The following is a 230,686-nucleotide window of genomic DNA, read 5'->3' on the forward strand; positions in this document are numbered from 1 at the left end:
GAACAATGATGCGAGTTGCGCCCGTTTCCAGCAATTTGCCGAACGCGATTTTGGTCGGATGGTCGTTCATACGCGCTATTACACCGCTCGCTGCAGCGCCCGGCAATCCCGCGAGCGTTAGCGCATGGGTGGCAGCCTGGCGCGCAAGACGTCGGTCAAACCCATCATTGCCCTCGCCCCTGCGATGCGGACCGATAAGATTTCAGCCACCGCCCATCCGTCAACATGGCGGCCGGAAGAGCGGTAGCTTCTGCATACCTCCGCGGCAGTAATCCGTTTGGAAGATGAACCATGGCACCCACGCCGGCAGCGGGTATTTTAAGCTTGGCAGTGTTGTCGTAGTTTCATGCCAGTGCGTGCCGATCAACCGAAAGCTGCTGGAAATCCCGCCCGAGGTCGTCCGCCGGTTCGCCGCGGACATGGAGGCATATCACGCAGAACAGGACGACATCCAACGCGATCGGATCGCGGTCGGCACCAGGCATATGCTGCTGGGGCAGATGCCGGTGGACACCAAGCTGCGGTTGAGCGAGGTCAGGGAATTGCTTGAGTTGATGCGATGAAAACTGTCTGGATCTACACGGACACGGCCAAGAAAATCGGCGACGAGGACCACATCAAGGTCTTCGCTTCGATCGAGGCCGCCGAGAAGTGGTTTGAGGAAAACGCCCCTGAGGGCGTGGCATTTGAGTACGCTGTCCTGGAGTGAAAATGGCAAAGGCCTTGCTGCTCTCATTGCAATTGCCGCATTGGCTGATAATCGCAGGAGCCGCGCTGATAGCGGCCGGCTTGATTGGCCTTGTGATCAGCCGACGGCGCTGGGCCAATTTCCGGGGCGAAGCAACCGCAGAGCCAAGTTCTGAGCCGCGTCCCCAATTGTCACCGCTGCCGGATCTTCTTGACTCACGACCACGAAAGGATCGGCGTGAGATTTAAGGGTTGCACGGGTAAAAAAGATGGAGGTGCGGCAGGATCACTGGCTTGTAGCTAGCCACCGTCGGCGCATAGTCGACGAATGATCGAGCAGCGACCAGCTTTCATGGCTTGCAAAAATCCCGGCACCGGCTGGAGGATCGACATTCTGTGGCCCGATGGCGAAACGGAAGTCATCAAGGGCTTTATTACTGAGCACGACGCCGCGAAGTGGATTTCAGAGCACTCGAAGACGTGGCAAGAAAGCCCGGACCAACCGCGCTAGAGCGGTTCGCTCGCGTCCACTCATCGCGACTTCTAGCGGCTTCTCTCAGCGTGCGATCAGCCCGGTTAATCGAGCATGCCCTGGCGTCCGCCAGTACGCGGCGCGGCTTTGGCTCCAAAAGAGCGGATACTGCTTTAGCGTCGGAATGAAGCCTCATCCCCGTCGTATGAGGTCTCTTGCCCGGGCCTCCCTCCCTTATTGAGCAAGCCGGCGTTCGCGCGCTCGGCGGCGCATCCGTAAATCCACGGGTCGCGACCTTAACGTTAAACCGAAAAACGATGACCGAGCCTGGCGTGGCGTCCTGTAGTCTCAGAGATATTTCATTTTCTCTTCGTCAAACGCAAATTTTCAAAGTTCAGCGATTTGAATCGATGATCCTGGAATTCGGTATCGCGACCACGATCGTGGGATCTATGCTCGCCTTGTATGCAAGTCGGCATCGTTCGATCATCTTGGAAGCGTGCGCAGGCGCGCTGCTGATTGCTGGACTTACCTGCATTGGCGCGGGGCTCCCGCGTGTTTGACCGCACCGCAGACTGCGAGCGCGTCGCACTCCATCCGCCGGGTCCGATGACCGATGCCGGCATATCCGCCTTAGCGATGGAATTGATCCCGCGCATCACCCGCGCGTAGATGATGCACGTCCTGTCCTCGCAGGCGGGCAGGCTTGTTGGATGCAGTCCGTGTGCGCTCATCGTGGGGTCCCCTCACTTCGGTGGCGCGATTAATGGCCTTTGCGCTTCTTCATGAGCGCTTTCTCGAACCTCCACGAAAGGGTGGCTCGAAAAGTGCCAACTGAGCATCGCAATATCGATTTGCTCCTTACTATCCTTGAGCGAGAACTGGAGCTCTTTGAGCACGGGCGTCGCCCTGACTATGAGGTTATTCGGGCAATTATCAGCTATTTCGAAGTCTACCCGGAGGTATACCATCATCCTCAGGAAGACTTGATCCTCTCCAAGCTAACGCTTCGCGATCCGAATGCGGCTGCAACCGTCGGTGATCTCGCGCGTGAGCACGCAGACGGAGCTGATCGTTTGCGCCGCTTCGCCAAAACGATCGATGGCGTTCTCGCGGATCGCGAGATTCCTCGACAGGAGGTCGGCCGCATCATACGAGATTTCATAGTGAAGGAACGCCACCATATGATGGTGGAAGAGCGCGACTTCGTCCCGGCAGCCCTCAAGGCTCTTTTGCCCCAGGATTGGCCCGAGGTCGCTTCAGCCCTGACCGATCAAAAAGATCCGCTATTTAGCGACGCCGCTGAAGAGACCTTCGATGCCTTGAGAGCGCATATAATGCGACTAGAGCAAGAGGCTGAAGCGGAACGGCATTGATGCTCTTGCGACCGGGTAGGCACGGCTACCTTGTCTATTGGCCGTAAGAACGATCAAGAAAGTCGAGCGCGCAACCTCCGCTTCGCCTTGAGCACGTCCAGCAGATTGCTCTCAGAGCTTTCGAGCGCTGCACAGCAGGGGGGCATAAGCGAGAGCGAATCCCAGGAATGCACCCGCCCATGCGATACCCGCGATCATCAATAGCGGTATCGAATAGGTCGGATCGACAGCCGCGCATATCCGCGCCAGCGCTGCGATGATGATCGAGGCGTAAACGGCCTGAGTGGCAGTGGATGCCGAGAGCTCCTGCCCCGTATGACCGAGCGACGCCCGTGTCATCACCGCGATCGTCATCGAACCGATCGCACCGCCGGTCCATGCATGGATCCCCGCGCTGGGGGCGACGAGGTCTAGCGAAGATAGCGCCGCCAGCAAAAAGCCGGCAGGCACGAACGCGTAGGCAACATGGAGGATCAGGACGAGCCGGTCCGATATCGTTCGATGGCCGGCCCAGCGAGCAAGGCGGATGACGTGGAGCACTCCGGCAACTCCCAGGGCGCCTGCGACCGCGCGACCGGAAGGAACCACCGCCCATGCAACCAACGCGCACGCACTGACAGCGACCGTCGCCGCGTCGAATCGGCCGAAGGGAACAGGCAGCCGGCCCCGCTTCTGGCGCGAGAGCCAGTTGCGCGTAAAGCTCGGAACGATCCGCCCTCCGATCACACAGACCAGCGTAACGACGAGGGCAATACCCGCCCGTGCTGAATAGTCCGCGACACCATTGAGATGTGCCTCCAAATGGAAAGCGATGTTGGTGGCCGCAAGCAGCGACACGATGCCCACCAGTTTCAGATTGCCCCACTTTCGTCCAGCGATGATCTCGCGGGCGGCTGCGGCGGCGAGCAACAGCAGGAACGCAGCGTCGATCGCAAGCGCGAATTGCCAGCCGATGATGCCTGAGAATGTCGCTGCCAGTCTTCCGGCAAGCCAGGCGCCGAACAGAGCGACGAGTGGACCGCCCTGGATTGGGAGGCGTCCTGTCCAGTTCGGAACGGCGGTGAGCAGGAAGCCTGCTATCACCGCGCCTACATAGCCGAACAGCATCTCATGCACATGCCAGTCCCGTGGTGCGAACGCGGTTGGAAGGCTGACATCCCCCGCGAAGACCGCCATCCACAATGGAACGATTGCGCCGGCATAGATGGCGCCGAACAGAAAGAACGGCCGAAAGCCGTAGGAGAACAGTGCTGGGCCCCGGTAGCCCCTTAACTTCTGCATCGTCGCCATGGACGTCTTCCTTGTTCAGCGGATGTCAGCGAGATCTGGCACGATACCGCGCGATGCGAGTTAATCGCGTCGCCGCGAGTCTTAAGTTGATCTGCGTCAACCTGGCCAGTGACGCTCCGTGGCGGTCGTTTCGGATTTCCTTTCCTCTGGACCCGGGGCACCAACATCACGACTGTAGCCTTGAAGCCGGCGCAAAGGGCCAGACGATGTGTTCTTTTGTGCGCTTGCCTGCGCGACAAGTTGCAGCTGTCTCCGGCTCGACCCCGTGTGTACCCTGCTTTGTCGGAACTAACTCCTAGTGATAGAGCTTGCGAAGCACTTTGAGGGCCGCGCGTTGTTCGTCACCTATTGCCGCACTCATTTCCGAAGCTCCTCGGATAGCAACTTGGCGGCGTCGCGCTCAACTTCGTCGAGTATTGCTTCGGCATCGTATCATCACCACCTCGACGTGCCTGACGGGCCCCGGTATTTGAGGCGACAACTTTCAGCGATAGAACGGGAATTGGTCGGACTAGGGTTGTTGATCTATAGCGGATCGCTGGAGACGCATTGACCTGGCTCAAGGCTCGGCGGCTCTTGAATCTTTGGGATATTCCGGGGCGGACTCCTGCGCCATGTAAGCTATTGCAGCATCTTTGCAGCCAAGGCCTTCACCCTCAATCGTTTCATCGAGAGCGTCAGTTTCCAGCTCTGCTGCGCTACGTCAACGGTTCAAGCGAGTGATCATGTCAGGATCAATACTTGCTCGGAGCAGCTTACGACATGCGTCGGTTTTTGACCTTGATGATTCGACGGCTGACCTTGCTGGGGTGGCGCGATATCGCATCCGCCCCGTTCGGCTGCGCGATCGAGCTTGCCGCAATCGGCGACGAACGACATTCGCTCGGGTTCCCCTGCATCCGGCGCACTGACGGATGGCTCGATGCTACCACGATGCAGCCGGTCATAATGTCGGCGACACACTGGCGCTATTGGCGGCCTGACGTGCTGCCGATGTGCTGCTGCTGATGATGGCGCGCCTCGGCTCCATCAGTCGGCTGGTCTCTGTCCTGCTTGTCCACTCGCGGACGCCGCGATTGCGGTGGACAGACTTGGACACCGGTCCTTGCCGCTCGCCAGCGCGGCGCTGACGATCGCATCGTCGGCTTCATTGGTATACTTTCATTACTTGGACCCGCCTTGACCATTGACGGGCTCATCGTCGGCGATGGCGCGCCAAGCCGCGCCATCGAGGTCGTCATATTGTCCGCTCTTGAGTGACCAGAGAAAGCCGAGCAGACCGGCAAAGCCAAGTGCGAGAGCGAGCGGCACCAATATGACCAGAACCTCCATCAGACCGTCTCCCTCGCACGCGCCCTCAGCGCATTGAGCATAACGATCACCGACGAACCCGACATCGCCGCCGCCGCGATCAGGGGCGTGACCAGGCCGGCGATCGCGATCGGCACGGCTAGCACATTGTAAACGACGGCAAGCCAAAGATTTTGCCGCATCAGTCGCAACGCCTTGCGGGACACCTTGACCGCGACCACAACCGGCGTGAGCCGCTCACCCAGGAAGACAGCATCGGCGACTGCCTGGCTCATGTGGGTGGCGGTAACGGGCGACATCGAGGCGTGCGCCGCGGCCAAAGCTGGCGCGTCATTCAAGCCGTCGCCGACCATCAATACCTTGCAGCCCTGGCGCGCCAGTTCCTCGATCCGGTCGATCTTGTCGACCGGAGAGACCTCCGCACGCCATTCATGCGCGCCCAGCATCCTTGCCGCATGCCGGACCGCTGGCTCGCGATCCCCGGACACGATCTCGACGGCGATGCCCATGCGGGTCAACGCTGCGATCACCTCCGCCGCGTCCGGCCGCAGCCGCTGCCGAACCGCGAACGCATACCTGCTCTCGCCGTGGCTGAATGCGACGACGGAAGCCTCCGGATCGCGGCACAGAATCTCGTTGGCGAGGTCGTCGGCACCGCAAAATGATGGGCGGCCCAGCCGGATTGGACGCCCCTCATGAAAGCCGTGGACGCCTTGGCCTGGTTCTTCCTGAATGTCGGCCAGCGGCGAAGCCGCGCCCGCCTTGCGCGCGACCGCGGCCGCGACCGGATGGCGGCTCGAGAGTGCCAGCCGGCCCGCAAGCTTCACGACATCGTCCGGGATGTCCGCGAGATTGGCGACATCGAGCTCGGGCAACGTCAACGTGCCGGTCTTGTCGAAGATCACCCGGTCAATCTCGGCGATCCGTTCGATCGCATCGCCGGCGTTGAGCAATACACCCGAACCGAACAGCGCACCGGATGCAACGGTCTGCACGGCGGGAATGGCAAGCCCCAGCGCGCATGGACAGGTGATGATCAGGACTGCAATCGCGGTCACGATCGAATTATGAAAACTTGCGCCATAGGCCAGCCAGCCGAGCATCGTGAGCAACGCGGTCGCGTGTACGACCGGGGCGTAGAGCCTCGAGGCCCGCTCCGCAAGCCGCAGATAGCGCGAGCGCGCCTGCAGCGCGTGATCGAGCAGCCGGCTTATCTCGTCGAGCAACGTTCCGCCCGAGGCCGCCGACGCGCGGACACGCAACGTGCCGGAACGGATCACCGTGCCCGCGAACACCGCGCTGCCGGACGCCGCCATTGTCGGCAAGGTTTCGCCCGTGATCAGGCTCTGATCGACCTCCGAGCGGCCCTCGATCACATTGCCGTCGACCGCGCAGCGCTCGCCGGGCCGCAGCAGCACGATGTCGCCGGGCCGGATCGCGGCTGCCGGGACCGTCTTGATCTCGGTCGGACTGACGAACTTCGTCGCCGTCTCCGCTTTGAGGGCAGCCAGGTTGCCGGCAAAGGCGCGAGTGCGCCGCCGCATGTTCTGGTCGAGAAAACGACCGGCAAGCAGAAACGCGATTAGCATGATCGCGGCATCGAAATAGGCATGTTCGGCGTGGTTTACGGTCTCGATCACCGAGGTCGCCAGCGCGAGCAAAATGCCGATGCTGATCGGCACGTCCATGTTGACGCCGCGCGCCCGCAGCGCTGACAACGCCGACGAGAAGAAGGGCTGCGCGGAGTAAGCGGCCGCCGGCAGCACGATCAGCGCCGAAAGCCAGTGGAAGAAGTCGCGCTGCTCCGGCAGCATGTCGGAGACGTTGCCGGACCATACCGGGACCGACAGCATCATGACATTCATCGCCGCAAAGGCGGCGACACCCAACCGGCGCAACAGGCCTTGCGCACGCCGGGCCTCCTGGGTTTCGGCATCATTCCGCTCGAAGGGATAGGCCTTGTAGCCGAGCTCCGCGAGACGGCTTACGAACAGCGCCGGGTCGAGTGCACCCGCTTTCCATTCCAGTGCAAGGCGACTGTCCGTCAGGTTCACGCGGGCCGAGGTGACGTCCGGTATGGTTGACAAATTGCGCTCGATCTTGGCCATACAGCCCGCGCAATTGATGCCCTCGACTGCGAGATCGAGATGGATGAGCCCGGCGCCCGTGCTCTTCAGATAGTGAGAGAAATCGATATCCGCCTGCATAGGATGCACCTTCAGTTCAGCAGGATTCGATTCTTCGACAGGAACATGCGGCGGCCGTCAGCGTCGCCCTCGATGACGAGGTCCCACTGCCCGGCGGCGACGCCCTCGGCGCGGCCGCTATAGCTCCCACCCCCAGCCTCGGCGATCTCGATCGCCCGGTCTGCGCGACGATCGATCGGCCGCTCGAGCCGAGCGAGGAAACTCATTCCCGTCAGCGGCGTTCCGGCGTGGTCGCGCGCCTCCAGTGCAATTGCGGCGCTGCCGTCAGACCGCCGATCGATATGCGCCTGGACTTGCCAGTTGCGCTCGCTCTGCTGTCTGGCCGCGTCGATCTCGCGCTGATAGGCGAGGCTGGCGCTGTATGCGCTGTCGACCTCGGTTCCCGGAAGAGTCGTAATGGCAAGGCGCATCATGACCATGTTCACACTGATGACGACGGCAAAGAACGCGGTCGTCGTGACCAGGACGAAACGTCCGGTGATGGGTCGCGCGGCTTGACTTGAGACTGCCATGATGAAATTCCGCGCTTAGGGAAGGACGAAGTGGTCGGTCGCGGAGGCGACCTCCCCGAGACCGATATCAGTGACGCGGAATGTGACCGGCACCGACTTTTCCGCTTTTTCATCGAACGGCGCCGTCACCAGCACGCGCAGTTCGGTGGTGGTGTCGCGCGCAAGAACGATCATCGGCCGATCTGGCGTCACGGAGTCCGCACCGATGACGTGTAGCTTCGCTTCGGCCGGTCCATCGACATCGATCGCGATCACACGATCAAAACCGCGCTTGTTGAGAAAGCGCAGCGTGTATCCATTGCGGATCGCGCCGTCGCTGAGACGCACCGCGATCGGGTTGCGGTCGTGCAGCACGTTGATGTCGAGCAGGGTTCGCGACATCAACGCGTAAAGCATCACGGCGCAGACTACGGTAATTAGGCTGGCGTAGACGACGGTACGGGCGCGAACGGGCTTGAAAATCTCCTGCTTGCCGGCGACGCGCCGCTGAACGTTGATATCGTTATCGTATCCGATCAGACCGGTCTTGCGGCTGACCTTGGTCATAACAGCGTCACAGGCATCGATGCACAGGCCGCACTGGATGCAGCCAAGCTGCGCGCCATCGCGAATGTCGATCCCGGTCGGGCACACGGCAACACACTGGTTGCAATCGATACAATCGCCGGCCTTCTCGCCGAGCGAGCGAGTGTCGAACGCCTTCTTGACGGAGCAACGCGGCTCACCGCGATCGTATTTGTATGTGACGTTGAGTGCCCATTCGTCGGTCAGTGCGGCCTGAATCCGCGGCCACGGGCACATATAGACGCAGACCTGCTCGCGCATATAGCCGGCCAGCAAATAGGTCGACGCGGTCAGCATCGCGATCCAGACATAGGCCACCGCCGGCGCTTGAAAAGTCGCAAGATCGCGCACCAGGGTCGGCGCATCGGCGAAGTAGAGCACCCAGGCGCCACCGGTCCACCAGGCGATCATCAGCCAGATTGCGTGCTTCAATGCACGGCGACCGGCGCGCTTTGCGGTCATCGGGCCCGCATCGGCCTTGATCTGGACGCGGCGGTCGCCTTCGACCAGACGCTCGACCGCATAGAAAAGATCCGTCCAGACCGTCTGCGGGCAGAGATAGCCGCACCAAATCCGGCCACCCAGTGCGTTCATCAGAAACAAGGCGAGAGCTGCGAGCACCAAAAGGCCGGTGAAATAGTAGATTTCCTGCGGCCACAACTCGATGAAGAAGAAATAGAAGCGTCGGTTTGGAAAATCGATCAGGACCGCCTGGTCGGGCGCGCCGAGGCCCCGATGCCAGCGCACGAAGGGCAGCAGATAGTAGACGCCGAGACAGACAGCCATCAGTCGCCATTTGATCGAGCGGAATCGGCCGGAGACGCTCTGCGGGAAAACCTTCTTGCGAGGCGCGTAAAGCGGCCCGTCTTCGTCGGCTATGAGTTCATCAGACGGCACGGGCTTGTTCACGGGTTGCTCGAATGAGGCGCTCGTCGAAACTTACATCCTCGCTCCATGTCCGGGTTTGACCTCGGTCAATGATCCCGGCCCCCACGCGGCGGGCTACTTGCCGCCGCCTAATGAGTGCACATAGACCGCCAGCGCCTTGACGGTGACAGGGTCCAGCCGGCCGACCCAGGCCGGCATGACCCCGGCGCGGCCGTTGGCGATGGTCTCAACCAGGGTCTCCTCGTCGGATCCATAGAGCCAGATCTGGTCGGTCAGGTTCGGCGCACCGAGCTCCGCGTTGCCCTTGCCGTTGTCACCGTGGCAGCTGGTGCAATTCTCAGTGAACAGCTTCTTTCCGGCCGTGGCGTCGAACTTCGGCGCTGTGGAAAGGCCGGAAAGCGAGCGCACATAGTTGGCGACCGTGACGATCTCCTCTTTCTTGAGAACGCCGTCGCGGCCGAATGCCAACATCTGCCCTTCATGAGTCTTTGCGTGTCCGGACCGTGCACCGAACTGGATCGTCTGCATGATCTGGTCAAGCGAGCCGCCCCACAGCCAGTCGTCGTCGTTCAGGTTCGGATAACCCTTCGCACCGGCGCCGCCGCTGCCGTGACACGGCGCACAATTGTCGGCGAACACGGTCTTGCCGCGGGCACGCGCCAGCGCCAGCAGGGCCGGATCCTTCTCGATGTCGGCCAGCGACGCGTTGCCGAGCACCGCCATCTTCTCGCCGCGCAGCTTTTCGAGATCGGCAAGGTCGGTCGCGACACTGGCGCGGGTGGAATACTGAAACAGACCAGTGGTGTAGCCCGACACCAGCGGCCAAGCCGGATAGACGACCCAGTAACCGATCGCCCAGATGATCGTTGCATAGAATGTCAGGACCCACCACCGCGGCAGCGGCGTGTTCAGTTCCCTGATGCCGTCCCACTCATGACCGGTCGTGCTGCGGCCGGAAACGCGGTCGATCTCATTGTGCTCGCTCATGATCGGTCAGTCCTCCCGCAGCGGCATCCGGGCTGCAGCATCGAAGAGAGATTTGTTGCGGGGCCAGAGTGCGTAGACGACGATGACTATGAAAATTCCAACGAAGATCGGGGTCCAGAGTGTGCCGACCAGGCTCGACGCAAAATTCTCGGCTTGAATGATCGCTTTCATGCGCGTGCCCTCAGCGCAGATTGGCTTTTTCGTTGTAGAGCTTGAAGTCGACGAGCGTGCCGAGCATCTGCAGATAGGCGATCAATGCGTCGAGCTCGGTCGGATTGCCGCCCTTGCCGTCGAAGTTGCGGACCAAGGCCTTCGGATAGCGCTTCTGAAAAGCATCAGAGCCGGGGCTGTCGGGATCGACCTGCGTCTTGATATCGGCGACCGCGTTGGCAATCTGCTCGTCGGTATAGGGTACGCCGACCGCGCGATTGGTCCGCAGATGAGCTATGGCGTCGGATGGGTCGAGTTCCGTCTTGGCGAGCGAGGGGTACCCGGGCATTACCGACTGCGGAACGATCGAGCGCGGATTGATCAGGTGAGTGACGTGCCAATCGTCGGAATATTTGCCACCGACGCGCGCCAGATCCGGCCCGGTGCGCTTGGAGCCCCACTGGAACGGATGGTCGTACATGCTCTCGGCCGCGAGCGAATAGTGGCCATAGCGCTCGACCTCATCGCGCAGCGGGCGGATCATCTGCGAATGGCAGAGATAGCAGCCCTCGCGGACGTAGATGTTGCGGCCGGCGAGTTCGAGCGGTGTATAAGGCCGCACGCCGTCGACAGCCTCGATCGTGCTCTTCAGATAGAACAGCGGCGTGATCTCGACCAGCCCGCCGATCGCAATGACGACGAGAATGCCGACAATCAGGATGATCGAGTTCTTCTCAAAAATCTTGTGTCGATTCCAGAGGGACATTGCGTGACCTATTCGGCAGGCTGGAGAGCGCCGGCGCCCTCGGTTTCACTGGCTCGGCCGGCATTGACCGTCATCCAGAGATTGAAGGCCATGATCAGGGCGCCGACCAGGAACAGCGCGCCGCCGGCTGCGCGGATGATGTAAAAGGGGTGCATGGCCTCGACAGATTCGATGAAGGAGTATTCGAGGAAGCCGAGCGAGGTGTAGGCGCGCCACATCAGACCCTGCAGAATTCCCGACACCCACATCGCGGAGATGTAGAGCACGATGCCGATGGTCGAGATCCAGAAGTGCCAGTTGACCAGCTTCAGGCTGTAGAGCTGGCGATTCCAGAGCCACGGGACGAGACAATACAGCGCACCGAACGAGACGAAGCCGACCCAGCCTAGTGCGCCGGAATGCACATGGCCGATGGTCCAATCGGTATAGTGGCTCAACGAGTTGACCACCTTGATCGACATCATCGGACCTTCGAAGGTCGACATGCCGTAAAACGCGACCGACACCACCATCATGCGCAGCACGGGATCGGTGCGCAGCTTGTCCCAGGCGCCCGACAACGTCATCAGGCCGTTGATCATGCCGCCCCAGGACGGCATCCAGAGCATGATCGAGAACGTCATGCCGAGCGTCTGCGCCCAGTCAGGCAGTGCCGTGTAGTGCAGATGATGCGGGCCGGCCCAGATGTAGAGGAAGATCAGCGCCCAGAAATGGATGATCGAAAGCCGGTAGGAATAGACCGGACGCTCCGCCCGCTTCGGAATGAAGTAGTACATGATCGCCAGGAAGCCGGCGGTCAGGAAGAACCCGACCGCGTTGTGGCCGTACCACCACTGGAACATCGCATCCTGCACACCGCCCCAAGCGATGTAGGACTTCGAGCCGAGGAAGGAAACCGGCAGCGCGGGATTGTTGCCGAGATGCAGCACCGCGATCGTGATGATGAACGCCAGGTAGAACCAGTTGGCGACGAAGATATGCGGCTCCTTGCGCTTCACCAGCGTCATCAGGAACACGAGCAGATACGTCATCCAGACGATCGTTAGCCAGAAGTCGGCGTACCATTCCGGCTCGGCGTATTCCTTCGACTGGGTCACGCCGAGCAGGTAGCCGGTGCCGGCGATCAGGATGAAGAAGTTGTAGCCGACCACGACGAACCAGGGCGACAGGTCGCCTGCCAGGCGAGTGCGGCAGGTCTTTTGCACAACATATAACGACGTTGCGATCAGGACGTTGCCGCCGAACGCGAAGATCACGGCCGACGTATGCAGCGGCCGCAGGCGGCCGAATGTCGTCCAGGGCAGATCGAAATTGAGCGCCGGCCAGGCCAGCTGCATCGCGATGATCAGACCCACGGTGAAGCCAGCGATGCCCCAGAACATCGCCATGGCGGACGCGAACTTGATCGGGCCGAAGTTGTAATTGGGACGCCCGCCGATCTCCGCTGGAGGCAGTTGGGCCGGACGGTCAAGGTAGCGATTGCCGATCATGACCACGGAGATCAGGCTGGCGGCACAAGCAAGCGACGCGTGAAAACTGAACGCCGCATCGTGCCCCATCGCCGCGCCCAGAAAGCTAACGAAGGCAAAAACCGCAAGTGCCGATGTCAAGCCGGCTTCGCCCATCGTCATCGACTTTGAAACGGAAGATGGACCAGTCATATGGAAGCTTTCCTTGGATGCGGTGGCGTCATGGCAACCACAATCTCGCCGCCAGCCACTTGATCGGCATCAACGCCTGCGCCATGCCGCGCGCCGCCGGCGCCGCGGCTCAGCGCCGTCAGGGTCAGTTCATTCGGACAGTATTTTGCCGGACTGGCCCGCCTTTCCCGCGCGAGATCCGCGGCGCAGCGAGCCTTCTCATGGCATAGACCGCACACCCGCTGCAGATCACGCAACACATCGCAATGGGACGAAGCGAGCATCTGCGCGGACAGACCTGCATGCTCGAGGCGCTTGCTGAGCAACTCCGGCGAACCTTGCTCGCGGGCAAGCGCACGAAGGTCCGACGTCGAGAGATTGAGCTCGTGAGCGATCTCGTCGACCTCCCTGGCGGTCAACAGATCGAATTCGTGTCGACGCACAAGAAATGCGCGCAAGCGAGCGAGAAGATTCTCGAATTGCGGCGAGCTATTGCCAGCTGATCGGTCGGTCATTTCTCACCCCTTTTGGCTCTCCACCTCTAGCCGAAGGACCCGATTGTCGATTTGATCTTGATCAAGCGCGCGATATCGCGGCAATCGATCGCGACGGCCGTCTATGGGTCGCTAGCCGCCCCACGCCGACGGCAAAGCTGGCGGCGTTCGAAGCTCCATGGAATCGGCAAAGATCGTCCAGTCGCGGACGCCCTTCTGTCTGCAGAAGTCGGCCTCGGCCAGCTGTGCAGCCGCGGAAAGCGAGACCGCGTCGACCTTGAATGCTGCCTGGCAGGCGCGATGTTCGTGGCCGGTATCGTCGCAAACCGTCTTGATGAAACGAACGTCAAATGATGTCATGGCACCCTCGCATGGGCTGATTGCTTGGTTATGCTCTCATTGGTACGAGACGCCCGTATTGATCTGCCGCAACGGAATGCTCTCTGAGGCGCGGCTATCCTCTTGCGGAGGATATCGAAGGCAAGCAGAGCCTTGAACGACCTCGACAACCAGGAATACGAGCGACGCGCTTTTCGCGAGGTACGGCTCACATGGTCAGGAATTACGAACGGACCGGACGAGGTGCTATTTGTGGTGAGATGTCCAGTCTGGGGATGACGGCCGGACTGCCGGTATTGACGTTGTTTTGCCGCTGACGGTCCATCCGGAGGCAACGACCGCGAAGCCCACGAACACAAGGATCGTAATCAATGTTGCTGCGAAGCCCACGAGATCGGCGCTGACCACCGCAGTCGCGATCAACGGGGTCAGAATGATTGCGGGGCGAACGATCATCCTGCCGTCACCTTTGCTGCTTTCCCTGCAGCTGCTCGTTCGTCTTCCGCGGATTGGATATAGAAGCCGGAATAAGTATCGACGTAGCATAGATGATCGTGCACTTCCTTGACGCCGGCGACATTCTCCGCGGCGACAATTGCCGCCTGCCTCGCCCGCTCGTCCATGATGATCCCTCGGAGGTGCACCACGCCGTTGCGCACCGAGACTTGCAGCCCGAGCGGACACCAATTTGCACCGTCGAGTGCCCGCACGATGCGATCGTGGACGTGCTTGTCATCAGCCGTAGGATCCGGGATCTGGTGCGCAATGGACGCGACTGCCCGCAACAGATCGGCGCTTGTCACGAGGCCAACGAGGCGCCCCTCGCGCATCACCGGCAGCCGTTTGATGCCTCTCTTCTCCGTGAGATTGACCAGATCAGGCAGGGGCGTTTCTTCCGTCACGGTGATGGGATCACACGACATGATCTCTCCGACCTTCCGCCCGCGCTCGTGGACAAAGTCCGCGGCTGCATAACCGGAGCCGAGAAGGAACTGAAGCCAGCGGCCACGCCGGCGTTGCGTGCCGATCTCGCTTCGCCGCAAGAAGTCGCTCTCCGATAGGATTCCGACCAGTCTTCCAGACGAATCGACCACCGGCAGACCGCTGACATGATGATCCATCATCAGCTTGGCCGCCTCGATGATGGAGGTCTCGGTTCCAACAGTGATGAGATGTCTCGCCATGATCTGATGTGCGCGCATTGCCGCTCTCCTTTCAACGCTTGCAGCAAGCTCACACAAGGTCGGCCCAATCGTCTTGATCTCTCTCAATGCCCGCGTTTGACGGGAATCAAGGCGCCACGACCGATGATCGAAGATGTTGCCAATTAGTCAGGAGACCAAATCATGTTGCAAAACCTGCTCGCCTCAATCGGAGCTCTCGCGATCGTTGTCGTGGCCCTCGTCCGGATGACCTTGCAGGCAAAGCGGCCTTCGCTGAGCCAGCCGGCCGAGTCCCGCCCTGCCCGGCATCATCGCCGTCGCCCGTTCTAGGCCACCGGCGCCGCCTCGACCGTTCGCCCGGAATTTTGACGTGCATCAATGCGGCACGACGCGTCCTGCCAGACGATGCCGCTCCGTCAGGATTGTGCAAATGGCAGACAGAACGGCTTGGCGCCCCATTATCTTCTCGTGTCCGACTACTGGTGATCGCGTCCAAGGCCTGCTTCCCGATGACGCGTCCGGACCTCTGACTGACGATCTGCATTCGATCTCCTGCGCCGCTTGTGATGGCGTCCACTTCATCAACCTGCGAACCGGCGCAGTCGTCGATCCCAAGCGCGGCTAGGTTGATCGCCAGAATCGATGCGGGGCGCTGGAAGATTGAGTTGACGCACATCAACACGCAAGTGCCGCCCATATGGGAAAGCAGGGGCCTCCCCAAACGAAGGATTTTGAACATGACAGACCAAAGTGAAGTCGGTCCCGTCTCCGACGCCATCCAGAGCTACGCAAAGCGGGCGATGGCTGTCCAGTCGGAATTTTCGGAGAAGCTGATCGAGGCGAACCGGCACTGGTTCGAGCAGATCCTGGTCGAATCGAACGAGGCCTGGGAGCTCTTCCGAAGGTTCAATTCCACCGCCTCGGTCGCCGAGAAGATCACAGCGCTGCAGGACTGGGCCAAGGGCGCTACCGCGCGCGGCGCGAACGACGCGACGTACGCGATCGAGACCGCGCGTTCGCTGGGCACGATCGAGCTGAACCTGTTTGCACGAAAGACCAGCGGTGTCGACGAGGCAACTCAGAAGGCCGCCTGATATGCCGGCACGCGACGCTCCAGAGCGCCCAGGGGCCGGCGTCAGCGAGACATGGGAGGGGGTCGCGACGGCCCCCTTCGATCGAGACCTTGAGCTCGCCGTCATCGAAGGTAACACGATTCACAAGCTCGTCTTCCCCTGCCGCCGCATCCTGGGCGGCTGGATGAAGGCGGGGACCATCGACCGCATCCTGGTGCAGCCGACGCATTGGCGTGCCTGGGTCAAATAGGTCGTCCGCCCACTGTCTTGAACAGTGCAGCTAGTAGCAGCACGCCTCCGAACGTTGTAACATCAAATAGGTTGAGGGCTTTGCCGGGGAAATATGTCCGACCGCATCTGGTACCGCTATGGCACTGCCGCGGCAGCGGCCGCACTCGTATTTGCTGTGCGCGCGGGACTAGATAACTATTTCGAGGACCGGACCTTCACGATCATCTTTGTCCCGGCCGTGCTTTTTGCCGCTTTCACCGGAGGCCGCGGTCCGGCGATCCTCACCACCCTGCTCTGCCTCGTCATCAGCGCCAAATTCCTCGGCAGGAGCCTGGTCACTGAACCTGCGAATCTGATCGATATCGCCTGTTTCGCTGTCCTCGGCCCGATCCTCGGCTTTATGGGTGACCGGCTACTGAAGGAGAGCGATCAGGCGCGAAATCGCCAGGCCCATCTGCAGTCGATCCTCGACACGGTCCCTGATGCGATGATCGTCATCGACGACCACGGCATTATTCGCTCCTTCAGCGCTGCAGCCGAGCGCCTGTTTGGCTGGAAGGCGGACCAGGTCGTCGGACAGAACGTTTCGAACCTGATGCCCCAGCCGTATCGCGGCGAGCACGACCGGTATCTCGAGCGTTACCTTACGACCGGCGAGCGGCGCATCATCGGCATTGGCCGTATCGTTGTCGGGGAACGAAGTGACGGCTCGACGTTTCCGATGGAGCTCGCCGTCGGCGAGGCCAAGGTAAGCGGAGAGCGCTTCTTCACCGGCTTTATCCGCGATCTCACCGAGCGTCGAGCGCAGGAACGGCGGCTTCAGGAGCTGCAGTCCGAGCTGGTCCATGTGTCGCGATTGACCGCCATGGGTGAGATGGCATCCTCAATCGCGCATGAGATCAACCAGCCGCTGTCAGCCATCACGAACTACATGCGCGGTGCGAAGGCGCTGCTGGCATCGGAGATACCGGATGCTAGCCGCATTCGGGACGCGCTCGAGCGGGCCGCGCAGCAAGCGCTACGGGCCGGCGACATCATCAAGCGCCTGCGCGAGTTTGTCGCGAAGGGCGAGACCCAACAGTCTCTGGAGAGCCCGGCCACCTTGCTCGAAGAGGCTGTTGCACTGGCGCTGCTCGGCGCCAAGGAGCAGGGCGTCCGGGTAGCGATCCGCAGCGACCGGGACATGCCCCCGATCATCGTCGACAAAATCCAGATTCAGCAGGTAGTGCTCAACCTGGTTCGCAACGCGATCGAGGCGATGGCGTCGGGCCCGCGCCGCGAATTGACCGTCGACGTCACCAAGACTAGCGGTGTTGCGACGTTTACCATTGCCGATACCGGCCCGGGCATCAGCCCCGATATCGCCGACCGTTTATTTCAGCCCTTTATCACGACCAAGGAGCATGGCATGGGCGTCGGCCTCTCGATCTGCCGGACCATCATCGAATCCCATGGCGGACGCATCGATGTGATGCCAAACGCTGGTGGCGGCACGGTTTTTCAGTTCATCCTCCCGTTCGCGGAGGACGGGGAAGAAGAAGCATGACTACGCGGCGCACAATTCTCGTGATCGACGATGATCCCGCGATGCGGGACTCACTGGCTTTCCTTCTCGACGTCAACGGCTTTGCCGTAACGTCTTATGAGACGGCAACCGATTTTCTCGATCATCTTGCCGGCAGCACAGTCGACTGCATTGTATCTGACATCCGCATGCCCGGCATGAGCGGCCTCGAATTGGTCCGCAAGCTCAAGGCCGACGCGCTCGCATGTCCCGTCATTCTGATGACTGGCCATGGAGACGTTGCACTCGCGGTCGAGGCGATGAAGGCAGGCGCGGTTGACTTCATCGAAAAACCGTTCGAGGACGAGGCGCTGTTGCGTGCAATCGGCGAAGCCTTGCAAACACAGTCGGCGGCCCAGGCCGACTGTACGGTCAAGCGCGAGGCCGAGGCTCGCCTGGTGGATCTCTCGCCGCGCGAACGTGACGTTCTGCGGGGGCTCGTGGCGGGCAAGATCAACAAGGTGATCGCCCACGACCTGGGCATCAGCCCTCGAACAGTCGAGGTCTACCGGGCTAACCTGATGGCCAAGACCAATGTGCGCAGCATGTCGGAATTGATGCGGATCGCGATCGCTGCTGGGCTCTAGACGTCCCAAGAAAGCGATTATTCAAGGCTGCTTGTCCACGGAGATAAAGACCGCCAAGCCCACGCGGGTGAGGCAGGACATGGGCAAGCGCGTCCCGGAATTTCAAGCCATGGACCGCCGCTGTTTCTCTCCAGCGTAAGCGCCGTATCCCTCATCATGGACGCGTTTATCGCCATGCGATCCGTGCCGGCCGCAACTTCGCCGACAGCGACCTTGGTGGCATTTTCGACGTTCGCGGCCATCTGCCGCAAGGCCGATGCCCTGGCTTCCTCGGTAGCGCGCCGCCTCTCCTCGTCTTGCCTGGCCTCATCACGCACCTTCTCGGCAGCTCTGGCCTGAACTGCTCGATCGAGCGCGCCATGTCGCCCAGTTTATCGGGCCGCTCGAGCCCCGGTAGCTTCATGTCGAAATCACCCCCGCTCAGGCGGTTGCGAGCGCTCGCCATTGTTACCAGAGCTACCGATATCCGCCGCGCAAGCAGCAGTGTTATAAGCCCGACCGACAACACAAGCGCTCGACGACCCCCTCGCCTTTTCGCTTCACGATCTCGGCAAATGCGACAAAGAGCTGTTTGCCGGTCGGATCCCTGATGTCGCGCAAATCCTTGCCGTCGAGCTCCGGCTTGATCGGGTGCTTGATCATCGTGGGACCGAGGTCGTTGATCCAGTAATAGTCCCCGTTGCCAAATCTTAGCGCGCCGATTCTGGCTGCCGCATTGCGACGCGCGGCGTCGCCGTCCGCTCCGCGGCCGACGGCCGCATCATGCTCCTCCTGCGCAATGCCAAGAGCCAGTTGGGTAAGGCGTCTCAACTCGCTCTGCCGCTGCCCGCGCAAGGCATTTGCCAGATTGCTTGCCTGGATAGCGGCCAGTCCGGTCAGTCCGCAAAAGCTCAGCCCAACAATTGCGTAGATGCGTGCGCAAGAGAGATCCTGAAATTCATCGCGTTTCACCAACCGATTTGCTGCAAACGGGTTGCCCGATCTGACCTGGGCAAGGGCAAAGCAATATGGGCTCGGCTGAGAGCCGGCACAGACTATTGGGCCGCGAGATTTAACTCGCGTCCCCCCTATCGGAATCCTGCAGCAGGGCTCTTTTTCGCATGGCGACGACTGGAACGATCTATCGTTAATCCGATGCAGTGTTGCTTTCTTGCGGCAGGTGACGTCAGCAATGTGAGCCGACGTCAATCGCCGATCAGCGCTCCCGCATGCTGTCGCACGGCCGCAAGGCGAACGAGTAGTTGGTCGTGCTGCTGCAGCTTCGTCCTGGCCACTCCGGCCGGACACACAGCGACCAAGCCGCTGATCTGGAGCAGCTGCAGTTCGAGCATCAATAGCACTTGACGGACGGACCGGCGAAATTCCGCTCCGGACGCCACCTCTTCGTAGTTCGCCGGTGCGATTCCGGAAGTGCACGACGCTTCCCATCACCATGACCCAGTTTAAGTTCGAGAGGAGGAAGCCCATGGCAAGCAAAGCTCCCTTTCGAGCCCATCAATAGCAACGATAGACGCCTATTCCGCCTTGATCCGGATCAAACGAAGTGAGCTGAGGCGGTTCAAGATAGGTGTGATCGCACATTGCTTCGCTGGGTAAAGTCGACCGAACGAGAAAGGGGCATCGATGGACGAGATCACGCATTTCATTGCCCTGCCGTACGACCGGACCGATGGCGACCTTGTTCCGGGCCAGCAAGCCAAGTGCGCCAGCCCAGCCGCGGCGATCGAGCACGCCAAGCACTTATGGAAGACGTTCGGCCACGCTGGTGCTGCCGCAGTCGTCCGTACCGGCCATCCGGGTATGAAAACTACCGTGCTGCGGACATATGGGATGGTGCCAAACGATCTGGAGGAGGAACGGTCTTCTCCTGACTCCCAGTAAAATCAATCTTCGATTTGTTGCGCTAGCTCAAATCGTCGCCCGCCATAGCATGCTTGAATAGAATCATTAGGACGATCGACCTCTCCTCCCTGGGGTTGTATCGATATTCAATGCCCGGCTTTTGCCGGGCATCTTTTTGTCGAACACTGCGCCATATGCGTGGACCAGCGCAGAGCCGAGCCCGCCGCCCTGCTGGCGAGCCACGATCCTGCGGCTCGTGAGGCCGTCGATCTCTTCACATTTCGTGTCGCCGCAGTGGTCGCCGTGATGGCCCCCCTTGCCCGCCTCTATGGTCTGATGTTCCCCGGCGGCATCGGCGAGTATGCCCCGGAAATCCGGCAGCGCAGCTGCGATCGCCTCTCCTGGCTCGGCATCAGCAACGATACGGCCGCAATTGCGCAGGGCGAACAACGCATCGCAGCGAAGGGGCAGCCCGGTCGATGTACTGAGCATTCCGACCGAGGAAGAAGTCAGTATTGCGCGGCGCAGCCGCAACCTGCAACGATCTGCTTCAGTCCGTCGCCGCAACCCACATCACAAGCTCGCGCGCGAGGGCGCCGAAAGCTCGATCAAATGCGACTGCCGCCTCAGACGGTGTGAGCGAGTTAATTCCTTCCGATCCCTCAAGAAGCTTTGCGGCCTTTACCTGACCATTTCGATCCACGATCTTCGCGGAGAAGCAGATTGTCGCGCGCGGTTGAGGTCCCTGAGCAATTTCGAACCGGCGCAGGTCTATCAGGAGACGCGGCGCGCCTTCTACGCCGCTGTCGGCGCGCAGAGGCGCATGCTTGACGTCGTAATTCTCGAAGCTCTGCAGCAACCGCGTCTGCACCAGCAAAGGGAGACTATCGCTCCACTGCGCACCGTCGAATCCCTGAGTTTCCTCATCCGGCGTGAACAAAAAGCGCTGGGTCTGGAGGCGGGCGATCGCGGTCGGCTCCGCCATGACCAGCTGCTCGGGCAGATTCGCATGGCGTTGCGCTCCAAAGCTGTCCACCGCGTGAAGGTCATACGCCACCTTGCGCGACGCGGGCGCACCGCCGCCGGTCATGCGTTCCAGCCCGGTCACGATGCCATCGAGCTTCGGCGTATTGCGCGCGAGTCCTTCGGCGAACGTGCTGAGATTGTCGATCGTGCTGTGCAGCGGGGCGGCATTCTCGGACAGGACGACATCCACCCGACGTAGCGCATCGCGGGCAGCCTGTGTCATGCTCCGTCCAGCCCCCTTTTCGGCCACCAGCGGTTCGCGCGCCAGCGGTGCCTCGGGATTGTCACCGCCTTCCAGCGCGATCACCGGGACACCGGTCAGTCCCTGGAAATCGAGGCCGACGCGCGTATCGCTATGCACCGGCGTGCGCTCGGCGACTGCAATCGTGGCGTGAACCTCGCGCGGGCGGTCTGGAACCAGCTCAAGCGCGGTCACTTCGCCAACGCGGATGCCATTGAAGAGAACACCCGCCCCGACCAGCAGCCCGGGAACCGGATCGGTGAAAACGAGCTGATATGTCTGCCGTTTTCCGATCCCTCCGACATTGTTCAGCCAGTAGACGAAGCCGAACACGGCGACGATCGCCGACAACACGAATGCACCAACGACGATGTAGGGCGCGCGAATTTCCATGTGCGTCTCTCTTTGCCTAGTTGCCGAGGCCCAGCTTCTTCGCCCGGGCGCCATGAAAGTAAGCCTGGACCCAGGGATGATCGGACTTGAGCACCGATGACAGCCGCCCGATTGCTGCGATCCTGCCGTCGGCAAGCGCGGCAACGCGGTCGCAAATCGCCTGCAGGCTGTTCAGGTCGTGCGTCACCATGAACACCGTGAAACGCAACGTCCGATGCAGCGTCCGGATCAAGGTATCGAATTCACCGGCAGCGATCGGGTCGAGACCAGACGTTGGCTCATCGAGGAACAGGAGCGAGGGGTCGAGCGCCAGTGCCCGCGCGAGCGCAACCCGCTTGGTCATACCGCCCGAAAGCTCGGACGGAAACTTGTCTCCGTCTTCGCGCGTCAGGCCAACCATCTCGAGCTTGGCGTCCGCGACTTCCTCCAGCAGCCTTGGTGAGAGCCGCGCCTGCTCGCGCAACGGAAACTGAATGTTCTGGCGAGCCGTCAAGGCCGAGAACAGCGCTCCCTGCTGGAACAGGACCCCCCAGTGGCGTTCATTATCGCTGGTGCCCGCGAAATCGATCTGCCCGCTCCGCTTCGGCAGCAGGCCGACCAATGTCCGCATCAGCACCGACTTTCCGCCCCCAGACGCGCCCACGAGGCCGAGAATTTCCCCGTCGTTCACGTCAAGGCTGAGGTGATCGAGGACGATCTTCTTGCCAAAGCCGACCACCAGGTTGCTTATGTGGATGGCTGGAGTTTCGGGCATGGCTACATCCCGATCGACGCGAAGAAGACCGCAAACAGGCCGTCGAGCACGATCACCAGGAAGATCGATTTGACGACCGACGCAGTCGTCTGCTGCCCAAGCGATTCCGCACTGCCCTTCACACTCAATCCCTCCACCGCCGCGACAAGTCCGATCACGAGCGCCATGAACGGCGCCTTGATGATCCCGACCTCGAAATGCGTGACGGAGACCGCCTCGTGGAGTCGCGCGATGAAGATTGCCGGGCTCATATCGCCATAAAGCCAGGCGATGAGCCCGCCGCCATAGAGCGCCGCGAGCGAGCCGAGAAAGGCGAGGATCGGCAGCGCCACCACCAGCGCCAGGATCCGTGGCAGGATCAGGACTGCGACAGGATCGAGTCCCATGGTGCTGAGCGCGTCGATCTCCTCGCGCATCTTCATCGCGCCGATCTCGGCCGTATAGGCACTCCCCGAGCGTCCGGCCACCATGATGGCCACGATCAGCACGCCAATCTCGCGCAACACGAGGATGCCAACCATGTCGACGACATAGGATTCCGCGCCAAAGCGGCGGAAATGAAAGATGCCCTGCTGAGCAATGATGGCGCCGATCAGGAACGTGATCAGCAGCATGATCGGCACCGCTTGCCAGCCCACCCGGCCGAGCTGATAGACGGTCGACGTCAGTCGGAACGATCGCGGATACCTGAGAATACCAAACAACGCTGCGCTGAAAGCGCCGAGCATATGCAGGAATGCCGCCGAATCAGCCGCCAGCCGCCTGCTGCCGCGGCCCAGCTGATCGAGCCTTTGCAGCAACGGGTTGACTGATCTGCGTTCGGCCGGACCGGAACGGTTCAGTCCTCGCACCTCTTCCAGCAGGTCGCCATATGGACCGTCGGCACCTGTGAGGGCCGCTCTGGTCGTGCCACCGCGGGCTAGCTTTTCAAGCAGCCAGGCCCCGACTGTGTCGAGCGCAGTGACGCGCCGTACATCGATCGAGCCGATATCGGTACCCGCGGCGTGCGCACACAGCCGCTCCAGCGCCTCGACATTGGCAACGTTCCAGGCCCCACATGCGGTGAGCACACGCGGATCGTCCGCATTCGCTGTCAAGGCCGGGGCATTGAGCAAGATTCTGACTCCATGTTGCAGTTCACCTTAGGGTGCTGGAGATGACTGTGTTTGACCCAGCGCAATCGGCCCCACCGGGCCCCAAACATGCGCTTGACCCAAATCAACGGCTTGGCAAGCCGCGGCTCTATGATCCAACAGCTTGCCCGACAACCTCGGGCATTCCCAGGGAGAATTTCTGATGAACCGCCCCGCCTTCAAGCCTTTGCAAAATACTGCATTGCCACACTCGTTCAGGCAGGTTCGGCTCGAGCGCGCACGCGAGCACGATCAACCCGACGGCGCGTCGACGATTGGCTATATCATCGTTGCCCCGCTCGACTCCGCATCGCGGATCGACGTCGAGACCTGGAAGGCCCATCGCGACGCCTGCCGCGTCGTTCGTCAGCGGCCCGCCGAAGATGATCAGCTCGGCCACCTCGTGCATGGTCCAGGCGACAATTGGCGATTCCACTATGACGTGGCCGGCGCGGCAGCCGACGAAGCCGGTTATCATTTCGGCAATGAACGCTTCCGGCCCGGCGAGTATGTCTCAGTTCACGAGGCGGACGGCATGCATCCCTATCGCGTGGTCGCCGTCACGCCGCTTTGATCGCGCTTGCGTCGGATCAGGATGTCGGTCCCCAAGGCACCCGCGATCCGGAGGGAAAGGTCGAGGACGACGTTGACGATCCGGTGGTCGGTCGGTTCAGTGGCGGCAGTGAACCCGAGTTCACGGCACATACTCAGCATGGTGGTGTTCTCGGCCAGCACTTCACCGGACAGCCGCTTCAGCCCTTCCGACTTCGCATAATGGATCAGGAGCTGCATCAGCGCCCATCCAAGTCCTTTGCCCTTGAGATCGGACTGCAGCAGGACAGCGTATTCGGCGTTCTCAAAGAGCGAATCCGAATGAAGCTGGACTGCTCCCACCATGGCGCCCGTACTCGGATCCAGCGCGGCAAAGGCCATTGCACGCGCGTAGTCGAGTTGGGTCAGCCGCGCAATGAACGTGTGCGAAAAGTTTCTCATCGCCTGGAAGAAGCGAAGCCTGAGATCCTCGGCGGTCACCCGACTGAAGAAGCTCTCAACCATTGGCTCATCTTCCGACCGTAACGGCCGGACCACGACGCCCGAGCCGTCCCTCAGGGCGAGCTCACCCTCCCATTGCGATGGGTAGGGCCGCACCGCAAGCCGGGTCTGACCGGCAAACAGCCGCGGTGGCTTGCGGATCGCCACGCGCGCGTCGAGCGCCAGCACGCCGGTCTCGTCCGCGAGCAGCGGATTGATGTCGAGCTCGGCGACTTCCGGAATGTCCGCCGCCATCTGCGCCAGCTTGACGACGGTCAGCGGCACGGCCTCAGCCGGCACGGCCGCGACATCGCGATAGGCAGCAAGTAGTCGCGAGACCCGGGTACGCCCGACCAGATCGCGCGCCAGGTTCATGTCGAGGGGCGGCAGCGCCAGCGCCTTGTCGTTGATCACCTCGACCGCGGTGCCGCCGCGACCAAACACGATCACCGGGCCGAAGGTCGGATCGTCGGCAATGCCGAGGATCAGTTCGCGCGCCGCTCGCCGCTCGATCATCGGCTGGATCGTCACGCCCTGCAGGATGGCATCCGGCCGCGCGCGCCGCGCGCGCGGCAATACTGCCCTCGTTGCCTCGGCGACGCTTTCGCCGGTCCGCAAGCCGAGGATTACCCCGCCGACATCGGACTTGTGGCTGATATCGCGGGAGAACACCTTGACCGCCACCGCAAGCCCCCGAGCCAGAAACGGCGCAGCCTTGTCTGCGGCATCATCGGCATCACGGGCAACAACCGTCGGAACGATTGGAATATCGTAAGCCTTGAACAAGGCGACGATCTCGACTGGGTCGAGCCATCCTCGTCCCTCGGACAGAGCCTCCGCGATCACTCGCCGCGCCGCGGCCGTCTCCGGCGCAAACATTGAGGCGATACTGGGCGGAGTTGCGGCCAGCGCGATGGAGGCCTCGCGATACCTCACCAGATGCATGAAAGCGCGCACCGCGTCATCTTCGGTCGGAAAATGCGGGACGCGGGCAGTCTCAAAAATCGTGGCAGTTCGCTCATCGGTACCCGTCCACGCCGCGAGCACCAGCGGGGCGACCTCGCTCTTCCTGACCCGGCGGTCACGAACACATTGCGTCACCGCCTCGGCGATCCCCTCGATCCGCGCAACCGCCGTCTCCACATTCATGACCAGGACCGCATCGCTGTTCGCGTCATCAAGCAACGCGTCGAGGGCGGACACATAGCGGGTGGCGTCGGCATCACCCGAAATATCGACAGGATTGGCACGCGACCATCCGCGCGGCAGCACCTGATCAAGCCGCTTGACCGTCTTCTCAGTCAGGCTCGCAGGGGCGCCGCCGAGTTCGGCCAGGCGGTCGACCGCGAGAATCCCAAGCCCGCCGCCGTTGGTCAGAAACGCCAGCCGATTGCCGCGCGGGACGAAGCCGCGACCGAGCAGCTCGGCGCAATCGAACAACTCACGCAAGTCGTACACCCGCAGCATCCCGGCACGGCGGAATGCGGCATCATAGACGGCATCCGAACCGGCCAGCGCGCCGGTATGGGTCGCCGCGGCTTTGGCACCTTGCGCCAGCCGCCCCGACTTGACGACGATCACCGGCTTCAGCCGTGCTGCGGCGCGGGCAGCCGACATGAACTTGCGGGCATCCTTCACGGCCTCGAGGTAGAGCAGTATCGCGTTGGTGTGATCATCCTGCGCGAAATAGTCCAGCAGATCAGCGACGTCGACGTCGACGTCGAGCTGGTCGCCGATCGACACGATCCCGGAGAAACCGAGCTGCCGCTCGGCCGCCCACGCGATCATTGCCGCCGCAACCGCGCCAGACTGCGAGATCAAGGCCACGCGTCCGTCGGATGGAGGATGGGCCGCGAAACTCGCGTTGAGCTTCGCGCGCGGCACCATCACACCGATACAATTGGGCCCGACGAGGCGTATGCCGTGCATGCGCGCCGTTCGTGCGACCGTCTCGGCAAGCGAGCCCGCGCCATGCCCAAGGCCCGCCGACAGGATCACCGCACCAGCGACGCCAACTGCGGCAGCGTCTGAGATGATCCCGGGGATTGCGGTCGCCGGCGCCGTGATCACGAGAAGATCCGGAACGAATGGGAGCGACTTGAGATCGCGGGACGTCGCCTCGCCGTCAATCGCCGCGTAGTTTGGATTGACCACCGCGATCGGGCCGGAAAAGCCGCTCGCCTTGAGGTTCATGAGCACCGCCAACCCGAGCGACGACGGACGCGAACTGCCGCCGACAAGCACGACCGATCGAGGCGAAAGAACCCGATCTAGGCCAAACGTAGACATCGGGCGGTCTCGCAAGGAACAAGCGGTGGCGCCTGCCGCTTCGTGCAGCGCGCCAAGGCTCGCATGACATCCTCGCGAGCAATGATACCGAGCAGGTGGTGATATTTGTCAACCACGGGCAGACTTTTCAGGCGATGCGCGACCATTAGCTGCAGAACGCGTTGCAGATTTGTGTCCGGCTCGACCGCGATCACATCGGACGACATGATCTCGTCGACCGTCGTTCCCATGCGATCGTCATAATGCGGTAGTATGTGATCTGTCGTACAGGCAAATGCCTTCAGGGCGTCAAGCTTCGTGACGAACCCAACCACGACATCGTCGCGGAGCACGGGATAGGCGTCATAGTCGTCTTTGGCGAACAGCCGGTACAGATCGCCCACGCTCATTTCGGGGGCAACGCTTCGCACCGAAGTCGTCATGTTGTTCGCGACGGTTTCCTGGAGAAACTCGTACATGGCTAATCCCCTTTGAATGGTTATTTCGGGGACGCGTCGCTGCTTGACGAGCGACGCGCCCCACAAGACGGCTACGCGGCCGTCTTGATGTCGATCTGCTTGCTCTGCTTGGGAGCCGGCTTCTTGACGGTGACCTTGAGCAGGCCCTTGGCGATTTCGGCGCTGACGTCTTCGTCCTTGACGCCCTCGGGCAATGCAACGGACCGCGAGAACGCGCCGAAGCTGCGCTCGACCAGGTGATAGTCCTTGTCCTGCTCTTCGCGCTCGCTCTTCTTCTCGCCGCGGATCGTGAGCGTGTTGTCGGCAAGGTTGAGCTGAACGTCCTTGGTCTCGAGACCGGGCAGTTCGGCGCAGATCTCGATGGTCTTGTCGGTCTCGCTGACGTCCATGCGCGGCATCATCGCCGCAGGCGTTGCGAAGGGCGGAAAATTGCGGCCGAATCCATCGAACAGCCGGTCGATTTCCTGCTGCAGAAACGTGAATGGATTGGCTTCCCGCCGCGCCACGGCGCGCTGGGTTCCAACGGGAATCATGTCCTTGATCATCGGAGGCTCCTGTTTGGGTCTTGGCTTTTAAGTCTCGGCTCGCGAAGCAAAGCTAATCCGGAACAGCCAACGGGCGTTGACCGGGATCAAAACAAGGCCAATGTCACGTGATCAAAGCAAGGTCACAGACCCCTGAGCGAGTTCCGTCATGCATGCCATGATCCTGCCTGCGCTTGGCGCGCGCCTGCAATATGTGGAACGGCCGGACCCGATACCTGGCCCAGGTGAGGTCCGGGTCAAGATCAGCGCCTGCGGCGTCTGCCGCACCGACCTCCATGTCGTCGATGGAGAGCTGCCAAACATCGCCTATCCAATCGTACCCGGCCACGAGGTGGTTGGCCGTATCGACGCGATCGGCGACGGCGTAGGCCATGCGCATCTCGGCACACGCGTCGGCGTCCCCTGGCTCGGCTCGACCTGCGGGCATTGTCCCTACTGCCGGGAGGGCAAGGAAAACCTCTGCGACGATCCCCTGTTCACCGGCTATACGCGGGACGGCGGCTTTGCGACCCACCTGGTGGCGGATGCGCGTTACTGCTTTCCGCTCGGCGAGGGCGGCGACGACGCCGAGCTTGCACCCCTGCTGTGCGCTGGCTTGATCGGCTGGCGCTCCCTGATGATGGCCGGCGACGGTCGCAAACTCGGCATTTACGGTTTTGGCGCGGCGGGACATATCGTCGCGCAGGTCGCACGCTGGCAAACGCGGGATGTCTACGCGTTCACCCGAGCGGGTGACACCGAGGCCCAGCATCTGGCATTGTCGCTCGGCGCATGCTGGACCGGAGCCTCCGAGGACCCGCCGCCGGAGCAACTCGACGCCGCAATCATCTATGCGCCCATAGGCCCACTGATCCCGCTTGCCTTGCGCGCCCTGCGCAAGGGCGGACGCGTGGTCTGCGCCGGCATCCACATGTCGGATATTCCGAGCTTTCCTTACGACATCCTCTGGGGTGAACGGCAGATCGTCTCCGTCGCCAACCTGACGCGACAGGATGGCGTCGACTTTCTCAAGACGGCGGCGAGGGCCGGAATCCGGACACACGTCAGCGTCTTCCCCCTGGATCAGGCGAACGAAGCGCTCGCGCGCCTGCGCGACGGCAAGCTCGTCGGCGCGGCTGTTCTGGAACCACGATGACGCCGACATCATCAACCGACAAGGCCACAGGCGACACCGGCCAGGCGCCTGTATTGTCGTTCATGGCTGGATCTGGCGAACTGAACGAGCCGGTCCAACGGATCGACCCCCATTGTTCGATCGTCTTTCTTGGGCCTTCGCGCGTCCTGAAGATCAAACGAGCGGTCAAGCTGCCATATCTCGACTTCTCGACGTTGGAGAAGCGGCGGCGTGCTTGCGAGGACGAGATTGCCATCAACAAGCGCCACGCCCCCTCGATCTATCGCGGGGTGGTGCCGATCACACGCGAGCGCGATGGCTTCGTGATCGGAGGGACTGGACAGGTTGTCGAATGGGCCGTCGAAATGGCTCGCTTTGACGAAAGTAAGACGCTCGATCAACTGGCCGCGCAAAATGCTTTCGGGCCAGAGCTTGGTGAGAGCCTGGCGGCCGTTCTGCTGGATTCACATAAGGCCGCCGCCAGCAGCGATGGATCGAATTGGCTCGCATCGCTTCCGATCATAATCGACCGTAACACGGAGCAGTTCCGCGGCTCGGCGGACTTTCCCCGCGACAGCATCGACAAGCTGCATGGGCTGAGCCACCGCGAGCTGGAGCGGCATCGCGAGCTCCTGCACTCACGCGCAGCAGCGGGACAAGTTCGACGCTGCCACGGCGACGCCCACCTCGGCAATATCGTTATGATCCATGGCAGGCCCGTCTTGTTCGACGCAATCGAATTTGACCCTGAGATAGCGACAACGGACGTCCTCTATGATCTTGCATTCCCCCTTATGGATCTCTTGGCGTTCGGGCAGCGCGCTGCCGCCAACAGACTATTCAACAGCTATATGAAGGCGGCATGGGCCGCCCAATCGACGGCGCTTGCCGTGTTACCGCTGTTTCTGTCAATTCGTGCCGCGATCCGGGCCAACGTACTCCTCACCAAGCGGCAGCAACACCGGCACGATCCAGCGATTGCGAGGGCTGCGGGGCGGTACTTCGACGCGGCAGTCAAGCTAATTGCACCGGAACTTCCCAGCCTCCTCGCAATTGGCGGGAAGTCCGGCACCGGCAAGAGCGTGCTGGCGCAGGACATGGCACATCTGATCGCGCCAGCGCCAGGCGCCCTGGTTCTGCGATCGGACGTCATTCGCAAGCAAATCCACGACGTGAGCGAGCATACGACTTTGCCCGCAACGACGTACACCGCCGAAGCATCCGATCGCGTCTATCGGACCATGTTCGAACACGCCGTGCGTACATTAGCTCAAGGGGTTTCGGTCATACTCGATGCGGCATTTCTCAAGCCGGCGGAGCGACATGCCGCTGAAGTCGTCGCCCGCAACGTGAAGGTTGAGTTCCGCGGCATCTTCCTGACCGCCGATCGCGCCGCGCGACTGCATCGCGTAGCATCACGACGACACGACGCGTCGGACGCGACGCCAGACGTGGTCTTGGTTCAAGACAACATTGAAACCGGAACGATCGATTGGGATGTTGTGGACGCTTCCGGCACGCCCTCGGCTACGCTTGAACGTTGTATTCTCTCGCCTGCTGGCGAATTCAACGGACAGGGAGAGCGGTAAGTCGCCTAAGGGAAACTCCTGAATTGGTCGATGCCAACGGGTCTGGCAACATCCTCGCGCCGAAAGGAGGACTTCCATGAAACAGCGATTGACCTTTCTCTTTGTCGCTAGTGCGATCCTCGCGGTTGTACTTGCTCTGTTATGCAACTGGTACTTCCCGGATCTGGTTCCGCTTGCGTCGACCGAGCCGGCGACGACAGGCTGGCGGCTTGACGCGGCCTTTGCCGTCTCCGCGCTCAGATGGACCGCGGCGTTCGTGGCGGCAGCCTCTGGCCTGTCGTTGCTGCTGATGACCTTCACCAACCGGAACGCCAAAGTCCGCTAGAACGCGAGTTGCCCGTCTGATCTTGATGCCTGCCATGCCTCGAAGGTCGGCTCTTTGGAGCCGACCTTTGACGTCATGGAACGCCGCTGCCGACGTGTTCCTTGTGAGATGAGCACACGAGCCGTTACCTTTCAGGCACAGTTCGATGTCTCCGCCGGCTAGGATCTCAGCCGCCGACCCCAGAGTGGCTTGAGCAGTTCAAGGATTACCAGCATCGCCACTCCCGGTCCGAGCGCGATCATCAGATCGCCCGGATGCAGAGGACCGAACCGAAACAGGGTAGATGCTGGAGGCCAGAGCAGCGCGGTGACGAGAGTGCCTGCGACCGAAAGCAGGATCGCGGCCAGCGCTGGATTTGGCCGCAAGAAAGCGGACAGGAATGAGGCACTGAACGATCGATTGACCAGGACAAGACCGACAATCGATCCGATGAGGGCGAAGAAGGCCAAGGCTCTCGCCTCATCTGCAGGCATGCCAATACGAAATGCGATGACGAACGGGATTGCGACAAGTGCAAAAATCAAGGCACCTTGAAGAAGGCTCCAGCCAACCAACGCCCAAGTAAACAGAGCGCTGTCGGTCCGCCTGGATGGGCGAGCCATGATGTCGCGCTCCTCGCGCTCGGCCTCGAACACGAGTGAGCAAACGGGATCGATGATCAGCTCCAGAAATGCGATGTGAACGGGGCCGAGAATCAAAGGTAATCCGAAAGCCAGGGGAAGCAGGGCGAGCCCTGCGATTGGAACGTGGACAGCGAAGATAAAAGCCATCGCCTTTCGCAGATTGTCGTAGATGCGTCGACCCAGGCGGATGGCCGAGATGATCGCGCTGAAATCGTCGTCAAGCAGCACAATGGAGGACGCCTCGCGCGCGACGTCCGTTCCGCGCCCGCCCATCGCGATGCCGATGTGGGCCGCTTTCAGGGATGGAGCGTCGTTGACGCCATCGCCGGTCATCGCAACGATCTCGCCGTTCTGCTTCAACGCCTGCACGATGCGGAGCTTCTGCTCCGGCAGTACGCGCGCAAACACGTTCACCCGCCTGACGTGCTCCGCAAGCTGCAGGTCATCCATGAGCCTGATCTGATCCCCTGTAAGCACGTCATGGACATCTAGCCCCGCCTGCTTCGCAATTGCGGTCGCGGTTGCCGGATAATCGCCTGTGATCATAGCGACGCGAATTCCCGCTGAGCGGCATTCACGCACCGCACCGGGCACGCCGGAGCGAAGCGGATCGGCGAATCCGACGAGTCCGAGGAAGCGAAATGCGAAGGCTTCTTGCGAGCAAGGAAGCTGGCTGCCCTTAAGCACGGCCGCCGCGACCCCGAGCACACGGAGCCCTTGCTCCGCCATCAAGCCGACGGCATTTCTCATCGATTCTTGGTCTGCACGACTCAACCGGCAGAGACGCGCGATCGCCTCAGGCGCTCCTTTAGCTGCAACGACGCATTCCTCCGCAATGGATGACCGCCAGACCTGGGTCATGGCCAGGAGTTCTTGCCGGAGTCCGTACGTGCGTACCAGCTGCCGGTGAGCATCCGGTCCGCTGTTTTCCTTCCAGGCGTCGCCGGCAAGGGCGTGCAATGCCCGCTCCATTGGATCCAATGGCTGAGGCGAGCTGGCAAGGACGCCGTAGCGTAGCATCTTCGAGAATTCGGGCCCTATGCAACCCGGATTCGTAGACTTGGGACGCATGCATGCACCATCGAGCAACCGCAATTCTACAACTGACATTTCATTCAGCGTCAGAGTACCGGTCTTGTCTGTGCATAAGACCGTGGCGGAGCCCAACGTCTCAATTGCGGCCGCCCGGCGCGTCAGCACGCGGACTTTCGAAATGCGCCACGCGCCCATGGCCATGAACACGGTGAGCACCACACCAAATTCTTCCGGCAGCATGGCATGCCGATTGCGACGCCGCCGAGCAATGCCTGCAGCCAGTCTCCGCGCAACATCCCGTAAAGCAGCACAGCAACAATGCTGACCGCAGCGCCACCGAAGAAGCAAAGCCGCACCAGCCTCGCTGTCTGCTGTTGAAGCCGCGGCGGCTCCGCCTGCAGCGCACCCAACGACACTCCGATCTTTCCGATCTCACTTTGCCGCCCGGTGGCCGTGACTCGGGCGGTGCCCTCGCCCCGCACGACGAGCGAGCCGGAATACACGAACGGCTGATCGTCGCCGCCCGGCCGATGCTCAGCCACGGCGTCCGTCTCTACCACCTGCTTGCGAACGGGTACAGACTCGCCTGTTAGCAGGGACTCATCGACCTGCAGATCATGACCGTCGAGGAGCACAGCGTCGGCTGGCACGCGATCACCGTCGCCAAGGATAATGAGCGATACGCCGACGTATCCCATCCCGCATCACGAGGGCTCGCGGACTGGTCAGGTCGCGCAAGGCTTCCAACACGCGTTCGGTCCGTGTCTCCTGCACGATCGTGATCACGATCGACATGGCGCCAAAGCCAAGGAGCAGCAGTGCCTCCTTGAGATCACCAAGCAGGAGGTAGATCAGTCCACCGCACAGAAGGAGCGCGAGCATCGGCTCGCGCAGCACTTCCAGCACGATGCGTACGGGAGTGCGCCGCTCAGGACTCGGAAGCTCATTGTACCCTTCGATCCGAAGCCGGGTCGTGGCTTCGGCTTCGCTCAGTCCTATGAGGTCTATGGCACTCACGTCTTCCGCCACAGGCTCCAGAAGCTTCCGCCCAGCAAAAGCGCGGTGACAAGCAGAATGGCCACGAATGTCTGGATGATGTCAAAGTTCAGGGAATCGCGCGCTACGAACAGCGCGGTGACAGATCCCACGAGGACGAAGAGGATGCGAAGGATGATGCTCACGACTCTCTCCTAGAGGTCCAACATTGTTCAAAGCTCGCCAGCCAAGGGGGGCGTAGCTCGATCCTCGATCTCGCTGGTGCGGCATTTACTCTAGGGGTCCGCGCCGCGGGAGGAGTTGCGGCAAATCAAACTGCCTGAGTGCTTGTGCCCGCGAGATCAATGCTGGAGAACATACTGACCTGGCGCATCATCGAGCGGCGGCCCCCTCTGGGGCCCATGAAGCGATGTTCTCGACGGCTCCCAGGTTCCCGAATACGCGGTAAGAAAGCGAACCCACTCCAGCCACCAGGATCCGTCGCGATTCACCGCCTTCCGCAGCCACTCGTCGGGGCCGACATAGTGTTGATCCGCCTTCTTCTCCAACAACTGATAGCTGTGCCCCTCCTCCGATAGCGGAGCAACGATGCCGGCGTTGTGCCCGCCGCTCGCCAGCACGAAGGCGATATCGGCATCCGCGAGCAAGTGAATCTTGTGAACAGACCGCCAGGGCGCGACGTGATCACGGACCGTGCCCACCACAAACATAGGCGCGCGAAGTTCGGAAAGTGCTATCGGCTGCTCGTCCGCCAGATACCGGCCCTCGGCAAGGTCGTTGTTGAGAAAAAGCTTGCGTAGATAGTCCGAATGCATCCGGTAGGGCATGCGGGTCGCGTCCGCGTTCCATGACATCAGGTCACTCGGTGCGGTGCGATCGCCCATGAGATAGTCGCGGACCAGGCGCGACCAGATCATGTCGTTCGACCGCAGCAACTGGAACGCACCGGCCATCTGCGCCGTCTCGAGCACGCCGCGCTGCCGCATCATGTCCTCCAGGAACGCAATCTGGCTTTCATTGATGAAGAGCGTCAGCTCGCCTGCATCGGTAAAATCGACCTGGGCCGCCAGCAGCGTCACCGACCGGAGGCAATCAGGCCGCTCCCTTTGCAATCGGGCCGCGGCAATCCCTAGCAGGGTGCCACCGAGGCAGTAGCCTGCCGCATGGATCGCGCGTTCAGGGGCAAGCTGATTGATCACGTCGATGGCCGCGTCGACCCCAAGCTTGCGATAGTCCTCGAGACCAAGATCGCGATCGGCTGGCCCCGGATTTCGCCATGAGATCATGAACACGGTGAAGCCGCGCTCGACCAGGAAGCGCACCAGCGAGTTCTCGGGCGAGAGATCAAGAATGTAATATTTCATGATCCAGGCTGGCACGATGAGCACTGGCTCCGGGCAGACGTCCGTGGTCGCGGGCGCGTATTGAATGAGCTCGATCAGCTCATTGCGGTAGACGACCTTCCCCTTGGTCGTGGCTACATCCTTGCCGACCACGAAAGGCGGAGGCTCGGAGGGCTTGCCGCTCAGCAGGTCGCGGCAATCTTCCAGCCAGTTATGCCAGCCCGACACGAAGTTGCCGCCACCCGAATCCATCGCCCGCCGCAGCACCTCTGGATTGCTGAACGCAAAGTTGGACGGCGCCACCACATCGAGGCATTGGCGGACAGTGAAATCCACAATTTCCGAATTTCCTTTCGAGACGCCGCGCAGGCCGCTGGTCGCCGAATGCCACCATTGCTCTCCCAGCAGGAACGCCTGTGCTATGACGTTAAAGGCCGGCAATGTCCAATCCTGGCCGGCAAAACGGTTGTCACCCGGCTGTGGCTTGACCATGAACCAGGGCTGCCAGGCAGCATGCGGCGTCGACACCATGCGCGCGAAGCGCGAGCCCTCAGCAACTGCGTTCAGCGCCAGCTGAAGCCGTTTACCGGGTGACGCCGCAAGATGGAGTTGCCAGTCGGCGAAAGCGAGCGCGAGGCTGGCCGGTGAAAGTCCGCCGGTCCATCGCGCCATGGTCGCATGAACCAGTTGGTCGATCGATTCGGCACCCGTCAATGGCTTGCTTTCGAACGTTGCTGAAGCGGGCATACTGGCCCCCGTCACATCGTCGTTAGCTGGAGATGTGGGCTGGTCGAGAACCGCTTGGACTGTCATCGCTCGTCTCCTTGCTCGAGCGGGATGGGCTCGGGCGCACCCTGTCTCTCCGTCTGGCAATTGGTCCGACGCAGCCTCTCCTACTTAGCCGAGGCGGAACCGCTTCCGGCCCAGCGCCACGATCTCGCCGTCCGTCGGATGATCGCTCGGCTCAACGTGCAGGTTGAGGTTGGGCCGTTCCGCCGTGAGATATTGCATCAGCTCAACCTTCTCGATCCCCGGACCGATGACGAGCAAATCGCTGCAACCGCTCACGGCCTCCTCTACCCGGGCGAGGAATGTCGCGTCGACCGGGACGCGGCCATCGCCGATCGTATTCGTCTTGTGATGCAGATGCTGCGACGCCAAATGCGCGTGGACGGCCGTCGTGCTGACGCCTGTCAACCCGATGCCGAAAACCTTCGCAACAAGGTGATCGATCCAAACGACAGCATGCGCATGTGACTGCAGGGTCGTCTCGCTCATGAAGTAACTCCGGTGCTTTCTTTCTCTGCTTCTCTCAATCGGCGCGCCAATGCCGCAAGCAGCTCCCTGCGACTGACAATGCCAACGACGGTTCCGGCGCCGAGCACCGGAATCTGAGCGACATTGTAGACATCCATCTGCGCGACGACGTCCTCGATCGATGCCTCGGCATCGACGGTGATCGGCGAGCCACTCATGAGCGAGCCGACCTGCAGCGTGCGCATGCGTTCGCGTTCAGGTGTATTCTCCGCAATGCCAAGCAGAGACTCCAGCCAGTTTCCTGACGGCGGGCTGATGTCAAGCTCATCGCGGTGAAGGAAATCCCCCTCCGAAACCATGCCGACGAGGTCGCCGGCGTCGTCGATCACCGGTAGGCCGCGCTGATCGGTCTCAAGCAGCAGCTCGATGGCATCGAGCACGGTGGCAGTCGGCTTGATCGTCGCGAACGAACTGCGCATCACATCGGTGGCGAGCATTGTCATCTCTCCTATTCAACACATGTGTTGGCCGCCATTGATCGACAGCGTCGATCCGGTGATGAACCCTGCTTCGTCGGCAGCAAGAAACGCGACGGCACGGGCAATCTCCTCCGGCTGCCCCAACCGCCCGACCGGGATCTGCGGCAGAATGGAATTCTGCATGACATCGGCCGGCACCGCGGCCAGTATCTCGGTGTTGATGTAGCCCGGGCAGATCGCATTGACCGTGATACCGAACCGCGCGCTTTCGAGCGCCAGTGCACGGGTGAAGCCGAGCTCGGCGGCTTTCGCCGCGGCATAATTTGTCTGGCCGATCTGGCCCTTCTGCCCATTGATCGACGAAATGTTGATGATCCGCCCGAACTTGCGGGCCCGCATGCCCTCGATGAGGGGTCGGCACATGTTGAATAGCGAATCGAGATCGGTTCGTATCACCGCGTCCCATTGCGGCTTGGTCATTCGATGCAGTGTGGCGTCGCGCACGATACCGGCGTTATTGACCAGGATGTCGATCGGGCCCAGCGCCGCCTCCACCTCGCGCACGCCGGCTGCACAGGCCTGAAAGTTCGCGACATCCCACTGGAATACGGGAATTTCGGTCTGATCCTGAAACGACCACGCGGCTCCCGCATTTCCAGCATAGCAGGCCGCAACCCGGCATCCGGCGGCAGCGAGGGCACGCGAAATCGCGGCGCCAATTCCTCTGCCTCCACCCGTAACCAATGCGACGCGCGCCATGCCGGCTCCTCCAAGCTGGGTACAACATTTGCGCGAAGTACACGCTCAATGAATTGATCTCGCTCAATCAGAATCCCCGACCGCATATGAGGCAGATCAAATTGCTCCGCCTCGACCGGTGCTTTGATAGCACTTGCTCTTCCAACCCTTTGGAGAACGGCCCATGTTCAAGAACATCCTGGTGCATATTCCGACGGAGTTGTCGCCACGTCCCGCGGTCGACGGATCGGTTTCGCTCGCGCTCGGCACCGGTGCGCATCTCGACGCAATGGCGATCGGCTACGAGACCGCTAGCGTACCGTTCGTCGTTGAAGGCGGTGCGGCGGTCGCCTCCCTGTTCGAGGCTGAACATGAGCAGGCCCTCGAACGCGCCGAGGTTGCGCTGCGCATCTTCGATATCGAGGCACGGAATGCGGGGATATCGTACGCGACCCGCGCCGTAGGTGCGCTCCCCATCGATGCGCGGGAGATGATCTGCGCGAGCGCGCGACTGCATGACCTGACCGTGGTGGTGCAGCCGCTGGGCGAATATAACAGCTACGACAATGTGATCCCGCGCGAGCTCTTGTTCCAGGCCGGGGGTCCTGTTCTGTTCATGCCCTATACGTTCCACGGCGCGTTCTCGGCGAAGCGAATCGGGATCTGCTGGGATGGCAGCCGGCTTGCCGCCCGCGCGCTGCATGACTCGATGCCCCTATTGCACGCAGCCGACGCTCTCGTGGTCATCACCATTGATGGCCCTGACCCAATCCCCTCGGAAAGCTCCACCGACCATTTGGTCCGATATCTTGCAAGGGCCGGTCTGCCGGCCAAGATCACGTCGTTGTCGGCGTCCAAGTCCGAGGTTCAGTCAATCCTACTGTCGATCGCGGCGGATGAAAGCCTTGACCTTCTTGTGATGGGCGGATACGGCCACTCCCGCCTGCAGGAAACCCTGCTCGGCGGCGTGACGCGCGACATGCTGCGCACGATGACCGTCCCAGTCCTGATGTCTCACTAAGCGCGAGCCGAACTGTGAAGCATCCAGCCGGGACATTTCAGAGCCATATCGCTCGTGGCTTCGTGGGCATCAGCGCGATCTGCGCCGCGCTGACTCCAGCCGCTGCGGACCAAGAGCAAGGCCGTCGCCTTGCGCAGCTCTACTGCGCCCGCTGCCATGCTATCGATCGGGTGAGCCCGAGCCCGCTGAGGATAGCACCTCCGTTCCGGACATTGCACGAACACTATCCAGTCGAGATGCTGCAGGAATCGCTGGCGGAGGGAATCGTCACCGGCCATCCGACCATGCCCCAGTTCAGCTTCGAGCCGGACCAGGTGGGCGACTTCATTCTGTTCTTGAAATCTCTCGAGCGGGGCCAGACGGACCGTTGAGCCAGGTCAATGCGCGGATCGCACAAAGCCTCATTGTTCAGGCTTCAACACGGAGGTCCGACATGCGCGCGCATCAGATCATGACCAAGCATATCATCGCCGTCAGTCCGCACACCAAGATCCTGGATGCGGCCAACATCATGCTGCGATGCCACCTCAGCGGTCTGCCGGTGATGGACGAAGACGGCACGCTCAGGGGTATGGTGTCCGAGGGAGATTTCCTGGAACGCGGCGAGATCGGCACAGGACACAAGCGCTCGGCATGGCTGGAGCTATTCACCGGCGTGGGTCGCGCTGCGACCGATTTCGTGCACGAACGCGGCCGCAAGGTCGAGGATGTCATGGCGACGAACCCGATCACCGTCGAGGAGCAGACACCACTCGACGAGATCGTGCATCTGATGCACAAGCATGGCGTGAAGCGGGTGCCGGTCGTGAACGGCAAGACCATGGTCGGAATCGTCACCCGGGCGGACATCCTGCAGGCCGTCGCATCGCTGGCGCGCGAAGTTCCCGATCCGACCGCCGACGACAGCCATATCCGTGAACGGATCCTGCGCGAAATCAACGCCACCGGCTGGCGGCCGGCCGGCTTCCAGGTCTGGGTACGCAACGGCGCCGTGCATCTGCACGGCCTGATCTTCGATGAACGAGCTCGTCAGGCCGCGATCGTGCTCGCCGAGAACACCTCGGGCGTCAGGGAAGTCCACGATCATCTCTGCTTCGTCGACGGCTACTCCGGCTACTACGTGGAATCGCCGGAAGACGTCAAGGCGGCTAGCTGATCAGATCGAGGAGCCGCACATGGCAATGAGTACACTGCTTGTCGTCTCAGCCGTCTGTCTCGTCTTCGCGATCTTTGCGCTCGTGCTCGCCTTGACCGATCGCAACACGACGCGCTGGCGTCAGGAACAGGACCGAGCCAGCACACGCGCTGCCTATCCCGATAAGAACGGGACCTAGCAGCGCTTTTTGCCTCGCGCGCCGAGACACTGATGTCTCGCCGTGCGGCCACCATTCATTGCCCTGCACTCCCCGGAGCTACGTACAAATACGTAAGTGGCTTCTACTTAGGGGAAATATCCAAATTTCCTGATCCACGAGATGCGATCAATCTGCCTCCATCGATCTTCCCATTCATGGAGCGTCGCCATGCAGACCCAGAACGCCATTTCTTTCGAGAACAGCCGTCACCCGACCAGCATCCTCAGCCGGCAGGCGCGCGTTGAAGGGCCCTTCGGCATGATTGGGACGCCGATGCGGTTCGCCCGCAACAGCGAAATTTACGGCGAGGACGAGGCCGCGGAATACCTCTATCAGGTCGTTTCCGGCGCCGTCCGAACCTACAAGATTCTGGAAGACGGACGTCGCCAGATCGGCGCATTCTATCTGCCCGGGGATATTTTCGGATTCGAGGCCGGCGAGACCCATATCTCCTCGGCCGAGGCCGTCTCCGAGACGCGGGTCATCGTGGTCAAGCGCGCCGCGCTCATGGTCCGTGCGACCCACGAAAAGGATCTGGCACGCCAACTCTGGGATGCGACGGCCCAGGAACTGCGTCGCTTTCAGGAGCATCTGATGCTGCTGATCTGCAGCGCTGAAGATCGTGTCGTCGGCTTCCTCCACGACATGGCGCGCCGCGCCGTCAAGAATGCGGCGATCGAGCTTCCGATGTCGCGGCAGGATATCGCCGACTATCTCGGTCTGACGATCGAAACGGTGTCACGCACCTTTACCCAGCTCGAGCAGAACGGCGTGATCTCCCTTCCGACCTCGCGTCGGGTGGAACTGCGCAACCGCGCGATGTCGAACCGGAACATGGCGGCGTAAGCGAAGGGCGCGCCAGGCTTCGATAATCGGCCGCAAGTGAGAGGCTAGGAATAGGATGCGGTCGAACCTGGCGATCACCTATGGGCAGGACAAGCTGCCGCGCTACACCAGCTACCCCACGGCTCCGCATTTTTCTGCGGCGGTCAGCGAGGTTGATTACGGGGCATGGCTCAAGTCAGTTCCAGCTCGGCGGCCAGCCTCGATCTACCTGCACGTGCCGTTTTGCCGGTCGATGTGCTGGTACTGCGGGTGCCACACTTCCATTACCAGCCGCGACGAACCGGTCGCCGTTTACGCCGCCGGCCTTCGCACCGAAGCGCATCTCGTTACGGAAGCGGTCGGTCAGCGATTGCCCGTCTCCCACATCCATTTCGGTGGCGGCACCCCGACGATCATGACGCCCGAAACCTTTGCCGACCTCGTCAGCTCGCTACGCTACTCGTTTTTCGTGAAGCCCGACGCCGAAATCGCCGTCGAGATCGATCCACGCACCCTGACCGAGCCGATGGCGGAAGCATTGGGGTACAGCGGCGTCAACCGTGCGAGCCTTGGTGTCCAGAGCTTCGATCCTGTCGTCCAGCACGCCATCAATCGGTCGCAGAGCCTTGAGCAGACCGCGGAAGCGGTCGAGCGGCTGCGCCGTGCCGGCGTCGGCCGCATCAACTTCGACCTGCTCTACGGCCTGCCCGCTCAGACTGTCGCTTCCTGCCTGAATACCGTCGACACATGCGTCGCGCTGCGGCCCGACCGGCTTTCCGTGTTCGGATACGCCCATATTCCCTCCTTCAAGAAGCACCAGCGCATGATCGACGAGGCGTCACTGCCGGATAGCCTCGAGCGCCATCGTCAGTCCGAAGCAGTCGCGCAGGCGCTGATCGATGCCGGATACATCAGCATCGGCCTCGACCATTTCGCGCTCCCCGACGACAATCTGACCATCGCAAAGCGCGAGGGCCGGCTGCGGCGTAACTTCCAGGGCTACACGGATGATTCTGCCGAGACCCTGATAGGCCTCGGCGCCAGCGCAATCGGCCGCATGCCGCGGGGCTTCGTGCAGAACGCAGTTGGGACACGCGACTATCTTGCACGCATTGCTGAGGACCGGCTTGCCACCGTCAAGGGCTACATGCTGACAGCGGAGGACCGTTTCCGAGCCGACATCATCGAGCGCATCATGTGCGACATGGCCGTCGACCTGCCGGGAATGTGCCGCCGGCACCGCTGGGATCCTGGTTCGGCCGTCGTCGACCGTTCCCGGCTCGACAGGCTGATCGCGGACGGCGCGGTGACGATGAGAGGTGACCAGCTCCTGATCAACGATGATGCGGAGTTCCTGGTCCGAAGCGTCGCCTCGGCGTTCGACGCTTACCTCGGTCGCGCCACGGCCCGGCATAGCCGAGCGGTCTAGATTGCGACCGGCGGGACCCGGTCCGCACCCTCTACAGCAGTTTCGGATGTTGGCGGCTTCGTTTGCCGATCCAGGCCATGCATGTCGCAAACAGAACGAGCGTCGCAATCCCAGCGGCGCTGGTCACAAACTGCGCCGCGATACTGTCGGACACTTCGATGAGATACAAACTCACCAACAGGGAGAGCAGCTTCGCCGCATACATTGTTGATCGCGATGGCCACATTGCCAATCGCATCGACTTGCTTTGCATCGACGAAGCAGCCGCTAGGGAAAGCGCTAAAGCCCTCGCTAACGACAATCAGATCGAACTGTGGGACGGTGATCGCCTAATTGCAGAATTCAAGCCGATGAAGTGGTCGCGCTTAAACCGCTATGCCATAGACCCAAGAAGGAGCAAGCGCTTGGGCCAGAAGTAACAGCTTTGCCAATTTCTGTTGGACCCTTCACCAGCGTGGTAAGTTGTTTTTCATCACCGGCCAAGGCTCTGTTCGTGGGCGTCGGTGTGACCGAGAGACCGAGCGCGCTCCCGCCTGCACAAGGGAGCGTGGCTATGGCCGACAGACACCAAATTTATCGCGTCTATGACGACGCCTTCGCAATCAGGAAGCAGCAAGCCTGATCGAGAAGTCAAGCAGCGCTGCTTCGCATCGCCCCGCCGGACATATTCCTAGGCCCGTAAGTCACAAGAGCCGTCTCCACGAGATAAAGAGTGCCCATCTTGGGTCGCGTCTCCAACGGCGTAGAGATCGTTGGAACCAACCGCTGTCACCCGCGTACTGGTCTCTGATCAGAGGTTTGGTCATGGACGAGCCACCATCCGAACTGTTCGCGCGGCAGAAAGGGCGATGGCCGAAAGCAGAGTGTTGTCGGATCAGAACCGCTATGCGAACGCCTACAGCGCTTTGACCGGACGCTCGATGATGGACGACGACCAGCTCGACAGGCGCCGCAGCCGCCACTACCGCCGGGTTCGAGAGGGCGCGATCGGAAAAGTTGCGAATGCCGGGACCTGCATTCCTCATGCGAGGATGGATCAGCCAATCACCTCTCTGGATCAAGCACCGCCGGCGCCTCAAGCGCCCACCCCCGCACCTTCGCCAAGCCCAAAGCCATAGTGCCAACAAAACGAGGTAGTCCGCGAGGGCGCCCCGTCGTCAGCTTGCTCCTGATACGATTGAGCTCGCGCTCCACTATGGGATCGCTCGTGGCGACGGTTCCGGCGCGCACCGCACAGCCCCGCAAGGCGCGCTGGGGTCGTCTCATGTAGATCTGCCAGCGCGGTGTTCCTGCGATGATTTCAGTATCCGCATTCTGCGCAGTGCTTGCTGACGAATTTTATATTGCGCCCCTATCGCAACGAAATCGCCATCGAGACGCTGGTTTCCATTGTCGGAATTCGCTTAAGCCCTCGCAGCGAAGATATTCGAGATTTATCCACCAGCGCTTTTCGTGAGGGTTATAGGTTGCGAAATCATGCTATGCTGCGGGTATCGCTTTGCAAATCGCGGCGATGTAGTGCCGTACCTCAGGCGGTCGATCGCTGATGTAGTGTGGGTCACAAGAATCCTGCTTGTTCATTGAACCAGCGACAGCTTGCAGAGTACTGCAGGCAAGCAAGATGAGATCCAGCAACCCTGTTTGGGCTGCCATCATAATTCTCCTCCCGCGAGCCAGCCAGCGCCTGCCTTCCTCACAGGCCCGCTAAGGTTGCTGAGGCCGCTCGACAAAAAATGCCGCCTCAGTTGGCGGCCGTTTTCATGTGGTCCGTTGTGTCTCTGATAGCGGCACGACAGCGGACATTACCAGAGGTCTGAGTTGTCGCTGAGTGCACTATCCAGAATTGGTCAAGTGTACCGACCCTTGTAAACTCTTCTGGCGTGACGTGGGGTGTCAAGCGTAACGTTGTACAAACTGTTCGGGCGGGGAGAGACGGATGATCTCTGCTTGTTGGTTTGCCGTTTGGATCGCGTGCTTCGGCTTCGGAATAGCCGTGGTGTACCGGACAGGGCTCCGTATTGAACGTTGGTCTCGCACTCTCGGCTTGGCCTTCCTCGTACTCATTGGCCCTTCAGTTCCGATCTTAGCTTGGCTCGTCGCCGGTCAGATCGCAACTGTAGAGCAGGCCAGTTGCGAAGAGTTAGACCCAGCGGCGGACCGACTGAACGGCATGTCATCATCCGAATTTCGCGTGCGCTGTATTGCAACCCAAGACAACTCGGAATGGCTTGCTCGTCGCAAAATATGAAAACTGGCAGCACGTCGCCATGGGTCCCTCAACTTTAGCTATGCCCCGTTAAGCGACCGAGGTCGCGTAGCGCTGCAATATGTCGCGAAGGGGCACACGCGGTAATGCCCTCGCGGATTGTAAAGGCTTTCGCATGGTCGCCAAGCCCGCACCCGGATCGTTCCTCGGCCAAGGCCGAATACCGGGCCGGTAAGCCGCTTTCTATTCGTTTCGTGGGTCCTTCTTGCTCAGACGGCGAAGACGAAACGTGTGCCCGTGTAGGAGCGCAGGATCTTGTTCGGCATCTCGGCCTTGGCCATTTCGTAGAATGGCTCACCAGTGCAGTGCAGAGGAATGACGTAGTCGATTTCGATAGCCTTCAGCGCTGTGATCGTCTCGCGCACATAGTCCTCCTTGTAGGGCGCGAGGTGGAACCCACCGATCACCGCATGAACCTTGCTGATACCCGAAGCTGCTTGGGCTTGTTTGATTGCGTTGATTACCCCGCGATGGCTGCAAGACGTCAACACGATCAATCCACGGCCTTTTAGATTGAATGCGGTGGCGATCTCGTGCCGGAACTGGTCCGGGATGACAGTCTTCGTCCGTTCGTCCTCCGGAAGCTTGTCGGCATAGCATCCAATGCCGTGATCCACGCCGATCTTCATGGCGCTGGGGGATAGCAGCTTCTCAAAGCTCGTTTGACCGATGTGCCCCGTGGTGAAGCCGTGATCGGCGACCAGTGCCGGCCCTTCCGCATAGGTCACCGCAACATTGGCGCCTTCCAGTGCCTTGCGATCCAAGGCTCCGAAGTCGCCGCGCACCGGCGGAGCCGTCCATTCGCGGGAGCAGAATGCGTCCTCGCCCCCGACGTAAATCGGTAGCTTGGCTTTCAGCTTGCCGTTGTTTTGTTTCAGGAAACCGGCGAGACCACCAAAGTGATCGTAGTGACCGTGGCTCAAGACAAGGGCATCCAGCGCGGCCGGATCGATGCCTACGAGATTGGCGTTGTTGACGAGCGCGTCTGGCGTGAAGCCGAAATCGACCAAGACATGTCGTGTTTCGCCGCCGTGCCGTGTCTCGACGTGCATCGACAGTCCGAACTCACTGATCAAGGTTTTGCCGGGCGGCTTGGTACCGCCGATGCCCCAGCCGAAGTGTTCAATCTCAACATTGGAAACCTTCCGGCTCGGCGCGACAGCGAATTGGTAGCTATCGACGAGAACGCGCACTGCCACACGATCGACCTCCGGAACGTTACCGGCGACCGTTTCTGCGCGTACCGGTTTTCCGCTGCCGATCAGCGTCGCCACGATGGCGCTGAACAAGGCAGCACCGCCGCCGCATACTACATCGCGTCGATGAATTGCGTTGCATTGGCAAATTTGCATGATCAAATCCTCCCTTTGCGTGGCCTTTGCTGCCGCAAGGCATCACGCCGGAAACGCACTCCAGGCGGAGGCGTTGGAGTGCCGAACACACCAGCGTCTGGCAGCCCGCACACCGAGGATTGGATGCATCCTATCCCGCGCGGGAAAGTGTGGCGAGTCGCATCGGTCCGGTTCGGGTTACAAGGCGATATCCCTGACGTCGGTTGCGTGTCTGCTTCGCTCCTGAAAGTGGTCGTTTCAGATTTATGAGAACGCGCCGATTGACCAATCGATAGCGCGGCTCGCCGCCCTAGAGACAACTCCTAGCCACTTCCCGCATGTCTGATTCCGCGGGAAGATGCGCCATGGCTCCGAAACACCAGCCACCCCCTCGCCGGCCGCCGTCCTATTCGCATTGGCCGCACCCTGTCCCGTCGCAAGCAGTGTTGCGCTCGGTGACCGGTGGCAATGCAGCAAGGCCGGACTTGTCTTCACGACTTGCCGCCAGATCCCGCCGGCTTGATCGGCTCGCCATTCGGGCCCGTCCGTCCGCCGAAAACCGATGTCGATTTTACCAGGGTCGTTAGGAGATCAGCAACCAGAGCGGCGCACGCTTTCCTGTGGGACGGGACCGTTGGGGACGAAACATGGCGGTCCGTTTCGGGAGGAGCTGGCGTGCGGCCCTGGCGCCGGCTCTTCTTCCAAACGTTTGTGTGAGCCAAGCAACAGTCGTTTGGCGCAAAGCCTGCTAGGCAACCGATACTGGGAATTTCAGGGCCCCAGCGCTGGGAATGACAGGGCGCCGCCGGGACAAACCATTTCGGGCCCGGCGGAGTACTTTTGAGATTTGGCGACTGCGCGCGTGAGAGGCGTCTCCAGGATGAATGGCAATAAAAACGCTACCAAGACTATGTTGGTCGCGCTGGCCATCGGCATTGCGGTATGGGCGACGATGGGCGCTCCCCAGCCGGGCACAAATTCGACCGTTCACCTCGCCAGCAAGCGATAAGCCCAGCGGCACGGACCATGCAGTTAGATTGACGCTGGGGATTTCAGTGTCCCAGTTCAGGAAGGAAACGCCGCCGGGCGTGTATTTTTGAGACCGGCGGCGTCTTTTCTTGGAATTATTCCGATGATCCACACGGGTTTCGTGAAAACAGCAAAGACAGTAGCTAGTGGCCTTCACCAAAACCCGATTCCGAAATCTTTAATAAATTCGGACCAGCCTCCCATCCGCGACAGGGAGGTGTATCATGCGTCACCATGACTTCGTGTCCGATGGATTCCTCGCGCTAATCGCGACCTGCCTTGTGCTGTTGTGCTCGGGCCTGCTCGTTATCGCATTTAGCTAATCTGACCTTGGCACCCTCATCGTTCCGCATGCTCCTAGGGGCCGCTTGGGGACACCCCGCACCGAGCATAAGCGCGCCGCATTTTCGTCACGCAAAAACGGCTGGCCTGCTCATCCAGCATTCACGTTCAACTTCCTACAGTGTGGGGTGCCTTAGATTCCACGAGAGGAAACCATGAAGCTTAAATTTGCACTTGTTGGACTTGCTGCGCTCGGCAGCCTTGCTGCGGCAGGAAGCGCGTCGGCGATGCCACTCGCCACGCTTTCTCCCGCTTCAAACGTCGAGAATGTCGCCGTAGTCTGCGGCCCGAACGGCTGTGTCCGCACGGCGCCCGTCTACAGGGGGTACGGCTACGGTTACGGCTATCGTGGCTACGGCGTCCGTCGTTACGGATACGTGCACAGGGGCTACGGTTATCATAGGGGTTACGGCTATCACGGCGGTTATCGCCGCTGGTGATTTCGCGCAAAAGCCCGTCGGTAGGATTGATCTGCATCACTCGCGTGTGTTGACCGCCCTGCTACCGCTGTGTTGCTGGGATTACAGGGCCAGCTGGAAGGCCGCCGCCGGGGACGCAGCATTTCAAGCCCGGCGGCGTACTTTTTGGGATCAGATCCAGGCCGTCGCCCAGTCAGGCAGATGATCCGGAAGCGGCTTATCGAACAGCGGCACCCATCACAGCAAGCCCCGCGCCTTCGATAGCGCTCTCTGCATACTCGACTTTGCCTTCCCATTCGAAATGAAAGGCCGACAAAAGCTTGCCCCTTTCGGTGCGTGCTCACCGTCTGGGCCGGCTTCTTATTAATGGAACAGCAACGTCGTTTGCATAAGATGCAGTCCACTCGCTGCAGGACGCTCGAAAATGACCGAGTACGTCATCAGGGAAGTTGGCCTTCGCCAGTGGCTCGTGTTTGCCGATCGGCGAAGCATCGCTTTTTGCGCCGACGAAGATGAGGCGGTGAAGGCCATGACCGAGCATAGCGCGCGCCGCGGTCGACAGCCTGAAACAATGGAGATTGCGTTAAGGGGAAGTCCGCCGGCGTGAACCGGTGGGCTCCTCGCGCCTTCACGCTAGGCTAAGTTGACGGCTGCTACGGCCATCGTCTGCCTTAGCTTGTAGGCCAACCTTCCTTGCCGATGCAGTCACTGTTGGGCCATTCTTCGCCTTCATCTTCGTACCGGTTCGGCTGCGGCATCGTCTATTCAGCGAGCCAGGAACGCAGCGCAACCCATACGAATACTTCCGGCGGGTCGTGATTATGCCCCGACGTCAGCTGTCATTATCGAGGATCGAACAGCTTCTGCTGCGTCGTCCTGGATTTGACCCGGCGAGCGATGCGCGGACGTTCTCGATCAGTGCGTCCGACTATGCGGGGTTGGTTCTGCTCACGCCGCTCGTGAGGATTATCTCCAACGAGGCTCCAAACGTGACGATTCATCTACTGCCTCGTGCTCGCGACGCCGCGCGCGTGCTGCAGACAAACCAAGCGGACATTGTCATCGAGCCGATCGAGCTCTTCGGACCGAACGACTATCCGACGGCGTCGCTGCTAAGCGATCGCTGGCTCTGCGCCGTCGATGCAAATCACCCCGACGTCACAGGCGATACGTTGACCGAGACGCAGTTTCTCGAACTTCCGCATCTCGTCTACGGCATCGGAGACGATCGGCAGCTGAACCTCGCCGACCAACATCTTGCCAATGCCGGCGTGCAACGGCATATAGAGGTGACCGTCGAAAGTTTTCTGTTGAACCCATTTCTCATCAAAGGGACGCGGCTCGTCAGCCTCGTGCTGGAACGGGCGGCCAGGAGATTGATTGGCACGGTCGATATCAAGCTGCTGGAGTCCCCAATATCTGTCCCGGACATCCACGAGGCGATGTACTGGCACCCACGCCATACGACCGATCCAGGACACAAGTGGCTAAGAGAGAAGCTGCTTAACGTCGCGCAGCAACTGGATTGAGGCTCATCCGCGCTCACATCCTGCATGGCGAATGACCTTGCACGATCCTTTCGCAAGCGTGCCTCCACCTCCGCGGGCTAATGCGATGCATGTGGGTTTATGGTGCGCTCGGAGGGCGCTCGCATTTGTCGCGCTTTCAATGACTTATCGGAAGCAGCGAAATGGTTTGGAACATTTCCGGCACTTGGGAGCCTTTTGGGTAAGCCGCCCAACGCCCTTAGGTCGGTTAGCCGATTAGCGGATTTCTTCTCCGCGGGTTGCAGGTTCGAATCCTGCCGGGATCGCCAAATTTTCTGCCCGCAAATCAAGACATTGGAAGCGTTGTGGCTTCGTTCTAGACGCCATTCCGTGTTGCACGGCGCTGCGAGCCGCTGACAGGAATTTCAAGCTCTTACCGGCCATTACCAACGCCTCCACGCAACATGGGCGCAACACGCGGATTCGCGCTCCGTTCAGGGGAGCACGCATATGACCGCGCTCACCATAATCGGGATTGTGATCGTGGTGGTGGTGCTGGTCGCGGTCGCCGCGATCGCGCTGATCGCCAAGGTCAACAGCTTCGGCGAGCCGGGCTAGGATGCCGCCATGTGGCACCTCTTCCAGTCGCTCGTGATCTCGCGGTGGTCGCATCGAACATCCATTGGCGATGGACGCCGAACGGTTACCTGGCGGCAGCGATCGGCGTCGGGCTTGCTTGGGTGCTCACCCAGATCGTCAACGAGCTGCCGCAGATGCTCGACGGCCTTCGCCGTCGATTGCTCCCGACGAAACCATTTTGCCAGCCGCACGAAATGGGCCTGAAACATAACGGTGCCTACCCTCATCGTTCCTCGCAAAGGAGCGACGGCCATGATGGGTTCACAGCGGGTTCGCAAAGTACGCGTGCTGATGATCGCAAATCTGTTGGGCTACGCTGCCGTTCTGTTTGCTTTGGCCGCGCCCCGTCCGGTCGCAAGTGTCGCGCTCGGTAGCGAGTGGCAATGCAGCAAGGCCGGCTTCGTCTTCACGACATGTCGCCAAATCCCGCCAGCCTGATCCGCTATGGCGTAGGCCCTGCAATCTAGGCCGTACTGGGGATTTCAGTATCCCGGATCAGTACAAGACGCCGCCGGGTGTGTATTTTTGAAACCGGCGGCGTCTTTTCTTGGGATTTGAGGCAGGTCAATTAGGAGCTTTTGCACAAGTTGTAAGTTGAGGCGCAGCACTGGGGCAGGCCCAATACCGAGGTCGAGTCATGAGTACTGTCCCTCTGGACCTTGAAAGAAAGATCGCGCAGCGGTGGGCCGCAAGATTTGCACGATCAGATCTCCCGTCACCTGCGCACGAGCCCAAACAACAGCCTTGCAACGCCAGCCTACCGTCTGGACAATCGCCACCGCTCGAACCTGAGCCTGCAGCGCATCAGCAAAGCTCGGACGAGGCGCATCCGCTTCCCCCGATCAGCACCACCGTTGCCGGCTTCGTTGGTTGATCCGGCGCGTTGAGGAAGTCGGTCACCGGCTCGGTGGCCAACCGGAGAACGATCAGCGCATCCTCGTCACGCTCGGGCAGCGCATCTGCGTAGGTCCGCTTCGCAACATCGACCTGCGCCAACTCCTGCTCGATCGATGCCAACTCCAAAACGAGCATGAAGATCGCCGCGAGCGGCTATCCATGGCCGAAAAGAAGATCGGCAAGGGGTTTGCCCCCTTCCGGGGCTTGTCGCGCCACTTAGCCAGCGAGACGGGGCAACTCGGACGACCGGGACAGCTTTGCGCAATACGCCGGTTCCGCAAACCCGTGCAACACCCTCTTAGCTCATTGCAAACAAAGCGGTTTTTCCGTCTCCTCCTTCCGCGCGGACCCACATCTGGACCTAACATGCAGTGGATCCAGCCCGTCGCGACAAAAGTTGGCTGGGCTCTAGGCTAGCGCTTTCAAGATTGTGGAAGGCTCGAAACTGATCGCTGCTGCGACATCCAGGAACTCTAAGACATCAAGGCGTCTGTCAAGTTCGGAGTCCGAGCAGATGGTGATCTCGTCCGCAGACCTAGCTCTACGGCAGTCGAAGCTCGGTCCGGATAAATGCGCTTAGAGAGCGAGGAGAGAGAGTGCGAATCCAGCCCACGATGCGCCGAACGGTAAGGACAAAGAAGTGATTTCCCAATGACCTTCACTGGGGGCGCATCTTCTATTTTTGCACCACTCGTCGCGCGGCGGCCTCGACAGGCAATGGGACACGGTGGTGGGACCTTGCGACGGGCCAGCGGCGGCTTGCCCAGGTCCGCCGGCGCGGCCGGTAGCCAGAGCCGAAATTGAACAATGCCTCGAAAGGCGAGCCTTCCAGCGGGTCGCACAAGCGGATCAGAACAGCCCTCGCAACGGAGCGGCCTCGCCAACACGCCCAATTCACCGTAAAGGAGCTCTGCTCTCCATATTTGGCAAATTTGGATTACTCTAAGGAATACCGACGGATGAAGATTGCTCGTCCGTCTCGATCGGACCAGCATATTTCAGCGGTATGGCGCAGGGATTAAAGGCAAATCATAGAGTTCGCGCAGTGTCAGATGCGAAGCGGCTTCACCCCAACATGATCGTCGACAACGAGACGGCGAACTTGCAGCGCCGTCTTAATTCTGCAGCAACTCCCTAACTCAGTTGGCACCAGAATGGCCAAGCGGACCATTTGTCTGAGCATGATAGTCAAGAACGAAGCGCCGGTCATCGAGCGCTGTCTTCGATCGGTGCTTCCCCTTATCGACCATTGGGTCATCTGCGACACCGGCTCGACCGATGGAACGCAGGACATCATCCGCAGCTTCTTCGCAACGCACGGCATACCCGGTGAGCTGCATCAGCGGCCCTGGAAGGATTTCGCGCACAATCGCAACGAAGCACTCTTGCTCGCGCGCAACAAGGCGGACTACTCGCTCGTCATAGACGCCGACGATGCGTTTGAAGTTCCGGTCGACAATGCGCTCCCGAACCTGACCGCCGATTCATACTCCGTTGATATCAAAGACAGCTCAATTCAGTATCAACGCACGCAGCTCGTACGCAACGCCCTTCCCTGGCGATATCGCGGCGTGCTGCATGAGTTCCTCGCCTGCGATGCGGCGAACTCCTCCGACCACCTGCCCATTTTCATGCGCCGCAACCACGATGGGGCGCGCCGCCGCGACCCGAACACCTACCGGAGAGATGCCGCGATCCTGGAGGCCGCACTCCAATCCGAAACCGACCTCTTCATGCGCTCTCGTTACACCTTCTACCTTGCGCAAAGCTGGCGAGACTGCGGAGAGGAGCAGAAGGCTCTTTCGCGTTATCTGGAGCGAGCCGAGCTCGGCTTCTGGACCGAGGAAGCCTTTTTCTCGCTCTATCAAGCCGCGAATTTGAAGCGAGAACTCAAGTTTCCGGCGCAAGAAATCATCGAATCCTACCAGCGCGCCGCCGATTTTCTGCCCAACCGCGCCGAGGCATTACATGGCGCAAGCAGATTCTGCCGCTTGGCCGGCCGCTTCGAGGAAGGCTATCGGTTTGCTCAGCGCGGGATCGACATCCCGCTTCCCGCTTCAGGTCTATTTGTCGAGAGCTGGATCTACCGGTACGGATTGCTCGACGAACTAGCGGTCAATGCATACTGGTCCGGCCACTATAAGGAAAGCATAGCCGCCTGCCGGCAGCTTCTGTCCTGCCCCCATCTGCCGGCGGCTGACCGCGCAAGGGTCGAAGAGAATGAACAGTTCGCGAGAGAGAGGCTGGCTGCGCGCGCCCGCAAGAAAATTGCCGTCTACACGATTGCGCTGAACGAAGCGGCGCACGTCGAGCGCTGGTGCAAATCCGCGGCCGAAGCAGACATCCTCGTCGTCGCTGATACCGGCAGTACGGACGACACCGTCGCGCTGCTCCAAGCCGCTGGCGCAATCGTGCATCGGATCACCGTGAAGCCGTGGCGATTTGACGATGCGCGAAACGCCTGCCTGGCTCTCATTCCCGAAAACGTCGATATCTGCATCGCACTGGATATGGATGAAATGCTCGCCGGCAGCTGGCGCCAAAAGCTGTTGGAGACGTGGAACGACGACACCACGCGTCTTGCGTACAATTTTGCGAGGGGCACCACTGCGCAGGGACAGCAAAAGATCCTTCGAAAGAGCAAAATTCACAGCCGAACAGGTTACCGCTGGCGGCGCGCCGTGCATGAAGATCTTCAATATACCGGCACCGACGAGACAGTGGCGGAAACGCACGAGCTTCTAATCTTAAAACAGCAGGATGAAACGAAGAGCCGATCCCAGTACCTGCCACTCATGGAACTGGCTCACAAGGAAGATCCCGCCGACGCTCAGCTGTGCTTCTGGCTCGCGCGCGAACTGATGTACCTCGGAAGACACTCGGAAGCGGCTGAGTTATTTCATCGCTATTTGTCGCTCCCCTGGCATTGGCAGGAAGAGCGCTCCGAGGCGATGCGCTTCCTTGCGAAACTCGAGAAGGACAAGGCCGAAGCTTGGCTTCAGCGGGGACTCGCAATCGCTCGACACAGACGAGAACTATGGCTCGACCTGAGCGAGCTTTACCACTCGAAGTCCGAGTGGACCAATCTGCTTTGGAGTTGCAGCCAGGCTTTGCACATTTGTCGAAAGACCGAATCCTATTTGGACGACCCCGATGCGTGGGGGTTCCGCATTGATGATCTTACAGCCTTGGCGTACCACCATCTTGGCTTGCCCGAAAAGGCGATCAAGCACGGCGAAGCAGCTTTGAACGCGAAGCCCAACGACCCTCGCCTCGTGAAAAATCTGGGCTTCTACCGAAATCAACTTGGCTCGTTGGGACGCGAATACATCAGCAAACATCGGGCAATACTGACGCCGGCGCAACCACGCAGGAACGTGGCGGCAGAACCGGCCGCCAGCTTCAGACCAAACCGCCCCCTGGGCGGGACCGAACTCATGATCGAGGCGCTTCAGCATCGCCTCGGACCCATGAGCGAAAAAATCGACCTCAGAATAAACAGCTTCGATATCGGAAGCCTGACGGGAAGGCCCCTCGTCCTTTGGATGCACCACAATGCGGACCAACAAGCGGTTCAGTGGTGCTCAAATCCCGAACTGGTTTCGCGGGTGGCGACATTTGTGTTCGTTTCGCAATGGCAGCTGGAAAGATACAAAGCCGCCTTTGATATCCAGCCGCACAAGTGCGTCGTTTTGAGGAATGCAACATTGATCGATCCGCAGCGCAGAGCGTGGAAACGCGCTTTACCATTGAAGTTCGCATATACAAGCACCCCCTTCCGGGGCCTGTCGATCTTGCTTGACGCGTGGGACGAACTGAATGCGCCTGATGTCGAGTTGCACGTTTGGTCTTCCATGAAGCTGTATGCAATGGAGGACCGTGATTACAGCGATCTGATATCACGAGCTTCCAATACGCCCGGCGTCACTTATCACGGGCTTCTGTCAAATGAGGACCTCAAGCTCGCGCTCAGAGGCATCCATTTTTTGGCGTACCCATCGATTTTCGAAGAGACGTCTTGCCTTGCGGTTATTGACGCCATGGCGGCGGGATGCCGCGTAATTGTCCCCAACCTCGGAGCGCTTCCGGAGACCACAGCAGGATTTGCGCGGCTCTATCCGTGGAGTGATAACTCATCAGTCCACGCTCATGAATTTGTCCGAGCTTTACGGGAGGAGATTGCCAACCCTTGGCAAGGCCATCCGGATTTGGCGGTTGCAGAGCAAGACTTCTGTCAAGCAACGTTCGATTGGGAGATTCGCGAAAACGAATGGAAGTACCTGATTTCAAGCCTAACTGAAGCAGATATTGAGTAATTATACTCGCTACGCGAGGACCTTTTGCTATTTTTTCATCCTGACCGAGCCCGCAACCCTTGACGCTGGCATACTGCCAATATGGGGGAACAGAGTGAGCATCTCTGCGATAGACGAATTTCGTCGGCAGCACACAATTCAAATGGAGCAAGACGAGGTCGAATACATTGTTTCCGCTATTCGAACAGCTCCGGCGAATGCACTAATGATTGAGTGGGGGTCGGGAGCTTCGACCATCAGGTGGCTGGAAGAAATGAGGGGCTCTCAAACCTTGGTTTCAATCGAGCACAACCTGGATTGGCATGCCATTGTGAAGCCGATCGCGGAGACTTCTTCGCAACTGTCTCGACGCCTGCAGTATTATCTCTGCCAGCCGAGCGCGTATTGGCAGCACGGCTATGGTGAGACTCGCGAAGAAAATCCGATCGGGCTCGACGATTACTTTGCTCCCGACGATACGATCTTTGATGCTGACATCTTTTTGATCGATGGCGTGGCGAGAGGTGTCTGTGCGTTGAACGTTCTCTACCGATCGCGAAAGCCTAATCCGACTATCTTGCTACATGACTGGTATCCACGACAACCGTGGTATTCCTGGGCCGTTCGCCAGTACCCAATTGTTGAGCGCGTTGGATCAACCCTCGTTCGGTTAGGTAAAGGTGGCACTGAAAAACGCGAGAGAGGAATCGCATCCAATGATTGAGTTATCGGCTCGCAACCTGAGCATGATGCACTTCTTCTCTCGGTCGGCCAAATACTCTCCGAACCACAGAGCTGGACATCGTGTCTGTAATATCGTGGGCACACGTCCTCAATCGGTTTTTTCAGATTGACGATTTGTTCGTTCGGTCCGAATCGCTCTCGATACCGAAGCTAGCCACATGGTTTTCGTGCGTTCGCGCTGGACTTATAATAAGGCGCGGCGCCGACTGGCCGCAAATAAGCATCCCATTCGGGCCAAGGAAGAGCAAGTCGTCCAGGATCGAAATGAGACGAGGTTCGTTATGTTTCAATGATAACTTGGCGTTGCCAGTATCGTTGGTAGGCGCTGTATGAGCATTTCGAAACACGGCTCGCGTTTAAACTTAGCAGCACGGAGGATTCGGCCGATCGCGGAGGACCGGCCAATCCTCCGTTCGGTCCCACTTGAGCTTGCCGGTGACTGGGGCAATATGGTTCCAAGCGCGGCGCGGCATGTCCTCGAACGCATGCGCGAAGCCTGTTTTGACGCGGTGCGCCTTGTATCGGACGATCAACCCGCACGCCTGCGGGTCGACGAACATCCCTCCGGCGGCCCTCCTGCGATCTGGCTGCATTCCAACGAAGCCGATCTTGCCTGGATCATTGTCGATATCGGCGAGCGCGATTGGTCGAAGCTTGCCTATCAGTTCGGCCACGAACTCGGTCACGTCGCCGCGAACTCCTGGCGAGCGAATGCTAAGCCGGGTGGGCCTTGCCAGTGGCTCGAGGAAGCGATGGTCGAGGCGTTCTCGCTGCGGGGCCTCGGCTTGCTGGCTGATAGTTGGTCACGCGATCCGCCGTTTCCGGGTGACAGTGGCTTCGGTGCGACGGTCGCCGTCTATCGGCAGAATATTGTCGAGCGCTACGGCAAGCTAGCCGTCGAACAGGGCAATACGAAGGACTTCAGCGCGTGGTTCAGGCAGCATCGCGCCACGCTGGAGGCTCCGCGGGGCCTCAGTTCCTTCGCTCAAGTGGCCTCTCTTTCGATACTCGCTGAATACGAACGCGCTCCGAGCGCCATGGAGGCACTTGGGGCTTTGAACAGATGGCCAGGGCGAAGCACCATCCCGTTGGAGAATTATCTCAATGCCTGGCAGGCGAGCTGTCGGGAATTAGGCGTTGCGACCGACCTACCGCTTCGGCTACGAACCCTTCTCGCTCTTAGCTAAGCGCCCCCGGGGCTCCGCAACACATTGCTCGGCCAAACTCTCCGGGTTCGATTGCCGTCACTACGTGATCGCCAGCGGCGGCCTGCCCACATCGGCCGGCGAGGCCGATTGCCTGCGGCGCTCTTGATGACGCAGCTGCGAATGACGCTTTAGAACCTGCACGATTCGTTCGAGCAGGGACATTGTCCCTGCCTGAAACTGCCCCGCCAACGCCTTGCGCAGGGCATTCTCCCGATCGAGCAATTCTTAAGCGGCGGCAGCGGCTGCAGGACGAGCTCCGTCGCCTTGATCCAGCAGGACGCCCTCGCCTCGGCCTGCGCGATCTGATTAGCGGAGGAGTGCAAACCGCCTCGGCCGCACTCCTCCCGTGGTCACGCGTGTCGACTAGCCGTGCGGCTTGAACACGCTCTCCACCGTCTTTTGCCCATGCGGATCGTCGAGAGACAGTCCGCCTTTGGCCTTCGACTCTAGATCGGGCGTTTGGCTGCCTGCGCCCGTAGGACCAGTAGCTGTCGCGCCAGCCGCCGAGAAGTCACTCGGCTGCAGACCGTGAGCCCCGCCAAGGGCGGCGAGAATGGGCTTTACCTTTGGCTCCTGGGCAATATCGCCCGGTGTGCCGCTGATAAAGGTCATCTGCCCACTGGCTCCGGTGGCGACATCGGCCTTGGTGATGCCCACCTTGGCTGACTTGTCGTGGCCCGGGTTGCTCGGATCGGTGCCAGGTGCTCCGGTTTCGCCCCCGTCCGGGCCATTGCCAAGGCCATTGTTGCCGTGTCGTCCACCGGTGGCGCCGGTTGCTCCAGTTGAACCTCCGGTCGCACCCGTGGCTCCGGTCGCACCGGTGGCACCGGTCGCGCCGGTGGCTCCGGTCGCGCCGGTGTCACCCGTCGCGCCGGTGGCTCCGGTCGCGCCGGTGGCTCCGGTCGCGCCGGTGGCTCCGGTCGCGCCCGTGGCTCCGGTCGCGCCGGTGGCTCCGGTCGCGCCGGTGGCTCCCGTCGCGCCGGTGGCTCCGGTCGCGCCGGTGGCTCCCGTTGCGCCGGTCGCGCCGGTGGCTCCGGTCGCACCGGTGGCTCCCGTTGCGCCGGTGGCGCCGGTCGCGCCCGTGGCTCCGGTCGCGCCCGTGACTCCCGTCGCACCCGTGGCTCCGGTCGCGCCGGTGGCTCCCGTCGCGCCGGTGGCACCGGTCGCGCCCGTGGCTCCCGTCGCACCGGTGGCTCCCGTTGCGCCGGTGGCGCCGGTCGCGCCGGTGGCTCCCGTCGCGCCGGTGGCTCCCGTTGCGCCGGTCGCGCCCGTGGCTCCGGTCGCGCCGGTGGCTCCCGTCGCACCCGTGGCACCGGTTGCACCGGTCGCACCAGTGGCTCCGGTGTCGCCCGTGGCACCCGTCGCGCCGGTGACACCCGTGGCTCCAGTCGCACCCGTGGCCCCGGTCGCACCCGTGGCTCCGGTTACACCAGTTGCCCCGGTCGCGCCGGTATCACCCGTCGCGCCCGTGGCTCCCGTCGCACCAGTGGCGCCTGTCGCACCCGTGGCTCCGGTCGCGCCGGTCGCACCAGTAGCTCCGGTGTCGCCCGTCGCACCCGTCGCACCGGTGGCTCCCGTCGCACCGGTGGCGCCGGTGGCACCCGTGGCTCCGGTTGAGCCCGTGGCTCCAGTCACGCCCGTGGCGCCTGTCGCACCCGTGGCTCCGGTCGCGCCCGTGGCTCCAGTCGCACCCGTGGCGCCGGTTGCACCCGTGGCTCCAGTTGCGCCGGTATCACCCGTCGCGCCCGTGGCTCCCGTCGCACCAGTGGCGCCTGTCGCACCCGTGGCTCCGGTCGCGCCGGTGGCTCCCGTTGCGCCGGTCGCGCCCGTGGCTCCGGTCGCGCCGGTGGCTCCCGTCGCACCCGTGGCACCGGTTGCACCGGTCGCACCAGTGGCTCCGGTGTCGCCCGTGGCACCCGTCGCACCCGTGGCGCCGGTGACACCCGTGGCTCCAGTCGCACCCGTGGCCCCGGTCGCACCCGTGGCTCCGGTCGCACCGGTGGCACCCGTGGCTCCGGTTACACCAGTTGCCCCGGTCGCGCCGGTATCACCCGTCGCGCCCGTGGCTCCCGTCGCACCAGTGGCGCCTGTCGCACCCGTGGCTCCGGTCGCGCCGGTCGCACCAGTAGCTCCGGTGTCGCCCGTCGCACCCGTCGCACCGGTGGCTCCCGTCGCACCGGTGGCGCCGGTGGCACCCGTGGCTCCGGTTGAGCCCGTGGCTCCAGTCACGCCCGTGGCGCCTGTCGCACCCGTGGCTCCGGTCGCGCCCGTGGCTCCAGTCGCACCCGTGGCGCCGGTTGCACCCGTGGCTCCAGTTGCGCCGGTATCACCCGTCGCGCCCGTGGCTCCCGTCGCACCAGTGGCGCCTGTCGCACCCGTGGCTCCGGTCGCGCCGGTCGCACCAGTAGCTCCGGTGTCGCCCGTCACACCCGTCGCACCTGTGGCTCCCGTCGCACCGGTGGCGCCGGTGGCACCCGTGGCTCCGGTTGAGCCCGTGGCTCCAGTCACGCCCGTGGCTCCAGTCGCACCCGTGGCTCCGGTCGCGCCCGTGGCTCCAGTCGCACCCGTGGCGCCAGCTGCACCCGTGGCTCCAGTTGCGCCGGTTGCACCGGTGGCACCCGTTGCGCCGGTGGCTCCGGTTGCACCGGTGTCACCTGTGGCTCCAGTCGCGCCTGTGGCTCCGGTGTCACCGGTGGCTCCGGTGGCGCCAGTCGCGCCCGTGGCCCCGGTTGCGCCGGTAGCTCCGGTCGCACCCGTGGCTCCGGTTGAGCCCGTGGCACCAGTCGCACCTGTGGCGCCGGTTGCTCCGGTCGCACCCGTCGAGCCCGTGGCGCCGGTCGAGCCTGTCGCCCCCGTCGAACCGGTTGCACCTGTCGCGCCTGTGGCTCCGGTTGCACCCGTAGCGCCGGTCGCACCAGTGGCTCCGGTCGCGCCCGTAGGACCGCTCGCGATGCTTACGGTTACGCCTTCGGTTACGTAGTACGACCTGTTTCCGCTGCTTGAGCCGGTCGAAAAGTTAGTGAAGGTCGTGCCGTTGCTATCAGTGATCTGAAGAGCGGTAAGGTTCGAGCCCGTAGCCTCCGCGACGGCGAAGTCCCAGTTGCCCGCAGGAAGTGCGACCGTGAAGGAAAAATCTTGATCCCCATCGGTATTGAGCGGATCACCAGACGCTTCTGGCGTTGTCGATCCAAGCAATATCCAGTCGGTCGTGTTGGTGCCGCTAATACTGGCATCTCTGTAGTAGATATAAACGGCTTGATTGCTGGTTCCACTAATGGTGCCGGTAACGGTGATGATGCCAAGGGCTGCCATTTTTCGGATCTCTATTGGCTGGAGTTACGCAACGTTCAATGGGCATGACACGACCGTCAAAACTTCAGCGGCCACCAGTAAGCTCAGGCGCGGCAAAACGCTCGATGCTCACGGGACACTTTTTCTGCTTCGAACGGTATCTTCTTCGTGCTTCGAAACTGCTTGTTATTCCAAATCCAGGTGCGTCAACGACCGCACCCATTCCGCTTCAAATGGCTCAAAATGTGAGCCATCCGGATAGCTTTAAGCGACGCTCAGTTGGGGGAAGTGACGCAACCAGAATCTCACTATTATTGAATTATTGAGCGGCTGTCGTGACCGTGACGTCATGCGTGACGAAACGCCCAGCGCCTCCGCTGCCCTCCTGGAAAGAGTATTTCTTCACCGAAACGAGATCCGTCAAAGACAAGTTAGACGCGGCCTCCAATGATGTTGCTTGAAGCCGCACCTCAAAACTGTAAGTCCCGGGTTGAACGCCGGTTCTGAAAGCAAACCTGCTGCTCGCATCGGGCGTCGCCACAGGCTGTAAGAACGGATCCGTCAGCGGCAGAGCAGTTGTCGTCCCGAGAATGACGAATTCACCGTCGCCGCGCCGAATTCGAATCTCAACGTTGCTGCTTGCATGAGCTCGTCCGACCACCTCTACGAAGCCGTACCCTCCCACCGCGCCTTTCGCTCCGTCAGCGTTATCGCTTCCCTCACGGAGTTCGCTGGTGGTGTCAGAATTGCTTTTCATCAAAACACTCCGGAGAACCAAGAAGCCCGGCAGTCCAATCGGTCCAACCAACACGCAGGAGTGCGCGGAGTCAATTGATCCCGGTTGTTTGCAGAGTCGATCACACGTCGAACACACGACAAGTAGAAGCAAGTTCCACGTCCGATGAGAGCTTGCTTTCGACAGCGATTTGTTTATCGCCCATCCGCTCCGCACTCATCGCTGAAATCAATTTCTGTTCTTCGCACGCCGTCACTTCCAACTATCTCAATGAAAAATTGCGAACAAACCGATGGAGCTGTCCTCGCCTGCTTGCTACAGGACGCTCATCGACGAGCGCGCCAAAGAGCGAGGTCACAAAATCTCGTTGATCCGCTCTGCCGGGACATCCCCCTTTTTGGTTACCCCGGAATCTTTGGTCGATGTGACCTGGGGTCACAGCGCTGGCTCGGCACACGGTGCGCGAATGACAACAATCCCGCCGCGAGCAGGACAATGCAAATCCAATGTTCCACCACCTGTGACGGCCGTCGTCCAACGGCGCGCTGAAACACGCGACGACCGGGTGATCGTGACATCGAGCTGCCAGCGCGGTTGCGCGAGACCCGCTGCCGACCAGCGTTTGCCAAATGCCGCACGAGTGTTACCATAATCGCACGCAGATCGAGGATGCGCGGCTTGTTGTCCGCAAGCAAAGCGTCCTCGCACTTTTGTCGCCGAGAGATAGATCTTTTGATCCAAGAGATCGAAAGTGGGGTTGCGTGAAGCCGGAGTTTGACTTCCAACTTTCGGATGAGTTTCGCGGGACAAAACCTGCGCCTGGCGGCGTACCCGACGGACAAGAAAGGCGGGATGCGACCAAGCCGCGACTAGACGCACTGATCTTTGTTGCCCAGCACCACGGCGTTGAACTCGATCGCAAGGCGTTGCGCGCTCTGCCCGGCGAGGCGCCCTCCCCCGCTGCTCTTGTCACGTGGGCGCGCGAAAGTGGACTATGGGCAAAGGCGACGCGTGTTCGATGGCGTCACCTGATCCGCATGCAGTCGGACACCCCGGTGGTGCTACTGTTAACCGACGGCGGTGCTGGCATCGTGGTCTCGCGCGATGTCAATGCTGGAACGGTGTCGGTCCAGGATCCAAACCGTCCCGGTGAAAAGCCGATTGCCGTCGATGAACTTCGCCTCGCCAATGTCTGGCGCGGAGACGTAGTGTTCGTGCGGCGCGAGCGAGGCGCGGCTGCCGACGAGGAGCCTTTCTCGTTTTCGTGGATGATGTATCGCGTTTTGGAAGAGCGCCGCAATCTGCGCGAGATCGCCGCCGCCTCAATCAGCTTGAGTGTCCTGCAAATCGTGCCGCCATTCCTGGTCCTGGTCGCAATCGATCGGGTTATTACCCATCAGGCCATATCAACGCTAGGTATGATCTCCCTCATACTGATCCTCGTCACGGTCTACGACACGCTGCTTGGGTACGCGCGTCGCGAGATCATTGAGGTCACTGCAACGCGGATCGACGCGCGGCTGGGAATGCATGTTTTCCGGCGGCTGCTCGCACTGCCGATGGACTTCTTCGAGCGCCATCCGACCGGCGAGACGGCTCGCAAAGTTAGCCAAATATTCAATATCCGCAGCTTCTTCACCGGCAAGCTCGTCAGCACGTTTCTCGACATATTCACGCTGATCGCGCTGCTGCCGTTCCTGTTCTGGATGAGCGCGACGCTCGCCTGGCTTGTCCTGGCAGCGTCTGCCGCTGTTGCTCTCGTGGTCCTCGTATTCTTGCCCGCGATACGGCGGGTATTTGCCCGGCTCGTGACAGCTGAAAACCGCAAGAACTCCGTACTGGTCGAGACCGTGTATGGCATGCGTACGGTCAAGTCCCTTGCAATTGAAAGGGTACGAAATGAAGAGTGGGACGCGCGCGTGGCCGAGGCCGGTCAAGCGCGTCTCGACGCGGGACGCATCTCGAATGTCGCGCAAACCATCGTGAATCCGATCGAGACATTCATCAATCGCGGCGTTCTCCTCGTTGGCTGCTACCTTCTTGTTACGTGGCCGCTGGGCAGCACCGGAATTACCGGCGGCGTTCTTATCGCGTTCTTGATGCTCGGCGCGAGAGTGGCGAGTCCGCTCATTAGCCTCGCCAAACTGATGCAAGATGTCGAGGAAGTTCGCCTTTCGGTGACTGAGGTGGCTGATGTACTCAACCACCCCACGGAAACGGCGGCGATGCGGAACGGTCTTCGACCGAAATTTGAAGGCGCGATCGCCTTCCAAGATCTCTCGTTTACTTATCCAGGATCCACGGTGCCGGCGCTTGACCGTGTCTCATTCGAGATTCCCGCAGGCACCATGCTCGGGCTCGTCGGTCGCAGCGGCTCGGGAAAGTCGACGATCGCGCGACTCCTTCAGGGCATCAACCGCGAATACAACGGTTACCTCAAAATCGATGGCATCGATCTACGGGAGATCAATCTCACGCACTTGCGCAGCAGCTTTGGCGTAGTCATGCAGGACAATTTCCTGTTTCGTGGCACCGTGCGGGATAACATCATTGCCAGCCGGCCTGGCTTAACTCTGGATCATGCCATGCAGGCGGCTCGCCTAGCGGGTGCCGAGGAGTTTATCGAGCGGCTGCCGCGGGGCTACGAGACCTGGATTGAGGAAACTTCGTCTAACCTATCGGGAGGACAGCGTCAGCGTCTTGCCATCGCACGCGCACTCGTTTCCGATCCGCGCCTTCTGATCCTGGACGAGGCAACGAGCGCACTCGATCCCGAGAGCGAGGCACTTGTCAACGCTAACCTTTTGCGTATCGCCAAAGGCCGGACGATGATCATCGTCTCGCATCGGCTATCCTCGCTGGTCGACTGCGATCAGATCCTTGTCCTTGAAAAGGGTAAGGTCGTCGATATCGGCCCACACGAAGAGCTACTTGAACGCTGCGCCGTTTATCGACAGCTCTGGCAGCAGCAACACCGGCATTTGGAGGGTGGGCGCCTGCGTTCGCTTCAATCCTCTGCGGCACGAGAGTAAGCGCACCTCGCAAGGCGATAGGATGAGTTTCGTTGATCGTCTGATTGCACCGGTCTCAACATCGGCCCGAACCCGACTGGGAATTGAACTTCTTGAGTCCGGGCGGGCGGTCGAAGGCTTCCATCAACTTGCCTACGCCGCCCGCGGTGGCTGTATTGAAGCGCAATATCGGGTCGGACGATGCTACCTCGAAGGCACAGGTGCGCCACAGGCGACCTCAGAGGCGGCACGCTGGCTTCAACGCGCTGCGGAAGGAGGTTCGGCAGACGCCCAGTTTTTCGTCGCCCTGCTGTATGTCCAAGGATCGATCGTTCCTGAGCAGAGCGCGGCTCTCTTTATTACAGACGATCAAAGTGGTGGGCCAGATTTCTTCGCAGCACTCAACTGGGCGCGGCGCGCCGCCGACGGCGGCTCGGCCGAAGGCCAAGCGCTTCTCGCATATATCCTAACTTCCGGTCCCGATTCCATCGCCGACGAGCCAGCAGCCGAGCGCTGGTACGCGCGCTCCGCGGAAGCCGGCTGTCCTCAAGGATGCCTCGGCCTTGGTCTCGCCCTGCTTCGCAGGGCACAGGACGAGCGGACGCAAAGAGAGGCGGTCGAACAGATTGCGAAGGCGTCATCGGCCGGCATTCCAACGGCTCTCTATCTCATCGCTGCGCTCACCGAATTCGGTATAGGCACGAAAGCTGACTTGACTCGAGCGCTCGAGCTGTATCGTCACGCCGCCAACAAAAACGTACGCCTTGCGCAAAGGCGTTTGGGCGTTGCCCTCGTCAATGGCCAAGGTATCGAGCGCGATTTGGTCGAAGGCGAAACCTGGCTGCGCCGGGCGGCACTGGCCGGCGATGCGGAAGCAGCCGCTCATGTTGGCCTGCTGTATGCACGCGGAGGCGAATTGCCGCCTAACTATATTGAAGCGGTAGCCTGGCTCGAGCGCGCCGCTGAAGGAGGTTACGCGCCAGCTGCGAGAACACTGGGTCAGCTCTACACCATCGGCACCGCCGTCGGCCGCGATTCGGACCTCGCCACTTTCTGGCTGGAGCGTGCAGTTGAACTCGGTAACGAACAGTCGAAAGTCGACTTTGCTAATCTCGTGCTTCGCGGCAGCGGTACGTCCGGCGACCAAGCGAAGACTCGTCATTGGTTCGAACGCGCTGCCGAAACGGGTGACCTCATTGCCGCTTTCAACTTCGCCGTCTGCTTTGCTGAAGGCATCGGGATCGAGCAGGACGATACAAAGGCCGCAATGTGGCTGCGTCGTGCTGCGGTGGGTGTCCCGACTGCCCAGTACTGGTATGGCCGAATATTGATTGAAGGCCGAGGCGTCCCGGAGAACACTGTCGAGGGCCGAGCCTGGCTCACGCGCGCCGCCGACGCGGGAATCGTCGACGCGCAAGTTCTGCTCGGTGAGATGCTTGTAAACGGCCAGGGCGGATCGGCCGACCATTCCGGCGCGCGCGCGCTATTCGAGAAGGCGACTGAACAGGGCCATGCTGGGGCAATGTTCGCGCTTGGTGCGCTTTATCACGGCGGTTATGATATTGTGGCGGATCGTGATCTGGCGAGGCGCTGGCTCCGCGCTGCTGCGCAGCTTGGCCATCCGAGGGCGCAGCTGATGCTTGGCCGACAACTCCTCGGCGACGCTGCCGGCCGGACGAATCTTGCTGAAGCACGACGCTGGTTCGAGGCAGCCAAGGCCCAAGGGGTAACCGAAGCAGCACTCGAATTGACGCGTCTTGCCAAAGAACCGAGCGGACAGGCCCGTGATCCAGAGGGAAGTTGGTCAGCTGCGTAGCTGAGTAAGACAGTGAGGCGATACGAAGTCGTCGGCAGGTTTGCGAGAGTGAGACGGCTCGAACGTGCGTGACCGGGGAGAAGCGATTGACTGACCTATAGGCGTTCGGCGAGCCTAGCTCTAGGCCGGGATTTAACTCGATATCAGGTTTTGAATGACGAAGTATTACCCGCTTATCGACAAGGCCGTCGCTGCTCTCGAGCCGAACACGGGCGAAGCTCGGCAAGAGCTTTATGAGCGCACTCGCTCCGCCTTCATCCGTCATTCACTCAACCGAAATCCGCCACTCACGAAACCGGAGCTGATATGTGAGCGTCTGGCCCTTGAGGAAGCGATTCACAAGGTAGAGGCTGACCGGAGCCGCGGGGATCCAGCCCAGACACATCGGGCGTTGCCGAGTGGGCCCATCGCGGACAGCGCTTACCATCCAGCTTTATCACCGACACCGGCCGCGATTGCGGTAACTCAGAACGAACAAGCGCCCTCTCCATACGGAGGTCAGACGACAATAGCACGCCGCACGCAAGCACTAACCTTTCCTCTGCCGGTGGTGTCCCACGCAACAATCGGAATGACGTCGGCTGTAGCTCAGCTCTCGGATCCGCCGCGAGTGCTCTCGGTTTCGCGCAGGCGCTTCAGTTTTTTTGGCGTGCGCCGACGGGGCACGCCATCCGCAGTGCCGTCGCAAGACCCCAAGTCTCCGGGCATCGCGCGAAAAGCTCTCGTCAAGTCCGCCGCCCAGAGCATTCGCTGGCCTCCAATTCCGCGGGCGATGGCGTTGACGGTTCCCGCCATAAATCGACTGTTTGGCGAGCGCGGCAATGTTGATGCGCCACCGGCAGAGCTCCTCGAATTTGAGTCTCCGACTGCAGCGCTTGTCGAAGCACCGCTCAAGCCTGCTGCGCGAAGCATGCTCTGGACGGCCGTGTCAGCGATCATCGCCTCGATGGCGGTCTCCGCCTTGTTCCCAATTGATATGGTGGTGACTGGCTCAGGACGTGTCGTATCACTTCAGGCGACCAACGTCGTACAGCCACTCGAGACTGCCATTGTACGCGCGATCAATGTGCGCGAGGGCCAGACGGTGCGCGCCGGCGAGCCGCTGGCGCGCCTCGACCCAACCTTCTCGGCGGCCGACGCAACTGCGCTGCAGACACAGGTGAAGAGCTTCCAGGCCGAGGTCGACCGGCTCACGGCGGAAGCTTCCGGGACACCGTACCAGCCATCGAGCGCCGACAACTCAACGGTCTTGCAGGTTGCAATGTATGGCCAGCGTCAGGCGCAGTATCGGTATCAAATTGAGAGCTACAACCAGAAAATCAGCGGGCTTCAGGCGCAGATAACTCGCGCTGAGCACGACGTCGAGGCATTCAGCCAGCGCTATCGGATCGCGAGCGTGCTTGAGTCAAAGCGACGGGAACTCGAACGGCTGCAGGTCGGCAGTCAAGTGAATCGCCTGATTGCCGAAGACCAGGCGATCGAGATGCAACGCAACTTGACTGACGCCACCGGCGCAGCCGAGCGCGCCCACCGCGACCTCGACCAGTTAGTCGCCGAGCGCGACGGCTTTGAGCAGCAGTGGAAAGCGAAGATTAGCGAAGAACTCACGCTGCGTAGGCGCAACCTTAGCGATGCCACGGAAAGTCTGCGCAAGGCAACCCTTCGGCGTGAACTCGTTGACTTGCGCGCCGACCAAGACGCGATTGTCCTCAGCGTCGCCAAAGTTTCGGTCGGCTCGGTGTTGCAATCGGGCGAGCCGCTGATCACGCTAGTCCCGAGCGATGCGCCGCTCGAGGTAGAAATGCGTATCGCCACCGCTGATGCCGGTTATGTTCATGCCGGACAGAAGGTTGCAATCAAGTTCGATACGTTCCCCTTCGTCCAATACGGCCTAGCCGAGGGGACCGTCCGCTTCGTTAGCCCCGACAGCTTCAGCGGCGGGCAGGATACGCAGCGTGGAACTGTCGTCACGCAAAGTGATAGCGCCGCGGTTTTCTACAAAGCGCGCGTGGCCATTGATCAGCTCAAGATGCATGGGGTGCCCGGAGGCTTCCAGCTAAAGCCCGGCATGACCGTCACTGCCGACATCAAGGCAGGCACGCGGACATTGCTGACCTACCTGTTTGCCCGAGTGCTGCCGATCGGCCTCGAGGGAATGCGCGAACCTTGATTTTGATTGGCTCACCGAGCAATGCCGAAGCAGATGGTGGCACCGCGCTTGTTTCCTCGAAACTGCGAAATGCAGCCATCATCGCGCCCTAACCGCCGACCTCGCGCTGTTTCAAAAGCAGGTCCCGAATCCCCTCCGAGCCGCCCGCAACTCTCCCCGTTCCGATTTGCCGCCACTGTCGCTGACTGATCGCACTCAGGACCGCTTCCGCTGTCAAATCAGCTAGCGACAACCCTCCCCCAACTTCTTGTCATGCCGCTTGCTTTGTTACCATAGTCCAGCCTAAGCGCTATGCTCGACGATAGTGGGCTACATGGGGAGTATGCGCAACGTGTGCGACCGAGCATCCCGATAGTGCCCAAGACGACACTTCCGTGTACGGAGTGTTCCCTTGCTTGAGTCACAGTTCTGCCCTTTCCCTCCCTCCGGTCTGACTTCCGGCTGGCCACTGACGAAGTGGAGCCCATCACGTTGATGAGCTAGGTACTAGTTTCCCTCTGGCATCACGCCCACCGCATTGTCCCTGCGGTGCTACCTGAGAGCTTTTTTGGGCGCTCTCGCAGATCGTGCCGGTGCGGGTGGTCATCCCGTTGACGACATGTTCTGCCTCTCGACACGCTTGGGCGAACTGACGGGGATTGCCATGGCTGCCAACGCCCGCTGCAGCATCGGAAACCGTACCCAACCGCAGGCGCTGCTGCACCACATGCGGCCTCACGCCGAACCGTGCAGCGATCTCCTCCGCGCCAAAACCGCGCTCGTCCGAAAGCTTCCTGAACGCCTCGAACTGGTCGGCGGGATGCATGTTTTCCCGGGTGACGTTCTCGTCCAGGCTGATTTCGTGCGGATCATTCGCGGTGTCGACGATGCAGCGGATCGGCTCGGTCTTCCTGATCTCCTTGCGCTTGACCCGCAGAAGCTGGGCCAGCCGCCTGCCCTCGCCATTGGTCACGAGATAGAACCCGGTAGCTGTTCCCTCTCCATCCAGCTCCGGTTCGACCACCAGATTCTGCAGGATGCCCTTGGCGGCGATGCTCGCCGCATAGGCCTCGATCGCCGCCTCGCTGTGCGGCGTCTTGCGCGCATTATTCGCTGACTTCTTGAGCTTGTTGAGCGGAATGAGAACCTCCGTCCCGCTCGCGGGAATGATTTCAACGTGCTTTTCAAGGTGCCTGGCCGACATGATCATTCTTCCTTTTGCTTCCATGGGTGCAAGGCGCACCACGCGCCTGCGCCCCTGCCCGTCGGCGAGACCGGGGGTAGCAAGTGCCAGGGCGACCCGAGCGGTGGGGATCGCCCGCCCGATAAGGACCGCTCGCAAGAGCGGGTCTGCACAAGCGTGTGTCCGTCGTTCAAGAGGTGGAGGATCTTGCGAAAAGCGCGGAAGACCGGGGAGACCGCTCGGGGCGGCGCCGGCAAAGCCGGCGCTTTACCCTGGCGCGCGCGAGAGGCAGCGCCCCTTCGATGTCCTCTTCAACCAAAAAGACGCGAAGCGGCCATCGCCGCACCAAAGGTGCGGTGGTCAGGATGATTGCAAGGTGACGCTCTCAAGCGTGAGAATGCTGGGCCAGCTCAGAGGAAGTGACATCAAGCCAGGAGTGAGCAAATCAAAAGGCAGCCGACGAGAGGGCAGTGATAGCGACGCGGGCATGCAATGACCGCGGCACCGAGGCGACTGCCGTCGCGAGACCGGTCAACTAGGCACCCGAGCGCGGGACAGTGATAGCGACGCCGACATAGCAATGCCGGCGAGTCCGCGGGCGAGTGCCTCCGGCGAACGACACATTATCATCTGTTGCTTGCGCGAGGGATCGAAGCCGGATGGCCGAGACGCCATGCGGCTCGGTTGACGAGAGCCAGCTGCGGCGACGCCGCACGCACACCAATAGTTTTGGGGGACGACCGCATCAGTGATCCCAAACCAAGGCCGTCCCAGGCGGCTCGCCGAGCCGATCCACCACCTGTCAAATCTACCAGTATCGGGGCGACGTCCGACCCAATAGAATTATGCGGCCATATCGTCGAACCGGCGGCCATTACGTCCAACCGGCGAATGAGCGCGACCCGTGAGACCTCCCGGCTGGCCTGCGGACAGTGACACAGAAAACGAAGCAAATGGTCTCGCTGCGGCTGTCTTGCGTCAATGCCGGTAGCAAGCATCCTGCAGTCAAACCCGATTGGACCGAGGAGCGCGAAGCAGCCCTATCGCAAAAGTGATCGATATCCGCACCTAGGATGACGTTGGCGTGATCTCCCTGCGCATTCTCTGCGCCCGCCCATCCCGGCCCAAACAGTCCCTCCTTGTAATTGAGTGACCGTCCGCGAGTTGATTGTATGTGCCGATGGGCACTGATGATCTCGAGCCGTCGAGCACGCCTGCGGGGATTCCCAAGAGCGGCTGCACTAAGCAGGGCCTTAGTCGTGATCAGCGTAGCCACACATCATCAATCCACGTATCCGCCAAACAGTTCAGGACAAGCACACTCCCCAGACGAACAAAAACGCTGCGAAGTCGTGCGCGCAGAACCCGATCATCTTTATCGCGACTTCGCTAACATGCTCGATGTGTCAAAGCGCCTCGAAGGCGTTGGCCCGCACGATCCGCTTCGCCTTTCGGTGGCAGCGGCCACGGCTTTTCCCGATGGATCGATGACGGCGTCGGGGCTGCGCAGAGAGAGCGCTCGCGGAAGGCTCGTCATCGAGCGCATTGCGGGCAAAGATTACACGACACTCTTCCATATAGAGAGGATGAGAGAATTATGCCGCGTCGAAGCAAGGGGGCCAGGCTCCAACTCAAGGCCGCCCGACGAGACAAAGCCGGCAGGATTACCCACAGAGCCAACTGGATCATCCGGGATGGCGGCAGGGATATCAGCACAGGCTGCGCTTCAGATGAAGTGCGGCCGCGGAACAAAAGCTGAAGGACTACATTGCATCGAAATACATCCCCAAGCGCAAGGCCCAGGACATTGAATCGATCCCGGTCGGGGATGTGCTTTCGATCTACCTCGATGCAGAACTTGCCAAACTTCGCGATCGTTTCAAGGTCATGGAAGACGACCAAGAGACAATTCCAGGCATCCGCAAATTCAAGAAGCGGATTGGGCGGCTGAACGACTGGTGGGGTGCGAAAATGCTTGCCGATGTTGACGGCGAGCAGTGCCGTCAATTCGCAAGGGAGCGCGGCAACAGAGGAGGCTCAAGGCGCGATCTCGAAGACTTGCGTGCAGCGATCAACCATCACGCTGCGGAAGGCTATCATCGAGGGATCGTCAAGATCACGTTGCCCGCAAAGGGCGAGCCGCGCGATAAATGGCTGGCGAGATCCGATGCCGCGAAGCTGATCTGGACGTGTTGGCGGTACCGCGAGATGCAGAAAATGTCACGGGGGCCGCTGAAAGGCGAGAAAGTCGCAACGGAAAAACGGCCCTTGCGGCATCTGGCGCGGTTCATTTTGATCGGCGTCTATAGCGGATCCCGAGCCGGCGCTACCGCTGCAGCCTCGCCCATTCCGGCAGTAGGCCGTTCGTTTGTCGACCTGGATCGCGGCATATACTACCGGCGCCGCCAAGGCGACGCGAAGACCAACAAGCGACAACCGCCAGTGCCGATCCCGCCGCGCCTGCTTGCGCATCTCCGGCGTTGGCATCAGATAGATTATGACGCAAAGCACTTCGTGGAGTTCAATGGAAAGCCCGTGACATCGGTAAAGACGGCTTTCAAAACTGCCGTTCGACTAGCCGGCCTCGGCGCGGGCATTTCGCCTCATACACTCCGGCATACGGCAGCAACCTGGTTAATGCAGCGTGGCGCCGATCCGTGGCAGGCCGCAGGTTACCTTGGTATGTCGCTCGACGTTCTGCTCAATACCTACGGCCATCATCACCCCGACTATCTTTCGGACGCAGTCGAGAAGATCGCCAAACGAGACAGGAAGGTCCAAGGAAGCCGTGGCAGTTTCGGTTCAGTGTTGCAACTGCGTAGACAGACGATTTAGTTCAGTACCAGTTTCGGCAGCCTCGGGGGCCACTCCAATTGTCGGCTCGACCGGAGCTGTCATTTACGGTTTGCGGCGCCCCTCGCATAAGCGACGGCGTCAAGCCATTGCGGCCAGAGGCGTGCGCACGAGATCAATATGATCTCGCAGTGCATATAAACTGCCTGCATAAACATCTGGCAATTGCAGAGGGTTTCGCGCGTCGATCAATCGGATCAAGTTCGTGTTCGGCTCGCCGAGGTCGATCTTCACTTCTTGAGCCTCCATCTCGCTCTCGATCAACGTCAATTGGAGTACCAGCCTGGATATTGCACGCGGGTGACCTCCATGCAGCAGCGCTCGGCGGCGGACCCGCCGCGCGCCGAGCGACGCCGGATTTCTTCTTACGACGGTTGAGGAACGATTCTGCTGCGCCTGAGCGCCGCTGCGATGGTCGGCGCAATAACGGCCAAAATGCACAGCGCCGTCAGCACCGCGCTGATCGGACGCGTGACGAAGATCGACAGCTCGCCGCCGCTGAGGAACAACGTCTCGCGCAGCGCCTTCTCGAAAATCGGGCCGATCACGAGCCCAAGAATCATCGGCGCGAGATCGAATCCGATCTGGCGCAACACCAAGCCCAAGATGCCAAAACCGACGAGGACGCAAAGATCCCAGTAGCTGTTGCGCACGGTGTAGACGCCGATGAAGCTGATCGCGAAGATGAAGGCGATGAGCGAGTATTGCGGCACGCGCAACAGGCGAACCCACATGCCGACCAACGGCAGGTTTAGCGCGAGCAGCGCGATGTTGCCGATATACATCGACGCGAGCAGACCCCATACCACGTCCGGATGCTGCGACAGCAGGAGCGGGCCCGGCTGGATCCCCTGGACGATCAGGGCGCCGAGCATCAGCGCCACGTTCGGCGTGAAGGGAATGCCGAGACTGAGAACCGGCACCAGCGCCGAGGTGGCGACCGCGTTGTTCGCAGCTTCCGGTCCTGCGAAGCCTTCGACCGCTCCCTTGCCGAACTCATGCTTGTGCTCGCCGGCGATGGCCTTTTCGACGCCGTAGGACGCAAAGGTCGACGTCAGCGAACCCGGGCCGGGCAACAGTCCGATCAGGAAGCCGATGCCCGATCCGCGCACGATTGCCGGCCAGGCGCGCGACCACTCGGCGCGCGTCGGGATCATGTCCCGCAGCCGCACCGTGTCGGCCCGCGGAAATCCCTCGTTCGACGCCAGCACATGGAACAGCTCGCTTAGTCCGTACAGGCCGAGTGCGACCGGAACGAGGTCGAAGCCGAGCGCCAGGCTGCCGGTGTTGAACGTGAAGCGGGTGTCCCCGCTCACGGCGTCGACGCCGATCGTCGCCAGCGCGACGCCGATCACCAGCATCAGCATGTTCTGCGTCGGATTGTTTCCGGTAATGCGCACCAGCGTCAGGCCGCCGAGCACCGCGAGAAGGCAGAATTCGGGCGACGAGAAACGCAGCGCGACATCCGCCAGCAAGGTGGTGAATAGGCTGAGGCCCACGATACTGATCGTGCCGGCGATGAACGATCCGACCGCGCAGATCATCAGCGCGGAGCCGGCGCGCCCCTTGCGCGCGAATTCGTAACCGTCGATCGTCGTGACGATGGATCCGCTTTCGCCGGGGATGCGCAGGAGGATCGCCGTTGTCGATCCGCCATACATCGCGCCGTAGTAGATGCCGGCCAGCATGATCAGGCCAGTCACGGCCGAGAAGTGGATGGTGATGGGCATCAGGATGGCCATCGCGCCGAGCACGCCGAGCCCCGGCAGCACGCCGGTGGCAGTGCCGACCAGCGCACCGAGCAACGCGGCCGCGACGTTGATGGGCTGGAGCGCGACGGCGAAGCCGCCGAGCGTGTTGCCGAGCAATTCCATGATCAGCCCCTCAGAACATCGGACACGAGCGAGCCGTAGGGCAGCGACACCTTCAGACCCCACGAAAACACCACCCAGAATGCCGCCGGTGTCGCGACGCTGAGGATCAGCGCGCTCTTCCAGGGCGAGCCGGCGAGGCGCGCCATCAGCAGAAGAAAGATCGCGGTTGTCAGGAAAATTCCGAAGAACGGCAAGGCGGCGATGAAGGTCACGCACAGCAGCAGCGTCGCCAGAACGCGCAGCGCCTCGCGCCCGCGCGGCCAGAGCCCGCTCTCCGGCGAAGCCTTCGGGATGCGCAGGGCCGAATAGGCACCGAACGCGACCCAGCAAATCCCCATCAGCAAGGGAATCGCGCCGACGCCCGTGCCCGGCGGATCGCCGAGCGGCAGCTGGCTGGCGTGATAGAGATAGAACAGTCCCGCCGCGGTAAGGATGACCGAGGCAAGCCGCGCTCCCGTCACCGGTGCCGAAGCATTCACTTCAATCGGAACTTCAGTGCCGACGACCGTCATCTGATCCATTGCGTCCTACTTTCCGCTCACGGAGGACGGGGCCGTGGCGTTGAAGACCTCCGTAAACTGACGGGTCATCTTGTCGCCATCGGTGAACTGCACCTGGATGTTCTGAGTCGCCAGCACCTTGATGAAGTCGGGATCGGAGACCGCCTGCTTCACCGCTTCGACGAGGACCTTCCGCTTGGCCTCGGGAATGCCTTTCGGCGCATAGACGACGTAGTCGCTGGTCGTGACGACGTCGTAGCCGAGCTCGTTGAAGGTCGGCACGTCCGGGTTCGAGCTCATCCGCTCGGGACCGAATACGGCCAGCGGCCGGGCCTTTCCGACCTCGACCTGCGCCTTCAATCCCGGCCAGGTCAGCGCCGCAAGCTCGGTGTTCTTGCCGAGGAAGGAGGCGACGCCATCGGCATCGCCGCTATAGGGCACGAACCTGACATTGATGTTCGCTTTCCTGGCGAACGCATCCCAGGTGTACTGATTGATGCCGCCGGCGATGCTCGCGACCTTGAGCTTGCCCGGATTGTCCCTGGCGAATTTCACCACGTCGTCGAGCGTCTTGAGCGGCGAGTCGGCCTGCACGACGACCGCATTGTAGACGATGCCGATGCCGCCCAGGATATCGTAGGTACTGGGATCACCCCAGGTCAGGCCCTTCACCGTATGCACGGCAATGGTCATCGGACTATTGGTCGCGACGCCGATCTGGTACCCGTCGGGCTGCGCCGTCACCACCGCGGTTACACCGCGAGTGCCGGCGCCGCCGGCGACGTTCTCGATCGCGACCGGCTGCTTGAGCGGCTTCTCGAGCGCGCGGCCCAACGCACGGGCGATCGCATCGGAGCCGCCGCCGGCACCATAATTAACAGTCAGAGTAACGGGCTTTGTTGGAAATGACTCGTCGGCGCCATAAGCGCAAGAACCGGCGAGAGAAAGACTGGCGAAGGCGATTACAACTAATTTGCGCATCGTGAGCGATCCCGTCGAGTAATCGAGCGACGATCCGAGGCCGGGCACATCCCGCTGTATCCCAGCTCCGAGCTTTTTTTCGCCCGGGGCGCGACGCTTCCCCAAAGATCATCCGTGACGACGCTATTTGGATGATTGCTCGTATGCAAGCACAAAACTTGTTCGCAAGCGCACAACTTGCAAGCAAGCACCGCACTGCGGTAAAACATCGCAGAAACACAGGTAACGCAGCATCGGAGCTCGCTGACGCTCGCGGCATCCGTTCGAAGGCGCAGGAACTCCATGACTACCGTTTCGAAGAAGACTTGCTCGACCGGAAAAGCACCGGAAGCCGAGGCGTCCTATGCATTGGATGACCAACCCGGCTTCCTGCTCCGCGTTGCGCTGCGAACGCATACGACCGTGTTCACGGCCAAGATGATCGACGGCCTCACGGCACCGCAATTCTCGACCCTGGCCAAACTCAAGGAGGTCGGGCCTTGCTCTCAGAACTATCTCGGCCGTCTCATTCACTATGACTCGGCGACGATCACCGGCGTGATCAACCGACTGAAAAGCCGCGGACTGATCGAGAGCATCGTCGATCCCCTCGATCGCCGCCGCGTCGCGATCGATCTGACCGAGAACGGCCGGCTTGTTGCCGATCGAGCCATTGCAGCGGTGAAGGAAGTTTCACGCGAAACATTCTTTCCGCTATCTCCTGCCGAACACGCGACGCTGACCGCTCTTCTCAAGAAGATCATTCTCAGGTAGGTCATCGATTCTGCCGACAGCAACTATAGGAGAACTGACGGTCTGATGACCGACCGAATCAGGCAGCTTTCTCTGGATGACCTGCAGACCCGTCTTTCGCGCAACCATATGGCACGCTGGATGAGCTTGAGCGTAGTCCCGGCAGCCACCGGCAAGTTCCGCTTGGCATCCCCGCAGCGAGATTAATTCATCTCCAATCCCGACCATCGTTCGCACATGGTGGCATCCTCGCCACGCTTCTCGATACGGCGGGATGATACGGGTCGCGACATTCCTCGGCCGGCCATCACAGACAGACGATATGCGTGGATTTCTTTGCGACCTCGCTTTGAGACCGGTATGAAAGGTCGAAGCCCAGTGCTGAATTTCGGACGCACCTGGCTACAGCAGATGCGTCAGTATTCGTCCTTTGGCGAACGAAAGTTCGGTTGCAAGCGGAACAAATCGCCGGACGCCGGCAGAAGATTCACACGCGCGATACCGAGGCAGCGTCTTTCGTAGCCGTTTCAGCCTCCGCATCAACCTCCGCCTTGAAGCCTCTGGCGGACAGATCCCGACCAAGGGTTTCGGGCAAGATCAGCGATGCGATGATGAAGACGGCCGCCGCAGGAAGCGCGACCGCCACCATGCCGTTGAGGAGGCTACCGCCGAGATGCGCGGCGGCCAAGGGTACGATCACCGGCGCAATACTGCCGAGCCCACGACCGCCCATATAGAAGGTCGACACCGCCGTTGCACGCAGATTGACCGGATAGAGTTCCGATATCCAGACACCGGTAACGCCGAGCGCGACATTCCCCATGCCGAAGGCGATATAGAGCCAGAACATCGGCCACTCGGTCTTCGACCCCGCGTAAAGCTGGCCTCCCCACATCGCCATTCCGACCAGAGATCCGACCCAGAACAGCGCGGGCACGATCGCGCCTGCTCGGCGACCGGCGCGGTCGTTGAACAATCCATTCGCGAGATAGCAGATTCCGCTCACGAATGAGAGCAACACGGCGGTTGTCCGGACAACATCTCCGGGCGTGTGCATGTCGCGCAACAGAAGCGTCGGGATGAAGGACACCACGCTGTAATAGCAAAGCATGTAGCTCATCAGCCAGATGAAGGCGACAATGGTCTGGCACATGAAGCCGTTTCGGAAGATGTCGGCAAGCGGCAGGGTGCGCGGCTTCGCAGCACCGCGGCTTGCTCGGCGCCCGGCATCGTATTCCTGCCAGATCTTGGATTCGGGCATGAAGAAGCGAATGAAGACGGTGAGAAGAATGGGAGCACCACCGGTGAGAAGACCGATGCGCCAGCTCCATTCGTCGCTGAAGGTGGCGATCAGCCAGATACCGACGATCGATGCGGCCGAAGATGCGATGACGGCGCAACCTTGTAGCGCGGCGGCGCCGAGGCCACGGCTGTTCTTCTTCCAGGCTTCGTTGAAAAGAACCATTCCGACGCCATATTCGCCGCCAAGACCGATTCCCGTGATCAGCCGGAGCACCGCAAGCGACCAGTAATCCCAGGCGAAGGCGGAGATCAGGGCGGCCACGGAAAACAGGAGGATGGTCAACTGCAACGACGTCTTCCTGCCGAACCGATCGCCGACGATGCCGAAGATCGCACCGCCGATCGCCGATCCGAACAAGGTCAGCGCCTGGAGCGAACCCACTTCGGTGAGCGACAGCGACATCGACCGCTGGATGGCCGGAAGCAGGAACGGAAAGATCAGCACATCGTAGAAATCGAGAATGTATCCCAGCATGGCCGAGATCATGATCGCGTAGCGCTGGCTCGCGGTGTAGTCATTCGACTGAGATATCGTTGCTGACATGGTCTTCGTTCGAAATTGAGAGGTGAAGTGCGCGGCATGGCCGGACCCGAGTTGTGGAGTCCGGCCATGGGCCTATTGTCCCTGGAGCTATCGGCCCGGTGCCCTCAGCTCGGGATAGGCGAACTCACCCTTGTCCAGGACGTGGATACCGTCGAGCCACAGGCTGCAGCCGCGCAGAGGAATATCGAGATGGCACGGCGTGTCGTTGGTGCCACCAAGTTCCGTATTGGGACCGGTCGAGAAGAGCACGTTACCGTAGAACGACAGCGCGTTCATGATGTGCTCCGACGACAGCTGCTGCGAAGCCGCGATATGATGCCAATGCGCACGCTCGTTGGAGCCCCAACCGATATGGGAGATCGCCCAACCGCGCGGATCGCCGAAGCTGTCGATATAGTTCTTGATCAGGATCGCATCGGTCCCGTCACCCCGGATATCGGTGATGTATCCCTCCTTCACCGTCAGCGTGACGGGCGATTGGATGTATCGCTTAAAGGCACAGAGGATATCGCCGGGCATGAGGACCACCGTGCCGTTCACCTCGCCGTCGGTCGCCTGCGTGAAAGCGAAGCCCGATGGGAAGTGGTCCCAGCGGCCCGGCTCGTCGGTGTATCCGTACTCCGAAATCACCGGATACTGCTTCAGGCCATAGGTCACGTCCGTGCCCCCCGGCGACGTGATCCGCATCTTGTTGGCTGACTGCAGCAGCTTGCGCGACAATTCGGTGCGGCGGCGAAGATCTTCGGTCGGGAACATCTTCTTGAGGATATGGAACGGCTCCATCACGCGCAGGATGCGCGCGCCGGCGTCCTGGATCTCGGTCTGCTCCCGGGAAAACAGCAGTCCCAGCAGATCGATCACCATATCCGCGCGCTTCAGCGTATCGATCGCCGGCTGGTTTCCGGTCAGCGCGTGGCGGCCCTGCTGGCCGGCAACCTTGCTCTGGCCGTATTTCGGAACGTTAAGATGGAAGGTCGTCGCGCCGAGCGCCTGCGCGGCCAACATGAAGGTCTGAGCATATTCGGGCTGGTCTTCGCCGCCACTGAGAACGACGACGACTTCACCTTTCTTGACCTTGCAGAGCTCGAGCTCGGCCTTGAACAGATCGAGCATTTCAACATCGACGCGTTGTCTAGACATTGTGAAAGACCTCCGGATAGAGACACATGGATTTGCAGTCCCCTAGAAGCGGGGCTGCGCGAGCAATTCCTGGACAATGGCGAGGAAGCCCTCGGTGTCGTCGATCTGCATTTGATGACCTGCGCCTTCTAGCCGCCGGATCGCGATCGATGGCAGAAGCCTGAGGATCTCGGCCTCATCCTCGGATCGAATGACGCCCCCACGCCCCGCAACGATCAGGGCGGTGGCGACGTCAAGATTTGCGAGGTCGAAATGAATGTCATCGTGATGAAAGCCCCTGTGGCTTTCGATCAACGCGCGCTCATCGCATGTATGCATCCACTCGGCCCGCATCCGAATATGCCGTTCGGGCCATTGCGGGGCATCCGATGCGCGAAGCGCCGTCTCGGCTTCGCCGCGCTGCGCGCTATGGAGCAATTTCAGGAGGGGCTCGACCGGGATCGGATAACGGCGGCGCCCAGGACCCGACACCGGCGGATCGATCATGATCAGCCGTTCGATGAACGACGAATGCCAGCGCGCTGCACGGATGCCGATGCGCGCGCCCATGGAATGACCCAGTATCGTATATGGCCCGATGCCGACCGCTTCGGCGAATGCGACGAGATCGGATGCGCAGGAATCGAGCGAATAGCTGAGATGTGGTCCGCTTTCGGAGAGACCGCGGCCGCGAACATCGAGGACATAGACGTCGCGCCCGGCACATAGGCGCTCGGCAATGAACGCCCATTGCGCCGCCGCGGTCGAAATTCCCGGGACGATGACCACCGCCGGCCCGCTGCCGCCGAATCTCAGATAATGCTGCCGGATGCCGTTGGCGCGCACATGGGCGCCATAAAGCAGACTGGTCGTCGATGCGTCTCTCACGTCGCGTTCTCCGACGGGAGCGCTCGGATCCGCTCGATCACCGCCTGTGTCGGCAGCACATCGGCATATTTGCTCGCGATATCGAACAGGTTGACCGCGTGAGACGTAGGCGACCGGTCGTAGACCGCATCGCTCGGCACCATGGATTTGAAATTAAGCGCGCACGCATCCACGACGGATGCACGCACGCATCCGCTGGTCGTACAGCCCGTTACGACGAGCGAGTCCACGCCGCCACCGATCAGATAGGTGGCGAGCGGCGTGCCGAAGAACGCACTGGCCTGGGTCTTCGGCAGCAGCAGCTCACCGGGTTCCGGAGCTGCTTCCCTGACGAAATCGTAGCCCTCAGGCGGAATCCGCATGATGCCCGGGATCTTTGCCGAGAACGCGCCGTGGTCATGGTCGATCTTTCGCGCGACGTGGGGGAAGATCACTGGCAGCTTTTCTTCCCGAAATATGCGCAACAGAGTCGATATATGCGCGACGGCTTCCCATCCCGCCTCGCCGCAGCTTGTAGGGTATTGCTTGATGGCTTCACGGATCGGCATCGGCCGGTTGCCGACCGATCGATACTGGACGTCGATCACGAGAAGTGCGGGCCGCCTGCCGAAACCGGCCGCGCCGCCCAAGCCGGCCATCGCATAGGTTTCCTGCTCTTCGAGCGGAATGACGTCGTCCCAGGGCTGTTTCGTGGTCATGCCTGCACTCCGGTGATCGCGACGTCAGTGAAGCGGAACGGTGGTCGCGTCGTACTGATAGATCCAGTCGTATCGCGCCGCCGTTGCCGAGGGCGCCCATTGCGTCTTGATGTAGTCGCCTGCCGTCGCGACCGAATTGAGCGCCGGATTATGGAAGACCGGCAGCATACCGGCCGCGGACTTCACGACCCTGCTGGTGCGGTCGAGCCGCAGGTCCTGATAGGTCCGGAAAGCCTTGGCCAGATCGTTCGGCTGGTCATCGAAGCAGCGCGCAAGAACCGAGGCATCCTCCAGCGCCATATTCACGCCCTGGCCGAGATAGGGCAGCATCGAATGACAGGCGTCGCCAAGCAGCGTGACGCGCCCCTTGGACCACGTCTCCAGTGACGGGCGAACGAACAGGCCCCATTTGTTGAGCGTGTCGACATTCCTGATCAGCTCGATGATGTCGGAATGCCAGCCCTGGAAATCGCCGAGACATTCTTTCACCGAACCCTTCTCCGACCATGACTCGAGCAGCCAGTCGGCACGATCGACCTGCCCGGAGAATGTCATCAATTGCGTATCCTGCCATTTCACCGGATAGGCGGTGACGTGCGCAGTCGGCCCGATCCAGGTGGAGACGACGTGCTCGCGCTGATGCGGCGCGAGACGCTCGACCGGCACCAGGCCGCGCCATGCGATGGCGTTCGTATATTCGCTCTCGATATTTCCAATCAGGCCGAGGCGGACCTTGGAGTGAGCGCCATCGGCCCCTATGAGCGCGTGTCCCTGGATTTCAGTGCCGTCGGCCAGCTTCGCCCGAACACCCTCGTCATCCTGGATGAACCCGACCACATGCGCATTGAGGTGGATCGCACTGGGCTTCAGGCGACGGACGCCTTCGACGAGGATCTTCAGCAGATGCGCGCGCAACAAGAGATAAGGCTGGTTCCCGGCAGCGTCGGAACTCCGGTCATAGAGCGGCCAGCTTTCACCATTGCTCCAGAGGCGAATGTCTCGGCGCTCGGCTGCGATACAGTTCTGCTCCACCTGCTCGGTCAGCGCGAGGTCTCTCAGAACCCGCACGCCATTCATCGAGATCCACAGTCCGGCGCCGACTTCACGCAGTTCGGATGACTGCTCGAGAATATCGCAATCGATGCCCCGGCGAAGCAGCGACAGCGCCATCGCAAGGCCGCCGATACCGGCGCCGGCGATCAGGACGCTCGACTTACTGACCTGTTCAATGCTCATGGTTTCTCCGAACGAAAGCGATGATTTCTCTTGATGGGTTAAGGGGCGCCTTCGGAGGCGTTCTCTGCGGCAAGGCTCTTCACAGTCTCAAAAATCTTGACGTATCCGGTGCAGCGGCAGAGATTGCCGTGCAGGTAATGACGGATCTCCTCGTCGGTCGGATGCGGCGTCGCTTTCAGCAGGGCCGTAACGGCCATGATGAAGCCCGGCGTGCAGAAACCGCATTGAAGGCCGCCGTGAAGCACGAAGGCCTTTTGAACGCGTGACAGGCCGACGGGAGGCGTAACGCCCTCGATCGTCGTCACCTCCCGCTGATCCACGTCGACAGCGAGGGTCGTGCAGCTCGAGATCGGTTCGCCGTCGAGCAGCATGGTGCAAGCACCGCAGACCTCCATGTCGCAGGAGCGCTTAGTCCCCTTCAGGCCAAGACGATCGCGAACGAGGTCGATCAGCAATGTGTGGACAGGCACTTCCAGCGCGACGACTTGGCCGTTCAGCGAGAACGAGATGGGCAGAACGTAGGTCACGGCAGGTTATCCCTTCGAGACACGGCCTCTTCGACGTTGCGCATCAGCAGGACGCCGGCAAGATGACGCTTGTAATCGGCTCCGCCGTGGCGATCCTGGTTGACGTCAAGCTCGCCCAATGCTGCATCGAGCACGACTTCGATGGCCGAGCGTACATCTGCGAGAGCGCATCCCAGGAGGACGTCCTCGACGGCCTTCAACGGCTGCGGCCGCGGACCAATCGCACCGACGCGCACACGCGCGGCCTTGATCGTGCTGTCGGCGTCCACCGACCAGGCCATCGCGACGTTTACCGAGGGACGCTCCCCATGCTTGAACCGTCGGTAGGTCACCGGCCCGGTCGGGCGCGGAAACACGATCTTCGTCAGAAGCTCGTCCGGCTCCCTCACCGTTTCGAGTTCACCGCGAATGAAATCGTCGGCGCAAACCGCGCGGGTTCCTTTGGGCCCCTGCAGCATGAGCCGCGCGTTCAATGCGGCCAGCATAGTCGGCGGATCCGCATGCGGTTCCCCGAAGCACAGATTGCCACCCACCGTGCCGACACTGCGCACCCTGACATTTGCGACATTCGCGCAAAGCGAGGACAGGGCCGGGACATGCTGACGGATGAGGGCATTCGCGGCGATGTTCTTGTGCGTGCACCGCGCGCCGACCTCGATCTCGTTCGCGTCGTTCAACGCGATAAGGTCGAGGCCGGGCAGCGCCTTGATGTCGACGAGCCGCTCCGTGTGGATGACGCGCATCTTCATGGCCAGCAGCAGCTCGGTCCCACCAGAATAGAACATGCCATCGCCCTCCTCACCGACCGCCGCAATGGCCTCGGTGATCGTGGTCGGCTTTTCGAATGCGAAGGGCGACGGCAGCATGGTTACGCCGCACCGAGCAAGCTTTTGAGCTTGGCCTCGAATTCTTCAAAATTCCGATCGACCCGGCGCCTGATGACTCCGAGGCCCATGGTCGCGAGACGCCCCTGGATGTCGACCTTTGCATCCACGGCGAGGGTGGATTCGGATCCGTCCGGTGTTACGTTGACGTCGAGAATGGCCGTCAGCCTGGTGCCCGTAAATTTGTCTCGCCCCATCGCGCGGATGCGGACATTCGATGGTTCGGTGACCGATTCGACCACAATATCGGCAGGCACTTCGACCTTGAACGGGCCGATCTTCTGCTTGACCGTCGCCTTATAGGTCGCGAGCCGCTCGATCTCCTCGACGTTCTCGCAGCCCGGAATGCAGGACGAGATGCTGGGAACGTCGATCAGCGCGTCCCACAGCTGCGCTGGCGTCGCCGGCACCACCATCGACATGTTGAATTCCATGCTTATTTCCTCTGCTGCAACGCGCGCCACACTTTTTCTGGCGTCATTGGAAGGTCGGTGATCCGAATGCCGTAGGTTGAGAACAGCGCATTCGCGATTGCCGGCGCGACCGGAAGGATCGCGCCCTCGCCCATTCCCTTCGCACCGCCGGGACCTGGTCCGTCGCCGTTTTCGACGAGGATGGTGTCGAACGCCGGAGGCACGTCGGAGATGCGCGGAATCGTGTAGTCGATCGGCGTCGCGTTGACCGGCTGGCCGTCCTCGAACTCCAGCTCTTCGTAAAGCGCATGCCCGAAGCCCATGGCAGCGGCGCCTTCGTCCTGCCCTTCGGCGGCGACGCGATTGATCGCACGTCCGATATCGGCTGCGCTCGCATATCGCGGCACTTTGATCTGACCGGTGTCTTCGTCGACAACGATTTCGACGAGGCCTGCAGAGGTCTCCCAAAACAGCGGCGACTCGGCCAGCGCACCGTTCTTCGATCGCGGCGTAATCGCGCCGCGACCGACGACCTCGCCGGAGTCGATCCCAAATGTGCGATGGAAGATCTGATGGAAGGTTAGAGTTTCAGGGCCCGTCGAGACGCCCCCCTCGACCAGCGACAGGGTTTCCTTGGGCACTTCCCAGACGTCGGCCACCATGTCGAAGATCTGATCGGCGGCATCGAGCGCCGCGCTCTCCACGGACAGACCGACAACGACGGTGGAGCGGCTCGCCCCTGTTCCCCAATCGTAGGGCGCGACCGCGGTGTCGGTGCGTAACGTGCTGACTGCGGAGAACGGCTGATTGAGCGTCTGCGCCGCGATCCGCGCCATCGTCGCGTGCGCCCCTTGGCCGACTTCGATGCTGGAGACGGACACCAGGATCGAGCCGTCGATTTTCAGACGAACGAGCGCGTTTGCGATGGGCGTATTGGCCGGATCGGTGGCGGCCACCGCAAGTCCGCGCGCGCGCCGGTTCGACCCCTGGGCCTCGAACACGGATGACTGGCTCACGCACGCGACCAGCTCGCTCATATCCATATCGAGCGGCCGCAGGTCTGGTCGCGTCCGTTCCCCGCGGCCGGCGAGATTGACCAGCCGGAATTCGGCCGGATCCATTCCGATGGCGGCGGCAACGTTGTCCATGTGGGATTCCTTGGCCCAAACCGCCTGCGGTCCGCCAATGGACCGAAAGGCCGCGCCAGGGACTGTGTTGGTGTAGACCGCCGACGCCTCGAGGCGCAGATTCGGCGTCACGTACGGTCCCATGATCCGGTTCGCCGATTTGGTCGCGACGGCCGAACCCGTATCGGAATAGGCACCGCCATCGAGCAACAGCTTGGCGCGCTTGGCGAGAATGCGCCCCTTTGAGTCCACCGCGGTACGGATCGTGATTTCAGCACCGAGCCGCCGGCACGTCAGCATCGATTCGGATATCGATTGGGCAACGCGAACCGGGCGCTGCACCTTCCATGATGCTGCCGCGACCAAAGGCTCGATTTTCACGGAAGCCTTGCCGCCGAAGCCACCGCCCACGAACGGCACGATGATGCGAACCCTGGCTATTTGCAGGCCGAAAAGGCGCGACAGGACCTTCTGAACCGCGGTCGGCGTCTGCGCGCCCGTCCAAACCGTCAACGCGTCGCCCCGGAAATCCGCGATGACCGCGTGCGGCTCCATGGCAAAGTGAGAGATCGCGGGAAAGGTGAAGTGATCTTCATGGACATAGGCGGCAGTCGCTTCGGCGGCGTCGACATCACCGACATTGTTCCGATAGGTGTGGAAGACATTGCTGCCCTGGGTCGGCCGGGCACCGCCCTTGAAGTAAAAATCCTCAAGATTTTCGTGGTGCTCATGGATTAGCGGCGCGCCTTCGGCCATCGCCTCTTGAATCGTCGTGGCGCGCGGCAGCTCGTCATATTCGACATCCACCAATTCTGCGGCGTTTTCCGCGATCTCGACCGTCTCGGCGATGACGATAGCCACCGGTTCGCCGACATAGCGCACACGCTCGACAGCGATGATCGGCCGATCCTTCAGCACCAGGCCCCAACGGCCGAACGCGGCCACATCCTCGCCGACAAGCACATCAACGACCCCGTCGACCGATTTGGCGGCAGCCGTGTCGATCGAGACGATGCGCGCATGGACGGCAGGCGATCGCACGACGAAACCATGCAGCATTCCCGGAACAACGAGGTCCGTAATGTACTCGGCACGCCCTGTGACCTTCTCGATCAGGTCGGGGCGAACGGAATCCATGCTGTCTGTGGCGTGAGACATCCCGCGGCCCCGCATCGCTTCTGTGAAACTATCGCCACCACCGTTAGGCCAATTACCACTTGTATGCAAGCGCTATGCTTGTACACGACCGATGAATTTGTAATCAACGATCGGCCGGGATCGGGGATCAGGAGGGCAATAATCTGCGGCAGGACGTCAGCAACCGGCGATTTCGAAATTTTGTGCGCAAAAGCCGCCATACCGGCACGACAAGAAGAAATCCGTCGGACGGCTGTCGATGCCGTCCGGGCCGGGACCGCCGCCAGATGCCGAACGGGGATGGATTCTGGAATTGGGGGAATGTAGACAATAAACCGGTGCCGCAAGCTCTCGGCGCCGGTCGTCATTTCGCTAAACGAGCCCACGGCGTCGTGCCGTTGAGGGAAGAAAGTCTTGCCATCAAAAACAAAGGCGCGTTCTGCGGAAAGCTCGAAGCAAGCCCAACCATATACGCTGGATGACGCACCAGGCTTCCTTTTGCGTGTCGCGCTCCAGACGCATACGTCGATCTTCACCACGAAGATGATCGAAGGGCTGACGGCTCCGCAGTTTTCGACCCTTGCGAAGTTGCGCGAGGTCGGACCTTGCTCGCAAAATCACCTTGGGCGTTTGATCTACTATGATTCCGCCACGATTACCGGTGTCATCACGCGTCTCAAAGCCCGCGGCCTGATCACGAGCTACAAAGATCCGCTGGATCCGCGACGACGGGAAATCGACCTGACCGAGAAAGGCCGGCGAATAGCCGATGCCGCGATCGAGACCGTCGGAGAGATTTCCAGTGAGACATTCTCCCCACTAAGCCAGCAAGAGTTTCGAACGCTTGCGGAAATACTGAAGAAGGTCATTCGCCGGTGAGAGACGATTGAGGCATGACGATACTGCAAGCTGTCGCATGCATCCGTCCGCGCAACGAAAAAGGGCCCGGCAATGTCAGCCGGGCCAGGGGGAGGAGCGGAAGACATCATCTTTCGTCACGCGAAGACGCCAACCCCGATTGAACGCTCTGCAAACGGGGTCCGCAATCAAAGTATCATCGATCGCAAGCCGCATTTTGTGCCGAAGTAAATCGCACCATCCACTTTCATCGGCACTATCTATCGCGTCATGATCGCGAGCATCGCTCCCGAGCCTGCCCGGCGTCCCCGGAGCATCGGCCAGCGTCCTGCGCGGCATGCCGAGTCGGCGTTGCATCGCTTCATGATGCACATTTTGTCGCAGATTGCGGTGCGGAGGATGCGAGTTTTTCGTGGCAATGATGGGAGAGCCCGCTATTCTTCGCAAACTCGACGCCAGCCTGCCTCGGCCGGTGGCGCAGTCGCCCTAGCCTCCAAGAGTGGATGGGATGCCTTCTTCATTCCCCCCCGAGACGGGCCATGGCTTGGCCCGAATGGATGTACCGGAGCTCCGGATCAATTACACTCCGGTCGATCCGGATCAGTTCGACCGCCCCATCAATTCCTTCTGCATCGAGACGGGCGAGGAAAATGACGAGCTTCCGTTGCATTCGCACCGGAAAGGACAACTGGTCGTCGCCTCGCACGGATCGGTGATGTGCCGGGCACCGGGCGGGCTGTGGATCGTTCCTCCGCAAGGCGCCGTATGGATACCCGCCGGTATCCTGCACAGCAACTGCATCTCGGACTACGGGAAGGTATTCGTCGTCTTCATCGATCCTAAGGCGAGCAATCTCCCGACGACCTGCTGCACCTTTACGATCTCGTCGCTCGTTCGCGAGCTGATACATCGGCTATCGGCTTTTCCGCCTCTGTACCCCGTTGAAGGTCCCACCAGCCGTCTCGGACGCGTCCTGCTCGATGAACTCGTGCAGATGTCCACCGAACAGATGTATCTGCCGATCTCACCAGATAGTCGGCTTCAGCACCTTGCCGCATCGCTTCTCAACGATCCCAGTGACCGTAGCACCATCGAGGAATTGGCGGCTCGTTACGCGATGAGTGAGCGAACCTTCGCGCGATTGGTGCTGAAGGAAACTGGGATGACATATGGGCGCTGGCGGCAGCGCCTGCATGTTCTGGTCGCGTTGCAGCGGCTGTCGGCAGGCGCGACCGTCCAGACGGTGTCCGTCGATCTCGGCTATGAGGCACCGAGCGCCTTCATCACGATGTTCAAGAAGATGATGGGTAAGAGTCCGCGCCGCTTCCTCGCCGAACGCGCCAGCATCACCAGTCGTGAAGATTTTGCCTGACGTGGCAAACGGATATAGCGCCCCCGAGGACATCACTCTCGGTCACAAGGTCGCGTTGCTACCTGGCGCTGAAGGGAACCAGTGGATATTGAAGCAAGGCCTCGGCTTCGGCTTTCGGCGCCACAACCCGCGGCATTCCCTTCTGCGCCTGCAGCATTGACACTGCGCAATTGATGTTCTGGCCGCTTGCGTCGAACTTGATGTTGCCGGTCGCCATGAGGATCGGCTTCATGTCTGACGCCTTGAGGGCGGCATGAATGGGCGTCGATTCCGACGCCCCCGCACGGCTCACAGCGTCGCCAACAATCTGCACGGCCTCGAACGCACAGGCGGCGTTTCCATCGAGCCATTCATTCGGATAGTCCGCGGCGAACTTCTTCAGGATGTTCTCCGTATCCGGAGCCTTCGGATTGTACCAGATTGCCGACTGGATGGCGCCGTCCGCATATTTGCCCAGCGCGTCGTAATACGCCTTGTCGACCACGCCGTTTGAATTCGCCGAATAGATCATCTTCGGATCCCATCCCTGCTTGACGCATTCCCGTGTAATCATGATCGCGTCGTTGACGCGCGTAATCGGGACAAGGGCGTCGGCGCCGGAGGCCTTCGCCTTCGCCACCTCCACCGAAAGATCCTTCGCCTTTTCGTCATACGGTATGTATTCCGTGATCTTCAACGGAACATCGACTTCCGCCCAGGCCTGCTTGATGCTTGCGGCGGTCGACTGGCCCATAGTGTTGTTCAGATGCAGGATAGCTGCGCTGGTCGGCGCATCTTTCAGCGTCGGCAGCAGCGCCTTGAAATCGATCAGGGACTGCCGAACGATCGTCAGTGACGTCGGATAATATCTGAAGACCTGTGTAAATCCTTGTGACGTCACCTGGGTCGCGCTCGCGATATGAACGACCATCGGAACGCGCGCGGCTTCCGCCGCCTGGAGCGCCGATATCGTGGCGCCGGAATCCCATGCACCGATCAGGACCGTACATCCCTGTCGGATGAGATTTTCTGCCGCAATCCGCCCGTTCTCCGGCTTGCTTTGGGTATCCGCGTGGACGACCTCGACATCGAGCCCGTATTTTTCCTTGGCGAATTTGACACCGAGGTTAATGCCGCGAACGCAAGCCTGCCCCGGAAATGCCAATATGCCGCTACTCGGCATCATGGCGCCGATCTTTACCTTCGTCGGCACCGCCGCCCTTAACGATCTCGTCAGAAGACCGGCAGCAACCCCTACTCCGGTGCCGAGCACCGCACGACGCGATACAACAGTCTGAATACGACCCTTCATATGACTATCCTTCGGACTTGCTACGTTGAAATCGATTTCACGGATCAGGGTTGCGCTCCCATCTCGGCCTTGATCAGATTCTCCTCGCTCTCATCATAGAGCGTGTCGATCAGCGGCCTATATCGCTCGAGCAACTGCTTTCGCCGTTTCTTCCGCGTCGGCGTCATGACGCCGTTCTCCGGGGAGAGTTCTTCCGGAAGGATCCTGAACGCCTTGATCTGCTCTGCCCTGGCCAGTCGACTGTTAGCCTTGGCGACCTCGGCCTCGATCAGGCGGACGACGATCTCGGACTCTGCCAGATCGGAATATCTTGTGATCGGCAACTCCCGCGATTTCGCCCAATCCATCGTTGCGGTCGCATCGACCTCGATCAACGCAGTCAGGTATTTGCGGCCTTCGCCGATGACCGCCGCTTCGGAAATGTACGGGCTGTGACGGATTTCGTTCTCGATCTGAGTCGGACTGACGGACTTTCCGTTGGAGGTATTGATGATCTCCTTCTTGCGATCGATCAGCTTGAACAGGCCGGTTGGCCCGATCTCGACGATGTCGCCAGTATAGAGCCAGCCGTCGCGCAGCGCTGACTTGGTCTCTTCGAGCTTGTTCCAGTAACCGACGAACAGGCCCGGACCGCGCACGATCATTTCGCCATCTTCGAGAACCGCCGTCTCCCACGCGGGATCATGGAGCGGCACTCCGACATTGCCGGCTTCCGGCCATTCCGCCATCTGGACCAGATTGGCGCCGACCAGCTCGGTCTGACCGTAGCACTCCTTCAAATGCAGGCCCCACAACTGCCACAGCGACATCAGCTCGGATGGCATCGCCGCCGAAGACGTGAATGCGACCTTGAGCTGATCGAAGCCGACTTCGGCGAGCAGCGGAAGGAAGATCTGCTCCTGGCAGACCTCGAACAGCTCCGAGACAAATGGATCCGGCGCGCTGCCGGCCCGCCGATTGTCGAGCGCCTTGCGGGCGATCTTCATCGCGAACTGATAGTCCTGCTTCTGCTTGGTCGTTCCCGCATGCGCCCTGCTGAGGATTTGCGCGGCAAACCGCTGATAAAAGCGAGGCGGGGCCATGAAATAGGTCGGCCGGACCTCCTTGATCGTCTGGGCGAAGTCGGCCGTGCTCTCACCGAAATACGGCATGATGTTGAGGATCAGCGGCAATGTCGTCGCCTGCGCGCGGGCTACGGTATGCGACATTGGCAGGTGGACGACCACGCGATGGGCATCGGCGCGCATGCCGGGTCCGAACGTCGTAACGCAATGTGCGCCTGCCAGGATCGACAGATGCGTCAGCATGGCGCCTTTCGGATTTCCCGTGGTCCCGGACGTGTATCCGATGCTGACGACGTCACTGGACTTCGCCATCGTACCCTGTTTACGCAGGAACCTGCCCGCATCGGCGGCGATCGTCCCGCAAAACCCGTCCAGCGCGACGACGTTATCCGGCACAGCATCGCCTGCCCAATCCGGATCCAGCACGATGATCGTCTTCAGGCCGCTCGACTGGCCAGACCCGAGAATCACGTGAAGCTGTTCCTCGCTCCCGGCGAAGGCGAACGTCGCGCCGGAGTCCTTGAGGCAGTATGCGACCTCCTCCGGCGACGACGTGAAATAGACGCCGACCATTACGCCGCCAGCGCACATGGTCGCCATGTCGGCGATCAACCATTCCTGCGATGCATCACCCATGATCGCGACCCGGTCGCCGCGCCCCAGACCAGCCCGTTGCAGCGCACTCGCCAGGTTTGCCACCCTTTGCGCGTAGTCCTTCCATGTCACTGCCATCCATTCGCCATGACGCTTCCGTTGATACGCGACGGCATCAGGCCGATCCGCCAGTCGCGCGTTGAAAAGCTGCGGAACGGTGACTTCGGCAAGCTCGGCTCCGGAGGTGATGGCATCGACATTCATGTCATCTCTCCGCGAAGCGCTTCCGCTTCTCAGCGAAGGCGGCGACGGCCTCGCGGCGCTCGGGCAGCGCGAAGGTCAGCATCTCCAGCGCGCCCGAGGTGTCGAGCACCAGATGCGCGTACTGCTTGATGATCTTGTTGACGCTGTACTTCGTCCAGATGATCGACTCCCGAGGGCCGCTCGCAAGCATCTCGGCGTACTCGATCGCCGCATCCTTGACATCCCTGCCCGAAACGACCTCGTTGATCATGCCCATGGCGGCGGCCTTCTCGGCGGAGATAAACTCTCCGGTCATCAGGTAGTGCTTCGCACGCACCGGCCCCATCAGCAGCGGCCAGATCACCGCGCCGCCATCACCCGCAACCACGCCGGCCGTCACATGCGTATCGGCAAAACGCGCGGTCGGGCTCGCCAAGATGACATCGCAGAACAGGGCAAGCGTCGCCCCGAGCCCGACCGCAACACCATTGACCGCCGCCACGACCGGCACCTCGACCTCGAGCATATTGCGCACCAGATGGCGTCCGCTCCTGGTCGGCGACGGCAACGGGCCCTTGTCCAGCGACTTCTGATCGCCACCCGAGCAGAAGCCACGGCCCGCTCCGGTCAGCACGATCGCGCGAACCTCCTTGTCGTGATCCAGGTCGACGAAAATCCGCTCGAGCTCCTCGTGCATGTCCCAGTTGATGGCGTTCAGGACCTCCGGCCGGTTCATCGTGACAACGGCAACGCCGCTGACGCGCTTCTCGACGATGAGATATTTGTAGATATGCTGTGACATCGTTCTCTCCATCCTGTGTTTCCTTGGGCTTATTTCTGGGGTCGCATAGCCCGGATTTGCGCAAGAATGTCTTCCGTCGGCCGCACGACGTTATTCCTGTCGTTGAAGTGCGGGATGACGTAGCGGCCGCACATCTCGATCGCTTCCATGATCTTCTCGTGGTTCACGGAATCGAGGTGAAGCAACACCTCGTCGATTCCCAGCGCCTGGAATTTCTCGAGCTGGCGAATAACGGTATCTGGACTGCCGCAGACGGTTGTCGCCGAGTGGTTCAGAAGATAATCCCAGTCTCTTCCGGCGCGCTCCATGGCCGGCACACTCTCGCTCATGTAGGCATAGTCATCGGCGAGCTTCGCCAGACGAGGATAGGCGTCGGTGGAAATTCTCGCGTAGTGCATCAAGGGCTCGGCGTAATCGTCCTTCGCTTTCTGGTCCGTCGAGCCGATGCCGAAGAACAGCGGAATGCCGGCACGAGGGCGCTCTAGCGGACCGTCTTCGTCGCGTTTCCACGCCTTGCGATAGGCGCTCAGCATCTGTTGCTGGACTTCCCAGCCCTGATAGATCGTGGCGCTCATCAGGGCCAGACCTTCGGATCCCGCCCAGCCATGGCTCCGCTCGCTGGTCGCAGCGATGCCTATAACCGGATGCGGCTTCTGTAGCGGCTTCGGCACCAGCATGCGCGGCGGGATCTGGTAATATTTGCCCTCGAAGGTGAAGATGTCCTCGCGCATCGATTTCTTGAGAAGTGCGATGCCTTCTTCCATCTGGGCGAGCGTCTCGCTCGGATCGACATTGAAGGCGCGCATCGCGATGGTCGTGTTCGCCCGGCCGCCATAAAACTCCATGCGGCCATGAGAGAGAATGTCGGTGACGGCGAGCCGTTCTGCGGAGCGCAGCGCGTGATTGATCCGCTGCGGCATGAGAGTAACCGCCGACCGCAATTTCACGCGCGAGGTGACAGCAGCCAGGTAGCCGAACACCACTTCGGGCGCCGAGCTCGAAATGCCGCCCAATGCCACATGCTGTTCGGAAAGCGCGACGCTGTCGAAACCGACGCTCTCGGCGAGACGCACTTCGTCGACCAACTCATGAAGACGGCGCGCGTAGCTTTGTCCGACCTGGGTTTCCTGCTCCGACCAAAACCCAAACTTGAGTGCCATTTTTCAAAATCCTTCAGGGAGTTCGAGGTTGGCACAGTGTTTCACACGGACGACGATATTTTCATTCGAAAGCTGTCCGAGCGGACATGAACTTCCGAACATTATGCTGCACGGATCAAATTGAATTCGACGCGAAAGCAACGCATCAATCTTCCCACACTTGCATTGCCGGCAGTCTGCCATCACACGCACCATCGACAATTCCATCGACGACGACGATCTATTTCGTAAATGATCGGACAAGAAGGTCAGTGATGGCATCGAGACAGTTGCATCCTATCGCGGTGCTCGATCCGTTCGGATCCCCGATGATGCCGTTCGCCGAGATCGACTTGATCCCATCGGCCCACATCAAGCGCAGCTCGCCTTCCGAGAGAGCACCGCGATATCCGACCTCAAAGCGCTTTTGTCTGACGCTCTCAGGGCGCAAGACCATCATGAGCGATGTTTCCGCGATATCCGCGTGTCCGCCCACCGCGTCCGGATTGCCACCGCCATTCTGGACGGCAAGGCGCCAGCGGTCGATCCACGCGATGGAATCGCAGAACGCGTCGATTTCGACGTCATCCGACATCGCCTCGCGCAATCGAGGGAGCATGTCCTTGAGCACGGGAAAATTTCCGATATGCCCGGAGAACAAAAGAATGCGTTTGAAGCCGTGCTTGGCGAGGCTCGTACAGTAGTCGAGGCATATCGCTTCGAGAGTTTCCGCGCGAAGTGAGATCGTCCCCGGAAATGCCAGATGATGAGCGGAGCACCCCACCGTGACGGTCGGCGCGATCAAGGTGGCTCCGAGATCGCGGGCGATGCGCTCCGCCAGCGCATTGGCATGATCCGTGTCCATGCAGAGCGGCAGATGCGGCCCATGCTGCTCTACGGCGCCGCAAGGGATCAACGCTGTCGTATATTCGTTCTTGAGCGCGGTGACGACGTCCTCGAAGCTCATGAGTTCCAGGCGGATTTGATCTGACTGGCGCGCGACGTTCATACTATCCGCCTCGCGTGTTCTTCGAGAGGAACCGGGTGCGGGCCTCCGCGGAGCTGTCGCCAGTCAGATAGGCGTCGAGGTCCCGAACGGTCATCTCCTCTAGCGCCGCGTCGTCCATCCGCGCCGTCAGGTTCAGTGAGCGCTTGATCGCGGCGAAAAGCTTCTGGTCCTTGCCACGCAGCGTCCGGCAGACATCCACCGCCCGCGCCATGACCTCGGCGGTCGGCACGATCTCGTTGATGGCCCCGATCTCCATCGCCTTGCGGGCATCGACGAGTTCGCCCCAATAGAGCAGCATCTGCGCCTGCCGCAATCCGAGCCTTTCGCTAGCCTTGCGCATGCCCTTGGTGGCGGGAAGCAGGCCGTGATTGATTTCCGGAAACGAGATCCTGCACTCTGCGTTAGCGACGACATGGTCGGCATGCAGCAAAAATTCCAGCGCGCCGCCGACGGCGTAGCCCCGCACGGCGCAGACGATCGGTCCCGGATACTGCTCCATCGCACACAGCAGGGCATGGAATATTCTGATGCGCGGCGCTGCCGTGTCGCCCGCCGCGACCTCCTTGATGTCGCCGCCGGCGCTGAAGAACCGGTCGCCCTGTCCCGTCAGCACGAGGCCAGGTGGTACGTCCTCGGCTGCCAGAGCACGAACGCTTTCCAGCAAGGCCGCGGTGAGATCGAAATTCACCGCATTTGCCGGCGGACGGTTCATAGTGAGTGTGACGAGGTCACCGTCGCGTTCGCTGACGAGAATGCCGCTTGTGTCCATGTATGAAACCCAAAATTGCTCACATGCCGAGAAATGCGCGTTGCACATCCGTGTTGTTCAGCAGTTCATCGCTCTGCCCCTGCAGCACGACACTGCCATTTTCCAGGACATAGCCGCGATTGCTTAGCGCCAGCGATTTCGCGACATTCTGCTCGACAAGCAGCACCGTGATGCCTCTTTGGTGCAGCGACTTCACCACGTCGAACATCATGTCGGTCACGGCCGGCGACAGACCGATCGATGGTTCGTCGAACATGACGATCTCGGGCTTCGACATGATCGCCCGCCCGATCGCCAGCATCTGCTGCTCGCCGCCCGAAAGCGTTCCCGCGAACTGGCGTCGACGCTCGCAGAGGCGGCCGAACAGCCCGTAGACGAATTCGAGCGCTGCGTCTTGATCGGCTATTGCCCGCTTCAGCGATCCCCCGATCAAGAGGTTCTCTTCAACCGAGAGCGCCCCGAAAATCTGACGGCCCTCGGCGACCTGGGCGATTCCGAGTTCGCAGATGTCCCATGGCGGCAACTTCGTGATATCGACGCCGTTCATCCTGACGCTGCCGCTAAATGACGGGACGATGCCCGCGATCGACCTGATCAGGGACGTCTTGCCGGCCCCATTTGCGCCGACGACGCAGATCAACTCGCCCTTCCTGATTTTAAGGGAGACGCCGTTCAGGGCGTTCGATCCATCATATGCGACGCACAGGCCGTCGACCGAAAGAAGAGTGTCATCAAGCATGGAAGCCGGTCCCCAGATAGCTTTCCAGCACCCGCGGGTCGTTCACCACATCGTGGGGCCGTCCCTCCGCGATCTTCGCGCCATGGTGCAGGACGATCACCTTCGACGCGACTTCCATCACGATCCGCATGACATGCTCGACCAGCAGGATCGTCAGTCCGCCCTCCGCCAGCTTCTGCAACACGTGGACGACGGCCGCGGCCTCGGTCGGCCGCAGCCCAGCCATGACTTCATCGAGCAACAGCAGTTTCGGTCTAGTCGATAGCGCCTTGGCCGTCTCCAGCATCTTGCGGTCCGGCAGCGTCAGCTGATCGATCCGGGCCTTCGCCTTGCCGGCCAGGCCGACGCTTTCGAGCGACTGGAGCGCGGTCAACCGCGCCTCACTCACGCTCTTCGTCCAGCTGAACGCGCCCACCATCGCATTCTCGAGGACGGACATATCCCGCATCGGTCTTACGATCTGGAATGTCCGCGCGATCCCCATCCTGCAGACGCGCTCGGGCGGCGTGCGCTCGATCGAGCGCCCCTCGAACAGAACCTTGCCGCTGGTCGGTTTGAGCGCGCCCGCCACGAGATTGAAGCAGGTCGTCTTGCCCGCGCCATTGGGGCCAATGAGCGCAGCAATGCGACCAGGTTGCAGCGTGAAGCTCACATCATTGACGGCGACCAGGCCGCCGAAGGATCGGGTGATATTCTGGACCTCGAGCAGACCCGTCATTCCTCGACCTTTCTCGGCTGCGGGAACCACGGGCGCGACGGCAACTGCACGCCGCTGAAAAGCCGAACCATCGTAGGCCAGATTCCGTCCGGCAGAAACCAGACGACCGCGATCAGGATGACGCCGTAGGCGACATTGTTCAGGCCCGGGACGCCGAGACTGTCGCCGAGCGCCCCCATCAGATGATTGAGTGGAATGGCGGCAAGCGATCCGATCAGCGGGCCGAATGCAGTGCCGAGCCCGCCGACCACCGGCCCGATCAGAACCTCGACGGACACGCCCATGCCCATCATCGAATCCGGAAATACCGACCCCTGCACAAGCGCCAGAACTCCGCCGCCGACCGCCGCCGTCGCGGCGGAAATGGAGATGACTAAAATCTTATGCCGAAAGGTGCGAACGCCGAGCGCGCGGGCCGCCTCGTCATCGTCCCTCATCGCACGCCAGACATAGCCGAGATATGAGTGGGAGATGATCTCGGTGCCGATTACCCCCAAGGCGGAGAGCGCAAGCGCGACGAAATAATAGAAGCGCGCATCGCCACGCAGCATGAGGAGATCGGTCGTGCCGTTTGGAGCCTGAAAGAACAACCCCTGCATTGCGCCGACAAATTCCCAGCCGCCGAACATGATGCGGGCGAATTCGGCCGCCGCGATGGTCAACAGGGCAAAATAGATCCCCCTGACTTCGAAGCGGAAGCTGAGCCAGGCCAGCACGGCGCCGACCGCGCCGGCAATCAGCATGCCGACCATCAGGCCGATCCATGGCGAAACCCCGTATTTGATGTACAGGACCGCCACAGAATAGGCTCCGAGCCCGACAAAGAGCGCGTGACCGATCGAGAGCTGGCCGCCGATGCCGAGCATCAGATTCCACGACTGTCCCATGAAGGTGAACAGCAGGACAATCGTCATCAACGAGATGATGTAGGAGTCGGACAGGATGCCGACCAGCGCCAGGGCAACGAAGACCGATGCCCCGGCGAGCCAGCGCTTCATGCCGTTCGCATCGTCAGATTTCTTTGGCACCGAAGAACCCTCGTGGGCGGAAGATCAGGATGATGATTAGGAGCGCATAGGGAAGCGCCGTCTTCATGGACGGGGTGAACAGGAGCGCCGCGATCGCCTCCGCCACGCCGATGGTCAGCCCGCCGAGCAGCGCGCCGCCGAAACTGCCGAGGCCGCCGACGATCACGGTCACGAAGGCCAGCAACGTGAAGTCGACGGCCAGATAGGGGTGAGCGTCGAATAGCGGCGAGATCAGCGCTCCGGCGACGCCGGCGCAGGCGGCACCGATGCCGAACGTCACCGCGTAGATCCGCGGGATATTCAAGCCCACGATGAAGCCGCCGAGGCGATTGTTGGCCGCCGCGCGCACCGACCGGCCGAATGAGGAATACTTCAGATAGGCGCCAAGCAATGCGATCAGCAGGCCGGCGGTTCCGGCGGCCTGCAGCCGGGCCAGGTCGAACGTCAGGGGACCAAGCGACACTGTGTGGAACGACAATTGCGAAGCCGTTGGCCGCGGATCCGGGCCGAATGCGATCAGGAGAAATCCGCTGAACAGCAGCGACAGACCGATAAAGACAATGAACTGGTAGTGATGCGGACGATTGACGAACCGCTTTACGATCAGTGTTTCCAGCAGATAGCCGAAGACGAACATCACGAGCGCAGCGATCGCCGCCGCCGCAATGATCGGCACGTCCCAGATGCGGACGGACCAATATCCGAGATAGACGCCGAACACGACCATCTCGCCATGGGCGAAATTGACCACGCGCATGACGCCGAAAACGATAGTGAGGCCGAGCGCGATGAGTCCGTAGACAAAGCCGAGCAGGACACCACTCGCAAGAACATTGAGCCAGAGCGACAGCATCAGCGCGCTCCGGCCGATGCGGGAACCGGTTCGTGTGCCTTTGGTACGGCGAAACACCCCTTGACGTAGAGAAGCGGTTCGCGGTCGGAATTTACCGCCTGCGCCACGACCTGACCGATGAAAATGGTGTGGCTTCCGGCATCATGCGCCGCGAGAACACGGCAATCGAAGCTGCAAACCGCCCGGATCAGGCTCGGTGCACCGGTGGTCAGGTGTTGCCAAAGGCCGTCGGTGAAGCGGACATCGCCCTTGCTGCCGTCCTGACCGGAAAATGTCTTCGCGAGCGCGAGATGCTCCTCTGCCAGGATGTTCCAGCAAAACACCCGGCTATCCCTGATCGTATCATGCGCTCCAGCCGACTTGTTGACACAGACCAGCACGCTCGATGGCTCGGTCGATACCGAACAGCCGGCCGTCAGCGTCAGACCATGCCGCCCCGGCCTTGCACCGGTCGTCACGATCGAGACGGCGCCCGGCACATTGCGCATCGCATTTCGAAATTTTTCAGCGTCAAGCGAGGACGCTTGTTGGATGGACATCGGCAATACCTGCAAAGTCATGTTTGTCATGGGCCTCGTGGTGATGATCGAGGATCTTTCGGCATTTCGTCTCCTATCAACTGCGCGCAGGCTGAAAGAACTGGATGTCGTTGCCGCGCGGATCGCGGATATGCGCTACCCGACCATGAGAACCCATGTCGCGAATGGCACCGATGGCTTTGCCACCCGCGGCTTGCGCGCTTGCGACCGTCGCTTCCAGGTCATCGACCTCGAATACAGGAACGGCGCCCCGTGATTGGTCTGAAGCAGACTCGCTTGGACCGGCGATGCAAAACGCGCTCGTGTCGCTGACGAACTGTATCCACCTCCCGGCATCCGCGAAGCGCACGCTCAGACCGAGCGCCTCGTAGAACCTGGCCAGATCTTGCGGATCGGCGGCAGTCAAATAGACCTGTTTGAGCCTCACGTGCTTCCTTCCGTCCCGTCTGTGTGACAGCGCGCCATATTTTTTGCGCGCGGGATTATTCGGCGATAGTTGTCGCTTTCGGTCGGAATTTGTGTTCGAACAGGCCGCTGCCTTGGGCATCGATCAGCATTTTATGCTGATCGCGCAGCTCGCGATCGCGCTTTCATTCTATTCGGTGAATTGCAGACGCCCGTCTTCAAGCGTCAGTGCCGCTAAGGGGCCAGCGCATCGCTGGCGTGGATAATTCGCACGCAATTGATCGCACCTCGCGATCGACCGTCGCTTCGGTGCTTCATTCCTCGGTGGGCTGGCGTATTTCTTGAACGAGCTAGAACTTCTTGTTTCATACGACCTCGATGCCGGAGAGCCGGACCCATGACGTCATGCGACGACAAGGTGAGATGACGAATGAGGTCGATGCTGCGACAACGAGATTTCCGTCTCCGTCGCGGTCGTCGCCGGTCAGGACGACGAGTTCACCAAGTGCGAAGACTCTCAGGCCTCGGTAAAGGGAGCGTCATCGCCGCACTGCTATGCTACGATCGATCGTCTGTCGCTCGCGCGGGAAGGGCCCGCCCTGGCCGGGCCGATGACACACCGGCCATTGGTGGCGCGGCTACAGGACGCCCGTCGAGTGATGCGCGAATTCGCGGAACATCTCGCTATCTCCCCGCGACTGGGCGGCGGCGTCATAGCGCAATTTTGTCGGTCGCTCCTGCCGCGACGAGTTGCACGCCTTCACTGTCACCGGACCGCTGGTGTCGATGGGGAGCACCGTCTTGTGGGATATTCGCTTCAAAGCAAGGTTGGAGCGAATGCTGCATACGCCGGGAATACGCGAGAGCTTGTTGACGATCAGATCTTCCAGATCTTCCACATCGGAGGCCATCACGCGCAGCAGATAGTCGCTATCGCCGGTCATCAGGTAGCATTCCATGACCTGGCTCAGCCGATCGATGGCACGCGTAAAATTCTCCAGGGAGACCTGCACCTGTTTCTCAAGCTTGATCGAGATAAAGGCGGTGACGCCGATACCGAGGACGGCCGGGTCCAACACGGCGATACGGCGATCGATGACACCGAGCTTTTCGAGCGTCTTGACTCGCGCGAGGCAGGGCGACGGTGAAAGATTAACGCGAGAGGCAAGCTCGACATTGGTCAGACTTGCGTTCTGCTGGAGCTCATTGAGAATTTTGATATCGATTCTGTCGAGAGCCGTCGTCGTCATGTCGCTGTCTCCCCGAGGGCAAAACGGTCGCTTATCGAGGCCCCGCCCCGCCCGTTTGTCTCGCGCGGTGACATCTCGATGACAGCGATGCTAACCGCAGTCCAGACTGTCGAATTTCGACAAAGCGACGACTTGTATCGAAAAACAGTCAATTTGCGCTTGCGCTCGCAGCTCCGAACCGGCACGTGTTCGCAGCGAGCTCGCATCACTCGCCTTGCCACTAGGACATCCGGTGTGCCGCGACGAAGTCGGCTGCCCGGAGCGCTTTTGCAATGCTTCCCGCCGGAATCTCAAGATCCGAAACGGCGCTACTGCATTCGGCAAGATTGCGCTGGTATTGAGCGGAAGGGGGCCGGACGATGCAATCAGATTGTCCGGCGTTAAGAGGTCATTGGCCGCCTTCGGCTTGCGCAAGCCATGCTCTGACGACGCCAGTCGAATGATCCAGCACTGCTGGTGTAACGCACCACGGAATCAGCCGCGAACAGCACACGTCGGACAAACACAGATTCACGACGACGACCGGAGGAAATATGCGCTTCCTCGCTAGACTGTTCGCCGCGCTGAGCGTCTCCCTGCTGGCGCATCAACTATTTGAGCCAGGCGACCGGCGCGTCGATATCGAGATTCGCCAGCTCATATCCTCGCCTGAAGTCGACGATATGCTTCTCCATCCAGGATCGTGCGTCGACAGCGTCGCGCCGGCTGAGTGCCTGCAATATCTTCTCATGGGCAAAGACGAGGCGTTCGCCGGCATTCAAGCGCGAGAAGACTTTCAGGAACGCTGGATAGAACAGCTGGCTCATCGGCTCGCGGCTGAGTTGCAATGCGCGGTTGCGTGACGCGCGCGCAATGATCTGATGAAATTCAATGTCGAGCTCGACCAGGCTTCGCTTGTCTTCAAGGGCCGCCCTGGTTTGATCGACGTTGGCCTGCAGAGCAGCCAGCAGATCACTGTCAATTCGATCGGCCGCGCAGACAGCAAGTGCCGGCTCGAGAAAGCTCATACTCTCCCAGAGTTCGAAGAAGGTGATCTCATGGAGCACAATGGCGGCCGTCACCTTGTCCGAGATGTCGGCCTCACGAGGCGCGGTGACGTAGAGAAGCTTGCCACCATCCTGGCGGCGGACGAGACCGTTTTGCTCCAGGACCCGAATCGCTTCCCGGACCGTTGATCTGTGAACGCCAAAGTCGGCCGCCAACGTCGTTTCTGCTGGCACCCTGTCACCGACAACCCATTCGCCGGACATGATTTTGGTTTGGATACTACGGACCACTGTCCGGTAAACGGGTTCACTTCGGGACGCCATTGCTCCCGTATCTTGGTCTGCAAGCATTTTCAGTCCGACAATTATATCAAGCTGCGGCGACAGGTTTTGGCATTATAGCATCTGTGGCCGGCGCTGAACTACAACCATAGGCCGGAATTGACAAAAGATCAAATTGCCTCCAATTATTGTCGGACAATAAATTGTCGGACAATAATTCGGGGAGGAAGTCTTGCGTCACCTATTGGCAGCCTGCGTCGCGATTGCACTCCATCATGCGACGCCTGCATTCTCGCAGGCGTCGAACGACGTGGTGAAGATCGGAGTTTTGAACGATCAATCCGGGCTCTATTCCGATCTCAGCGGCCCCGGATCTTCGGTAGCAGCGAAGATGGCTATCGAGGATTTCGGCGGTGCGGTCCTTGGCAAGCCCATCGAGCTTATTTCGGCAGATCACCAGAACAAGCCCGACGTCGGCAGCACCATCGCACGGCGCTGGATCGACACCGAGAAAGTCGATGCGATTGTCGACGTACCGCATTCCGCTACAGCTCTTGCCGTACTCAGCGTGACACGGGAGAAGCAGAAGGTTCTGCTGCTCTCTGGCCCCGCCTATGTCGAGTTCACCGGCAAGGACTGCTCGCCAACGACGGTCCACTGGACCTATGACGGCTATGCGATGGCTAATGGCACCGCGCGTGCGATGGTCAAGCAAGGCGGCGACAGCTGGTTCTTTCTCACTGGTGACAATGCAGGAAGCCATTCCCAGGAGCGAGAAGCGATGGCATTCGTGCAGAAGGCTGGAGGTACGGTACTCGGAAGCGTCCGTCATCCGCTGAACACATCGGATTTCTCGTCATATCTGCTGCAAGCCCAGCAGTCCAAGGCCAAGGTGATTGGGCTTGCAAACGCGGGCGGTGACACCGTCAATGCCATCAAGCAGGCGAACGAATTCGGCCTGGTGCAAGGAGGCCAAAAGCTCGCTGGCCTCCTGATGTTTATTACCGACGTCAAGGCGGTCGGGCTTGAGCAAGCAAAGAGCCTGGTCATCACCGATGCCTTCTATTGGGATGCGGACGACCGTACCCGGGCTTGGTCTCGCCGATTCATGAAGCTGCACAATGGACGGGCGCCAACCTCGATCCAGGCCGGCGTATATAGTGCGGTCCTGCACTATCTGAAGGCGGTGCAGGCGGCCGGCACCGACGAGGGAGTGGCGGTTACCGCCAAGATGAAGGAATTGCCGGTCCGCGACTTCTTTAGCGACGACTACCGGATTCGTCAGGACGGCCGCCTGGTGCGCGACATGTATCTGCTGCAGGTCAAGGCGCCGGAGGAATCCAAGGAGCCGTGGGACATCTTCAAGGTTCTGGCGCGAATTCCCGGCGACGAGGCGTACCGACCGATGGCCGATGGCCACTGCCCTCTCGTCAAGTAAGGCCGATCGCCGCGAAGCCAGAAGCCCCGGTAAGTCGAACGTGACGGCCGGAACGCGCAACCGATGCTGCAGGAGATGTATCGCTGTGAATGATCTTGATTTCAATGGGAAAACAGTTCTGGTCGTCGGTGGATCGAGCGGAATAGGCAATGCGATCGCGCAGGCGTTCCGTCGGCGCGGCGCTGCCGTTCACATCTGGGGCACGCGCGCCGCGGCGTCGGACTATCGACCCGACGACGGCTCCGATCTGACCGGACTGCATTACGCGCGGATGGACGTCGGCGACTTCGATGCGATCACCGCCTCTGCGCCGCCGCTCGATCGCCTCGACGTGCTGGTGCTTTCGCAAGGGATCGTTCTCTACAATCGGCGCGAATTCGAACCCAAAGGCTTCCAGCACGTCATCGATGTCAATCTCAACAGCCTGATGGTCTGCAGCCTCAAATTTCACGACCTGCTGAGGGCGAGCGGCGGTTCACTCATCATTCTCAGCTCGATGGCCGGCTTCCGCTCGACCAAGGGCAACCCGGCCTACAATGCCTCGAAGGCCGGCGCGATCGGATTGACGCGCACGCTGGGGGAGGCATGGGCCGAGGACGGCATCCGCGTCAATGGCATTGCGCCGGGGCTTATCGAGACCAAGCTGACCAAGGTCACGACCGATCATCCGAAGCGGCGCGAGGCGACAGAGCAGCGCGTGCCGCTGAAGCGGCTGGGACAGCCGGACGACATCGCCGGCACAGCGCTGTTCCTTGCCTCGCCGCTGGCATCCTACATTATCGGCCAGACCATCGTGGTGGACGGAGGCCTGACGCTCGCCTGAATGGTAACGTTCACCGCGTGCCGCGAACACGCGCGTATTCGCGGTCGCGCAACTCGCGACGCCGGATCTTGCCCGTGATTGTCATCGGCAGTTCAGCGACATATTCGATCGCCCGCGGATACTTGTAAGGAGCGGTGACCGACTTGACGTGGTCCTGCAATTCCCGCGTCAGCTCCGCCGCCGGCATCGCGCCATCGCGCAAAACCACGAAGGCTTTCACGATCTCGCCGCGCTCTTCGTCGGGGCAGCCCACCACCGCGCAGAACTGGACCGCCGAATGCTCGGCAAGCGCATTCTCGACCTCGATCGGACCGATACGATAACCGGCCGAATTGATGACATCGTCGGAGCGTCCGCGATACCAGAAGTAACCGTCAGCATCCTTCTCGGCGCGGTCGCTGGTAAGAAACCAGCGCCCGTCCGGACCGTCGATAAAGCAGGCTTGCGTCCTGTCCGGGTCCTTCCAGTAGCCCTGCATCAATTGCGGATTCGGCAGCTTGAGCGCGAGATCCCCTTCCTGTCCTGGCGGCAGGCGATTGCCGAGCCCGTCGACTACGTCGAGATCGGAGCCCGGTGACGGCCGCCCCATCGAGCCATACCGGACCGGCTCGCTCGGATAGTTCAGCGCCACCATCAGGGCCTCGGTCTGGCCGTAGGCCTCGTCGATCCGGATACCGGTGGCGCGCTCCCATCGCTCGGCAACCACCGGATTCATGGCCTCGCCGGCGGTCACAACGCGGCGCAGCCGCCCCAGATCGCTCCGCGACGACACCTCGTTCACGACTTTCGACAGCTCAGTGCCAGGCGCACAGTAGACTGTGACCTGATGCTTGCGCAGCAGTGCCGGACGATCCTTGGGGACGAACGAACCGTCAAAGATGAACGAGCACGCGCCGCAGCTCAGCGGACCAAAGATGATGCTGGTTCCGGCCTTGCTCCAGCCGGTGTCGGCCGTACACCAGATCACCTCGCCCGGACGCAGGTCGAGCCAGTAAAGCGCCGATATCCGCCATGCGTAAATGGCATGCGCGGCGTGCACGACGCCCTTCGGGTGGCCGGTCGAGCCCGACGTGTAATACATGATCGCGGGGTCGTCGGCATCGACGATCGCCGGCTCGGCAACATCGGATGCGCTCTCGAGCTCCCTGTCCCATGCCAGCCAACCAGAGACGGCGCCGAGAGCAATTCGCACCGGTATCGCGTTTTCCACCGCGGCAAACTTGGTGGCCTGCCCGGATCGGCAGATCACGGCCTTCACCTCGGCATTGCTCACGCGGTATTCGAGATCCCGCGCGGTGAGCATCTCGATGCACGGGATCGGCACCGCACCGATCTTCATGATTGCGATCAACGAGACGAACCATTCCGGCAGGCGCGGCAGCATGACGAGGACGCGATCGCCCTTCTCCACACCATGCGCGCGCAACACATTGGCCAGCCTGTTCGATAGCCGCGACAGGTCTGAATAATTATAGGTGCGGGTGTCGCCGGCCTCGTTCTGCCAAATCAACGCCGGGCCATCGTGCTCGCGAGCCCAGCGGTCGACGATATCGGCGCCGAAATTGAAGGTGGCCGGAACGTCCCAGCGAAAATTCGCGCGCAACGCCTCGTAGCGTTCCGCGTCCGGCTCTTTGGTGTGTGTCCATATATCTCGCATTGTTGTTTCCTCCCGCTTGGTGCGGTTCTTGTTTTTCAATGGGGTCGGCGTGTTGCGATCATCTAGTTCCCGCCGTGGGTCAGAATGCGTCGTCCGATCGCCCATCGATGCACTTCGGAGGGGCCGTCATAGATGCGGAAGGCACGGATATCGCGATAGAACCGTTCGACGATCGTGTCGCGCGTCGTTCCCAGTCCACCCAGGATCTGCAGCGAACGGTCAGCAACGCGAGCAATCGCCTCGGAGCAAATCACCTTCGCCATCGAGCTTTCGCTGGACGCCCGATCTCCCCTGTCGAGCACCCATGCCGTGTGCCAGATCGTCAGTTGCGCCAGGTGAATGTCCATCGCGTTGTCGGCCAGCATGAAGGAAACTCCCTCATGCTCGCCGATCGGCCTTCCGAACGCGGTACGGCGGCGCGCGAATTCGGTCGCGATCTCCTGCGCGCGGATTGCCGAACCGAGCCAACGCATGCAGTGCGTGAGCCGCGCCGGCGCGAGACGAACCTGCGCATACCGAAAGCCCTGCCCGACCTCGCCAAGCACAGCGCCGGCAGGAACCCGGAGTCCATCGAAGCGAACGACTGCATGGCCGCCTACAAAGCTCGAATCGATCGTGTCGAGCGTACGCTCGATCCTGATGGCTGGATCGGACATATCCGCAAGAAACATCGTGGCGGCACTTTCGGTCCCATCGCCATGCGCCTTCGCCATGATGATGGCGAATGCAGCGCCTTCGGCGCCGGTGATCAACCATTTCTCGCCATCTATGACCCAGTCATTGCCGTCACGGCGTGCCGTCGTCTGCAACAGACTCGGATCGGACCCAGCACCGGGAGCTGGCTCCGTCATGCAAAAGCAGGAGCGCACCGTACCCGTCGCGAGCGGCCTCAGATAGCGCTCGCGCTGATCGGCGCGAGCAACGACATCGAGAAGATGGATGTTGCCCTCATCGGGCGCGGCGCAATGCAGTGCAACCGGTCCCAGCATGGAGTAGCCCGCAGCGGTGAATACGGCAGCACGACCGATATGAGACAGATGCTGACCGCCATATTCCTCTGGCGCATGCGGCGCAAAGACGCCGGCCTCACGCGCGAGCGCATTCAACTCGCGGCGCAGGTCATCAGTCGGGCCGTGATCCGTCCAGCGCTTGTCCTTCTCGAACGGAACAACCCTGTCCCTGACGAACGCCTTCACGCGATACGCCAGTTCCGACACCTGCGGCGGCAGTGAGAAGTTCATGTCGAGCTCAGCCATTATTAGCCTTCAGATCCGTTTGAGACGTCGCGCGCAATCAAGAGAATATCTTCGCCGAGAGCCGCGAAATCGGCATAGCGGTCGTCCTTCACCGCCCCATTCAGCCATTGGCGGTGCAGTTGCAGAAACACGATCCCGAGCTTGAACAGCGCGAGAACGCGCATAGCAAGCAGGTCATCAAGGTCAGTTCCCGTCAGCGCTGCATAGCGCTCCGCAACCCTGGCGCGTCGCCAAAATCCTGAATTTACCGTGGGCATCTGTTGAAGACGATGCAGCGCCGGCGGATCATTCGGCTCGGCCCAATAGCTGAGCAGTGTCGCCAAGTCGAACAGCGGATCTCCCCGCGTTCCCATGTCCCAGTCGACCAGCGCCACCGGCGCCAGCGTCCGTGGCTCGAGGATGAGATTGTCGAGCTTGAAATCACAGTGAAGCAGCGTCGGCGGGCGTACCCGAAACGTCTGCCGCAACAGCCAGCGAGAGTTGTCCTGCAACAGGGCCTGCAACGCGGCGCCATCGGCCACCAGCACCCCGCGCCTTGACCATCCGGCAATCGCGCGCCCGATGAATCCTTCGGGCCGGCCGAGATCTTCCAGCCCCGCCTCGCGCGCGTCGACGCCGTGGAGCGCCGCCAGCGTCGCAACCAGCATTTCGGAAAGGGCATCGGGAGCACCCTCGCGCCCTTCCAACTGCGACAGATCGGTCCCGCGAATAACGAGGCCGGGGCGATACTCAATCAGTTGAAAGGGAACGCCGATGACGCTTCGGTCGTCGCAGTAGTGCAGGCCTCTCGGGACGAACGGGAGGGCATTGGAAAGTCGCGACAGGATACGATGCTCGCGCTCCATGTCGTGTGCGCCCGGCGGCAGCTCGCCATCCGGCGGACGACGCAAGACGGTTGGCTGCCCATCCAAAACGACGAGGTAGTTGCGATTGGCGAGGCCGCCGGCAAATCGCCGGATCGGCTGCGAGAGGTCGAGACTCATGCCGAAGCCGTTCAAATACCGCGCAAGCCGCTCCCAGCCGGACTGCGCGCTATCCGCAGCCGGCATCAGATCCGCGCTTACCAGTTTCGATCGGACGACCTCCAAGTCCAGGCTCCAAAATCTGCGTTATTGTCCGACAATACACACATCTCAGAAAGTGACGTTCAGGTCAAGGCCTCAATTTCATGTAATTCAGTTCCAAAAAAGCGCTTGCTGAATATTTTATTGTCGGACAATAATTGTCAGATACAGGGGGTCCGACGGCAATGAAGTCAAGGGCGCTATCATGACAACGTCTCCGACCGACCGCAGCAACCAAGCGGTCGTCATCCCTCCTGGTGCACTGGCCCTGCTGCGCCAGCCATCAGTGCATTACGGCGCACATGCCGAAGACGCGGTCGAGCGGCTGGCGAGGGACTGCGGTTCGACCCGCATTCTGCCGATCGTCACGTCGTCATTGCTTCGCAATCCGGTTGTCGAAGCCACGCTCAAGCGTCTCGGACCTTCGGCGCTCCCGGCCTTCTTCGACCTGAAGCCGCACACGCCATTCGACGTCGTGCTCTCGCTCATCGAAACGATCGAACACCAAAATCCCGATTTGATCATTGTGTTCGGCGGAGGGAGCGCAATCGATGCCGTTAAGATCGCTGGCCTTGCGGCGGGTGCGAGAGTTCGGGATCGGGTCGCATTGCTCGGGCTACGTTCGGTGCCCGACAACCTCGGAATCTCTCGCCCCTCGCCTGGAGTGCGCAATATCCCGATCATTGCCGTGCCGACGACGCTTTCGGCGGCCGAATTCGGAATCATCGCCGGCGCGACCGACGTCGAAACCGGCGTAAAGCACATCTTCATGTCCGATAGCCTGGCGCCGAACATGATTGTTTACGATCCGTGGCTCGGCGCGCAGACCTCTCTCGATCTCTGGCTGTCGACCGGTATACGCTCCATTGATCATGGGATTGAGACCGTCCTTTCGCGAGACGGCAATCCGTTTACCGACGCCCTCGCCATGCGCGGATTAGCGCTGTTGCGCGAGGGTCTGAGTGCAGCGCACGTCGATCCCGCCGACGTCGAGGCTCGTCATCGCTGCCAGCTCGGCACCTGGCTCGCGGGCTCCAGCATCGGCCGGGTTCGCTACGGCGCCAGTCACGGACTCGGACATCAGTTGGGAGCAATCGCTGGCGTCCCGCATGGCATGACGTCCTGCGTGCTGCTGCCCGCCGTCCTTGCCTTTAACGCACCGGTATCTGCCGCACAGCAGGCCGAGCTCTCGGTGATTTTTGGCGAACCTGGGAAATCGGCGGCGGATGCCGTCCGCCGTTTCATCGAATCGCTTGGGCTCCCGACCCGGTTATCGCAGCTCAGCGTAGATGAAAGCACCCTGCCGCGGGTCGCGGAGACAGGTCTGAACAATGCGTTTGTCAAAGCGAACTTGCGCCCAATTGAAACGGCAGCCGATATCATGACTATCCTTCGCGCTGCTTGCTGACGCCCCCTTGGGAGAAGGTTGTGGACGTCAAACATCGGCTTGGACGACGACACAGACTCTCAACGCGGCGACGCCGTCACTTTCGGCAACCGCCGCGTCGCTAACCCTCAAGGTTTGCCAAAGAACTCGGCAAGGGTGCGAGCCACAGCCTGCGGATCGTTTTCCATCGGGATGTGGCCGGCCGCCTTGATCCGGACCAGCCTGCTTGCCGGAATCTCGCGGACGAACCTCTCGGCATAGTCAATCGTCTGGAACTGGTCATCTTCGCCCCAGACCAGCAGCTTGGGCGTGTTTGACCGGCCGAGCCTGGGCAGGAGCTCGAGCGTATGGCGATGATCAGCTGCGCCCGCGAGCGCCAGCCACGACCGCGCGACCCGCGGATCGGTCCAGGGCTGCAGATATTCGGCCATCTCGGCCTCGCTTGCAGGCCGCGCAAGCGCCTTGGCAACGGCCTCCCGGCGCGCCGCCAGGACATCCTCGGTCGAGGTCGCAGCGGCCACCGCCGGATCGCGGAAGCGAGCGACCGTCGGCGCCGGCCAAGAGTCGTACATCACGGCATTCACGAGCGCCAGGCGCGAGACGTCAACAGCGCCGTTGACCAGCAGACACTGCGCGACGCCGCCTCCGATATCGTGACCTGCGACCATGACCGGTCCCGTATGACCGAGCGCGGCAAGGAAACGAGGAATCCAGGCGGCCAACCGCGGAACCGATGCCTCCGCCCCTTCGAGTGCACCTCCGGATCTTCCAAAGCCCGGGAAGTCGACCGCAACCGGACGCAGCCCGGCCGCTGCGATATCGTCGAGCACCGGCTGCCAGACGCGGCTCCAATACGTACCGTGAAGCATCAGCACCAACGGGCCGCTATTGCCAGCCGCCAGGTAGCTGATCGGAATTCCGTCGACGTCAATTGTCGCGCGCGCCGTCATCGAACCATCCTCCTGATGTACTCGTCGCCGATTCCGACTTTCTTGTAGTGTCGGCTCACTTGTTCAAGCTTGGTGAAGGAGTCTTCGTAACCGAGTGCAACACCATGAGGATCAACATAAGTGTAGCCGCTGGTGACATGAAACAACGTCACCATTTCCGCCACGTCTTCAGGCACGACGAGGGTGTGAGTCTCACCGGGAGGCTCAAAAGAGTAGTCACCGGCAGATGCAATCCAATCGTGCTCCAGATAGTGCCACTTGCCGCGGAGCGTAAAAGCATGAACCGGACCGGCGTGCCGATGGCGGGACACGACACCCGAGGCACGCACCCGGATCAGGTTGATGAAATAGCCCTGGCTGACATTGAGCAGCAGCGGCTTGAATGAGACGTCTTTCGCCTGCGGCACCCACAGGCGCTCGTCCCCACTGAGGTCGAGGGCCGAAGCAACGAGGGTGTCGGCGAGCATACCCGTGGGCTGCGGCAGCTGGTACGGAACCTTGCTGTAGTCGATCGAGCGCCGCTCCGGCGCGGGAGCCGCTTCAACAGGGGGTGTGACAGTCATGTTTTTTCCTCGCTTTGTGAAACAATGTTTGGATGCGGGCTCGAATGACGGGCATGATTTGGATTAAGATGACCAGCAGCGCGATCATGTTGCCGTCTCAGATCCGACCTCGAAGGCGCGATGCCGTTTGTCCGAACAGCACGGATTTCGCGTTCTCGGTCACTGTCGGTCGGGTGTTGATCGTTTGGGCAAGTTCGTAGGCCCTTGACGTGGCGGGCCGCTCCTGCACGGCCCGAAACCAGCGCTTCAGATGAGGAAAATCATCCAGGTTCTGCTGTTGCCGCTGGTGCGGCACGATCCAGGGGTAGGACGCCATATCGGCGATCGTGTAGTCGGCGCCGGCGATGTACTCGCGGTCTGCAAGCCTCCTGTCGAGCACGCCATAGAGGCGGTTGGTCTCGTTGACGTAGCGCGCCATGGCGTATGGGATGCGCTCCGGTGCATACCGAACGAAATGATGGTTTTGCCCGGCCATGGGTCCGAGACCTCCCATCTGCCAGAACAGCCATTGCAGCACGTCCGCACGTGCTCGCACGTCACTCGGAATGAACCGACCGGTCTTCTCGGCGAGATAGAGCAGGATAGCGCCGGACTCGAACAGAGAGATCGGCTCTCCACCTGCGGCTGGCGCATGGTCGAGCAGTGCCGGAATACGGTTGTTCGAGGCGATCTTGAGAAACTCGGGCTGGAATTGCTCACCTGTCGAGATGTTCACCGGAATGACGCGATAAGGCAGGCCACTCTCCTCGAGGAAGATCGTCACCTTGTGGCCGTTTGGCGTGGTCCAGTAATAGAGATCGAGCATGATCCGCGGCCTCCCAGATTGTGCTTTGTCCCCTCATATTGGTGGGCTGGCTTTTCGCTGTGAATTCGCTAGAACTTCGCAGTCGATGTGAATTTTTGCACAATGGCCGACTGGGAAAACTTGAAGTCTTTCGCCGCCCTTGCGCGCAACGGCACGCTCTCCGCCGCCGCACGTCTGCTCGCGGTCGAGCATGCGACCATTGCGCGCCGTATCGCGGCGCTTGAACAGGAGCTTGGGCTGCGACTGGTGGACCGCCGTGGGCGGCAACTATTGCTGACCGCGGCGGGCAAGCGCGTCGCAAGCCTCGTCGGGCCGATGGATGCACAGGCTCAAGCGATTGAGCGGACGGCCTCTGGCGAACGAGCAGAGGTCTCCGGGGAAGTCACCATCAGCGCAACGCCGGTGCTCGCGGCCACAATGCTGGCGGAGCCGATTGTCGACCTGCGCCGGTCACACCCCAGGCTTACAATCCGGGTCTTGGCCGAGACGCGCTACTCGTCACTCAATCAGCGCGAGGCTGATATCGCTGTACGTTTCAGCCGCCCGATCGAAGGCGATCTCACGGCTTCAAAGGTCGGCGCGGTAACATTCCATCTGTATGGGAGCCGGGCTTATCTGGAGACCACCAGCGCTTCGGACTGGACGTTCATCGGCTACGACGAAGTCCTGGAAGGCGCGGCCCAGCAAGCCGCCCTCCGCCGCGTTGCCGGCGATAAGCCGCTGGCGCTCCGGTCGAGTACCCTCGAGCTTCAGGTTGCGCTTGTTCGCGCCGGCGGAGGGGTAGCCGCGCTGCCCGACTTCATCGCCGCCAGAGATCCGGTCCTCGCGCGGGCCCGGCGGGAGAAGATCGCACAACGCGACGTGTGGCTCGTTTTTCATACGGACCTGAAGCGCTCGGCCCCGGTTCGAACCGTAGCGACCTGCTTGCGGGAATTCCTACGAGAGAAGCTCGCAGCTACCGCCCGCTAACACCGCAAACACAATCTTCAGTCTTGGAGCCCGACTCCAATCTTGACTAAGTGCGCGAGCTGAAATCCCGTCCCTCGCCGGCATGACTTCGTATCGCGCCGAGTTTCAATTAAGGCGGGACATCCGTCGATCTCCGATCGGTCAAAGTCGATTGCTTCGCTTACCCTCGATGAGGTCGAGAACTGCCCTGGCCGCCTCGAGCACGTTAGTGCCTGGCCCGAAGACAGCGGCAACGCCGTTGCGGAATAGCGCATCGTAATCCTGCCGCGGCACAACTCCGCCGCAAACGACAATGACGTTGCCTCCCCCAATCGCCGCCAGCTGCTCAATGACCTGTGGGATGAGCGTCTTCTGGCCAGCTGCGAGCGACGAAATGCCGAGTACATGCACACCTTCACGAACCGCCATCACCGCCGCTTCGGAAGGTGTCTGAAACAACGGACCGGCGATGATATCGAAGCCGACATCTCCAAACGCTGACGCGATGACTTTCGCGCCTCGGTCATGCCCGTCCTGACCTAGCTTGGCGATCATGATCTTCGGCCGCATGCCGATGGCCCGCGAGATTTCGCCGACCCGGGATACGAGGTTGGTAAACTCGGGATCGCCTGCATAAGCCTGACCGTAAACATCCGAGACAACTGCCGGGGTCGCCTCATGGTCGCCGAAAGCCTGCCGCATTGCGTCCGACATCTCGCCGACGGTGGCGCGCGACCTGGCTGCTTCGACAGCCATCTCGAGCAGGTTTCCCTCGCCTGTTCGGGCCACCTGGGTCATTGCCGCCAGCATTGCACGAACTCTCTCAGTAGCCCGCATCTTCTTGGTCTCGGCAAGATGCTTGATCTGGGAAGCGCGGACGGATGAATTGTCGATCTCCAGAATATCGATCGGTTCTTCATGATCGAGACGAAAGCGATTGACTCCGACGATCACTTGATCTCCGCGGTCGATGGCCGCCTGCTCTCGCGTGGCAGATTCTTCGATCAGACGCTTAGGCCAGCCGCTCGCAATTGCTCGGGCCATCCCTCCCATACTCTCGACCTTTTCCATGAGCTGCCATGCCTCGCGGGCGAGCTCATCGGTGAGGCGCTCCACATAATAAGAGCCGGCGAGCGGAACGACGACATCGGTAATTCCGGTTTCATGCTGAAGTATCAGCTGGGTATTGCGCGCAATCCGCGCCGAAAATGGGCTGGAACTCCGCCATCACGCGCGACCAGATAAGTCGGGCGGCTCGCAGCTTGGCGGCCTCCATGAAGAAATTCATCCCGATCGCGAAAAAGAACGACAGCCGCCCGGCGAAATCGTCGATATTGAGCCCTTTGGCAAGCGCCGAGCGAACGTATTCGCGCCCGTCGGCGAGTGTGAAGGCAAGCTCCTGGACTAGCGTCGCTCCGGCTTCCTGCATGTGGTAACCCGAGATCGAGATCGAATTGAACTTCGGCATGTAACGTGCCGTGTAGGCGATGATGTCCGCGATGATGCGCATAGATGGTTGCGGCGGATAGATATAGGTGTTTCGAACCATGAACTCCTTGAGAATGTCGTTCTGGATCGTTCCGGACAGCGCCTGTCGTTGAACGCTCTGCTCTTCAGCCACGACGATGAACGTCGCCAGAATCGGAATCACCGCGCCGTTCATGGTCATCGATACAGAGATCTCGCCGAGAGGGATACCATCGAAGAGGATTTTCATATCCTCGACTGAATCGATAGCGACCCCAGCCTTGCCGACGTCACCGACGACACGGGGATGATCGGAATCATAGCCGCGGTGTGTGGCCAAATCGAAAGCTACCGACAATCCTTTTTGTCCGGAGGCGAGCGCACTTCGATAGAACGAATTCGACGCTTCCGCGGTAGAAAATCCCGCATACTGCCGAATTGTCCACGGCCGGCCGCTATACATCGTCGCGCGCGGTCCGCGAACGAACGGCCACATTCCGGGCAACGAGTCCAGATGGGCAATACCTGCCAGATCCGACGCGGTATAGACGGGCTTGACCGCGATATTCTCAGGCGTCTCGCGCACGAGCGTCGCGGGATCGCCCTTTAGTTCCCTTTCTGCAATCTTCTTCCACTCATCGGGAAACACGAGCATCTCCTTTGGCACGTTGTGCTGATGCTCCAGCCGCTCTACGCAAATTCCAGGATCAGCGCGTCGACCGCGAGCGTGGCGCCGGCGGCGGCGTGGATCTTCTTGACCGTGCCGTCACGCTCGGCGCGCAGCACGTTCTGCATCTTCATGGCTTCGACCACCGCGAGCGTCTCGCCGGCCTTGATCTCCTGCCCCTCGGTCACCGCGATCGACACCACGAGACCGGGCATCGGGCACAGCAACTTCTTGCCGGTGTCGGCGGCCGAGACCACCGGCATCAACCGCGCCGAGGTCGCCTCGGTCTCGGTGAAGACATAGACCGGGACCTCAAAGCCCTGATGCGCGAGGCGGAAGCCGTTGTTGATCGACCGCACCTGGACGGCGACAAAGTTGCCGTCGATGGTGCCCTGCCAGACCGGCTCGCCCGGCACCCAGCCCGACACCAGATTGTGCGGATTGCCAGGGAGCCCGTCGGCGGCAATGAAGCGCACCGCGATGGCGTCACCCTCGCGGGCGACATCGAGCGCGATCTCGGCGTGGTCGAGCCACACCGCGCGGCGGCGCTCGCGCAGCACCACGCGGCCGCCCATCTGGCCGGAGATCTGCCGCTTGCGCTCGCCCAGCACGTGGTCGATGGCAGCGCCAACCGCGGCCAGCCGCCGCGCGATCTCGCCCTCGGGCGCGCGCGCCGAAAATCCCTTGGGGAATTCTTCCGCGATAAAGCCGGTCGACAGCCGGCCCTCGCGCCAGCGCGGATGGTTCATCAAGGCCGACAGGAACGGGATGTTGTGCCGGATGCCGTCGACATAGAACGCGTCGAGCGCGGTCGCCTGCGCCTCGATCGCCGCGGCGCGCGACGGGGCGTGGGTGACGAGCTTGGCGATCATCGGATCGTAATGGATCGAGATCTCGCCGCCTTCCTGCACGCCGGTGTCGTTGCGGATCGTGATGCCGTCGTGGCTGGCCTCGGCCGGCGGACGGTATTTCACCAGGCGCCCGATCGACGGCAGGAAGTTGCGGAACGGATCCTCGGCATAGACGCGGGATTCCACCGCCCAGCCGGTCAGCGTCACGTCCTTCTGCGCGATCGCGAGCTTCTCGCCGGCGGCGACGCGGATCATCTGCTCGACGAGGTCGATGCCGGTGATCAATTCGGTGACGGGATGCTCGACCTGCAGGCGGGTGTTCATCTCCAGGAAGTAGAAGCTCTTGTCCTGGCCGGTGACGAATTCCACGGTGCCGGCCGAATCGTAGTTCACCGCCTTCGCCAGCGCGACCGCCTGCTCGCCCATCTTGCGGCGGGTGGTCTCATCGAGCAGCGGCGACGGCGCCTCCTCGATGACCTTCTGGTTGCGGCGCTGGATCGAGCACTCGCGCTCGCCGAGGTAGATCACATTGCCATGCTTGTCGCCGAGCACCTGGATCTCGATGTGCCGGGGATCGACGATGAATTTCTCGATGAAGACGCGGTCGTCGCCGAACGACGACTTCGCCTCGGCCTTGGCGAGGTTGAAGCCTTCGGCGACTTCCGCCTTCGAATGCGCGATGCGCATGCCTTTGCCGCCGCCGCCGGCGGAGGCCTTGATCATCACGGGGTAGCCGATCTCGTCGGCGATCTGGACGGCGTGCTTGTCGTCCTCAATGACGCCGAGATGACCCGGCACGGTCGAGACCTTCGCCTTCGCCGCGGCCTTCTTGGATTCGATCTTGTCGCCCATCGCGGCGATGGCGCCGGGGTTCGGGCCGATGAAGACGATGCCGGCGACTTCCAGCGCGCGCGGGAACGCCTCGCGCTCCGACAGGAAGCCGTAGCCCGGATGCACCGCCTGCGCGCCGGTCTTGCGGCAGGCCTCGACGATCTTGTCGATCAAAAGATAACTCTCGGCGGCGGCGGGCGGGCCGATCAACACGGCCTCATCGGCCATCTCGACATGCAGCGCGTCGCGGTCGGCCTCGGAGTAGACGGCGACCGTCTCAATCCCCATACGGCGCGCAGTCTTGATGACCCGGCAGGCGATCTCGCCGCGGTTGGCGATCAGGATTCGTTTGAACATGCTTCTATCACAACGGCAAATTGTCGTGCTTCTTCGCGGGGATTTCCACCTTCTTGTCCTTCAGCATCGCCAGCGCCCGTGCGATCCGCCGCCTCGTCGAATGCGGCATGATGACGTCGTCGATGTAGCCGCGCTCGGCGGCGATGAAGGGGGACAGGAAGCGGTCTTCGTATTCCTTGGTGCGCGCGGCGATCTTGTCGGGGTCGCCGATGTCACTGCGGAAGATGATCTCGACTGCGCCCTTGGCGCCCATCACGGCGATCTGGGCGGTCGGCCAGGCGTAGTTCATGTCGGCGCCGATCTCCTTCGAGGCCATGACGTCGAAGGCGCCGCCATAGGCCTTGCGGGTGATGATGGTGACGAGCGGCACCGTGCACTGCGAATAGGCGAACAGCAGTTTCGCACCGTGCTTGATCAGGCCGCCATATTCTTGGCTCGTACCCGGCAGGAAGCCCGGCACGTCGACGAAGGTGACGATCGGGATGTTGAAGGCATCGCAGAACCGCACGAAGCGCGCGGCCTTGCGTGAGGCGTCGCTGTCGAGCACGCCGGCCAGCACCATCGGCTGGTTGGCGACGAAGCCGACGGTGCGGCCGGCGATGCGGCCGAAGCCGGTGACGATGTTTTTCGCGAAGGTCTCAGAGATCTCGAAGAAGTCGCCCTCGTCGACGACCTTCAGGATCAGCTCCTTCATGTCGTAGGGCTTGTTCGGATTGTCGGGGATCAGCGTGTCGAGCGACATGTCGACCCGGCCGATATCGTCGAAGCTCGGCCACTCCGGCACGCCGTCGGTGTTGTTCGAGGGCAGGAAGTCGATCAGGCGGCGCATCTGCAGCAGCGCGTCGACGTCGTTCTCGAACGCGCCGTCGGCGATCGAGGAGCGCGTGGCATGCACCGAGGCGCCGCCGAGCTCCTCGGCGGTCACCACCTCGTTGGTGACGGTCTTCACCACGTCGGGGCCGGTGACGAACATGTAGCTGGTGTTCTTCACCATGAAGATAAAGTCGGTCATCGCGGGCGAATAGACGTCGCCGCCGGCACAGGGGCCCATGATGACGGAGATCTGCGGGATCACGCCTGACGCGATGACGTTGCGGCGGAATACATAGGAATAACCCGCCAGCGCCGCGACGCCCTCCTGGATGCGCGCGCCGCCGGCGTCATAGAGGCCGATGATCGGCGCCCTCGCCTTCATCGCCATGTCCTGCAGTTTCGTGATCTTCAGCGCGTGGGTCTCGGAGAGCGAGCCGCCGAACACCGTAAAATCCTTGGCGAAGACAAACGTCTTGCGGCCGTTGACCGTGCCCCAGCCGGTGACGACGCCGTCGCCGGGAATCCTGGTCTTCTCCATACCGAACTCGATCGAGCGGTGCTCGACGAACATGTCGAATTCCTCGAACGAGCCCTTGTCCAGCAGGAGCTCGATCCGCTCGCGGGCGGTCAGCTTGCCGCGGGCGTGCTGCGCCTCGATGCGCTTTTCGCCGCCGCCCAGCTTGGCGCCGGCGCGCCGCTCTTCGAGTTCAGCCAATGTACTCACGATAGCGCGCGTCCTCATGATCGGGCCCGATCTACTGCGATCCGAGAGAAGCTCTCTTCACAGAACGAGCCTTGGTTGAGCGTATTCGCCGATGTGCGTCCTCGTCGGCCGACCTGGAGGTCATCCCGACCCACCCACTTGTAAGGCGACTGACCGGCCCCTGGCCGGCGGCCCAGCAACCTTTGCACCCCCGTCTAATGTATGCAAAGTTAGCAAAATGAGCTCAGCGAGAGGAGCAAAGAAGTGCGTATTATTGCTGATAACGCTTCGCTTTTTGTAAAGTTTGCGAAGTGAAGCATCACAAGATTTTTGCCGGCGACCGGCTGCGGCGGCTGCGCGAGCAACGCGGAATGACACAAGCGGAGCTCGCAGATGCTCTTAGGATTTCGGCCGGCTATCTAAGCCAGATGGAGGGGGACCAGAGGCCAATCACGCGCAAGCTGCTTTTGGGGCTCAGTCGGTTACTGGACATAGAAACGAACTACTTCGCGGCCGACGACGATTTGCGGCTCGCAAGCGAACTGCGTGAAAGCGCCAGCGACCCACTGTTTGGGTCCGCCATCTCGGCAGACGAGGCTAGTGCGGCGGTAAGGGTCGCACCCGACATCGCGCAGCGCTTTCTCCATCTTTATCGCGGCTATCTTGCGCTCGAAGAAGAGCATCGCTCCCTGCAATCGCGCGTCGCTGAAAGCGACGTGGGAGCTGCGAGCCGCTTTCCCTACGATGAGGTCCGGGATTGGGTGCAATCCCAGCGAAACTATTTTGATGCGATCGACCGCGCCGCCGAAAGACTTGCTGAAGTGAGAAACTTCCATCCCGAGAATCGCAGCGACGATTTCATCAAGTATTTGCGCGACAGGTATGGAATCCGAACAGAGCAAGCCCCGGAGGATCTCGGCAAGGGGATGATCTGGCGGCTTGATAACAACGCCAAGACGCTCTTTCTGTCGCAAGATGCTCCCTTGGAAAGCCGGCTGTTCTGGATTGCTCACGTCATTGGCCTCCTGGAGCAGCAAGGCAGCATCGAGCGCGAGGTCAAGCAGGCACGACTGAGCAATGAGGAGGCTGCATCGCTGGCACGGGTCGCGCTCGCCAACTACTTTGCCGGTGCGCTGGTGATGCCGTACGGACCATTCCTCGCTACCGCGCGCGAAGTTCGGTACGACATTGAGCGCCTTCAACGACGCTTCGGTACGAGCTTTGAACAAGTCTGCCATCGCTTGAGCACGCTTCAACGGCGAGACTCGCCAGGAATTCCGTTCTACTTCCTGAAGATCGACATCGCTGGAAACGTCCTGAAGCGCAGCAGCGCTACGCGCTTCCAGTTCGCACGATTCGGAGGCCCCTGCCCCCTGTGGAACGTGCACCAATCGTTTTCACATCCCGGGCGCATCCTGGTCCAGCTCGCTGCGACACCGGATGGGACGAAGTATCTTTGTGTGGCTCGGACCGTGAGCCTCTCGGCGGGGTCCTATCTCAACCGTCCGCGCGCGGTTGCGGTCGGACTCGGTTGCGAAACTGCCTATGCAGGCGAGACGATCTACTCCAAAGGCCTCGACTTGGACGCCCCCGACGCGACCGACCCTATCGGTCCGGGATGCAGGGCCTGCGAACGCAAGGATTGTCGTCACCGTGCGCTACCGCCGATCGGACATCCACTTGACGTGGGCACAATCGAAAGAGGAGTCGTCCCATATCAGATCGACACCAAGACCTTACGAACCAGCAGGATCAGATGACAGGCCGGGCCGTGCCAGCCTTTCACCGACGCGCCGTTGCCCCAGTTCATGATCTATCGCGTCGCACGCTCTCGCGTCACTCCACCGCACCAGTTTCGCACCAGAAACGGCGTGATTCAAAGGCAACGGATGCAATCAAGCGACACAAAAATGCAGCAAAATCAACGAGTTCGCTCGACAGCCTGCCGCTCATAACGGTCTGGTTGCAGGTTCGAGTCCTGCCGGGCCCACCAAGAAGATCAGTATCTTACTGGGTCCTGGTTGCCCGCAGCCAGAAACCGCACCAGATACGTGCTGTTTTCGTTCACACGAAAGTTCGCATCGGCGTCAGGCAAGCTCACCTGCTGATGAGTGGACGCGACAGTGCCACCCACGATCCTCGCCTTCGGCCGACGGAGAGGCACCGACAGAAGCAGTCTCTCCCTTTGGCGGTGAAGTCGGCTATCTCCGGCAAAGCGGAAGTCAGCCATGACGCCAATCTAGTCCGCTAAGGGCCAATAAGCGACATCCAAAGGGGCTCAGTTGATCACGTGCGCGCCTCGAAGATCATGTTGGACGACGCCTCGGTCGCGCGTTGGAACTGCTTAGAGCCCGCCCCTATCGCGCATGCTCGCATGTCCAGCCCTTCTTAACGGATGACTAGCAAATGCGACAGGCGACGCGAAGTGTTGCCTTAGCCGATCAGCGCCGCTTGTGGATGGAATAATCACACGCCCCGCTTCTTCGGACCGAGCCCCTCGAACTGCGTCTTCTGCTCGTCACTCAGGTTCCAACGGAAATCGTCGACCGCGTCGTTCACGCTCATGATCGCCTCTCGCATCGCTTCCAACCGCGCCTTTATGGCATTAAGGCGGGCCGGCGGAGTGAGCGCGTCCTTTGGCGGGCATGCGTTTAAGGCTTCCATGGTGCCCATCGTGGTGTCCTGCACCACTTCGAGCGCGGCGCGTTGGGTATCGGTCAGTTTCAGGCTGGCAGCGATGTCGTCGAGGGGCCATTGCTGGGCGACGAGCTGGCGGTATTGCTTTTCGGCCTGTTGCTCGTCCTGCGGTTCGCGGCTCGCCTGGCAGGCGGCGTCCTGCATCTCCTTCAGCTTCGCGGCCGCAGAGTTAGCGCGGCGGTCGCGTTCGGGCGTGTTGAGCCGCGCCTTCTGCTCATCACTTAGGAGATCGTAGAATTTTTGAAATGGCGGCTGAATGGCCGCAACTGCGCTCAGCATCGCGTTGACGCGGCTCTGCATAGCAGCGAACCGCTCCGGCGCGGTGGTCGCGGCCTGTGCTGGACAGGAGGCGCGGATGGTGTCGCCGGCCGAAATCCAGGCGCTCGCGAGCTCGTCGAAGGCTGCGCGCTGCGCCTCGTTCGCCGCGACCACCCGGCCAATCCGCTCGAGGGGAAGGCCGGTCGTCTCGGCCGTATCGCCGCCACAGAGCTCCTGCACGGAGGGCGCTTTGCGATGCCGCCTCCCGGCGGGGCGCTCGGCCGCAAACGCTGAGAGATCGCTTGCAGCATAGGGCGAGAAGATCGCGGCGTAGAGATCGCCGTAGCCATAGGCCCAGAAGCCGCTGCCATCATTGAGAAGCGCGTAGTCATAGAGATCGCTATAGGCGAACGGCCAGAAGAGCGGACCGACCCAGCCGTATGAACCGTCGGAGTGCTGCCACCAGCCTTGCGCAGCTCGGCCGCCGTGCCAGCCGGCCAGCGCCGCGACGGCAGTGAGCTGAGCGCGCTCAGTCGGGCGGATCGACTCGGCGGCGGGGCGAAGATCTTGCGGTCCTAAAGCAGCCATTCGGACGTGGCTGTGGTGCGCCGCCATCCGCGCGTGGCGGAGACCTGCGACCGACAGCATGCCGGCCATCGCGAAGCGCGCGACGCTCACGGGGCCGCCAACGCGCAGGCGGAAGCCCGCCTCGGCCGCGCTCGGCAGCGCTCCCAGAACGACCAGTGCAACGCCGGCAGCAGCCATTCCAAGGTCGGACTTTCCAAGGTCGGACTTTGACATGATCTCTCCCTTGGCTTCCCTCCTTGGCGGCCAGCATCGCGTCATGACTATGACTCGCTGCGAAACCGAAAGTTCCTCCGCCGTCTTCATTCGGGTGAACCTGCGGTCAGGTCACGACGTCAAACCAGCGAAATTACAGCGTGGAATTCGGCCGACGTTCATGCTGCTGCCCTTGGTTTAGCTAAATTCAATATGGGGCGCGCTGTCGAGACCGAAGACCATATACTCGAGGCCTTCCATCTCTCCCCTCGCGACGTTGACGCCTACCGGTGGATGCGTTCTGCGGGCGTGGCCAAGCTACAGCTCGGTTCGGACGCCGAGGCCGTCAGTTGGCTACGAAGAAGCACTGACGCGAACCGCAATCATCCTCTCGCTCATTTGGCGCTCGCCGCTGCCTTGGGCTTGACCGGCGCGCGAACCGCTGCAACAACGGGGACTTGCACTCAACTCCGGGTTCACCATCCGTCGCTTGCTCGCTACGCAACAAGGCGACAATCCGATTTACCTTGCTGGGTCGAGCGCTTCTGTATGGGTACGTGCGCCTCACCGCCGTGCCAGAGGGGTGATGGTCCGCTTCGGGTCAAAGGCGCCGTTTTAGCAATCAGTCGGGTACTTCCGGTCTACCCCAATGAACGGACATCTTCAGAGCCGGCCGCCATATCTCAAAGGTGCCACTTCCAGGATTCGCAGCACGCCTCAGAAGTAGACGTTCGCGTTACGCGGACCGGCCGCGACACCACCTGTTATCAGGCCCTGCCGCAGGACATCGCCACTGGTGGCAGACCGGAAAACCTTCACGATGCCTTGGCAAATCTCTGCCAATTGTTCGCAGCGACCGTTGGCGAAGATGATGTCAAGCTCTTCAAATATCACGTGCGGTACGACAAGCCAAAATCCGGGGAGCATCCGTGGAAGGGCACAATAGTCGAGATTCATGTGCCGGGGCACATCAGTTTCAAATGGAACCACAGCAACCTGGACAGCGGGAGAAAGTTGGGAAGGATCGCTGCTGAACAAGCAATCAAGGCATACTACGAACACGGAAAACGTCCGCCGCATGACGGGCCACATTTCATAAATGAGAATCCTGCGGAAAACGATGAGGCGGGATGGCGAGAGGTAAAGGAGGCATATCACGAATGTCGAAGGCGGGCTGCGTAACGGCAAGGTAAAACAGCCTTGAGACCGACCTGCTGAGCCAAGCTCCAATATCCGCAGTCCAGGCGGAATTACCGCAGTCGGTCGAGTAATGCCTTTGCCTGCTTCAAATCCTGCGTTTCAAGACCCTCGACGAACCAGCCATAGATGGGCACGAGCTGGTCGAGCGCTTCGCTGGTTCTGTCCTGATCGATCCACAAGTTGGCGAGGTCTACTGCTACTCGAAGTTCAAGGGCCTTGGCGCGTTGGCTTTTTGCAGTTGTCAATGCGTGATCGAGCAGTGATCGTGCATCGGTGCTGGCCTCCGGTGCATCGCGGACGAGCAATACGCGCGCTTTCAATCGATACAGCTCGGCCTCAAATATCCGTTCGCTATTGCGGGCGGTTGTAGCGAGACCCTGCTCAATCAGTTCGAGCGCAGCTTCGCTTTGATGGCTCGACAACAAAGCCGCACTCAGGAGCACATAGAGTGCTGTGATGCCAAGCTGATAGCCCGCGCCGCGATATTCGTTCATCGCCGTGCGGATTTCCTCGAGCGCAGCGGACGAAGGATCAAGGAAGGTGGCGCTTATCCCCCGGGTGGCGCGAGCCAATCCTCGCCACTGCCGGAATCCGAGTTCTTCCGACAAGGCGAGACAACGATCGGCATAGCGGTGTGCCTTTCGGAAGTCACCCCGAAGAGCGTGGAGAATGGATGCATAATAGAATCCATAGGCCTGCGAATGCGGATGACTGATGACGTCGGCACGCTGAAGGGCGGCATTTACACGTGCGAGTGCCGTATCAGCACGGCCCTGCAGCCAGAACGCCCATGACATCAAAGCCAGGTCGGCCACACCCGCATCCTGGCCGGCAGCACGCGCCGCCAATCTGTCATGCTCGCTGCTCGCTTCGAACGCTTCGAAGGCCCGTTCGATCACCTCTTGGGCACCTACGAGATTTCCCATGAAAAGGCGTATCATCCCTTGCCCACGCATCGCGTTGAGCAACGTTGGTCGATCGCCCCGCCCCTCCGCAAGATCGAGCAACACCGAGATCATTTCCTCGGCGACCGGCAACTCGCCACGAATGACGCTCGCGGTGGTCAACCAAAACATGATTTGTAGTCGCTCGGGAGGATCTCCGAGCCGCTGGCACAGCTCGCGCGCTCGCGCAAAGGTCGCCACCGCCTGGGGCGAGGCCGGCCCCTGGCTGGCAATGAGGCAGGGCCCGAGCGCGTACTGGAAATCAAGCTCCAGCCGGTCCTTAAGTGCACCGTCGGCCAAATGGGCCGAGACCTCAATGCCTTTGCGCAAGTGTGCGATCGCTTCGAGGTTGGCGGAGCGCATGGCCGCTTTTTTGCCTGCCTGGAGCCAATATTCTCCCGCCTTTTCGAACAATCCCGCCTCGGTAAGGTGGAGTGCGAGAGTCTCGGGTTGGGACTCCACAATTTCCGGGAATCGTTGCTCGAAAGCGTTGGCGACGGCGGCATGCAGCGCTGCGCGTCGGCTCTTCAGAAGTCCCGCTTCGGCAGCGTCCCGCACGAGCGCATGCTTGAAGGTGTAGACCGCCCGGGGTATCTCGCCTCGGCAGAATATCAACTCCGCCTGAACCAACTGGGCAAGCGCCTCCTCAAGCCGTTGCCTTGGCAGCTTGGCGACCACGCTCAGCAGTTCGTACGAGAACTCGCGCCCCACAACGGCGCCGATCTGAGCAACTTCCTTCACGGGGGCCAATCGGTCGAGCCTAGCCATCAGCGATGCGTTCAATGTCGTTGGAATCGCCATCGAGGGTAGCGGACCGCTGACCACGTAATGGTCGTCTCGCTCCTGCAGTAAGCCGGTTTCGAGCACCGCCTTGGTAAGTTCCTCGACGAACAGGGGCACGCCGTCGGTGCGAGCGAGGATTTGGTCCAAGACCTCCTCCGGGAGCGTCTTGCCTGCCGTGACGCGCTCGATCAATGCCGCCCCGTTGCGTCGGTTCAGCCGTGTAAGCGAGACGGTCGTCACATGTGCATGACCAGGCCAGGGCGGCGCGAACTCTGGTCTCGCGGTGATGAGCAGCAGCACTCGGAGTCGTGGCACCTTCTCCAGTGTAATCGTGAGCAGCTCCATCGAAGTCGGGTCCGACCAATGGGCATCCTCAAAGATGATGAATACTGGCTGCCGCGCAGCCAACGCTTCGAGCTGAGCCGAGAATGCCGCCAACGTCATCTCCTTGCGTTTCTGCGGACTGAGCTCGGGCAGCTGGTAACGATCACTGATCGGCAGCGACAGAAGGTTTGCTAGAGCCGGCACCACACGATCTGCGTCGGCGCCAGACCGCAACAGCAGAGCTTCAAGCTTGGCAAACTTCTCCGTCGGCGCTTCGCCTCTTTCGAACCGGGCAGCACGTTCGAGATTGTCGATGAACGGATACAACGCACTGTTGGTATGGTGCGCCGAGCAGAAATGGCGGACCGTAATGTGTGGTTCGGCTTGGAGCCGCTCCTGAAGCGCCAGCGCGATGTGCGACTTACCGATACCTGGCTCGCCAGTTAGAACCACTACGCAACCTTCGCCCGAAGAGGCATGCTGCCAGCGCCGCAACAGCAGCTCGATCTCCTCGTCTCGCCCGATCAAGGGCGTCAATCGGGTCCTGTGCTGAGCCTCAAAGCGGCTTTCCACTCCAGTCGTCCCGAGCACCTGCCAGGCAGGTATTGGCTCGGCCCATCCTTTCAGCGCGATGGAGCCAAGATCGCAGTATTCGAAATATCCTTCGGTGAGCTGGCGCGTACTCTCGGAGATCAGCACCGTACCGGGCTCGGCGGACTGCTGCAGACGAGCAGCCAGATTCGGTGTCTCACCGATCACCGCCTGCTCCTTGGCGGCGCCTTCGCCGATCAGATCGCCCACGACGACCATACCGGTAGCGATGCCAACGCGAACCTGCAGCTTGGTGCCGATATCTGCCTGAAGGTTGGCCACGGCATCGACCAGTGACAGCCCCGCGCGTGTCGCCTGCTCGGCATCGTCCTCGTGCGCCAGGGGGTAGCCGAAATAGGCAAGCACGCCATCCCCCATGTAGCGCGCGATAACGCCCTCACTCCGGGCGATAACCTCAGCGATGCAGGCGTGATAGTCGCCGATTATCGAGCGCAAGTCCTCCGGATCCAGCCGGGCCGAAAGTGCGGACGAGCCCACCAGATCGCAAAACATGACCGTGATTTGGCGCCGCTCGGCGCTGTCTCGCGGCGCTGGTTTGGCAGTCGCTTGGTCCGTTTCAGCGACATCATCCTCAAGTGCCGCAATCGCGCGCAGCATCTTGCGCCGGTGCCCAAGCAGGACGCCGAGGTCCTTGAGATCCTGCTCCGTGAGATCGCCGACGACCGAGAGGTCGATGGCGTTCTCTGCGAAACGATCGGCGTACTCTCCCAAACCGATCGATGCCAGCCACTCTGCAATACCTGTCATGGTATACCTATGGCCAATAGGGATAAGAGTAGCACATTGCAGAGACCTGCGAAGGCACATCTGCAAATGGAAGCACCGATCGCGAGACATCTCAGCCAGTTTAACACATTGGCTCCGGCGAAAGGTGGGCACTGCCAAGCGATGCCATGAGGCCCCGATCGCGCGCGCCTTCGACCGTGCAATAGCCAACTCAACATAAAGCCGCGTTTGGCGCGAAGCACAGCTATGAACAGAGATGCCTAGTTGCCCTCGTTCCAGATGTCGGTGGTCAGCTTCCAATCATCGTCGACCTTCTCCCAAACCACGACATACTTTCCAGTCACATCCTTCGGTGTCGGTCCCTTGGTCTTGAGGGCGAACGTCCCAATCTCGCGCGCCGCGGATGGGCCAAGGGGCTTAACGTCAAGGGTTGCGAGCTTCGGATCGCCAACTTGTTCCGCCATGCTTTTCCACATTGCCTCGATGGCTGATCGGCCGTGCACCATCGCAGAACCTGGCGGGAATGCGGTCGCATCCGTGCTGTAGAGTGACGCAACTCCAGAGAAGTCGCCCTTGTTGAACAATTCAATCCATTTCGCATTGATGGCCTCGATCTCGGCTTTTTGAGCCAAAGCCGGTGCGGTAAACGAGATCACGAATGCAATCATCAAGGCTATGCTACGCATGATCATCTCCAAATATGTTCGATGCGAATGCAGGGCGGACGTTGACTTGACAAGAAGCGGATGCGTTGAATGAGGCATCCCAGACCGGGTTCGGCGCGCCAGCAATTCCGGGGAATTACCGTCAGCAACATTGACTAACCAGCGCTGCGCGCCTCACCAGCGACCTGAGCGGTTTTGATCCCAATGAGATTGCGAACGATCCGATGCGTGCTGGGCTCGAGCTGGTCGAGGGATCTAGAAGAAAAGAAATGTGGGACCGCTACGCAGGAGGCAGCGCCACCATCCTGCAACCGCCTGCGCATAGCGCTGGCACGTTTGAGGCAGTCACAGCGCCTCACCAAGCGCTGATGTCGGCTTCGGGTCCAAAAACTGACGGTGTCCCAAGAGACGATTGCCGCCTATCGCTCGACAAGCAGACATGTAGCTTAGCACTAAGTCCCTTTTCGCTGTCGCTCAGAGGTATCAAGTGGGCGCATCTCGTGCGTTATGGTAGCAAATGCTTCGCGCACCAATTCTCGAGCCGGATGCTCGGCCAATGTGAAGCCCATAGCGACGACGTATCGCTTTAGGATTATGGTGCGCTCGGAGGGCGTTCGCATCTGCTGCAATTTCAGTCGCCTATCCCAACGATGAAGAGCCAAAGGTTCATATCAGCCTTGTAGGAGCGTTTCAGCTGCCATTGCCGCCCCAGGACCCTACGTCCGGAACGTAATCAGCGACCGAAACAATCAACAAGAGCAATGAAACTCGATCCTGATTGACCACCTTTATCGCTGTTTGTTCACGGGGTTTCGGTGCAGGATAGCGACCGCGCCGATTGGCGCCATGTGGCTCAAAGCGCTTGGTGTCGAAGATCCTCGAGCCGACCGTGGGCCGAGCTAATAGGATCGAAAGCTAGCTCCGCGCGTTGACTAGTTAGCCCAAATGGGAGGTCAACAATGGCTAAAGACCGAGACCGACGGGCGCCGACGGCCGCGGAACGCGAAGCAAACAAGGCATTCAAAACGGTCAGGCCGAAGGATGCTATGACGGATTACGCCAAAGCGCAAAAAGCGATCCACGATAATCGAGAGCGCCTAAAGGCCGAACGGCTAGCGCGGGAGGCTGAAGCGGCCAACCGCACAAGAGCGGGCTAAGCGCCCCATGTGGATGATCACGGAGGATCAAAGTTTGTGGAGGGTGAAATGGCCCTACACTTCCGCCGAGTCGATACTGAACTGGAGATATGGATCGCAAGCAGCGACGACTATTCATTCGTCATCAGCAATGAGAGCCGGAGTGGACCTGGATTGCATGGAGAGCCGGGCTTTGTTGCATCATATCGCCCCGACTTTCTGAATATGCCAGCGGCTCACGTATCCGGATCTCCCTTCAATTCGTTCGCTGAAGCCGAGCGGGCCTGCAATGCGTTTCTGGGGCGCCTCATCATTAAGGGATGACTACCGTTATCCGCCCTTCACCTTCGGCGGTGATGACGACGCGATCGGCCGGCTAGGAACGTGGACGCGTCTTCCGGAGTTGCCATTGGCATAAATAATCAAGGGAGAGAAGCGCGATGGGACAAGGCGTTTTGCTTTGGCTTTTGGGCGTGCCAATTCCTGTGATCATCCTGCTGTGGTTGTTCTTCGGGCACTGACTAGGGCGTAATTGCCGGGCGACGTGCACCACGCAGTCTACTGGCGCAGATAACTCGTCAGGCCCCTGTCAGGTTTGGCGCTCACACTCCCCCCGCTTGGGCTGGTTGCGCATCTAACCCCGCTCGGAAGCGTTGTTCGCCTCACCCATCGAACCGACACCGCCTATCCATGTGCCGACGACCTCAAAGTTCGGATTAAAGGCGACAAGATCCGCGCGGTATCCGGGCGCGATCCGTCCAAGCTCGGACCCAAGGCCCAGAAATGCCGCGGGCGTCCGGGAAGCCATGATAAGAGCATCGACAAGGGAGATTCCGATGAGCGCAACAGCGTTGCGCACCGCCTCGATCATGGTGAGGTGAGCGCCCGCGAGCGTGCCATCCCGGTCAGTCAGGCGATTGTCGTGCAACGTGATCTCCCTTCCCTGTAGCAGGAATTGCCGGTCGCTCGTGCCCGCCAATGGCATGGCATCGGTAACCAGTGTCAATCGATCGCGTCCCTTGCAGCGCAAGGCAACACGCAAGCAGGCGCGGTCAACGTGGATGCCGTCGCAGATGATCCCTGCAAACAACCGGTCATCTCCCAGCGCGGCACCCACCAAGCCGGGCTCTCGGGCGGTTAACTGCGACATGGCATTGAACAGATGGGTCACCCCCGAGACGCCGCGATCGACCGCCTGCCCGATTTCGGCTGCGGTGGCGTCGCTGTGGCCGGCCGCGATACGCAATCCGGCGCCGATCAATTCATCGATCATGGACGCGGGCACGCATTCCGGTGCCAAGGTCACCATGGAGCGACCGCGGTCCCCGAAGCTTTTAATGGCGGCGAGATCGCACCGATCGGGCACGCGTATCTCGGCTTCCGGATGAATGCCCTTGCGAGACCTGTTGAGGGCCGGACCTTCCAGATGAAAGCCGAGCACGCCGGGAATTTCGAGGCACGCCTGAGCTGCTACAGCCAATCGTTCGATGACCTCGCTTCGATCGGTGATGAGGGTTGGCAAACAGCCCGTGGTGCCGGCCTTGCGGTGCGCCTCGACGATGCGGCGAACGCCGGCCTCCGTTGGCTGGTCGTTGAGAAGAACGCCGCCGCCTCCGTTCACCTGAACATCGACGAATCCGGGTGCAAGTATCGCATCCCGAGGAAGGTGGATCGAGGCGCGCGCCTCCTCGGTAATGCCTTCGATCCGCCCCTGCGATATCCTGACCGACCCCGGCCCGCGCATGTCGGCACCATCAAAGATGTGCTGCGCTGCAATCGAGAAAACCACGGAAGACCCAGCTTGGCCCATAAGTGCTGATCCGAGAATGGCAATCACGGACTCGTGAGGCGAGTCCCGTGCTGTACAGGTCCTTATATGTACACAACGGGCTTGGGGGACCCGGAGCTAAATCCTTGCGTTAACTTCTAATGGAAACAAAAGGTACCACCTATCTCGGCATCGATGGGGGCGGAACCCGCTGCCGCGCCCGGGTCGAGGACGAAAACGGCAGGGTACTCGGTGAAGCGAGCTCGGGGCCTGCCACGACCCGTATTGGCTTCGACAGGGCCTGGCGGTCCATCATGGAGGCCACCGAAGCGGCGGCCGCACAGTCCGAACTGACGCGCGAGGATTTCGCGCGGATGCACGCCGGAATTGGCCTCGCCGGCATTGGTCGCCGGGGCGCGGAAGCGGCGCTCAAAGAGATCCCGCATCCCTTTGCGTCCGTTATCTTCGTCAGCGATGGCCTAGCTGCCTGTCTCGGCGCCCATAGCGGCGCGGACGGGGCCATCGTGGTGGCCGGCACGGGCTCGGTGGGTGTCGGCCTGATTGGCGGCAGCGAGATCCGCATCGCCGGTTACGGCTTCCCAGTCTCGGACGAAGGCAGCGGCGCCGACATTGGCCTGCAGGTCGTTCGACTGGCGCTGCGGGCCGCGGATCGCCGCGGCGAGCTGACACCATTGCTTGCAGAGGTGCTGGGCGCATTCGATCAAGATCCTTATCAGGCCGTGGCGTGGTCTGAAGAAGCCCGGGCCACCGACTACGCCGCGTTCGCGCCGACCGTGATGCGGCACGCCAATCAGGGCGATCCGGTCGGCCGCCGCATTGTCGAACGCGCGGCCGATGCCATTGGCGATCTGCTTGATCTGTTCCTGGCTAAAGGAATTGACCGGCTCGCGCTGGTGGGCGGGCTCGCGGATGCGATTACGCCCTGGCTAACGCCTGATCTGCGCGCCCGCCTGAGGCGTCCTGACGCCGACGCAGCGGCCGGCGCGCTGCTTGTGGCCCGAGGGCGGCTCGACCTGCGCAAGCTGGACCCGCCCAAGAGAGAAACTGACCATGAACAGGCTTCGAAGTTCCGCGTTTGATGGTGCTTGGATCACGGATATGGCCACCGAAGAAGTCGATCCCAGATTTGCCGACCTTGATGCATGGTCGCTGACGTCAGCGATGGAAGCGATGTGGGAGGGCCAGCTTGCGGCGGTCGCCGCGATCGGCCATGCCCTTCCCGCGATCACTGCGGCAGCCGAAGCGGCCAAGACGGTGTTGGGCGACCGCGGTCGCATTGTATATGTCGGCGCTGGCACGTCAGGCCGCGTGGCGGTCCAGGACGGGGCCGAGCTGACGCCGACCTTTGCTTGGCCCCGCGAGCGCGTCCGCTTCGTCGTTGCCGGCGGTGACAGCGCGTTCGTCACCAGCATCGAGGGCGCGGAGGACGATGTCGATGATGCAGTCACGCAGATCAGCGCCGCACGGCTCACGCCGCACGACGTGGTGATTGCGGTAGCCGCCAGCGGCACAACGCCGTTCACGGTCGCGGCGCTGCAGCAGGCAGGGTCTTTCGATGCAGTAACGATTGGTGTCGCCAACAATCCCGGCACCGCACTGCTGGCATCGGCAAAGTTTCCGATCCTGGTCGAGACCGGCCGAGAGCTGATCGCCGGCTCCACGCGGATGAAGGCGGGCACCGCGCAGAAGGTCGTGCTCAACCTGATCTCCTCAGGAATCATGCTGCGCCTTGGCCGGGTATATCGCGGCATGATGGTGAACATGCCGCCGACCAATGCCAAGCTGAAGCGGCGCGCCGAGGCCATGGTGGCGCAAATCGCGCGCTGTAATCCGTCGCACGCGGCACGCTCGCTCGAGCAGGCCGAGGGAGACATCAAGATCGCAGTCCTTCTGGCGCTCGGTGTCGACAGGGTTGATGCGGAGACCGTTCTGGAGAACTGTGACGGCAACCTTCGGCAAGTGTTTGTCGAACTCGCCAGGAATCGTGACTCGCATCGTGACCGACTCCCAAAGGGAGCGGCGGGACGCGGCCGAGGCGGAGTGGTTGAGCCATGACGATATCCGCGATGGCGAGCGAAATCGGGGAAAGCGCGGATGTTGTCGCTAACATTGTTCGCAGCCGACCCGCCGCGCGCGACATCGCACAGCGGATTGGGATTGACTCCGCCCCCTTGTGCGTCGTGTGTGGTCGGGGAAGCTCCGGGCATGCCGGAGTTTTCTTGAGGTATCTTGTCGAGACGCGGCTTCGCCTTCCCGTTTCAGCAAGTGCTCCCTCGGTGGTCACGGCATTTTGCACACCCTTGATGCTGCGCGATGCGCTGTTCATCGTGATCTCGCAATCCGGGCGCAGCCCGGATCTCGTCGCCGCGACCAAGTCGGCACGAGCCTCGGGCGCACGCACGATTGCCATCGTCAATGCGACGTCGTCGCCGGTGGCTGACGAAGCGGAATTCGTCGTTCCGATCGAAGCCGGTCAAGAACACTCCGTGGCGGCGACGAAGACCGTGATCGGCTCGATGGCCGCCAGTGCCGGACTGGTTGCCGAGTTGGCGCAAGATCGTGCGCTGCGGTCAGCCCTCGACCGGCTGCCCGAGCGCCTGCACCGCGCGCTGGCGCTCGACTGGTCGGAGATTGCCGATGATCTCGTCAAGGCATCAGCTGTGTTTGTGGCGGCTCGGGGCCTGGGCCTGGGCTCGGCGAGGGAGATCGCGCTCAAGCTTTCGGAAATCATGCGCCTGCCCTCCATCGGACTGAGTGCCGCCGAACTGCAGCATGGGCCACGTGCCGCGTTATCGTCGCGCACGCCAGTTGTCATGATGCGTGTCATGGATGAAACGGCGGCCACGGTGGACGCACTGGCAGAGGAATTGCGCGAGCAAAAGATCGCGCTGCATCTCTGCGGCGGACCGCTTGGCTCGCTGCCTTGGTTGGTCGAGGATGACCCCGCCACCGACCCGATCACCATGCTCGTTCCGGCCTACCGGATGATCGAGCAGGCGGCATGCGCGCGCGGATTTGACCCGGATCGTCCCCCTCGCCTGAGCAAGGTTACCGAGACGTTTTGACTGATCGCTGGCTGGCGACCAAAGCGGGAGCGACATCGTCAAAACGTAACAAACGCGAGCAGAAGCGACCGAATGCGCGGCAAGGGCGACGAAGCTGATCGCTATTCTGCCGCTTACAACGGTCTGGTTGCAGGTTCAAGTCCTGCCGGGCCCACCAAGGAGATCAATAGCTTACTTCGTTCTCGTTGCCTGCAGCGCCACCGGCGCACCAGAAACCGCACCAGATACGTGCACTTTTCGTTCGTGGGGGCTCGCGCTCCGCAATCAAGCGACGCGTAATATCGCGGGAAGATGGTCATTCCGACAATTGCCGGCTCAAACCAGCACTGGACCCGCAATCGGATTTTTCTCTGGCGGAATGCCCGAATAGCAAACCGAGAGCTTCTGAGTGTAACTCAATGATCCGCTACAACGATAGTCGCGCCACAGCGAGCTGCCATGTCCGCTAAGGTCGTTCGGGTCGGTTTGAGGGACATCCGTTCATCCAGGCCAGGTTGAGGCCAAACAAATTCATAAGAGCAGACTGCTTGAGTGCCGTTGAATCCCTTCCGGTTGGGGTCAATCGCGCCGTCTTAACAATCGGCCATTCACTTCCGCTTTCCCCCCATAACCGGACGTACTCGCCGTTGGCCGCAACTTCGCATTTGGGCCGAAAGCAGTCGTTGGCACTTTAGTCCTGGTCGAGCTCTCCGATATGACGCTGGGCATATAGCTCGAGTCCGATCCTCGCGACGAGTTCGATCTGGGTTTCCAGAAAATCGATATGCTCTTCCTCATCGTGCATGAGTTGCTCAAACAGATCCCGTGTCACGTAGTCCTTGACCCGATGGCAATGGGTCGCAGCTTCAGCGTAGAGGGAGTGTGCCGACAATTCGGCTTGCAAGTCGCTATCGAGCACGGCCTTCACGGTCTTCCCGATATGAAGGGATTCCAGCGTCTGCATATTGGGAGATCCATCGAGGAAGATGATGCGTTCGATGAGCTTGTCTGCATGTTGCATCTCTTCAATCGATTCCTTGCGCCACGCCTTGGCCAGCACCTTGTAGCCCCAATTGTCGAGCAGGCGGTAGTGCAGCCAGTACTGGTTCACCGCGGTGAGCTCGTGGCGCAGCGCTTTGTTGAGGTATTCGATAACGTCTTTATCGCCCTTCATGCTCCGCTCCTTTTCGCGGGTGCCACTGGGAATCGATTGGTTGTGTGGGCGCCTGGACTTGATGTGTGGCCGACGCGATGGAGAGTTTAGAGCGTCAGCGCTTTCGGTTCGAGCAGTTTGGGGCACCTACCGCTCGCCGTGAGCGGCACGCAAGGAAAGGGGCGCTCGGCGTTGACTTGCTCACCGTTCGACACACATGAGAGGTTAATCTCTGCGCCGCGACTTCAAAAAGCGTACGGAGTAGAACAGAGGAGTTTTGGCCATGATCGAGGGGATCAGCGCGCTCACGCTGGGCACCCATGACATGCCACGAGCTGTCCGATTCTACCGAGCCCTGGGATTTGAGGTCCTGCATGGCGGCGAATGGTCGTCGTTCACTAGCTTTCGAGCAGGTCCGAGCTACCTCAACCTCATCGACCAGCCCGCCGAACGGCGCTGGTCCTGGTGGGGTCGGGTCATCTTCTACGTCACCGATGTTGACGCACTTTACGAACGCGCGCTCGCGGTGGGTTACCAGCCGGCGACTGTGCCCCGCGATGCCGAATGGGGTGAGCGCTTCTTCCACCTAGCTGACCCCGACGGCCACGAACTCAGTTTCGCTCGACCTTTGCATCGGGCTTCCGTCCAATAGCGGTTCGAAGCGGCCTGCATTCCAACCGTCGCTGCGAAAGGGTATTGTTTCGACAGACGGCCATCGCCCTGACGTCAGCTTCGGCTCGGGCTATGGCGCGTTCTCTCGAGCAAAGATCAAAGGATGGCAACGAACGGTCGCACCGTCACTGTATTCGGCGGAACCGGATTTCTCGGCCGCCGCATCGTTCAGCATCTGCGCGATCACGAGTTTCCCGTCCGGATCGCGTCAAGGCATCCAGATCGCGGGCGCAGTCAGTTTGGACCGCATGATTCCCAACTTCTGTTCGTCCAGGCCGATATTCACGACGAACGGTCCGTCGCAAATGCGCTTGCCGGCGCTTATGCCGCTGTCAACGCCGTCAGCCTTTACGTCGAGCACGGGCGCGAGACGTTTCATTCCGTTCATGTCGAGTCCGCCCAACGGGTCGCGGCCCAGGCGCACCGGGCCGGAGTCAAAAGACTCGTTCACTTGTCAGGCATCGGCGCCGATGCCGCGTCTCAATCGCGGTACATCCGAGCGCGCGGCGAAGGTGAACTGGTGGTCAGGGCTACGTTTGCCGGCGCGCAAATCGTCCGACCCGCCGTCATGTTCGGACCGGACGATGCGTTTCTTACGACCATCCTCAATCTTCTCCGGCGACTGCCGATCTATCCGATGTTCGGCCGCGGCTCGATGAAACTGCAGCCGGCCTATGTGGAAGATGTGGCGGAGGCGACTGTCCGGATCATCCAGCGAGCCGAGACGCAACCGACGATCTCCGAGTGCGGCGGCCCTCGCGTTTATTCCTACGAAGAATTGGTCCGAATCGTCGCGCATCAGGCTGGCCTCGCGCCCATCCTGGTCCCGATCCCGCTCGCCGTTTGGCACGCGCTGGCATGGGCTTCCGAAATACTCCCGGACCCGATTCTCACGCGCAATCAGGTGGAGCTGATGCAGATCGATACCGTGTCGTCGCCTGGCCTTGTCGAACTTGGGATTTCGCCGCAGCCGGTTGAGGCAATACTCCAAAAGATGCTGTCAAAGTGCGGATGACGAGGGCTCATCGGTTAAATCCGCTTCAGAAGGCGGGTTCGCGCGCTGCTGTTACAGGACGCGATGGCGTATCCGGCGTTCGACGGCGGCAATATGGCTGTGCGCCGTCGGCAGCCGCAGGTAGTTCGGGGTCAACTGACCTTGGACGCGTACCTCTAAATCAGGATTGGTGAGCGTGGCTCTGTATCCGCTTCAGTCCGAAAGCGACTGGAGTGCGGCGTCGCTGCGAAATGACGCGATGGGTCATGAGCGTCGATTGGTTCATGCCGCACGGACGTCCGGTCTACCGCCAGCAGCAGAAGGCAAAGCAAGCATCGAGGCCGGACGCTTTGGGCCATGTGTGGACGGCTCCGGGCAAGGGTTTTCTTCACGCCTGCGGCGGTGGTCGGAGCAGCCATGTGTTCGGCCTGTTAGCGCGGTTCCTTGCACTGTATTGCGGAAACAATTCAAACAGGCCGGACATCGGCAATCCAAACTCTTCGTTCCGGCTGCGAGATGGCAGTTGCTACAGGCGAGATTGTTGCGCGCAAACCGCCTTGCGGTATCCGCGACTTCCGGGCCGATATGCGCATATGTCGCGGTGATGAGGTCGCATCCCTCCGCACCTGAACACCGAAGGCATCGTTCGGCAACGCACCGGCCTGCCGCCTCCACCGCGCACGGGCGGACCACCGTCACGAACATCCGCAACAAATCATCGCCGCACTGGCGCGGCTGGCTGAAGCCGGAAAATCGGTGCCTGGTGCCGTTCAACAACTTCGCTGAATACGCCCCGGAGCCGAACCCGGAGACCAAGAAAAAGGACGCCGTCTGGTTCGCAGTGACAACGATAGGCCACTGACGGCCTTCGCCGGCATCTGGACCGAGTTCAAGGGTGACCGCTAGACGAAGTCCTAACCGATCCCCGGGCCCACCTCGTCTATGGTTTCCTGACAACAGCGCCGAATGCAGTCGTGGCACCGATCCATCCCAAGGCGATGCCGGTCCTAACAACCGACGAGGAGCGCGATGTCTGGATGCGCGCGCCATGGGACGAGGCCAAGGCGCTGCAGCGTCCGTTGGCCGACGATGCGCTAGTGATCGTCGCACGCGGTGTGAGGCGAAGGAAGATATCTTGGTGTCACCATGAGGCCGTGGTGGCGTCTCGTCGCCGACGCCCAAAGTAAAGCACAAGCTGCCGGCCGCGGCATTTGGGCGGGATCTTTCGTCGCTCCTTGGCTCTACAGGGCCTGCATCCGCGCGGGCCGGAGGCCATCCTACTGCTCCGACGAGGCAAAGTGATCGGTGAACCCAATTCGGCGAGTCCAAGCCAATCAAACTTACGAAAATACGAAATATCTCTTGCGCCATCAGGCAAATCATTCGTTCAACAGCTACGCGAAGCGCTCTCTCTCTCTCTCTCTCTCTCTCTGGGAGCTTTGAATGCCTGACGAACGATCGGAACTTATCGCGATCTCAAAGCTGAATGGCGATTTTCGGAAAACCGCTTCGCACTTTTCCGGATCATGCTCTAGGCGCGAAACCCGAGTCTCGCCGCCAATACGGCATACTCACCGCCGACAGCACACACAATTGCCGATTTGGCGCTATCTTGAATTGAGCATCCTCACCACGCCTCTCGTGGAGTCCAGGTGCGGTCGCTACGACTGCAAATCACTTCACGCGCAAAACTTCACTCATCCAATTTCTTGCTCAGTTCAGGATCGAGCTTGTTCCGCTCGACCGTCTGATAGAACGTGATGGGTCTGCATTTTCCATCGAAATCCGCGAGGACGATGGCCGTCCACGGACTCGTGGTGTCGCCCGAATTGTCGCGGAGCTCCGGCATGACCTTGCGAGCAGCGATCACATACCAAGCGCGACCAGCCGCTGCGGCCTTCGCAGCCGCAGCGAACTCATCCAATATTCCACGCAGATTCTTGCGCATTTCTTCTTCATTGTCCCCGCGGAGGTATTTTCGAGACGACTTTCCCGCCTCTCCGTACTCATGATGAATGTTCAACTGCAGTCGGGCATCGTCCACTTCGATCTTGGTCACCCGTATCGCCGCTCCGCCTTCGCGAAGATAGTCGCGCACCCGGACGTCGCAGGCCAAAAATCTGTCCGCAGGGGGCTGAGCGGCGCTAGCTGCAGGGGGCACCGCGGCAAGTGCCCGCGTGTTCTTTTTTCGAGGAGCAGCGTCCGCAGGCATCGTGGCTATGGCGGCGCCGAGGAGCGCCGCGGCAAGTACGACGGGAAGAGAGGCGTTCATGAGTGCGCTGCCAATGCGGTATTTCCAAAACGCACTGACCGCAGCGTTGGTTCCGCAGCCCGGCCAGGTCGGAGCGGTGCTGAAGGCCGGGGAAGCGGCGGAGGCGTCTCGGGAACTTTTTCCTCGAAACAGCCTTGTTTAGTATTGTTCTACAAGAAGGGACCTCACGGGACGGTTTTTTTGACCGGCAGCAGGTCATGGACTCGATTCTCATCAAGATCTTCGCCACGGCGCTGGCCTTCAGCCAGGTCAGTACCCGGCCGGATGGGGTCAAGACGGAGTTTGATGCGGTACGTGACCGCTCCGAGGTGGCGGAGCTCTTGAGTGCCGGCTGCGCCCACATGCGCAAGGCTTTCGACATCGAGGACATCAACCTAGACGATCTGATTGCCACCGCCATGGACGACAAGGAGGCATTGAGCAGCGAGATCAAGGCACTCAAAGGACTGAAGCTGGCCGACCTCCACGTGGCCTACAGGCAGTTCTGCAAGGTCGAAAAAATGGAAGAATCTCCGGTCGATCTTGGTCAGGTCATCACTTTCTACAACAGCGCGGTCAAGGATCTGCCCGACGTCGCGCAGCTTAAGCACCTCAGGCTTCCTGGCACCAGCATAGTCCTCGACAGCAGGAGCGAGCGTCTTGCTGAGATTTACGTCCCGAACAATCGCCGCATCTGGGTCAAGCTTGCGGATATCCCGGAAGCAGTGCGCAATGCATTTGTCGCCGCCGAGGACAAGCGCTTCTTCCAACACACCGGCATTGACGAGCGCGGACTGGTCCGCGCCTTCATCGGCAACTTCACGCACCCGGGACGGCCGCAGGGCGGCTCGACCGTTACGCAGCAGGTCGCCAAGAACCTGCTGGTGGGCAACGACATCACCTACGAAAGAAAACTGCGGGAAATGATTGTAGCCTCGCGGATGGAGCGCGCCCTGACCAAGGCGGAAATCCTCGAACTCTATCTCAACTCGATTTATCTCGGTCGCGGGGCCTGGGGCATCGAGATGGCGGCGCGCAGCTATTTCGGCAAACCAGCCAAGGCGCTCTCCCCAGTCGAGGGCGCGCTGCTCGCAGGGCTCGCCAAGGGACCGAACTACTTCAATCCCGACCACCACCATGAGCGCGCGCGCGAGCGCCTTGCTTACGTGCTGGCCCGCATGCAGGACGACGCCATGATCGACGCCGCCGCGGCGCAACCAGTATTGCCGCAGCTCGTCGAGTACCGGCCGACGCGCCTGGACTTTGGCTTTCACTTCGTCGATCACATCGCGCGCGAGGCAAAGGTGGTCGCGGGCCTCGATAGTCTCACCAGTTCCTCCTACACGGTGCACTCGACCGTCAACTCGGCCTTGCAGCGCGCAGTTGAGGCAACATTGCAGGAAGGCCTCGCGCGGTACGAGCTGAACAGCGGTCGTTACAAGTTCGAGGGACCCGAGGCGAACATTTCCGATGCTGTCCGTCAGATTGCGGCAAACCTGACGGCCACGGAACCGGCCTGGCTCGTGGCGTTGAAGACGACGCGGCTACCGCTCTATGACGTTCACTGGGAAGCGGCGGTCGTCCTGGAGAATACGCGTGGCAAGCGCGGCGATGCGATCAACGTCGGTCTGACCGACGGAAGCATCCTGCCGCTGAACACCTGGAGCGCCGCGACCCGGCGCGGTCTCAAGCCGTACGACGTGGTCTATGTTCAGGTGGGCGAAGCCAAGGGCAAGCAAGTGGCGCGTGCCGATCTGCGCATTCGACCGACCGTGCAGGGAGCGGCGCTTGTACTCGGGAACGAAACGGGCCGCATTCTCGCGATGGCGGGCGGCTTTTCGTATCCGGCAAGCCAGCTCAACCGCGTCGTCCAGAGCCTGCGGCAACCCGGCTCCACCTTGAAACCGCTGACCTACCTCGCCGCCCTACGAAAGGGACTGCAGCCCAACACGCTGGTGATGGACGAACCCATTACGCTGGCACCGATCGGCGCGACGGGCTCCGCGCGCCAGCGCGGTTTCTGGTCGCCGAGGAACTACGACGGCGGCGCTTCGGGCGCCATTACGCTGCGGCGTGCGCTGGAAAACTCGCGGAATCTCGCCACCGCGCAATTGCTCGCGACCGGCCTCGACGACAGCGCCGAGCACGGCCTCGACCGGGTCTGCGAGCTCGCGATGGAAGCGCAGCTCTACAAGGAATGCATGCGCTATTACCCGTTCGTGCTCGGCGCCCAAACCGTGCGGCTAATCGACCTTGCGGCGTTTTATGCAGCGATCGCCAACGAAGGCGCACGGCCCCAGCCCCATGCGATCGAGACGATCGAACAGGACGGCCGCGCGATCTACCGGCGCGATCCGCGTGCGGTGGACTGGATCGGCTCCGCCGACCGCGCATCGTTTTACCAGTTGAAATCAATGCTTCAGGGCGTGCTCGCTCGCGGAACCGCGCACACGGTGAAGCATCTCTCGCCCTATGTCGGCGGCAAGACCGGTACCACTGATAATTGGGCCGATGCCTGGTTCGTCGGTTTCACCAATGACGTCACCGTCGCGATCTGGGTCGGCTACGACAACGGCGACGGGGGACGCCGCACCCTCGGGCGTGGCCAGACCGGAGCAAAAGTGGCGCTGCCGATGTTCGAGCCGATCGTGCAGGCAGCATGGGAGCTGCACGCGCCCAAGACGGTGTTGAACGGCCCTTCCCGCGAAGCCATGCATCAGCTCGTTACTCTGTCGATCGATCCCTATACTGGCGATCCCGCACCGGCCGGCTCCGGGCGCGCATTCACCGAGTACTTCAAGCGGGATCCGTCAGGCAGAACCAATGATACGCAATTTCGGATCGTCTCGCGTGCGGAAAGCTACGCCGGGCCATTCCGGCAGTGGTCCTACGACAACCACACTTACGGCGACAACCAGCCGCCCTTTCCGTACCCGACCTGGCGTCTTGGTCCGCGCGAATATCCCTCCTGGCGCGGATATCCCGATGCCGAGGATCGCCTCCCGCGACCGCCGCTCCGAGTCGATCCCGATTATTTCTGGTGGCGGCTGAATTGAGCATTGACGCCCATGAGACTCCACCGTGCCGCTGTCCTCATCGCCGCCTGGGTGGCCGCTTGCACGGGCGCGGCGGCGCAGAAATTCCAGCTGGAGGACGTGCCCGCAGCCGCCAGCGTTCCGATAGCACAGATCAAACCACGCACCGTCATCTTCGCCGACCAACGCAACGATAAGCTCACGGACTTCTCGACCGGACTCATTCCTTTCGAAGATTGGGCTCGCTCGCGCCCGGTTCAGCGGCGCTTTCTCTCGCTCTTCCCAAGCTTCGTTGAGCCCACGCTCAACCAGCAAACGAAGCTGAAGCTCTCGGTCTACCTGGGAGAAGCGCGGTTTCGACTTCCAAGACCGGCAGCCACATTGGATCTGTCGCGGTATGCGAATATCGCGTTCCTCGAGCAGATCGATCCGGCAGTCAAGCACCGGCCGATCGTGGCGGGGGATGCTATTCCCAACAAGGACGGGGCCGCCGCGCACAACCGTCCGCCGGATCGCCGCTGGTGCGCGGACGCGAGGGCAATCTGCGCGCAGTCCCGTTACATGTTCGAAGGGAAAATTCCGGCGGGCATTCAGCTTGCCAACAAGCTGCGCGACGAGAGCAAAAAGCCGATTCCGGATTTCATCGAGTTCCAGAGTGAGATCATGTTGATCACGCAGCCGCACCTTGCCGAGCTGCCGGGCCTGACAGCGCTCGACACCACAGTCACCAGCGCGCTCGAGCAGAACATCTTTTGGGTCAACCAGGTTATCCAGTTCGGCAAGCTGCTTGCGGTTCTGCAACAGCATCCGACCGAGCCGGAAGCCGCCATCGCGACGGTCTACATCCTGGTTGCGGTCAGGAACGACGTGCTGAACAAGCAAAGGGAATATAGCAATACACCCGTGCTGCGCAATCTCGTGCCGGCGCAGCTGCTGATGGGCAAGAGCTCCTTCAACAGCGGCGATTCGCTGAGCGCCGGCCTGCCGAAGTACGCCAGAAGCCGCATCAAGGCGATCGCCGACATGATGGGCGGGAATGAGCAGGATTAGTCGATCATGGGGCTGGCACTCCCGATCGGGACTCCGATCGCGGAATATCGTGCAGGTTGGCGCGCCACTCGGAACAAAAATGCGAACTCTTACATGATTGAAATTGTTGTATGATCCAGCGGTCGCCGACAGACGACCAAGGCACTGGCTCGAAGGCGGCTCGAGACGCTTGCGGAGCCGGAAGGAATGGAAGGAGAAAAAAGGAGGTTCGCATCATGGTTGCCAAGGACGTGATGTTCGCGACTGAAGCGCGCGAACGGATGCTGCGGGGCATTGATACTCTGGCAAGTGCCGTCAAGGTCACGCTCGGCCCCAAGGGACGCAATGTGGTGATCGAAAGATCGTTCGGTGCGCCGCGCATTTCCAAGGATGGCGTTACCGTCGCCAACGAGATCGAGCTGGAGGATAAGTTCGAGAACATGGGCGCCCAGATGGTGCGCGAGGTCGCCTCCAGGACCAGCGATATCGCGGGCGACGGCACGACGACCGCAACCGTGCTCGCACAAGCCATTGTCAAGGAAGGCGCCAAGTCGGTCGCCGCCGGCATGAACCCGATGGACCTCAAGCGCGGCATCGATCTCGCGGTGGACGCGATCGTCAACGATCTGAGGTCTCATGCCAGGAAGGTGACGGCCAACGAAGAGATCGCTCAGGTCGCCACCATCTCGGCGAATGGTGACGCCGAGATCGGCAAGTTCCTCGCCGACGCCATGAAGAAGGTCGGCAATGAGGGCGTTATTACGGTGGAAGAGGCAAAGAGCCTCAGCACCGAACTCGAAATCGTCGAAGGCATGCAATTCGACCGCGGCTACATCTCGCCCTATTTCGTCACCAATGCCGAAAAGATGCGGGTCGAGCTCGAAGACGCCTATATCCTTGTCCACGAGAAGAAGCTGTCCACACTTCAGACCGTGCTTCCCCTGCTCGAGGCGGTGGCGCAATCGGGCAAGCCGCTCCTGATCGTTGCGGAGGATGTCGAAGGCGAAGCGCTTGCAACGCTGCTGGTCAACAAGCTGCGCGGCGGCTTGAAAGTCGCCGCGGTGAAGGCGCCGGGATTCGGCGATCGCCGCAAGGCGATGCTGGAAGACATCGCGATCCTCACCGGGGGCACCGCAATCTCCGACGAGATCGGCGTCAAGCTCGAGAATGTCGCGCTCGACACGCTCGGGCGCGCCAAGAAGATCATTGTCGAGAAAGAGAACACGACCATCGTCAACGGAGCCGGTGCGAGAAAGGATATCGAAGCGCGCATGACGCAGATCAAGGGCCAGATCGAGGGCACGACATCGGACTACGATCGCGAGAAGCTGCAGGAGCGCCTGGCAAAGCTTGCCGGCGGAGTTGCGGTGATCCGCGTCGGCGGCGCAACCGAGATTGAGGTGAAAGAGCGCAAGGACCGGGTCGACGACGCCCATCATGCGACGCGCGCGGCGGTTGAGGAAGGCATTCTTCCCGGCGGCGGGGTCGCCCTGCTGCGAGCGCAGAAGGCGCTTAGGGGTATCAGGACGGCCAACTCCGATCAGAAGGCGGGCGTCGAGATCGTGCGCCGTGCGCTCCGGGCGCCGGCATGCCAGATCGCCGAGAACGCGGGCGAAGATGGCTCGCTGATCGTCAACAAGGTGCTCGAGAACGACAACTACAATTGGGGCTTTAATGCCGCGACCGGCGACTACCAGGACTTGGTGAACGCCGGCGTGATTGACCCTGCGAAGGTCGTGCGCACCGCCTTGCAGGATGCCTCCTCCATCGCCGCGCTCCTGATCACGACGGAAGCACTGGTCGCCGAAAAGCCGAAGAAGACCGAGACGCATGCGCCTATGCCGCTACCCGACTTCTAAGGAGCGATGAATTCCGAATGAAATCCTTGTCGTGCTTTGGTTCTGTGCTCGGGCACGATCGTCTCGGAAAGCCGCTTCACACTTTTTTCGGGCCGCGCTCCGACGGTAACGAGCCGCTGGCTGGCGGCTGCAGAACGCGATTGCGAGGCATATTGCGCCGCGATCTCGGGATCGCCGCGATGGGTATTCTCAAAAGCTCAACGCATCCTGCACGAACCAGACGGGTGCCTGGACCTCAGGCTTGTTCTTGCAAAATTGCGGCACCGAGCTCATTGAAACGAAACAACTGAAAGATCCGCTGGCCATTGAAATCGAGTATCCTCAAGTCGTCTGTTTCGTGCAAATCGCTCTCGACCGCATGGAAATGCCCACCATAGCGTTCCTTCGCGAGACCGAGCGGAACATCGAAGGCGACAAACTTGCCGATGCCCTTGGCCTTGAGCTCACCAAGGAGCTTGTCATCCAGTAGTTCGTGGGATGTGAGGACCAGCAACGGACCGCTGGCCGTGAGCAACAGGAGTGACCTCATCGATTAACTCCCTTGGTTTCACCAGCATCGCCGGCGGGCGAACCATATCGCAGTGACCGTCGCGCTGGTGCTCGTCGTCGGATACATAAGGCCGGGAATGACGACTGAGAATAGGAGCGCGGCAGGTTACTCGACTAATGATCCGGTGCTCTAACCCGGCTTGGGCCCGCGGCTGCCAGTCAGGCGTTCGGTTTGCCCTCACCGCCTCCGATCTCGCCCTGCTATATTGAATGCACCGTCACCGAAATTACCCGCGTTCGCAATTTCCGGGTTGGAGGCAGGGTCCAACTCAAGAAATTGACGCCCTAGCGGCCGGTGGAACGCCGGTTCATTTCCTCCAAAAGCTCGCGCATCGCATCGAACTGCGTGCCAAAGCCCTTCCAGTCGCCTGACCGCAATCGTTCAACGGCCTTATTGTAGCGATCGAGCGCGTCCCTTGCCTGACTCGTCGACGGGCCTGTGACAGGTATTTCCTCATTCGTACTCGAGACCGGCCGCGCCGCGCCAGGCTCGACGAATAGAGCCGACAAGGCCTCGCCGAGCGTCTCCTTCATCACCACATGTTCGTCATAGGCCGCGATCACGCGTTTCAGCTCCGGCAAGTGCCCGTACTCCGCGCGCAAATAGAGCGGCGATACGTAAAGGATCGAGTTCTCGATCGGAATCGCCAGCAGGTTCGCCCCACGTATCACCCGCGAGCCCATCTGATTCCACAATGTTAGCTGTTGCGATATCTCCGTGTTCTGATTGATCCGCGCCTCGATCTGGAACGGCCCGTAGACGAGCTTCTCCTTCGGGAATTCGTACACGATCAGCTTGCCGTAGTCGGGCGCGTCACAACGCGCCGCCAGCCACGCGATCATGTTGTCGCGGCGGCTCGGCACCATCGGAACCATGAGAAAAAACTCGGCCCGCGCCTCGCCGGGCAACCGCATGATGATGTAATAAGGGCTCATCACCGAGGTGCCGCCGCCGCTGCCCGGCTGGCGCGGGAATTGCCAGAGATCCTCGCGATTGTAGAACACTTCGGCGGCCTCCATGTGGTAGGCTTGGAACAGCCGCGCCTGAATCAGGAACAGGTCCTCCGGATATCGAATGTGCTTCTGCAAATCCGCGGGCATCGCCGCGAACGGCTTGAACAGCTGCGGAAAGATGCGCGCGTAGGTCGCGGCAATCGGGTCCGCAGGATCCATCAAATAGAAATCGACGGTCCCGTGATAGGCATCGATGACGACCTTCACCGAATTCCTGATGTAGTTGAGATCGAAATCATGCACAGGCGGCGTCGACGGAAAATAGGAACTCGTCGTATACGCGTCCTGCATCCAGAACATCCGCCCGCCGCTGATCACCAGATAGGGATCATGATCGAGCCTCAGGAACGGCGCGATCTCGGGTACCAGCTCCCGAATATTGCGCCGGATCATGATCCGGCTCTCCGGCGTGATGTAGTTCGAGAGCAAGAGGTTCGGGTCGTTGAAGTAGTACGCGAACAGCGTTCGCCACGCCACTGAGCCGATCGGAATGCCGCCGGCGCCCTCATACCGCGCATAGGCGTTGTCCTTGCCTTTCGGATAATCAAACTCTGGCGCACTTCCCTTGACGATGACGTAGTCGTCGCTCTCCTCGCCGTAATAGATGCGCGGCTCGACGATCCTGGGGCCTCCGTCCGCAACCGGCGGAATGTCCTGCAAATAGAACAGCGGCAGCCCCTCAGTGCTCTTGCGGGTGACTGGGCTCATCACCGCGCCATTGCCGTGGGTGAACAGCACGTGGCGGTTGACCCATGTCTGCGCATTTGGCGGCAACAGCGAGGAGCGCAGCTCGCGCGCCGAAAGCATCACACTCTGGTAGGAATCGTCGAGCCAGTAGCGGTCAACGTCGAGATCATGGAATTTGTAGTAGGTGCGGATCTCCTGCAGCTGCGCGTAGGTATCCGACAAGGGCAGCCAGTCCCACAGTCTGATATTATCGATTGTCGCCTTGTTGGCGTCGAGCGTCCTGAAGGTGAGCTTCTGTTCGGCGGCAAAGGGCCTGGTTACGATCTTGTCGAGATCGTACGCCTGCCGGGTGAGCGCGATATTGCGCTCGATGTAGGGCTTCTCCAGCTCCAGCTCGCTTGGTTTGACGACGAATTGCCGGAACAGCGCCGGGACGATGCCGGACAATGCCAGGGCGCCGGTGACGACGAGCATGACCGCCGCCGCCGGAAGCCGGTAGCTGCGCGCCCGCACATTTGCCCACGCGACGAGCGCCGCGATGATCGAGAGCCCGATCATGAGCCACAGGGCCGGCAACCCCACTTGGACATCGGTGTAGCTTGCGCCGACGACGACGCCGTTGTCGCCGTAGAGCAGCAGATAGCGGTCGAGAGCGTAGGACCAGGCCTTCACCGCGAAGAGAAGACCAAGCAATGCCGAACCGTGGGCAATCGCCATGGGCGACATCGACCGGTGATGAACGTCGTATTCGATATCGCCGCGAGCCCAATAGATTGTTGCGGCGAAGAGCGCGCTCAGGACCAGTGTAAGCAGCATCCAGTTCTTGACCAGAACATAGGCGGGCAGCGAGAACAGGTAGAAGCCGAGGTCCTTGTTGAAGAGCGGATCGTCTGCGCCATAGAGCGCCTGATAGAGATACCTCAGGAAGATGCCCCAATAGCCGACTTCGGCCGCCGCGACGAGCAGCGCGAGCAAGGCTGCCCCGCCTGCGGCGATCGCGGGCCACGGCAGTCGATCGAACAACTGCGCAAATGGATCCGGCGGCGCGCTGCCCGCGACCTGCCCGACGGAAGCCGCGGCAACCTGTGTCGACCGCTTGCCGGCCAAACGCAGCGCGAGCCACCCGTTCACCCCGAGGATGAGGGCCGTTGCCGTCCAGACCGTAGCCAAGACGGCGGCTTTGGCGCCGATTGTTGTCCAGAAGACCTGCACATAGCCGACCGACGAAAACCACAGCCAGTCGACCAGGAAATCGCTCGCGAGCGCGAGCAGGATCAAGCAGATCACAGTGACAATGATCGCAACGATCAGCCTGACCACGCCACTTTGTCGTGGTGCCTTCCGTTCGGGTCCGGTAATCCCGATCGTCATGACGGCAATCATAGCGCAAATGAGGGGCGCCCGCCCGCTTGATTGGGACCGGGACAACACGGAGTGCAAAGCGGCCGGCGCGAGATCACGCTCCCGCGGCGGCGCCGCGTCGGACAAGGTTATGAAATGGCGCGGATTTGGCACGCCATTCGGAATAAAGCTGTGAACTCTTATATCATTGAAATTACAATATAATTTTATCTCCTGCCGTGGCTTACCTACCGATTTCCCCGTGGTAGGCAAGGGCGTCCACTCCCGGCGCAATGGTTTTTGTGAGCGGAAACGTAAAAGCCTCCGGAGGACATCCCGGAGGCTTTTTCTGGAGATCATTGAAGTTCGCTTCGCTTTCCTTCCTGGTTTTGGTGATTTCTCAGGCGATTCACCGGTTGCGTTGAGCGTGGAGTAGCACAGTGAGGCTATGTTGATCCTTTAGCTCGTAGAAGCACCGGGCTTTGCGATGCTCGCCTGCAATGGCAGCGTTACGGTGCTGCCGCTCGCGTATTTCTGGTCGCGTAGTTGACGCCCGCCAAGAAGGTCAGGTTCTTAACGGGGGTCCAAGAGGTGTAAGAGCCGACGCTCAACGTCACGCGATGCGAAGTCCTCCGGCGGCAGATGACTTCGCTCGATCTCTCGACCAGCTCGGTCGTCTTTGCCAAGCTACGAAGGTGCATAGCCGCACGCGCACCCAAATCAGAATCAATGGGACCGCGGCAGAGAGAGAGAGAGAGAGAGAGAGAGAGAGAGAGAGAGAGAGAGAGAGAGAGAGAGAGAGAGAGTCAGTCATTCCCCCTTAAAAGATAGGGCGTTTTCGGCATCGTCAGACAAAAGTCCACTGTTCGAGCTACGACCGGAAAATGAGTTTTCCGCCTCCTTGTTTCGTGAACCCGGCCTGACTATCGAGTGGAGTTGGCCGCAACGCGACGACGCACATGCAATGGCGACACTTGGTGCTGCTCGACCGGTGATACTGCTCGAAGGTCGAATTTCAGACTGGGTTGATGCTTAGCGCGCCATTTCGGACCAGGGCCACGCATGTAGTGCAACTCGGGCCGGTAACTGTCTCGCACGTCCAAAATCAAGTTGCGAACAACGCTCGCAAAGTCGGAGGCTGACTCAGCCGTCCTGCAAGCAAAAGCTGACAATGCGATTGCATCCATGATTCTCATCGCTGGAACTCCTCGATTGTTGCTCGATAGATCGGGCGATTGACAGCACCAGCGTAGTCACGAGAGAACAACCAAACCATTGCACAGAGGTCGATCGCGCACAGTACATTGTCTAAGAATGAGCAAACCTAAGTTTAGGCCTGCCTACTCGTGCCTTCTCGCTTCAAACCGGTGCTTTTTCCCGGCTCGGACCTGCCAACATGCGGCGGGCCGCATGGTTCGCTGTTGACTCGCGCGACGAAGTACGGCGACGCGTCCCCGCGCCGACCTAGATGTGTTGTTATCGGGACCGTCGCAGCATCTCATGGGCTGCCCCTAAACCAAGGGATAGCGGGCTCCACCGGATGATGCAGTGCGTGCCTATCTCCGTAAGGGTTTGACCCTACCGTCGTGCAATGGCTCCAGCAGACGGAGGATGCTACGGATCAAAATCGATCCCAGGAAGATGCAATGCAGCGGAACCGGACCTGACAGCCGGCAGCTGCAAGACGAGGTCGGCGGCGTAGCGCCCGCCGGCCTTTTTCTTGATCAAACGGCGTGCTGCGCTTCTCGACATTGTGGTGATCCGCGCCTCACCGGGCTGCGCGGCGAAACTGAAGCGCGGGTCGAAACAATTCGCGAACTCCCCCGACTTGAAGTCATTCGGCCGCGAGCGCGTAGGGCCGCCGCGGCAAGCCGAGGCGCTTCCACCCATCGACCGACGCCTCAGCGAGCGCATCGACCAGTGCGTCATCGCGGTAAGACGCTGGCGTAATGCGCAGCGTTCGGCGCCGCCGTATTGCAAATATTGGTCACAGGAAAACTGAAGGGAAGTCTAAACCGCGCTCAGTCGATCTATCGGCAATGAATGCTGCCGCAGACTGCATACGGGCCTTGATTTTCGAATGGCAGAGATGTCCAACCGCAGCAATATTCCACGCCGTTATGAAAACTATTTATGCCGGCTATTGGAAAACCTCGCCCCACGCTGCGATCAATCGGTGCGGCTGTCGGAGATTCCATCGAGCGAACGCTCAGCGAACGTCAGTCCGAACTTGATCTTCCCGAATATGCTGCTTCGGGCGACTTGATCCTGCCGAGAACTTTCAATGCGTGGGTGCGTCGGCTCACCGCTCACTCCCAACGGGCTAAAGAGGCATACATGGCTTTCACGCTAAAGATCAACGGCTCCCCCCATGAGGTCGACGTCGACGGCGACATCCCGCTGCTGTGGGTGCTGCGCGATGTGCTCGGTATGACCGGCACCAAGTTCGGCTGCGGTCAGGCGCTGTGCGGCGCCTGTACCGTGCATGTCGACGGCCAGGCTGTCCGCTCCTGTCAGACCACGGTCGACAGCGTTGGCGACAGCGTGGTCACCACGATCGAGGCGATCGGCCAGGCGCCGCAGGGCGCGGCCTTGCAGAAGGCGTGGCTGGAGCTGGAGGTGGTGCAGTGCGGTTACTGCCAGTCCGGCCAGATCATGTCGGCGGCGGCGCTCCTGAAGGACACGCCGAAGCCGACGGATGAGGACATCGACGCCGCCATGTCGGGGAATGTCTGCCGATGCGGCACCTATCAGCGCATTCGCGCCGCGATCAAGCACGCTGCGGGAGTTTGAAATGATGAATGAGCCTTTTCTGAGAGAGCGGGTTGTCGATGAAACAGCGATATCACGTCGCGGCTTCCTTCAGGGCACAGGTTTGCTACTTGGTTTTGTGCTGAGCGGTGCAAGCACGGGGCCCGTCTTCGCGGCAGCTACTTCGCAGGTGGTCGAAAACGAGATCACGGGTACGTTCGCACCGAATGGATTTATACGGATCAATCCGACCGGCGCCGTGACACTGGTCATTCCGATGATCGAGATGGGACAGGGCGTTTACACGTCGCTCTCGATGCTTCTCGCTGAAGAACTGGAAGTGACACTTGACCAGATTCAGGTTCAGCATGCGCCGCCAAATCATGCGCTCTACGTCAACTCGATCATAGGCATTCAAAATACAGGTGGCTCCGCTTCTGTCCGTGCCTTCTGGACGCCGCTACGCCAAGCAGGGGCAGTGGGTCGAACTCTTCTGATCGCGGCAGCCGCAAAACGCTGGAACGTCGATCCAGCGACTTGCCGCGCCAAGAACGGCGTCGTGTTCGATGCAACAGGCTCGAAGCATCTGAGCTACGGCGAACTTGCGACCGCTGCGGCGAAATTTCCTGTCCCACCTGCGGCAAACGTCAAACTAAAGGATCCGAAGGATTTCAGCCTGATCGGCACGAGCGCCAAGCGGGTGGATTCTCCGATAAAGGTCGATGGCCGCGCGCTCTATGGCATCGATACGCGACTGCCGGGTATGAAGGTTGCAGCAGTTGCCATTTCGCCTGTGCTCGGTGGCAAAGCGAAAAAGGTGGACGAGAAGGCCGCGCTGGCAGTGAAGGGGGTCCGGCAGCTGATCAATATCGATGAAGCTGTTGCCGTGGTGGCGGATCACATGGGTGCGGCGAAGAAGGGGCTAGAGGCCGCCGCCATCGCATGGGACGACGGGCCGAACGGCAAGGTCAACAGCGCCGATATCGTCAGACAATTGGAAGAGGAATCCAGAAAGCCGGGCGCTGTTGCCCGTAACGTCGGTGATGTGGCGAAGGCACTTGCGAAGGCAGCGCAACGGGTTGACGCCGTCTATCAGGTGCCTTTCCTGGCCCATGCGGCGATGGAGCCGATGAACTGTACCGTTCATCTGCAGAAGGATCGTTGCGACATTTGGGTCGGTACACAGGCGCCTACGATCACGCAGTCTCAGGTGGCCGAACTCACCGGCCTGCCAAAGGATGCGATCAAGATTCACAATCATCTGATTGGCGGTGGTTTCGGCCGAAGGCTGGAAGCCGATGGCACTATTCTCGCCGTCAAGATCGCCAAACACGTCGACGGCCCGGTGAAAGTGATCTGGAGCCGCGAGGAAGACATCCAGCACGATATGTATCGGCCCTATTATCTCGATCGGCTGTCGGCCGGACTTGATACGGCTGGCCAGCCGGTTGCCTGGATGCATCGGATCGCCGGCTCCTCAGTCATGGCTCGCTATTATCCCCCTTACTTCAAGGACGGATTGGACCCCGATGCCGTAGAAGCGGCGGCTGAGCCGCCCTATGCACTGCCCAGTATCCATGTCGACTTTGTCCGGGTCGAGCCCCCTGGTGTCCGGACGTCCTGGTGGCGCGGCGTCGGACCGACTCACAACGTTTTTGTGGTCGAAAGCTTCATAGATGAGCTCGCTCATGCCGCGAAGCAGGATCCCGTCGCTTATCGCAAGGGACTGCTCGGCCACAATCCGCGAGCGCTCACTGTTCTGTCGCTTGCAGCGGAGAAAGCCGGATGGGGATCCCCCCTTCCCGCGCGGCATGGCCGTGGAATTTCGGTGCAATTCGCATACGGAAGTTACACGTCGCAGGTCGCCGAGGTCGAAGTGGCGGCCGATGGCTCTGTCAAGGTCAAGCGGATCGTTTGTGTGATTGACTGCGGCGTGTACGTCAATCCGGATACGATCGAAGCACAGATTCAAGGTGGAACGCTTTTCGGCCTGACCGCCGCTCTCCATGGGTCAATCACTTTCAAGGATGGACGGGTCGAACAGAGCAATTTCGACAGCTATCTGCCGATGCGTATCGACGAGGTGCCGGTGGTGGAGACGCACTTGATCAAGAATGCCGAAGCCCCGGGTGGCGTAGGTGAAGCTCCGACAGCCATTGTCAGTGCTGCGGTGACCAATGCGATCTTCGCTGCGACCGGCAAGCGTGTGCGCAGCCTGCCGATCGAGACGGATGTGCTGAAGTCGTCGTCTTAGTCCTTTCCCGTCGTCCCGCGAGCGTCGCAATGCGCAACGGATGTCGGTCAGGCACAGCATAACAACCATGGGAACGTTCGCATTCTCTGCTCGGAAGAAATCACTTCTCGGAAGGACGCCGTCACGCCTTGCAAACCGGATCCGTTTCGGAGCTGGCATTTGGGGCTCCCTAGATTGGACCGGCAACCCAACCAGGGCCGCCTGGTTCGCTTCAGCTCCTAATTTCGTCTAGTGGCAGGAGACGAAGTTGAGTGCTACGAATGAGCAAGGCGACGCCCTCGCTGATCCTTGGAGAACAGGCTTCGGAGCACTATCGGCGCCGGTAGCCGGGCAGTAAAGGGCCACTACAAATGCACGCTTCGAAAGCTATTCCAAAGCAGGTCCTCGTCGGGCAGAACGCTTCACCGCCCGCGGGCGCCACTGTCAAGTTGTCTACAACAGACCTCAACAACTTGATGCAGGCGCTCTCCATCGATGTCGTCGCGCTGACCGAGCTACTGGTGCCGCGAGGCCATCGGGTGCAATTCGGGACCATTGACGTACCCGGGATCCATTACAATTTGTGTGGCGTGGGACGCATGTCTATCAACGGCGGACCAGAGATGCCGTTGCGCCCTCATCTGCTCATCATCGTTCCGCCAAACACTCCGTTCATGATCGAGGTTGGCGGTGGAAAAGGCCCGCCAAAGCTCATTTCGAGGGACTGCTGGACTCATCAAGACGGCATCCTCCGCGTCGCAGTGCCAAACGAGCAACCCGAAATCGTCCAGATATGCGGCTTCTTTAACGCATTCTTTGGTCAGTCCGTGAGGCTGTTTGGAGACCTCCGCGAACCGGTGATCGAGCAGTTCGAGCCTGCCGACAAGATCGACCTGAAGCTTCGCGAGGCCATCGACGAGCTCCTGCAGCAGGAGGTCGGCGTTGGAGCCATGACAGGGTCTCTGCTCAAGCAAATCGTCGTCTCATTGGTACGACGGTCCCTCAGGTCATCCCGGCGATGGACCGAGCGATTCTCGATACTCGCCGACAAGCAGGTCACCCGTGCTTTTGCAGATATGGTGGCGCGGCCAGGAGCGGCGCATTCGGTTCAAAGCCTGGCACACAGTGCGGGATTGAGTCGGTCGGCGTTCATGGCGCGTTTCTCGGATATCTTTGGACGATCCCCGATGGTCATCTTGCGAGACTTGAGAATGCGCCAAGCTGCGATCGACTTGACGACAACGACGATGTCGATCGACGTCGTTGCTCAAAATGCGGGGTACGAGAGCCGTTCGAGTTTTGTGCGAGCTTTTCGAAAAGCGTTCGAGCGAGATCCGAGCGACTACCGGCAGATGGCCAAGGATGGCAAAGCCCGGAAGGGCATCTGAGAGTGAAGTGCCGATAACGAGATTCACAGGGCCAGGTGCGACTGCGCGGACGATAGCACGAACTTCGTCCACGCGCCCAAGCCGCGAAGAGCATCCAACCGGCGCCGCCTCCCCCTGGCCAGCGCGGACGGGAGGACTGCGGCCATCGCTGCCGCCAGCTTGTGCCAGAACTCCCTAGGTCCCCTTCAGATCGTCGACCAGCATCGCGGTGGCGTGGCGCGCAAGCGCCTGAGTCGGGGCGTTGGTATTGCCGCTGGTGATATTCGGCATGATCGAGGCATCGATCACCCGGAGACCGTCGACCCCGCGGACCCTAAGCCTTGCGTCGACCACCGCTCGCCCATCCTGACCCATCCGGCACGTTCCGACCGGATGCCACATCGTCGTTGCGACTCGCTTCACCCATTCCCCGATCTCAGCGTCCGACCGGATATGCGAGCCGGGATCCATCACTTCCTCGATCACCGACGCCAATGACTCCTGGGCCATAACCTCGCGGATCGCGCGCACGGATTCCACCGCGGCCCTCAAGTCCTCATCCTCGCCGATGAAGTTCGGGTTGATGAGAGGCATCGACGTTGGGTCGCCATCAGCCAGCCGCACCCAGCCACGGCTCTTGGGCTGAAGTACCACGAGTTCGAAGGTGACGCCCGCGCGGTCGCCCGCCGGGCCCAGTTGTTCATTCAAGATGATAGGAGCGTGGTAGCATTGGATCGTGGGTTCGGCGGCGAAGTCCGACGGATTCCAGTGGGTAACGGTCTCAATACCGTTGCCGGACGCCGGGCCATCCTTGGTGACGAGATAACGCAGGCCGGCCTTCACGGTGCCGAGTCCCTGTGCGGCCGCCTGATAGCCAAGATCGCCCTTCACGTAGGCGCGGACCGGAACCATCGGGTGGTCGTGGAGATTTTCGCCCACTTCCGGAGAATCGACGATCGCCGCGATGCCGTGCTGCCGCAACTGATCGGCCGGTCCAATGCCCGAATGCATGAGGATCTTTGGGCTATGAACGGCCCCCGCCGATAGGACGACCTCGCCAGCCATGATCCTCTCGAGGCCGTTGTCCTTCAGTTCGACGCCCACAGCTCGCCTGTTCTCGATAAGAATCCGAACGACGGTCTTGCCGGTGAGAAGAGTGACGCGGCCTGAGACGAGGTGCGGACGCAGATGCGCATCAACTGCGCTGCACCGGCGCTGATTTCCGACCGTCGACTGCACCGGCGAGACGCCAATCTGGCTCTCGCCGTTATAATCGGGATTATAGGGAAGCCCGTATTCCTGGAAGGCCTTGAGGCAGTATTGGTTTAGCTCGTTGATGCCCTTGGGCAACTGGACCGCCAGACCACCATTGATGCCATGATATTCGTCGTGGAAGGTGTCGTTGCGTTCCTGCGCCATGAAGACGGGAAGCAGGTCTTCATACGACCATTTGCCGGTGTCGCCGACCGCGTCCTGCCAGGCGGCGAAGTCGCGAGTCTGACCACGGACGTAGCACATCGCGTTGATCGAGGAGCCGCCGCCGAGCACCTTGCCTGAGCGATAGGCTCGTTTGGTGCCGTGCTGGGGGACTGTCTCGTATTTCCAGACATGCCGGTCGTGGACCAGTATATTTGCGAAGCCCGCCGGAATGTGGATGAACGGGTCGCGATCCATGTCGCCCGCCTCGATCAGCGCGATCGACGCATCGGTGTGTTCGGCAAGATAACTGCTAACGACACAGCCCGCCGCGCCCGCGCCAACAATTACAATGTCGTACCTCTCCTGGGACATCAGTGTCTTTCTCTTTCGCACCATCTTTGTCGTCCAATCAATGCCCCAGGGCGCCTCGCTATCGCGGCGCTTAATCCAGAGATCGATTGGATCTTGCTTTTGGAGAGTGACCTTGCACCTCCGGCGAGGGAAATCACCTCTCGCCATAGAGTCGATAGACGATCGTTATTGTCGTTCGCGGTACCGCATGATGCTGTACCGGGAACGCCAACAGCCGCATCGCGCCACGAAACCGAGTTTTCGGTCTCTTCAATTGCCTGGCACGAGATGGCGATCAGCGAACCTCCACGCGCCTCGATAGGCCGAGCACCGTCGCCGCCAACCCGCTGTGCGCCCGCGCAATCCCAAATCCGTCGCGACCGCGAGCGACCTGTCCGAACGTAAGACGACACCGTTCATTTGTAAGCCGACAAGAACGAGAAGCTCTCGACGATGGACTTGGGGACGATGGACTTGGGACCGAAGCGCCGCCATTGAACTGGCGGTCGATGCGCCACTGCTTCATGCGAAGCGCATTTTTTGGCGTCTTCTGAAGTAGCCGCAGTGGACGGGCATCCGCTCTTCGGATGCTGGAATCATTCAACGATTTTCACGCCGTGCGAACCACGACCGACCAGTCGCGAAGCCGCGCGACCTTGACGAAAGCGTCCAGTGCCGGGGAGTAGCGGCGCCCCTGCACGGCCAGTAGCCGCACCTCCCGCGAAACCGGGAAGCCTTCGAGCGGAATGGTCTTGAGCGTCGGAAGGCGCGGCATGTGCTCGGGCGCGAGTATCACGCCGAAGCCGGCGGCGGCCATGTGCTGCAGATGCAAGTCATGGCCGCTGCAGTGGCCGAGTTGGGGCGGTTTCTCGGGGAAATACGACTGCTGGATCTTCGGGGCAACGTCGCAATCGGCACGTTCCAGCAAGACGGTCTCACGGAGGTCGTCGATGCCGATCGAGGGACGGTTTGCGAGGCGGTGTGTCGGCGCGAGAACTGCGACGTAGTGCTCCTCGAACAGCGACCAGTCGTCGATGCGGGCGGGCACGTCCTGCACGTCGCCGACCATTGCGGCGTTGATCTCGCCCTCAAGCAAGAGGTCGACGAGCTTCCCCGCCGCGCCCTCGCGCAGCTCGACGTGAAGTCCAGGGACGAACTTTGCGATCTCCGCGATCGGATCGAGGACGAGCGACGCCGAGATGGATGGGGCGAGACCGATCTTCAGTGGCGCGACCTCCTTGCGTTGGAACTCCTGGGCTCGGCGACGCACCGCGTCAGCCGAGGCCAGTGTGCGCTCCAGCATCGGAAGGACTTCCTTTCCAAGGTCGGTGAGCTGCGTCAGCTGGCGCTCGCGGTAGATCAACTGGCCGCCGAGCTCCTGCTCGAGCTTCTGCACCCCCTTGGTCAGGGCGGGCTGCGTGACATTGCACTGCTCGGCCGCGCGCGTGAAGTTGAGCGTGGATGCGACGGCGAGGAAGTAACGAACTTGATGAAGCTCCATGGCTGATCTCCGTCGAGATTCTTGTTGGCGCAGTTTGATGGCTTGGAGCGCTGCGGTCGATTGCGCGAGGGTACAGCGACGTTCGCTTGTCGCTACCTGGGCTAAGCGTTCGCTTAGGAGTGAGGACGTATACCTCGCGCTCCGAATCCGTTAGCCGGAAGGGCCCCGAGGAAAGAGAGCCAGCGGCGCAGAGAAGTGCGGTAGATTGAGTTTTGCGATTAGATCGCACCTTCGCACGAAACGATTGAGGACATGCCTTTCTGGCTCAGACATTCCACGGTTACTGTAGCCGTATGTTGAGGCGGTCCGCCATTCGGCTGAGCTCGGGAAGCGAACGCGCATTCATCTTCCGCATCAGATTCACACGGTGCACCTTCACTGTAGATTCTGAGATGCCGATATCGTTGGCGACCTGCTTGTTCAGACGACCTGCCACGACGCCGAGCATGACCTCGCGCTCGCGGGAGCTAAGCGTGTCGAAACGCTCCTTGAGCGCAGCCAATGCGCCATCACTGTCTCGACGGGCCCGATCGCGAGCGAGGCCGGCCTCGATGGCGTCAAGCAGATCCTGATCACGGAATGGCTTCGTAAGGAACTCTATCGCGCCGCCCTTCATCGCCTGCACGGTCATCGGGACGTCGGCGTGCGCTGTGATGAAGATGATCGGCACTTGCCTGTTTGCGGCAACAAGGTCGCGCTGAAGCTCAAGACCGCTTCTCCCCGGCATTCTCACGTCGAGCACCAGGCAACTAGGACCGCCCGGCGGATCGGCCTGGAGAAAATCTTGAACCGACGAAAATTGTCGGGCAGGTAGGCCGACGGTCCGCAACAGCCGCACGACCGAGTCGCGAAACTCGGGATCGTCATCGATAACCAAGACACTGGGATTTGCCTCACCCACTCTCGGCATCCTGCGTTGGAAAAGCACATTTCCCTATTACCGGTGTCAGTCTACGCTCATTCCATCGTGATGAACAATCTTTGATGCCTAAGCGGATAGCCGAAAGGCCTAAGCCATCGCTTAGGAACGGCGACATTGCGTAATCGGGAAATGTCAATGACATTAAGTTGCATGCTGCGCGAGTTGCCCCGCCGGTCGGCGGAGGCGCCTGGAACCCGCAATGTCGAACCGTACATTGATAGCAATCGTTGACGATGATCAGCCCTATCGTGAGTCAATGCGAAAACTCATAATGTTGCTGGGCTACACCGTTGAAGCGTTTCCGTCAGCGGCCGATTTTCTGGCGTCGCGGGGCTTGCCTGAAACCGTCTGCCTGGTCACCGACGTTAACATGCCCGGAATGACTGGTGTCGAATTGCACAGGCACTTGGTCGATGCGGGGTACGCGATCCCGACGATCCTCATTACCGCCTACCCCGATAAGGTCGCGAGGGATCAGGCTCTAAAGGACGGGGTTGTTTGCTACCTCAGCAAGCCAGTAGACGACGACTGTCTCGCGCGGTACCTGCGTTCGGCTCTGCAGCCGGGTACACCGATTGATGACAGTTTATGAGCCGTTATCCGCCGGCAGGGTAAACTGAAACACGGCGCCGCGAGGTTCAATCGCTTCCGCCCATAACTTGCCCCCATGTGCGTGGATGATGGAGCGGCATATCGATAGTCCCATCCCTGTTCCACCGGACTTCGTGGTGTAAAAGGCGTCGAAGACTCGATCGAGATTCTCCGGATCAATGCCCGGCCCGGAGTCGCGCACGCCGACGAGGGCGCCAGTCTGATCCTCCTCGGTGCTGATCAACAACTCTCTTGCCCCTTCCTCAACCGAACTCATTGCTTCAGCCGCGTTCAGGATCAAGTTCAGCAAGACCTGTTGCAGCTGAACGCAATCCCCCATAACCGAAAGCAATCCATCTGCAAGCCGAGTTTGAACTATGATGCCATTCCTGAGGATGACGCTTTGTGCCAGGATGATCACTTCGTTAGTAGCCGCATTGAGATCAAAGCGCTCCTTTCGTGGAGGCGCTTTCTTGATGTGATCGCGCATCCGTCCGACGATATCCTTGGCTCGGTCCGTATCTCTGACAACACAAGCGAGGGCTTCCATCGTCTCATCCAGATCTGGCGGATTCATTTCCAAAAAGCGCATTCCCGCACGGGCGTTGTTACGAGCGGTAGCGATCGGATGCAGAATTTCGTGAGACAGCGAGGCGGCCAATTCTCCCATCATGCTCACGCGGTTCATGTGGGCGAAATCCAACTCGAGCTGGCGTAGCTTTTCACGTTCGTCCTGCGCCCGCCTCCGTTCCGTCACATCGACAGTTGTGGTGATAACCTCGGCCAGCGTGCCCCGGGGCGAAAACACATGATAGCTGGTTCCTTCGACCCACTTGATTGTGCCATCAGGCAGGAGGAGTCTGAACTCGGCAATGAAATCCTTTCTCTGGCGCACAGCCTCCTGAACCGCTCCCCAAACTCTGTCGCGGTCGTCTGGGTGAATGCGTTTCCACATGCTTTTTTGCGTTGGAAGGCCTTGCAGCGGATCAAATCCCCAGATCCTGTAACTCTCGTCCGACCAATAGAGGTAACGCATCGTTGTCGCGTTGTAGATCCAATTGCCGGTACGGCTAAGTCTCTGTGCTTGGCTAAGCGCTTCCTCGACGCGCTTGCGCTCTGTCAAATCGAGCACGAAAGCAAGCCCCTCGTCGCCCCCTTCTTTGAACAGAGCGGCGCCAATAAGCACAGGAACCCGGCTGCCGTCTTTCCGAATATACTCCTTCTCGAAGGGCTGAACTTTCCCGGTTGAGTTCAGTTCTGCCTGAGTCAGCATGTCGCGCTCGCGCCATTCCGGCGGGGACAGCTCGGGCCAGCGCACGCGCCCCGAAACCAAGTCCTCGCGGTCATATCCCAGGATGCGTAGAAGCGCGTCATTGGCTTCAAGAATTCGACCTTCGCGGTCGGCAATGAGGATTCCGATGATGTTCGCGTCGACCAAACGCCTAATCTTCCCTTCGCGATCTGCGACGTCGCGATACAGCTGCGAGTTTTCGAGCGAGATTGCTGCCTGCGACGCAAGCACCTTCAACACTGTGACGCGGTCAGGTGTGAAAGCGTGGGCCGTCAGGTTGTTTTCGAGGTAGAGTACACCGGCCAATCTGTTCTGTTTGAGCAATGGCAGGCAGAGAATTGAACGGGCGTGATGCCGATGAATGTACCTATCAGCCGAAAACGGGTTCGCGGCTGCGGCATCGTGGAGAAGAACACTCTCTTTCGTCCGGATCACGTAGTGCAGGATGGACTCGGGCAGATCTGCAGCGGTTACACCTGCCTGCCGCTGACCGACGGTCACCGTATTATTGCTCGTCGTGACTTCTGCCTCAATCCGATAGCCATCACCTACCGCAAGGATCAACAGACCTCGCCCGGCACCCGCGTTCTCAATCGCTGTGCGCATTAGCGTGTCGATCAGCTTTTCTGGAACGATCTCCCCCGACACGGCTTGCGAGACCTTGATAACAGTAGCTAGATCCAGTTGTTCGACGGATGCCCCGATCGTGCCTGTGGGGCCGACAACCGATTTTTCCTCCCTGAGGTGCTGATACAACTCGTCGAGTTGACGTACCTTGCCGTCGGCTCCCCAACGGATGTATGCGTACCGCGCGTCCCGCAGGTAGGCATGCGCGATCTTCTTGAACCCGCGTGCAGCATAAAAGCGTGCGGCGGTTTCGTTGGCGAGCGCCTCGTTATGGACAAAGCCGTGCGCTTGTGCGGAGTGGATAGCGTGCTCGTAAAGATGTTCGGCATCGAGCGCGCGGCCTTCGATCCGGGCGATCTCCGCCCCGACGAGTGCGGCACGGTTCTCGAAGCTGTCCGGGCACGCCATCGCCCAGACCTCGAGCTGTCGGTGGTGCGCGGCCAGTGCTCTGACGTGTTCCTGCTGTTGGCCGGCTGCCGCAGAGTCGCAGGACGCTGCCCTGGAGAGCGCACTGTAGAAGTGATATTCCGCGCACTCAAAAAAAGACGCCGATGTCGGCTGCAGCTGCTGCGCCATCAATGAGGCTTCGAGGGCATCCGCATAGTCGCCGGCAAAGAAGCGTGCCTGCAGCTTGCGGATCCAATACGAGCCCGCCGCCAACGCCAGATCCGGGTTCCTGCCGAAACGGGACTCGAGCAGGAGTTCGTCAAACTGCCCATCGTCAAAGCGACCGAAAATCGGCGTCAAGCCGCGGAGCGTCCGTATCAGCCCAAGCTGGCCGGCGATGGAGTCAATCGCAAAACCGAACCGCATGTTCCGCGCGAACGCGAGACCATGCTCGACCTCGACTTGCACGTTATCGAGTGGATTCCCCGCTGCTAGAAGATACGTGTTCAAGTGGGTGTAATAGTACGCGGCAAACGTGAGGTCACCGATCTGGTTTGCTGTCTCAAATGCACGCCGCAGCAGCTCACAACCTTCCCGGACATGTCTCGTCCAGAACATGAGCAAATATCCAAAGTTCAAATAGGTTCTGGCCTGGAAACGCCTTAGTCCACGCTGTTCGACCAGTTCATAGCCGAGACGGCCTAATCGAAGCCCCGCCTGGTAGTCACCGAACTCCGGTCCAGCAAGCCTGCCAAGCACTGCGTAGGCGTAGCACGAGCCGTCACAATTGCCGCCCTCAAGACTGAGATTGACGGCTCGACAGATGACCATCGAGCGTACGTTCGCATCCGTATAGTGGGCCGGCGGCCCAAGCTTCGTCAGGACATCGAGGGTCGCAAGCGATGCCTCATTGCTCATCAAAGGCAGATCAATGAGGCTTTCTATTGTGCGGGAACCGAGTTGGGTCCAGATCCGATCATACTCCCGCCGAGCCTCGTCTTCCGTCGGGTGCGGCGACCAGTCGATGCCGAGGTGGCGGAGATAGTCGAGACCGACCGCGATCGCGCGGCTGCCCTGATCCAGGGTCGTGTAAAGATCCACCTGCAGGCACGTGACGCGTGCTCGTTCGATCGTCGTTGCGGAATGGGCCGACAGCACCGCCAGGCGCTGCTCAGCTTCCGCCAGTGCACCGGTGAGGAATTCACATTCGGCCCGGTGCAGCTCCAGCTCAAAGATCAGGTCGTGCTGGCGCTCCCAGGGGTCCCCCGGCAGCAGCGCTGCGCCGCAGGACAGGTAGTTCAGCGCTGAGGCATACGCTGTCGAGGCCTTGGCGCGCCTACCTGCAACTAAATTCAACTTTGCGACCCGCTCGAGCTCCTCAATTGACGTGATGAGATGCGAGCCTCGGTTGAGCTGATTGACGATTTCGAAGATGGTCTCCTCCAGCTTCTCTGGAGGGGTCTGCGCTGCGAGCATCATCCCTATTCGGAGATGGGCTTCGGCACGCAATTCCTCCGCGATCAAGGAGTAGGCGGCTTCTTGAACACGGTCGTGGAGAAATCTGTAGGACTCTTCCGAACGAAAGATCAGCCCTGCTCGCACCGCCTCCCAAAGCCGGCCATGCATCTCCTCCTCGGAAGACTGGGAAACGATCCGCAACATGGTGAACCCTGCGTCGTCGCCGAGACAGGCGAGCTTCTGCAATGCGTTCCGGGTTTCGGCGGACAGGCGGTTCAGCTTCCCCACCATAAGGTCCACGACATTGTCGGTGTAACCCTTAGCTTGGATGCGATTCAGGTCCCAGCGCCATCGTGCCTCGCCATAATCGAAGGTGAGCAATCCTTCGTCGGCGAGCGCAGAAATGAACTGAATAGCGAAAAGCGGATTACCGGTTGTCTTCTCGTGGATCAACTGTGCCAGCGGCGCGATTCTCTCCGGTTCGCTGTGAACAGAATCCGCGACCAGTTGTCCCAAGTCTTCACAGGTCAGGGGTGCCAAGACGATGTCTTGTAATATCGCTCCAGCTTGGCGCATCGCTTCGAGCTTGCGCATCAGCGGGTGTAAGGGATCGACTTCGTTGTCACGGTAAGCACCAATCAACAACAGGTTCTGCACGTCCGGCCGGGTCAACAGATCCTCGAGCAAATCGAGCGTTGCCGCATCGAGCCATTGAAGATCGTCAAGGAACAGGGCGAGTGGATGTTCCGGCCGCGCGAATACGCCGATAAATCGCCGGAACACCAATTGGAAGCGGCCCTGCGCATCCTGTGGCGGCAGTTCGTGGACCGGTGGCTGATCGCCGATGATGTGCTTTAATTCCGGGACGAGATCAACAATCAGCCGACCGTTCGGTTCGAGCGCCTCGAGCAGCGCCTCCCGCCATCGCCGCAGTTCCGCTTCGGTCTTGCTCAAAAGCGGACGGATCAGGCTCTGAAAGGCCTGCGCAAGGGTGGCGTAAGGGATGTCGCGCTTGTACTGGTCAAATTTGCCCGATGCAAAAAGACCGCGGGGCAGAGCTAGCGGCTTATGAAGCTCGTTGACGAACGCGGATTTTCCGATGCCGGAGTATCCCGAAACCAACACCAACTCCGGCCTGCCGCCGACGACGATACGGTCGAAGGAGGCAACCAAGGTACCGATCTCGGCCGTCCGACCATACAGCCTTTCGGGGATCAGCAGCCGGTCCGGGGTGTCGTGTTCCCCGGGCGCGAATTCGTCGATGTCGCCTCGGGTTTCCCATTCAGCAAGGCAACGCCGTAGATCGCTCTCGGCGCCTGCAGCCGTCTGATAACGCTCCTCAGCAGTCTTGGCGAGCAGCTTCATTATGATCGCAGAGACCGAGCCTGAGAGGTTTCTCAGCCGCTCGCTGGGCGGCACCGCTGGTCTTGCAATATGACAGTGCACCCATTCCATCGGATCGGCTGCCGTGAAGGGCAGAACGCCCGTGAGCATCTGGTACAGCGTAACGCCGAGGGCGTAGAGATCGCTGCGGGCGTCGACAGAGCGGTTCATCCTCCCGGTTTGTTCGGGCGCCATGTAAGCAAGCGTACCGGCGATGGTCTCGGGCGGGTCGGGCGCCTGCCGCTCGCGGGACAGGCGCGATGCAATTCCAAACCCGGTGAGCCGCACGCGTCCATCCGCGCAGTCCACCACAATATTAGCTGGCCTGATGTCTTTGTGGATGAGCCCGCGCTGATGAAGCTTGCCCAGAGCCGAGGTAACAGCGATCGCCAAGCGCAAGAAGCGTCCCACCTCCATAGGGCCATTGAGCAAACGGTCGAGCGGCTCGCCGCCAAGATCATCGAGCACGAGCACGGTCCGACCGGCGTCGCGCATGAGGGCCAACGGCCGCGCCGCCCATGCCCCGTCGAGCTCATCCTTCAGCTCGTATTCGTGCGTGAGACGATCAAGTCTTGACCGGGACGGGCGGTCGGCGGCAGGGGCAACAAGCAACACGGCGAGCCGGTTGCCATTGTCGTCCAGTTGCCAGCCACGGCTGACCACGCGCTCGCCGTCCTCCCACAACACCGGAGCGCTACCATCCGGGTACGCGACGTTCAGCGGCTGCTGCACCATCTGTCAGACTCCAGCGTCGGGCTTCGGCTTGAAGTCGGCTGATCAAGCTCTTCGTCGGCCATGCGCGCGGCCATTCCCCCAGCCTCGGGAAAAACTACTCCACCGGCCGAAAAATTCCACTCATCCCTTGGGCTGGCCGGCTGCAGCGGACGCGGAACCTGCTTCTCAGCAGCAATTTGCAGCGATTTGCCAGGCTTTGCTCGCTAAAGGCGGCAAAACGCGGGTCAACAAGCGCATGCCCGCTGATCCCAAGGGACTCGGGGGGCACAGCAACCTGGAAGGAAAGTTGGATGACGGACAAAGCTTCATCAAGTTCGCTACTTCCTCGCCCTGGCGTCGACACTCAACTTCACCCGTGCAACCGAGCAGTACCGCCCTGACCAGGGGGTGCAGAAACTGAGAGCCGCGCGGCCGGTTGATCCACCGCGAACGTCGGGCTAATGCAGCTCACAGACCTTGGGTCAGCGTGACGGAGATAGTGCTCCGGCCTCATGGCGGATTGCCATCACTGCATCTCACCGCGCCGCAGCCGCGATCATCTGAATCGGCTTGCCCTCGTTCTTTCCTTCCGCGAGGTTGCGCACCACCATGTAGAAGATCGGCGTGAAGACCAGGCCGAACAGCGTGACGCCGAGCATGCCGAAGAACACGGCAACCCCGACCGCCTGGCGCATCTCCGAGCCCGAGCCGGTCGACACCACCAGCGGCAGCACGCCGAGGATGAACGCGAATGACGTCATCAGGATCGGCCGCAGCCGCAGCCGGCAGGCCTCGATCACCGCCTCCAGCCGCGATTTGCCCTCGAGCTCGATGTCGCGCGCGAACTCGACGATCAGGATCGCATTCTTGGCCGCCAGCCCCACCAGCACCACGAATCCGATCTGGGTCAGGATGTTGACGTCCTGCCCCATGATGCGGACGCCGATGGTGGCCGCGAACAGGCACATCGGCACGATCAGGATCACCGCGAACGGCAGCGTCCAGCTGCCATATTGCGCGGCCAGCACCAGATAGACGAACAGCACGCAAATCGGGAAAACGTAGAGACCGGCATTGCCACCCGTGACCTGTTGATAGGATAGATCGGTCCATTCGAGGGAAAAGCCGCTCGGCAACGTTTCGTCAGCGAGTTTCTTGATGGTGTTAAGCGCCGTCGTCGAGCTCACACCTGGCGCCGGCTCGCCCTGCAGTTCGGACGCCGAGTAGAGATTGTAGCGCGCGACGCGGTCGGGTCCCGAGATGTCCTTGAAGTCCACGATGCTGCCGAGCATCACCATGTCGCCCGCCGCATTGCGGGTACGCAGCCGTGCCAGATCGGAGTTCTCCTTGCGGAACGGCAGATCGGCCTGCGCCGTGACGTGGTAGGTGCGGCCGAACAGGTTGAAGTCGTTGACATAGGTCGAGCCGAAATAGGTCTCGATGGTATTGGTGACGTTGGCGATGGGAACGCCGAGCTTCTGCGCCTTGACGCGATCGACATCGACGAACAGCTGCGGCGTGTTCGCCGAGTACGGCGAGAACACCGAGGTCAAGTTTGGCGACTTCCGCGCTGCGGCGACGAGCTCGTCGGTCGCGGCTGCGAGCAGCTCGGGACCGCGCCCTTGTCGGTCTTGGATACGGATAGCGAAGCCGCCGCCGGTGCCGATGCCCGGCACCGCGGGCGGCGGAATCACGATGATGAAAGCGCCCTGGATCACCGACAGCCGCCTACGCAGATCGGCCGTGATCGCATTCGCCGTCAGCCCCCTCTTCTGCCGTGCTTCCGGCTCGTCGAACACCGGGAACAACGCCGCGGCGTTGCCGGCCTGCGTGCGGGTTGCGCCGGAGAAGCCGCTGAACGCCCCGACACGGACGATACCCGGCGTATCCAGCGCGATCCGCTCGATCTCCTGCACCACCGCAGCGGTTCGCGCGAGCGACGCGGCGCCGGGCAACTGCACCGAGATGATGAGGTAACCGCGATCCTGCGCCGGGATGAAGCCCTGCGAGGTAGTCGCGAGCAGCCAGCCGGCGCTGCCAATCAATGCGACATAGAGCAACAGCATCGGCGTCGAATGCCGGATTACGAACGACGCCAAGGCCGCATAGCCATTAGACAGCCGGTCGAAGACGCGGTTGAAGACACCGGTAAAGGCCGACCAGCCGCGTGCGATCAGGTTCCAACGCGCTGCCGGCCGCCTCTCCTCATGCGGGACCAGGATCTGCGAGGCCAACGCGGGTGACAGCGTCAGCGAGCAGAAGCAGGAGATCGCGGTCGCGACCGCAATGGTGACAGCGAATTGCTGGAAGAATTGCCCGGAGATGCCCCCGAGGAAGGCGGTCGGCACGAACACCGCGCACAGCACCAGCGCGATCGAAACCAGCGCGCCGCCGACCTCCTCCATCGTCTTGAGCGCGGCTTCGCGCCGGCTCATGCCGTGCCGGAGATGTCGCTCGACATTCTCGACCACCACGATCGCGTCGTCGACCACGATGCCGACCGCGAGAACCAGACCGAACAGCGTCAAATTGTTGATCGAGAATCCGAGCGTTGCCATCACCGCGAAGGTGCCGACCAGCGACACCGGGATCGCAATGATCGGGATGATCGCAGGCCGCCAGCCCTGCAGGAACACCAACACCACGATGACGACGAGCGCCATTGCCTCATAGACCGTCCTGATCAGCTCGTGGACCGATTGGGCGATGAATTCGGTCGGGTTGTAGCCGATATTGTAGTCGAGCCCCTTCGGAAAACCCTCCTTCAGCTTGGCCATGGTGGTAGAGATTGCCTTCGCTGTGGCGAGCGCGTTCGATCCGGGCCGTTGCGTCACCACCATTGCGACCGCCGACTTGCGCAGTATGCGGCTGCTAGTAGCATAGGACAGCGCACCGAGCTCGACGCGAGCGACGTCGCGCAGCCGCACCGTGCGGCCGTCGGAGCCGGCCTTCACCACGATGTCCTCGAACTGCCTGATGTCCTTGAGGCGGCCGGTGAAGACGAGGTTCGGCTGGAAGGCGCGATCGGCGATCGGCGGCTCGGCGATCTGGCCGCCGGCGATCTGCAGGTTCTGCGCCCGGATCGCCGCCAGCACCTCGGCCGAGGTCAGGCCGAGATTGGCGATCCGGTCGGGATCGAGCCACAGCCGCATCGAATAGTCGCGCGCGCCGAACATCTGGATGTCGCCGACGCCGTCGAGCCGCAACAGCTGGTCGCGGACCTGCAGCAGCGTGTAGTTGGAGATGTAGAGCTGGTCGAAGCTGTCGTCGGGCGACAGCACGAAAACAGCCATCAAGATATCCGGTGAATTTTTGCGGGTAATGACGCCGTTGCGCTGCACCTCCTCGGGCAAGCGCGGCTGCGCGATCGCGACGCGGTTCTGCACCAGTACCTGGGCCTTGTCGAGATCGGTGCCGAGCTTGAAGGTGACGGTGATGGTGAGCTGACCGTTCGAGGCCGCCTGGCTGTAGAGGTACAGCATGTCCTCAACGCCGTTGATTTCCTGCTCGATTGGAGCAGCAACAGTGTCGGATACGGTCTGCGCCGAAGCACCCGGATATTGCGTGGTGACGGTGACGGTCGGCGGCACCGCCTGCGGATATTCCGAGACCGGCAGCGTCTGATAGGCGATCGTACCGACGATCAGGAGCACGATCGACAGCACCATCGCCAGGATGGGCTGGTTGATGGAAAGCCTTCCGAGATTCATGGCTTCGCACCTGCCGCCGGCTTGTCGCCGGCCAGCGCCTTGTCTGCCGGAACTGCCGGCGCTTTGCCCCCTGCGGGAGCTTGCGCCATTTTCGGCGTCACCTTGGCGCCGACGCGAGCGCGCTGCAGCCCGTCGACGATCACGTGGTCCTCCGCCTTGAGGCCCTCGCGGATCACGTGCAGGCCGTCATCGAGCGGACCGAGCACAACCGCCCTCGCTTCCACCGTGTTGTCGTCCTTGACCACGAACACGATCTTGCGCGACTGGTCGGTGGCGATGGCGGTGTCCGGGACCAGCAGCGCCTCATAGGGCGAGGAGCCGATGATGCGGACGCGGCCGAATTGCCCGGGCAGGACCGACAGATCCTTGTTCGGGATAATGGCGCGGCTGCGAAGCGTCGCGGTGGAAACGTCGAGCCGGTTGTCGAGGAAGTCCATCTTCCCCTCATGCGAGGGCCTAGTCTCGCCGGTCAACGCCACCCGCACCGGGTTTGCGGTGTCGCGCGAGCTCGGCCGCCTGCCCTCGAACCACAGCTTGCTGTTACGTTGATAGGTCGCCTCGTCGACGTCGAAATAGATGTAGATCGGATCGAGCGACACGATCGAGGTCAGCAGTGTCGCGCCGCTCTCGCTGCCCTGCACCAGGTTGCCCGGGGTCACCAGATGCCGGCTGACGCGGCCGGTGATCGGCGCCACCACATTGGTGAATTCGACGTTGAGCTGCGCGGCCTTCAGCGTACCCTCGGCCTGCGTCTCAGCCGCATGAGCCGCCTGCAATGCCTGACGGCGCTGGTCGACGACCTGTTCGGAAACTGCGCTAGTCTGAACCAGGGTCAGCCCACGGTCGAGTTCGCGCTTGGCAAGCTCCTCCTTGGCCCGCGCGTCGGCGAGCTGACCTTCGGCCTGCAGCTTGACCGCCTCAAACGGGCGCGGATCGATGATGTAGAGAAGATCGCCTGCATGGACGATCGCACCATCCTTGAACTCGACGCTGTTGACGAAGCCGCCGACGCGGGCGCGGACCTGAACCTCCTCGATCGCCTCGAAGCGCCCGGTGAACTCATCCCAGTCAGTGACCGTTCGTTTTACCGGTTGCGCGACCGTCACCGACGGCGGCGGAGGCCCGCCCGCCCGCGATTGCGCCTTCTCGTCGCAGCCGGCGAGCGCCAGCGCGAACAGCAGACCGATCGGCGCGCCGGCGTATCGAAGGCGACGAAACAAACCGCGCGCTGCAGCCGGAAGCTTTGTTGCCGCCAAAGTGCCGCCGGGTCGCAGTGTCAGCGTGCCCATGGTGCGGCGATTTCGATGACATCGTTGCTTTGCATATCGACCCACTGCCTTGCCAATCTTCCATCGTGTTACGCGTGTCTCTCGCGGAACCGCACGTTTCGGCTCGACGATGCTTTGAAGCGTGGACCTTGCACCGCCCGCGAGGGAAATCACCTATCGCCATGGAGTCGATAAACGGTCGTTATTGCGGCTCACCGGGTGGCGTGAGGCCGGAGCGAGGAATGCCAAAAGCCGCATGACACTCGAAGCCGGCGTTTCCATCCTGCAGAGGCAATCAATGCCGGAGCGGCTTGGTGCAGCGAGATTCGAGCTCGTACATGGCGCGCGAGAACGGCAAAAAGCGCGCGCGGGGTCCTGTGCGTCATTTTTGACCCACGTGAATGTTTTGCACACTGCGCGGCGTCACCGTTGGGCCGCGCGCTGCCAAATTGATTGACGCTCAGACAGGGCCGTCATACTCGCCACGCGCCGGATAGTCCTTCGCGACGGCGAAGTCGATCGCCTGAAGCAATTCCGAGAACAGCGGACGTGCGAACGGCATTGTTTGAACCGCGCCGTAGTATAAAGTACCGTCCGGTCGGACGAGGAATACACCCGGCTCCGAAAAATGTGGCGGCTCTTCGATGTTAATCGATGAATGTCCACGCGACGACGAAATATAGAGCCCCCATTCGCGAGCAACCGCGAGCGGTAGCGAATACCCGAATCGCAAGTTGGAACCGACCTTGGTTGCCATTGCCTGAGCACGCTCGCGAACGTCAGAGCTGATCGCGATAACCTTTGTACCGCGGCGGTCATATTCAGGAATCAACGCTTCCAGGTCGCGCAGATACTTGAGGCAGACGGGGCAATGGAGCCCGCGATAAAATGATATCAATGTAAATTGCTTCGGCGCGGCGACCATTGCCGCAAGATCAAAGTCGCCATGAGCAAGTGTGGGCACGCGCAATTCGGGAACCGGTCGACGGGGCAGCAGCATTCTCTTCTCCGCGGTTATCGCCTAGGCACATCAGAAATTCCAGCACCAGGTGGATGACACGCAGCATGCGCATACCGGTCGTCGATTTCGACCTCGGTTTACACCCGGTCACGACGCCCGACGTATGCAAGCGTCCACGCCCATCCGCTCCGAAGCCGAGCACCTTCCGAGCGAGACTACGTCGGTGACTTTATTATTGGGAAATGCCAGACCGTTATGATTTCTATTCCCGCGCGTTGTCCCTCCGACTGAAGCTTCGGCTTGATAGAAGTCGATGCATGGTCCGTGAGCGGAAAGACCATCAAACTCGGCGCGCGTGTCACGGATTTTCCGGCCACCGAGCTTCGACATGGACTTTTTAGAGCATTCCTGTCCGTTATGGACATGATAGCTTTACCCGAATGGTCGCCGGATTTAGTTGGTGAACGCACCGGCTCGAGCGGGCGCAGCGCTGAGATCGCACGAACTCTAAGGTTCGTTCGGCGCTGCTGACGTGCACACTCGTTGAAGCCGGGGATCAATCATTCGGACGATCGGGACCTAATCATGACCAAGATCCGCGAAGTTGTCGTCGCAAGCGACCCCACCAATCATGGCGCGCTGGTTGGCCAAGTCGGCGAATCTCGGTTTCCTGTCGGCGGCCCGGATGGCGTCGGCCACATTTCTTCGGGACCCAATCCTTACGACCTTCTCAGCGCATCTCTTGCCGCATGCACCGCTATGAGCGTTCGTTTTCAGGCCCGGCGCGAAAAACTTCCACTTGAGCGATTGGAAGTGGGTGTCAGCTTCCACCATGGCGCCCAGGGCGAAAGAGATTCGTTCGAGCGCACCCTCGTGCTCGGGGGAGAACTCGACGCACAACAGCGCGCATTCCTGCTGGAAGCAGCAAACCTCTGTCCCGTTGGTAAAATTCTCGGCATTGGAGCGGATATCAGCACGCGCTTGGACGCTGCTATTTCCGGGCGCAACGCAAGCACTCAGGCCAGCTACGAGGATGATCTGGCTCTGCTCCCGATCCCGAATATCACTCCGGATTGAGCGTCTCTCGCGCCGTCGATCCTGCACCGGGCGTCGTAGCCTATCATACCCGCAGCGTCTCCGGTTCGGCGAACCCGCCACGCCTCATGGGGCATTCGCTCCGCGGCTCAGCGCAGTCGCTTTGATCTTTCGGGCCGATGGCATCGATTCCATAGCCACAGGTCATTGGACCATCGATTCTCACGATCGTAGCCTTGCTCGTCTGCAAAGACACTTGAAAGATGACGACACACCGTAGACAGGGAGCTGGATGATGAAGGCAATCGTCGTAACGGACCAGGCTGCGGGAACTGCCGGAATGAAGCTCGTGGAGCGGCCCGAGCCACAAGCGGCGATTAACGACGTCGTCGTTCAAATTCATGCGTCGGGATTCGTCCCTACCGAGTTGACATGGCCCTCGACATGGACCGACCGCCTCGAGCATGACCGAACACCATCGATTCCCGGACATGAGCTGGCCGGAGTGATCACCGCGCTCGGCTATGGCACAACGGGGCTCTCAGTGGGACAGCGAGTGTTCGGCCTTGCCGACTGGCATCGCGACGGCACCCTGGCGGAGTTTGTAGCAATGGAGGCGCGCAACCTCGCGCCGCTCCCGGGCGACGTCGACTTCACGGTGGGCGCGAGTCTGCCAATCTCGGGCCTCACCGCGTGGCAGGGGCTGTTCCAGCACGGCCGCCTTCAGACAGGGCAGAGCATCCTCGTGCATGGCGCGGCCGGCGCAGTCGGGTCGATGGTGACACAACTCGCACGATTGGGCGGCGCCTATGTCATCGGCACCGGGCGCGCCGACGACCGTCAGAAGGCGCTCGAGTTCGGCGCGCAGGAATTCATCGACCTCGAGAACGACGTCCTCGAAGACATCGGCGGAGTCGATCTGGTGTTCGATGTCATCGGCGGCGACATCGGGAAGCGTTCCGCGCGCTTGATTCGAGCTGGAGGAACGCTGGTGTCCATCGTCGGGCCGAGCGAAGCGCGACCCCGCGATGGCCTGGCGGTCGACTTCGTTGTTGAGTCCGATCGTGCCCAACTGAGCGAGATCGTCCAGCGCGTGCGGGACGGACGACTGCGGACGAACATCGGCAACATCGCGGCTCTCGACGATGCAGTCGCGGCTTTCAATCCGACCAAGCGGATTAGCGGGAAGACGATCATCCGCATTCGACCGTGAACGACACGCATTCGATGCTCGCAGCCCGCTGCGTCCTTTTAGCCGCGCCGGGGGCACTGGGAACCCACCCACGCCCCCTGACATGAGATGTCGAAAGGGCTCCATCCCCGCAGCATTTCCAGCAAAGAGAGCAAAAGCACCCGCTATCTCAACCTATCCCTTCACGCATAGGAACCACCATGACCAACCGAATGACCATGACCAACGCCGTCATCGAATGTATCCTGAGCCGCAGCGCCACCAAGTACTACGACCCCACCGCCACCCTGAGCGACGACCAGATCCGCGAGCTGGTGCGAATCGGCACCACCGCGCCGACATCCTTCCACTTGCAGAACTGGCGCTTCATCGCCGTACGCACGCCGGAAGCCAAAGCTCGGTTGAGTCCGATCGCTTGGAGCCAGCCCGCAATCACCGAAGCGGCCGTTACCTTCATCGTCTGCGGCCAGTTGGCCGATTCCAGCGTCGTCCCAGAGCGTCTGGCACCGCTGGTGGAAGCGGGCATCATGCCGGCAAAGATGGTGCCGGAATGGGAAATCCCCGCACGCGATCTGTACATGGAGTACCCGCAGCGCCAGCGGGACGAGGCAGTGCGCACCGGCACCTTCGGCGCTGCGGCGATGATCTATGCGGCCCTCTCACTAGGCTTGGGTTCGACGCCGATGATCGGTTTCGATGCCGAAGCGGTGCACCGCGAGTTCGGACTGACCAAGGACGAGGTACCGGTCATGCTGTTGTCCGTAGGGACTGTGCGTCCGGGGAACTGGCCGCAGAAGCCGCGCCGGCCGTTGGCCGATGTCTTGAATCTCGTTTGATTATTAGTGAAACCAGCAAACTACAGAGAATGTGATGCCAAGGATTGCAGCTCTAAGGCCGGAACAGGTGCCGGCCGATTCGAAACCGACCCTCGATATGTTCACCAAGAATATCGGGTTCACCCCGAATATGATGGCGACTTTCGCGGCAAGCCCGATCGCGTTCAACTCATGGGCCGCCCTGCTCGGCTCCTTGAGCAAGGCGCTCGACGTGAAGACGCGTGACAGCATCGGTCTCGCTGTCTCCGAAGTGAATGGCTGCGACTACTGCCTGACGGTTCACAGCTTTACGGCCGATCATATGGCCAAGCTGCCGGCCAATGAAATCATTCTCGCTCGGATGGGCCATGCCAGCGACCCGAAGCGGGACGCCGCGATCCAGTTTGCGCGCAAGGTCATCACGACCCGCGGCAAGGTCAGCAACGCCGATCTGAAGGCCGTCCACGATGCCGGCTACACGGATGCGAACGTCATCGAGATTGTCGCGCTGGTGGCCATGTACTCCCTGACGAACTTTTTCAATAACGTGTTCGATCCCGAGAAGGACTTTCCTGCCGTTGCGCCGGCTGGCTCTATCTGAACACTATCCGGTCGCATCGACGAAGTCTGAGGGGCTCAGAGCCTCCATGTAAGTGAGCTTGACGCCAGAGCCCGGAAGCACCCAGGTAACGTTTCTTGGGAACGCGTCCGGGCCTTTGGTAGGTGCACCGACCGATATCGCCGACGCTATCCGCTTTTTCCGACTCTGCACCGCTCATTACCAGCGAGGTCCCGCACGTCGACGGTGGACAAAGTGCTCGCCACCGAGCTGAACCTGCCGCTGATCGTGGATCAGCAAGAAAGCGATGCTTGATCATCCAATTTCATGCGCCAGCCGGCGTAATTCCTCGATCAGCTACAGCGAGCTCGCCGACGAACCACACCGGATCGACATCACGGTCAGCGGCTGACGTGGCCATGGGCGATCTCGGATCGACGTTCGGCTAAGTCGCCCTCTTCAACAAACGCGCCGGCAAATCGTGAGGACAAGCAGCCGCGCGACCGTTACACAACCGGATCAGCTCGGCTGCTCGGTCCATCGACGAAAGGCTCGCCGGCGCACCGGGCCGATCGGCGCGAAGACCGCCGCCATTCTTCGCCAAGGCGGCCACGAAGCGATCGCAAGCGTCGCGCAAAGCTGTGGCGTCAACACACAGTCACCGGAGAAGGGCTCAAGGAAGCCATGGCCAGCGCGCGGGTGGTAATCGACGTCAACAATGCGGCGTCATTCGATACCACAATGTCGAAGCTCTCGGATGAAACACTCAAGGGATCGATCTAGGCCGCCAGGTTGCCCGCGAGGACGAGGACGTCGCGCCGCTGCACAAGAAGGCGCTCGCAGCGCGCCGATCTGATCTGGGAGACCACCACGGCGCGGGCGTCTCAACGGCCCGACCGTAGAAAACGACGCTTCATACTTAAAAGCTCCGTCACGTCATGTCGATCGGCTGCGGATGAGATAGCAACTCTCAGCCATTTTCCATCAGGATATGTTTGCGCTTCATCGTAAAGCTTGACCAGCTGCGTGCGCCACTCGTAGCGCCGCGCCTCAAACTTCTCTCGCTCTGCTGTCCCCAAGACCACCTCGACCGAAAGCTTCCTGTATTCCGGCAGAAAAGTGCAGAAAGCCTTGGATCTCTTGTAACGCAGGGACCAGCCGCGCTTCTGTCCACGATAGAGCCAATCCGGCGCGAAAACGCCGGGGTAGTGTTCCTCGATCCAGTTCCGCAGTTCGGCCCAATGCTCGAACGCCTTCGGCCCGATCCAGTCGCGGACCGTGGTGTCATCGGGCGATGCTGATTTGTCGGTGATCCTGTCGCCGATTTGGGGGGACTGCTCCATGCCGCTTCCTTTACACCACTCTTTTTCGGGAAACTTGGTGGGCCGCACGATCGGCCCCTCAGTAGCGAATGAGTCCGAACAGGCCGAATAGCCTGTCCGCATCCTGCCAAGCCTCGGCAACCCTCCATCCGCCGGAGCGGGCGAGCTGCTCAAAGCTCTCCGCAGTATATTTTCGGGAGCTCTCAGTGTGGATGGTTTCCGACGTTCTGAAATTGAACGTCCGCCCACAGATTGTAACGCACTGATCGCATAAGCTGACCAGGTGCATCTCTACGGCCTTGTCGATTTCGTTCCAGCGCGCCGCGTGCTCGAACTGCTCCAAACGAAAGTCGCCGCCCAGTTCGGTGTTGATCCGCTCAAGGAGGTTGAGGTTAAAAGCGGCCGTCACGTCCGCGCTGTCGTCGTAAGCACGGAGAAGCATATCTACGCTTTTCTGAAGGTCGACACCGATGATGGCGCGTCCGTCGTCGCCCAGGTGTCGCCCCATCTGCGTAAGCAGGGTCTTCGCCTCGATCGCGTCCAGATTCCCCATCGTCGAGCCCGGAAAAAATCCAGTCCTGCCGCCATAGCAGCTGTCAAACGGGACTTCGAATACATCCAGGAAATTGCGCTCTACCGGGCGGACCCAGAGCGATGGGAAGCGCGAAGCGATCCTCTTCGACGTTTCTGCAAGGAAGGGGGCGGCGATATCGATCGGAACGTAGCCTCGTGGGTTACGCAACCCTGCCAGCACAAGCTCAGTCTTAACGCCGGCTCCCGCACCATATTCGATGAGGATCGCGCCAGACTCTACAAAATCGGCGATGTGACGCCGCCGCTCTCGCAAGATCGACGTTTCGGCTCGAGTCAAGTAATACTCATCCTGCCTCGTTATCTCTTCGAAAAGTGCAGATCCACGCTCGTCGTATAACCAACGGCTCGGCAATGTCTTCACATCAGCGGATAACCCGCCGACGACGTCTCGGGCGAATACATTCTCAACAGGGTCGATGCTGTTAGTTGCGTGAAGCATATTTTTCGGCTTTCGGGGCACGGCAGATGACGGTCGCGATAAGCTCGCGGCCGATATCATCACCGTGGATTGTTGCCTGGCGCAGCGAGTAGGTTATTTGACGGGCGTCGTCAGCGGGTTGTCATTGGCATCGAGAACGAAGACAGCGAGCGGCTTTGCGGGGTCTGTCTTGCTCGCGTTGCGGCTAATCGAATGGGTCGCGCCCGGCGGCTCCGACCAGCCCTCGCCTGCCCGATAGATGCGCGTCTCACCGTCGTTCACCTTCGATTCGATCGCGCCCGAGATCACGTAGGCGTAGATGAAGGCCGACTTCGCGTGGGTGTGGGGCAGAGAGGCCGCGCCCGGTGCATAATCGACCGCCACGGCGAGCAACGCCTTACCAGGGATATTGGGAATGGCCGCCTCAAATTTCTTTGTGACGATTTGCGCTTCGCCATCATTGGCGTTGATGGGGCGGGCCATCGAGAAGGCGAAGGCGGCGCAGGTGGCGGCGATAATGGCTCGGATATTCATGAGCTTTTTCCCTCTGCCCATAGGTGGTCTTCGTTCTTCATTGTTTCCTCCTGGACTTGCTCGCCGGCCGAATGCGGACACCAAACGGCTCAGTCTCGCGGGATGAAGTCAACGTGGGGCCCCGGCTCAATAACGAACACCGCGAGCGTGGCGAAAACGCTGGCGACCGCGGCGACCGCCATCGCCATGTGGAATCCTGAGAATAGCTGAGGACCGCCCTGCTGCAGGACGCCGCCGAGCAGGGCGATGGCGAAGAGCGAGCCGGCGCGCGAGACCGCACTGTTGACGCCCGACGCAGTTCCGGCGCGATCGGGTTCGACGGAGGTGAGGACGAGGGTCGTCAGCGGCGCGATCGCCAGGCTCATGCCCAGCGCCAGCAACAGGATGCCGGGGAAGATGTCCGCCCAATAGGTCGCGTTCGGACCGACTCGGAGCGCCATGGTGCATCCCAAGGCGACGACGGTGCCGCCGGCGAACAATGGCAGGCGCCGGCCGAACCGGCGGCAGAGCATACCGGCGAGCGGCGAGACGACGGTAATCAGCACCTGCAGGGGAATGAAGGCCAGGCCTGCCGCCAGCGTCGAGAGGTGCGCGCCCCGGATCATCACGAAGGGGATCAAGGTTAGCATGACCGTGAACGGCCCATAGAGGAGCGCGCTGAACAGGTTCGCGCCGACGACCGACCGCGCGGCGAAGAGGGACGGAGGCAGCATGGCGTTTTCGCCCAACCGCCGTTGGCTCACGATGAGGCCGGCGAAGCTGCCCAGACCGACGATCAGGGTAACGAGCACCCAAAGGTTCGGACCGGAACCGTTCGTCAGGCTGGTCAGCCCCGCGCCCAGGCCGCCGAGCCCGACAGTTGAAAGGACCGCCCCACCGACGTCGATCCGGGCGTCGCCGGTCGGGGCGTCCTTGGATATCCACGCGGCGCCGACGGCCAGCGCGCCGGCGACGATGGGCAGGAGCATCAGAAAGGCGGTCCGCCAAGACCCGTGATCGAGGATCGCACCCGCGATCACGGGCGCGACGCCGCTGGCAACAGCCGCGGCGGCGGACCAGATCCCGACCGCACGCGCTTTCTTGTCGGCGGGAAAGTCCCGCCCGAGCACGGAAAGGCCGTTCGGCAGAATCACGGCTTCGCCCAAGCCCTGCAGGAAGCGGCCGACGATGAGCGGCGCGAAACTCGGCGCGAAACCAATCGCGGCCGCGCCCAAGCCGTAGAGGGCGATCCCCCCGAGGAAGATCCGCTTCTGTCCGAACCGGTCACCCAGAGCGCCGGCGACCAAGGTCAAGGCCGCGAGCGGCAGGAGCTCGGCGTTCATCACCCACTGCAGGTCGAGCGGCGACAGACGCATGTCTCGGCCAATCGCCGCGAGAGCGACCGTGACCACGGCGCTGCTGACGAACACGAGGCAGCCGCCCAGGCTTGACGCGGCGAGCACCTTGGCGCTGCCCTGCGCCCCGACGGCCTTCGGCTCGGACAGCGCCAGGCCGCGGTCGGCCAGAATCAGGGATGCGCTGCTCACGACCTAATCCCTCAGGTTAGGTTGCGCGATTAGCGGCGCGAACTCATTGGTCAGCAGCACGAAGCCGAGCCGCCGTGTCCGTTCGCGGATCACTCCTCGCAACATCATTGCAGCCAATCAGGGGACTGCGCTAGCCGACCCGTGAAAATCGGATGATCAAACGTCACATTCTTCCTCCTGATGAGGTGCCCGTGCTGCATGGCAGGATCTTCCGCGACGCGATGGTGACCCACGAAGAGGACAGGATCATTCGCCCTTCCCCGAGTTCGCTATGGACGAACGCGGATGATTGTCTTCCCGACGATCCGCGTGGTTGGATTGAACGCAGCGACGGAATCTCCGAGGGTCGCTATGTTGCCGATGTTCGTCCGAAGTCGTCCGTCCCGCACCCGCTGGACGATCTCACCCAATTGGGCGCGATCTGACACGAGAACAAAGTCGATCGCCAGACCGTCGGCGGGCCGCGCCTCGGTCGGCCCGGCGATGGTCACCAGTGTTCCTCCGGGCCGGATCACGCCAGCAGAGCGCTTCGTGATGCCGCCGCCGATGACATCGAACACCAGATCGACTCCGCCGACGTCTTCGAGGACGTCGTTCTCGAGGTCGATGAATTCCTGCGCGCCGAAGTCGAGCGCCTTCTGACGATCGGCCGCACGTCCGGTGCCGATGACATAGGCGCCGGCCAATCGTGCGAGTTGCGCCACCATCGACCCGACTGCGCCTGCCGCGCCGTGCACGAGGACGCTCTGCCCCTCCCGAAGGCGGCCGTGCACGAACAGTCCCTGCCACGCGGTCAGGCCCGGCATCGCTACGCTCGCACCCACCGTGAAGTCGACGTCGCCCGGCAGCGGCGCGAGGTTGCGTGACTCGACAGCCACATACTCAGCCAGCGTGCCGCCGCGATACGAGTCTGAAAGGCCGAACACTCGCTGTCCCACTGACAGCCCCGTCGTGCCATAGCCGAGAGCGGTAACCACACCGGCCAGTTCCTGCCCGGGAATCGAAGGTGTTCGGTCACGGTCGAGGCGATCGGTCCACGTCGAGGGCCACGTCAGCTCGCCCGAGGTGAATCCCGACGCATGAATCTGAACGACGACGTCGTTGATCGCCGCCTGCGGCTCCGGCCGCTCCACGAGCGTCATTCCGGCCGTTCCCGCAGTCCGGTCCGTTACGACGATCGCCTTCATACGAATTGTCTCCTCAGTTACTTGTCTCTTCGCCGAATAGTTTCCGTCGATAAGACCCGTTCGACATATCCATGCCAGCGGCCATGGGTAGCTTCCGAAAGCGAGGCGGAAGAGCGCTTTGCTGGTGGTCGACGTAGCTATTGATCACAACGCGGGACGAACTTTTCCAATAGCCGGCAGGTATAGTTTCGATAGCAGCTGGGAATAGCGCTGCGACGGCTCTCTTTGTCGTTCGTAAGCCCAGGCAAGTGTGTAGGCCGCGACGGCATCACGCCACGCAGCGAGCGGCAATAACGATCGTCGATTGATTCTATGGCGAGAGGTGATTTCCATCGCGGGGGTTCGACCGCCAAGATGTGAGACCGCTGCCAGACGCAGCTAATAATCCAAAACGAGACTGCAAATGACCCCTCCTACAAGCCAGAGACGGCGAGCTTGTCGCCACGAGGCGGAGCCGTTTGTAGAGCGCTGCAGCCGCGGTGTTATCGATGCCGAACCCTGTCCGCGAGAGCTCGGGCGGGAAGCGCCGCCTCGGCGCCGGCGCATGGTGCTCGCGGCCTGCGTACTCGCGTCCTCGATGGCGTTCATCGATGGGACAGCGCTGCCCGTTGCGTTACCGAGATTGCGCGCTGACTTCGGAGCCGACCTCGCCTCCGTTCAATGGGTTCTCAACGGGTATATGCTGGCGCTCGCCTCGCTGACATTGATCGGCGGCGCGCTCGCGGATGTTTACGGCAAGGCACGCATGCTCAGGCTCGGTTGCGTTCTGTTCGGCCTGGCCTCCGCGGCTTGCGCGCTGGCGCCTTCGCCTGCATGGCTGATCGCTGCCCGCGTCGCACAGGGAGCGGCCGCCGCGATCGTCACGCCCGCAAGCCTCGCCCTGATTGGGGCCACCTATCCGCGCGCGGAGCGGAACCGGGCGATCGGCCTATGGGCCGCGGCATCGGCTCTCACCACCGCCGGGGGTCCTGTCCTAGGCGGCTGGCTGACCGAGACTTTTGGTTGGCCATCCGTGTTCTGGATCAACCCGCCGCTGGCGCTCGTCACCGTCGGGATTCTGCTGGTCTTCGCACCCAAGGATGAGCGCATCCACCGAAGGTTCGACGTGATTGGCGCCGCGATCCTCGCTTCCGCGATCGGAGCGCTCGCCTGGGCGCTCAGTCAGATCGGCCCCGGTGGCGCTCGGGCCGCCGCGGACGCTACAGCCCAGCCGCGTACGGTGCTCGCGATCGTCGCCGGGCTTGGCATTGTCGGGCTCGCTCTCTACGCGTTCTGGGAGCGCATAAGCAAACACCCGATGACGCCACCTCGGTTAGTGGAGAACCACGCCTTTCTTGGGCTGAACGTCGCGACCCTGATGATCTACGCGGGGGTTTCGATCATGTTCTTCCTGCTCCCGTTTGAACTCATCGACCGCCGCGCCCTGTCATCGACCGACGCCGGGCTGGCATTCCTGCCCTTCACGCTCGGCGTGGGACTTCTGTCGGGCGTGTTCGGTGGGTTGGCGGACAAGATTGGTGCGCGGACCATGCTCATCGCTGGACCGGCTGGTGCGGCGCTTGCTTATGTCTGGATGGCGCTCGGCCAGGAAGAATCCCTAATGCTCAGCGTGATTGCACCCATGATGCTGCTTGGCCTGTCCTTCGCCGTGCTCGTGGCACCGCTGACTGCGTCCGTCCTGTCGAGCGTTGACCAGACGGACGAAGGGCTCGCCTCCGGCATCAACAATGCGGCAAGCCGGATTGCGCAGCTTGCCGGCGTGGCACTGGCCGCCGGTGTCGCGTCTTTCGAATCTGGCTACGAAGTCGGTCTCGCCGTAGCCGCCGTGACCTCGATCGGCGGCGCCTTGACAACTGCAATAACCCCGACGCCGGCCGCGGCGAAAGCGGGCGGCTCGGGAGAGGCCTAGAAAGCATGCGGCACCTCCTCCAACGATCCTCCAACTGTCGGATGCCACGGCTGATGGTCGATTCACGAGCCCCGGGTTCGGCGGCGGCTTGTCGAAAGCCGCGTCGGTCTGTGGCGGCGCGCACATAGCGCAGATATCGTCACACAGCCTCGGACGACGTGCCGGCGTCCCGCATTTGAACGCTATCTGAGTCGACGAGCGCTGCTGGTAGCCGCTCCCACCATCAAGGCGCGAATCTCCGGCGCGAACTTTGGGTGGGGCCTGTGTCCCGCGCCGCGTCCGCCTCTCATGAGTAGTCACCGCCGCTCTGCTGACTGAGGTTGCCGAGGTAGTCGCGCTTCCCGATCTTCGCGCCGAGATGCCGAAGGATCGCGTGCGCAATCGAGATGTGGAAGAAGAAGTCGGGCAGCAACAGGTGCCGGATGTAATCGTCGCCGCCGAACCACCCACGCACGATAGGCGGTGTCAGTTCGTATGTGCGGGACTGCGCGCGGACAATCTCGTCCGGCCGCACGTTTTGCAAGAAGTCGCGCGTATCGAGGAGCCGCGCCTTCAATGCAGGGTACATCATGGCGACGTTGTGGGGTGCTGGCACGTCACGCTGCATCAGCTTCGCCATGTGTGCGTAGACCTTGTTGCAGCTCACGGAAAACTGTTCTCCGAAAGTCAGCATGTCGGTCGCGAGCCGCTCGCCAAGGATCCTCCCAGGCTCAATCCCCCTGATCCGCTCGAGTGCTTGAGCGTGATCGAGATAGTCGTCCATCACGTTCAGTCCGTGCACCATGACAGGGACCGTGATGTCATAGACCGAGAAGGACACGTCGAACTCCATGCGCTCGTTTGTACTCCGAACGTCGATCGGACCCGCCAAGCCGATAGCCGAAACGAATGGTCACAACACGCTCTTCAATCTTCCAGCTTGCGGCTTTCGACATTGCCTCCGCGAAACTGCAGCAAGAGGAGAGCGCCCGCGCATACGGCCACCTAGTGACGCAGGACGGGATATCCATTCACATAAATCCAGTCCGTGGCCTGGGCCGGCACGTGGCACCCCTGGCAATCCGAACGGTAGTCCGTCGAGGTGGTCTTGAGCGGCTTGTCCGCATCGAACCACGACCATCCCCACCCGTCGCCCCACAACGAGTTGCCGGGGTGCGTTCCCTTGCTGTCTTTCACCATGACGAACCAACCCTTGAGCTTGTCGGCGTGGCTTACCGTGCCGGTGGTCATCTCGTTCGTCGAGGTTGCGAAGACCTCTTTCACCAGAACGGCGCCATCCGGGAAGTGCCCTGTCTTTCGATAGGCGTCGATTGCCCCCGGGGATGCGTAGACGGCGTGCATTTCCTTCGAACCCTGGCCGCTGTCGGCGGCAATTGCCCAGTTCCCGAGCGCTTGGTAGAGGGTTCGGTAGTCTGCCGGCACACGCAGGTGCCCGGCGGCGTCCGCCACGTTCGCTGTCGGGTTGGCCGGAGCCGCTCCGCTGATCTGAGCGAGCGCCGCCACAGTGCCGGCGACAAGCGAGACGGCGACGGCCAGGCCGACAGTCCTCGATAATTTCATGGGGTCTCCTTTGCTGCCCGCGCGCGGCACGGCGGCGCGGCGCAATGGCTTCAATCAATGTCGAGCCAGCCGCATGCTCGGCCGGTCCAGCGGACCTGAGGATCGGACACAGCCGACGAAATCGGAAATTCCCTTTGGACATGCATTCGATAGTCTTGGGGTATCGTCGCCCAAGCGTTGTGCGCGCGTGCGCGCCGTCCGTTTTTCGATCAGCCATCAAGGAGCACGGCATACTCGGGGTTTTGAGCGGCGTGCGAGGACATGAAGGGGCACTTCGCGATTACTCTTTTCCCGCCGCGTCGCAACGCTTCGAAAACGCCAAGCGCCAGCATCGATCCGTACCCTAGGCCGGAGAGCTCTTGTGGCACCTCCGTGTGGAGCAGGACGACGCGACCGTCTTCGACCTTGTAGTAGGCGACCGCGAGCGCGGTGTCGCCGAGGGGCATTTCAAACCGGCTCATTGCCGGATTATCCCGGATGTCGCTCTCCACCTTCTGCCTCCCTCATCGGGACGTGGAAGCGGCCTGGCGCAGCGAGGCCAAGATTTGCGCCGGCTCTTCCCGTTTGGTGAAGTCGGGCTCGACGAACGCGCTACGGATCCGGCCTTTCGCGTCGATCACGTAGGTCGCGGGAATGGGCAACATCCAGACCGGTGACCCGTGCCGGGCGCCGAAGTCGAAGCCTTGCTCGGAATAGTGCGCCTTGGTCTCGTCGGGCACTCGGAACAGTACGCCATACGACATGGCAACGCCGTAGTCGACGTCGGAGAGCACGTTTAGGTCCAAGCCCAGACTTCGCTTGAGCTGCCGCGGGAAGTCTCTTGTGTCGGGTGTCACGACTGCGAGGGTCGCGCCGACGCTCTCGAACTCATCCTTCGCGGCCTGAAGAGCGCAGAGCTCTGCGGTGCAGAACGGGCACCAGCCGCCTCGGAAGAAACTCAGGACGAGGGGTCCGTTGCGGCGCAGCTGTTCGGCGGAGTGGAGACGACCGTCGGCATCCGGCAGGAGAAAGTCTGGCGCGTCGTCTCCAACCTTCAGCGCGTGCGATGCCACATCTGTATCCCGAAGCCAGCCCACGAGGTGGTTGTATGACTCCAAGTCCGCGCTGCTGAACGTCGTCAAAAGCTCGGTGCGAATCCGGGCAAGTGTCTTGTCGGTCTGATTTGGCATCGGTTGGGAGTTGTCAGGCTGCGGATTGATCGGCTGGAAGTGGTTGGCTGCCGGAGTGCGCGTCGTGGTCATGCCGGCGTCCTCGCCGCTTCCGGGACCGCGGCGCGCAGTACACGCCGGTCTGGGACTTCGACCGACCAGTCGCGAAGCCGCGCGACCTTGACGAAAGCGTCCAGCGCCGGCGAGTAGCGGCGCCCCTGCACAGCCAGTAGCCGCACCTCGCGCGAAACCGGGTCGCCTTCGAGCGGAATGCTCTTGAGCGTCGGAAGGCGCGGCATGTGCTCGGGCGCGAGTATCACGCCGAAGCCAGCGGCGGCCATGTGCTGCAGATGCAAGTCGTGGCCGCTGCAGTGGCCGAGTTGGGGCGGTTTCTCGGGAAAATACGACTTCTGGATCTTTGGGGCAACGTCGCATTCGGCGCGTTCCAGCAAAATGGTCTCACGGAGGTCGTCGATGCCGATCGAGGGACGATTTGCGAGGCGGTGTGTCGGCGCGAGAACCGCGACGTAGCGCTCCTCGAACAGCGACCAGTCGTCGATGCGGGCGGGCACGTCCTGCACGTCGCCGACCATTGCGGCGTTGATCTCGCCCTCAAGCAAGAGGTCGACGAGCTTCTCGGCCGCGCCCTCGCGCAGCTCGACGTGAAGTCCAGGGACGAACTTTGCGATCTCCGCGATCGGATCGAGGACGAGCGACGCCGAGATGGAAGGGGCGAGACCGATCTTCAGTGGCGCGACGTCCTTGCGTTGGAAATCCTGGGCTCGGCGACGCACCGCCTCTGCCGAGGCCAGTGTGCGTTCCAGCATCGGAAGAACTTCCTTTCCAAGGTCGGTGAGCTGCGTCAGCTGGCGTTCGCGGTAGATCAACTGGCCGCCGAGCTCCTGCTCGAGCTTCTGCACCCCCTTGGTCAAGGCGGGCTGCGTGACATTGCACTGCTCGGCCGCGCGGGTGAAGTTGAGCGTGGACGCCACGGCCAGGAAGTAACGAACTTGATGAAGCTCCATGGGTTGTTCTCCGTCAAAGTGCGGCCGTCGAGACTGACGAGCCTTCGCACTCGACGACGTGACGGGCACGTCGCAATCATGTGGCGTAGATGCAACTTGCGTGCGCACGTTGGAACGGTTCGGCCTATTGATTTGGACGCACGGACACGCTTTCAGGAACTTCTGAGAGCCGGGCCAGCGCGCTGCGAGGTTGGCGAGAACCGGACCGGCCCCCGCGCCGCTTGTATGCGATCCCAAGGCATGATCGTCAGCGCAGAGATCAATCATTCGACAACAAGCGGAGGAAGCCCCCAACGACTCGTCAAACCGTCAGTATGTCCGGGCGAATCATCGGGATCGGCGTCAGGCGTGGAGGGTCTCGCCGCCCTTCACATCTGCGTAGTATTGAGGCGCCTCGCGACGGTCGTATTTCCCGTAGTCGCGGACGATCCTCACCCTCCTGATCCTCGCCTTGTCATTCGGCGCAGAAGCGTCCTCGTAGGCCTGCGCCGCGGCGGCGTCCTTCCAGGATATGAGCAGAATCAGGTCACCGGGCGTGAGCACTGCGTCGAAGATGTCCCAGGACGTGCTGTCGGCGGCCCAAGGGTTCAGTCCGAGCCACTCGGCGCAGTCGTACGGGTTGTCAGTCTGCTTCCACTCCGGGGGGCGCGTCGCGTTGATCAACGTGACCGTCGTTCCCTCGCCCACTTCGGTCTCGTCGAGCCGCTGCTCCGCAAGGGCGTACCCCGCAGGCACCTGATTGTCGGCAGTGATCTGGCCTACACGGAGGTGGTAGTCCGCGAGGATTTCGTCGCGGCCCTTCTGCTGGACCTCGTGATGGCGCATGCGGGTGCGCCAGCGGACGAGCGACTTCTCGTCCCGCCAGTTCGAAAGCGAAAGGATCCAGCCCTCGCGGGTCAGGCTCTTGTAGCGGATATTATCGACGAAGCCTTCGACCTGTTCCAGCTCAGGTCGCAACATTTTGGCGTTGTCGAGGTAGTCATCCCAGTTCTCTTTATGGGGGAAGACTTCGAAAATCACTGAAAACATGGCTGTATCCCGCTTCTGGAGTGCTGCGACGATCTCGATGTCGGAGTGCCCCCGCCATGCGCGCCGCCTTCACAGCAGGAGATCCTCGAGCCGTCGACATCGATCGTCTTAGACAGCATTCGGATGGCTCCCGTTTCGTTCACTGCTGCGTATCCTTGGATTCAGCGCGACCGCGATCGCCGCGGGCCGCGCGGAGAATCCGGCGTTTGCGAAAACTATCCTCTCGTCTCTCAAGCGCCGTAGCGTTCGGTCTTGATCGCCCCGGCTTCCAGTCCCAAAGCGAGCGCGGCGTCCGCCGCGATGTCGGCAAAGGCGTTCGACCCGCACACGAAGGCGCAGCCGGGGGACGCAGGCAGCCGCCCCGCGACGTCAGTGACCATCCTGCAGTCGATCCGCCTGCTGAAGTCGGTGCGGCGCGTCGCCGGCTCGCGTGTCAGAGCCAAGGCGAGTGCGAAATCGGGAAGCGACCTCTCGAGCTCGAGGAGTTCGTCCCTGAACGGCACGTCACCCCAGGTCCTGGAGGAGAGCAACAGCGCTACAGGCACTGGCTCTCCGCCGGCCTTCCGATACCGGATCATCGCCATGAGCGGCACGACGCCCGAGCCTGCGCCGATCAGGAGCACTGGTTTGTTGACAGGCCCCGGCCAGAGAAAGTGTCCGCCAAGTGGCCCGCGAAGCTCGATCGTGTCGCCTACTTGGGCGACGTCGTGGAAAAACGGGGACACCTCACCGTCCGGGAGGCGCCCGATCGCCAGCTCAATCACCTTGGAATCGCTCGGGGCCGAGGCGATCGAATAGCTGCGCACAGAAGTGTAGCCGTTGGACGCAGTCAGCCGCACGTCAACGTGCTGTCCGGCCCTATAGTCGAACGGTTCGGAGAGGCTGAGAAAGAAGCTCTTGATAGCCTGCGTTCTCGTCGCGATCTCGACAATCGCACAGCTCTGCCATCGCGCGGTTGCGGCAATCGCTTCAGTCATTCGTGTATCGCTGCTCTTTCCACGGATCGCCGTACATGTGGTACCCGCGCAGCTCCCAGAAGCCGGCCTCGTCGTGCTCCGTGAACTGAAGCCCGTTCACCCACTTCGCCGACTTCCAGAAGTAGAGATGCGGCACGAGCAGGCGCGCGGGCCCCCCATGGTCGCGCGGCAGCGGCTGGCCCTCGTACTTGAGCGCGACCATCGCGTTCCCCATTGCGAGGTCGGCGAGTGGCACGTTGGTGGAGTATCCGTCGTAGCAATGTGCGAGTGCAAACGGAGTGGGTGCGCTGAGGCCAGCGTCGGCGAGGATGTCATCGACGGCCACGCCCTCCCAGGCGGTGTTGAGCTTCGACCACGAGGTCACGCAGTGGATGTCTCGCGTCATCTTGGTTCGTGGGAGCGCGTTGAACTCCGACCAGCCCCACGCCTTGACTGGACGAGGTCCGACCTTGAGCGTGAAAGCCCAGTCCGCGGGCTCGATTCGCGGCGTGGGACCGGCTGTAAGCACCGGAAAATTGTCGACGAGGTGCTGTCCCGGGGGAATCCGGTCCGATGGTTCTGATCCGGATTGGCGGCCTGTGAACCCGCGAGTGACCATGGCGGACTTCCTCCGTCGGCGGTGAAAGGAGCTTAGGTTGGCGCACCTCACCACCACCGCAGCGGCGCGCTAGTTGGTCTGAAGCCGGGAGACCGTTAAGAGCGCCCGGCCTGCGCGTGGAATCAATCATCTGGCGCGGTCGCGCGCGGCCGGCACCCGGGCCCGAGCGGGCGCACGTTCGCGAACGCCGCCCCTCCGGTCCCCGGCCCTAGGGGAACGTCAGGCCGAAAGCGGCCGGATCGGGCTGCTCGCCTTTCCGGGGGACCAAGAAGCGCTCCAGCCCACCCGGCACGAAACTGAGCAGCAGGGTCGCTTGGTCGCCGACCACCTCGATCGTATGCGGCACCCCGCGGGGAAGAGCCGCGTAGGCGCCCGGCCCCACCTCGACGCGGGTATCGCCGACCCGCGCGATGAGTTGTCCCTGCACCACGTAGAGCAGTTCGTCCTCGCGCGAGTGGGTGTGCAGCGGCGGCTCCTCGCCGGCCCGCACCGTCCACAGCACAGCGCCATACTCGCCTCCGGTCTGGCTGCTCTCCACTTTCATCTCGACGTTCGAACCTCCGCTCGAGGTCACCGTCTCGCCGCCTTGGGGCGGCGTAAGAACCGGTTGCTTCACTGACATTGGTAGCCTCCTGATCGTGGACCCTTGTTCGGGTGTCGGAGTGGCGGCGAAAGGTTGCCGCTCACGCTCGTCAGAATGGGATTGCGCGCGGCGAATGGGAAATGACGTCACGCCATGAAGTCGATAGCCACGCGTTATGATGGCCGTAGGCACGTGAACATCTCTTCTCGATCGCCGAGAGTTCCGCTCGGGCGAGTGCTTGCAGGCCGAAGCACCGCACGGCCTCCGCAGCGGTGCCAAGCGTCTCTCGGCCATTCCCGATAACGACCGGCTATCGACTCCATGGCGAGAGGTGATTTTCCTTTCGACCGTCATGGACTCAATCTTCGACCTGTGTCGCCCGCTCTCGTGTCCAGGCAGAAGTCGGCGTTCCGTTGAACGATCGCAGGTGAGGAGGCCCGATATGCAGATCAAAGAGACAATCGGCGTTTCATTACCCGGCTCTGTCGAAGATCCGCCGCTGGAGGATGTCGTCGTGCTCGTGGACAGCGCCGGCGTCGCACTTGGCGTGCGGCGTGCGTTCAGCGCGAAGGTGCGGGGCGTCTGCGATCGCGGCAACGGCCTCATTGCGCCCAGGTGCGTGGAGATCCCGCTCGTCGGGTCCAACGGCGAGGTTTCGGGGATTTTGTTCCGCACCGACGCGCGGTCCGACACGCGTGGCTCGGTCGCCCCCCGCAGGCGGGAGACGGTGAAGGCGTTAGCGGACATAGCGCAGCTGGTCGCCCACGACATTAACAACCTTCTCGTCGTAATCGACGGCAGCCTATGGCTGCTCGAGCGCCAGAACGATGCCGCGCTCCGAAAGGCCATCATCGGCAGAATGCAGGAGGCGATCGCGCGAGGCGCGTTACTCAACCGGCAGCTCCTCGACGCTGCGCGACCGGGCCCCAACTCGATTGACGGACCTGTCGAAGGCAATTGCCTCGCAGCAATGGCGGCCTCGCTTGACCGGGCGTTACGTCCGGACATCACGGTCAACACCGAGATCGCCTCTGACTTATGGGCCTTCAATGCCGACCCAGAAGAGTTGTACTTCGCCTTGTTGAACCTCTGCCGAAATTCGGCCGATGCTATGCCGAACGGCGGCGCGATCACCGTCGCGGCGCGAAACGTCGAGTCTCGCGCTGGCGCGGCCCGGGAGTTCGTCGAGATCATCGTCGCCGACGACGGAGAGGGCATGACCGAGGAGTTCCTCTCGCAGGCCTTCACCGCATACTTCACAACAAAGGCCGCGGGCAGTGGCACCGGCCTCGGGCTCCCCCAGGTCCAGCGCTTTGCTGAGGGACGAGGCGGCGCGGTCTTTATAGAGGGTGAGCGGGGTGCCGGCACGCTAGTGCGCCTCTTCCTCCCGCGCGTGCACGCGGCGGGGCTCTCCAGCAGTATCGTCGACACGGAGATCGCGTACACGCGGTCACACGACGGCGGCGTATTCCACATCGTAAGCCCAGCGACGGCGGCGCCGATGTTGTAGCGGCGCAAATACCTGGAGACCGGTTCATGATCCCGCCCGGCCGCCTCGACCGTCCGATCGACCACGAGACAGACCACGTGCTCGGCCGATGCCGAGGTCACGCTCGTCGAGTACGGGAGCTACGTTCCAAGCGCCACCGACTTCTCAGCCGCCAAGATCGCCGCGTTCGACGCGTCGATTCTTTCGGCCGCCGTTGGGACTGCCCTGCTCTGAACTGATCGAAGAGGCGTCGTGGAGCGCTGGCATGCGAGTATCATAGCCCGCCGGCCTTTATGCGGATCCTGAACGGAGGGCTTTCGATGATTTTACCTACCGGTACGACAGTAGCCGTCGCTGACGGCGAGACGATGCGACTGTTCCACAATACGGGCGTGAAGCCTGGGGTTCACCTGGTCGAGATCACGGCGGCTCCGCCTGCGCCCGCCCGCTCCGGTTCGGGCGCGCGACATCGCAGCGGCTCCGCCAACCCCGATGGCAGGCGGCTCGTCGAGGACGACTTCGCGGCAGCGACGGCCGCGTTCCTGAACAAGCTCAGCCTCGACGGGACCATAGAACACTTGGTCGTTGTGTCAGATCCCAGGACCCTGGGGGAGATGCGCAAGCACTACCACCGCGACCTGATAGGCAAGATCATAGGCGAGCTCGCGAAGGACTTCAGCCGGCGTCCGCTCGAGGACATCGCCTCACTGATCGCCGACGCCTGACACCCCCGGGAAGCGATCTCAAGCGAGGGCCGGATTCTACGAACTTACCTCTTTCAGGCAGTTCCGCTCTATCGGACCAAGAAATTGTCCCACCGCAAGGCCTGAGGTACGAAGCTTGCCGAGCGGAGGAAGGCAAAGATTGCCATTGCTCGGAAGAGCGGTTCGCTTGGTCCAGCTTTTGCCGAAGGCGGTGGCCGGGATCTATCGAGCCGCACCACCGTCAGCTCGCGGAGGCCGTCGGCACCGCGATCTTGTTCTGCGCGATGATGGCTTCGGCCCGCGCGAGATTTTCCAATAGGCGCTGGCTGGTCAAGACAAGGAAGTAGTAGCCGAACTGCGGGTTCTGGAAATAGATCTCGAGCAGCTTTTCATAGGTGATGGTCAGAACGTGGCCATCCTCGATGCATTCGATCGTCGCGGTCCGGCGGTTGTCGGGTGTGAGGAAACCGAGTTCGCCCATCAGGCGGCCCGGCGGAACGTCGACGTTGATTTCGATGACCCGGAATCTGCCGGTAACCGTCAGCTGCATTTCGTTGGCCGCGTCACCTTTCTTCATCAAGATATCGCCCTTGCGATACTTGCGCTGGGTCATGAACGGCTTGAGCCACTCCATCGACGTGTCGCCCTGTGTTGCGGCGCGCGCCTTCTTCACGAGAGCGAGCATTTGACGAAGACGGTAGGCGTTGATGGGAACCATCAGGAGATAAAGAAGAAATGTCGTGACGGCTCCGGTGAGCGCACCGAAGATGGCGAAAAATATGCAACCGATCATGTTGGCGACCCGGAGCGGCACCATGGTGTGCGTCAGCAGGGTGGCGACAAAGAAGATCGCGCCGATCAGGGCGAACATGTTTGCCAGGGTGATGTTGTGCAGAAAGATTTCCAGCAGGCGGCTGAAGATCTCGTTCCAGGTTACGCTACTGGGATCGAGACCCATCTGGACAAGAATCTTCGCGAATCTGAGGTTGTCGGTTGCTGCATCTAGAATGCGATCCAGCATGCTGGATACGTCTGCGCTAAGCATCATTTGGTTTCGCCAAAGTGTTGTGTAAGCCAATACCGGCAGCGGCTATTCCGGACGAAACCATTGCGTTCGTCAACTGAAACGAAAGACTCGGCGAGTGCGAGATAGTGGAAACAGGAATCTGGCGACCATCGACAGCACCACCAGCGGGCCCCCCTCCAGCGCCACCGGAATCATCGCGTGCGCCACCAGCGCGAGGACAGCGCCACCCACCAGCGCTTGGGCAACGGCTGCATCCAGCGCATCGTCTGCCAATGAATCCTTTGCCGATCGCCGCGACCACGATGCCGGCGAGCAACAGGGTCGGCCACAGACCGAAGATCGCGGTTGTCCGATCCAGATCTTCTTGAGCAACTGATCGTGCGTTACCAAGAGACCAACATGCATCGCCAAATGCGCAGCAGCCCTCGTTGGGCATCCTGTCTGTTGGCTGTTCGCGTCAGTTCGCGCGGCACTGGGACATGTCCGAACATGGCGTAAGACCGGAAGTCGCCCGCTAAGGCTCAAACTGGCGCTTTTGCCCCTAAGCGGCTTTACCTTTTATCAGGCCGCCTCGGATGTCAGCACCGCTCGCATCTAGCGCCGTCTGCGTTTGGAACCGAAACATTTTCTGGCCAGATGATTTACTCTTGGGGCTTCGCAAGATGCGAGGCATTCATGAACCTTGTCTCGGCGAGCGACGTGTTCCTTACAGTCGCGATCATGAGCATCGCTTTCCTGGCCGAAATCGCTCTTTTCATCTTGATTGGACTGATCTGAAAGGACGCGCTGTGCTGCGCGCGGCCGAGCGAAGGTCTAATTCTCTGTGATCTTGATGGTTGAGACCGGCCATCTTCCGTCGTGACCTTTGATCGAAATCCGAAGCCCGTGCAATTCGTCCAGCCAAACGTACTCGATCGTGCCCGCCTTTCCATCGGTAAGGACGACGGCTTTGCCGATCAATTCGGCTTGCGCCTCGCCGTACTCCTTCAGAATTTTTGGCGCACGGCGGTTCACCGATGGCATTGCTCATCCAATTCGGTCGAGCCGTCTTTCGCTCAGCGGCGAACCTTGTCCCAGCGCTCAGCCGCCGGAATGATCGATGGTGACTGCTCCTCCAATTCGCGGAGCCGGTCGATTTGCTGTTTAAGTCCTTCGGGTAGTTCCGGCTCTGGCTTCAGCGACGCGCCCAATCTCTCGCCGATCTCTCGAACGATGGCGCGGCTGTGTGTGTGGTCAAGGTCAACGCGATGGTCCATGCAATTGCTCTCGTTCCGGTAAAGGCAACGCCAGCTATGTCCAACATCGTACCTAGCCCTCCGCAAACTCAATGGAGGCACGGCCAGCGACTTTTGAATGGAACCGGGGACCGCCGCTTTTGGCTATCTGCGCGAGCGCTCGTTTTCACAACAGCGGGTCTTTGGTAGCGACCTTTGGCTATCCGCGACATGCGCCGGTTTTCTACCAGCGAGCGGCAGTCTCGCATCTCTCTAAAGCCTGACGTGCGCTTTCGTTCCTTTGATCTTTGATCCGACGCGATATTCCATTCGTAGGAGCCCGGAGTGGGAGGTCGACGCATCCCAAGGCTTACTGAGTTCGCGCTCGATGCCATCGTTGCGCGCGGGAACCATTTCTGAGAGTGCCCAGTTAGTTCATGGGGCGATGAAGGGACCATCGTCATGAGCACCAAATATATCGCTGCGATTGCGATAGTTGTTCTTGCCGCCTGTAGCGGGCTGGTCGTGAATTCCGTCGGCTCGCTTCATCCCGAAGAGCAGTCCACGCTGTCCGCCAGACAAGTGGCTGACCGATTAGCTGGATCCTTGGATCCGTATTTGACACGGTCTGGTGGGTGACAACTCAGAATGCATTTGGCGGCGCTGCCTAAAGTCATGGGCATCGGGCCCGTTCGTTGCGGCATAGACAAGAAGCAGCGGAACTATTCTCGTGTTCAACCCGGCAGACGAGTAACGCGGCGTATGAGTGCGAGCGCTATGGGATGTGAGGCCAAAGGCGTTAGAGCATTCCTTGCCGGACGAGGCGCTCAATATCGTCGCGCGCGGACATTGGCTTCCTCCTCCGCATTTCAGCAGATGTGAAGATACTATTTTGACCTTCGCGACGACGAAGCGCTAATCCCGAATGAAGAGGGAATGGTGTTGCCTGACATCGGATCGGTTCAGGAAGAGGCCGTGAAGGCCTTGGCCGACATGGTCCACGGTGCTGGCAAAAAATCCGCCGGCCTAATTCAGATGGCGATTGAGATCCGCGACGACGACGGGCCCGTGATGCAGATTAGATTCGCGTTCGATGTCGTCAGGCTGCGTTGAGGGCAGCAGGACGGAGAAGCCGTCATGTGTGAAAAATGCGCCGAGTTTGACAAGAGGATCGCGCACCACATGGCACTATCCATGCGGACCACGGATCAACTGACCCTGGAGGGCATTGCTGTTGATCAAGCAGTACGAAGCGCAGAAGCGCGAGTTGCCTGGTGAGCCGACGGAGTAAGGCCGCCTCAGTTGGTGGCCTCTTTCACTGCGAGCGTCACCTGTTGGCCTCTTTCGGACCTCATGGCACGGTCTGCGGATGACTGGGGCTTAGCGACTTCGGAGGAACGCCTGCTAACTTCCAAGTGTGACCCGCTGCTGACGTTCGCTCAGAAAGTTGCATCGCGCCGTGAATCATTCATTTTCCGATAGTCCGTAGCTTGTGCGCAGGCTGATCCGGATCGAGAGAATGAACCGCTCGCTCACGGAGGCTACCTACCGTTGACAGAAACCGTCGTTGAATGATCCAGTTGCGCATTCGGGCACGAGGATCAGACATGCTGTTTCAAAGCCGATGTTTTTCTCTCTTACGGGTTGCCTGCATTCTTGCCGCTGCTGCTGCCGGAGTCTCTGCGTCCAGCGCGGCGCGCGCGCAGGCGCCGGCAGTCTGGACGGTGCCAGAGGTCGGTGCGTTGCCGAACGATGCCTTCGGTGTTCAGGTGCGGAGGGGACGCGACCTGATCACCGCGACATATGCGCATATCGGCCCGGAAGTCGCGGATACCGCAAGGCGGTTTGCGGGCAACAATCTCGCCTGTAGCAATTGCCATCTCGCGGCCGGAACGAAGAAGTTTGGATTGCCGATCTTCGGCCTGTTTGAATTGTTTCCTCAATACAGTGCAAGGCTCGGTGCTGAAATTACCATCGAGGATCGGGTCAACTCCTGCATGGTGCGCAGTATGAATGGCCGTGAACTGCCGAATGATAGCGTCGAGATGCAGGCGATCGTCGCCTATATCAAGTTTCTGTCGTCAGGCGTTGCAGCGGGACAGATTTTGCCTGGGCTCGGTGCCGGAACGATGCCCGAACTTAAGCGAGCGGCCGATCCTGTTCGCGGCAAGGCGATCTACGCAAACTCCTGTCAGACTTGTCACAACACAGATGGTTCTGGAATCCGCCGTAGCCTGCCGACAACGGATCTCGGGTATGTGATGCCGCCGTTGTGGGGACCGGACAGCTTCAACGACGGCGCAGGAATGGCGCGATTGATTACCGCGGCGAACTTCCTGCATTTCAACATGCCGCATGGCGCAGATTACCTGAACCCGCAGCTTTCCGTCGAGCAGGCGTGGGACGTGGCGGCCTTCGTCATTTCGCAGTCGCGACCGAAAATGGCTGGGTTGGACAAGGACTTCCCTGATCTTTTGCGAAAGCCGGTCGATACGCCCTACGGCCCTTATGCCGACGGATTTAGCGAGCGACAGCACAAGTATGGACCGTTCGCACCGATCCGGGCCGCGATTGCAAAGGCAAAGAAAGCGCGTTGAGCATTTCAGCGCGAAGCCGCGGAAGCCTTCATCCGTCATAGCTTACGTGGATACAGGCGACTTTTCATCGGGAGCCTTCCTGAGTCCATTCCGTACCAGACGCTGCAAGCCAGATTGCTCATTGATAAGATCAGAACGTTCCAGGGGTTCGCTATGCCGGACAGCATTGCGGCTCTGGTCCGGTGGTCCGATGAACCACCGCGATGCGAATATTGTGTTACGGATATCGCAAGAGGCACATGCCTATCACGACGGCATCGACCATTGCGAAATTGAAATCCCGGACGCGATCACCAGCCTGCTGGGCGTCCCCTCAACGCCCGACAGCCGTCTGGAATAGCATTTGGTTCGGGCCGGAGCGCGATCCTATTTTCCTGAGCGAAGGTCCGGGTTTGGCCCTTGGCGGACATTCGCTTAAGCATCTTCGATGTCTGCTTTTGAGGGCGATCCGGACCTCGCTATTCCCGTACGCGTGTACTGGATTTTGTGCGTACACGCCCTAGGTCAGCTCCGGCTCAGAGGTCGAGATCGGCCATCGCCGCGAAGGCATTTCCGCTTGCCGGCTCGCGCCCGAGGAACCATGCATCTCCATTCGGACTGCGATACAGTTCTCTTCTCTCGGACAAGTAGCTGCTCCTCATTTTGCCCGCGAGCGCTTACGGACGCGCCGCCGTTAACTCACTCGTTTTCACTCTCGCTAAGTTCTCGCTCTACCTGCAACCGAAACTCAAGATCACGGCTACTGGGCCGGCCGGGCTGTTCCCAAAGTGCGTGGGCGCGCGCCCGGACTTCTGCTTGGACCGCCAGGTGGCTATAAGCCGTCGCCGGGCCTCGATCAGCTCGTCGACAAATGCCTTGAGCCGCCGATGGGCCGTTTAGTCGCTATGCCGGTAGCAAGCCGCTTGGTTCGTTCGGGCTGGCGCTCCGAGGCTTGGCGATCACTGCGCGGCTCCGGCCAGCAAGAAAGCGCCGCCAAGCGCGACCATCACAAGTCCGGGCCAATTCGATTTGATGCCGAAACCGCTAGCCGGTCTTTCAGGTTCGAGCGTGTTTTGCCCAGAGCGAAGCCGCCTTCCACCGCTCAATCGGCCTCGCCAGATTGGTTGAAACGCCATCTGTAGCACGCCGCCGAAAACAAGGAGCACACCAAGCCATATGAGGATCATGCGCGCCCCCTGCACGAGCGAACGCCGAGAGGTTGCTCCGCCGAGAACCGCGGTCCATTCAACGTCTGCCCGCTGCTCTCGGAATTGAACGACCTGAAAGCCACCAGACGCGCCAGCGCACTGCACGTAGGCTGGAGATCACGCTCTTCGAAGCTCAGGCTAGGTATAAGCATCCTGATTAGTCTCCGTCCGGCTCGCGCACGACCGGCGGTTCGTCGGTTCGGTTCTCTTCGTCTTCGTCTTCGTCTTCTTCATCTTCTTCATCTTCGTCGTCATCAGGATGATCTCGGGGCGGCATTGTGTTGTCCATGATCGCGAAGAAACGCCGGTCGACCCTGGTGGAAACTACCTCGGGGATTTGTAGGGTCATGTTGTTTGCTCCTCGGATTGTGACCTGGGGCAATTTACCCCTTGCTTTCGCAGGGGCAGACACGGAATTGGCGGCATGGCAGTCTATTTCGGTGCCTGCAGGCCAGGAGACGAAAGCCATTCCTGTACGCAAGCGGCAGCTTCGGCCTTACGCGCCTGGCGGATTAGCTTTTCGCGCTCAACACCAGACGGGATACCCCGCGCTTCCTTCCGCAGTCGCTTGGCCTGTTCTTCCAAGTGTTCATCTGGTAGAGGCGCTTGATCGAAACGGCGTCTTCTCATGACGGGTCTCCTTCCAATTGCGGTGGAGCGCAATTTGCGTTCTCGTCACCGATGACGGCCCATGGCGTAGACAATAAACGCTTTAAGGCCCGGACGGTTGCGGCCGTTCGAGGCGTCGTGGCAGGAAGGCTGCCCAATTGAGGCGCTTTATCGCTCTAGCTCTTTGCGGATCTGGTTGCGGTGCAAGAGGTGAGTTTCCTGTAACTCGCGGTAGGTGCCCAAGACCTGTGTTGCCAATTCGGTGGGATGACCGCTGCGTCCCAGCATGTCGATGATCTCGATCTGACGGGCAACGTGCCGCCCACCGAGTGCAATATGCCGCTTGGCCTCCGCTATGTGGCAATTTGGTAGCGCAGCGCGTCCACGGCTGGTGAACAGGCCGGCTCCGGCTCGGGGAAGTAGCGGCGGCCTTAATCATAGAGGGCTTCGTCCATCGTTGTCTCATGTTGACCGGCGACCGGGCCGCGCGCCTCATGGCAGCCGAAGGGACTCTGACCAAGGTAATTGCGTCCATGCCAGACCACGCCGGCGCCCACTGCCTCCTCGGTGTCGTGCGGATCTTTACCAAACGCGCCGCCCAAGGTATCGCCGAATGTGAGCATGCATTGGTGCTGGATCGAAATCTCGCCTCCGCTTATGTGTGGATTGGACTTGGGAAGTGCTATCTCGGCCGAGCTGAGGAAACGGAAGCCTGTGTCATGGAGGCATTTCGGCTTTGCCCCCGTGACAACAGGGCATTCAGCTGGTTGGCGACAGCTGGTGTTGCACAATCCTATCTTGCAGCCGACGAGGCCGCTGCGCGCTGGTTCACGCGAGCGATCGAAACGAACCGGAATGTCGCCGCCTTCGTTCACTTCTTTTTTCTTGCCGCCGCTTTGGCTCACCTTGGGCGGGTCGAGGACGCACGGGCCGCGATAGAGGCGGGACTCATCGTCGACCCCAAGTTCACTCTGGCTCACTCCCACGCTAGTTCGCCAACGGACAATGCGAGCTGTCTCGCACAGCGCATGCGGATAGCCGAGGGCTTGCGCAAAGCGGGGCTACCCGAGGGATGAGCTGGCCAACAGTTACCGGGGATCAATCCGGAGCCAAGAAATCGAAAAATGGCGGAGAGAGTGGGAGTCAAACCCACAGTTTTCGATCATTCCACTCCGAACAACCGAGAGAGACTGCTCGCAAGTGCACTTCGCAGGCGTCGAGGCGGTTAGAACAATGCTGCATCAAACGCACGCGTTCGGCCCAATAGGCCGCGCGGCCGTAAATGCTCGGATCTTGTTCCGGTCGCCCTTGCGCCGCACCACCTCGTCGGGCCGACGGCGCTTTTTTCTCCGTGTCGTGGGGTAACCCCCCATTGAGCAGGCTCGACGCGGTCAAGCGGTAGCCACGCCTGCGCTGGTCGCCGCCGGCGCCAATATCACTGCCCATAATCTGAAGCGCCTTATTCAGTGTGTTGTCGGACATTGGCGCGCCATCGTCATTGGAGATCCAGACGATCGCGGACCAGCGTCGCGCGATCAGCGCTTTCGGCGTCGGCCTCGCGCCGACAAGAGCCCTCCCCTTAAACTCGCGGTCGTCCTTCCGGGATTTCGGGTCAGAGGCGGGTCCGATTCCAGTCGGGGAATTGTGGAGTCCAGCACGGCATACGCGTGCCCGCGGCCGGAAGCCTGCTGTTTTTTTTCGGCTAACCACGCGTCATCCTGTTGGTATTTGTGTTGGTATCGGCAGCACCACAAGAAAAAATTTGATTTCAATTCAATTGGTTATGGTGCTAGACGATTGTCGGCCAGGGGCACCACGCTTCGCCCTTGCGGGCTACGCGTGGCGCGGCCACACGAAGGCTGCTTGGGCGAAGTGCGTCCGGCGAAGCTTGAGCAACGCGAGAGCGAAGACGGACTCCCGCAATCCCGTTGCCTTTGTTGGCCTCCGCCAGCGTGCGTCGCCTCGCACTGCGCCTCCGTCGTTTTGGGTCTCTTGAGCGCAGCATCGTGATGCGCCTTTAGGCACGCGCACACGCGAATTGACGTGATCGCTCCAGCGCGTCGTCAAAATTCCGATTGACCCGCGCGGCCGCCGGACGAGACGTACTGGCCATATTTTGGCCATAGCCCGTTTCTTAAACGCCTGCGCGGGCCATGCCCCGCCTTCGTTTTGCGTCGCCTGACCGATGCGGTCGCTTCGCAAGCCAATCGCAGATCATCGCTGCGCTTCCCCCACAACATGGATGGTCTGCCAACAGCAAGAAGGACTTTGTAATGCGTAAACTTCTGGCCGCTGTGGCGGTTCTTTTGGCGTTCGCTTCAACTGCCGAAGCCCGCGGCCGTCACCATCACCATCGGCACTATGCACATTCCGGTCGCCCAGCTGCGTGGTGCGGGTGGTTCATGCGCACCCAGGTCGGCGGCGATCCCGGTCCGCAATTCAATCTGGCCCGATCCTGGGCGAGCTACGGCACCAACGCCGGCGGCCCTTCGGTCGGCACCATCGTGGTTTGGCGTCACCACGTCGGCAAGATCGTGGGTCAGGAGAACGGCCAGTGGATCGTGCAGAGCGGCAACGACGGGCATGCCGTGCGCACGCGGCCGCGCTCGCTGGCTGGCGCCATCGCATTTCGAAATGCCTACGCTTCGTTCTAAAGCGCGATGAGATTGGGTCGAATCGTCATCGCGCTTTGGCCTCTTGTTTGAGCATGATCTTTTCGGAAAACCGCTGCGCACTTTTCCGGATCATGCTTTAGGGAACCTCGACGCGTCAGCTGACACGCGAGCTTGCGACACCCGGCGGTATACGAACCGTTCATGATCGCGGCTTACGTTGGAACAGGGTTTCGCCCTGAAGCCCTCAGACGGGCGCCGTCATCTGTGTTGACCAGATGGCGGCGCCTTTTCAGGAGCCAATTGGCTTGCCCCAGAAATCGAAAAAAGTCGCGACGACGGCTCAGACTGCTCCCTATTGGTCGGCGGCTTACGTCAGTCTGTGCAATGGCGTAACGGTTTTCGCCGTGACCGGCGGCGTGCTCGGATTTCTGCTGGTCGCCAGGCACTATCTGTGAACTTCAGCGCTTTCCGAGGCTCCTCAGATACGCGCAGAACATGTCGGCCATGGCGTCGGCATAGGTCGCGATCTCAGCGGGCGTTCGCGGGCTCTCCGAAAAATCCTTGCCGACCGTGCTTAGCGTCGTCGTGATCAGATCGCCGGCCATCGCGCGCACCGCGCCGGACGCTTTCGGCAACGCCTCGCGCATGAAGGCTTCGACGATGCGCTCGCCGGATGCCCGCGCTTGGCGCGCCTCGGGCGCATCGCGATAGAGCGGCGCGGCGTCGCTGAGCGCGACGCGCACCGCGGCCTCCTCGCATTCGGAGCGGATGAAGGCGTGGACCAGTGAACGCAGCCGATCCAATGGCGGCCGCTTGGCATTCTCGAGGATGTCACGCAGCAGGCTGGTGGTCTGCCGCCACTCGTCGATCTGCAAGCGGAACAGGATCGAGGCCTTGTTCGGGAAGTACTGGTACAGCGAACCGACGCTGACGCCGGCCTTCTCGGCCACCCGCGCCGTGGTGAAACGCTGCGCGCCCTCCTTGGTCAAAACCTGAACAGCCGCATCGAGAATCGCCGCGACGAGCTCGGTCGAGCGGGCCTGTTGCGGCTGTTTTCGCGAGGAAATTGAGGAGCTTCGCCGCTCGGTCATGGACATCCTGGGGAATGCGATTAGCGAATGCGAATAATTATTCGTATTTGTGGCAAGGCGCAAGGAGCGCCGCTTTCACACCGGAGATCGACATGACCACCCTCATTTCACCTGCGCTCGCGGACCTGCTCGAGCGCCTGTTCGCGCAAGCCTCGGCCGCGGTGGAGGAAACCCGGCTCGCGGTGGCCGACCTTTCCGACGCGGACCAGGCGCGCCTGATGCGGAGCAAGACCGACTACCGCGCGCTGTACGGCCGGCTCAGCAATGTGCCGCTCGCGGTCTCGCGCGAGACCGGCGCGCTGCTCTACATGCTGGCGCGCGGCAGCCGTGCGCGGAATATCGTCGAGTTCGGCACGTCATTCGGCATCTCGACGCTGCACCTTGCCGCCGCGCTGCGCGACAATGGCGGCGGGCGCCTGATCACCAGCGAGTTCGAATCGTCCAAGGTGGCGCGTGCGCGGGACAATCTCGTCGCCGGCGGACTCTATGACCTTGTCGAGATCCGTGAGGGCGATGCACTCCAGACGCTGCGCACGGGTCTGCCCGATACGATCGACCTCGTGCTGCTCGACGGCGCCAAGGCGCTCTATCCCGATATCCTCGATCTCGTGGAGAGCCGTCTGAAGCCGGGCGCCTTCGTCGTCGCCGACAACGCCGATGACAGCCCTGACTATCTGGCGCGCGTGCGTTCGCCAGCCAACGGCTACACCTCGGTGCCGTTCGACGGAGACGTCGAGCTGTCGATGCGGCTCGGCTGAAGCGAATATCGAAGCGCGGGTTCGGCGCGACCGGAGCCTGCCGCTCAGATCATCGCAGCGACGCGTTCCAGGCCGATCAGGCGCGCCAGCGAACGGACCTCGTTCTTCTGGTCCTCGCGGAGCTGAAACAGCAGCGGCATCGCCGCCGATTTCAGCTGCTGGACCTCCTCGGAGTCCGGATCGATCGGCATGCTGCCGGATGCGGGATCGCCCTGGCGCTTGGCGTGAATCTTGCGGGCGACGGCGCGCAACGCGGTCTCGACCGCCGGCCAGTAATATTCCTGCGACGACGACAGCTTCAGCCGGTCCTTGATGCCGGCGATCTGGGCGTCGCTCAGCAGCGCGTAGCTCTTCTGCGGCGCCGGCTTGGCGGCTGCCTTGGGCTTCGGCGGCGCCGGGGCGGCCGGCGCGGGCTCGACGATCTTCGGCTGAGCCGCATCGACGGGGTCGGTGATCTTCGGCAGGCCGACATCGGCCGGCTCGACGGAGGCATAGGCCTGGCGCACCGTGTCAGTCGCGCCCGGAATCGCGGCTTGCGCCCGCAACAGGAGCGGAGACGGATTGGCGGGAGGTTCAATCGGCTGGGGCGCCTCAAACGAGGCCGCGGCAAGCGTCGTGACGGCGAGCTTGTCCTGCTTGCTGGCACGGTTGGCGACCGGTCCAATGTCGGCCTGCGCCGCCGGCAGGCTGTCACGGCCCAAAATGGCTGTTACCGCGGCGCCCGCGAGGAGGAAGCATGTCAGCGCGGCGAGGGTGATGGCTCTGGTCAAAAACTACTCCATTGCCGGCCGGTGTCACCGCAAACTGCGCGTGAAATGCGGCGGTACCGTGCCGTGACGACGCCAAATAGGTGAAATTGTCCCGAAACGGCCGGAAAATCAGGCCGCGACGTCGAGCTCATAGGCTTCCTGGATGTCGGCCACGATCTCATGCGCCGTCCAGAGCGCGCCGGGCTGGACCGAGTGCATGCTGACCGTCCAGTTGGTCCGGCGGGTGCGCGGCGTGCTGACAATGTCGAATTCGACCTGACGGCACAGCGGATGCCGCTGCAGGGCGTAAAACACCCGGGTCCGGAGCTCGTCGAGCGATGCCGGGGTCTTGGAGAGCGCCTCAAAGGCCATGTCGCATTCCCACAAACTGCCGGGCGACCAGCCGTGGGCGACCCGTGACGCTATTGTTGGGACTGGCATGGTTAATGCCGCGTTAAGCGGATGGGCGGGATTTGAGTACTGCTATTTCGCGAACCAGCGCGCTTTCGAGCAACGGTTGGCGCGAAGGGAACGCGTCAAAGCAGCGACTCTAGTGTGCTGAATGCGAAGTTCGTGCGATTTCGCGGCAGCCACTTTCACGAACTTCGCATTCATAAAGCACACTAGAATCATAAGTTTGCTAGTGTCCTTATCGAATCCGAAGTTCGCTCCGAAGGTGCGGCAAATGATGCGAACTTCGGATTCGGGACACTAGAGCCGCACCCGCGCGCTTGCCGCCTCATACTCCGCGATCGTCTGCGCCACGAGTTCGTCGACGCCGAGCACCCCGGTCACCCCTGAGGTCGAATGACCGCCGCTCCAGATATCGCGCCAGCGTTTGGGGCGGCTTTCGCGGGCGCCGATGTCGATGTCCTTGCCGATGTCGATCGCGCCGCGTGCCGGCAGGTCGTCGGGATCGAGACCGGCGGCCTCGATCGAGGGCCGCAGCATGTTGGTCTGCAGGCCGGTGAACGCCGTCGTGAGCATGATGTCGTCGGCGGTGGAGTCGACCAGCATCTGCTTGTACCTGCCGTCCGCCATGCTCTCGCGCGTCGCGATGAACTTGGTGCCCATATAGGCGAGGTCGCAGCCGAGCGCCTCTGCGGCGCGGAGCGCGTGGCCGTCGCCGATGCCGCCGGCAAGCACGATCGGTCCATCGAAGAAGCCGCGCACCGCGCGAACGAACACGAACGGATTGAGCCAGCCGGTCTGCCCGCCCGCACCCGCAGTGAGCAGCACGAGCCCGTCGGCGCCGGCTGCGACCGCGCGCTCGGCATGGCGGATCGAGGCGACGTCGGCGAACACCAGCGCGCCGGCATCGTGCAGAGGGCCGAGCACCGGCGCGGGCGAGCCGACCGAGGTGATCACAAGCTCGGGCTTGTGCCGCAGCAGCACGGCGAGATCCTGGGCCAGCCGTGTGTTGGAGCGATGCACGATCAGGTTCGGGCAAATCGGCGCGGCTGCTTGGCCGCTTGCATCGGCATGCGCCTGCAGGCGGCGCGCGATGTCGCCGAGCCAGGCATCGAGCTGTTCCGTCTCACGGCAATTCACCGTCGGAAACGAACCGATCACGCCGTTGCGGCAGGCGGCTACCACCAGCTCGACACCGGAGACCAAGAACATTGGTGCTGCAATCAGCGGCAGCCGCAGGCGACCGCGAAAACGCGCGAGAGGATCGGCGGACAAGTTGCTTCTTCCCTACATCATTGTGTTAGCTTTGGCGCAACATTGGCACGACAAAAGCCAAAGACAAAGGCGGGAGGGACAACCAGATGAGCAATCCGCTCTATGCATTTCCGGCGGTGTGCGAACAGACCTTGCGGGCGCTGGCGCGCTATCCATCGCGCATCGCCTTCGCATGGCCGGGCGGCTCGCTCAGCTATCAGGGCGCGACCGACCTGATCGGACGCATGCAGAGCGTGTTCATACGGCTCGGCTTTGCGCCCGGCACCCGCGTCGCGCTGCTCACCGCCAACCGCGCCGACAGCTGGTGCGCCGGCGTCGCCGCGCAATTGTCGCGGCTCGCGATCACCTGGCTGCATCCGCTGGGCTCGCTCGACGACCAGCTGTTCCAGATCGAGGATTCCGAAGCGCAGATGCTGATCGTCGACGGCATCACGTTTCGCGATCGCGGCGGCGAGCTCACGGCGAAGGCGCAGGGCCTGAAGACCGTGTTCACGCTCGGCCCGGCGGATTACGGCGCCGACCTGTTGCACGTGGCCGAGGACGCCGGCAGCGCAACCGCGAAGAGCTTTGCCCGCGAGGACGACATCTCGACCTTGAACTACACCGGCGGCACGACCGGCAAATCCAAGGGCGCGCTGCGTTATCACCGCGAATATGGCGGCTTCGCCGCCGCCATCCTCGCCGATTTCGAGATCCCGGAGACGCCGCGCTATCTCACGGTGGCGCCGATCAGCCATGTTGCGGGTACAAAAGTGCTGCCGACGCTGATGCGCGGCGGCACCGTGCACATGCTGAAAGGGTTCGACCCGGAGGCCGTGTTCACGACCATCGCGCGCGAGAAGATCAACTTCACGCTGTTCGTGCCGACCATGATCTATGTGATGCTGGATCATCCCGCGCTCGACAAGACCGACCTCTCCTCGCTCGAGCTTCTGCTCTACGGCGCGTCCGCGATGTCGCCGAGCCGGCTGGTCGAAGGCATCGAGCGGATCGGCCCGGTGTTCTCCCAGCTTTACGGCCAGACCGAATGCTATCCGGTTTCGGTGCTGCGCAAGGCGGACCATGACCCGAAGACGCCGGACCTGTTCCTGTCCTGCGGCTTCCCGATCGCCGCCTGCCAGGTCAAGATCCTCGATCAGGACGACCGGGAGGTCGCGACCGGCGAGCCCGGCGAGATCTGCGTGCGCGCCACGCATGTGATGGCCGAATACTGGAAGCGGCCCGACACCACGGCGGAGACGCTGAAGAGCGGCTGGCTGCACACCGGCGACATCGCGCGCATGGACGAGCGCGGCTACATGTTCATCCTCGACCGCAAGAAGGACATGATCGTCTCCGGCGGCTTCAACATCTTCCCGCGCGAAATCGAAGATGTCTTGTCGCAACATGCCGACGTCGCGATGGTCGCGGTGGTCGGCGTGCCCGACGACAAATGGGGCGAGGCCGTCACCGCCGTCGTGGTCGCGCGCGAGGGCGCTGTGCCCGACGCCGACGAGCTGATAAGCCTTGTGAAGGCGAAGAAGGGCTCGGCGCACGCGCCGAAGCAGATCCAGTTCGTCAAGGAGCTGCCGATGACCGGCGTCGGCAAGGTCGACAAGAAGGTGCTGAAGGCCCGCTTCTGGACCGGCCGCGACCGCATGGTGGGGTGAGGTTCACCGAGCCCAATCCCGTCGTGCCCGCGCAAAGGCTTTGCCTTTGTCGCTGAGGAGACCGCGCAGCGGCCGTCTCGAAGGATGCACGGCCAATAGTTCCCGGCGCCCGACTTTCCTCTCGCGGCGACAGCCGAGCCGTCGCCCTTCGAGACGCCGCGCAAGCGCGGCTCCTCAGGGTGACGGGGACAGAGTGGAAGGCGTGGCGAGACTATCTGCGCTGGCGGCAGCAGTTTGCTGACCGGCGCCCTGCCCGAGCAACCGATCGAGCCGGTCGCGCAGCTGATCCTGGTGGTAGGGCTTGGCCAGCCGCGGCAGGTCGACCTGGGTGCCGTCGGGCAATTCGGCATAGCCGGTGGCGAGCAGCACCAGAAGCTGCGGCCGCACCTTGCGCGCAGCCGCGGCGAGTTCGATGCCGGTCATGCCGGGCATCACGTGATCGGTCATCATCAGATCGATCTCCTGGTCGCTCCTGAGGATTTCGAGCGCCTGCGGTCCGGAATTGACGCCAATCACGCGGTGACCGAGGTCCTCCAGCATTTCCATGGTGGACATCGCGATCAACGGATCATCGTCGACCAGCAGGATCACCGCCGAGCGCTTGACCGTCTGCGCCGCAGGCGCCGGGCTCTCGACTTCCGGCACCGCCGTTGCAACCGGCAGCACCAGCGCAGCCGTGGTGCCCTTGCCGACCGCGCTCGACAGCTCCAGCTCGCCGCCGAGCTGCACGGCGAGTCCATGCACCATCGACAGGCCGAGCCCGGTGCCCTTGCCCACCGGCTTCGACGAGAAGAACGGCTCGATCGCGCGCTTCAGCACGTCCGGCGACATGCCGGTGCCGCTGTCGACCACCGAGAGCTTCAAATAGTCGCCAGGCTGCAGCGTCGGATCATTCTTCGCCTGCCAGGCCGCGAGGCGGATCTCGATCACGCCGCCATCCGGCATCGCGTCGCGCGCATTGATCGCAAGGTTGAGGACCGCAAGCTCAAGCTGATTGCTGTCGACGCAGGCAAGCGGCAGCCCCTCGGGAATGTCGAGCCGCAGCATGATGCGCGGTCCGAGCGAGCGCTCGAGCAGATTGCTCATATCGCGCACCAGCGCGCCGAGATCGACCGGCACCGCGCGCAGATCCTGCTGCCGCGCGAATGCCAGCAGCCGCTGCGTCAACGACGCGCCGCGCTCGGCGCCCTGCAATGCGCCGTCGACCAGGCGACGCAGGCGTGGGTCCTCCGGCAAGCGCTTGCGCAGCAGATCGAGATTGCCCATCACCGCCATCAGCAGATTGTTGAAGTCGTGCGCGACGCCGCCGGTGAGCTGGCCGATCGCCTCCATCTTCTGCGCATGGCGGAGCTGTTCCTGCGCCCGCTCGCGCGCGGCGACCTCCTTCATCAGGTCGGCGGTGCGCTGCTCGACCCGCTGCTCCAGCGTCGCGGTGAGTTCGGCGAGTGCGGTGCGCTCGGCGGCAAGCTGCGCCAGCAATGCCTCGCGCTCGATCTCCGCGGTCTTGCGCGCGCTGATGTCGGAGCATACGCCGACCAGCGAGCGGATGCCGCCGTCGGGCCGACGCACCGCACGGGCGCGCACGTCAACCCAGTGCTCGGTGCCGTCGGGCCAGATGTTGCGGTATTCGATCTGATAATCCGAGCCGGTGCGCAAGGTTTGTTCGACGATCTCGCTCCGGCGGGCGCGGTCGTCGGGATGCACCGCGTCCAGGAGATCCTGATAGGTGAAGGGATCGCCCGGCCTGCGCCCGAAATAGGTCTTGCAGGTCGGCGACGCCTCGAGCTCGAAATCCGGCAGGTGAAGCTCGAGCGCGCCGAGATGACCCGCATTGAGCGCGGTCTGCAGCAGACCTTCGCTCTCGGTCAGATCCTCGAGGATCTGACGGGTCTGGTATTGGCGGCGGCGGCCGCGCACCGTCGCAGCGACCAGGCTTACCAGCGTGGTCGGATGAAACGGCCGCTCGATGAAGGTGACATTGCCGAGCGCCCGGCCGAGCCGCGCTGCTTCGGGATTGCGCTCGGGTCCCCCCTTCTCGCTGATCAGCACGATAGGAAAGTCCGACCATGACGGCTGCTCGTTCAGCCAGTGCGTCAGACCGGCGAGATCGGCGGCCCTGATCACCTCGTCGGCAATGATGGCAAGGCCCGCCCCGCTTGCGATCTGGCGTTCGAGCTCGGCGAGATCAGCGCAGATGTTGGCGTAATAGCCGGCTTCCTTGATCAGGTGGGCAGTCTTGACGGCGTCCCGCTCGCTCGCGGCGAGGATGACCGCGCGTTCCGAGGACGGACCAGGCTTCATCGCGTCTGTCCCTGCGGCGGCCGGGCGTCGACACCGTCCGGCACATCACACAACCGCCGGACGGCCATGGCCACGATGCCGGCGGCGGGATCAATACGCATCATGGGACCCCCTAACGGGAGCGAAACTCGCACGTGCCGCCAACCGTTCCCGGGAAGCGCAGTTATTTTTGCCGCAGGGGCAGCCGGTTGGCGCGGCTCCAGCACCGCGAATCGGTGAAACAACCCCATGCACAGTAGACGTGATCGGTCTTCGCCTTCCCCCTGAAACGGGGGAAGGTCGGGATTGGGGTCAGCTGATCCGCACCCGCTTTGCTGTGGCGAGCAAGGCGACCTCCCCTTTTCAAGGGGAGGTGGAAGAAGCGCAGCGCGTCCTAGCGCCGCTCGATGACCAGGCTCTGGACCGCTTGGCCGAAATAGCCCCGCTGATCGGCGAGCCGCGACATTGCAAGCCCGGCGCCGTCGGGCCCGATCCAGGACTGGCCGTCGAGCAGGATCCAGTCGCCGACCGGCTCGCGCGCCAGGCTCACCGAGAGATCGGCGTTGATGAAGGTCCATTGGCTGAAATCGAGCGCCGGCGAAGTGCCGTTGGAGAAGTCCGAGGCAACCACTGCCCGCATCGCCTGCGAGACGGCGGCACCCGCGATCAGCGGGCGGTCGACGCGGAACCAGATCGCGCCAGGTCCCATCACGCCGAAGCGGCCACGCGCGGCCCGCATCGAGATGCATTTCACGAACGGGCTGTTTGCAAGATTGCCCGGCTCGATCATACTTTCGTCGGGGCCCGGCAGATCGACGGCAAGCGCGGCGATGTCCGGCGGCAACTCGACCGTCTGTTGCTTGATCTTGAGCACGGTGGCCGAAACCACGAGAACGCCGTCGGCAAGCAGCCTGACGCCGCAGAGCTGGATCTTGCGGCCATCGCGCAGGATCTCGCTCTGCACGGTCAGCGGCGCCACCGGCACCGGGCGCATCAGGTCGATGGTGACGCGCCCGATCCGCATCGGCACCGGCGTCGGAATGGCCTCGGCCGCCCACACCACCAGCGCCGCCGGCGCGGAGCCATGCTGCATCCGCGGATCCCACGGACCCGCGGCGTCAGGACTGGTGACGACGCGGTCGCCGTCGACGCGAAAGATCGGTTCCATCACAGCGTGATCCGAAAAAGTGGGACGCGGTTTTCCGAAGAGATCATGCTGAAATGAGGAGCTGAAGCGCGATGAGGATTCATCATGATCTCATCGTGCTTCAGCCAAGCGCCGGATCGACGGCTTCGTCGTATTCCTTCCTGAACCGGCCAATCAGTTCGGCCGCGGGCACCACCTTGGAGATGCTGCCGACGCCCTGGCCCGAGCCCCAGATCTCCTTCCAGGCCTTCGGCTTGGCGCGCTCGCCGGACGCATCGGTGCCGAAGCTCATCTTCGAGGGATCGGAGGTCGGCAGGTTTTCCGGATCCATGCCGGCCGCGACGATCGACGGCTTCAGATAATTGCCATGCACGCCGGTGAACAGGTTGGAGTAGACGATGTCCTCGGCGGACGAATTGGTGATCATGCTCTTGTAGCCCTCGACCGCGTTCGCCTCCTTGGTCGCGATGAAGGCCGAGCCGATATAGGCGAAGTCAGCGCCGATGATGCGCGCGGCGCGGATGGCCCGGCCGTTGGAGATGGTGCCCGACAGCGCGATCGGCCCGTCGAACCATTGCCGCGTCTCCGCCACGAACGGGAACGGCGACAGCGTTCCGGCATGACCGCCGGCGCCGGCCGCGACCAGGATCAGGCCGTCGGCGCCCTTCTCGATCGCCTTGTGCGCGAACTTCTGGTTGATCACGTCGTGGAAGACGATGCCGCCCCAGCCGTGGACCGCCTGGTTGAGCTCCTCGCGCGCGCCGAGCGAGGAGATGATCATCGGCACCTTGTGCTTCTCGCAAAGCGCCATGTCGTGATCGAGCCGGTTGTTCGACTTGTGCACGATCTGGTTCACCGCGAACGGCGCCGACGGCCGCTCCGGATGCGCCTTGTCATAGGCGGCGAGCTCTTCCTTGATCCGGTACAGCCACTCGTCGAGCAGCTCCGCCGGCCGCGCGTTCAACGCCGGAAACGAGCCGACCACGCCGGCCTTGCACTGCGCGATAACGAGGTCGGGCACGGAGATGATGAACAGCGGCGCCCCGATCACGGGAAGAGACAGGCGGCCCTTGAACAGAGCAGGCATGGACATTGGAAGCGGATCCTCAAGTGTTGGTCGTTGGTTGGTCTCGAATGCTGACCGTCATACCAACAAGGCAATCTTTCCAGTGTCAAGGATTGCGTTTTGGCGCTGCAAAAAGGATGACAAATCCTCATCATGACGCCTTGTTTTCCGTGAGCATCTGGCATCCCAGAGGCAAGCGTCGCCGTGGCTACTGGCAGACCGCCCGTGTCACGAAATTTTCCGTCCTGCAGTCGTTCGGGCCGCGCTTGTGGCCCGGCAGATAGACCAGCGGCGAGCATTTCTCGGAGGCGTCGGTATCGATGCCCCTGCCTTCCCGAAACCCCTTGCTCTGGCACAGCCGGTCGGCGCCGATCTTGCAGTCCGGCGCGCCGTTCGAGGCTTCCACGCAGGCCGCGCGTCCGGTCACCACCGTCGAGGGGCGCGCGATGTTCGACAGATCGTTGATGGTCTCGCCTGGGCTCTTCAGTGGTGGCAGCGTCGATCTCGACTTCTCGAACAGCTTTCCGATTTCATTGATCAGCCCGGGATTCTCGCGCTCGACCGGCGCCGGCGGCAGTTCGATCTGTTGCTGCTGCGAAGGCGGGACCGGCCGCTGCGCCGGCGACTGCACGCCAGGCGTCGGCGGCGCTGTCTGGGCCCGGCTGTGGTCGAGGGTCGCCAGCGTCATCGACAGCACAAGACTCGACAGCGCAATGCGCGCCTTTGCACGCATGGGCCTGACGAGCGTGAGCCCGGCAGGATCGAGCAGGTCCGCGATTCCATCAGCCATCGCGCTGAGCGTAACCCGAAGCCGCGCGCAGGCAAAGCCGCAAGCGGTCGGTCGCTAGATCAGCTTGAATGCGACAACAAAGCCCAGCACCAGCACGATCGCGCCGATCGCGACCCACAGGCCGAGCCGCTTCTCGAGCTCGGCGCGGATGAAATCGCCATAGCGGTTGAGCAGCACCGCGACGAAGAAGAAGCGGCCGCCACGCGCGACGATCGAGCACAGGATGAACAGCCAGATGTTGTAGCCGGCAAAGCCCGAGGTGATCGTCACGAGCTTGTAGGGGATCGGCGTCAGTCCCTTCAGCAGGATGATCACGGCGCCCCATTCGGCATAGGAGGCGCGGAACGCGTCGACCTTGTCGGAGAGGCCGTAGAGATGGATCAGCCATTGCCCGAGCGAGTCGTAGAGCAGCGCGCCGATCGCATAGCCGAGCACCCCGCCGGCGACCGACGCCACCGTGCAGACCGCCGCGAACCACCATGCCCGCTTCGGCCGCGCCAGCGACATCGGCAGCAGCATGATGTCGGGAGGGATCGGGAAGAAGGAGCTCTCAGCGAAGGCGACGGCCGCGAGAATCCACAGCGCATAGGGCTTGTCGGCCGCCTCGACGCACCACTCGTAAGTCCGTTTCAACATGGGCGCGATGAACCATCATGGAGCGGATTTGTCCATGCCGGGATTGAGCTGAATCTGGTTGATTTACGGCTACCGTTTGCGCAGCCGGTTCTCCAGCGCGACAATTCGGCGCCGAACCACCGGGACCGGCGCGGGTTTGGGCACCTTGACCGGCGACTTCGGCAGCTTCTCGGCGATCCCGAGCAGCCGTTCGCGCCGCTCCATCTCGCGCCAGACATCCTCCGGCTTCACGCCGGCCGACGCCCAGAGAACGGCGAGGTTGTAGAACAGGTCGGCGCTTTCGCGAATGACGGCATCCGACTTGCCGCTGACGGCGTCGATCACGACTTCGATCGCTTCCTCGGCGAGCTTCTTGGCCATCTTGGCCGGGCCGCGCTGGAACAGCCGTGCCGTGCGCGACGTAGCCGGATCAAGATCCTTGGCCGCGATCACCGCCTGGTAAAGCCGCTCGATCGAATCACTCATGCTTCGAGCCTAGTCGAAACGGGTCGCCAGCGTGTTAACGGCGACGACGAAAAAATCCACCGGCCCGCGGCCGGTGGATTGGATGCTTTGTGACAGTTCTGAGAACCGCCGACTGTCAGTACGGCTGATACGGCAGTTGCGACCGGCGCCCGTAATAGCCGCGGTAACCATAGTACGGTCCGCCGCCGTAATAGACCGGGCCGCCGCCATAGTAGACGGGACCACCGTAGTAACCCGGGCCGCCATAGTAGCCGTAGGAGTCGTAATAGTCGCGGCGGCTCTGGGCTGCGGCGATCGCGAGACCCGTGCCGACGATCCCGGCGAACGCAGCCGCAGCCGCGGCGCCACCGCCGCCATAGTAGCGACGGCGGGCACTGATGTCGGTCGCGCCGCTCGTGCCTTGTGACGTCGTCACAGCGGTCGCCTTACCTGTATGAGCAGAGCCTGCGAACGCCATCGTCGGCTCGACGGCCGTCAACGCCACCGCGGCAACCGTTGCCAATGTGGCTGCGCGGCCAATGGACGAAAAAACACCTTTTCGCGCAAACATTGCAGTCATCCTTTGTGGAAGCCGGCCCGACGGGCCTTGGTTAGCTAACCCACTGCCTCCAGATTAGGTTCCCCAAACCGAATGCAAGCTGAACGACCTGAGGTGAAAACATGGCAAGCCGAAGCCTGGCAGTCATCGACCGTTCACCTTGCCTGGGGCAAAATGCCTGCAAATAACGCTTGAAATTGACGCTTGCTCTGGCGCATTCGATGTCATGAAGCAGGCGCGCCGGCGCGGCACTTTGTCTCGCCTCCCGGATGTCATGATGCAGGTAAGTCGGACCACCGTTCTCCGCTTGATACTGGCCGGCATGATCGGCCTCGCGGGGGGCGTGTGGCCGGCGTTGACGCCGCTGCGCGCCAGCGATCTGCCACCGCCGCTCACCATCCAGTTCACGCTCGACCGTCCGCTTGATGCCGCCGCAGCGCCATTCGTGATGGCGTCGACCGGCGGCCTGTTCAGCGCCGAGGGCCTCAGCGTCGGCACCAACGTCGCGACCAGCTCGGCGGATGCCATCGCGCGCGTCGCCGACGGCTCGAGCGATTTCGCCCTCGTCGACATCAACTCGCTGATCCGCTTTCGCGACAAGCCTGGTGCTGCGCCCGTCAAGGCGGTGTTCGTGCTGTTCAACCAGGCGCCTTATGCGATCATCGCGCGCAAGAGCCGCGGCATCAGGACGCTGACCGACATGCAGGACAAGAGCCTCGGCGTCGCCGAGGGCGACCTCTCGATCCGGCTGTGGCCCGCGGTCGCGAAGCAGAACGGCATCAAGCTGTCGAGCGTCAAGCAGAGCACGATCAGCGCCGCGGTGCGCGAGCCGATGCTCTCCGCCGGCCAGGTCGATGCCGTCACCGGCTTCTCGTATCTCTCGGCGATCAATTTGCGCGATCGCGGCGTGCCCGCCGACGATCTCGCGGTGCTGCGCTTCGCCGACTATGGCTGCGAGGCCTACGGCTTTGCCGTGATCGTCAGCCCGCGCCTTGCCGCCGCGAAGCCGGATGCGGTGAAGGGATTCGTGCGCGCGGCGATCGGCGGCACCAACCTCGCGGTCAAGGATCCGGCCCGCGCCGCCGGCGAGGTCGCGAGCCGGATGGATGGCGGCTCGCGTGATCTGGAGCTGGAGCGGCTGAACGCCATCATCCGCGACAACATCCTGACCAGCGAGGTGAAGCGCGACGGCATCGGCGGCATCGAAGCGGAGCGCTTCGAGCGCTCGGTCGACCAGCTCGCGGAGGACTTCAAATTCCAGAAGCGGCCGCACGCCACCGACATCTTCGACGAGGCTTTCCTGCCGCCGATCGACGGCCGCCTGGTGAATTGAGAGCATGCGAAGCGGCACCAAATGTTCAGCGTCGTCCTGGCGAAAGCCAGGACCCATTACCCCAGCCGTTTGTTGTTGCGCGACGCTGGGGCCACTATCCCGCTCCCAATCAAATTCGTTGGCTATGGGTCCTGGCTTTCGCCAGGACGACGGCGTAGGGAGCCGGTCGCCACAATCACCGTCACCCTGAGCATGACGCGCTGTCACCGCTGGCCCTGCATCGCGAACCCTGATTAAATTGCATCCCGCCTGATCGGGCGCCCACCGCTGACGAGTGCCGCCGGCATGTCCATGCTTCGCCTCTATACCCGCGTCCTCGAACTGCTCGGCAAGGAGGCGCGGCTCGGCTGGATCCTGGCGATCGCCAACGTGCTGCTCGCCGGCGCGCAATTCGCCGAGCCGGTGCTGTTCGGCAAGATCGTCGACGTGCTGTCGGGCCGGCCGGTCACCGGGCTGTTCGCGACCTCCTCGGCATGGCCGCTGCTCGTCGCCTGGGCGGCGTTCGGCCTGTTCACGATCGGCTGCAGCGCGATCGTGGCGCTGCAGGCCGACCGGCTGGCGCACCGCCAGCGCCAGGCGGTGCTGACCGATTATTTCGAGCACATCCTGCAGCTGCCGCTGACCTTCCATTCCGGCACCCATTCCGGGCGGCTGATGAAGGTGATGCTGAACGGCACCGACGCGCTGTGGCGGCTCTGGCTCGGCTTCTTTCGCGAGCACTTCGCCGCGATCATGTCGCTGATCGTGCTGCTGCCGCTTTCGCTCTACATCAACTGGCGGCTGGCGGTTCTGCTGTTCGGGCTCTGCGTCGTGTTCACCGTGCTGACCACGCTGGTGGTGCGCAAGACCTACGGAATGCAGAGCGAGGTCGAGGCCTATTACAGCGATCTCTCGGCGCGCGCCTCGGACGCGCTCGGCAATGTCGCGCTGGTGCAGAGCTTCGTGCGGATCGATTCCGAGGTGCAGGGCCTGCGCTATGTCGCCGACAAGCTGCTCGCGGTGCAGATGCCGGTGCTGTCATGGTGGGCGCTGGTCACCGTGATCACACGCGCCTCGACCACGATCACGGTGCTCGCGATCTTCACCGTCGGCATCGCGCTGCATAACCAGGACCTCACCACGGTCGGCGAGATCGTGATGTTCGTCTCGTTCGCCACCATGCTGATCCAGAAGCTCGAGCAGGTGGTCAGCTTCATCAACAACGTGTTCATGGAAGCGCCGCGCCTGCAGGAGTTCTTCGACGTGCTCGATGCGGTGCCGGCGGTGCGCGATCGGCCCGGCGCGGTCGATCCCGGACGGCTGTCCGGCCTCGTCGAGTTCGACGACGTCTCGTTCTCCTATGACGGCAAGCGGCCGGCGATCGAGGATCTCAGCTTCACCGCCCTGCCGGGCCAGACCATCGCGCTGGTCGGCTCGACCGGCGCCGGCAAATCCACCGCGATCGCGCTGCTGCATCGCGCGTTCGATCCGCAATCGGGCATCATCAGGATCGACGGTATGGACATACGCGCGCTGAAGCTGACGGCGCTGCGGCGAAACATCGGCGTGGTGTTCCAGGAGGCGCTGCTGTTCAACCGCTCGCTGGCCGACAATCTGCGCGTCGGCAAGCCCGACGCGACCGATGAGGAGCTGCGCACCGCCGCGGCGCGCGCGCAGGCGCTTGAATTCATCGAGCGCAGCGACAAGAAGTTCGATACCCATGCCGGCGAGCGCGGCCGCATGCTGTCCGGCGGCGAACGCCAACGGCTGTCGATTGCCCGTGCGCTGCTGAAGGATCCGCCGATCCTGATCCTCGACGAGGCCACCAGCGCCCTCGACGCCGTCACCGAGGCCAAGGTGAATGCCGCTCTCGACGAAGTGATGAAGGGCCGTACCACCTTCGTGATCGCGCACCGCCTGTCCACCATCCGCCACGCCACCCGCATCCTGCTGTTCGACCAGGGACGGGTGATCGAAAGCGGAACTTTCGATGAACTGGTGGCGAAAGGCGGGCGTTTTGCCGAGCTGGCGCGGGCCCAGTTCATGGTCCAGGAACAGGCGCGCGCCGGCATCGAGACACCATAATTCCCGCCTTTCCAATTGAGGCGGCTGCCGAAATTCAGCCGATTTCGTCCACGATATAATTCGGCGGCCTCTGTTCTCTGCTGGCAAGCCGGTATAGGGTTTGCATCGCCGCAATGCGGCGCCGGACACGCTTGAAACCCGTACGTCACAATCGCAAGACCTCCTTATTTCAAGGCGGGTCTCAAAGGACCGGAACCGGATTCGTGCACCTTCCTCGCCCGTCATTGAAATGGATTCTGGCCGTCGCGATGCTCGCCATCGCCACGCCGCAAATGGCGCAAGCCGAGGCGCTGCTGGTTGTCGAGGCCGATTCCGGAAAGGTGCTGCAGGCCGACAATGCGACGATGCCGTGGTATCCGGCGTCGCTCAGCAAGATGATGACGGCCTATGTGACGCTGAAGGCGGTCAAGGACGGCCGCGTCTCGCTCGACACGCTGCTCACGGTGTCGCCGACCGCAGCTTCGCAGTCGCCCTCGAAGATGGGCTTCCGGCCCGGCACCCAGGTCACCGTCGACAACGCGCTGAAGATGATGCTGGTGAAGTCGGCCAACGACATGGCCGTGGTGCTGGCCGAGGGCATCGGCGGTTCGATCGACGGCTTTGCCGGGATGATGAACCAGACCGCGCAAAAGCTCGGCATGACGCAAACGAGCTACGTCAATCCGAACGGCCTGCCCGCCGACGGCCAGATCACCTCGGCGCGCGACATGGCGATCCTCGCCCGCGCCATCATCCGCGACCTGCCGGAATACGAGTATTTCGTCCACATCCCGTCGATCCGCTTCGGCCGCCGCATCACCCAGAACTTCAACAAGCTGATCGGCCGCTATCCCGGCGCCGACGGCTTCAAGACCGGCTTCATCTGCGCCTCCGGCTACAATCTCGTGGCGTCGGCGACGCGTGACGGCAAGCGGCTGATCGCCGTGGTGCTCGGCGCCTCCTCGGGCCGCATGCGCGCGATCCGCGCCGCGCAGCTCCTGGACCGCGGCTTTGCCAATAACGGGCTGGCGTGGCTGCGGCCCTCGCTCGGCACCGTCGACAATCTGGTGCCGATCGATTCCACGCCGCCGAACCTGCGCGAGGAGATGTGCGGCCCCAAGCACAAGCGGCCCGCCAGCGACGAGGACGCAGAAGACACCATCGCCAGCGCCGGAAGCTCCAGCACCAATGGCGACGGCGGCGTCAGCTTCTTCGCCTCGGGCCTGCAGGCCGCGATGCCGACCAAGCCGGCCGACATGCTGGCGCAGCCGGCCGCGGCCTCCGAGCCGGTCGTGGTTTATACGGGGCCGACCAAGACCGGTGCTGCGTTGATCGCCGCGGTCGAGGCCGACACCGAGAAGATGCAGCCGGTCAAGCGCGCCAAGGGCAAGCACAGCCGCGTCGCGGGCAAGAAGCCCGATGCGGCCGATGACGCGAAGGCCGACACCAAGGGCGCCTCCAAGTCGGACAGCAAGCCGGCGGCCAAGCCCGTGCGTCACGCCAACGCCAAGCCGGATGCCGCAGCTGCGAAGACCGCCGCGGACAAGCCCGCCGCCGCAAAGCCTGCCGGCAAGCCGGCGGCGGCAAAGCCGGCTGCCAAGCCCAAGACCGCGGCCGACAAACCCAAGGCTGCCGACAAGCCGAAAGCCGACGCCAAGCCGGCCGGCTAGCACAGCGCCCGCCCGTCATTTCCTCCAATGCGTCGATAACGCGCAGCGGCTTGCCATTGGCCGCGGCATCGCTCAATACTGCCTGAAATAACGCGGCCAAAGGTCGGAAAACCCGGAAACAATCCGGGACATCAGCCAAATTTGAGAGAGGGGATTGACCATCATGGAGCGCATCTGGCTCAAGCATTATCCGGCCGGCGTGCCCGCGGATATCGACGTCACGCAATATTCGTCGCTGGTCGAATTGCTGGAAGAGAGCTTCAAGAAATTCGCCGATCGCAAGGCGTTCATCTGCATGGACAAGGCGATCACCTATCGCGAGCTCGACGAGATGTCGACGGCACTCGGCGCCTACCTGCAGAGCAAGGGCCTGCAGAAGGGCGCGCGGGTCGCGCTGATGATGCCGAACGTGCTGCAATATCCGGTCGCGACCGCCGCCGTGCTGCGCGCCGGCTATGCCGTGGTCAACGTCAACCCGCTCTACACCCCGCGCGAGCTCGAGCACCAGCTCAAGGATTCCGGCGCGGAGGCGATCATCGTGCTGGAGAACTTTGCCACCACCGTGCAGAAGGTACTTCCCAATACCGCGGTCAAGCACGTGATCGTCGGCAGCATGGGCGACCTGCTCGGCTTCAAGGGCGTGATCGTCAATCTGGTGGTGCGCCGGGTGAAGAAGATGGTGCCGGCCTGGTCGATCCCCGGCGCCGTCGGCTTCAACGAGGCGCTGTCGGCCGGCCGCGCCGCCAAGCTCAACAAACCGACGCTGACGCTCGATGACGTCGCCTTTCTGCAATATACCGGCGGCACCACCGGCGTCTCCAAGGGCGCGACCCTGCTCCACCGCAACATCCTGGCCAACGTGTTGCAGAACGATGCCTGGCTGCAGCCGGCGCTGGCGAAGCCGCCGATCGTCGAACAGATGGTCATCGTCTGCGCGCTGCCGCTCTATCACGTCTTCGCGCTCACCGCCTGCTATCTGCTGGGCATGCGAGCCGGCGGCACCAATCTGCTGATTCCGAATCCGCGCGACATGGCGGGCTTCGTCAAGGAGCTGTCGAAGTACCAGGTCAGCTTCTTCCCGGCGGTCAACACCCTCTACAATGGCCTGCTGAACACGCCCGGATTCGACAAGCTCGACTTCTCCAAGCTGAAGATCGCCAACGGCGGCGGCATGGCGACGCAAAGGCCGGTCGCCGAGAAATGGTTGAAGGTCACGGGCATCTCGTTGTCGGAAGGCTATGGCCTGTCGGAGACGTCGCCGACCTTGACATGCAATCCTGCCACGATCGAGGAGTTCTCCGGGACGATCGGCCTTCCCGTCCCCTCGACCTGGCTCTCGATCCGCGACGATGACGGCAATGAGTTGCCGATCGGCGAGGCCGGCGAAATCTGCGCCAAGGGCCCGCAGGTGATGGCGGGCTACTGGAACAGGCCGGACGAGACCGCGCGCGTGATGACGGCGGACGGCTATTTCCGCACCGGCGACATCGGCGTGATGGACGAGAAGGGCTACACCAAGATCGTCGATCGCAAGAAGGACATGATCCTGGTCTCCGGCTTCAACGTCTATCCGAACGAGATCGAGGAAGTAATCGCAAGCCACCCGGGCGTGCTCGAATGCGCCGTGATCGGCGTGCCCGATGCGAAGTCCGGCGAAGCGGTGAAGGCCTTCGTGGTCAAGAAGGACCCGAACGTCACCGCCGAGGACATCATCAAGTTCAGCGCCACCCAGCTCACCGCCTACAAGGTGCCGAAGCAGATCGAGTTCAGGACCGACCTGCCGAAGACCAATGTCGGCAAGATCCTGCGCCGCGAGCTGCGCGACGAGAAGAAGGCCGCGGCTTAAGGCGTGAGTGGACTGACGTTCGATGTCTGACGCAAGCCTCGCGACGCCGGCTGACGTGCTTGGCTTCTGGCGGCATGCCGGCCGCGACCGCTGGTACAAGCACGACGACGCCTTCGATGCCGAAATCCGCAGCCGCTTCCTCGCCACCTGGCAGAAGGCGGCTGCCGGCGAATTGTCGTCATGGGAGGCGAGCGATGAGGGCGCGCTGGCGCTGACCATCGTGCTCGACCAGTTTCCGCGAAACCTGTTTCGAGGCGACGCCAGGACCTTTTCAAGCGATGCGCTGGCGCGTGAAGTGGCAAGGCGCGCCATCGACCGCGGCGTCGATGCGCGGACCGACCCCGTGCTGCGCGAATTCCTCTATCTGCCGTTCGAGCATTCGGAGGACCTCGACGACCAGCAGCGCTGCGTGACGCTGTTCGGGCAATATGACTGCCATCCCGACAACCTGAAATACGCCGAGGACCACGCCGACATCATCCGCCGGTTCGGCCGCTTCCCGCACCGGAATCGCGTGCTGGGCCGGCAGACCACGGCCGAGGAGCAGGACTTTCTCGACGCCGGCGGTTTTTCCGGCTGATGACGGAACGGTGACCAGAGTCTTTTTCCGTTCCGATTGAATCGGAACGGGGCTCTAGATTCTTGTTTTGACGCGTTTTCTTCACGCGAACCGGTATCCGCTTCGCTCGAAAATGCTCTCACCTCCGGCATTGCCGTTCTCGCAGCAGGCCGTATTGTGCCGTCCAATCGCCGGGTTTAAGACAGTTCCGCTTCACCGAGGGAGAACAACGATGACGATCAATGTTGGCGACAAGCTGCCGGAAGCCAAGTTTCGCGTGATGACCGCCGAGGGTCCACAGGTCAAAACCACCGACGATATTTTCAAGGGCAAGAAGGTCGCCCTGTTCGCGGTGCCCGGCGCCTACACCGGCACCTGCCACAAGATGCATCTGCCGAGCATCTTCCTCAACGCCTATGCCATGAAGAACAAGGGCGTCGATACCATCGCGATCGTCTCGGTCAACGACGCCTTCGTGATGAACGCGTGGAAGCGCGACACCGACCAGCGCGACGAAGCCGTCTTCCTCGCCGACGGCAATGCCGACTTCGCCAAGGCGATCGGCATGGAGCTCGACGCCTCCGGCAACGGCCTCGGCATCCGCTCCAAGCGCTACTCGATGCTGGTCGAGGACGGCGTGGTGAAGAAGCTCAACCTCGAGCCCGCCCCGGGCAAGGTCGAGGTCTCCGGCGGCGACACGCTGCTCGGGCAGCTCTGAGTTTTCGCCGCATACTTTGCTGTCGTCGCCCGGCTCGACCGGGCGACGACAGTACGCCGCGGCCTCTCGTTTCAATCACCACTGCCTCTGGAATACTGGATCGCCCGCTTTCGCGGGCGATGGCAGTTATGGGCATGGCGATGGCCGCGGATCGCGGCTTCGTAGGATGGGTAGAGCGCAGCGAAACCCATTGCCTTTCGTGCCGCGGAGCGAGTGATGGGTTTCGCTTCGCTCTACCCATCCTACCCAGCCAACAAGCGGCGCGCCTAACTCTTCAACCTCGCCATCGCCACGCCTTCGCGCGCCAGGAAATCGGCGCGTTCGTTCTCGGCATGGCCGGCGTGGCCCTTGATCCAGTGCCAGCGCACCTCATGCGGCTTCAGCGCGGCATCGAGACGCTGCCACAGCTCGACGTTCTTGACCGGCTTCTTGTCGGCGGTGCGCCAGCCGTTGCGCTTCCAGCCATGGATCCAGCCGGTGATGCCCTGGCGGACATACTGGCTGTCGGTGGTGAGATCGACCACACAGGGCTTCTTCAGCGCTTCCAGCGCCGAGATCGCCGCCATCAGCTCCATGCGGTTGTTGGTGGTGTGCGCCTCGCCGCCCTTCAATTCCTTCTCGACGTCGCCGAATCTGAGGATCGCGCCCCAGCCGCCCGGCCCCGGATTTCCGGAGCAGGCACCATCGGTGAAAACAGTCACATGCGGCTTTTCGCTCACGCCGCGCACCCGGCCGGCGTGATGCCGTAGTCGTTGATAGCAGCGACGCTCTGCTGGAAGCGCAGCTTGCGGACATATTCCAGCGGGTCCTTCGGCTGCACCAGCGCGCCTTCGGGTACGTTGAGGAAATCGACCAGGCGCGTCAGCAGGAAGCGCATCGCGGCACCGCGCGCGAGCAGCGGCAGCGCGGCCTCTTCCGCCGCCGACAGCGGGCGCTCGCGACCATAGGCGTTGAGCAATGCGCGCGCCTTGGTGACGTTGAAGGAATGATCCGGCTCGAAGCACCAGGCGTTGAGGCAGATCGCGACGTCGTAGGCCAGGATGTCGTTGCAGGCGAACGGGAAGTCGATCAGGCCCGAGAGCCTGTCGCCCAGAAAAAAGACGTTGTCGGGAAACAGGTCGGCATGGATGACGCCGACCGGCAGATCGGTCGGCCAGGCGGCTTCGAGATGATCGAGCTCGCGCGCGATGAAATCGTGCAAGCCCGGCTGCACGCTGTCGGCCCGTGCGGCGGCGAGATCGAACAGCGGCCGCCAGCCGGCGACCGACAGCGGGTTGTTGCGGACCAGCGGAAAATCGCGGCCGGCAACGTGCATTTTGGCCAGCGCCTCGCCGACGCCGGAGCAATGCGCCACGTTCGGCCGCCGCGGCCACACGCCCTCGAGGAAATTGATGATCGCGGCGGGCCGGCCGGCGAGCCGGCTAGTGACCTCGCCCTTGCGGTTGCGCGCCGGCTGCGGGCACGACACACCGCGCTCGGCGAGATGGGCCATCAGCGACAGGAAATACGGCAGGTCGTCCTCCGCCACGCGCTTTTCATAGAGCGTGAGGATGAAGGCGCCCTGGCTGGTGTGCAGCAGGAAGTTCGAATTCTCGACGCCCTCGGCGATGCCCTTGTAGGAGAGCAGCTCGCCGATGTCGTAGCTTTTGAGGAATTCCGCGAGGTCTTCGGCGGCAACGTCGGTGTAAACCGCCATATGGTCTATTCCGCCGCGGCAGCGTCAGGCCGCAGCGAACGCGGCAGCGGGAAGAACTCGTTCTCTTCCGCGGCCGAGACCGTCTCCACGTGCAGTTCGTAGCGCTCGGCGAAGGCGCCCATGATCTCCTCGACGATCACCTCCGGCGCAGAGGCGCCCGCGGTGATGCCGAGGCTCGTGATGCCTTCGAACCTGCTCCAGTCGATGTCGCTGGCGCGCTGGGCGAGTACGGCGATCGGGCAGCCCTCGCGCTCGGCAACCTCGCGCAGGCGCTGCGAGTTCGACGAATTCGGCGCGCCGACCACGATCAGGGCGTCAACCACCGGCGCCACCTTCTTCACCGCGAGCTGGCGGTTGGTGGTCGCGTAGCAGATGTCTTCCTTGTGCGGACCGTTGACGTTCGGGAAGCGCTGCTTGAGCAGCGCCACGATCTCCGCGGTGTCGTCGATCGACAGCGTGGTCTGGGTCACGAAGGCGAGGTTGTTGGGGTCCTTCGGAACGAAGGTCTTGGCGTCCTCGGCGGTCTCGATCAGGGTCACGGCGCCCGCCGGCAGCTGCCCCAGCGTGCCGACCACCTCGGGGTGGTGGGAATGCCCGATCAGCAGGATCTCGCGGCCGCGCTTGAAATGGATCGCCGCCTCGCGGTGGACCTTGGTCACCAGCGGGCATGTGGCATCAAGCGAGAAGAAATTGCGGGATTTGGCCTCGGCGGGAACCGATTTCGGAACGCCGTGGGCCGAAAACACCACCGGCGCGTTGGTATCGTCGGGGATTTCGGCCAATTCCTCGACGAAAATGGCGCCTTTGGTCTTCAGGCTGTCGACCACATACTTGTTATGGACGATTTCGTGCCGGACATAGACCGGCGCGCCATAAATGGTGAGGGCACGTTCGACCGTGTCGATGGCACGGACCACCCCGGCACAAAAGCCGCGGGGGGAACAAAGCACGATTTTAAGATCGGGTTTTTTGGCTGACATCGGGCTGTCTCGGGGCAATCTCGGGACCGAATCACCCCTCGCCAGGCAGGCGGGGAACGGCCAATTTGAGTAAGGACTTGGGACTGCTTTCGGGCGCTGTCAAGGCGATTTTGCTGGCCCATTGCGCCATTCCCCCCGGAGGGCTTATATAGACCCTATAATTCCCGTCATCGCCGATGACTACCAGCTTCGCCTCGACAGAGGTGGGCGAAGCACAAAGGAGATTTGCCATGAGCAACGCACCGCTGATGCCGAAGGCGACTGCCGTGTGGTTGGTCGACAATACCGCCCTGACCTTCGATCAGGTGGCCGATTTTACCAAAATGCACCCCCTGGAGGTCCGCGCCATCGCCGACGGCGACGCCGCCCAGGGCATCAAGGGCATGGACCCGATTTCCAACGGCCAGCTGACCCGCGAGGAGATCGAGCGCGGCGAGCGCGACCAGAACTACCGCCTCAAGCTTCAGGAGAGCAAAGTGGTGCTGCCCTCCGCCGCCAAGAAGAAGGGCCCGCGCTACACCCCGGTGTCGCGCCGCCATGAGCGTCCGAGCGCGATCCTCTGGCTGGTGCGCAACCATCCCGAGCTGAAGGACGCCCAGATCATGCGTCTGGTCGGCACCACCAAGACCACGATCGCCAGCGTGCGCGACCGCACCCACTGGAACGCCTCGACCCTGACCCCGATGGACCCGGTGACGCTCGGCCTGTGCTCGCAGATCGAGCTCGATTTCGAGGTGCAACGCGCCGCCAAGGAGAAGCCGACCACCACCGTCTACGGCGGTGCCACGCTGCTGCCGGCCTCCGAGACCACGCGCAAGGACGAGCTGGACGACCAGCCGATCGAACGCCACGACGATCTCAACGTCGATGCCGTGTTCGCCAAGCTGAAGACGATCGGCGGCAAGAAGCCCGACGACGACGAAGAGTAAGCGCGGCTGGCGCAACTCGAAGCGCAGAACACGAAACGCGGCAGGGCAACCTGCCGCGTTTTTGCTTGGAAGCGCATGCGATGGGCGTGACGGCGGCCGTCGGCGCGGCTCAATGCCGGTCGGGGTTGTTCATCATGTATTCGCCGAGATCGCGCTGCCTTCGATCGGTGCGGGCTTCGGCGTTCTGGCGCTGCACGTCGCGGTTCTTGCGGCAAGCGACATAATCAGGCGAGCCGACCGCCACCTTGCCGCCGGCCTGGCAGTACTGATCGTCGTCCCCCATGCTCTCCGCGATCGGTGATCGGCCGCGCTCGAGACAGCCCGCCAAAAGCGGCAGGGCGAGCAGCAAGGCAAGAGGCGCGCGTGCGGAAATGGATCGCATCCGAGGGTCCGTATCTCGTGGCATATGACAGGGAGGCCGGGATGACCCGGCAATCCATCAAAATCAAGGCCGTTTTGCTTCCCAATGCGGAAGACTTGTTCCACAGGTGCCGACCTCAGGCGCGGGAGGTGCCAGCACTCCCTCGCCCCGCTCTTGCGGGGTCGAGACGAGCGAAGCTCGCTCTTAGAGGGTTGGGGTGAGCGGCCGCCTCCGCAGAATGAATGCAGTGAGCGTGCGGAGCCTCCCCCTCACCCGGATCGCATTGCCATGCGATCCGGCCTCTCCCCGCAAGCAGGGCGAGGCAACAAGAGCTATGCCTTCCCCTTCAGCGCCTCGCCGATTTCGTCGAGCACCTTCGGGTCCTCGATCGTCGCCGGCATGGTCCAGGGCTCGCCGTCGGCGATCTTCTTGATGGTGCCGCGCAGGATCTTGCCGGAGCGGGTCTTCGGCAGCCGCGCCACCGTGATCGCGAGCTTGAACGCGGCGACCGGCCCGAGCTTGTCGCGCACCAGCGCCACGACGTCCTTCTCGACCTCGGCGGGCTGCTTGGTGACGCCGGCCTTCAGCACCAGGAAGCCGCACGGCACCTCGCCCTTGATCGCGTCCTTGACGCCGAGCACGGCGCATTCGGCGACATCGGGATGCGAAGCGAGGATCTCCTCCATGCCGCCGGTGGAGAGCCGGTGGCCGGCGACATTGATGATGTCGTCGGTGCGGCCCATCACCCAGACATAGCCGTCCGCATCGTTGTAGCCGGCATCCGAGGTCTTGTAGTAGCCGGGGAATTCCGAGAGATAGGCGTCCCTGAAGCGATCGTCCTGCTGCCACAGAGTCGGCAGGCAGCCCGGCGGCATCGGCAGCTTGATGACGATCGAGCCCATCGTGCCCGACGCCACCGGCTTCGCCGCCTCGTCGACGATGTCGACCTGATAGCCCGGCATCGGCACCGTGGGCGAACCGTGCTTGACCGGCAGCTGGCCGAGCCCGACCGGATTGCCGGCGATGCACCAGCCGGTCTCGGTCTGCCACCAGTGGTCGATGACCGGCACCTTCAGCTGCTGCTCGGCCCACTCCACCGTCGGCGGATCGGCGCGCTCGCCGGCGAGGAACAGGGTGCGGAAGCTCGAGAGATCGTAATTCCGGATGAACTTGCCTTCGGGATCTTCCTTCTTGATCGCGCGGAATGCGGTCGGCGCGGTGAAGAAGGCGACCGCCTTGTGCTCTGAGATCACGCGCCAGAACGCGCCGGCATCCGGCGTGCCGACCGGCTTGCCCTCATACATGATGGTGGTCGCGCCGTGGATCAGCGGGCCATAGACGATGTAGGAATGGCCGACCACCCAGCCGATGTCGGAGCCGCACCACCAGATCTCGCCGGGCTTCACGCCGTAGAGATTGTGCATCGACCATTTCAGCGCGACGAGATGACCGCCATTGTCGCGCACCACGCCTTTCGGGATTCCGGTCGTGCCCGACGTGTAGAGGATGTAGAGCGGATCGGTGGCGGCTACCGGCACGCACGGCGCGGCCTTGCCGGCGTCGAACGCGGCGCGGCGCAGCGTCGCCCAGTCATGATCGCGGCTCGCGGTGAGCTCGCAAGCCTGCTGCGGCCGCTGCAGGATGATGCAGCTCTCGGGCTTGCTGCCGGCAAGGCGGATCGCCTCGTCGAGCAGCGGCTTGTATTGCACGATGCGCCCGGGCTCGATGCCGCAGCTCGCCGAGAAGATCAGCTTCGGCTTGGCGTCATCGATGCGGGTCGCAAGCTCCTTGGCCGCGAAGCCGCCGAACACCACGCTGTGCACCGCGCCGATCCGCGCGCAGGCGAGCATCGCGACGACAGCCTCCGGCACCATCGGCATGTAGAGGATGACGCGATCGCCCTTCGCCACGCCGAAATCCTGCATCACCGCGGCCAGCGTCTGCACCTCCTCCAATAATTCGGAATAGGTGAATTTGGTGATCGTGCCCGTGAGCGGCGAATCGTGGATCAGCGCGACCTGGCGGGCGCGGCCGCCGGCGACATGGCGATCCAGCGCGTTGTAGCAGGTGTTGACCACGGCGCCGGCGAACCAGCGCCCATAGGCGCCCACAGAGGGATCGAAGATCTTCTTGGCCGGCTCGATCCAGTCGATCTCGCGCGCCGCTTCGGCCCAAAAGTTCTCGGGGTCCCGGAGCGAGCGGGCATACACCTCATGATACCGGCTCTGCTGGATATTCATCGCGTTTCTCCCTCGCGCGGTCGCGCGTCATTTGCCGACCATTGTCACGGGAAGTGGCGCCGTTTCAAGCCGAAATGACCGCGACCTTCGGCCGGGTCCGGCTAGTAGCCGTCGACGCCGTTGATGCGCTGCAGCCGCTCGCGCATCGCCTTTTCCAGGTCGTAGCCCGGCTTGCCGAAGTCGGCATTGCGGCGGGCGATGAACTGATCCTGCGCGCGCTGCAGCTCGCGCGCCTGGCGCGGATTCTGCGCCTCGCGTACGGTGCGGAACGTCGATGCGACGATCTCGCGATCGAGATCGGCAAGCGTGGGATTGGCGCAGATCGCCTTCTCAACCGGCCGGCGTGCCTTGCGGCAATCGAAGCTCGGCTTGCCGGCGACCGCCATCATGGCGCCGATCCGCTCCAGCTCCAGTGACAGCGATTTGTAGTTGGCCCTGGCGGCGGCGTGATTGGGGTCGAGCTTGACGGCAGCACCGAAATCCAGGATCGCCTTCGGCCGGTCGCCCTTGCGGCGCCACAGCTCGCCGCGCGCATTATGCGCATCTGCAAGCGACGGATCGAGCTTGAGCGCGGTGTCGTAGTCTGCGATCGCGCGGTCGATCGACTGCTTGCGGTCATAGGCGCCCGCCCGCGCCATCAGCGCCTTGACGCGATCGGGCCGCGCCGCCTTCTCATTGTCGATCAGCGCGCCGCAGACATCGATGACCTTGTCGTCATCGGCGGCCGCTGCCGCCGCGATGCAGGGGCCGGCATTGGCCTGCACATCCTCGCCCGGCTCGCTGCCGGTGGCGCGCGCAACGCCCGTCATCAGCGCGCCCGACAGGCCGACGCAGACCAGCATCGCGGCCAGATTTGCAGGTTTGCATCGCATCCCGATTGCCGACAAATCGTCCCTCTCCCGCGCCCGAACCGCCGGCCCGTGATGCCCGGCAGCGCGCCATTTGCCGCAAAACCACACGCTGGATTATACGTCAATTGCGACGATCGGCTGCATCGGGGGTTCGGCTTGCTCACATTCGAATGGATCATCGGGCTGTTGCTTGCGGCGGTGGCGCTGTCGGCGCTGGCACGGCGGATCAAGGTGCCCTACCCGACCTTCCTGGCGCTCGGCGGCGTGCTGCTGACGCTGCTGCCGTGGGCCCCGACCTGGGCGCTGGAACCGAAACTGGCGCTGGCACTGTTCGTCGCGCCGGTGCTGCTCGATGCCGCGTTCGACACCTCGCTGCGCGATCTCCGCAACAACTGGCTGCCGGTCTCGACGCTGGTGGTGGTCGCGGTCGGCGTCACCACGACGGCGGTCGCCGTGGTCGCACATTGGCTGCGCCCGGACATGCCGTGGGCGGTTGCGATCGCGCTCGGCGCCATCGTGGCGCCGCCGGATGCGGCCGCGGCCACCGCGATCTTGCGCCAGGTCAACCTGCCCTACCGGATTCAGAAGATCCTCGAAGGCGAAAGCCTGCTCAACGATGCCAGCGCGCTGTTGATCTATCGCGTCGCGGTCGGCCTCGTCGCCGCCGAGCACATGAAGATCCGCGAGTTCGTGCCATCAATCACGATTGCGCTGGTCGGCAGCCTCGCCGCCGGCTTCCTGTTCGCGCAGGTCTGGATGATGATCACGCGCCGCATCACCGAGGCGCCGAGCGCGATCATCACGCAGTTCGGCGGCACTTTCATGGTTTGGATCATTGCCGAGCATCTCGGGCTGTCCGGCATCCTCACCATCATCGCCTATGCGATCACCATCTCGCGCACCGCGCCGGCCCGCACATCGGCGCGGCTGCGCGTGTCGTCCTACGCGGTGTGGGAAACCGTCGTGTTCGTGCTCAACGTGCTCGCCTTCATGCTGATCGGCCTGCAGTTGCGCCCGATCTGGTCCGGACTCGACGACGAGGTGCGGTGGAAATATTGCAGCTTTGCCGCCGCGATCCTCGCCGTCGTGATCCTCGCCCGCATCCTCTGGGTGATGCCCTACGGCGCGCTGCTGCGCGCACTGAAGGCGCGCAACCTGCTGCCCGCCCACGTGGTGGACGCCGTGCCGACCCTGAAGCGCGGCTTCATCGTATCCTGGTGCGGCATGCGCGGCATCGTCACGCTGGCGGCGGCGTTTGCGCTGCCTGAATGGTTTCCGTATCGCGATCTGATCCTGCTGACGGCGTTTGCCGTGGTGCTCGGTTCGCTCGTGATCCAGGGGCTGACGCTGCGGCCGTTAATCCTGGCGTTGAATTTCGCTGACGACGATCCGGTCGGACGCGAGGCGGCCCATGCCCGCGGCGTGGTGTTTCGCGCCGCGCTCGACGAGATCGACGCCGACCCGTCGGAGGAGGCCGAGATCCTGCGGCTCGAATATCGCGCCGTGCTGCTGCGCGCCGAGAACGATCCCGCTGGCGGCCTGACCTCACGTGAGCTGCCGTCGGATCCGCTGCGCCGCCGCGCCATCGCCGCGGCGCGTCAGGCATTGCTCAATCTGCGCCGCACCGAGGCGATCGGCGACGACGCATTCCATCTGGTCGAGGAAGAGCTCGACCGCGCCGAGCTCAGCGTGGAGGCGTAGCGCCGGGCCGCAATATCCTTTGAACCATCACAGGGTTTGTCAGACCTAACATCATGACAATCCTCATTGATCGCAATTCCCCGCGCGCCGCGGCGAAAGTCGAGGCGAAGTTCTTCTATTTCTATATGGCGCTGTCCTGCATGGCCGTCGCCTTTCTCGGCTTTGCCCCGACCTACTGGATGCCGATGGCGAGAGGCTCGCTGTCTTCGCCTCCCGTGGTGCACCTGCATGGGCTGCTGTTCTTCGCCTGGACGCTCTATTTCGTGTTCCAGAGCTGGCTTGCCGCCTCGGGACGGATTGCACGGCATCGCAGCGTCGGATTGATCGGCATCTCGCTGGCGACCGCGATGACCATGATGGGCATCGTGGCCTCGATCAGCGTCATGAAGCGTTCGGCTGCGATCGGACAGCTCAGCGAGGGCCTTGCGTTTGCCATCGTTCCGCTCAGCGGCATCCTGTTCTTCGCCGTCGTGTTCGCGCTCGCGATCATCTGCCTGCGCGACCGCGAGACGCACAAGCGGCTGATGCTGCTGGCGTCGATCTCGATCCTCGATGCCGCGGTCGCGCGCTGGTTCCTGACCTTCCTCGCACCACCCGGACCGGTTGGGCCGCCTCCGGTCCCGGTCACGATCGCACCGGCCCTCGTCGCCTAT

At 61.7% G+C, this 230,686-nt stretch carries 196 protein-coding genes and 5 pseudogenes (1 of these 201 running past the window's edge); 76 read left to right on the top strand and 125 right to left on the bottom strand.

Annotation, left to right across the window (positions count from 1 at the left end):
* The first annotated feature begins 284 nt into the window (after positions 1-284).
* The 3 genes from QA639_RS37080 to QA639_RS37090 all read left to right on the top strand — a co-directional run bounded on the left by QA639_RS37080 (position 285) and on the right by QA639_RS37090 (position 1,198).
* Positions 285-563, top strand: coding sequence for a hypothetical protein (locus tag QA639_RS37080; protein ID WP_157348332.1), 279 nt, complete (start codon positions 285-287; stop codon positions 561-563).
* Complete coding sequence (locus tag QA639_RS37085; protein ID WP_168856000.1) at positions 560-709, top strand: hypothetical protein; 150 nt, start codon at positions 560-562, stop codon at positions 707-709. Before QA639_RS37080 ends, QA639_RS37085 begins: the two co-directional genes overlap by 4 nt.
* Before the next feature lie 306 nt (positions 710-1,015).
* Positions 1,016-1,198, top strand: coding sequence for a hypothetical protein (locus QA639_RS37090; RefSeq protein WP_028332731.1), 183 nt, complete (start codon positions 1,016-1,018; stop codon positions 1,196-1,198).
* A 320-nt stretch (positions 1,199-1,518) separates the two neighbouring features.
* On the opposite strand, the gene QA639_RS37095 is transcribed toward QA639_RS37090, so the two are convergent.
* Positions 1,519-1,893, bottom strand: coding sequence for a hypothetical protein (locus QA639_RS37095; RefSeq protein ID WP_283088599.1), 375 nt, complete (start codon positions 1,891-1,893; stop codon positions 1,519-1,521).
* Between the two features lie 51 nt (positions 1,894-1,944).
* Here QA639_RS37095 and QA639_RS37100 point away from each other — a divergent pair, with 51 nt between their 5' ends.
* Positions 1,945-2,535 carry a hemerythrin domain-containing protein gene (locus tag QA639_RS37100; RefSeq protein WP_157348335.1) on the top strand — a complete coding sequence of 197 codons (591 nt, stop codon included), beginning with the start codon at positions 1,945-1,947 and terminating at the stop codon, positions 2,533-2,535.
* Positions 2,536-2,646: 111 nt separating this feature from the next.
* On the opposite strand, the gene QA639_RS37105 is transcribed toward QA639_RS37100, so the two are convergent.
* The 13 genes from QA639_RS37105 to QA639_RS37165 all read right to left on the bottom strand — a co-directional run bounded on the left by QA639_RS37105 (position 2,647) and on the right by QA639_RS37165 (position 14,885).
* Positions 2,647-3,825 carry an NnrS family protein gene (locus QA639_RS37105; RefSeq protein ID WP_157348336.1) on the bottom strand — a complete coding sequence of 393 codons (1,179 nt, stop codon included), beginning with the start codon at positions 3,823-3,825 and terminating at the stop codon, positions 2,647-2,649.
* Between the two features lie 723 nt (positions 3,826-4,548).
* A complete protein-coding gene (locus tag QA639_RS37110) occupies positions 4,549-4,704 on the bottom strand; it encodes a hypothetical protein (protein WP_198400319.1) in 156 nt (51 codons plus the stop codon).
* Positions 4,705-4,989: 285 nt separating this feature from the next.
* Positions 4,990-5,157 carry a cbb3-type cytochrome oxidase assembly protein CcoS gene (ccoS, locus tag QA639_RS37115; protein WP_028332735.1) on the bottom strand — a complete coding sequence of 56 codons (168 nt, stop codon included), beginning with the start codon at positions 5,155-5,157 and terminating at the stop codon, positions 4,990-4,992.
* Entirely contained in the window at positions 5,157-7,343 is a 2,187-nt protein-coding gene (locus tag QA639_RS37120) for a heavy metal translocating P-type ATPase (protein WP_028332736.1), read from the bottom strand. The genes ccoS and QA639_RS37120 overlap by 1 nt, the downstream gene beginning before the upstream one ends.
* Before the next feature lie 11 nt (positions 7,344-7,354).
* Complete coding sequence (locus QA639_RS37125) at positions 7,355-7,855, bottom strand: FixH family protein (protein ID WP_157348338.1); 501 nt, start codon at positions 7,853-7,855, stop codon at positions 7,355-7,357.
* Positions 7,856-7,870: 15 nt separating this feature from the next.
* Entirely contained in the window at positions 7,871-9,328 is a 1,458-nt protein-coding gene (gene ccoG, locus QA639_RS37130) for a cytochrome c oxidase accessory protein CcoG (RefSeq protein WP_283088600.1), read from the bottom strand.
* Positions 9,329-9,421: 93 nt separating this feature from the next.
* Positions 9,422-10,294, bottom strand: coding sequence for a cytochrome-c oxidase, cbb3-type subunit III (gene ccoP, locus QA639_RS37135; RefSeq protein ID WP_283088601.1), 873 nt, complete (start codon positions 10,292-10,294; stop codon positions 9,422-9,424).
* A gap of 6 nt (positions 10,295-10,300) precedes the next feature.
* Entirely contained in the window at positions 10,301-10,465 is a 165-nt protein-coding gene (locus QA639_RS37140) for a cbb3-type cytochrome c oxidase subunit 3 (protein WP_157348340.1), read from the bottom strand.
* 10 nt (positions 10,466-10,475) lie between these two features.
* Positions 10,476-11,210: a cytochrome-c oxidase, cbb3-type subunit II gene (gene ccoO / locus QA639_RS37145; protein ID WP_157348341.1), complete on the bottom strand. Its 735-nt coding sequence runs from the start codon at positions 11,208-11,210 to the stop codon at positions 10,476-10,478.
* A gap of 8 nt (positions 11,211-11,218) precedes the next feature.
* Positions 11,219-12,841: a cytochrome-c oxidase, cbb3-type subunit I gene (gene ccoN, locus QA639_RS37150; RefSeq protein ID WP_428841196.1), complete on the bottom strand. Its 1,623-nt coding sequence runs from the start codon at positions 12,839-12,841 to the stop codon at positions 11,219-11,221.
* A 26-nt stretch (positions 12,842-12,867) separates the two neighbouring features.
* A complete protein-coding gene (locus QA639_RS37155) occupies positions 12,868-13,365 on the bottom strand; it encodes a hypothetical protein (RefSeq protein ID WP_283088126.1) in 498 nt (165 codons plus the stop codon).
* A 111-nt stretch (positions 13,366-13,476) separates the two neighbouring features.
* Positions 13,477-13,704 carry a hypothetical protein gene (locus QA639_RS37160; RefSeq protein WP_028332743.1) on the bottom strand — a complete coding sequence of 76 codons (228 nt, stop codon included), beginning with the start codon at positions 13,702-13,704 and terminating at the stop codon, positions 13,477-13,479.
* Between the two features lie 431 nt (positions 13,705-14,135).
* Positions 14,136-14,885, bottom strand: coding sequence for a CBS domain-containing protein (locus tag QA639_RS37165; protein ID WP_283088127.1), 750 nt, complete (start codon positions 14,883-14,885; stop codon positions 14,136-14,138).
* A gap of 698 nt (positions 14,886-15,583) precedes the next feature.
* On the opposite strand from QA639_RS37165, the gene QA639_RS37170 reads away from it, so the two are divergent.
* The 4 genes from QA639_RS37170 (at position 15,584) to fixJ (ending at position 18,301) form a co-directional block, all read left to right on the top strand.
* Entirely contained in the window at positions 15,584-15,940 is a 357-nt protein-coding gene (locus QA639_RS37170; RefSeq protein WP_283088128.1) for a hypothetical protein, read from the top strand.
* Between the two features lies 1 nt (position 15,941).
* Positions 15,942-16,169, top strand: coding sequence for a hypothetical protein (locus tag QA639_RS37175; protein WP_028332746.1), 228 nt, complete (start codon positions 15,942-15,944; stop codon positions 16,167-16,169).
* A 93-nt stretch (positions 16,170-16,262) separates the two neighbouring features.
* Complete coding sequence (locus QA639_RS37180) at positions 16,263-17,696, top strand: PAS domain S-box protein (RefSeq protein WP_283088129.1); 1,434 nt, start codon at positions 16,263-16,265, stop codon at positions 17,694-17,696.
* Positions 17,693-18,301, top strand: coding sequence for a response regulator FixJ (gene fixJ / locus QA639_RS37185; RefSeq protein WP_283088130.1), 609 nt, complete (start codon positions 17,693-17,695; stop codon positions 18,299-18,301). Before QA639_RS37180 ends, fixJ begins: the two co-directional genes overlap by 4 nt.
* A 486-nt stretch (positions 18,302-18,787) precedes the next feature.
* Here fixJ and QA639_RS37190 read toward each other — a convergent pair whose 3' ends face one another.
* Positions 18,788-19,252, bottom strand: a complete 465-nt coding sequence (locus QA639_RS37190; RefSeq protein WP_283088602.1) for a cache domain-containing protein — start codon at positions 19,250-19,252, stop codon at positions 18,788-18,790.
* Between the two features lie 672 nt (positions 19,253-19,924).
* Here QA639_RS37190 and QA639_RS37195 point away from each other — a divergent pair.
* Positions 19,925-20,182 carry a hypothetical protein gene (locus QA639_RS37195; protein ID WP_157348350.1) on the top strand — a complete coding sequence of 86 codons (258 nt, stop codon included), beginning with the start codon at positions 19,925-19,927 and terminating at the stop codon, positions 20,180-20,182.
* 255 nt (positions 20,183-20,437) lie between these two features.
* Positions 20,438-20,782 (top strand): hypothetical protein, encoded by a 345-nt coding sequence (locus QA639_RS42110; RefSeq protein ID WP_428841200.1) that lies wholly within the window; start codon positions 20,438-20,440, stop codon positions 20,780-20,782.
* On the opposite strand, the gene QA639_RS37205 is transcribed toward QA639_RS42110, so the two are convergent.
* The 3 genes from QA639_RS37205 to QA639_RS37215 are packed head-to-tail and all read right to left on the bottom strand — an operon-like array spanning position 20,694 to position 23,672.
* Entirely contained in the window at positions 20,694-21,803 is a 1,110-nt protein-coding gene (locus tag QA639_RS37205; RefSeq protein ID WP_157348352.1) for an ABC-type transport auxiliary lipoprotein family protein, read from the bottom strand. The genes QA639_RS42110 and QA639_RS37205 overlap by 89 nt on opposite strands.
* A gap of 16 nt (positions 21,804-21,819) precedes the next feature.
* On the bottom strand, positions 21,820-22,557 hold the full coding sequence (locus tag QA639_RS37210) for an ABC transporter ATP-binding protein (RefSeq protein WP_283088604.1): 738 nt from the start codon (positions 22,555-22,557) through the stop codon (positions 21,820-21,822).
* A 2-nt stretch (positions 22,558-22,559) separates the two neighbouring features.
* Positions 22,560-23,672, bottom strand: a complete 1,113-nt coding sequence (locus QA639_RS37215; RefSeq protein WP_428841116.1) for an MlaE family ABC transporter permease — start codon at positions 23,670-23,672, stop codon at positions 22,560-22,562.
* A gap of 181 nt (positions 23,673-23,853) precedes the next feature.
* On the opposite strand from QA639_RS37215, the gene QA639_RS37220 reads away from it, so the two are divergent.
* Positions 23,854-24,264: a hypothetical protein gene (locus tag QA639_RS37220; protein WP_283090687.1), complete on the top strand. Its 411-nt coding sequence runs from the start codon at positions 23,854-23,856 to the stop codon at positions 24,262-24,264.
* Here QA639_RS37220 and QA639_RS37225 read toward each other — a convergent pair.
* The 3 genes from QA639_RS37225 to QA639_RS37235 all read right to left on the bottom strand — a co-directional run bounded on the left by QA639_RS37225 (position 24,234) and on the right by QA639_RS37235 (position 28,014).
* Positions 24,234-27,011 (bottom strand): bifunctional acetate--CoA ligase family protein/GNAT family N-acetyltransferase, encoded by a 2,778-nt coding sequence (locus QA639_RS37225; protein ID WP_283088605.1) that lies wholly within the window; start codon positions 27,009-27,011, stop codon positions 24,234-24,236. The genes QA639_RS37220 and QA639_RS37225 overlap by 31 nt on opposite strands.
* The gene (locus QA639_RS37230; RefSeq protein ID WP_028332756.1) at positions 26,993-27,469 is read right to left on the bottom strand and encodes a CBS domain-containing protein; all 477 of its coding nucleotides are present in this window, start codon (positions 27,467-27,469) and stop codon (positions 26,993-26,995) included. The genes QA639_RS37225 and QA639_RS37230 overlap by 19 nt, the downstream gene beginning before the upstream one ends.
* Positions 27,470-27,540: 71 nt before the next feature.
* Entirely contained in the window at positions 27,541-28,014 is a 474-nt protein-coding gene (locus QA639_RS37235) for an Hsp20/alpha crystallin family protein (protein ID WP_028332757.1), read from the bottom strand.
* 148 nt (positions 28,015-28,162) lie between these two features.
* Between QA639_RS37235 and QA639_RS37240 the strand changes: the two genes are divergently transcribed.
* The 3 genes from QA639_RS37240 (at position 28,163) to QA639_RS37250 (ending at position 31,042) form a co-directional block, all read left to right on the top strand.
* Entirely contained in the window at positions 28,163-29,149 is a 987-nt protein-coding gene (locus QA639_RS37240; RefSeq protein WP_157348354.1) for a zinc-dependent alcohol dehydrogenase family protein, read from the top strand.
* A complete protein-coding gene (locus tag QA639_RS37245; RefSeq protein ID WP_283088606.1) occupies positions 29,146-30,717 on the top strand; it encodes a bifunctional aminoglycoside phosphotransferase/ATP-binding protein in 1,572 nt (523 codons plus the stop codon). The genes QA639_RS37240 and QA639_RS37245 overlap by 4 nt, the downstream gene beginning before the upstream one ends.
* 76 nt (positions 30,718-30,793) lie before the next feature.
* Positions 30,794-31,042 carry a hypothetical protein gene (locus QA639_RS37250; protein ID WP_028332759.1) on the top strand — a complete coding sequence of 83 codons (249 nt, stop codon included), beginning with the start codon at positions 30,794-30,796 and terminating at the stop codon, positions 31,040-31,042.
* 158 nt (positions 31,043-31,200) lie between these two features.
* On the opposite strand, the pseudogene QA639_RS37255 reads toward QA639_RS37250, so the two are convergent.
* From QA639_RS37255 to phbB, 6 genes and pseudogenes are all read right to left on the bottom strand, one after another.
* Positions 31,201-33,729 (bottom strand): annotated as a pseudogene (locus QA639_RS37255) (cation-translocating P-type ATPase).
* The gene (locus tag QA639_RS37260) at positions 33,714-33,881 is read right to left on the bottom strand and encodes a hypothetical protein (protein ID WP_283088607.1); all 168 of its coding nucleotides are present in this window, start codon (positions 33,879-33,881) and stop codon (positions 33,714-33,716) included. The pseudogene QA639_RS37255 and the gene QA639_RS37260 overlap by 16 nt, the downstream one beginning before the upstream one ends.
* A 156-nt stretch (positions 33,882-34,037) precedes the next feature.
* Positions 34,038-35,852, bottom strand: a complete 1,815-nt coding sequence (locus QA639_RS37265) for a PHA/PHB synthase family protein (RefSeq protein ID WP_428841117.1) — start codon at positions 35,850-35,852, stop codon at positions 34,038-34,040.
* An 84-nt stretch (positions 35,853-35,936) separates the two neighbouring features.
* Positions 35,937-36,317 (bottom strand): hypothetical protein, encoded by a 381-nt coding sequence (locus QA639_RS37270; RefSeq protein ID WP_283088608.1) that lies wholly within the window; start codon positions 36,315-36,317, stop codon positions 35,937-35,939.
* Complete coding sequence (locus QA639_RS37275; protein WP_283088609.1) at positions 36,314-36,793, bottom strand: CBS domain-containing protein; 480 nt, start codon at positions 36,791-36,793, stop codon at positions 36,314-36,316. Before QA639_RS37275 ends, QA639_RS37270 begins: the two co-directional genes overlap by 4 nt.
* Before the next feature lie 15 nt (positions 36,794-36,808).
* A complete protein-coding gene (phbB, locus tag QA639_RS37280) occupies positions 36,809-37,534 on the bottom strand; it encodes an acetoacetyl-CoA reductase (RefSeq protein ID WP_283088610.1) in 726 nt (241 codons plus the stop codon).
* Positions 37,535-37,697: 163 nt separating this feature from the next.
* On the opposite strand from phbB, the gene QA639_RS37285 reads away from it, so the two are divergent.
* The 7 genes from QA639_RS37285 (at position 37,698) to QA639_RS37315 (ending at position 42,562) form a co-directional block, all read left to right on the top strand.
* A complete protein-coding gene (locus QA639_RS37285) occupies positions 37,698-38,534 on the top strand; it encodes a universal stress protein (RefSeq protein ID WP_028332765.1) in 837 nt (278 codons plus the stop codon).
* A gap of 62 nt (positions 38,535-38,596) precedes the next feature.
* On the top strand, positions 38,597-38,905 hold the full coding sequence (locus QA639_RS37290; RefSeq protein ID WP_283090689.1) for a c-type cytochrome: 309 nt from the start codon (positions 38,597-38,599) through the stop codon (positions 38,903-38,905).
* Positions 38,906-38,967: 62 nt separating this feature from the next.
* Positions 38,968-39,690 (top strand): CBS domain-containing protein, encoded by a 723-nt coding sequence (locus QA639_RS37295; protein WP_283088611.1) that lies wholly within the window; start codon positions 38,968-38,970, stop codon positions 39,688-39,690.
* 19 nt (positions 39,691-39,709) lie between these two features.
* Positions 39,710-39,868, top strand: a complete 159-nt coding sequence (locus QA639_RS37300) for a hypothetical protein (protein WP_283088612.1) — start codon at positions 39,710-39,712, stop codon at positions 39,866-39,868.
* Positions 39,869-40,057: 189 nt separating this feature from the next.
* On the top strand, positions 40,058-40,735 hold the full coding sequence (locus QA639_RS37305) for a helix-turn-helix domain-containing protein (protein ID WP_028332768.1): 678 nt from the start codon (positions 40,058-40,060) through the stop codon (positions 40,733-40,735).
* Positions 40,736-40,790: 55 nt separating this feature from the next.
* Entirely contained in the window at positions 40,791-42,143 is a 1,353-nt protein-coding gene (gene hemN, locus QA639_RS37310) for an oxygen-independent coproporphyrinogen III oxidase (RefSeq protein ID WP_283088613.1), read from the top strand.
* Between the two features lie 158 nt (positions 42,144-42,301).
* Positions 42,302-42,562 (top strand): hypothetical protein, encoded by a 261-nt coding sequence (locus QA639_RS37315; RefSeq protein ID WP_283088614.1) that lies wholly within the window; start codon positions 42,302-42,304, stop codon positions 42,560-42,562.
* A 2,056-nt stretch (positions 42,563-44,618) separates the two neighbouring features.
* Here QA639_RS37315 and QA639_RS37320 read toward each other — a convergent pair.
* Positions 44,619-45,698: an MBL fold metallo-hydrolase gene (locus QA639_RS37320; protein ID WP_283088615.1), complete on the bottom strand. Its 1,080-nt coding sequence runs from the start codon at positions 45,696-45,698 to the stop codon at positions 44,619-44,621.
* 1,568 nt (positions 45,699-47,266) lie between these two features.
* Between QA639_RS37320 and QA639_RS37325 the strand changes: the two genes are divergently transcribed.
* The 3 genes from QA639_RS37325 to QA639_RS37335 all read left to right on the top strand — a co-directional run bounded on the left by QA639_RS37325 (position 47,267) and on the right by QA639_RS37335 (position 49,059).
* Positions 47,267-47,551, top strand: a complete 285-nt coding sequence (locus QA639_RS37325; RefSeq protein ID WP_080666967.1) for a hypothetical protein — start codon at positions 47,267-47,269, stop codon at positions 47,549-47,551.
* 403 nt (positions 47,552-47,954) lie between these two features.
* Positions 47,955-48,137 (top strand): hypothetical protein, encoded by a 183-nt coding sequence (locus QA639_RS37330; RefSeq protein ID WP_028332771.1) that lies wholly within the window; start codon positions 47,955-47,957, stop codon positions 48,135-48,137.
* A 214-nt stretch (positions 48,138-48,351) separates the two neighbouring features.
* Positions 48,352-49,059 carry a LysR substrate-binding domain-containing protein gene (locus QA639_RS37335; protein WP_283088616.1) on the top strand — a complete coding sequence of 236 codons (708 nt, stop codon included), beginning with the start codon at positions 48,352-48,354 and terminating at the stop codon, positions 49,057-49,059.
* 1,401 nt (positions 49,060-50,460) lie between these two features.
* Here the strand turns inward: QA639_RS37335 and QA639_RS37340 are convergent.
* Entirely contained in the window at positions 50,461-50,673 is a 213-nt protein-coding gene (locus tag QA639_RS37340) for a hypothetical protein (RefSeq protein ID WP_283088617.1), read from the bottom strand.
* A gap of 1,034 nt (positions 50,674-51,707) precedes the next feature.
* On the opposite strand from QA639_RS37340, the gene QA639_RS37345 reads away from it, so the two are divergent.
* The 3 genes from QA639_RS37345 to QA639_RS37355 all read left to right on the top strand — a co-directional run bounded on the left by QA639_RS37345 (position 51,708) and on the right by QA639_RS37355 (position 56,779).
* The gene (locus QA639_RS37345) at positions 51,708-54,869 is read left to right on the top strand and encodes a glycosyltransferase (RefSeq protein ID WP_283088618.1); all 3,162 of its coding nucleotides are present in this window, start codon (positions 51,708-51,710) and stop codon (positions 54,867-54,869) included.
* Positions 54,870-54,963: 94 nt separating this feature from the next.
* Entirely contained in the window at positions 54,964-55,572 is a 609-nt protein-coding gene (locus tag QA639_RS37350; RefSeq protein ID WP_283088619.1) for a hypothetical protein, read from the top strand.
* Positions 55,573-55,921: 349 nt separating this feature from the next.
* Entirely contained in the window at positions 55,922-56,779 is an 858-nt protein-coding gene (locus QA639_RS37355) for a hypothetical protein (protein ID WP_051376042.1), read from the top strand.
* A 384-nt stretch (positions 56,780-57,163) separates the two neighbouring features.
* Here QA639_RS37355 and QA639_RS37360 read toward each other — a convergent pair whose 3' ends face one another.
* Positions 57,164-57,457, bottom strand: coding sequence for a hypothetical protein (locus QA639_RS37360; protein WP_028332797.1), 294 nt, complete (start codon positions 57,455-57,457; stop codon positions 57,164-57,166).
* A gap of 2,478 nt (positions 57,458-59,935) precedes the next feature.
* On the opposite strand from QA639_RS37360, the gene QA639_RS37365 reads away from it, so the two are divergent.
* Positions 59,936-60,160, top strand: a complete 225-nt coding sequence (locus QA639_RS37365; protein WP_283088620.1) for a hypothetical protein — start codon at positions 59,936-59,938, stop codon at positions 60,158-60,160.
* A gap of 250 nt (positions 60,161-60,410) precedes the next feature.
* Here QA639_RS37365 and QA639_RS37370 read toward each other — a convergent pair whose 3' ends face one another.
* On the bottom strand, positions 60,411-60,848 hold the full coding sequence (locus tag QA639_RS37370) for a hypothetical protein (protein WP_283088621.1): 438 nt from the start codon (positions 60,846-60,848) through the stop codon (positions 60,411-60,413).
* A gap of 740 nt (positions 60,849-61,588) precedes the next feature.
* On the opposite strand from QA639_RS37370, the gene QA639_RS37375 reads away from it, so the two are divergent.
* From QA639_RS37375 to QA639_RS37385, 3 genes are all read left to right on the top strand, one after another.
* Positions 61,589-63,859 carry a peptidase domain-containing ABC transporter gene (locus QA639_RS37375; protein ID WP_283088622.1) on the top strand — a complete coding sequence of 757 codons (2,271 nt, stop codon included), beginning with the start codon at positions 61,589-61,591 and terminating at the stop codon, positions 63,857-63,859.
* A gap of 22 nt (positions 63,860-63,881) precedes the next feature.
* Positions 63,882-65,654 carry a tetratricopeptide repeat protein gene (locus QA639_RS37380; RefSeq protein ID WP_283088623.1) on the top strand — a complete coding sequence of 591 codons (1,773 nt, stop codon included), beginning with the start codon at positions 63,882-63,884 and terminating at the stop codon, positions 65,652-65,654.
* A 778-nt stretch (positions 65,655-66,432) separates the two neighbouring features.
* Positions 66,433-67,824, top strand: a complete 1,392-nt coding sequence (locus QA639_RS37385; RefSeq protein WP_283088624.1) for an HlyD family type I secretion periplasmic adaptor subunit — start codon at positions 66,433-66,435, stop codon at positions 67,822-67,824.
* A gap of 670 nt (positions 67,825-68,494) precedes the next feature.
* Here QA639_RS37385 and QA639_RS37390 read toward each other — a convergent pair.
* Positions 68,495-69,007: pseudogene (locus QA639_RS37390) on the bottom strand (ParB/RepB/Spo0J family partition protein); the annotation flags it as partial.
* A 1,809-nt stretch (positions 69,008-70,816) separates the two neighbouring features.
* Here QA639_RS37390 and QA639_RS37395 point away from each other — a divergent pair.
* Complete coding sequence (locus tag QA639_RS37395) at positions 70,817-71,821, top strand: tyrosine-type recombinase/integrase (protein WP_283088625.1); 1,005 nt, start codon at positions 70,817-70,819, stop codon at positions 71,819-71,821.
* A 99-nt stretch (positions 71,822-71,920) separates the two neighbouring features.
* On the opposite strand, the gene QA639_RS37400 is transcribed toward QA639_RS37395, so the two are convergent.
* The 4 genes from QA639_RS37400 to QA639_RS37415 form a co-directional block, all read right to left on the bottom strand.
* Complete coding sequence (locus QA639_RS37400; RefSeq protein ID WP_283088626.1) at positions 71,921-72,109, bottom strand: hypothetical protein; 189 nt, start codon at positions 72,107-72,109, stop codon at positions 71,921-71,923.
* Positions 72,110-72,204: 95 nt separating this feature from the next.
* Positions 72,205-73,713: a tripartite tricarboxylate transporter permease gene (locus QA639_RS37405; protein ID WP_283088627.1), complete on the bottom strand. Its 1,509-nt coding sequence runs from the start codon at positions 73,711-73,713 to the stop codon at positions 72,205-72,207.
* A 2-nt stretch (positions 73,714-73,715) separates the two neighbouring features.
* Positions 73,716-74,234, bottom strand: a complete 519-nt coding sequence (locus tag QA639_RS37410; protein WP_028337520.1) for a tripartite tricarboxylate transporter TctB family protein — start codon at positions 74,232-74,234, stop codon at positions 73,716-73,718.
* Between the two features lie 6 nt (positions 74,235-74,240).
* The gene (locus QA639_RS37415) at positions 74,241-75,194 is read right to left on the bottom strand and encodes a Bug family tripartite tricarboxylate transporter substrate binding protein (RefSeq protein ID WP_283088628.1); all 954 of its coding nucleotides are present in this window, start codon (positions 75,192-75,194) and stop codon (positions 74,241-74,243) included.
* Positions 75,195-75,596: 402 nt separating this feature from the next.
* Between QA639_RS37415 and QA639_RS37420 the strand changes: the two genes are divergently transcribed.
* The gene (locus QA639_RS37420) at positions 75,597-75,947 is read left to right on the top strand and encodes a MarR family winged helix-turn-helix transcriptional regulator (protein ID WP_283088629.1); all 351 of its coding nucleotides are present in this window, start codon (positions 75,597-75,599) and stop codon (positions 75,945-75,947) included.
* Between the two features lie 466 nt (positions 75,948-76,413).
* On the opposite strand, the gene QA639_RS37425 is transcribed toward QA639_RS37420, so the two are convergent.
* The 9 genes from QA639_RS37425 to QA639_RS37465 form a co-directional block, all read right to left on the bottom strand.
* On the bottom strand, positions 76,414-77,715 hold the full coding sequence (locus QA639_RS37425; protein ID WP_080667302.1) for an MFS transporter: 1,302 nt from the start codon (positions 77,713-77,715) through the stop codon (positions 76,414-76,416).
* Between the two features lie 144 nt (positions 77,716-77,859).
* The gene (locus tag QA639_RS37430; protein WP_028337516.1) at positions 77,860-78,912 is read right to left on the bottom strand and encodes a 2,5-dihydroxypyridine 5,6-dioxygenase NicX family protein; all 1,053 of its coding nucleotides are present in this window, start codon (positions 78,910-78,912) and stop codon (positions 77,860-77,862) included.
* A gap of 42 nt (positions 78,913-78,954) precedes the next feature.
* The gene (locus tag QA639_RS37435; protein WP_283088630.1) at positions 78,955-79,779 is read right to left on the bottom strand and encodes an alpha/beta fold hydrolase; all 825 of its coding nucleotides are present in this window, start codon (positions 79,777-79,779) and stop codon (positions 78,955-78,957) included.
* A complete protein-coding gene (locus QA639_RS37440; RefSeq protein ID WP_028337514.1) occupies positions 79,776-80,477 on the bottom strand; it encodes an isochorismatase family protein in 702 nt (233 codons plus the stop codon). The genes QA639_RS37435 and QA639_RS37440 overlap by 4 nt, the downstream gene beginning before the upstream one ends.
* A 24-nt stretch (positions 80,478-80,501) precedes the next feature.
* A complete protein-coding gene (locus tag QA639_RS37445) occupies positions 80,502-81,713 on the bottom strand; it encodes an FAD-dependent monooxygenase (protein WP_080667298.1) in 1,212 nt (403 codons plus the stop codon).
* Between the two features lie 38 nt (positions 81,714-81,751).
* The gene (locus QA639_RS37450; RefSeq protein WP_283088631.1) at positions 81,752-82,240 is read right to left on the bottom strand and encodes a (2Fe-2S)-binding protein; all 489 of its coding nucleotides are present in this window, start codon (positions 82,238-82,240) and stop codon (positions 81,752-81,754) included.
* Positions 82,237-83,106 carry an FAD binding domain-containing protein gene (locus QA639_RS37455; protein ID WP_283088632.1) on the bottom strand — a complete coding sequence of 290 codons (870 nt, stop codon included), beginning with the start codon at positions 83,104-83,106 and terminating at the stop codon, positions 82,237-82,239. Before QA639_RS37455 ends, QA639_RS37450 begins: the two co-directional genes overlap by 4 nt.
* Before the next feature lie 2 nt (positions 83,107-83,108).
* Entirely contained in the window at positions 83,109-83,540 is a 432-nt protein-coding gene (locus QA639_RS37460) for an SRPBCC family protein (protein ID WP_283088633.1), read from the bottom strand.
* Between the two features lie 20 nt (positions 83,541-83,560).
* A complete protein-coding gene (locus tag QA639_RS37465) occupies positions 83,561-85,822 on the bottom strand; it encodes a xanthine dehydrogenase family protein molybdopterin-binding subunit (RefSeq protein ID WP_283088634.1) in 2,262 nt (753 codons plus the stop codon).
* Positions 85,823-86,215: 393 nt separating this feature from the next.
* Here QA639_RS37465 and QA639_RS37470 point away from each other — a divergent pair, with 393 nt between their 5' ends.
* Together QA639_RS37470 and QA639_RS37475 are read left to right on the top strand one after the other, a co-directional pair.
* The gene (locus QA639_RS37470) at positions 86,216-86,680 is read left to right on the top strand and encodes a MarR family winged helix-turn-helix transcriptional regulator (protein WP_028337508.1); all 465 of its coding nucleotides are present in this window, start codon (positions 86,216-86,218) and stop codon (positions 86,678-86,680) included.
* Between the two features lie 532 nt (positions 86,681-87,212).
* Entirely contained in the window at positions 87,213-88,031 is an 819-nt protein-coding gene (locus QA639_RS37475) for an AraC family transcriptional regulator (RefSeq protein ID WP_283088635.1), read from the top strand.
* Between the two features lie 58 nt (positions 88,032-88,089).
* Here the strand turns inward: QA639_RS37475 and QA639_RS37480 are convergent, their stop codons facing one another.
* From QA639_RS37480 to QA639_RS37545, 14 genes are all read right to left on the bottom strand, one after another.
* Positions 88,090-89,223, bottom strand: coding sequence for an ABC transporter substrate-binding protein (locus tag QA639_RS37480; RefSeq protein ID WP_283088636.1), 1,134 nt, complete (start codon positions 89,221-89,223; stop codon positions 88,090-88,092).
* A 143-nt stretch (positions 89,224-89,366) separates the two neighbouring features.
* Positions 89,367-91,244, bottom strand: coding sequence for an AMP-dependent synthetase/ligase (locus QA639_RS37485; protein ID WP_283088637.1), 1,878 nt, complete (start codon positions 91,242-91,244; stop codon positions 89,367-89,369).
* A 1-nt stretch (position 91,245) separates the two neighbouring features.
* Positions 91,246-92,025, bottom strand: coding sequence for an enoyl-CoA hydratase/isomerase family protein (locus tag QA639_RS37490; protein ID WP_283088638.1), 780 nt, complete (start codon positions 92,023-92,025; stop codon positions 91,246-91,248).
* 29 nt (positions 92,026-92,054) lie between these two features.
* Positions 92,055-93,185, bottom strand: a complete 1,131-nt coding sequence (locus tag QA639_RS37495) for an LLM class flavin-dependent oxidoreductase (protein WP_028337503.1) — start codon at positions 93,183-93,185, stop codon at positions 92,055-92,057.
* Between the two features lie 220 nt (positions 93,186-93,405).
* Positions 93,406-94,173, bottom strand: a complete 768-nt coding sequence (locus tag QA639_RS37500; protein ID WP_283088639.1) for a creatininase family protein — start codon at positions 94,171-94,173, stop codon at positions 93,406-93,408.
* A 1-nt stretch (position 94,174) separates the two neighbouring features.
* Positions 94,175-94,861, bottom strand: coding sequence for an enoyl-CoA hydratase/isomerase family protein (locus tag QA639_RS37505; RefSeq protein WP_283088640.1), 687 nt, complete (start codon positions 94,859-94,861; stop codon positions 94,175-94,177).
* A gap of 100 nt (positions 94,862-94,961) precedes the next feature.
* On the bottom strand, positions 94,962-95,681 hold the full coding sequence (locus QA639_RS37510) for an ABC transporter ATP-binding protein (protein ID WP_028337500.1): 720 nt from the start codon (positions 95,679-95,681) through the stop codon (positions 94,962-94,964).
* A complete protein-coding gene (locus tag QA639_RS37515; RefSeq protein WP_283088641.1) occupies positions 95,674-96,399 on the bottom strand; it encodes an ABC transporter ATP-binding protein in 726 nt (241 codons plus the stop codon). Before QA639_RS37515 ends, QA639_RS37510 begins: the two co-directional genes overlap by 8 nt.
* Positions 96,396-97,427 carry a branched-chain amino acid ABC transporter permease gene (locus QA639_RS37520; protein ID WP_283088642.1) on the bottom strand — a complete coding sequence of 344 codons (1,032 nt, stop codon included), beginning with the start codon at positions 97,425-97,427 and terminating at the stop codon, positions 96,396-96,398. The genes QA639_RS37515 and QA639_RS37520 overlap by 4 nt, the downstream gene beginning before the upstream one ends.
* Positions 97,411-98,280 (bottom strand): branched-chain amino acid ABC transporter permease, encoded by an 870-nt coding sequence (locus QA639_RS37525; RefSeq protein WP_028337497.1) that lies wholly within the window; start codon positions 98,278-98,280, stop codon positions 97,411-97,413. The genes QA639_RS37520 and QA639_RS37525 overlap by 17 nt, the downstream gene beginning before the upstream one ends.
* Positions 98,280-98,849, bottom strand: coding sequence for a flavin reductase family protein (locus QA639_RS37530; RefSeq protein WP_283088643.1), 570 nt, complete (start codon positions 98,847-98,849; stop codon positions 98,280-98,282). The genes QA639_RS37525 and QA639_RS37530 overlap by 1 nt, the downstream gene beginning before the upstream one ends.
* A 46-nt stretch (positions 98,850-98,895) precedes the next feature.
* Positions 98,896-99,246 carry a VOC family protein gene (locus QA639_RS37535; RefSeq protein WP_283088644.1) on the bottom strand — a complete coding sequence of 117 codons (351 nt, stop codon included), beginning with the start codon at positions 99,244-99,246 and terminating at the stop codon, positions 98,896-98,898.
* 616 nt (positions 99,247-99,862) lie between these two features.
* The gene (locus QA639_RS37540) at positions 99,863-100,474 is read right to left on the bottom strand and encodes an Lrp/AsnC family transcriptional regulator (protein WP_283088645.1); all 612 of its coding nucleotides are present in this window, start codon (positions 100,472-100,474) and stop codon (positions 99,863-99,865) included.
* A 590-nt stretch (positions 100,475-101,064) separates the two neighbouring features.
* Positions 101,065-101,724, bottom strand: coding sequence for a FadR/GntR family transcriptional regulator (locus QA639_RS37545; protein ID WP_283088646.1), 660 nt, complete (start codon positions 101,722-101,724; stop codon positions 101,065-101,067).
* Between the two features lie 262 nt (positions 101,725-101,986).
* Between QA639_RS37545 and QA639_RS37550 the strand changes: the two genes are divergently transcribed.
* Together QA639_RS37550 and QA639_RS37555 are read left to right on the top strand one after the other, a co-directional pair.
* A complete protein-coding gene (locus tag QA639_RS37550) occupies positions 101,987-103,180 on the top strand; it encodes an ABC transporter substrate-binding protein (protein ID WP_283088647.1) in 1,194 nt (397 codons plus the stop codon).
* 85 nt (positions 103,181-103,265) lie between these two features.
* The gene (locus QA639_RS37555; protein WP_283088648.1) at positions 103,266-104,003 is read left to right on the top strand and encodes an SDR family NAD(P)-dependent oxidoreductase; all 738 of its coding nucleotides are present in this window, start codon (positions 103,266-103,268) and stop codon (positions 104,001-104,003) included.
* A 10-nt stretch (positions 104,004-104,013) separates the two neighbouring features.
* Here the strand turns inward: QA639_RS37555 and QA639_RS37560 are convergent, their stop codons facing one another.
* The 3 genes from QA639_RS37560 to QA639_RS37570 form a co-directional block, all read right to left on the bottom strand.
* A complete protein-coding gene (locus tag QA639_RS37560) occupies positions 104,014-105,660 on the bottom strand; it encodes an acetate--CoA ligase (protein ID WP_283088649.1) in 1,647 nt (548 codons plus the stop codon).
* A gap of 62 nt (positions 105,661-105,722) precedes the next feature.
* On the bottom strand, positions 105,723-106,856 hold the full coding sequence (locus tag QA639_RS37565) for an acyl-CoA dehydrogenase family protein (protein ID WP_283088650.1): 1,134 nt from the start codon (positions 106,854-106,856) through the stop codon (positions 105,723-105,725).
* Positions 106,857-106,918: 62 nt separating this feature from the next.
* The gene (locus tag QA639_RS37570) at positions 106,919-108,004 is read right to left on the bottom strand and encodes a phosphotransferase family protein (protein ID WP_283088651.1); all 1,086 of its coding nucleotides are present in this window, start codon (positions 108,002-108,004) and stop codon (positions 106,919-106,921) included.
* A 181-nt stretch (positions 108,005-108,185) separates the two neighbouring features.
* Between QA639_RS37570 and QA639_RS37575 the strand changes: the two genes are divergently transcribed.
* Positions 108,186-109,388 (top strand): iron-containing alcohol dehydrogenase, encoded by a 1,203-nt coding sequence (locus QA639_RS37575; RefSeq protein WP_283088652.1) that lies wholly within the window; start codon positions 108,186-108,188, stop codon positions 109,386-109,388.
* A 107-nt stretch (positions 109,389-109,495) separates the two neighbouring features.
* On the opposite strand, the gene QA639_RS37580 is transcribed toward QA639_RS37575, so the two are convergent.
* From QA639_RS37580 to QA639_RS37590, 3 genes are all read right to left on the bottom strand, one after another.
* On the bottom strand, positions 109,496-110,317 hold the full coding sequence (locus QA639_RS37580; protein ID WP_283088653.1) for an alpha/beta fold hydrolase: 822 nt from the start codon (positions 110,315-110,317) through the stop codon (positions 109,496-109,498).
* Positions 110,314-110,880 carry a 2,4'-dihydroxyacetophenone dioxygenase family protein gene (locus QA639_RS37585; protein WP_428841118.1) on the bottom strand — a complete coding sequence of 189 codons (567 nt, stop codon included), beginning with the start codon at positions 110,878-110,880 and terminating at the stop codon, positions 110,314-110,316. The genes QA639_RS37580 and QA639_RS37585 overlap by 4 nt, the downstream gene beginning before the upstream one ends.
* 97 nt (positions 110,881-110,977) lie before the next feature.
* The gene (locus QA639_RS37590) at positions 110,978-111,685 is read right to left on the bottom strand and encodes a glutathione binding-like protein (protein ID WP_028337488.1); all 708 of its coding nucleotides are present in this window, start codon (positions 111,683-111,685) and stop codon (positions 110,978-110,980) included.
* Between the two features lie 102 nt (positions 111,686-111,787).
* Here QA639_RS37590 and QA639_RS37595 point away from each other — a divergent pair, with 102 nt between their 5' ends.
* On the top strand, positions 111,788-112,654 hold the full coding sequence (locus QA639_RS37595; protein ID WP_038377970.1) for a LysR family transcriptional regulator: 867 nt from the start codon (positions 111,788-111,790) through the stop codon (positions 112,652-112,654).
* A gap of 141 nt (positions 112,655-112,795) precedes the next feature.
* Here QA639_RS37595 and QA639_RS37600 read toward each other — a convergent pair.
* The 3 genes and pseudogenes from QA639_RS37600 to QA639_RS37610 all read right to left on the bottom strand — a co-directional run bounded on the left by QA639_RS37600 (position 112,796) and on the right by QA639_RS37610 (position 118,343).
* Positions 112,796-114,755: pseudogene (locus QA639_RS37600) on the bottom strand (methylmalonyl-CoA mutase).
* Positions 114,756-114,790: 35 nt separating this feature from the next.
* Positions 114,791-116,806, bottom strand: coding sequence for an acetyl-CoA carboxylase biotin carboxylase subunit (locus QA639_RS37605; protein WP_283088654.1), 2,016 nt, complete (start codon positions 116,804-116,806; stop codon positions 114,791-114,793).
* Between the two features lie 7 nt (positions 116,807-116,813).
* Complete coding sequence (locus QA639_RS37610) at positions 116,814-118,343, bottom strand: acyl-CoA carboxylase subunit beta (RefSeq protein WP_428841119.1); 1,530 nt, start codon at positions 118,341-118,343, stop codon at positions 116,814-116,816.
* A gap of 290 nt (positions 118,344-118,633) precedes the next feature.
* Here QA639_RS37610 and QA639_RS37615 point away from each other — a divergent pair, with 290 nt between their 5' ends.
* Positions 118,634-120,082, top strand: a complete 1,449-nt coding sequence (locus QA639_RS37615; RefSeq protein ID WP_028352244.1) for a helix-turn-helix domain-containing protein — start codon at positions 118,634-118,636, stop codon at positions 120,080-120,082.
* A gap of 706 nt (positions 120,083-120,788) precedes the next feature.
* Here the strand turns inward: QA639_RS37615 and QA639_RS37620 are convergent.
* From QA639_RS37620 to nagA, 5 genes are all read right to left on the bottom strand, one after another.
* A complete protein-coding gene (locus QA639_RS37620) occupies positions 120,789-122,042 on the bottom strand; it encodes a Spy/CpxP family protein refolding chaperone (protein WP_028337665.1) in 1,254 nt (417 codons plus the stop codon).
* Positions 122,043-122,774: 732 nt separating this feature from the next.
* Positions 122,775-123,014 carry a hypothetical protein gene (locus QA639_RS37625; protein WP_283088656.1) on the bottom strand — a complete coding sequence of 80 codons (240 nt, stop codon included), beginning with the start codon at positions 123,012-123,014 and terminating at the stop codon, positions 122,775-122,777.
* Positions 123,015-123,307: 293 nt separating this feature from the next.
* Entirely contained in the window at positions 123,308-126,667 is a 3,360-nt protein-coding gene (locus tag QA639_RS37630; RefSeq protein WP_283088657.1) for an AAA family ATPase, read from the bottom strand.
* A gap of 239 nt (positions 126,668-126,906) precedes the next feature.
* Positions 126,907-127,332: a YybH family protein gene (locus tag QA639_RS37635; protein WP_028337662.1), complete on the bottom strand. Its 426-nt coding sequence runs from the start codon at positions 127,330-127,332 to the stop codon at positions 126,907-126,909.
* 1,749 nt (positions 127,333-129,081) lie between these two features.
* Positions 129,082-130,236, bottom strand: a complete 1,155-nt coding sequence (nagA, locus tag QA639_RS37645; RefSeq protein ID WP_283088658.1) for an N-acetylglucosamine-6-phosphate deacetylase — start codon at positions 130,234-130,236, stop codon at positions 129,082-129,084.
* 140 nt (positions 130,237-130,376) lie between these two features.
* Here nagA and QA639_RS37650 point away from each other — a divergent pair, with 140 nt between their 5' ends.
* The 3 genes from QA639_RS37650 to QA639_RS37660 all read left to right on the top strand — a co-directional run bounded on the left by QA639_RS37650 (position 130,377) and on the right by QA639_RS37660 (position 133,301).
* Positions 130,377-131,315 carry a glucosamine kinase nucleotide-binding domain-containing protein gene (locus QA639_RS37650; protein ID WP_028337660.1) on the top strand — a complete coding sequence of 313 codons (939 nt, stop codon included), beginning with the start codon at positions 130,377-130,379 and terminating at the stop codon, positions 131,313-131,315.
* Between the two features lie 19 nt (positions 131,316-131,334).
* Positions 131,335-132,291: an N-acetylmuramic acid 6-phosphate etherase gene (locus QA639_RS37655; protein WP_028337659.1), complete on the top strand. Its 957-nt coding sequence runs from the start codon at positions 131,335-131,337 to the stop codon at positions 132,289-132,291.
* Positions 132,292-132,455: 164 nt separating this feature from the next.
* The gene (locus tag QA639_RS37660; RefSeq protein WP_244482281.1) at positions 132,456-133,301 is read left to right on the top strand and encodes an SIS domain-containing protein; all 846 of its coding nucleotides are present in this window, start codon (positions 132,456-132,458) and stop codon (positions 133,299-133,301) included.
* Between the two features lie 670 nt (positions 133,302-133,971).
* Here QA639_RS37660 and bfr read toward each other — a convergent pair.
* Positions 133,972-134,454, bottom strand: coding sequence for a bacterioferritin (gene bfr / locus QA639_RS37665; protein ID WP_028337657.1), 483 nt, complete (start codon positions 134,452-134,454; stop codon positions 133,972-133,974).
* Between the two features lie 262 nt (positions 134,455-134,716).
* On the opposite strand from bfr, the gene QA639_RS37670 reads away from it, so the two are divergent.
* Both QA639_RS37670 and QA639_RS37675 read left to right on the top strand, forming a co-directional pair.
* The gene (locus QA639_RS37670) at positions 134,717-135,085 is read left to right on the top strand and encodes a VOC family protein (protein ID WP_028337656.1); all 369 of its coding nucleotides are present in this window, start codon (positions 134,717-134,719) and stop codon (positions 135,083-135,085) included.
* 123 nt (positions 135,086-135,208) lie between these two features.
* Positions 135,209-136,120 (top strand): complex I NDUFA9 subunit family protein, encoded by a 912-nt coding sequence (locus QA639_RS37675; RefSeq protein WP_028337655.1) that lies wholly within the window; start codon positions 135,209-135,211, stop codon positions 136,118-136,120.
* 421 nt (positions 136,121-136,541) lie between these two features.
* Here the strand turns inward: QA639_RS37675 and QA639_RS37680 are convergent.
* Positions 136,542-136,752: pseudogene (locus QA639_RS37680) on the bottom strand (c-type cytochrome); the annotation flags it as partial.
* On the opposite strand from QA639_RS37680, the pseudogene QA639_RS37685 reads away from it, so the two are divergent.
* Positions 136,741-137,286, top strand: a pseudogene (locus QA639_RS37685) (SOS response-associated peptidase family protein); the annotation flags it as partial. The pseudogenes QA639_RS37680 and QA639_RS37685 overlap by 12 nt on opposite strands.
* 506 nt (positions 137,287-137,792) lie before the next feature.
* On the opposite strand, the gene QA639_RS37695 reads toward QA639_RS37685, so the two are convergent.
* On the bottom strand, positions 137,793-138,371 hold the full coding sequence (locus QA639_RS37695) for a hypothetical protein (RefSeq protein WP_028337052.1): 579 nt from the start codon (positions 138,369-138,371) through the stop codon (positions 137,793-137,795).
* A 197-nt stretch (positions 138,372-138,568) separates the two neighbouring features.
* Here QA639_RS37695 and QA639_RS37700 point away from each other — a divergent pair, with 197 nt between their 5' ends.
* The 3 genes from QA639_RS37700 to groL all read left to right on the top strand — a co-directional run bounded on the left by QA639_RS37700 (position 138,569) and on the right by groL (position 144,273).
* On the top strand, positions 138,569-141,406 hold the full coding sequence (locus QA639_RS37700) for a penicillin-binding protein 1A (RefSeq protein ID WP_028337053.1): 2,838 nt from the start codon (positions 138,569-138,571) through the stop codon (positions 141,404-141,406).
* A 12-nt stretch (positions 141,407-141,418) separates the two neighbouring features.
* Positions 141,419-142,435, top strand: coding sequence for a hypothetical protein (locus QA639_RS37705; RefSeq protein ID WP_283088659.1), 1,017 nt, complete (start codon positions 141,419-141,421; stop codon positions 142,433-142,435).
* A gap of 215 nt (positions 142,436-142,650) precedes the next feature.
* The gene (gene groL / locus QA639_RS37710) at positions 142,651-144,273 is read left to right on the top strand and encodes a chaperonin GroEL (RefSeq protein WP_028337055.1); all 1,623 of its coding nucleotides are present in this window, start codon (positions 142,651-142,653) and stop codon (positions 144,271-144,273) included.
* Positions 144,274-144,508: 235 nt separating this feature from the next.
* Here groL and QA639_RS37715 read toward each other — a convergent pair whose 3' ends face one another.
* From QA639_RS37715 to QA639_RS37725, 3 genes are all read right to left on the bottom strand, one after another.
* Positions 144,509-144,802 carry a hypothetical protein gene (locus QA639_RS37715; protein ID WP_028337056.1) on the bottom strand — a complete coding sequence of 98 codons (294 nt, stop codon included), beginning with the start codon at positions 144,800-144,802 and terminating at the stop codon, positions 144,509-144,511.
* 305 nt (positions 144,803-145,107) lie between these two features.
* Entirely contained in the window at positions 145,108-147,894 is a 2,787-nt protein-coding gene (locus tag QA639_RS37720; protein WP_028337057.1) for a UPF0182 family membrane protein, read from the bottom strand.
* Between the two features lie 1,584 nt (positions 147,895-149,478).
* Positions 149,479-149,754, bottom strand: coding sequence for a hypothetical protein (locus QA639_RS37725; protein ID WP_283088660.1), 276 nt, complete (start codon positions 149,752-149,754; stop codon positions 149,479-149,481).
* 447 nt (positions 149,755-150,201) lie between these two features.
* On the opposite strand from QA639_RS37725, the gene QA639_RS37730 reads away from it, so the two are divergent.
* The 3 genes from QA639_RS37730 (at position 150,202) to QA639_RS37740 (ending at position 154,236) form a co-directional block, all read left to right on the top strand.
* Positions 150,202-150,657 (top strand): (2Fe-2S)-binding protein, encoded by a 456-nt coding sequence (locus QA639_RS37730; protein WP_283088661.1) that lies wholly within the window; start codon positions 150,202-150,204, stop codon positions 150,655-150,657.
* A gap of 4 nt (positions 150,658-150,661) precedes the next feature.
* On the top strand, positions 150,662-152,869 hold the full coding sequence (locus QA639_RS37735) for a xanthine dehydrogenase family protein molybdopterin-binding subunit (protein ID WP_283090691.1): 2,208 nt from the start codon (positions 150,662-150,664) through the stop codon (positions 152,867-152,869).
* 350 nt (positions 152,870-153,219) lie between these two features.
* Positions 153,220-154,236, top strand: coding sequence for a helix-turn-helix transcriptional regulator (locus tag QA639_RS37740; protein WP_283088662.1), 1,017 nt, complete (start codon positions 153,220-153,222; stop codon positions 154,234-154,236).
* Positions 154,237-154,410: 174 nt separating this feature from the next.
* On the opposite strand, the gene QA639_RS37745 is transcribed toward QA639_RS37740, so the two are convergent.
* The 3 genes from QA639_RS37745 to QA639_RS37755 form a co-directional block, all read right to left on the bottom strand.
* On the bottom strand, positions 154,411-156,006 hold the full coding sequence (locus tag QA639_RS37745) for a GMC family oxidoreductase (protein ID WP_283088663.1): 1,596 nt from the start codon (positions 156,004-156,006) through the stop codon (positions 154,411-154,413).
* 589 nt (positions 156,007-156,595) lie between these two features.
* The gene (locus QA639_RS37750; protein WP_038377875.1) at positions 156,596-157,486 is read right to left on the bottom strand and encodes a LysR family transcriptional regulator; all 891 of its coding nucleotides are present in this window, start codon (positions 157,484-157,486) and stop codon (positions 156,596-156,598) included.
* A 280-nt stretch (positions 157,487-157,766) separates the two neighbouring features.
* Entirely contained in the window at positions 157,767-158,387 is a 621-nt protein-coding gene (locus QA639_RS37755; protein ID WP_028337062.1) for a response regulator transcription factor, read from the bottom strand.
* Positions 158,388-158,607: 220 nt separating this feature from the next.
* On the opposite strand from QA639_RS37755, the gene QA639_RS37760 reads away from it, so the two are divergent.
* The gene (locus tag QA639_RS37760; RefSeq protein ID WP_283088664.1) at positions 158,608-159,000 is read left to right on the top strand and encodes a response regulator transcription factor; all 393 of its coding nucleotides are present in this window, start codon (positions 158,608-158,610) and stop codon (positions 158,998-159,000) included.
* Here the strand turns inward: QA639_RS37760 and QA639_RS37765 are convergent.
* The 4 genes from QA639_RS37765 to QA639_RS37780 form a co-directional block, all read right to left on the bottom strand.
* Positions 158,995-164,880 (bottom strand): AAA family ATPase, encoded by a 5,886-nt coding sequence (locus QA639_RS37765; protein WP_283088665.1) that lies wholly within the window; start codon positions 164,878-164,880, stop codon positions 158,995-158,997. The genes QA639_RS37760 and QA639_RS37765 overlap by 6 nt on opposite strands.
* 515 nt (positions 164,881-165,395) lie before the next feature.
* Positions 165,396-168,569, bottom strand: a complete 3,174-nt coding sequence (locus QA639_RS37770) for an efflux RND transporter permease subunit (protein WP_283088666.1) — start codon at positions 168,567-168,569, stop codon at positions 165,396-165,398.
* The gene (locus QA639_RS37775; protein WP_283088667.1) at positions 168,566-169,858 is read right to left on the bottom strand and encodes an efflux RND transporter periplasmic adaptor subunit; all 1,293 of its coding nucleotides are present in this window, start codon (positions 169,856-169,858) and stop codon (positions 168,566-168,568) included. Before QA639_RS37775 ends, QA639_RS37770 begins: the two co-directional genes overlap by 4 nt.
* Before the next feature lie 439 nt (positions 169,859-170,297).
* Positions 170,298-170,837, bottom strand: coding sequence for a peroxiredoxin-like family protein (locus QA639_RS37780; RefSeq protein WP_283088668.1), 540 nt, complete (start codon positions 170,835-170,837; stop codon positions 170,298-170,300).
* Between the two features lie 546 nt (positions 170,838-171,383).
* Between QA639_RS37780 and QA639_RS37785 the strand changes: the two genes are divergently transcribed.
* The 4 genes from QA639_RS37785 to QA639_RS37800 all read left to right on the top strand — a co-directional run bounded on the left by QA639_RS37785 (position 171,384) and on the right by QA639_RS37800 (position 174,441).
* Complete coding sequence (locus QA639_RS37785; RefSeq protein ID WP_082190654.1) at positions 171,384-171,875, top strand: OsmC family protein; 492 nt, start codon at positions 171,384-171,386, stop codon at positions 171,873-171,875.
* A gap of 253 nt (positions 171,876-172,128) precedes the next feature.
* Positions 172,129-173,046: an NADP-dependent oxidoreductase gene (locus QA639_RS37790; protein WP_028337067.1), complete on the top strand. Its 918-nt coding sequence runs from the start codon at positions 172,129-172,131 to the stop codon at positions 173,044-173,046.
* A gap of 179 nt (positions 173,047-173,225) precedes the next feature.
* Entirely contained in the window at positions 173,226-173,861 is a 636-nt protein-coding gene (locus QA639_RS37795) for a nitroreductase family protein (protein ID WP_283088669.1), read from the top strand.
* 34 nt (positions 173,862-173,895) lie between these two features.
* The gene (locus QA639_RS37800) at positions 173,896-174,441 is read left to right on the top strand and encodes a carboxymuconolactone decarboxylase family protein (protein WP_283088670.1); all 546 of its coding nucleotides are present in this window, start codon (positions 173,896-173,898) and stop codon (positions 174,439-174,441) included.
* A gap of 842 nt (positions 174,442-175,283) precedes the next feature.
* Here the strand turns inward: QA639_RS37800 and QA639_RS37805 are convergent.
* From QA639_RS37805 to QA639_RS37825, 5 genes are all read right to left on the bottom strand, one after another.
* The gene (locus QA639_RS37805; RefSeq protein WP_283090692.1) at positions 175,284-175,742 is read right to left on the bottom strand and encodes a DUF3788 domain-containing protein; all 459 of its coding nucleotides are present in this window, start codon (positions 175,740-175,742) and stop codon (positions 175,284-175,286) included.
* Positions 175,743-175,800: 58 nt separating this feature from the next.
* The gene (gene egtD, locus QA639_RS37810) at positions 175,801-176,754 is read right to left on the bottom strand and encodes an L-histidine N(alpha)-methyltransferase (protein WP_157345892.1); all 954 of its coding nucleotides are present in this window, start codon (positions 176,752-176,754) and stop codon (positions 175,801-175,803) included.
* Positions 176,755-176,847: 93 nt separating this feature from the next.
* Complete coding sequence (locus tag QA639_RS37815) at positions 176,848-177,267, bottom strand: cupin domain-containing protein (RefSeq protein WP_157345890.1); 420 nt, start codon at positions 177,265-177,267, stop codon at positions 176,848-176,850.
* 89 nt (positions 177,268-177,356) lie between these two features.
* A complete protein-coding gene (locus QA639_RS37820; RefSeq protein ID WP_157345888.1) occupies positions 177,357-178,793 on the bottom strand; it encodes an MFS transporter in 1,437 nt (478 codons plus the stop codon).
* Between the two features lie 269 nt (positions 178,794-179,062).
* On the bottom strand, positions 179,063-179,980 hold the full coding sequence (locus QA639_RS37825) for an NADP-dependent oxidoreductase (RefSeq protein WP_028337073.1): 918 nt from the start codon (positions 179,978-179,980) through the stop codon (positions 179,063-179,065).
* A gap of 544 nt (positions 179,981-180,524) precedes the next feature.
* Here QA639_RS37825 and QA639_RS37830 point away from each other — a divergent pair.
* On the top strand, positions 180,525-181,889 hold the full coding sequence (locus tag QA639_RS37830) for an MFS transporter (protein ID WP_038377876.1): 1,365 nt from the start codon (positions 180,525-180,527) through the stop codon (positions 181,887-181,889).
* A gap of 286 nt (positions 181,890-182,175) precedes the next feature.
* Here the strand turns inward: QA639_RS37830 and QA639_RS37835 are convergent, their stop codons facing one another.
* The 9 genes from QA639_RS37835 to QA639_RS37875 form a co-directional block, all read right to left on the bottom strand.
* Positions 182,176-182,721 (bottom strand): DUF1993 domain-containing protein, encoded by a 546-nt coding sequence (locus tag QA639_RS37835; RefSeq protein ID WP_157345886.1) that lies wholly within the window; start codon positions 182,719-182,721, stop codon positions 182,176-182,178.
* 152 nt (positions 182,722-182,873) lie between these two features.
* The gene (locus QA639_RS37840) at positions 182,874-183,449 is read right to left on the bottom strand and encodes a cytochrome P460 family protein (protein ID WP_157345884.1); all 576 of its coding nucleotides are present in this window, start codon (positions 183,447-183,449) and stop codon (positions 182,874-182,876) included.
* Between the two features lie 209 nt (positions 183,450-183,658).
* Positions 183,659-183,940 (bottom strand): GNAT family N-acetyltransferase, encoded by a 282-nt coding sequence (locus QA639_RS37845; protein WP_283088671.1) that lies wholly within the window; start codon positions 183,938-183,940, stop codon positions 183,659-183,661.
* 12 nt (positions 183,941-183,952) lie between these two features.
* Positions 183,953-184,690, bottom strand: coding sequence for a peroxiredoxin-like family protein (locus QA639_RS37850; RefSeq protein WP_157345882.1), 738 nt, complete (start codon positions 184,688-184,690; stop codon positions 183,953-183,955).
* A complete protein-coding gene (locus QA639_RS37855; protein WP_283088672.1) occupies positions 184,687-185,622 on the bottom strand; it encodes a LysR family transcriptional regulator in 936 nt (311 codons plus the stop codon). The genes QA639_RS37850 and QA639_RS37855 overlap by 4 nt, the downstream gene beginning before the upstream one ends.
* A 342-nt stretch (positions 185,623-185,964) precedes the next feature.
* Complete coding sequence (locus QA639_RS37860) at positions 185,965-186,651, bottom strand: antibiotic biosynthesis monooxygenase family protein (RefSeq protein ID WP_283088673.1); 687 nt, start codon at positions 186,649-186,651, stop codon at positions 185,965-185,967.
* A gap of 230 nt (positions 186,652-186,881) precedes the next feature.
* Positions 186,882-187,628 carry an FAD-binding oxidoreductase gene (locus QA639_RS37865; RefSeq protein ID WP_283088674.1) on the bottom strand — a complete coding sequence of 249 codons (747 nt, stop codon included), beginning with the start codon at positions 187,626-187,628 and terminating at the stop codon, positions 186,882-186,884.
* Positions 187,621-188,226, bottom strand: a complete 606-nt coding sequence (locus QA639_RS37870; RefSeq protein WP_157345873.1) for a sulfite oxidase-like oxidoreductase — start codon at positions 188,224-188,226, stop codon at positions 187,621-187,623. The genes QA639_RS37865 and QA639_RS37870 overlap by 8 nt, the downstream gene beginning before the upstream one ends.
* A 208-nt stretch (positions 188,227-188,434) precedes the next feature.
* Positions 188,435-188,848 carry a cupin domain-containing protein gene (locus tag QA639_RS37875; RefSeq protein ID WP_157345871.1) on the bottom strand — a complete coding sequence of 138 codons (414 nt, stop codon included), beginning with the start codon at positions 188,846-188,848 and terminating at the stop codon, positions 188,435-188,437.
* 403 nt (positions 188,849-189,251) lie between these two features.
* On the opposite strand from QA639_RS37875, the gene QA639_RS37880 reads away from it, so the two are divergent.
* Positions 189,252-190,319: an ATP-binding protein gene (locus QA639_RS37880; RefSeq protein ID WP_157345868.1), complete on the top strand. Its 1,068-nt coding sequence runs from the start codon at positions 189,252-189,254 to the stop codon at positions 190,317-190,319.
* A gap of 299 nt (positions 190,320-190,618) precedes the next feature.
* Positions 190,619-191,023: a host attachment family protein gene (locus tag QA639_RS37885; protein WP_157345866.1), complete on the top strand. Its 405-nt coding sequence runs from the start codon at positions 190,619-190,621 to the stop codon at positions 191,021-191,023.
* A 220-nt stretch (positions 191,024-191,243) separates the two neighbouring features.
* Here QA639_RS37885 and QA639_RS37890 read toward each other — a convergent pair whose 3' ends face one another.
* From QA639_RS37890 to QA639_RS37905, 4 genes are all read right to left on the bottom strand, one after another.
* Positions 191,244-192,050 (bottom strand): Crp/Fnr family transcriptional regulator, encoded by an 807-nt coding sequence (locus QA639_RS37890; protein WP_346283749.1) that lies wholly within the window; start codon positions 192,048-192,050, stop codon positions 191,244-191,246.
* A gap of 69 nt (positions 192,051-192,119) precedes the next feature.
* The gene (locus tag QA639_RS37895) at positions 192,120-192,302 is read right to left on the bottom strand and encodes a hypothetical protein (protein WP_157345863.1); all 183 of its coding nucleotides are present in this window, start codon (positions 192,300-192,302) and stop codon (positions 192,120-192,122) included.
* 540 nt (positions 192,303-192,842) lie between these two features.
* Positions 192,843-193,052: a hypothetical protein gene (locus tag QA639_RS37900; protein ID WP_028337087.1), complete on the bottom strand. Its 210-nt coding sequence runs from the start codon at positions 193,050-193,052 to the stop codon at positions 192,843-192,845.
* A 32-nt stretch (positions 193,053-193,084) separates the two neighbouring features.
* On the bottom strand, positions 193,085-193,285 hold the full coding sequence (locus tag QA639_RS37905) for a hypothetical protein (RefSeq protein WP_038377878.1): 201 nt from the start codon (positions 193,283-193,285) through the stop codon (positions 193,085-193,087).
* Between the two features lie 894 nt (positions 193,286-194,179).
* Between QA639_RS37905 and QA639_RS37910 the strand changes: the two genes are divergently transcribed.
* The 3 genes from QA639_RS37910 to QA639_RS37920 all read left to right on the top strand — a co-directional run bounded on the left by QA639_RS37910 (position 194,180) and on the right by QA639_RS37920 (position 196,180).
* The gene (locus tag QA639_RS37910; RefSeq protein ID WP_244482588.1) at positions 194,180-194,356 is read left to right on the top strand and encodes a DUF6894 family protein; all 177 of its coding nucleotides are present in this window, start codon (positions 194,180-194,182) and stop codon (positions 194,354-194,356) included.
* A 494-nt stretch (positions 194,357-194,850) separates the two neighbouring features.
* Positions 194,851-195,840 (top strand): c-type cytochrome, encoded by a 990-nt coding sequence (locus QA639_RS37915; protein WP_157345861.1) that lies wholly within the window; start codon positions 194,851-194,853, stop codon positions 195,838-195,840.
* 190 nt (positions 195,841-196,030) lie between these two features.
* Positions 196,031-196,180, top strand: coding sequence for a hypothetical protein (locus QA639_RS37920; RefSeq protein WP_157345859.1), 150 nt, complete (start codon positions 196,031-196,033; stop codon positions 196,178-196,180).
* 338 nt (positions 196,181-196,518) lie between these two features.
* Here QA639_RS37920 and QA639_RS41825 read toward each other — a convergent pair whose 3' ends face one another.
* The 4 genes from QA639_RS41825 to QA639_RS37935 form a co-directional block, all read right to left on the bottom strand.
* Positions 196,519-196,692 carry a DUF2934 domain-containing protein gene (locus tag QA639_RS41825; protein ID WP_082190791.1) on the bottom strand — a complete coding sequence of 58 codons (174 nt, stop codon included), beginning with the start codon at positions 196,690-196,692 and terminating at the stop codon, positions 196,519-196,521.
* Positions 196,693-197,184: 492 nt separating this feature from the next.
* Positions 197,185-197,376 (bottom strand): hypothetical protein, encoded by a 192-nt coding sequence (locus tag QA639_RS37925; protein WP_283090720.1) that lies wholly within the window; start codon positions 197,374-197,376, stop codon positions 197,185-197,187.
* Between the two features lie 691 nt (positions 197,377-198,067).
* On the bottom strand, positions 198,068-198,622 hold the full coding sequence (locus QA639_RS37930; RefSeq protein WP_157345855.1) for a hypothetical protein: 555 nt from the start codon (positions 198,620-198,622) through the stop codon (positions 198,068-198,070).
* Positions 198,623-198,779: 157 nt separating this feature from the next.
* Positions 198,780-199,118, bottom strand: a complete 339-nt coding sequence (locus QA639_RS37935) for a hypothetical protein (protein ID WP_157345853.1) — start codon at positions 199,116-199,118, stop codon at positions 198,780-198,782.
* Between the two features lie 920 nt (positions 199,119-200,038).
* Between QA639_RS37935 and QA639_RS37940 the strand changes: the two genes are divergently transcribed.
* Together QA639_RS37940 and QA639_RS37945 are read left to right on the top strand one after the other, a co-directional pair.
* Entirely contained in the window at positions 200,039-200,290 is a 252-nt protein-coding gene (locus tag QA639_RS37940; RefSeq protein WP_028337101.1) for a C40 family peptidase, read from the top strand.
* 266 nt (positions 200,291-200,556) lie between these two features.
* Positions 200,557-200,706, top strand: coding sequence for a hypothetical protein (locus tag QA639_RS37945; protein ID WP_157345851.1), 150 nt, complete (start codon positions 200,557-200,559; stop codon positions 200,704-200,706).
* 3 nt (positions 200,707-200,709) lie between these two features.
* Here the strand turns inward: QA639_RS37945 and QA639_RS37950 are convergent, their stop codons facing one another.
* Positions 200,710-201,342 carry a TetR/AcrR family transcriptional regulator gene (locus tag QA639_RS37950; RefSeq protein WP_157345849.1) on the bottom strand — a complete coding sequence of 211 codons (633 nt, stop codon included), beginning with the start codon at positions 201,340-201,342 and terminating at the stop codon, positions 200,710-200,712.
* 92 nt (positions 201,343-201,434) lie between these two features.
* Here QA639_RS37950 and QA639_RS37955 point away from each other — a divergent pair, with 92 nt between their 5' ends.
* Positions 201,435-202,100, top strand: a complete 666-nt coding sequence (locus QA639_RS37955; protein ID WP_157345847.1) for an O-methyltransferase — start codon at positions 201,435-201,437, stop codon at positions 202,098-202,100.
* Between the two features lie 44 nt (positions 202,101-202,144).
* Here QA639_RS37955 and QA639_RS37960 read toward each other — a convergent pair whose 3' ends face one another.
* The 3 genes from QA639_RS37960 to QA639_RS37970 all read right to left on the bottom strand — a co-directional run bounded on the left by QA639_RS37960 (position 202,145) and on the right by QA639_RS37970 (position 204,535).
* On the bottom strand, positions 202,145-202,870 hold the full coding sequence (locus tag QA639_RS37960) for a hypothetical protein (RefSeq protein ID WP_157345845.1): 726 nt from the start codon (positions 202,868-202,870) through the stop codon (positions 202,145-202,147).
* A 108-nt stretch (positions 202,871-202,978) separates the two neighbouring features.
* Complete coding sequence (locus QA639_RS37965) at positions 202,979-203,221, bottom strand: hypothetical protein (protein WP_028337105.1); 243 nt, start codon at positions 203,219-203,221, stop codon at positions 202,979-202,981.
* Positions 203,222-203,560: 339 nt separating this feature from the next.
* Positions 203,561-204,535, bottom strand: a complete 975-nt coding sequence (locus QA639_RS37970; RefSeq protein ID WP_157345843.1) for an NAD(P)H-dependent flavin oxidoreductase — start codon at positions 204,533-204,535, stop codon at positions 203,561-203,563.
* Between the two features lie 86 nt (positions 204,536-204,621).
* Here QA639_RS37970 and QA639_RS37975 point away from each other — a divergent pair, with 86 nt between their 5' ends.
* Positions 204,622-206,184: an AMP-binding protein gene (locus QA639_RS37975; protein WP_157345841.1), complete on the top strand. Its 1,563-nt coding sequence runs from the start codon at positions 204,622-204,624 to the stop codon at positions 206,182-206,184.
* A 174-nt stretch (positions 206,185-206,358) separates the two neighbouring features.
* On the opposite strand, the gene QA639_RS37980 is transcribed toward QA639_RS37975, so the two are convergent.
* From QA639_RS37980 to QA639_RS38010, 7 genes are all read right to left on the bottom strand, one after another.
* Positions 206,359-208,485: an ATP-binding protein gene (locus QA639_RS37980; RefSeq protein ID WP_028334779.1), complete on the bottom strand. Its 2,127-nt coding sequence runs from the start codon at positions 208,483-208,485 to the stop codon at positions 206,359-206,361.
* A 373-nt stretch (positions 208,486-208,858) separates the two neighbouring features.
* A complete protein-coding gene (locus QA639_RS37985; RefSeq protein ID WP_283088678.1) occupies positions 208,859-209,632 on the bottom strand; it encodes a thioesterase family protein in 774 nt (257 codons plus the stop codon).
* A gap of 100 nt (positions 209,633-209,732) precedes the next feature.
* Positions 209,733-210,704: an NAD(P)H-dependent flavin oxidoreductase gene (locus tag QA639_RS37990; protein ID WP_028334777.1), complete on the bottom strand. Its 972-nt coding sequence runs from the start codon at positions 210,702-210,704 to the stop codon at positions 209,733-209,735.
* 181 nt (positions 210,705-210,885) lie between these two features.
* Entirely contained in the window at positions 210,886-211,467 is a 582-nt protein-coding gene (locus QA639_RS37995) for a hypothetical protein (RefSeq protein ID WP_283088679.1), read from the bottom strand.
* 54 nt (positions 211,468-211,521) lie between these two features.
* The gene (locus QA639_RS38000) at positions 211,522-212,103 is read right to left on the bottom strand and encodes a YqaA family protein (RefSeq protein WP_050387247.1); all 582 of its coding nucleotides are present in this window, start codon (positions 212,101-212,103) and stop codon (positions 211,522-211,524) included.
* 69 nt (positions 212,104-212,172) lie between these two features.
* The gene (hisE, locus tag QA639_RS38005) at positions 212,173-212,568 is read right to left on the bottom strand and encodes a phosphoribosyl-ATP diphosphatase (protein WP_028334774.1); all 396 of its coding nucleotides are present in this window, start codon (positions 212,566-212,568) and stop codon (positions 212,173-212,175) included.
* Positions 212,569-212,683: 115 nt separating this feature from the next.
* Positions 212,684-213,118, bottom strand: a complete 435-nt coding sequence (locus QA639_RS38010; protein ID WP_283088680.1) for a hypothetical protein — start codon at positions 213,116-213,118, stop codon at positions 212,684-212,686.
* Positions 213,119-213,383: 265 nt separating this feature from the next.
* Here QA639_RS38010 and QA639_RS38015 point away from each other — a divergent pair, with 265 nt between their 5' ends.
* The 6 genes from QA639_RS38015 to QA639_RS38040 all read left to right on the top strand — a co-directional run bounded on the left by QA639_RS38015 (position 213,384) and on the right by QA639_RS38040 (position 221,275).
* The gene (locus tag QA639_RS38015) at positions 213,384-214,439 is read left to right on the top strand and encodes an ABC transporter substrate-binding protein (RefSeq protein WP_028334772.1); all 1,056 of its coding nucleotides are present in this window, start codon (positions 213,384-213,386) and stop codon (positions 214,437-214,439) included.
* Between the two features lie 285 nt (positions 214,440-214,724).
* Positions 214,725-216,503, top strand: a complete 1,779-nt coding sequence (locus QA639_RS38020) for a glucan ABC transporter ATP-binding protein/ permease (RefSeq protein WP_050387297.1) — start codon at positions 214,725-214,727, stop codon at positions 216,501-216,503.
* 203 nt (positions 216,504-216,706) lie between these two features.
* Positions 216,707-218,152 carry a D-alanyl-D-alanine carboxypeptidase family protein gene (locus QA639_RS38025; RefSeq protein ID WP_428841120.1) on the top strand — a complete coding sequence of 482 codons (1,446 nt, stop codon included), beginning with the start codon at positions 216,707-216,709 and terminating at the stop codon, positions 218,150-218,152.
* 163 nt (positions 218,153-218,315) lie between these two features.
* Positions 218,316-219,998 (top strand): long-chain fatty acid--CoA ligase, encoded by a 1,683-nt coding sequence (locus QA639_RS38030; protein ID WP_028334769.1) that lies wholly within the window; start codon positions 218,316-218,318, stop codon positions 219,996-219,998.
* A gap of 22 nt (positions 219,999-220,020) precedes the next feature.
* Positions 220,021-220,578, top strand: coding sequence for a DUF924 family protein (locus QA639_RS38035; RefSeq protein WP_283088681.1), 558 nt, complete (start codon positions 220,021-220,023; stop codon positions 220,576-220,578).
* A gap of 211 nt (positions 220,579-220,789) precedes the next feature.
* Complete coding sequence (locus tag QA639_RS38040) at positions 220,790-221,275, top strand: peroxiredoxin (protein ID WP_018269652.1); 486 nt, start codon at positions 220,790-220,792, stop codon at positions 221,273-221,275.
* A gap of 266 nt (positions 221,276-221,541) precedes the next feature.
* On the opposite strand, the gene rnhA is transcribed toward QA639_RS38040, so the two are convergent.
* From rnhA to ispH, 3 genes are read right to left on the bottom strand one after another with little or no spacing between them, the layout of a single operon-like run.
* Complete coding sequence (gene rnhA, locus QA639_RS38045) at positions 221,542-221,994, bottom strand: ribonuclease HI (protein ID WP_028334767.1); 453 nt, start codon at positions 221,992-221,994, stop codon at positions 221,542-221,544.
* Positions 221,991-222,971 carry a homoserine kinase gene (locus QA639_RS38050; protein WP_028334766.1) on the bottom strand — a complete coding sequence of 327 codons (981 nt, stop codon included), beginning with the start codon at positions 222,969-222,971 and terminating at the stop codon, positions 221,991-221,993. The genes rnhA and QA639_RS38050 overlap by 4 nt, the downstream gene beginning before the upstream one ends.
* Before the next feature lie 5 nt (positions 222,972-222,976).
* A complete protein-coding gene (gene ispH / locus QA639_RS38055; RefSeq protein ID WP_028334765.1) occupies positions 222,977-223,951 on the bottom strand; it encodes a 4-hydroxy-3-methylbut-2-enyl diphosphate reductase in 975 nt (324 codons plus the stop codon).
* A gap of 230 nt (positions 223,952-224,181) precedes the next feature.
* Between ispH and QA639_RS38060 the strand changes: the two genes are divergently transcribed.
* On the top strand, positions 224,182-224,880 hold the full coding sequence (locus QA639_RS38060) for a DUF1013 domain-containing protein (RefSeq protein ID WP_028334764.1): 699 nt from the start codon (positions 224,182-224,184) through the stop codon (positions 224,878-224,880).
* A gap of 109 nt (positions 224,881-224,989) precedes the next feature.
* Here QA639_RS38060 and QA639_RS38065 read toward each other — a convergent pair whose 3' ends face one another.
* From QA639_RS38065 to QA639_RS38075, 3 genes are all read right to left on the bottom strand, one after another.
* Entirely contained in the window at positions 224,990-225,262 is a 273-nt protein-coding gene (locus QA639_RS38065) for a hypothetical protein (RefSeq protein ID WP_075969207.1), read from the bottom strand.
* A gap of 311 nt (positions 225,263-225,573) precedes the next feature.
* Positions 225,574-227,481, bottom strand: a complete 1,908-nt coding sequence (locus QA639_RS38070) for a propionyl-CoA synthetase (protein WP_028334763.1) — start codon at positions 227,479-227,481, stop codon at positions 225,574-225,576.
* Positions 227,482-227,582: 101 nt separating this feature from the next.
* On the bottom strand, positions 227,583-228,353 hold the full coding sequence (locus QA639_RS38075) for a tetratricopeptide repeat protein (protein WP_283088682.1): 771 nt from the start codon (positions 228,351-228,353) through the stop codon (positions 227,583-227,585).
* A gap of 135 nt (positions 228,354-228,488) precedes the next feature.
* On the opposite strand from QA639_RS38075, the gene QA639_RS38080 reads away from it, so the two are divergent.
* Both QA639_RS38080 and QA639_RS38085 read left to right on the top strand, forming a co-directional pair.
* Positions 228,489-230,033 carry a cation:proton antiporter gene (locus QA639_RS38080; RefSeq protein ID WP_028334761.1) on the top strand — a complete coding sequence of 515 codons (1,545 nt, stop codon included), beginning with the start codon at positions 228,489-228,491 and terminating at the stop codon, positions 230,031-230,033.
* 53 nt (positions 230,034-230,086) lie between these two features.
* Positions 230,087-230,686: the 5' portion of a hypothetical protein gene (locus tag QA639_RS38085; protein ID WP_028334760.1), read on the top strand. It continues 171 nt past the right edge of the window; the window shows 600 of its 771 coding nt (coding positions 1-600); it begins with the start codon at positions 230,087-230,089; the stop codon falls past the right edge of the window.

It is taken from the genome of Bradyrhizobium pachyrhizi, from assembly GCF_029714545.1.
GTDB lineage: Bacteria > Pseudomonadota > Alphaproteobacteria > Rhizobiales > Xanthobacteraceae > Bradyrhizobium > Bradyrhizobium pachyrhizi.

Bases quoted from the DNA above. Each gene is read 5' to 3' on its own strand.
- ispH (WP_028334765.1), bottom strand. From the start codon at position 223,951: ATGTCAGCCAAAAAACCCGATCTTAAAATCGTGCTTTGTTCCCCCCGC.
- QA639_RS37265 (WP_428841117.1), bottom strand. From the start codon at position 35,852: ATGACAGTCCAAGCGGTTCTCGACCAGCCCACATCTCCAGCTAACGAC.
- QA639_RS37720 (WP_028337057.1), bottom strand. From the start codon at position 147,894: ATGACGATCGGGATTACCGGACCCGAACGGAAGGCACCACGACAAAGT.
- QA639_RS37500 (WP_283088639.1), bottom strand. From the start codon at position 94,173: ATGAACGTCGCGCGCCAGTCAGATCAAATCCGCCTGGAACTCATGAGC.
- QA639_RS37605 (WP_283088654.1), bottom strand. From the start codon at position 116,806: ATGTTCAAACGAATCCTGATCGCCAACCGCGGCGAGATCGCCTGCCGG.
- QA639_RS38070 (WP_028334763.1), bottom strand. From the start codon at position 227,481: ATGAATATCCAGCAGAGCCGGTATCATGAGGTGTATGCCCGCTCGCTC.
- QA639_RS37950 (WP_157345849.1), bottom strand. From the start codon at position 201,342: ATGACCGAGCGGCGAAGCTCCTCAATTTCCTCGCGAAAACAGCCGCAA.
- QA639_RS37300 (WP_283088612.1), top strand. From the start codon at position 39,710: ATGGCAATGAGTACACTGCTTGTCGTCTCAGCCGTCTGTCTCGTCTTC.
- groL (WP_028337055.1), top strand. From the start codon at position 142,651: ATGGTTGCCAAGGACGTGATGTTCGCGACTGAAGCGCGCGAACGGATG.
- QA639_RS38050 (WP_028334766.1), bottom strand. From the start codon at position 222,971: ATGGCGGTTTACACCGACGTTGCCGCCGAAGACCTCGCGGAATTCCTC.
- QA639_RS37725 (WP_283088660.1), bottom strand. From the start codon at position 149,754: ATGGGTGGAAGCGCCTCGGCTTGCCGCGGCGGCCCTACGCGCTCGCGG.
- QA639_RS37695 (WP_028337052.1), bottom strand. From the start codon at position 138,371: ATGAACGCCTCTCTTCCCGTCGTACTTGCCGCGGCGCTCCTCGGCGCC.
- QA639_RS37745 (WP_283088663.1), bottom strand. From the start codon at position 156,006: ATGTCCCAGGAGAGGTACGACATTGTAATTGTTGGCGCGGGCGCGGCG.
- QA639_RS37330 (WP_028332771.1), top strand. From the start codon at position 47,955: ATGACCGAGTACGTCATCAGGGAAGTTGGCCTTCGCCAGTGGCTCGTG.
- egtD (WP_157345892.1), bottom strand. From the start codon at position 176,754: ATGCTTCACGCAACTAACAGCATCGACCCTGTTGAGAATGTATTCGCC.
- QA639_RS37165 (WP_283088127.1), bottom strand. From the start codon at position 14,885: ATGCGCGCACATCAGATCATGGCGAGACATCTCATCACTGTTGGAACC.
- QA639_RS37860 (WP_283088673.1), bottom strand. From the start codon at position 186,651: ATGTTTTCAGTGATTTTCGAAGTCTTCCCCCATAAAGAGAACTGGGAT.
- QA639_RS37835 (WP_157345886.1), bottom strand. From the start codon at position 182,721: ATGGAGTTCGACGTGTCCTTCTCGGTCTATGACATCACGGTCCCTGTC.
- QA639_RS37405 (WP_283088627.1), bottom strand. From the start codon at position 73,713: ATGGAATTGCTCGGCAACACGCTCGGCGGCTTCGCCGTCGCGCTCCAG.
- QA639_RS37815 (WP_157345890.1), bottom strand. From the start codon at position 177,267: ATGAATATCCGAGCCATTATCGCCGCCACCTGCGCCGCCTTCGCCTTC.
- QA639_RS37285 (WP_028332765.1), top strand. From the start codon at position 37,698: ATGTTCAAGAACATCCTGGTGCATATTCCGACGGAGTTGTCGCCACGT.
- hisE (WP_028334774.1), bottom strand. From the start codon at position 212,568: ATGAGTGATTCGATCGAGCGGCTTTACCAGGCGGTGATCGCGGCCAAG.
- QA639_RS37890 (WP_346283749.1), bottom strand. From the start codon at position 192,050: ATGATGCTTAGCGCAGACGTATCCAGCATGCTGGATCGCATTCTAGAT.
- QA639_RS37105 (WP_157348336.1), bottom strand. From the start codon at position 3,825: ATGGCGACGATGCAGAAGTTAAGGGGCTACCGGGGCCCAGCACTGTTC.
- QA639_RS37175 (WP_028332746.1), top strand. From the start codon at position 15,942: ATGCCGGCACGCGACGCTCCAGAGCGCCCAGGGGCCGGCGTCAGCGAG.
- QA639_RS37530 (WP_283088643.1), bottom strand. From the start codon at position 98,849: ATGACAAACATGACTTTGCAGGTATTGCCGATGTCCATCCAACAAGCG.
- QA639_RS37670 (WP_028337656.1), top strand. From the start codon at position 134,717: ATGATCGAGGGGATCAGCGCGCTCACGCTGGGCACCCATGACATGCCA.
- QA639_RS37675 (WP_028337655.1), top strand. From the start codon at position 135,209: ATGGCAACGAACGGTCGCACCGTCACTGTATTCGGCGGAACCGGATTT.
- QA639_RS37510 (WP_028337500.1), bottom strand. From the start codon at position 95,681: ATGCTTGATGACACTCTTCTTTCGGTCGACGGCCTGTGCGTCGCATAT.
- QA639_RS37090 (WP_028332731.1), top strand. From the start codon at position 1,016: ATGATCGAGCAGCGACCAGCTTTCATGGCTTGCAAAAATCCCGGCACC.
- QA639_RS37460 (WP_283088633.1), bottom strand. From the start codon at position 83,540: ATGGTGGTGCCGGCGACGCCAGCGCAGCTGTGGGACGCGCTGATCGAC.
- QA639_RS37100 (WP_157348335.1), top strand. From the start codon at position 1,945: ATGAGCGCTTTCTCGAACCTCCACGAAAGGGTGGCTCGAAAAGTGCCA.
- QA639_RS37980 (WP_028334779.1), bottom strand. From the start codon at position 208,485: ATGAAGCCTGGTCCGTCCTCGGAACGCGCGGTCATCCTCGCCGCGAGC.
- QA639_RS37335 (WP_283088616.1), top strand. From the start codon at position 48,352: ATGCCCCGACGTCAGCTGTCATTATCGAGGATCGAACAGCTTCTGCTG.
- QA639_RS37370 (WP_283088621.1), bottom strand. From the start codon at position 60,848: ATGAAAAGCAATTCTGACACCACCAGCGAACTCCGTGAGGGAAGCGAT.
- QA639_RS37240 (WP_157348354.1), top strand. From the start codon at position 28,163: ATGCATGCCATGATCCTGCCTGCGCTTGGCGCGCGCCTGCAATATGTG.
- QA639_RS37545 (WP_283088646.1), bottom strand. From the start codon at position 101,724: ATGTCCGGCGAATGGGTTGTCGGTGACAGGGTGCCAGCAGAAACGACG.
- QA639_RS37220 (WP_283090687.1), top strand. From the start codon at position 23,854: ATGAACCGCCCCGCCTTCAAGCCTTTGCAAAATACTGCATTGCCACAC.
- QA639_RS37315 (WP_283088614.1), top strand. From the start codon at position 42,302: ATGAGATACAAACTCACCAACAGGGAGAGCAGCTTCGCCGCATACATT.
- QA639_RS37920 (WP_157345859.1), top strand. From the start codon at position 196,031: ATGAACCACCGCGATGCGAATATTGTGTTACGGATATCGCAAGAGGCA.
- bfr (WP_028337657.1), bottom strand. From the start codon at position 134,454: ATGAAGGGCGATAAAGACGTTATCGAATACCTCAACAAAGCGCTGCGC.
- QA639_RS37935 (WP_157345853.1), bottom strand. From the start codon at position 199,118: ATGTCCGACAACACACTGAATAAGGCGCTTCAGATTATGGGCAGTGAT.
- QA639_RS37995 (WP_283088679.1), bottom strand. From the start codon at position 211,467: ATGGCTGATGGAATCGCGGACCTGCTCGATCCTGCCGGGCTCACGCTC.
- QA639_RS37410 (WP_028337520.1), bottom strand. From the start codon at position 74,234: ATGGATCAGATGACGGTCGTCGGCACTGAAGTTCCGATTGAAGTGAAT.
- QA639_RS37585 (WP_428841118.1), bottom strand. From the start codon at position 110,880: ATGACTGTCACACCCCCTGTTGAAGCGGCTCCCGCGCCGGAGCGGCGC.
- QA639_RS37275 (WP_283088609.1), bottom strand. From the start codon at position 36,793: ATGCTCGCCACCGATGTGATGCGCAGTTCGTTCGCGACGATCAAGCCG.
- QA639_RS37180 (WP_283088129.1), top strand. From the start codon at position 16,263: ATGTCCGACCGCATCTGGTACCGCTATGGCACTGCCGCGGCAGCGGCC.
- QA639_RS38020 (WP_050387297.1), top strand. From the start codon at position 214,725: ATGTCCATGCTTCGCCTCTATACCCGCGTCCTCGAACTGCTCGGCAAG.
- QA639_RS37230 (WP_028332756.1), bottom strand. From the start codon at position 27,469: ATGTACGAGTTTCTCCAGGAAACCGTCGCGAACAACATGACGACTTCG.
- QA639_RS37900 (WP_028337087.1), bottom strand. From the start codon at position 193,052: ATGCCATCGGTGAACCGCCGTGCGCCAAAAATTCTGAAGGAGTACGGC.
- QA639_RS37125 (WP_157348338.1), bottom strand. From the start codon at position 7,855: ATGGCAGTCTCAAGTCAAGCCGCGCGACCCATCACCGGACGTTTCGTC.
- QA639_RS37235 (WP_028332757.1), bottom strand. From the start codon at position 28,014: ATGATCAAGGACATGATTCCCGTTGGAACCCAGCGCGCCGTGGCGCGG.
- QA639_RS37865 (WP_283088674.1), bottom strand. From the start codon at position 187,628: ATGACTGAAGCGATTGCCGCAACCGCGCGATGGCAGAGCTGTGCGATT.
- QA639_RS38060 (WP_028334764.1), top strand. From the start codon at position 224,182: ATGAGCAACGCACCGCTGATGCCGAAGGCGACTGCCGTGTGGTTGGTC.
- QA639_RS37855 (WP_283088672.1), bottom strand. From the start codon at position 185,622: ATGGAGCTTCATCAAGTTCGTTACTTCCTGGCCGTGGCGTCCACGCTC.
- QA639_RS37170 (WP_283088128.1), top strand. From the start codon at position 15,584: ATGACAGACCAAAGTGAAGTCGGTCCCGTCTCCGACGCCATCCAGAGC.
- QA639_RS37245 (WP_283088606.1), top strand. From the start codon at position 29,146: ATGACGCCGACATCATCAACCGACAAGGCCACAGGCGACACCGGCCAG.
- QA639_RS37905 (WP_038377878.1), bottom strand. From the start codon at position 193,285: ATGGACCATCGCGTTGACCTTGACCACACACACAGCCGCGCCATCGTT.
- QA639_RS37990 (WP_028334777.1), bottom strand. From the start codon at position 210,704: ATGTCCATGCCTGCTCTGTTCAAGGGCCGCCTGTCTCTTCCCGTGATC.
- QA639_RS38065 (WP_075969207.1), bottom strand. From the start codon at position 225,262: ATGCGATCCATTTCCGCACGCGCGCCTCTTGCCTTGCTGCTCGCCCTG.
- QA639_RS37705 (WP_283088659.1), top strand. From the start codon at position 141,419: ATGAGACTCCACCGTGCCGCTGTCCTCATCGCCGCCTGGGTGGCCGCT.
- QA639_RS37490 (WP_283088638.1), bottom strand. From the start codon at position 92,025: ATGTCACAGCATATCTACAAATATCTCATCGTCGAGAAGCGCGTCAGC.
- QA639_RS37575 (WP_283088652.1), top strand. From the start codon at position 108,186: ATGACAACGTCTCCGACCGACCGCAGCAACCAAGCGGTCGTCATCCCT.
- hemN (WP_283088613.1), top strand. From the start codon at position 40,791: ATGCGGTCGAACCTGGCGATCACCTATGGGCAGGACAAGCTGCCGCGC.
- QA639_RS37425 (WP_080667302.1), bottom strand. From the start codon at position 77,715: ATGATCTCGGCCATGCTGGGATACATTCTCGATTTCTACGATGTGCTG.
- QA639_RS37455 (WP_283088632.1), bottom strand. From the start codon at position 83,106: ATGCTGCCGTCGCCCTTCGCATTCGAAAAGCCGACCACGATCACCGAG.
- QA639_RS37515 (WP_283088641.1), bottom strand. From the start codon at position 96,399: ATGACGGGTCTGCTCGAGGTCCAGAATATCACCCGATCCTTCGGCGGC.
- QA639_RS37985 (WP_283088678.1), bottom strand. From the start codon at position 209,632: ATGGAACCGATCTTTCGCGTCGACGGCGACCGCGTCGTCACCAGTCCT.
- QA639_RS37840 (WP_157345884.1), bottom strand. From the start codon at position 183,449: ATGAAATTATCGAGGACTGTCGGCCTGGCCGTCGCCGTCTCGCTTGTC.
- QA639_RS37095 (WP_283088599.1), bottom strand. From the start codon at position 1,893: ATGAGCGCACACGGACTGCATCCAACAAGCCTGCCCGCCTGCGAGGAC.
- QA639_RS37785 (WP_082190654.1), top strand. From the start codon at position 171,384: ATGACCAAGATCCGCGAAGTTGTCGTCGCAAGCGACCCCACCAATCAT.
- ccoN (WP_428841196.1), bottom strand. From the start codon at position 12,841: ATGACGATGGGCGAAGCCGGCTTGACATCGGCACTTGCGGTTTTTGCC.
- QA639_RS37485 (WP_283088637.1), bottom strand. From the start codon at position 91,244: ATGAATGTCGATGCCATCACCTCCGGAGCCGAGCTTGCCGAAGTCACC.
- QA639_RS37440 (WP_028337514.1), bottom strand. From the start codon at position 80,477: ATGACCACGAAACAGCCCTGGGACGACGTCATTCCGCTCGAAGAGCAG.
- QA639_RS37295 (WP_283088611.1), top strand. From the start codon at position 38,968: ATGCGCGCGCATCAGATCATGACCAAGCATATCATCGCCGTCAGTCCG.
- QA639_RS38000 (WP_050387247.1), bottom strand. From the start codon at position 212,103: ATGTTGAAACGGACTTACGAGTGGTGCGTCGAGGCGGCCGACAAGCCC.
- QA639_RS37795 (WP_283088669.1), top strand. From the start codon at position 173,226: ATGACCAACCGAATGACCATGACCAACGCCGTCATCGAATGTATCCTG.
- QA639_RS37885 (WP_157345866.1), top strand. From the start codon at position 190,619: ATGATTTTACCTACCGGTACGACAGTAGCCGTCGCTGACGGCGAGACG.
- QA639_RS37825 (WP_028337073.1), bottom strand. From the start codon at position 179,980: ATGAAGGCGATCGTCGTAACGGACCGGACTGCGGGAACGGCCGGAATG.
- QA639_RS37655 (WP_028337659.1), top strand. From the start codon at position 131,335: ATGGCCACCGAAGAAGTCGATCCCAGATTTGCCGACCTTGATGCATGG.
- QA639_RS38015 (WP_028334772.1), top strand. From the start codon at position 213,384: ATGCAGGTAAGTCGGACCACCGTTCTCCGCTTGATACTGGCCGGCATG.
- QA639_RS37120 (WP_028332736.1), bottom strand. From the start codon at position 7,343: ATGCAGGCGGATATCGATTTCTCTCACTATCTGAAGAGCACGGGCGCC.
- QA639_RS37325 (WP_080666967.1), top strand. From the start codon at position 47,267: ATGAAGCTTAAATTTGCACTTGTTGGACTTGCTGCGCTCGGCAGCCTT.
- QA639_RS37620 (WP_028337665.1), bottom strand. From the start codon at position 122,042: ATGGCTGCTGCCGGCGTTGCACTGGTCGTTCTGGGAGCGCTGCCGAGC.
- QA639_RS37415 (WP_283088628.1), bottom strand. From the start codon at position 75,194: ATGCGCAAATTAGTTGTAATCGCCTTCGCCAGTCTTTCTCTCGCCGGT.
- QA639_RS37205 (WP_157348352.1), bottom strand. From the start codon at position 21,803: ATGGAAATTCGCGCGCCCTACATCGTCGTTGGTGCATTCGTGTTGTCG.
- QA639_RS37940 (WP_028337101.1), top strand. From the start codon at position 200,039: ATGCGCACCCAGGTCGGCGGCGATCCCGGTCCGCAATTCAATCTGGCC.
- QA639_RS37525 (WP_028337497.1), bottom strand. From the start codon at position 98,280: ATGCTGTCGCTCTGGCTCAATGTTCTTGCGAGTGGTGTCCTGCTCGGC.
- QA639_RS37430 (WP_028337516.1), bottom strand. From the start codon at position 78,912: ATGTCTAGACAACGCGTCGATGTTGAAATGCTCGATCTGTTCAAGGCC.
- QA639_RS37780 (WP_283088668.1), bottom strand. From the start codon at position 170,837: ATGCTGCTGCCCCGTCGACCGGTTCCCGAATTGCGCGTGCCCACACTT.
- QA639_RS37915 (WP_157345861.1), top strand. From the start codon at position 194,851: ATGCTGTTTCAAAGCCGATGTTTTTCTCTCTTACGGGTTGCCTGCATT.
- QA639_RS38030 (WP_028334769.1), top strand. From the start codon at position 218,316: ATGGAGCGCATCTGGCTCAAGCATTATCCGGCCGGCGTGCCCGCGGAT.
- QA639_RS37625 (WP_283088656.1), bottom strand. From the start codon at position 123,014: ATGAATCTCGACTATTGTGCCCTTCCACGGATGCTCCCCGGATTTTGG.
- QA639_RS37790 (WP_028337067.1), top strand. From the start codon at position 172,129: ATGAAGGCAATCGTCGTAACGGACCAGGCTGCGGGAACTGCCGGAATG.
- QA639_RS37925 (WP_283090720.1), bottom strand. From the start codon at position 197,376: ATGACCCTACAAATCCCCGAGGTAGTTTCCACCAGGGTCGACCGGCGT.
- ccoP (WP_283088601.1), bottom strand. From the start codon at position 10,294: ATGAGCGAGCACAATGAGATCGACCGCGTTTCCGGCCGCAGCACGACC.
- QA639_RS37775 (WP_283088667.1), bottom strand. From the start codon at position 169,858: ATGGGCACGCTGACACTGCGACCCGGCGGCACTTTGGCGGCAACAAAG.
- QA639_RS37870 (WP_157345873.1), bottom strand. From the start codon at position 188,226: ATGGTCACTCGCGGGTTCACAGGCCGCCAATCCGGATCAGAACCATCG.
- QA639_RS37715 (WP_028337056.1), bottom strand. From the start codon at position 144,802: ATGAGGTCACTCCTGTTGCTCACGGCCAGCGGTCCGTTGCTGGTCCTC.
- QA639_RS38010 (WP_283088680.1), bottom strand. From the start codon at position 213,118: ATGTTTGCGCGAAAAGGTGTTTTTTCGTCCATTGGCCGCGCAGCCACA.
- QA639_RS37580 (WP_283088653.1), bottom strand. From the start codon at position 110,317: ATGACGGCGCGCGCGACAATTGACGTCGACGGAATTCCGATCAGCTAC.
- QA639_RS37800 (WP_283088670.1), top strand. From the start codon at position 173,896: ATGCCAAGGATTGCAGCTCTAAGGCCGGAACAGGTGCCGGCCGATTCG.
- QA639_RS37085 (WP_168856000.1), top strand. From the start codon at position 560: ATGAAAACTGTCTGGATCTACACGGACACGGCCAAGAAAATCGGCGAC.
- phbB (WP_283088610.1), bottom strand. From the start codon at position 37,534: ATGGCGCGCGTCGCATTGGTTACGGGTGGAGGCAGAGGAATTGGCGCC.
- QA639_RS37730 (WP_283088661.1), top strand. From the start codon at position 150,202: ATGGCTTTCACGCTAAAGATCAACGGCTCCCCCCATGAGGTCGACGTC.
- QA639_RS37700 (WP_028337053.1), top strand. From the start codon at position 138,569: ATGGACTCGATTCTCATCAAGATCTTCGCCACGGCGCTGGCCTTCAGC.
- QA639_RS37765 (WP_283088665.1), bottom strand. From the start codon at position 164,880: ATGGTGCAGCAGCCGCTGAACGTCGCGTACCCGGATGGTAGCGCTCCG.
- QA639_RS37590 (WP_028337488.1), bottom strand. From the start codon at position 111,685: ATGCTCGATCTCTATTACTGGACCACGCCAAACGGCCACAAGGTGACG.
- QA639_RS37540 (WP_283088645.1), bottom strand. From the start codon at position 100,474: ATGACGACGACGGCTCTCGACAGAATCGATATCAAAATTCTCAATGAG.
- QA639_RS37475 (WP_283088635.1), top strand. From the start codon at position 87,213: ATGGATGTACCGGAGCTCCGGATCAATTACACTCCGGTCGATCCGGAT.
- QA639_RS37830 (WP_038377876.1), top strand. From the start codon at position 180,525: ATGGTGCTCGCGGCCTGCGTACTCGCGTCCTCGATGGCGTTCATCGAT.
- QA639_RS37635 (WP_028337662.1), bottom strand. From the start codon at position 127,332: ATGCGTAGCATAGCCTTGATGATTGCATTCGTGATCTCGTTTACCGCA.
- QA639_RS37195 (WP_157348350.1), top strand. From the start codon at position 19,925: ATGGACGAGATCACGCATTTCATTGCCCTGCCGTACGACCGGACCGAT.
- QA639_RS37630 (WP_283088657.1), bottom strand. From the start codon at position 126,667: ATGACAGGTATTGCAGAGTGGCTGGCATCGATCGGTTTGGGAGAGTAC.
- QA639_RS37595 (WP_038377970.1), top strand. From the start codon at position 111,788: ATGGCCGACTGGGAAAACTTGAAGTCTTTCGCCGCCCTTGCGCGCAAC.
- QA639_RS37875 (WP_157345871.1), bottom strand. From the start codon at position 188,848: ATGTCAGTGAAGCAACCGGTTCTTACGCCGCCCCAAGGCGGCGAGACG.
- QA639_RS37380 (WP_283088623.1), top strand. From the start codon at position 63,882: ATGAGTTTCGTTGATCGTCTGATTGCACCGGTCTCAACATCGGCCCGA.
- QA639_RS37975 (WP_157345841.1), top strand. From the start codon at position 204,622: ATGAGCAATCCGCTCTATGCATTTCCGGCGGTGTGCGAACAGACCTTG.
- QA639_RS37495 (WP_028337503.1), bottom strand. From the start codon at position 93,185: ATGGCACTCAAGTTTGGGTTTTGGTCGGAGCAGGAAACCCAGGTCGGA.
- QA639_RS37225 (WP_283088605.1), bottom strand. From the start codon at position 27,011: ATGTCTACGTTTGGCCTAGATCGGGTTCTTTCGCCTCGATCGGTCGTG.
- QA639_RS37080 (WP_157348332.1), top strand. From the start codon at position 285: ATGAACCATGGCACCCACGCCGGCAGCGGGTATTTTAAGCTTGGCAGT.
- QA639_RS38035 (WP_283088681.1), top strand. From the start codon at position 220,021: ATGTCTGACGCAAGCCTCGCGACGCCGGCTGACGTGCTTGGCTTCTGG.
- QA639_RS37740 (WP_283088662.1), top strand. From the start codon at position 153,220: ATGCACGCTTCGAAAGCTATTCCAAAGCAGGTCCTCGTCGGGCAGAAC.
- QA639_RS37770 (WP_283088666.1), bottom strand. From the start codon at position 168,569: ATGAATCTCGGAAGGCTTTCCATCAACCAGCCCATCCTGGCGATGGTG.
- QA639_RS37270 (WP_283088608.1), bottom strand. From the start codon at position 36,317: ATGAGCGAGACGACCCTGCAGTCACATGCGCATGCTGTCGTTTGGATC.
- QA639_RS37210 (WP_283088604.1), bottom strand. From the start codon at position 22,557: ATGCCCGAAACTCCAGCCATCCACATAAGCAACCTGGTGGTCGGCTTT.
- QA639_RS37910 (WP_244482588.1), top strand. From the start codon at position 194,180: ATGGTGTTGCCTGACATCGGATCGGTTCAGGAAGAGGCCGTGAAGGCC.
- QA639_RS37750 (WP_038377875.1), bottom strand. From the start codon at position 157,486: ATGGAGCTTCATCAAGTTCGTTACTTCCTCGCCGTCGCATCCACGCTC.
- QA639_RS37650 (WP_028337660.1), top strand. From the start codon at position 130,377: ATGGAAACAAAAGGTACCACCTATCTCGGCATCGATGGGGGCGGAACC.
- QA639_RS37155 (WP_283088126.1), bottom strand. From the start codon at position 13,365: ATGACCGACCGATCAGCTGGCAATAGCTCGCCGCAATTCGAGAATCTT.
- QA639_RS37250 (WP_028332759.1), top strand. From the start codon at position 30,794: ATGAAACAGCGATTGACCTTTCTCTTTGTCGCTAGTGCGATCCTCGCG.
- ccoO (WP_157348341.1), bottom strand. From the start codon at position 11,210: ATGTCCCTCTGGAATCGACACAAGATTTTTGAGAAGAACTCGATCATC.
- QA639_RS38040 (WP_018269652.1), top strand. From the start codon at position 220,790: ATGACGATCAATGTTGGCGACAAGCTGCCGGAAGCCAAGTTTCGCGTG.
- QA639_RS37850 (WP_157345882.1), bottom strand. From the start codon at position 184,690: ATGACCACGACGCGCACTCCGGCAGCCAACCACTTCCAGCCGATCAAT.
- QA639_RS37465 (WP_283088634.1), bottom strand. From the start codon at position 85,822: ATGTCTCACGCCACAGACAGCATGGATTCCGTTCGCCCCGACCTGATC.
- QA639_RS37735 (WP_283090691.1), top strand. From the start codon at position 150,662: ATGAATGAGCCTTTTCTGAGAGAGCGGGTTGTCGATGAAACAGCGATA.
- ccoS (WP_028332735.1), bottom strand. From the start codon at position 5,157: ATGGAGGTTCTGGTCATATTGGTGCCGCTCGCTCTCGCACTTGGCTTT.
- QA639_RS37345 (WP_283088618.1), top strand. From the start codon at position 51,708: ATGGCCAAGCGGACCATTTGTCTGAGCATGATAGTCAAGAACGAAGCG.
- QA639_RS37355 (WP_051376042.1), top strand. From the start codon at position 55,922: ATGAGCATTTCGAAACACGGCTCGCGTTTAAACTTAGCAGCACGGAGG.
- QA639_RS37955 (WP_157345847.1), top strand. From the start codon at position 201,435: ATGACCACCCTCATTTCACCTGCGCTCGCGGACCTGCTCGAGCGCCTG.
- QA639_RS37305 (WP_028332768.1), top strand. From the start codon at position 40,058: ATGCAGACCCAGAACGCCATTTCTTTCGAGAACAGCCGTCACCCGACC.
- QA639_RS37160 (WP_028332743.1), bottom strand. From the start codon at position 13,704: ATGACATCATTTGACGTTCGTTTCATCAAGACGGTTTGCGACGATACC.
- QA639_RS37805 (WP_283090692.1), bottom strand. From the start codon at position 175,742: ATGGAGCAGTCCCCCCAAATCGGCGACAGGATCACCGACAAATCAGCA.
- QA639_RS37445 (WP_080667298.1), bottom strand. From the start codon at position 81,713: ATGAGCATTGAACAGGTCAGTAAGTCGAGCGTCCTGATCGCCGGCGCC.
- QA639_RS37965 (WP_028337105.1), bottom strand. From the start codon at position 203,221: ATGGCCTTTGAGGCGCTCTCCAAGACCCCGGCATCGCTCGACGAGCTC.
- QA639_RS37880 (WP_157345868.1), top strand. From the start codon at position 189,252: ATGCAGATCAAAGAGACAATCGGCGTTTCATTACCCGGCTCTGTCGAA.
- QA639_RS37760 (WP_283088664.1), top strand. From the start codon at position 158,608: ATGTCGAACCGTACATTGATAGCAATCGTTGACGATGATCAGCCCTAT.
- fixJ (WP_283088130.1), top strand. From the start codon at position 17,693: ATGACTACGCGGCGCACAATTCTCGTGATCGACGATGATCCCGCGATG.
- QA639_RS37140 (WP_157348340.1), bottom strand. From the start codon at position 10,465: ATGAAAGCGATCATTCAAGCCGAGAATTTTGCGTCGAGCCTGGTCGGC.
- QA639_RS38075 (WP_283088682.1), bottom strand. From the start codon at position 228,353: ATGCGATGCAAACCTGCAAATCTGGCCGCGATGCTGGTCTGCGTCGGC.
- QA639_RS37110 (WP_198400319.1), bottom strand. From the start codon at position 4,704: ATGTCGTTCGTCGCCGATTGCGGCAAGCTCGATCGCGCAGCCGAACGG.
- QA639_RS37560 (WP_283088649.1), bottom strand. From the start codon at position 105,660: ATGCGAGATATATGGACACACACCAAAGAGCCGGACGCGGAACGCTAC.